General features: G+C 36.0%; 216 protein-coding genes, 2 pseudogenes and 5 riboswitches (2 of these 223 cut by a window edge). Of the genes and pseudogenes, 85 read left to right on the top strand and 133 right to left on the bottom strand.

Translation table 11 applies throughout. From position 1 onward, the window contains the following. On the bottom strand, window positions 1–318 hold the start of the coding sequence (gene cls, locus ABC346_RS06615; protein WP_413234094.1) for a cardiolipin synthase. It extends 1122 nt beyond the left edge of the window; only the first 318 of its 1440 coding nucleotides appear in the window; its start codon is at window positions 316–318; its stop codon lies beyond the left edge, outside the window. 176 nt (window positions 319–494) lie between these two features. After that, window positions 495–1679 carry a methionine gamma-lyase gene (gene megL, locus ABC346_RS06610; protein WP_413236523.1) on the bottom strand — a complete coding sequence of 395 codons (1185 nt, stop codon included), beginning with the start codon at window positions 1677–1679 and terminating at the stop codon, window positions 495–497. Between the two features lie 309 nt (window positions 1680–1988). Between megL and rarD the strand changes: the two genes are divergently transcribed. The 4 genes from rarD (at window position 1989) to ABC346_RS06590 (ending at window position 6706) form a co-directional block, all read left to right on the top strand. Then, window positions 1989–2909 carry an EamA family transporter RarD gene (gene rarD / locus ABC346_RS06605; RefSeq protein ID WP_413234093.1) on the top strand — a complete coding sequence of 307 codons (921 nt, stop codon included), beginning with the start codon at window positions 1989–1991 and terminating at the stop codon, window positions 2907–2909. Between the two features lie 78 nt (window positions 2910–2987). After that, window positions 2988–3098, top strand: a riboswitch (SAM riboswitch). A 104-nt stretch (window positions 3099–3202) separates the two neighbouring features. Further along, window positions 3203–4873 carry an O-acetylhomoserine aminocarboxypropyltransferase/cysteine synthase family protein gene (locus ABC346_RS06600; RefSeq protein ID WP_413234092.1) on the top strand — a complete coding sequence of 557 codons (1671 nt, stop codon included), beginning with the start codon at window positions 3203–3205 and terminating at the stop codon, window positions 4871–4873. A 226-nt stretch (window positions 4874–5099) separates the two neighbouring features. Beyond that, entirely contained in the window at window positions 5100–6029 is a 930-nt protein-coding gene (locus tag ABC346_RS06595) for an SGNH/GDSL hydrolase family protein (RefSeq protein WP_413234091.1), read from the top strand. Window positions 6030–6040: 11 nt separating this feature from the next. Beyond that, window positions 6041–6706, top strand: coding sequence for a YpmS family protein (locus ABC346_RS06590; RefSeq protein WP_413234090.1), 666 nt, complete (start codon window positions 6041–6043; stop codon window positions 6704–6706). 178 nt (window positions 6707–6884) lie between these two features. Here the strand turns inward: ABC346_RS06590 and ABC346_RS06585 are convergent, their stop codons facing one another. Further along, a complete protein-coding gene (locus ABC346_RS06585; RefSeq protein ID WP_413234089.1) occupies window positions 6885–7448 on the bottom strand; it encodes a hypothetical protein in 564 nt (187 codons plus the stop codon). A 224-nt stretch (window positions 7449–7672) separates the two neighbouring features. Between ABC346_RS06585 and ABC346_RS06580 the strand changes: the two genes are divergently transcribed. Next, window positions 7673–9295 (top strand): ABC-F family ATP-binding cassette domain-containing protein, encoded by a 1623-nt coding sequence (locus tag ABC346_RS06580; RefSeq protein ID WP_413234088.1) that lies wholly within the window; start codon window positions 7673–7675, stop codon window positions 9293–9295. A gap of 584 nt (window positions 9296–9879) precedes the next feature. Here ABC346_RS06580 and ABC346_RS06575 read toward each other — a convergent pair. Next, on the bottom strand, window positions 9880–10824 hold the full coding sequence (locus ABC346_RS06575) for an L-threonine 3-dehydrogenase (RefSeq protein ID WP_413234087.1): 945 nt from the start codon (window positions 10822–10824) through the stop codon (window positions 9880–9882). A gap of 28 nt (window positions 10825–10852) precedes the next feature. After that, window positions 10853–12043: a glycine C-acetyltransferase gene (locus ABC346_RS06570; protein ID WP_413234086.1), complete on the bottom strand. Its 1191-nt coding sequence runs from the start codon at window positions 12041–12043 to the stop codon at window positions 10853–10855. Window positions 12044–12234: 191 nt separating this feature from the next. Here ABC346_RS06570 and ABC346_RS06565 point away from each other — a divergent pair, with 191 nt between their 5' ends. Next, complete coding sequence (locus tag ABC346_RS06565; protein ID WP_413234085.1) at window positions 12235–12369, top strand: hypothetical protein; 135 nt, start codon at window positions 12235–12237, stop codon at window positions 12367–12369. Window positions 12370–12449: 80 nt separating this feature from the next. Here ABC346_RS06565 and ABC346_RS06560 read toward each other — a convergent pair whose 3' ends face one another. Continuing rightward, window positions 12450–13217 (bottom strand): LysM peptidoglycan-binding domain-containing protein, encoded by a 768-nt coding sequence (locus ABC346_RS06560; RefSeq protein ID WP_413234084.1) that lies wholly within the window; start codon window positions 13215–13217, stop codon window positions 12450–12452. Window positions 13218–13589: 372 nt separating this feature from the next. Between ABC346_RS06560 and ABC346_RS06555 the strand changes: the two genes are divergently transcribed. Next, the gene (locus ABC346_RS06555) at window positions 13590–13745 is read left to right on the top strand and encodes a DUF1540 domain-containing protein (protein ID WP_070097415.1); all 156 of its coding nucleotides are present in this window, start codon (window positions 13590–13592) and stop codon (window positions 13743–13745) included. A gap of 170 nt (window positions 13746–13915) precedes the next feature. On the opposite strand, the gene ABC346_RS06550 is transcribed toward ABC346_RS06555, so the two are convergent. Further along, the gene (locus ABC346_RS06550; protein WP_413234083.1) at window positions 13916–14791 is read right to left on the bottom strand and encodes a DUF1002 domain-containing protein; all 876 of its coding nucleotides are present in this window, start codon (window positions 14789–14791) and stop codon (window positions 13916–13918) included. Window positions 14792–15039: 248 nt separating this feature from the next. Between ABC346_RS06550 and ABC346_RS06545 the strand changes: the two genes are divergently transcribed. Beyond that, on the top strand, window positions 15040–16248 hold the full coding sequence (locus tag ABC346_RS06545) for an MFS transporter (protein WP_413236522.1): 1209 nt from the start codon (window positions 15040–15042) through the stop codon (window positions 16246–16248). Between the two features lie 290 nt (window positions 16249–16538). Continuing rightward, window positions 16539–16784 (top strand): YuzB family protein, encoded by a 246-nt coding sequence (locus ABC346_RS06540; RefSeq protein ID WP_413234082.1) that lies wholly within the window; start codon window positions 16539–16541, stop codon window positions 16782–16784. A 46-nt stretch (window positions 16785–16830) separates the two neighbouring features. On the opposite strand, the gene ABC346_RS06535 is transcribed toward ABC346_RS06540, so the two are convergent. From ABC346_RS06535 to ABC346_RS06500, 8 genes are all read right to left on the bottom strand, one after another. Then, window positions 16831–18000, bottom strand: coding sequence for an iron-containing alcohol dehydrogenase (locus ABC346_RS06535; RefSeq protein ID WP_413234081.1), 1170 nt, complete (start codon window positions 17998–18000; stop codon window positions 16831–16833). A gap of 21 nt (window positions 18001–18021) precedes the next feature. Next, window positions 18022–18399 carry a RidA family protein gene (locus ABC346_RS06530; protein ID WP_413234080.1) on the bottom strand — a complete coding sequence of 126 codons (378 nt, stop codon included), beginning with the start codon at window positions 18397–18399 and terminating at the stop codon, window positions 18022–18024. A gap of 39 nt (window positions 18400–18438) precedes the next feature. Further along, the gene (locus ABC346_RS06525) at window positions 18439–19092 is read right to left on the bottom strand and encodes a lysozyme family protein (protein WP_413234079.1); all 654 of its coding nucleotides are present in this window, start codon (window positions 19090–19092) and stop codon (window positions 18439–18441) included. A gap of 13 nt (window positions 19093–19105) precedes the next feature. Further along, on the bottom strand, window positions 19106–19516 hold the full coding sequence (locus tag ABC346_RS06520) for a hypothetical protein (protein ID WP_413234078.1): 411 nt from the start codon (window positions 19514–19516) through the stop codon (window positions 19106–19108). Between the two features lie 28 nt (window positions 19517–19544). Continuing rightward, window positions 19545–20885, bottom strand: coding sequence for an MATE family efflux transporter (locus ABC346_RS06515; protein ID WP_413234077.1), 1341 nt, complete (start codon window positions 20883–20885; stop codon window positions 19545–19547). Window positions 20886–21061: 176 nt separating this feature from the next. Next, window positions 21062–23065 (bottom strand): TRAP transporter permease, encoded by a 2004-nt coding sequence (locus ABC346_RS06510; RefSeq protein WP_413234076.1) that lies wholly within the window; start codon window positions 23063–23065, stop codon window positions 21062–21064. After that, window positions 23058–23588: a DUF1850 domain-containing protein gene (locus ABC346_RS06505; protein WP_413234075.1), complete on the bottom strand. Its 531-nt coding sequence runs from the start codon at window positions 23586–23588 to the stop codon at window positions 23058–23060. The genes ABC346_RS06510 and ABC346_RS06505 overlap by 8 nt, the downstream gene beginning before the upstream one ends. A gap of 90 nt (window positions 23589–23678) precedes the next feature. Next, window positions 23679–24671: a TAXI family TRAP transporter solute-binding subunit gene (locus ABC346_RS06500; protein ID WP_413234074.1), complete on the bottom strand. Its 993-nt coding sequence runs from the start codon at window positions 24669–24671 to the stop codon at window positions 23679–23681. A 360-nt stretch (window positions 24672–25031) separates the two neighbouring features. Here ABC346_RS06500 and ABC346_RS06495 point away from each other — a divergent pair, with 360 nt between their 5' ends. The 4 genes from ABC346_RS06495 to ABC346_RS06480 are packed head-to-tail and all read left to right on the top strand — an operon-like array spanning window position 25032 to window position 28995. Next, window positions 25032–25934 (top strand): ABC transporter permease, encoded by a 903-nt coding sequence (locus ABC346_RS06495; protein ID WP_413234073.1) that lies wholly within the window; start codon window positions 25032–25034, stop codon window positions 25932–25934. A gap of 16 nt (window positions 25935–25950) precedes the next feature. Next, entirely contained in the window at window positions 25951–26907 is a 957-nt protein-coding gene (locus ABC346_RS06490) for an ABC transporter permease (protein WP_413234072.1), read from the top strand. Window positions 26908–26954: 47 nt separating this feature from the next. Next, window positions 26955–27998 carry an ABC transporter ATP-binding protein gene (locus ABC346_RS06485; RefSeq protein ID WP_413234071.1) on the top strand — a complete coding sequence of 348 codons (1044 nt, stop codon included), beginning with the start codon at window positions 26955–26957 and terminating at the stop codon, window positions 27996–27998. Further along, a complete protein-coding gene (locus ABC346_RS06480) occupies window positions 27973–28995 on the top strand; it encodes an ABC transporter ATP-binding protein (protein WP_413234070.1) in 1023 nt (340 codons plus the stop codon). The genes ABC346_RS06485 and ABC346_RS06480 overlap by 26 nt, the downstream gene beginning before the upstream one ends. A gap of 181 nt (window positions 28996–29176) precedes the next feature. On the opposite strand, the gene ABC346_RS06475 is transcribed toward ABC346_RS06480, so the two are convergent. Next, window positions 29177–30802, bottom strand: a complete 1626-nt coding sequence (locus tag ABC346_RS06475; RefSeq protein ID WP_413234069.1) for a glutathione ABC transporter substrate-binding protein — start codon at window positions 30800–30802, stop codon at window positions 29177–29179. 235 nt (window positions 30803–31037) lie between these two features. Here ABC346_RS06475 and ABC346_RS06470 point away from each other — a divergent pair, with 235 nt between their 5' ends. Then, window positions 31038–31832 carry a serine hydrolase gene (locus tag ABC346_RS06470; protein ID WP_413234068.1) on the top strand — a complete coding sequence of 265 codons (795 nt, stop codon included), beginning with the start codon at window positions 31038–31040 and terminating at the stop codon, window positions 31830–31832. Between the two features lie 27 nt (window positions 31833–31859). Continuing rightward, window positions 31860–33119 carry a hypothetical protein gene (locus ABC346_RS06465; protein WP_413234067.1) on the top strand — a complete coding sequence of 420 codons (1260 nt, stop codon included), beginning with the start codon at window positions 31860–31862 and terminating at the stop codon, window positions 33117–33119. 175 nt (window positions 33120–33294) lie between these two features. On the opposite strand, the gene ABC346_RS06460 is transcribed toward ABC346_RS06465, so the two are convergent. The 5 genes from ABC346_RS06460 to ABC346_RS06440 all read right to left on the bottom strand — a co-directional run bounded on the left by ABC346_RS06460 (window position 33295) and on the right by ABC346_RS06440 (window position 40538). Continuing rightward, window positions 33295–33624, bottom strand: a complete 330-nt coding sequence (locus ABC346_RS06460; protein ID WP_413234066.1) for a hypothetical protein — start codon at window positions 33622–33624, stop codon at window positions 33295–33297. A gap of 275 nt (window positions 33625–33899) precedes the next feature. After that, window positions 33900–37070, bottom strand: a complete 3171-nt coding sequence (locus ABC346_RS06455; protein WP_413234065.1) for an SNF2 helicase associated domain-containing protein — start codon at window positions 37068–37070, stop codon at window positions 33900–33902. A gap of 69 nt (window positions 37071–37139) precedes the next feature. After that, window positions 37140–38330 (bottom strand): MFS transporter, encoded by a 1191-nt coding sequence (locus tag ABC346_RS06450; RefSeq protein ID WP_413234064.1) that lies wholly within the window; start codon window positions 38328–38330, stop codon window positions 37140–37142. Window positions 38331–38524: 194 nt separating this feature from the next. After that, on the bottom strand, window positions 38525–39469 hold the full coding sequence (locus ABC346_RS06445; RefSeq protein ID WP_413234063.1) for an ATP-grasp domain-containing protein: 945 nt from the start codon (window positions 39467–39469) through the stop codon (window positions 38525–38527). A gap of 13 nt (window positions 39470–39482) precedes the next feature. Beyond that, window positions 39483–40538, bottom strand: a complete 1056-nt coding sequence (locus tag ABC346_RS06440; protein WP_413234062.1) for an LLM class flavin-dependent oxidoreductase — start codon at window positions 40536–40538, stop codon at window positions 39483–39485. An 80-nt stretch (window positions 40539–40618) separates the two neighbouring features. Continuing rightward, window positions 40619–40728: riboswitch (SAM riboswitch) on the bottom strand. Between the two features lie 124 nt (window positions 40729–40852). Next, window positions 40853–40960, top strand: a riboswitch (SAM riboswitch). A gap of 91 nt (window positions 40961–41051) precedes the next feature. Between ABC346_RS06440 and ssuE the strand changes: the two genes are divergently transcribed. Both ssuE and ABC346_RS06430 read left to right on the top strand, forming a co-directional pair. Further along, entirely contained in the window at window positions 41052–41603 is a 552-nt protein-coding gene (ssuE, locus tag ABC346_RS06435; protein ID WP_413234061.1) for an NADPH-dependent FMN reductase, read from the top strand. An 11-nt stretch (window positions 41604–41614) separates the two neighbouring features. Beyond that, complete coding sequence (locus ABC346_RS06430; RefSeq protein ID WP_413234060.1) at window positions 41615–42991, top strand: LLM class flavin-dependent oxidoreductase; 1377 nt, start codon at window positions 41615–41617, stop codon at window positions 42989–42991. Window positions 42992–43060: 69 nt separating this feature from the next. Here the strand turns inward: ABC346_RS06430 and ABC346_RS06425 are convergent, their stop codons facing one another. Then, window positions 43061–43645, bottom strand: a complete 585-nt coding sequence (locus ABC346_RS06425) for a superoxide dismutase family protein (protein WP_413234059.1) — start codon at window positions 43643–43645, stop codon at window positions 43061–43063. A gap of 172 nt (window positions 43646–43817) precedes the next feature. Continuing rightward, on the bottom strand, window positions 43818–44330 hold the full coding sequence (locus ABC346_RS06420) for a DoxX family protein (protein ID WP_413234058.1): 513 nt from the start codon (window positions 44328–44330) through the stop codon (window positions 43818–43820). A 259-nt stretch (window positions 44331–44589) separates the two neighbouring features. Here ABC346_RS06420 and ABC346_RS06415 point away from each other — a divergent pair, with 259 nt between their 5' ends. The 5 genes from ABC346_RS06415 to ABC346_RS06395 all read left to right on the top strand — a co-directional run bounded on the left by ABC346_RS06415 (window position 44590) and on the right by ABC346_RS06395 (window position 50617). Continuing rightward, on the top strand, window positions 44590–45522 hold the full coding sequence (locus ABC346_RS06415; protein ID WP_413234057.1) for an ABC transporter ATP-binding protein: 933 nt from the start codon (window positions 44590–44592) through the stop codon (window positions 45520–45522). Continuing rightward, window positions 45515–46726 carry an ABC transporter permease gene (locus tag ABC346_RS06410; RefSeq protein WP_413234056.1) on the top strand — a complete coding sequence of 404 codons (1212 nt, stop codon included), beginning with the start codon at window positions 45515–45517 and terminating at the stop codon, window positions 46724–46726. The genes ABC346_RS06415 and ABC346_RS06410 overlap by 8 nt, the downstream gene beginning before the upstream one ends. Window positions 46727–47266: 540 nt before the next feature. Further along, window positions 47267–47806 (top strand): flavodoxin family protein, encoded by a 540-nt coding sequence (locus ABC346_RS06405; RefSeq protein ID WP_413234055.1) that lies wholly within the window; start codon window positions 47267–47269, stop codon window positions 47804–47806. Window positions 47807–48053: 247 nt separating this feature from the next. Beyond that, complete coding sequence (locus ABC346_RS06400) at window positions 48054–49196, top strand: N-acetylmuramoyl-L-alanine amidase family protein (protein WP_413234054.1); 1143 nt, start codon at window positions 48054–48056, stop codon at window positions 49194–49196. A 143-nt stretch (window positions 49197–49339) separates the two neighbouring features. Next, window positions 49340–50617: a hypothetical protein gene (locus ABC346_RS06395; protein ID WP_413234053.1), complete on the top strand. Its 1278-nt coding sequence runs from the start codon at window positions 49340–49342 to the stop codon at window positions 50615–50617. A 275-nt stretch (window positions 50618–50892) separates the two neighbouring features. Here ABC346_RS06395 and ABC346_RS06390 read toward each other — a convergent pair whose 3' ends face one another. The 6 genes from ABC346_RS06390 to ABC346_RS06365 all read right to left on the bottom strand — a co-directional run bounded on the left by ABC346_RS06390 (window position 50893) and on the right by ABC346_RS06365 (window position 57738). Further along, entirely contained in the window at window positions 50893–51936 is a 1044-nt protein-coding gene (locus tag ABC346_RS06390; protein ID WP_413234052.1) for a ribonucleotide-diphosphate reductase subunit beta, read from the bottom strand. Then, window positions 51917–52345 carry a flavodoxin gene (locus ABC346_RS06385; protein WP_413236521.1) on the bottom strand — a complete coding sequence of 143 codons (429 nt, stop codon included), beginning with the start codon at window positions 52343–52345 and terminating at the stop codon, window positions 51917–51919. The genes ABC346_RS06390 and ABC346_RS06385 overlap by 20 nt, the downstream gene beginning before the upstream one ends. A gap of 2 nt (window positions 52346–52347) precedes the next feature. Further along, a complete protein-coding gene (locus ABC346_RS06380) occupies window positions 52348–54582 on the bottom strand; it encodes a ribonucleoside-diphosphate reductase subunit alpha (protein WP_413234051.1) in 2235 nt (744 codons plus the stop codon). A gap of 670 nt (window positions 54583–55252) precedes the next feature. Continuing rightward, on the bottom strand, window positions 55253–55846 hold the full coding sequence (locus tag ABC346_RS06375; RefSeq protein ID WP_413234050.1) for a DUF421 domain-containing protein: 594 nt from the start codon (window positions 55844–55846) through the stop codon (window positions 55253–55255). Window positions 55847–56031: 185 nt separating this feature from the next. Continuing rightward, window positions 56032–56559, bottom strand: coding sequence for a hypothetical protein (locus ABC346_RS06370; protein ID WP_413234049.1), 528 nt, complete (start codon window positions 56557–56559; stop codon window positions 56032–56034). Between the two features lie 9 nt (window positions 56560–56568). Next, entirely contained in the window at window positions 56569–57738 is a 1170-nt protein-coding gene (locus ABC346_RS06365) for an Alp7A family actin-like protein (protein WP_413234048.1), read from the bottom strand. Between the two features lie 378 nt (window positions 57739–58116). Between ABC346_RS06365 and ABC346_RS06360 the strand changes: the two genes are divergently transcribed. Next, window positions 58117–59400: a GGDEF domain-containing protein gene (locus ABC346_RS06360; RefSeq protein ID WP_413234047.1), complete on the top strand. Its 1284-nt coding sequence runs from the start codon at window positions 58117–58119 to the stop codon at window positions 59398–59400. A gap of 103 nt (window positions 59401–59503) precedes the next feature. Here ABC346_RS06360 and ABC346_RS06355 read toward each other — a convergent pair whose 3' ends face one another. The 4 genes from ABC346_RS06355 to gltB form a co-directional block, all read right to left on the bottom strand. Next, window positions 59504–59977, bottom strand: a complete 474-nt coding sequence (locus tag ABC346_RS06355) for a GNAT family N-acetyltransferase (protein ID WP_413234046.1) — start codon at window positions 59975–59977, stop codon at window positions 59504–59506. A gap of 61 nt (window positions 59978–60038) precedes the next feature. Next, complete coding sequence (gene rlmN / locus ABC346_RS06350) at window positions 60039–61106, bottom strand: dual-specificity RNA methyltransferase RlmN (protein ID WP_413234045.1); 1068 nt, start codon at window positions 61104–61106, stop codon at window positions 60039–60041. A gap of 151 nt (window positions 61107–61257) precedes the next feature. Then, window positions 61258–62742 (bottom strand): glutamate synthase subunit beta, encoded by a 1485-nt coding sequence (locus ABC346_RS06345; protein WP_413234044.1) that lies wholly within the window; start codon window positions 62740–62742, stop codon window positions 61258–61260. 30 nt (window positions 62743–62772) lie between these two features. Beyond that, window positions 62773–67365, bottom strand: a complete 4593-nt coding sequence (gene gltB, locus ABC346_RS06340) for a glutamate synthase large subunit (RefSeq protein WP_413234043.1) — start codon at window positions 67363–67365, stop codon at window positions 62773–62775. A gap of 471 nt (window positions 67366–67836) precedes the next feature. On the opposite strand from gltB, the gene ABC346_RS06335 reads away from it, so the two are divergent. Beyond that, window positions 67837–68856 (top strand): LLM class flavin-dependent oxidoreductase, encoded by a 1020-nt coding sequence (locus ABC346_RS06335; RefSeq protein ID WP_413234042.1) that lies wholly within the window; start codon window positions 67837–67839, stop codon window positions 68854–68856. 278 nt (window positions 68857–69134) lie between these two features. On the opposite strand, the gene ABC346_RS06330 is transcribed toward ABC346_RS06335, so the two are convergent. The 8 genes from ABC346_RS06330 to ABC346_RS06295 all read right to left on the bottom strand — a co-directional run bounded on the left by ABC346_RS06330 (window position 69135) and on the right by ABC346_RS06295 (window position 76408). Continuing rightward, window positions 69135–70385: a cytochrome P450 gene (locus ABC346_RS06330; protein WP_413234041.1), complete on the bottom strand. Its 1251-nt coding sequence runs from the start codon at window positions 70383–70385 to the stop codon at window positions 69135–69137. Window positions 70386–70527: 142 nt separating this feature from the next. Then, on the bottom strand, window positions 70528–70980 hold the full coding sequence (locus ABC346_RS06325) for a Na+/H+ antiporter subunit G (protein ID WP_413236520.1): 453 nt from the start codon (window positions 70978–70980) through the stop codon (window positions 70528–70530). Beyond that, window positions 70973–71257 carry a Na(+)/H(+) antiporter subunit F1 gene (locus tag ABC346_RS06320; RefSeq protein ID WP_017798327.1) on the bottom strand — a complete coding sequence of 95 codons (285 nt, stop codon included), beginning with the start codon at window positions 71255–71257 and terminating at the stop codon, window positions 70973–70975. Before ABC346_RS06320 ends, ABC346_RS06325 begins: the two co-directional genes overlap by 8 nt. Then, on the bottom strand, window positions 71257–71739 hold the full coding sequence (locus ABC346_RS06315) for a Na+/H+ antiporter subunit E (RefSeq protein ID WP_413234040.1): 483 nt from the start codon (window positions 71737–71739) through the stop codon (window positions 71257–71259). Before ABC346_RS06315 ends, ABC346_RS06320 begins: the two co-directional genes overlap by 1 nt. 27 nt (window positions 71740–71766) lie before the next feature. Continuing rightward, window positions 71767–73248 (bottom strand): Na+/H+ antiporter subunit D, encoded by a 1482-nt coding sequence (locus ABC346_RS06310; RefSeq protein WP_413234039.1) that lies wholly within the window; start codon window positions 73246–73248, stop codon window positions 71767–71769. Then, window positions 73241–73579, bottom strand: coding sequence for a Na(+)/H(+) antiporter subunit C (locus ABC346_RS06305; protein WP_413234038.1), 339 nt, complete (start codon window positions 73577–73579; stop codon window positions 73241–73243). Before ABC346_RS06305 ends, ABC346_RS06310 begins: the two co-directional genes overlap by 8 nt. A 2-nt stretch (window positions 73580–73581) precedes the next feature. Next, window positions 73582–74004, bottom strand: coding sequence for a Na(+)/H(+) antiporter subunit B (locus tag ABC346_RS06300; RefSeq protein ID WP_413234037.1), 423 nt, complete (start codon window positions 74002–74004; stop codon window positions 73582–73584). After that, a complete protein-coding gene (locus ABC346_RS06295) occupies window positions 73991–76408 on the bottom strand; it encodes a Na+/H+ antiporter subunit A (protein WP_413234036.1) in 2418 nt (805 codons plus the stop codon). The genes ABC346_RS06300 and ABC346_RS06295 overlap by 14 nt, the downstream gene beginning before the upstream one ends. A gap of 585 nt (window positions 76409–76993) precedes the next feature. On the opposite strand from ABC346_RS06295, the gene ABC346_RS06290 reads away from it, so the two are divergent. Next, window positions 76994–77683: a histidine kinase gene (locus tag ABC346_RS06290; protein WP_413234035.1), complete on the top strand. Its 690-nt coding sequence runs from the start codon at window positions 76994–76996 to the stop codon at window positions 77681–77683. Window positions 77684–77759: 76 nt separating this feature from the next. Here the strand turns inward: ABC346_RS06290 and ABC346_RS06285 are convergent, their stop codons facing one another. Further along, window positions 77760–78545, bottom strand: a complete 786-nt coding sequence (locus ABC346_RS06285; protein ID WP_413234034.1) for a carbon-nitrogen family hydrolase — start codon at window positions 78543–78545, stop codon at window positions 77760–77762. A 236-nt stretch (window positions 78546–78781) separates the two neighbouring features. Between ABC346_RS06285 and ABC346_RS06280 the strand changes: the two genes are divergently transcribed. Next, window positions 78782–79411 (top strand): NUDIX hydrolase, encoded by a 630-nt coding sequence (locus ABC346_RS06280; RefSeq protein WP_413234033.1) that lies wholly within the window; start codon window positions 78782–78784, stop codon window positions 79409–79411. A 27-nt stretch (window positions 79412–79438) separates the two neighbouring features. Here ABC346_RS06280 and ABC346_RS06275 read toward each other — a convergent pair whose 3' ends face one another. The 4 genes from ABC346_RS06275 to ABC346_RS06260 form a co-directional block, all read right to left on the bottom strand. Continuing rightward, the gene (locus tag ABC346_RS06275) at window positions 79439–81298 is read right to left on the bottom strand and encodes a DUF2207 domain-containing protein (RefSeq protein WP_413234032.1); all 1860 of its coding nucleotides are present in this window, start codon (window positions 81296–81298) and stop codon (window positions 79439–79441) included. A gap of 99 nt (window positions 81299–81397) precedes the next feature. Next, complete coding sequence (locus ABC346_RS06270) at window positions 81398–83302, bottom strand: ATP-dependent DNA helicase (protein WP_413234031.1); 1905 nt, start codon at window positions 83300–83302, stop codon at window positions 81398–81400. A gap of 209 nt (window positions 83303–83511) precedes the next feature. Next, window positions 83512–85026, bottom strand: coding sequence for a succinyl-CoA:acetate CoA-transferase ScpC (gene scpC / locus ABC346_RS06265; RefSeq protein WP_413234030.1), 1515 nt, complete (start codon window positions 85024–85026; stop codon window positions 83512–83514). Between the two features lie 131 nt (window positions 85027–85157). Beyond that, a complete protein-coding gene (locus ABC346_RS06260; protein WP_413234029.1) occupies window positions 85158–85802 on the bottom strand; it encodes a LytTR family DNA-binding domain-containing protein in 645 nt (214 codons plus the stop codon). Window positions 85803–86000: 198 nt separating this feature from the next. Between ABC346_RS06260 and ABC346_RS06255 the strand changes: the two genes are divergently transcribed. Further along, a complete protein-coding gene (locus ABC346_RS06255) occupies window positions 86001–87062 on the top strand; it encodes an NAD(P)/FAD-dependent oxidoreductase (protein WP_413234028.1) in 1062 nt (353 codons plus the stop codon). Window positions 87063–87237: 175 nt separating this feature from the next. On the opposite strand, the gene xylB is transcribed toward ABC346_RS06255, so the two are convergent. Continuing rightward, entirely contained in the window at window positions 87238–88737 is a 1500-nt protein-coding gene (gene xylB / locus ABC346_RS06250) for a xylulokinase (RefSeq protein ID WP_413234027.1), read from the bottom strand. 82 nt (window positions 88738–88819) lie between these two features. Continuing rightward, window positions 88820–90139 carry a xylose isomerase gene (gene xylA / locus ABC346_RS06245; RefSeq protein WP_413234026.1) on the bottom strand — a complete coding sequence of 440 codons (1320 nt, stop codon included), beginning with the start codon at window positions 90137–90139 and terminating at the stop codon, window positions 88820–88822. A 113-nt stretch (window positions 90140–90252) separates the two neighbouring features. Here xylA and ABC346_RS06240 point away from each other — a divergent pair, with 113 nt between their 5' ends. Further along, window positions 90253–90867: a YesL family protein gene (locus ABC346_RS06240; protein ID WP_413234025.1), complete on the top strand. Its 615-nt coding sequence runs from the start codon at window positions 90253–90255 to the stop codon at window positions 90865–90867. A gap of 5 nt (window positions 90868–90872) precedes the next feature. Here ABC346_RS06240 and ABC346_RS06235 read toward each other — a convergent pair whose 3' ends face one another. The 3 genes from ABC346_RS06235 to ABC346_RS06225 form a co-directional block, all read right to left on the bottom strand. Beyond that, complete coding sequence (locus tag ABC346_RS06235; RefSeq protein ID WP_413236519.1) at window positions 90873–91694, bottom strand: carbohydrate ABC transporter permease; 822 nt, start codon at window positions 91692–91694, stop codon at window positions 90873–90875. A gap of 15 nt (window positions 91695–91709) precedes the next feature. Then, on the bottom strand, window positions 91710–92588 hold the full coding sequence (locus ABC346_RS06230) for a carbohydrate ABC transporter permease (protein WP_413234024.1): 879 nt from the start codon (window positions 92586–92588) through the stop codon (window positions 91710–91712). An 81-nt stretch (window positions 92589–92669) separates the two neighbouring features. Next, window positions 92670–93974 carry an extracellular solute-binding protein gene (locus ABC346_RS06225; RefSeq protein WP_413234023.1) on the bottom strand — a complete coding sequence of 435 codons (1305 nt, stop codon included), beginning with the start codon at window positions 93972–93974 and terminating at the stop codon, window positions 92670–92672. Window positions 93975–94133: 159 nt separating this feature from the next. Between ABC346_RS06225 and ABC346_RS06220 the strand changes: the two genes are divergently transcribed. The 3 genes from ABC346_RS06220 (at window position 94134) to ABC346_RS06210 (ending at window position 97991) form a co-directional block, all read left to right on the top strand. Continuing rightward, a complete protein-coding gene (locus tag ABC346_RS06220) occupies window positions 94134–95336 on the top strand; it encodes an ROK family transcriptional regulator (protein WP_413234022.1) in 1203 nt (400 codons plus the stop codon). A 127-nt stretch (window positions 95337–95463) separates the two neighbouring features. Further along, on the top strand, window positions 95464–97074 hold the full coding sequence (locus tag ABC346_RS06215; protein WP_413234021.1) for a glycoside hydrolase family 43 protein: 1611 nt from the start codon (window positions 95464–95466) through the stop codon (window positions 97072–97074). 158 nt (window positions 97075–97232) lie between these two features. Continuing rightward, window positions 97233–97991 carry an SDR family NAD(P)-dependent oxidoreductase gene (locus ABC346_RS06210; protein WP_413234020.1) on the top strand — a complete coding sequence of 253 codons (759 nt, stop codon included), beginning with the start codon at window positions 97233–97235 and terminating at the stop codon, window positions 97989–97991. Window positions 97992–98113: 122 nt separating this feature from the next. On the opposite strand, the gene ABC346_RS06205 is transcribed toward ABC346_RS06210, so the two are convergent. The 16 genes from ABC346_RS06205 to ABC346_RS06130 all read right to left on the bottom strand — a co-directional run bounded on the left by ABC346_RS06205 (window position 98114) and on the right by ABC346_RS06130 (window position 113666). After that, complete coding sequence (locus ABC346_RS06205; protein WP_413234019.1) at window positions 98114–98782, bottom strand: NAD(P)H-dependent oxidoreductase; 669 nt, start codon at window positions 98780–98782, stop codon at window positions 98114–98116. Window positions 98783–98976: 194 nt separating this feature from the next. Beyond that, the gene (locus ABC346_RS06200) at window positions 98977–99861 is read right to left on the bottom strand and encodes a Cof-type HAD-IIB family hydrolase (RefSeq protein WP_413234018.1); all 885 of its coding nucleotides are present in this window, start codon (window positions 99859–99861) and stop codon (window positions 98977–98979) included. Between the two features lie 51 nt (window positions 99862–99912). Continuing rightward, window positions 99913–101292 (bottom strand): argininosuccinate lyase, encoded by a 1380-nt coding sequence (gene argH / locus ABC346_RS06195; protein WP_413234017.1) that lies wholly within the window; start codon window positions 101290–101292, stop codon window positions 99913–99915. Continuing rightward, the gene (locus tag ABC346_RS06190) at window positions 101289–102542 is read right to left on the bottom strand and encodes an argininosuccinate synthase (RefSeq protein ID WP_413234016.1); all 1254 of its coding nucleotides are present in this window, start codon (window positions 102540–102542) and stop codon (window positions 101289–101291) included. The genes argH and ABC346_RS06190 overlap by 4 nt, the downstream gene beginning before the upstream one ends. A gap of 294 nt (window positions 102543–102836) precedes the next feature. Then, entirely contained in the window at window positions 102837–103484 is a 648-nt protein-coding gene (locus ABC346_RS06185; protein ID WP_413234015.1) for an SDR family oxidoreductase, read from the bottom strand. Between the two features lie 83 nt (window positions 103485–103567). After that, window positions 103568–104257: an LrgB family protein gene (locus ABC346_RS06180; protein WP_413234014.1), complete on the bottom strand. Its 690-nt coding sequence runs from the start codon at window positions 104255–104257 to the stop codon at window positions 103568–103570. Window positions 104258–104261: 4 nt separating this feature from the next. After that, a complete protein-coding gene (locus ABC346_RS06175; RefSeq protein WP_413234013.1) occupies window positions 104262–104651 on the bottom strand; it encodes a CidA/LrgA family protein in 390 nt (129 codons plus the stop codon). Window positions 104652–104747: 96 nt separating this feature from the next. Then, a complete protein-coding gene (locus ABC346_RS06170; RefSeq protein WP_413234012.1) occupies window positions 104748–105506 on the bottom strand; it encodes a class I SAM-dependent methyltransferase in 759 nt (252 codons plus the stop codon). Window positions 105507–105794: 288 nt separating this feature from the next. Further along, a complete protein-coding gene (gene pstB / locus ABC346_RS06165; protein ID WP_413234011.1) occupies window positions 105795–106622 on the bottom strand; it encodes a phosphate ABC transporter ATP-binding protein PstB in 828 nt (275 codons plus the stop codon). Between the two features lie 25 nt (window positions 106623–106647). After that, window positions 106648–107538, bottom strand: coding sequence for a phosphate ABC transporter permease PstA (gene pstA / locus ABC346_RS06160; RefSeq protein ID WP_413234010.1), 891 nt, complete (start codon window positions 107536–107538; stop codon window positions 106648–106650). Beyond that, a complete protein-coding gene (gene pstC / locus ABC346_RS06155; RefSeq protein WP_413234009.1) occupies window positions 107539–108489 on the bottom strand; it encodes a phosphate ABC transporter permease subunit PstC in 951 nt (316 codons plus the stop codon). Window positions 108490–108582: 93 nt separating this feature from the next. Further along, complete coding sequence (locus tag ABC346_RS06150; protein WP_413234008.1) at window positions 108583–109554, bottom strand: PstS family phosphate ABC transporter substrate-binding protein; 972 nt, start codon at window positions 109552–109554, stop codon at window positions 108583–108585. 215 nt (window positions 109555–109769) lie between these two features. After that, window positions 109770–110456: an ABC transporter ATP-binding protein gene (locus ABC346_RS06145; protein ID WP_413234007.1), complete on the bottom strand. Its 687-nt coding sequence runs from the start codon at window positions 110454–110456 to the stop codon at window positions 109770–109772. 6 nt (window positions 110457–110462) lie between these two features. Continuing rightward, a complete protein-coding gene (locus ABC346_RS06140) occupies window positions 110463–111530 on the bottom strand; it encodes an ABC transporter permease (RefSeq protein WP_413234006.1) in 1068 nt (355 codons plus the stop codon). Between the two features lie 227 nt (window positions 111531–111757). Continuing rightward, window positions 111758–113251 (bottom strand): peptide MFS transporter, encoded by a 1494-nt coding sequence (locus tag ABC346_RS06135; RefSeq protein ID WP_017798363.1) that lies wholly within the window; start codon window positions 113249–113251, stop codon window positions 111758–111760. Between the two features lie 271 nt (window positions 113252–113522). Beyond that, complete coding sequence (locus ABC346_RS06130) at window positions 113523–113666, bottom strand: hypothetical protein (protein WP_017798364.1); 144 nt, start codon at window positions 113664–113666, stop codon at window positions 113523–113525. A gap of 134 nt (window positions 113667–113800) precedes the next feature. Between ABC346_RS06130 and ABC346_RS06125 the strand changes: the two genes are divergently transcribed. The 3 genes from ABC346_RS06125 (at window position 113801) to ABC346_RS06115 (ending at window position 115539) form a co-directional block, all read left to right on the top strand. Next, window positions 113801–114001, top strand: a complete 201-nt coding sequence (locus ABC346_RS06125; protein WP_413234005.1) for a helix-turn-helix transcriptional regulator — start codon at window positions 113801–113803, stop codon at window positions 113999–114001. Next, window positions 113998–114465, top strand: coding sequence for a hypothetical protein (locus ABC346_RS06120; protein ID WP_017798366.1), 468 nt, complete (start codon window positions 113998–114000; stop codon window positions 114463–114465). Before ABC346_RS06125 ends, ABC346_RS06120 begins: the two co-directional genes overlap by 4 nt. 273 nt (window positions 114466–114738) lie before the next feature. After that, window positions 114739–115539, top strand: coding sequence for an N-acetylmuramoyl-L-alanine amidase (locus tag ABC346_RS06115; protein ID WP_413234004.1), 801 nt, complete (start codon window positions 114739–114741; stop codon window positions 115537–115539). Window positions 115540–115651: 112 nt separating this feature from the next. Here ABC346_RS06115 and ABC346_RS06110 read toward each other — a convergent pair whose 3' ends face one another. Further along, the gene (locus ABC346_RS06110) at window positions 115652–116074 is read right to left on the bottom strand and encodes a pyridoxamine 5'-phosphate oxidase family protein (protein WP_017798368.1); all 423 of its coding nucleotides are present in this window, start codon (window positions 116072–116074) and stop codon (window positions 115652–115654) included. A gap of 166 nt (window positions 116075–116240) precedes the next feature. On the opposite strand from ABC346_RS06110, the gene ABC346_RS06105 reads away from it, so the two are divergent. Further along, the gene (locus ABC346_RS06105) at window positions 116241–116903 is read left to right on the top strand and encodes a lysoplasmalogenase (RefSeq protein WP_017798369.1); all 663 of its coding nucleotides are present in this window, start codon (window positions 116241–116243) and stop codon (window positions 116901–116903) included. A gap of 213 nt (window positions 116904–117116) precedes the next feature. On the opposite strand, the gene ABC346_RS06100 is transcribed toward ABC346_RS06105, so the two are convergent. The 9 genes from ABC346_RS06100 to ABC346_RS06060 all read right to left on the bottom strand — a co-directional run bounded on the left by ABC346_RS06100 (window position 117117) and on the right by ABC346_RS06060 (window position 124956). After that, entirely contained in the window at window positions 117117–118364 is a 1248-nt protein-coding gene (locus ABC346_RS06100) for a YeeE/YedE family protein (RefSeq protein WP_017798370.1), read from the bottom strand. Between the two features lie 257 nt (window positions 118365–118621). Then, window positions 118622–120148, bottom strand: a complete 1527-nt coding sequence (gene dacB, locus ABC346_RS06095) for a D-alanyl-D-alanine carboxypeptidase/D-alanyl-D-alanine endopeptidase (protein ID WP_413234003.1) — start codon at window positions 120146–120148, stop codon at window positions 118622–118624. 213 nt (window positions 120149–120361) lie between these two features. Then, window positions 120362–120724, bottom strand: a complete 363-nt coding sequence (locus ABC346_RS06090; protein ID WP_413234002.1) for a hypothetical protein — start codon at window positions 120722–120724, stop codon at window positions 120362–120364. Next, window positions 120724–121260: an acyl-CoA thioesterase gene (locus tag ABC346_RS06085; RefSeq protein WP_017798373.1), complete on the bottom strand. Its 537-nt coding sequence runs from the start codon at window positions 121258–121260 to the stop codon at window positions 120724–120726. The genes ABC346_RS06090 and ABC346_RS06085 overlap by 1 nt, the downstream gene beginning before the upstream one ends. A gap of 314 nt (window positions 121261–121574) precedes the next feature. Beyond that, on the bottom strand, window positions 121575–122450 hold the full coding sequence (locus ABC346_RS06080; RefSeq protein ID WP_017798374.1) for a LysR family transcriptional regulator: 876 nt from the start codon (window positions 122448–122450) through the stop codon (window positions 121575–121577). A gap of 371 nt (window positions 122451–122821) precedes the next feature. After that, a complete protein-coding gene (locus ABC346_RS06075) occupies window positions 122822–123367 on the bottom strand; it encodes an NADPH-dependent FMN reductase (protein ID WP_413236518.1) in 546 nt (181 codons plus the stop codon). A gap of 170 nt (window positions 123368–123537) precedes the next feature. Beyond that, entirely contained in the window at window positions 123538–124107 is a 570-nt protein-coding gene (locus ABC346_RS06070; RefSeq protein ID WP_413234001.1) for an NADPH-dependent FMN reductase, read from the bottom strand. Window positions 124108–124235: 128 nt separating this feature from the next. Then, a complete protein-coding gene (locus ABC346_RS06065; RefSeq protein ID WP_413234000.1) occupies window positions 124236–124628 on the bottom strand; it encodes an OsmC family protein in 393 nt (130 codons plus the stop codon). Further along, window positions 124618–124956: an MGMT family protein gene (locus ABC346_RS06060; protein ID WP_017798378.1), complete on the bottom strand. Its 339-nt coding sequence runs from the start codon at window positions 124954–124956 to the stop codon at window positions 124618–124620. Before ABC346_RS06060 ends, ABC346_RS06065 begins: the two co-directional genes overlap by 11 nt. A 143-nt stretch (window positions 124957–125099) precedes the next feature. On the opposite strand from ABC346_RS06060, the gene ABC346_RS06055 reads away from it, so the two are divergent. Next, window positions 125100–125273 (top strand): H-type small acid-soluble spore protein, encoded by a 174-nt coding sequence (locus ABC346_RS06055; protein WP_017798379.1) that lies wholly within the window; start codon window positions 125100–125102, stop codon window positions 125271–125273. Window positions 125274–125283: 10 nt separating this feature from the next. Here ABC346_RS06055 and alr (ABC346_RS06050) read toward each other — a convergent pair whose 3' ends face one another. The 5 genes from alr (ABC346_RS06050) to ABC346_RS06030 form a co-directional block, all read right to left on the bottom strand. Continuing rightward, entirely contained in the window at window positions 125284–126420 is a 1137-nt protein-coding gene (gene alr / locus ABC346_RS06050; protein ID WP_413233999.1) for an alanine racemase, read from the bottom strand. A 178-nt stretch (window positions 126421–126598) separates the two neighbouring features. After that, window positions 126599–127327, bottom strand: a complete 729-nt coding sequence (locus ABC346_RS06045; RefSeq protein ID WP_413233998.1) for a hypothetical protein — start codon at window positions 127325–127327, stop codon at window positions 126599–126601. 189 nt (window positions 127328–127516) lie between these two features. Further along, window positions 127517–127816, bottom strand: a complete 300-nt coding sequence (locus tag ABC346_RS06040) for a hypothetical protein (protein ID WP_413233997.1) — start codon at window positions 127814–127816, stop codon at window positions 127517–127519. 35 nt (window positions 127817–127851) lie between these two features. After that, window positions 127852–128262: a Spx/MgsR family RNA polymerase-binding regulatory protein gene (locus tag ABC346_RS06035; RefSeq protein WP_413233996.1), complete on the bottom strand. Its 411-nt coding sequence runs from the start codon at window positions 128260–128262 to the stop codon at window positions 127852–127854. A 39-nt stretch (window positions 128263–128301) separates the two neighbouring features. Then, window positions 128302–128931, bottom strand: coding sequence for a TetR/AcrR family transcriptional regulator (locus ABC346_RS06030; protein ID WP_413233995.1), 630 nt, complete (start codon window positions 128929–128931; stop codon window positions 128302–128304). A gap of 414 nt (window positions 128932–129345) precedes the next feature. Between ABC346_RS06030 and ABC346_RS06025 the strand changes: the two genes are divergently transcribed. Genes ABC346_RS06025 through ABC346_RS06010 form a run of 4 tightly spaced genes read left to right on the top strand, consistent with a single transcriptional unit; the run spans window position 129346 to window position 133129 of the window. Next, window positions 129346–130458 carry an ABC transporter ATP-binding protein gene (locus tag ABC346_RS06025; protein WP_413233994.1) on the top strand — a complete coding sequence of 371 codons (1113 nt, stop codon included), beginning with the start codon at window positions 129346–129348 and terminating at the stop codon, window positions 130456–130458. Continuing rightward, on the top strand, window positions 130448–131251 hold the full coding sequence (locus tag ABC346_RS06020) for an ABC transporter permease (RefSeq protein ID WP_413233993.1): 804 nt from the start codon (window positions 130448–130450) through the stop codon (window positions 131249–131251). The genes ABC346_RS06025 and ABC346_RS06020 overlap by 11 nt, the downstream gene beginning before the upstream one ends. 1 nt (window position 131252) lies before the next feature. Continuing rightward, on the top strand, window positions 131253–132056 hold the full coding sequence (locus ABC346_RS06015; protein ID WP_413233992.1) for an ABC transporter permease: 804 nt from the start codon (window positions 131253–131255) through the stop codon (window positions 132054–132056). Beyond that, the gene (locus ABC346_RS06010; RefSeq protein ID WP_413233991.1) at window positions 132053–133129 is read left to right on the top strand and encodes an ABC transporter substrate-binding protein; all 1077 of its coding nucleotides are present in this window, start codon (window positions 132053–132055) and stop codon (window positions 133127–133129) included. Before ABC346_RS06015 ends, ABC346_RS06010 begins: the two co-directional genes overlap by 4 nt. Window positions 133130–133503: 374 nt before the next feature. On the opposite strand, the gene htpG is transcribed toward ABC346_RS06010, so the two are convergent. Next, on the bottom strand, window positions 133504–135381 hold the full coding sequence (gene htpG, locus ABC346_RS06005) for a molecular chaperone HtpG (RefSeq protein WP_413233990.1): 1878 nt from the start codon (window positions 135379–135381) through the stop codon (window positions 133504–133506). Window positions 135382–135537: 156 nt separating this feature from the next. On the opposite strand from htpG, the gene ABC346_RS06000 reads away from it, so the two are divergent. Beyond that, entirely contained in the window at window positions 135538–136248 is a 711-nt protein-coding gene (locus ABC346_RS06000; protein ID WP_413233989.1) for an NAD-dependent protein deacylase, read from the top strand. A gap of 230 nt (window positions 136249–136478) precedes the next feature. On the opposite strand, the gene ABC346_RS05995 is transcribed toward ABC346_RS06000, so the two are convergent. Next, entirely contained in the window at window positions 136479–137078 is a 600-nt protein-coding gene (locus ABC346_RS05995; protein WP_413233988.1) for a YpjP family protein, read from the bottom strand. A 215-nt stretch (window positions 137079–137293) separates the two neighbouring features. Here ABC346_RS05995 and ABC346_RS05990 point away from each other — a divergent pair, with 215 nt between their 5' ends. The 14 genes and pseudogenes from ABC346_RS05990 (at window position 137294) to ABC346_RS05925 (ending at window position 148692) form a co-directional block, all read left to right on the top strand. Continuing rightward, on the top strand, window positions 137294–138025 hold the full coding sequence (locus tag ABC346_RS05990; protein WP_413233987.1) for an SDR family NAD(P)-dependent oxidoreductase: 732 nt from the start codon (window positions 137294–137296) through the stop codon (window positions 138023–138025). A 1-nt stretch (window position 138026) separates the two neighbouring features. Next, complete coding sequence (locus ABC346_RS05985) at window positions 138027–139073, top strand: S-adenosylmethionine:tRNA ribosyltransferase-isomerase (protein WP_413233986.1); 1047 nt, start codon at window positions 138027–138029, stop codon at window positions 139071–139073. A 12-nt stretch (window positions 139074–139085) separates the two neighbouring features. Further along, the gene (locus tag ABC346_RS05980) at window positions 139086–139445 is read left to right on the top strand and encodes a VOC family protein (protein WP_413233985.1); all 360 of its coding nucleotides are present in this window, start codon (window positions 139086–139088) and stop codon (window positions 139443–139445) included. Window positions 139446–139489: 44 nt separating this feature from the next. Continuing rightward, complete coding sequence (locus ABC346_RS05975) at window positions 139490–139765, top strand: hypothetical protein (protein ID WP_413233984.1); 276 nt, start codon at window positions 139490–139492, stop codon at window positions 139763–139765. Beyond that, window positions 139705–139929, top strand: a pseudogene (locus ABC346_RS05970) (GAF domain-containing protein); the annotation flags it as partial. The gene ABC346_RS05975 and the pseudogene ABC346_RS05970, both read left to right, overlap by 61 nt. A 66-nt stretch (window positions 139930–139995) precedes the next feature. After that, complete coding sequence (locus tag ABC346_RS05965) at window positions 139996–140616, top strand: sensor histidine kinase (protein WP_413233983.1); 621 nt, start codon at window positions 139996–139998, stop codon at window positions 140614–140616. 5 nt (window positions 140617–140621) lie between these two features. Continuing rightward, window positions 140622–141251 (top strand): response regulator transcription factor, encoded by a 630-nt coding sequence (locus ABC346_RS05960; RefSeq protein WP_413233982.1) that lies wholly within the window; start codon window positions 140622–140624, stop codon window positions 141249–141251. Window positions 141252–141657: 406 nt separating this feature from the next. Next, window positions 141658–142692: a S66 family peptidase gene (locus tag ABC346_RS05955; RefSeq protein ID WP_413233981.1), complete on the top strand. Its 1035-nt coding sequence runs from the start codon at window positions 141658–141660 to the stop codon at window positions 142690–142692. A gap of 190 nt (window positions 142693–142882) precedes the next feature. Further along, on the top strand, window positions 142883–143182 hold the full coding sequence (locus tag ABC346_RS05950; RefSeq protein WP_413233980.1) for a YxcD family protein: 300 nt from the start codon (window positions 142883–142885) through the stop codon (window positions 143180–143182). Between the two features lie 126 nt (window positions 143183–143308). Beyond that, a riboswitch (SAM riboswitch) is annotated at window positions 143309–143423 on the top strand. A gap of 102 nt (window positions 143424–143525) precedes the next feature. Beyond that, window positions 143526–144551, top strand: coding sequence for a methionine ABC transporter ATP-binding protein (locus tag ABC346_RS05945; RefSeq protein WP_413233979.1), 1026 nt, complete (start codon window positions 143526–143528; stop codon window positions 144549–144551). Beyond that, window positions 144541–145203 carry a methionine ABC transporter permease gene (locus ABC346_RS05940; RefSeq protein WP_413233978.1) on the top strand — a complete coding sequence of 221 codons (663 nt, stop codon included), beginning with the start codon at window positions 144541–144543 and terminating at the stop codon, window positions 145201–145203. The genes ABC346_RS05945 and ABC346_RS05940 overlap by 11 nt, the downstream gene beginning before the upstream one ends. 27 nt (window positions 145204–145230) lie before the next feature. Then, window positions 145231–146100, top strand: a complete 870-nt coding sequence (locus ABC346_RS05935) for a MetQ/NlpA family ABC transporter substrate-binding protein (RefSeq protein ID WP_413233977.1) — start codon at window positions 145231–145233, stop codon at window positions 146098–146100. A gap of 19 nt (window positions 146101–146119) precedes the next feature. Further along, window positions 146120–147319 carry a M20 family metallopeptidase gene (locus tag ABC346_RS05930; protein ID WP_413233976.1) on the top strand — a complete coding sequence of 400 codons (1200 nt, stop codon included), beginning with the start codon at window positions 146120–146122 and terminating at the stop codon, window positions 147317–147319. 713 nt (window positions 147320–148032) lie between these two features. Continuing rightward, a complete protein-coding gene (locus tag ABC346_RS05925; RefSeq protein WP_413233975.1) occupies window positions 148033–148692 on the top strand; it encodes a TerC family protein in 660 nt (219 codons plus the stop codon). Between the two features lie 119 nt (window positions 148693–148811). On the opposite strand, the gene ABC346_RS05920 is transcribed toward ABC346_RS05925, so the two are convergent. Next, window positions 148812–150017 (bottom strand): MFS transporter, encoded by a 1206-nt coding sequence (locus tag ABC346_RS05920; RefSeq protein ID WP_413233974.1) that lies wholly within the window; start codon window positions 150015–150017, stop codon window positions 148812–148814. Between the two features lie 140 nt (window positions 150018–150157). Here ABC346_RS05920 and ABC346_RS05915 point away from each other — a divergent pair, with 140 nt between their 5' ends. The 5 genes from ABC346_RS05915 (at window position 150158) to ABC346_RS05895 (ending at window position 155487) form a co-directional block, all read left to right on the top strand. Next, complete coding sequence (locus ABC346_RS05915; protein ID WP_413233973.1) at window positions 150158–150739, top strand: TetR/AcrR family transcriptional regulator; 582 nt, start codon at window positions 150158–150160, stop codon at window positions 150737–150739. A 185-nt stretch (window positions 150740–150924) separates the two neighbouring features. After that, window positions 150925–152331, top strand: a complete 1407-nt coding sequence (locus tag ABC346_RS05910) for a sodium/glutamate symporter (RefSeq protein ID WP_413233972.1) — start codon at window positions 150925–150927, stop codon at window positions 152329–152331. Window positions 152332–152477: 146 nt separating this feature from the next. Further along, window positions 152478–153740 (top strand): serpin family protein, encoded by a 1263-nt coding sequence (locus ABC346_RS05905; protein WP_413233971.1) that lies wholly within the window; start codon window positions 152478–152480, stop codon window positions 153738–153740. A 47-nt stretch (window positions 153741–153787) separates the two neighbouring features. Beyond that, window positions 153788–155053: a serpin family protein gene (locus ABC346_RS05900; protein ID WP_413233970.1), complete on the top strand. Its 1266-nt coding sequence runs from the start codon at window positions 153788–153790 to the stop codon at window positions 155051–155053. 77 nt (window positions 155054–155130) lie between these two features. Continuing rightward, window positions 155131–155487 carry a DoxX family protein gene (locus ABC346_RS05895; RefSeq protein WP_413233969.1) on the top strand — a complete coding sequence of 119 codons (357 nt, stop codon included), beginning with the start codon at window positions 155131–155133 and terminating at the stop codon, window positions 155485–155487. Between the two features lie 44 nt (window positions 155488–155531). Here ABC346_RS05895 and csaA read toward each other — a convergent pair whose 3' ends face one another. Beyond that, a complete protein-coding gene (gene csaA / locus ABC346_RS05890) occupies window positions 155532–155864 on the bottom strand; it encodes a chaperone CsaA (protein WP_413233968.1) in 333 nt (110 codons plus the stop codon). Window positions 155865–156034: 170 nt separating this feature from the next. Here csaA and ABC346_RS05885 point away from each other — a divergent pair, with 170 nt between their 5' ends. The 3 genes from ABC346_RS05885 to ABC346_RS05875 all read left to right on the top strand — a co-directional run bounded on the left by ABC346_RS05885 (window position 156035) and on the right by ABC346_RS05875 (window position 159038). Then, a complete protein-coding gene (locus ABC346_RS05885; RefSeq protein ID WP_413233967.1) occupies window positions 156035–156757 on the top strand; it encodes an ABC transporter ATP-binding protein in 723 nt (240 codons plus the stop codon). Then, the gene (locus ABC346_RS05880; RefSeq protein ID WP_413233966.1) at window positions 156741–157967 is read left to right on the top strand and encodes an ABC transporter permease; all 1227 of its coding nucleotides are present in this window, start codon (window positions 156741–156743) and stop codon (window positions 157965–157967) included. The genes ABC346_RS05885 and ABC346_RS05880 overlap by 17 nt, the downstream gene beginning before the upstream one ends. Window positions 157968–158240: 273 nt before the next feature. Further along, the gene (locus tag ABC346_RS05875) at window positions 158241–159038 is read left to right on the top strand and encodes a nucleotidyltransferase domain-containing protein (RefSeq protein WP_413233965.1); all 798 of its coding nucleotides are present in this window, start codon (window positions 158241–158243) and stop codon (window positions 159036–159038) included. Between the two features lie 145 nt (window positions 159039–159183). Here the strand turns inward: ABC346_RS05875 and ABC346_RS05870 are convergent, their stop codons facing one another. From ABC346_RS05870 to ABC346_RS05860, 3 genes are all read right to left on the bottom strand, one after another. Continuing rightward, a complete protein-coding gene (locus tag ABC346_RS05870; RefSeq protein WP_413233964.1) occupies window positions 159184–160197 on the bottom strand; it encodes a DUF2804 domain-containing protein in 1014 nt (337 codons plus the stop codon). Between the two features lie 82 nt (window positions 160198–160279). Beyond that, complete coding sequence (locus ABC346_RS05865) at window positions 160280–161176, bottom strand: macrolide 2'-phosphotransferase (protein ID WP_413233963.1); 897 nt, start codon at window positions 161174–161176, stop codon at window positions 160280–160282. A 34-nt stretch (window positions 161177–161210) separates the two neighbouring features. Next, window positions 161211–162062, bottom strand: a complete 852-nt coding sequence (locus tag ABC346_RS05860; protein WP_413233962.1) for a LysR family transcriptional regulator — start codon at window positions 162060–162062, stop codon at window positions 161211–161213. Between the two features lie 117 nt (window positions 162063–162179). On the opposite strand from ABC346_RS05860, the gene ABC346_RS05855 reads away from it, so the two are divergent. Continuing rightward, window positions 162180–162752 carry an NAD(P)H oxidoreductase gene (locus ABC346_RS05855; RefSeq protein ID WP_413233961.1) on the top strand — a complete coding sequence of 191 codons (573 nt, stop codon included), beginning with the start codon at window positions 162180–162182 and terminating at the stop codon, window positions 162750–162752. 47 nt (window positions 162753–162799) lie between these two features. Here the strand turns inward: ABC346_RS05855 and ABC346_RS05850 are convergent, their stop codons facing one another. Next, the gene (locus ABC346_RS05850) at window positions 162800–163570 is read right to left on the bottom strand and encodes an SDR family NAD(P)-dependent oxidoreductase (RefSeq protein WP_413233960.1); all 771 of its coding nucleotides are present in this window, start codon (window positions 163568–163570) and stop codon (window positions 162800–162802) included. A 213-nt stretch (window positions 163571–163783) separates the two neighbouring features. Here ABC346_RS05850 and ABC346_RS05845 point away from each other — a divergent pair, with 213 nt between their 5' ends. Continuing rightward, a complete protein-coding gene (locus ABC346_RS05845) occupies window positions 163784–164386 on the top strand; it encodes a TetR/AcrR family transcriptional regulator (protein WP_413233959.1) in 603 nt (200 codons plus the stop codon). Between the two features lie 2 nt (window positions 164387–164388). On the opposite strand, the gene ABC346_RS05840 is transcribed toward ABC346_RS05845, so the two are convergent. Beyond that, a complete protein-coding gene (locus ABC346_RS05840) occupies window positions 164389–164691 on the bottom strand; it encodes a TIGR04104 family putative zinc finger protein (protein ID WP_413233958.1) in 303 nt (100 codons plus the stop codon). Between the two features lie 151 nt (window positions 164692–164842). Between ABC346_RS05840 and ABC346_RS05835 the strand changes: the two genes are divergently transcribed. Further along, window positions 164843–165436 carry a GNAT family N-acetyltransferase gene (locus ABC346_RS05835; RefSeq protein WP_413233957.1) on the top strand — a complete coding sequence of 198 codons (594 nt, stop codon included), beginning with the start codon at window positions 164843–164845 and terminating at the stop codon, window positions 165434–165436. Window positions 165437–165499: 63 nt separating this feature from the next. Here ABC346_RS05835 and gnd read toward each other — a convergent pair whose 3' ends face one another. From gnd to ABC346_RS05815, 4 genes are all read right to left on the bottom strand, one after another. Next, entirely contained in the window at window positions 165500–166897 is a 1398-nt protein-coding gene (gene gnd / locus ABC346_RS05830; RefSeq protein ID WP_413233956.1) for a decarboxylating NADP(+)-dependent phosphogluconate dehydrogenase, read from the bottom strand. 237 nt (window positions 166898–167134) lie between these two features. After that, window positions 167135–168481, bottom strand: coding sequence for a gluconate:H+ symporter (locus ABC346_RS05825; RefSeq protein WP_413236517.1), 1347 nt, complete (start codon window positions 168479–168481; stop codon window positions 167135–167137). A gap of 37 nt (window positions 168482–168518) precedes the next feature. Next, complete coding sequence (gntK, locus tag ABC346_RS05820) at window positions 168519–170054, bottom strand: gluconokinase (protein ID WP_413236516.1); 1536 nt, start codon at window positions 170052–170054, stop codon at window positions 168519–168521. A gap of 4 nt (window positions 170055–170058) precedes the next feature. Continuing rightward, entirely contained in the window at window positions 170059–170781 is a 723-nt protein-coding gene (locus ABC346_RS05815; protein ID WP_413233955.1) for a GntR family transcriptional regulator, read from the bottom strand. A 323-nt stretch (window positions 170782–171104) separates the two neighbouring features. On the opposite strand from ABC346_RS05815, the gene ABC346_RS05810 reads away from it, so the two are divergent. The 5 genes and pseudogenes from ABC346_RS05810 (at window position 171105) to ABC346_RS05790 (ending at window position 175775) form a co-directional block, all read left to right on the top strand. Further along, window positions 171105–172478, top strand: coding sequence for a processed acidic surface protein (locus ABC346_RS05810; RefSeq protein WP_413233954.1), 1374 nt, complete (start codon window positions 171105–171107; stop codon window positions 172476–172478). Further along, complete coding sequence (locus tag ABC346_RS05805) at window positions 172468–173046, top strand: class D sortase (protein WP_413233953.1); 579 nt, start codon at window positions 172468–172470, stop codon at window positions 173044–173046. Before ABC346_RS05810 ends, ABC346_RS05805 begins: the two co-directional genes overlap by 11 nt. A 261-nt stretch (window positions 173047–173307) precedes the next feature. Next, window positions 173308–174204, top strand: coding sequence for a sulfurtransferase (locus ABC346_RS05800; RefSeq protein ID WP_413233952.1), 897 nt, complete (start codon window positions 173308–173310; stop codon window positions 174202–174204). A gap of 131 nt (window positions 174205–174335) precedes the next feature. Next, a pseudogene (locus tag ABC346_RS05795) lies at window positions 174336–174973 on the top strand (LysE family transporter). A 55-nt stretch (window positions 174974–175028) separates the two neighbouring features. Further along, window positions 175029–175775 carry a YqcI/YcgG family protein gene (locus ABC346_RS05790; protein ID WP_413233951.1) on the top strand — a complete coding sequence of 249 codons (747 nt, stop codon included), beginning with the start codon at window positions 175029–175031 and terminating at the stop codon, window positions 175773–175775. Here ABC346_RS05790 and ABC346_RS05785 read toward each other — a convergent pair. Further along, window positions 175759–177060, bottom strand: a complete 1302-nt coding sequence (locus ABC346_RS05785; protein WP_413233950.1) for an amino acid permease — start codon at window positions 177058–177060, stop codon at window positions 175759–175761. The two genes, ABC346_RS05790 and ABC346_RS05785, sit on opposite strands and share 17 nt — an antisense overlap. 6 nt (window positions 177061–177066) lie before the next feature. Further along, window positions 177067–178008: an arginine deiminase family protein gene (locus ABC346_RS05780; protein WP_413233949.1), complete on the bottom strand. Its 942-nt coding sequence runs from the start codon at window positions 178006–178008 to the stop codon at window positions 177067–177069. A 138-nt stretch (window positions 178009–178146) separates the two neighbouring features. Between ABC346_RS05780 and ABC346_RS05775 the strand changes: the two genes are divergently transcribed. After that, window positions 178147–178806, top strand: a complete 660-nt coding sequence (locus ABC346_RS05775) for a spore coat protein (RefSeq protein WP_413233948.1) — start codon at window positions 178147–178149, stop codon at window positions 178804–178806. Window positions 178807–178888: 82 nt separating this feature from the next. Here the strand turns inward: ABC346_RS05775 and ABC346_RS05770 are convergent, their stop codons facing one another. Next, a complete protein-coding gene (locus tag ABC346_RS05770; protein WP_413233947.1) occupies window positions 178889–180022 on the bottom strand; it encodes a zinc-dependent alcohol dehydrogenase in 1134 nt (377 codons plus the stop codon). A 141-nt stretch (window positions 180023–180163) separates the two neighbouring features. On the opposite strand from ABC346_RS05770, the gene ABC346_RS05765 reads away from it, so the two are divergent. Together ABC346_RS05765 and ABC346_RS05760 are read left to right on the top strand one after the other, a co-directional pair. Continuing rightward, window positions 180164–180667, top strand: coding sequence for a PH domain-containing protein (locus tag ABC346_RS05765; RefSeq protein ID WP_413233946.1), 504 nt, complete (start codon window positions 180164–180166; stop codon window positions 180665–180667). Next, window positions 180664–182154 carry a PH domain-containing protein gene (locus tag ABC346_RS05760; RefSeq protein ID WP_413233945.1) on the top strand — a complete coding sequence of 497 codons (1491 nt, stop codon included), beginning with the start codon at window positions 180664–180666 and terminating at the stop codon, window positions 182152–182154. Before ABC346_RS05765 ends, ABC346_RS05760 begins: the two co-directional genes overlap by 4 nt. A 228-nt stretch (window positions 182155–182382) precedes the next feature. Here the strand turns inward: ABC346_RS05760 and ABC346_RS05755 are convergent, their stop codons facing one another. The 21 genes from ABC346_RS05755 to dcuS form a co-directional block, all read right to left on the bottom strand. Next, complete coding sequence (locus tag ABC346_RS05755) at window positions 182383–183090, bottom strand: GntR family transcriptional regulator (protein ID WP_413233944.1); 708 nt, start codon at window positions 183088–183090, stop codon at window positions 182383–182385. Between the two features lie 7 nt (window positions 183091–183097). After that, window positions 183098–184111, bottom strand: a complete 1014-nt coding sequence (locus tag ABC346_RS05750) for a sugar kinase (RefSeq protein ID WP_413233943.1) — start codon at window positions 184109–184111, stop codon at window positions 183098–183100. Further along, a complete protein-coding gene (dagF, locus tag ABC346_RS05745) occupies window positions 184101–184850 on the bottom strand; it encodes a 2-dehydro-3-deoxy-phosphogluconate aldolase (protein WP_413233942.1) in 750 nt (249 codons plus the stop codon). Before dagF ends, ABC346_RS05750 begins: the two co-directional genes overlap by 11 nt. Next, entirely contained in the window at window positions 184834–185919 is a 1086-nt protein-coding gene (locus ABC346_RS05740; RefSeq protein WP_413233941.1) for a DgaE family pyridoxal phosphate-dependent ammonia lyase, read from the bottom strand. Before ABC346_RS05740 ends, dagF begins: the two co-directional genes overlap by 17 nt. After that, window positions 185897–187006 carry an amidohydrolase/deacetylase family metallohydrolase gene (locus ABC346_RS05735; RefSeq protein WP_413233940.1) on the bottom strand — a complete coding sequence of 370 codons (1110 nt, stop codon included), beginning with the start codon at window positions 187004–187006 and terminating at the stop codon, window positions 185897–185899. Before ABC346_RS05735 ends, ABC346_RS05740 begins: the two co-directional genes overlap by 23 nt. Window positions 187007–187110: 104 nt before the next feature. Further along, window positions 187111–188679, bottom strand: a complete 1569-nt coding sequence (gene nagZ / locus ABC346_RS05730; RefSeq protein ID WP_413233939.1) for a beta-N-acetylhexosaminidase — start codon at window positions 188677–188679, stop codon at window positions 187111–187113. 24 nt (window positions 188680–188703) lie between these two features. Then, window positions 188704–189321: a YesL family protein gene (locus ABC346_RS05725; RefSeq protein WP_413233938.1), complete on the bottom strand. Its 618-nt coding sequence runs from the start codon at window positions 189319–189321 to the stop codon at window positions 188704–188706. Between the two features lie 106 nt (window positions 189322–189427). Beyond that, window positions 189428–190324, bottom strand: coding sequence for a carbohydrate ABC transporter permease (locus ABC346_RS05720; RefSeq protein WP_413233937.1), 897 nt, complete (start codon window positions 190322–190324; stop codon window positions 189428–189430). 15 nt (window positions 190325–190339) lie between these two features. Next, a complete protein-coding gene (locus tag ABC346_RS05715) occupies window positions 190340–191275 on the bottom strand; it encodes an ABC transporter permease (protein ID WP_413233936.1) in 936 nt (311 codons plus the stop codon). Window positions 191276–191757: 482 nt separating this feature from the next. Next, entirely contained in the window at window positions 191758–193380 is a 1623-nt protein-coding gene (locus ABC346_RS05710; protein WP_413233935.1) for an ABC transporter substrate-binding protein, read from the bottom strand. A gap of 258 nt (window positions 193381–193638) precedes the next feature. Beyond that, complete coding sequence (locus tag ABC346_RS05705; RefSeq protein WP_413233934.1) at window positions 193639–194643, bottom strand: lactonase family protein; 1005 nt, start codon at window positions 194641–194643, stop codon at window positions 193639–193641. A gap of 18 nt (window positions 194644–194661) precedes the next feature. After that, window positions 194662–196578 carry a beta-N-acetylhexosaminidase gene (locus ABC346_RS05700; RefSeq protein WP_413233933.1) on the bottom strand — a complete coding sequence of 639 codons (1917 nt, stop codon included), beginning with the start codon at window positions 196576–196578 and terminating at the stop codon, window positions 194662–194664. Between the two features lie 225 nt (window positions 196579–196803). Further along, a complete protein-coding gene (gene ribH / locus ABC346_RS05695) occupies window positions 196804–197271 on the bottom strand; it encodes a 6,7-dimethyl-8-ribityllumazine synthase (protein ID WP_413233932.1) in 468 nt (155 codons plus the stop codon). A 20-nt stretch (window positions 197272–197291) separates the two neighbouring features. Beyond that, window positions 197292–197915: a 3,4-dihydroxy-2-butanone-4-phosphate synthase gene (gene ribB / locus ABC346_RS05690; protein WP_413233931.1), complete on the bottom strand. Its 624-nt coding sequence runs from the start codon at window positions 197913–197915 to the stop codon at window positions 197292–197294. A gap of 11 nt (window positions 197916–197926) precedes the next feature. Beyond that, window positions 197927–198553 carry a riboflavin synthase gene (locus ABC346_RS05685; RefSeq protein ID WP_413233930.1) on the bottom strand — a complete coding sequence of 209 codons (627 nt, stop codon included), beginning with the start codon at window positions 198551–198553 and terminating at the stop codon, window positions 197927–197929. A gap of 276 nt (window positions 198554–198829) precedes the next feature. After that, window positions 198830–198967: riboswitch (FMN riboswitch) on the bottom strand. An 80-nt stretch (window positions 198968–199047) separates the two neighbouring features. Then, window positions 199048–199968 (bottom strand): phosphotransferase, encoded by a 921-nt coding sequence (locus ABC346_RS05680; RefSeq protein WP_413233929.1) that lies wholly within the window; start codon window positions 199966–199968, stop codon window positions 199048–199050. Window positions 199969–200023: 55 nt separating this feature from the next. Further along, window positions 200024–200401, bottom strand: a complete 378-nt coding sequence (locus ABC346_RS05675) for a PH domain-containing protein (protein WP_413233928.1) — start codon at window positions 200399–200401, stop codon at window positions 200024–200026. A 307-nt stretch (window positions 200402–200708) separates the two neighbouring features. Further along, complete coding sequence (locus ABC346_RS05670) at window positions 200709–202025, bottom strand: 2-hydroxycarboxylate transporter family protein (protein ID WP_413233927.1); 1317 nt, start codon at window positions 202023–202025, stop codon at window positions 200709–200711. 83 nt (window positions 202026–202108) lie between these two features. Next, window positions 202109–203293, bottom strand: a complete 1185-nt coding sequence (locus ABC346_RS05665) for an NAD(P)-dependent malic enzyme (RefSeq protein ID WP_413233926.1) — start codon at window positions 203291–203293, stop codon at window positions 202109–202111. Between the two features lie 127 nt (window positions 203294–203420). After that, the gene (locus tag ABC346_RS05660) at window positions 203421–204134 is read right to left on the bottom strand and encodes a response regulator (RefSeq protein ID WP_413233925.1); all 714 of its coding nucleotides are present in this window, start codon (window positions 204132–204134) and stop codon (window positions 203421–203423) included. Continuing rightward, the gene (dcuS, locus tag ABC346_RS05655) at window positions 204131–205732 is read right to left on the bottom strand and encodes a DcuS/MalK family sensor histidine kinase (RefSeq protein ID WP_413233924.1); all 1602 of its coding nucleotides are present in this window, start codon (window positions 205730–205732) and stop codon (window positions 204131–204133) included. The genes ABC346_RS05660 and dcuS overlap by 4 nt, the downstream gene beginning before the upstream one ends. A gap of 269 nt (window positions 205733–206001) precedes the next feature. Here dcuS and ABC346_RS05650 point away from each other — a divergent pair, with 269 nt between their 5' ends. The 4 genes from ABC346_RS05650 (at window position 206002) to ABC346_RS05635 (ending at window position 208518) form a co-directional block, all read left to right on the top strand. Further along, window positions 206002–206721, top strand: a complete 720-nt coding sequence (locus ABC346_RS05650) for an ABC transporter ATP-binding protein (protein ID WP_413233923.1) — start codon at window positions 206002–206004, stop codon at window positions 206719–206721. After that, window positions 206718–207443, top strand: a complete 726-nt coding sequence (locus ABC346_RS05645) for an ABC transporter permease (RefSeq protein WP_413233922.1) — start codon at window positions 206718–206720, stop codon at window positions 207441–207443. The genes ABC346_RS05650 and ABC346_RS05645 overlap by 4 nt, the downstream gene beginning before the upstream one ends. A gap of 9 nt (window positions 207444–207452) precedes the next feature. Then, the gene (locus ABC346_RS05640) at window positions 207453–208187 is read left to right on the top strand and encodes a MerR family transcriptional regulator (protein WP_413233921.1); all 735 of its coding nucleotides are present in this window, start codon (window positions 207453–207455) and stop codon (window positions 208185–208187) included. Window positions 208188–208290: 103 nt separating this feature from the next. After that, complete coding sequence (locus tag ABC346_RS05635; RefSeq protein WP_413233920.1) at window positions 208291–208518, top strand: MDR/zinc-dependent alcohol dehydrogenase-like family protein; 228 nt, start codon at window positions 208291–208293, stop codon at window positions 208516–208518. A 545-nt stretch (window positions 208519–209063) separates the two neighbouring features. Here the strand turns inward: ABC346_RS05635 and ABC346_RS05630 are convergent. Both ABC346_RS05630 and ABC346_RS05625 read right to left on the bottom strand, forming a co-directional pair. Next, window positions 209064–209867: a VOC family protein gene (locus ABC346_RS05630; RefSeq protein ID WP_413233919.1), complete on the bottom strand. Its 804-nt coding sequence runs from the start codon at window positions 209865–209867 to the stop codon at window positions 209064–209066. A gap of 182 nt (window positions 209868–210049) precedes the next feature. Next, window positions 210050–212176 (bottom strand): Z1 domain-containing protein, encoded by a 2127-nt coding sequence (locus tag ABC346_RS05625; protein ID WP_413233918.1) that lies wholly within the window; start codon window positions 212174–212176, stop codon window positions 210050–210052. Between the two features lie 258 nt (window positions 212177–212434). Between ABC346_RS05625 and ABC346_RS05620 the strand changes: the two genes are divergently transcribed. Both ABC346_RS05620 and ABC346_RS05615 read left to right on the top strand, forming a co-directional pair. Continuing rightward, a complete protein-coding gene (locus tag ABC346_RS05620; protein WP_413233917.1) occupies window positions 212435–212893 on the top strand; it encodes a hypothetical protein in 459 nt (152 codons plus the stop codon). A 161-nt stretch (window positions 212894–213054) separates the two neighbouring features. Then, entirely contained in the window at window positions 213055–213390 is a 336-nt protein-coding gene (locus ABC346_RS05615; protein ID WP_413233916.1) for a DUF3899 domain-containing protein, read from the top strand. A 42-nt stretch (window positions 213391–213432) separates the two neighbouring features. On the opposite strand, the gene ABC346_RS05610 is transcribed toward ABC346_RS05615, so the two are convergent. The 6 genes from ABC346_RS05610 to ABC346_RS05585 form a co-directional block, all read right to left on the bottom strand. After that, window positions 213433–214368 (bottom strand): ABC transporter ATP-binding protein, encoded by a 936-nt coding sequence (locus ABC346_RS05610; protein ID WP_413233915.1) that lies wholly within the window; start codon window positions 214366–214368, stop codon window positions 213433–213435. 1 nt (window position 214369) lies between these two features. Then, window positions 214370–215425, bottom strand: a complete 1056-nt coding sequence (locus ABC346_RS05605; protein ID WP_413233914.1) for an ABC transporter ATP-binding protein — start codon at window positions 215423–215425, stop codon at window positions 214370–214372. Window positions 215426–215443: 18 nt separating this feature from the next. Further along, window positions 215444–216463 carry an oligopeptide ABC transporter permease gene (opp3C, locus tag ABC346_RS05600; protein WP_413236515.1) on the bottom strand — a complete coding sequence of 340 codons (1020 nt, stop codon included), beginning with the start codon at window positions 216461–216463 and terminating at the stop codon, window positions 215444–215446. Further along, window positions 216457–217389, bottom strand: a complete 933-nt coding sequence (gene opp3b / locus ABC346_RS05595) for an oligopeptide ABC transporter permease (protein WP_413233913.1) — start codon at window positions 217387–217389, stop codon at window positions 216457–216459. The genes opp3C and opp3b overlap by 7 nt, the downstream gene beginning before the upstream one ends. A 119-nt stretch (window positions 217390–217508) precedes the next feature. Continuing rightward, window positions 217509–219194, bottom strand: coding sequence for a peptide ABC transporter substrate-binding protein (locus ABC346_RS05590; RefSeq protein ID WP_413233912.1), 1686 nt, complete (start codon window positions 219192–219194; stop codon window positions 217509–217511). A 358-nt stretch (window positions 219195–219552) separates the two neighbouring features. After that, window positions 219553–220623 carry a YkvI family membrane protein gene (locus ABC346_RS05585; RefSeq protein WP_413233911.1) on the bottom strand — a complete coding sequence of 357 codons (1071 nt, stop codon included), beginning with the start codon at window positions 220621–220623 and terminating at the stop codon, window positions 219553–219555. A 126-nt stretch (window positions 220624–220749) separates the two neighbouring features. Here ABC346_RS05585 and ABC346_RS05580 point away from each other — a divergent pair, with 126 nt between their 5' ends. The 3 genes from ABC346_RS05580 to alr (ABC346_RS05570) all read left to right on the top strand — a co-directional run bounded on the left by ABC346_RS05580 (window position 220750) and on the right by alr (ABC346_RS05570) (window position 224624). Beyond that, a complete protein-coding gene (locus ABC346_RS05580) occupies window positions 220750–221997 on the top strand; it encodes a PucR family transcriptional regulator (RefSeq protein WP_413233910.1) in 1248 nt (415 codons plus the stop codon). Between the two features lie 110 nt (window positions 221998–222107). Then, a complete protein-coding gene (ald, locus tag ABC346_RS05575) occupies window positions 222108–223238 on the top strand; it encodes an alanine dehydrogenase (RefSeq protein WP_413233909.1) in 1131 nt (376 codons plus the stop codon). A 207-nt stretch (window positions 223239–223445) separates the two neighbouring features. Next, a complete protein-coding gene (alr, locus tag ABC346_RS05570; protein ID WP_413233908.1) occupies window positions 223446–224624 on the top strand; it encodes an alanine racemase in 1179 nt (392 codons plus the stop codon). A gap of 173 nt (window positions 224625–224797) precedes the next feature. On the opposite strand, the gene ABC346_RS05565 is transcribed toward alr (ABC346_RS05570), so the two are convergent. Together ABC346_RS05565 and ABC346_RS05560 are read right to left on the bottom strand one after the other, a co-directional pair. Continuing rightward, the gene (locus tag ABC346_RS05565; RefSeq protein WP_413233907.1) at window positions 224798–225325 is read right to left on the bottom strand and encodes a GNAT family N-acetyltransferase; all 528 of its coding nucleotides are present in this window, start codon (window positions 225323–225325) and stop codon (window positions 224798–224800) included. A 181-nt stretch (window positions 225326–225506) separates the two neighbouring features. Continuing rightward, window positions 225507–226136 (bottom strand): flavodoxin family protein, encoded by a 630-nt coding sequence (locus tag ABC346_RS05560; protein ID WP_413233906.1) that lies wholly within the window; start codon window positions 226134–226136, stop codon window positions 225507–225509. A gap of 184 nt (window positions 226137–226320) precedes the next feature. On the opposite strand from ABC346_RS05560, the gene ABC346_RS05555 reads away from it, so the two are divergent. Both ABC346_RS05555 and ABC346_RS05550 read left to right on the top strand, forming a co-directional pair. Continuing rightward, window positions 226321–226884 (top strand): PadR family transcriptional regulator, encoded by a 564-nt coding sequence (locus ABC346_RS05555; protein ID WP_413233905.1) that lies wholly within the window; start codon window positions 226321–226323, stop codon window positions 226882–226884. After that, window positions 226877–227368 (top strand): DUF4188 domain-containing protein, encoded by a 492-nt coding sequence (locus ABC346_RS05550; protein ID WP_413233904.1) that lies wholly within the window; start codon window positions 226877–226879, stop codon window positions 227366–227368. The genes ABC346_RS05555 and ABC346_RS05550 overlap by 8 nt, the downstream gene beginning before the upstream one ends. A gap of 159 nt (window positions 227369–227527) precedes the next feature. Here the strand turns inward: ABC346_RS05550 and ABC346_RS05545 are convergent, their stop codons facing one another. The 4 genes in view from ABC346_RS05545 to ABC346_RS05530 are tightly spaced (at most 22 nt apart) and all read right to left on the bottom strand, a layout consistent with a single transcriptional unit that may run on beyond the window. Beyond that, complete coding sequence (locus ABC346_RS05545; protein WP_413233903.1) at window positions 227528–228442, bottom strand: hydroxymethylglutaryl-CoA lyase; 915 nt, start codon at window positions 228440–228442, stop codon at window positions 227528–227530. Window positions 228443–228464: 22 nt separating this feature from the next. Then, a complete protein-coding gene (locus tag ABC346_RS05540; protein ID WP_413233902.1) occupies window positions 228465–229055 on the bottom strand; it encodes a flavin reductase family protein in 591 nt (196 codons plus the stop codon). A gap of 14 nt (window positions 229056–229069) precedes the next feature. After that, window positions 229070–230566, bottom strand: a complete 1497-nt coding sequence (locus tag ABC346_RS05535) for a sodium:solute symporter family protein (protein WP_413233901.1) — start codon at window positions 230564–230566, stop codon at window positions 229070–229072. Beyond that, window positions 230563–230686, bottom strand: partial view of a hypothetical protein gene (locus ABC346_RS05530; RefSeq protein WP_413233900.1) — the final stretch only. It continues 137 nt past the right edge of the window; the window shows 124 of its 261 coding nt (coding positions 138–261); its start codon lies beyond the right edge, outside the window; the stop codon is at window positions 230563–230565. The genes ABC346_RS05535 and ABC346_RS05530 overlap by 4 nt, the downstream gene beginning before the upstream one ends.

Below are 230686 nucleotides of genomic sequence, written 5' to 3'. Positions count from 1 at the left end.
CAAATATACGAGGTCCTTATGTTCGATAAGATCTGGTTGATTAAATTCGAATTGATTTTCTTCTAAAAGCCTTAATTGAGCTTGGACTGTTGTCTTTACTCCCAACCGACTCTTCTTATCCCACGAAAAAATCTTCCTATTACTGATTGGCTTTCCAAATATCAAATACAGAAAGAAACCAAGTATTGGTATAAATAGAAGGACCATTACCCATGCCCAAGAGGAGGTAGGATCCTTACGTTCAAGAAAAATAATAGAAATAGCTAATGCAATATTAAGAACAAATGTTAGTCCTAATAACAAAGAGGTAATTCCCATGGCCATTTCCCCCTAACTAAAAAACATTACACTTTATAATAATAGCACAGAAATGCATTTCTAGATAATACCACTAAATTCTTATCTTAAATATTGTTCCCAAGTATATGTACATTAAAAAAGAAGTATCTTCCAACCTTTTAGTTGTAAAATACTTCTTATTTCTTATATCCAATTTAAATGGTATCAAGTGCTTGTTGAATATCTTCCCATATATCTTCCCATGCTTCAATTCCAACCGAAAGCCTTAATAAGGATTCGGTTATCCCCATCTTCTTTCGCTCCTCAATAGGAATAACAGCATGTGTCATGGACGCTGGGTGTTCCATTAATGATTCCGCATCTCCTAAGCTAACAGCTATTTTAATAAAATGTAATTGATTTAATACTTGTTGTGCTTGCTTCTTTCCGCCTTTGACTTCAAATGCAAGGACGCCTCCCCCTAGCTTCATTTGTTTATTCGCGATAGTTGCATTAGAAAAATCAGGGTCACCTGGATAATAAACGCTTTTAACTGCTTTGTGTAATTTTAGTTGTTGAACTATTTTTTCTGCATTACTACTATGTCTATCCATTCGTATTGGTAATGTTTTTAGTCCTCGAATCAATAACCAAGCATCAAAAGGAGACAAAACTCCACCAATATCTTTCTGTGTAGTTAGAGCAATCTCACCCATAATCTGTTTTTCCCCAACTGCAAGACCTGCTATTACATCACCATGCCCGCCAATATACTTCGTAGCACTATGAATGACAAAATCACATCCTATTTCTAAAGGTCGTTGTACGTATGGCGATGAAAAAGTATTATCAACTACCACAGGCAGTTGATATTTCTTGGCTACTTTTACAACTAATTCTAAATCAATCACTTCCATGGTAGGATTAATCGGAGTTTCCACATAGATTAATGCTGTTTCTTTGGTTATTTGGTCTTCCAATTCCTTCTCGGATGACATATTAGAGTAATCTGTTCTAATATTATATTTTTCTTTCATCATGGATAACAGACCATATGTACAACCATATAATCCAGATGAGCAAATAATGTGATCATTGGCTTTTGTTAGTGCAATTAAAATAGCGGATACCGCTGCCATGCCCGAAGAAAAAGCTAATCCTCGCTCTCCGCCTTCTAATGCTGCAATTTTTTCTTCTAAAATGCGCACAGTCGGATTACCTAAACGAGAATAAATATACCCTTCTTCCTCTGCAGCAAATCGCGCTTCCCCTTGCTCTGCTGAATCAAAAATATAAGTTGATGTTTGAAATATTGGAGGAGTCAAGCTCCCGAGCATCTGTGTTGAATCATAACCTTCATGAATAACTGACGTTTCCATATGTTTATATGACTTTTTCATCATCACAATCCCCCTCTTTTATTAATAGTAAGACTTAAATCAGCTGATTTTTTCACCCACTGACGATTAATCCGACTTAGCAGGGTGTTTAACCCCAGTTTCACAGTTCAATAATGATAATTCTCTATTTCTTGCTTTAAGAGTTTTACAGACAATTCCTCACCATGACAAACATGTCAATTCTATAATAAAGTATTTACCACATTTATGAAAGCGTTTTCTTTATGGCGAATTCAAATAATTGATTCCTTTCAAAAATCCATCTATTATTATATGAAACTCAATGTACTTACAGAAAGAAGGATAATTATGGGGAATAAATCATTACAGCAAGGGATGATTCTTGCATTTAGTGCTTATTTACTTTGGGGCTTCCTGCCAATCTATTGGAAACAACTTGACACCATTGAAGCAGGAACTATTCTTGCGCATCGCATTATCTGGAGTTGTGTATTTATGCTTTTGCTTGTTGTACTGTCTGGCAAATGGCGGTCTTTTTTACATTCGATAAAGCATATTAGGAAGGAACGAAAAAAAATCATTGCTATTACCGCAGCTTCGGTTGTCATTACATTAAATTGGTTTTTGTTTATATTCGCTGTCAATGGTGGGCATGTTCTGCAAGCTAGTTTGGGATACTATATTAATCCTATTCTAAGCATATTATTGGGATTAATCATTTTAAAAGAACCGTCAACCAAATCGCAAATATTCTCTTTTATCCTTGCTGGTGTGGCTGTAGTTTATCTTACATTAGGGTATGGAATATTCCCGTGGATATCGATATTTTTAGCAGCTTCTTTCGCCATTTATGGTTTCATCAAGAAGACGCTAGATCTCAGTGCCATGTTTGGGCTTACATTAGAAACACTTGTTATGACACCATTTGCACTATTATATATATGGTTCGCTCCTCAAGCACAAGGATTCTCATTAAATCCTATTTTAACTTTAGAAAACCTGTTTTTAATAGGTGGTGGCATTGTTACTGCTATCCCTTTACTACTATTTTCTGCTGGGGCAAGAAGAATACCACTTGCTTCTGTTGGATTCTTACAGTATGTTGCACCGACTGTGATGTTCTTTCTTGGCGTATTTCTATATAAGGAATCTTTTACTACACACCATATGATTACATTTTTATTTATTTGGATAGCATTAGCAATCTATATGTATAGCTTATATAAACAATTACCTCGTAAACAACGGAAAAAGACATTAACTACATGAATATTTATATAATTATAAATTTACTGTTGACAATCAACAAGTAAACAGGATATACTTTTAACAATTTAATAAGCAAATCTCTTATCAAGAGTGGTGGAGGGAATAGGCCCTGTGAAACCCGGCAACCTGTGGCAATTTTGCTATTGAAAGGTGCTAAATCCTACAGACTTATCGTCTGGAAGATAAGAGGAGGTTCGGTTTTTTAAACAGACAAAGTCCTCTTCTTATGAAGGGGGCTTTTTTTAATCCTTCTCTTCTTACTTTAAAAATAATAATTTCAAGGAGGAAATACGATGTCTAAATTTCAATCATTACAATCAGAAACTATCTTACTTCATGGAGGTCAAGAACCAGATCCATCAACTGGATCACGCGCAGTTCCAATCTATCAAACTACATCCTATGTGTTTCGAGACACTGAGCATGCGCAAAATTTATTTGGTTTAGCGGAACCCGGCAATATTTATTCACGAATTATGAATCCAACCGTAGATGCTTTTGAACAACGCATTACACAACTTGAGGATGGTATCGGTGCTGTTGCTACATCATCCGGTATGGCTGCAATTACGTTAGCTATTCTTAATATTGCTGGTTCTGGAGATGAAATTGTTTCTGATAGTAACTTATACGGAGGTACATTTAATCTATTTGCTAATACCCTTCCGCGTTACGGAATCAATGTAAAATTTGTGGATGGTACAGATCCCCAAGCCATTGAAGATGCTATTACGGATAAGACAAAAGCCGTTTTTGGTGAAATTATAACGAACCCTAGCCTCTATGTATTTGATGTCGAAAAAGTTGCCGAAGTAGCACATAAGCACGGGGTACCGTTAATCATTGATAATACCTTTGCTACACCATATGTAACAAAACCGTTAACTTGGGGTGCAGATATTGTTGTTCATTCCGCAACAAAATGGATTGGCGGCCATGGAACAACCATTGGTGGTGTTGTCGTCGATAGTGGTCGCTTTGATTGGAATAACGAACGTTTTCCAGACTTTGTAAAACCTGATGAAAGTTACAATGGATTAAAATACGTTGACCTTGGAGCGGAGGCATATATTACAAAACTTCGAGTGCAGTTATTACGTGATATTGGAGCATCCCTTAGCCCACAAAATGCCTTTTTGCTACTGCAAGGATTAGAAACATTACACTTACGCATTAAACGACATACGGATAATGCATTGCAATTAGCAAATTATTTACAAGAACATCCAGCTGTCGAATGGGTGAATTATCCAGGGTTAGAGGAGCATCCATCTCACGAACTGGCAGGTAAATATTTAAAACAAAGCTTCGGATCGATTATTACTTTCGGAATTTCTGGTGGAAGAGAAGCAGGTCGAACATTAATAGATAATGTTTCATTATGGTCGCATGTTGCCAATGTAGGAGATGCCAAATCTCTCATTATTCACCCGGCTTCTACCACACACCAACAATTAAATGAGGATGACTTAGCATTAAGTGGCGTAACAGAAGAATTAGTACGATTATCTGTAGGTCTAGAGTCTATCGACGATATCATCGCTGATCTTGATCAAGCAATCGAGAAAGCGACTGGTAAATCACGTACAAATAAACCGTCTCAAGAGGAAGTTGCAGTACAATGGTTACTTCAGTCTCCATTTGATCGTAGTAATGGAGTACGGAAAAAAATAATTGCTACAATTCACGTAGACCAAGATCAACAAGCACCTCTGAGAAAACTAGGATATGAAATATTGCCGGTAACATCATTAAGTGAACTAAGTACAGAAGTTGATGCTATCTGGATTGATGAGACAGTACACTCTCTCGAAGGAACTGTTCCGTCAAATACGATTGTATTTGCATCGGATAGCCAGTCCTCTCAACTAAAAGATAACATTGTAATAACCAATCAATCACCAGCAAAAATTGCTCTACAACTTCGTAGCGGTATAGAGACGAAACAACCAATCAAGTTATAATTACTATAAAATATGTTTATGTTTCATTTTATTTGGGTAATAAAATATATATAAATAAAAGCCTTCCATAATGAAGGCTTTTTTTTTGCTATAAATTGTTGGTTTAGGTTATCAATAAATGGATTAAACTGTTATTATAAAAATCCATCTACATCAGCCTTCTTAATAGACAAATCCATTTACTAATTCATATTATATAAGAAATGAACTGCATAGGTGTGATTACATGAAAAACAAGAAAAAGATTATGATCTTCAGCGGATTGGTTGCATTAGTACTTCTAATCGCAATTGGATTTATCTATCAATCTCAAGATCCATTTAAACATCTTTCTTCTGATCAAAGAGAGAAAGAAACAGCACTACAACAACAAGTAGATCAGAATAAATCAAGAAATCAACAAAACAATGCGAATGACGAAACATCTAATGAGAATATAGAAGCTGAAGAAGCATCTGGAAATTCCTTTCCCGAAGTTATCAATGATGCTGTTCATGGTACTATGAATTTTCTATCTTCAGATGAAACACAGATTGTGGCAGTTGGTGATTCATTAACACAGGGTATTGGTGATGAAACTGAACAAGGTGGTTATGTTGGAATTCTTGATAGAACCATAAATAGTACTGGATATAGTGCTGATTTTGATAACTTCGGAAAACGAGGTAACCGTACTGATCAACTGCTAGAAAGATTACGGAATGAACAAGAATTGATTGATGCGATACAAGAATCAGATATTGTTTTAGTAACTATTGGTGCAAATGACATTATGCAGGTCGTTAAGGAAAATATCACAAGCTTAGATATTGATGACTTTCAGGTAGAACAAGTTCATTATGAACAAAGGCTCCAAGACATTTTCACTGAGATCCGGGAAATTAATCCCGATACTTATATCTATTTAGTGGGCCTTTATAATCCTTTTAAAAATTATTTTGAGGACATCCAAGAGCTTGATATGATTGTTAGTGCTTGGAACGATACTGGTACTAGTATTACGGATGAATATGAAAATAGCACTTTTATACCTATTGAAGATTTATTTACTGATACAAATAATATTAACCTATATGCCGACGATAATTTCCATCCGAACTACGAAGGGTATTATAGAATTGCTGAACGAGTATTAAATTATATGTCAATTAGATGAGGATGAACATAATGAGAGAACGATTAAAAAGACTAAAAATGATAAACAAGTGGAAAAAACTTTTCATAGGGTTATTTGCTTTAAATGTGCTTGTGATAATTATCGTTCTTACCCTCATTTTTTGGCCTGTATCAAGTAATCAATACCCTTCTTCAAATAATATCGATGAACAAGAAAGCTCTGAGTTTATTATTCGTACAACAAAACAAAATTTAAATAGCTTAGTAAATGCATATATCGAAAAATTACTTGAAGGGACAAATCATCATTATCGAATAGCGCTTGAAGAAGATGTACATTTAATGGGGGAATTACCTGTATTCTCTTCCACGGTTCCTCTATCAGTTAGACTTGAACCACTAGTCCAACCAAACGGAGATTTGATACTCAAACAAAAATCTATTTCTGTAGGATTATTAGAGCTTCCGAACAAAAAAATCATGGAATATATGGGAAGGTACTTACCAATGCCAGAATGGGTTACGATTAACCCAGAAGAGCAAGAAATCTATGTTGCAGTGACGGATATGGATATACAAGGAAACTTTCAAGTATCTGTAGAAAACATTGACTTAGAGGCAAATAATATAGCACTTAAATTGAATGTACCGTATGAAACACTTGGCATTCAACAACTAAACTCAGAATCATTACGTGGTTTTTATGAGGATGATTAACAATCTATACAGAAAAATAACGATTGTATTCGAATGAATAATTTTAGCTGTTTATAAGACATCAATAAAAAGAACCTATTTGGATAATTTAAATTCTCCTTTTAAGGCAACACAGCGTTTTTAATCTGTTTGTCTAAACAAGAACATCCACATAGGTTCTTTTTTTAATAAGATAATATTATAAAATCGATAATGATTGCTTCTCTATATTCTTTTTTAAACCGCAGTAATCATCTAATGTTCCTTCATATAATAATTCGATCCCTTGTAGTTCACGTAAATCAGATGGTGTGGTAAAATAAGGAGGCTTTTGGAACTTAAAAGATGAGATATGTTGTAGTACTGTTGCTACAAATTGAGAACAGAAATATGCTGATTTTCGATTAATTCTAATATGGAACATTACTCCAAACAAACCTATAAAATTATAACGATATATACTTTGTTGATTTTCTATATCTCTAATATGTTTTTTTATACTAAAATATTCTTCATCAGATACTTGGAAACAATAGATCGCACAGGGCGAGTATCGCATAAATGGATTTTTTATATCTTCCTTAACGAAACCACCAATAAACGGATTATTTGGTTGTTTTCTTCCAAAACTATATAATTCGGTTAATTCTTCATCAAATCCTATCGACACATGATTTAAAGGTTTTTTCGTATATAAATTTATAGCTCTAGAAAGATAACTTCCCGTATCTGTAAATAATAAATATACCGTCCTTTCACACATTCCCCTTACCCCCTTTGCTTAGGACGCATCTCTTTGTATTACTATATACAAAAGTACCTAGTTGTACAAGTTAATTTTTTATAAATTTTTAATATTACTTTTAATTTATGCAGTTTTATCCAAATATGCATACACAATTTAACTAATTCCTAAGTCCCATCTTGCATTGTAGCTACAAATGGCGTAAGCTGAATTTGATACTTTTTTTCTGGAGGCAATTAATAATGATTAACGTTACGAATGTTAGTTTACGATATGGAGATAAAAAACTTTTTGAAGACGTGAATTTAAAATTCACTCCAGGCAATTGCTATGGAGTAATTGGAGCAAATGGAGCAGGGAAATCAACGTTTCTTAAGATACTTTCCGGTGAAGTAGAACCACAATCTGGTAATGTATCTATGGCACCTGGGCAGAGACTAACTGTTTTAAAACAGGATCACTTTGCATATGAAGAACATCCAGTTTTAGAGACTGTGCTTATGGGACACGAACGCCTATATAAAGTAAAACAGGAAAAAGATGCAATTTATATGAAAGAAGATTTCTCTGAAGAAGACGGAATTCGCGCTGCTGAACTTGAAGGTGATTTTGCTGAAATGAATGGTTGGGAAGCAGAATCTGATGCAGCTGTATTATTAAAAGGTCTTGGTATTGATGAATCCATTCACGACAAATTGATGTCAGATATTCCTGAAGAACAAAAAGTAAAAGTTCTTCTTGCCCAAGCATTATTCGGTAATCCTGATATTCTATTACTGGATGAGCCGACAAACGGTTTGGATATTCAAGCAATCCAATGGTTAGAGGAGTTCCTTATTAACTTTGAGAATACAGTTATTGTAGTATCCCATGACCGACACTTTTTAAACAAAGTATGTACGCATATCGCAGACGTTGACTATGGAAAGATACAAATTTATGTTGGAAACTATGATTTTTGGTATGAATCTAGCCAGCTTGCATCAAAAATGGCACAAGAAGCCAATAAGAAAAAAGAAGAAAAAATGAATGAACTAAAAGAGTTTATCGCAAGGTTTAGTGCGAATGCTTCTAAATCAAAACAAGCAACTTCTCGTAAAAAAATGTTGGATAATATTACGTTAGAGGATATTAAGCCATCTTCACGTAAATACCCTTACATTGCATTTACACCAGAGAGAGAAATTGGAAATGACTTGCTACAAGTACAAGGTCTATCTAAGTCCATTAACGGTGTAAAAGTTTTAGACAACATTAGCTTTACGTTGAATCCAAATGATAAAGTAGCATTAATTGGTAAGAATGATATTGCCAATACTACGTTATTACAGATTCTTGCTGGTGAATTAGAACCAGATGAAGGTTCTTTTAAATGGGGGATTACAACTTCTCAGTCCTACTTCCCGAAAGATAACTCAGAGTACTTCGAAGGAAGCAATTTACCATTAGTAGATTGGTTACGTCAGTACTCCCCAGAGGATGAAACTGAAACGTTCTTACGTGGGTTCTTGGGACGTATGCTATTCTCTGGCGAAGAGGCGAAGAAAAAGGCCAACGTATTATCTGGTGGAGAAAAAGTTCGTTGCATGCTCTCAAAAATGATGCTTTCACATGCGAACGTGCTATTACTTGATGAGCCAACAAACCACTTAGATTTAGAGTCGATTCAATCACTAAATAATGGTTTGATTCGGTTTAAAGGTTCATTAATTTTCACATCACATGACCATGAATTCATTAATAGTATCGCAAATCGATTAATTGAAATTACACCATCTGGCATTATCGACAAAGAAATTTCTTACGATGAATATGCTCGTGATAAAGAACTACAAGACCGCATCCAAAAAATGTACGCATCATAAATAGCCCTCTCTAATTTAGAGAGACACTAATATTATTAAACACACCTTCGATATTGTAACTATCACTAGTGCCCTTTCGAAGGTGTTTTTGCATTGCATCGAGAAATGTATGTGAAATAAAGTGGAAGTTATATATAGGAAGATAATCCGCGGTATAATACTGTATCGATTTCTTAATAGCTTTGTCGAGCTGTTTTGGGTTTAAAGGAATTCTATTCACTACATTTTACGATTTCTCGTTCTGTTTTCGTTTATTGAGCACGTCTATTTACTACTTTTTGCGATTTCTCGTTCTGTTTTCGTTTATAGAGCACGTCTATTCACTACCTTTTGCGATTTCTCATTCTGTTTTCGTTTATTGAGCATGTCTATTTACTACTTTTTACGATTCCTCGCTTTGTTTTCGTTTATAGGATCGTCTATGTAACAATTTAACTCATGTTCACAAACAGGGTTAAGCCCTCCCGATAAGTATCGAATAAAAAAACAGACCGCTTCATTCCAATTATTGATGGAACAAAAGCGGCCTAATAGGTAATTCATCTTTATTTCATTTTTTGATATCAAGCAAAGACGCGTTTTTATTATGCATTGATTTTTTTACGGACTTTATTTAGCATATCAGTGGTCATACGATCGATGTCATACTTTGCTTCAAATCCCCATTCTGCCGCTGCTGCATCAGCAGATATGGAATTTGGCCAACTATCCGCTATCGATTGGCGAATAGGGTCTACGGAATAAGACATTTTAAAATCAGGCATATGCTTCTTAATCGCTTTAGCAAAATCTTCTGGTGCAGCTGAAATTGCTGCGATATTAAATGCATTACGATGTACCAATTTATTTGGATTAGCTTCCATTAATTTAACAATCGCATTTAATGCATCGGGCATATACATCATATCCATATACGTTCCTTTCGAAATATACGACTCATAAGAACCTTTACGAATGGCTTCGTAATAGATCTCCACTGCATAGTCTGTTGTTCCGCCTCCAGGAGGAGCTACATATGAAATTAATCCTGGGAAGCGGACACCACGTGTATCTACTCCAAAACGAGAATGATAATAATCGCATAGCAATTCCCCAGATACTTTATTCACACCATACATTGTCGTCGGACGTTGTAATGTATCTTGTGGTGTTTGATCGCGAGGAGTTGATGGACCAAACGCGCCTATAGAACTTGGAGTGAAAAATTTTAAATCTAATTCTTTCGCGGTCTCCAACGCATTTAATAATCCACCCATATTTATATCCCAAGCCATTTTAGGGAAAGCCTCTGCTTTAGCAGAGAGCAATGCGGCTAAATGCATCACGGAGTCAACTTTATGTTTTTTTGCAACTTCAAATAATTGCTCACCATTTGTTACATCCACTACTTCGAAAGGCCCTTGGAAATCGCCTTCTGGTTCTCTTAAATCTGTGGCAATAACTTTATCGTCTCCATAGATACGACGAAGCATTCCTGTTAACTCGGAACCAATTTGTCCTAAGGCTCCTGTAACTAAAATCTTTTTCATAGTATAAATCTCCTCTTACTGTCATTCATTAAATAAGCTTCATTTCTTTCCCAATTTTTTTGTAGGTGGCAATCGCATCATCGAGCATTTCTTTTGTATGTGCTGCAGTAGGCATATTCCTCACTCGGCCTGTTCCCCTTGGAACTGTTGGGAATACGATCGATTTTGCATACACGCCTTCTTCATATAGGCGCTTACAAAACTCTTGTGCTTTCTTCTCATCTCCAATGATACACGGGGTAATTGGAGTTTCACTTTCCCCAATATCAAAACCTAAGTCTTTTAGACCTTGTTTTAAGTAATCACCGTTTTCCCATAATTTCTCATTTAATTCTGTACTTTCCATTAACATTTCAATAGCTTTTTTACTTGCAACTGCGTCAGCTGGAGATACTGCGGTGGAGAACAAGAATGGACGTGAACGTACTTTTAACCAATCAATTAATGATTGTTTTCCAGCTACATAACCACCAATAACTCCAATCGCTTTTGATAAAGTCCCCATCTGCATATCTACTTTATCTTGCAAGCCAAAATGTTTAACTGTACCCGCTCCATCACCGGTAACACCAGATCCGTGCGCATCATCTACATAAGTAATTAAGTCGAATTCTTCAGCGATGTCTACAATTTCAGGAAGTTTTGCAATATCTCCATCCATTGAGAACACACCATCTGTAATTACCATAATCTTATTATATTGCCCAGACTCTACTGCTTCCTTCGCTTTCTGACGTAAATCTTTCATGTCCGAATGTTCAAATCGAATGATTTTCGCTTTTGATAAACGACATCCATCAATAATAGACGCATGATTCAGTGAATCGGATAAGATGGCATCATTTTTATCCATAACACCAGAAATTGCCGCCATATTACAATTAAAGCCAGATTGATAAGCGATTGCTGCTTCGGTTCCTTTGAATTGAGCGATTGTCTTTTCTAACTCAATATGTAAATCTAACGTTCCATTAATGGTTCTTACAGCCCCTGCTCCGACACCGTGAGAATCAATAGCTTTTTTGGCTACTTCCTTCATTTCATTATTAGTCGCAAGTCCTAGATAATTATTAGAGGAAAGGTTGATGAGTTTTTTCCCTTCAATTGTTATCTCAGGACCATTTGCACCTTGCACTGTATCAATTTCATTATATAGTCCACGTTCTTTCAAATCGGAAATATTTTCTTGTAAAAATTGATCTAATTTACTACTTGTCATCTAAATCATCCTCCTTAAGATTGAGAGAATTTATCAACCTCTCTCAGTTTACCATAAACCAATTAAAATGTTTAATAATGCCCTATTGTTACTGTCTATAATTACCTATTTATAAATACGATTTCTATGTAGAAAAGTCAGTTATTTTCCCTTATACTGAAAATAGGAAATTAACTTTGGGGGATAGCACCATGAGAAAGATACTACTTGCTTTGTTTATTTGTATTATTGTTACTATCGGAGTTATTGGTTATAACGGTTTGAGTGATGAGCCAAATGAAGTAATTGAAGAAAAATCAACTCATTCAACCGAAATACAACTTTAATATAAATCTCTTGTTTTAAAATACCCAAAAAGGGAACCTTTATGAATAAAGGTTCCCTTTTTGTATAGGATTGACTATTATTACTCTACAATAGTCACGTCTACTTGTTGTACACCATAGTTGTTCGCTTCTTCTTTTGTTGGAACATGAAGATCAATTTTATTACCGTTAATTGCGCCGCCAATATCTGCAGCTGTTGCATAGCCATATCCATCGACATAAACTTCAGAACCTAATGGTATAACATTAGGGTCAACTGCAACAACTTTAGCATTTGGATTGCTATTTAGATCAATGCCTGTGTAAGTGACACCAGAACAGCCATCACATTTTGCTGTATATGCTGTAGCTGACATGGAGATAGTTTCTCCCGCTGGTGCAGATTCTTCTGTTGATTCAGAAGCATTGCTTTCTTCAGCTTCTGGTTGTTCCTCTGGTTGTTCCGATGTATTTTGTTCTTGTTGTGGCGTTTCTTTATTCTCTTTAGTATCAAGTTCTCCTTTTATGGATAACTCTTGATCTATAACAATTAAATCCGTGGAAAGATTGTTCCAATCCTTAAGTTGATTAACCTTGACATCAAACTCATCACTAATACTTGTTAACGTATCTCCACGTTCAACTGTATATATATTATTAAGATAAACCATATCCTTTGGATGAACTACGGTTGATTTTAAATCATTTATATCCATTAACTCTTCTACTGTTGTATCATATTGGTCTGCAATTTCCCAAAGACTTTCTCCGGGTTGGATTTCATGTTCTGTTGATTCAGCGGAAACTGTGGTTGCAGCCAAGCCTGTAAATAAGATACTTGCTGATAACGCTGCTACTAGTTTTCTCATCTGATAACCTCCTTCAATTTTGACAACCTCTATCCTATCACAGGGGTAAGGGGAATACAGTTACAGGAGGTTTAAGTGTAAGTTACAAGAATTACGTTATACTCTTAAACTATTACAATTGTAATAGAAATGATAAATTTATATACTTATATATTCCTATTATGTCAAAACTTCTTCATTCAAGGGAATCTGTAATAATTAAAATTTTTTACTAATCACAAAGTTATATAGAACTCATGCAGATAGTTAGGAACAATTTCATCAGGAATGGATCTATACAAAGAATGAATGTTCAGTTTATTGTGAATCTTTTGGTTGTATTGTATGAAACATACATTAGTTGCTAATGATAAAAAGGAGGAGGTGTTTTAATTGGCAAAAGATGTACTCTGTGAAGTGAATAATTGTACGTATTGGGCTGTTGGAAACAAGTGCATGGCAGATGCTATTTACGTGGTTAGTCATAAGGGTAGACAAGCATCGACAAGTGAAGAGACAGATTGTAAAACGTTCGTTCCAAAGATCTAAAATTGCACTAAACAAAGAATTTCTACTTTCACCATTGCCAGTTCAAAAACAGGAATTGCGTTTATCTCTAATTTAGAACTGACTTTTTACTAATTACGATTTTAGACCAAACAATAGAGGGATAGATCGTTGTCAACGATCTATCCCTCTATTGTTTGGTCAGCACACCATTAACTAAATAAATTACCTATAGATCGGAATAAATCTCTAAAGAAGTTCGCTACCTTATCCCAAAATCCTTGATCAAGCCCAAGATCTTCAGCCTTTTCGACAATAGAATTTGTAATACTATCGAGTTGCTCTTTGACTGCTCCAAAATCTATTTCTAACTCTTTCATTTTATCAAATAAATCAACAAGCATTTGACGATCTTGTTCACTTAAGTTTATCTCTAATTTATCGAGTTGTTCACTTACAATTTGTTCTACATCTTCTCTAGTCGCAGGATTTTGTTCTGCAATCATTTTTTTTATTTCTGTTAATAAATTACTTACTTCCTCTTGATTGACGTCACCATTGTCAACAAGATCGGTCGCAACATTCAGCTCTTCATTAGCTAATTCCATTCTTTCTTTATCTAATTGCTCTCCCTCTACATCATAGGCTTTATAAATACCTGTAAGTGCAGAATGGCCAGAAACTTGCACTGGTGATACAACGTTCACTGTCGCATCTTCAGCACCTGCAGTAAGTAATGCATTCTCATACATCTCTTCTGTTACTTCAGTGATATTTTCTGGTGTAACGATGTTAACCTCTAATCCTGTCCCTTGTGATTCTAAAATAATACCTGCTGAAGAATACATATTTGACCGTGGGTTACCATTAATGTAATCCGCATAATCTTGCCCAGTTACATCATGCTCTTCAACCATCTCTTGATCTGATATTTCTAATAACTCTTTTACCTCAGAGCGTTGGCTATCGGTTAATTTTTCTCCATATATAATGATTGTAGTTGAATCTGCAGATACAGGCATTGCAAAACTTACAAACAAGATTAATCCTAAAGCAATATACTTCATCATATTTAATGTAGTTTTCATTTTTTTACCCCTTTCTCACAAGCTAATCCATATTATGCTTGTCTCGAAATTATTAGAATTAGATGAGCTATCTTATATTATACCTCGAAAGAATTTAACTGACAGGAATTAAGCGTATTTTTTTTTGAGCAGAATTCTTTCTTTTTATTTCGGGTTTATGTATATTTAGATTAACGAAATAAATCGGCAAGAAAGAAGGTTCGAACATCATTCATAACAATCAAGATGTACAGCGCAACTTGGTCATCATGTGGTTAGCAAACTTTTTTATTAGTGGAAGCATGACCATGGTTGTCCCTTTTATCTCCTTATATATTGAGTCAATGGGAGATTTTTCTGAAGGGTACGTACAGACATGGTCAGGGTTAACGTTTGCTGTTACATTTATTACAGCTTTTATCTTTTCTCCTATATGGGGAAGAATCGGCGATCGATACGGACGGAAAAAAATCATGATCGCTTCTGCTTTTGGAATTGGTGTTTCAGTATTTTTAATGGGATTTACCGATACCGTCTGGCAATTATTTCTTTTACGTTTATTCATGGGAATTGTAACAGGATTCATCCCTATGTCACAAGCATTTATTGCAACACAAACACCAAAAGAAATTGCAGGTAAAGTACTAGGTACACTTCAAACGGGTACAATTACTGGTTCCCTTATGGGTCCTTTGCTCGGTGGAGCATTAGCAGATGCGTTTGGATATACGAGTACATTTAAATGGGTTGCTGTCACTATTTTCATCTCTGGGTTGCTCGTTTTATTTGGAGTTAAAGAATTAAAAATGAAATTTTCTAATGACGAGGAAGATACAAAGAGATATTCTAGAAAAGAAGTATTGCAGCATATTCTACAAAAACCAGTATTATTTGTAGTAATGTTATTATCTGCACTTGTTCAGATTGCCCATTTTAGCATCCAGCCCATTCTTTCTCTGTTTGTTTCAGAGATACATGGTCCAGTAAATCTTGCATTTTTTGCTGGGATTGCTTTTTCAGCCGCAGGATTAGGTAACCTTTTAATGGCACGGCGTTGGGGAATTATTGGAGATAATCATGGTTATATAAAAATACTCATTATTTTATTATTTGCTGCAGGATTTGTATATTTACCTGGAATGTTTGTAACAAATATATGGCAACTCGTTATATTACGTTTCTTACTCGGCCTATCTATTGGAGGGATTGTCCCATTACGAATTGCATATATTCGTCAAGAAGCACCTCTATCCATGCAAGGAGAAGTTCTTGGTTATAATACAAGTTTACGTTTCTTAGGTAATATTATTGGACCCGCTTTAGGTGGAACAATTGCTGCCTCGTTTGGTTTCTCTGCCGTATTTTTAATAACAAGTATGTTATTAATTCTAAGTGGACTTATCATGCTATATGTATGGTATCGCCATGAATATGAGCCAAGTGGGTCTCATTCTCACTCTTATCCTTCTTCTAAGTAAGCGACTTAGGAAGGCTCAAGTAAGACACCGAATAAACTCTTTCATAAACTGAACCCCTATTGTTGGATTTTTGTCCAATAGTTAGGGGTTCAGTTTATGAAAAGGAAAGCTATCTAGTCACTCAATTCATCAATTGAGTATACTTCTAAAGCGATTTTCAAATACAATTTCACTTGGTTTCTTCTGTCTCTAACTGATCTTCATCCTATATTCTAAGTTAAATAATTGATTTGTTGTATTAAATATGCTAAAAATAACAAGAAACTATTAATAGAAAGAAAGTGATAGCAATGGGAATAATCGTCGTTGAAATTTGTGACGGAAATGCAATCACTACCATTGATATAGAGTCTATCTTAGAGGAAGAATTTCCAGAGGTAGCTGTGCTAACAAATGAATGCTTGTCTTTTTGTGGCCTTTGTGCTGTAAGACCATATGCATTAGTTAATAATAAACGCATCTTTGGTAAGACTCCCGAAGAGTGCCTAGATAAAATACGTAAGCAAATTAAAGAAGAGCTTGCCGTGTATGAATAATACACGACAAGCTCTTTTTTTATCCGACAATTTATTTCCCGGGAAATTACAAACTTGCCTTATAAATATCGACAGAATCTTGCCTAGTTAGTTTTTTATAATTACCGAATTCCGGTCTAGCAATTACCGTTTTATCAGCCATTTCTCCGACAGACTCTTCATTAATATCATAATCACTTAACTTGGTTGGAGCTCCGATATTTGTCCAAAATTCTTGAAGCTTATCAATACCTTCAAGTGCAACTTCTTTATCTGACTTACCTTGATCATCTACATCAAACACTCTTACAGCTAATTGTTTAAAACGTGGTGCATTTTCTTCATCTAATACATGTCGCATCCACTGCGGGAATAAGATTGCCAATCCGCCACCATGTGGAATATCATGAACAGCTGAAACTGCATGCTCTAAGTTATGTGTTGCCCAGTCACCATGATAACCTAAATTCAGCATGTTATTTAGCGCTAACGTACCACCTAACATAGCTGTTGATCGATACTCATAGTTTTCTGGATCGTCTAATAGTTTAGGAGCAGTATCTATCATTGTTAACAATATTCCTTCGCACCAACGATCTTGTATTGGTGTATTCGTTGTATGATGGAAATAATGCTCTAATACGTGAGACATCATATCAACAATGCCGTAAATCGTTTGATCACGAGGCACAGAAAATGTATGGACAGGATCTAAAATAGAAAACTTAGGGAATGAAAACGGAGAACCCCAGCCATGTTTTTCATTGGTTTCCCAATTCGTTATCACAGATCCAGCATTCATTTCAGAACCAGTTGCAGCTAATGTAAGTATTGTACCAAATGGCAAAGCACCCTGTGCCTTTTCTTTTTTCGTAACAACATCCCACATATCAGCCTCAGTAACTGCACCTACTGCAATCGCTTTTGTACAATCAATTGTACTACCGCCACCGACAGCTAATATAAAATCAATTGATTCTTGGCGACAAATTTCTACACCCTTTTTAACCGTAGAAATACGTGGATTTGGCTCTACACCTGGTAATTCAAATACAGCTGCTTCTATTTTTCCAAGTTCAGCAAGAACATTATCGTATATACCATTACGCTTTATGCTTCCTCCACCATAAACAATCAAAACTCGCTTCCCAAAAGGCTCAATCTCTTTCGAAAGCTGTTCAATTTGTCCTTTCCCAAAAATTAGTTTGGTTGGATTTTGGTACACAAAATTATCCATACTATTCCTCCTCTACATTGTCTATTTTACGTATGCAACAAGATCCATTTCAATTAATACGTCTTTTGGCAAACGACTCACTTCTACCGTTGCTCTTGCTGGATATGGCTCTTGCAAATATTTTCCATATATTCCATTAACAACTTCAAAGTCTTCCATAGATGATAGATAAATAGTAAATTTTACTACATGATCAAATGTAGCTTCTGCTTTTGCTAAAATAGCTTCTAAATTACTTAATACTTGTTTTGTTTGATTTTCTATTCCTTCTTCAACCTCACCTTTAGCTGGATTGATTGGAATTTGTCCAGAAATATAAAGAAAATCACCAGCTTGAATTGCTTGAGAATAAGGTCCAATTGCAGCTGGTGCTTTCTCTGTTTGAATTGCTTTTCTCATTTCTTCTCCTCCTAAAAACATATGATTTATTCCATCATATCAGTTTCCAATCTGTCTTTCTATCGCAAGCCTATAATCCATTACAGAGGAAACATAATAAATATCTCCATAACATGCTTCAAGTTCCTTCGCTTCTTCTCTTCTACATGTATAGATGGAATTATCTCTTCCGGATTGATCATACATTTTTTGCGAGAACGTAATTGCCGCTTCTTGTGTGTACTCCCCTTCATTATCTTGGACGTATTCGATAAATCCATGCCCAAAATTATATGCTTGTACTGCCAATTCAATATCTCCGCCAGCTTTATCTAATGCTAGTGCAAAGAACGATACACCTTGCTGTATGGAAAGGTCAGGATCTTTTATACAGTTCCGCTCTCCACAAAGACTCTCAGACGATTGCATCGGATCCAGTCCTCTTCCTCCCGATTCTTGCATCATCATGGCAAGGATGACTGGTGTATGTTCTTCAACTCCATTTTGTTTGGCGTATTTACTAACGATCGAGTGATACTCCCATATATTTTCACTAATTTCTGGGAGAGCATCTTTTTGAATCGGACCTGAAGCTTCATTTTCAATGTAATTTGTAACCAAAGATAATACAATTAACGATAAAATAAGTAGAAGACTAATTCCGAATAGTTGTTTTGTCGTATATTTCCACTTTTTAGAGGTATTTCGATTCAATCTTCATTCTCCTTCAAGATTTGTTACAGTACTGTTGAGATAACCCTATAGAAAACCCGTAAATAAGGTGTCCGATTATCCAGATGACTACAGCCCAGCCATCATAAAGTTCTGGGGTACGATCAGATAAAACTGTAGTTGGGTAAATGAATAAACCGATTAATCCACTTATACTTACATATGCCCAAAGTTTACCTTCCAAATTCCATAAACGAAGAAAGAAGATTAACGTGTACACGAGAACAATCGATACACCAATATGATAACTAAATTCAAATAGTGGTGGATGTTGCCATTCACCTATAATTGGGAAATAATCGATATTCATCAATAAGGTATATAAAGGTTTATTTGTAACTAATTGGCACAAATAGAAAAACAGTCCAATGATACACCCGGAAATAATTCCAATTAATAGAAGCATGTTCTCCTCCCAATCTTTAATCCGTTATTTAATTCTTGAACAATTCCTTCTGCCGCCATTTACCATATCGATAATAGAAAATAGCGAACAAACTACTTATCATGAAGCTAGCACCCATACCAATTGCAATTCCTATTTCCCCAAACCACGAGGAGAATAGAGCTGTTAATGGATAACGCAATATCCAAAAAGAAATTACATTCAGTACAAGCACTTGATACATCGCACCAGCTGCGCGCACAATTCCATTTAATATAAAGTTAATCCCTAAAAATGGATAACAAAGTGCAACTATTTGTAAATAAAGGGTACCAAATTCTACCGCTTCCGGTTCTCGAATAAATAAACGAACCCCATATTGAGCAAATATGGCAACGATAATCCCAATTGCCAACATAATAGCGAAATTATAGATTACACCATAAATGGCAATTTGGCGTATTCTCTTCCAGTTTTTCGTCCCGATATTTTGGCCAGCCATACTTGCAACAGATGTACTTAATGCATGAGCAGGTAACATGAGTAAACTATCCAACCGCTGTGCAGCTCCAAACCCAGCTACTACAGATTCACCATGTGTTGCAACGACACTTATAATAGCTGCTGAACCTGCTGAAATCACTGACATTTGCAATCCAGAGGGGATACCTAAATGTAGAATTAGTTTTATCTCCTCTTTTGCAGGTAGCGTTGGCATTGTGAACGGAGCTAACTTTTTCCATAGAACATAGGTAAATCCACTGATAAATGAGACTGCTTGTGATAGAACCGTAGCTATTGCTGCGCCCTCTATTCCCCAATCCAATACAGAAATAAACAAGGGGTCAAGGACAATATTTAACCCAACTGCGACTGTAACAAAATATAACGGTGTTTTACTGTCACCCAAGGACCGAAGCACCGTACTAATAAAGTTGTATCCAAATAGAAACCATATCCCAAAAAAATTGATTCTTAAGTATGTAATAGCATCACTCATCATCACTTCAGGAGTCCCGAGTAAACGTAAGAATTGCTCAGCAAACACAAAACCTAAGACACCTAATAATACAGAAATCAATGTTAATAATACGACAAAGGCATTTAAGTATCTCTCTAGTCCTCTTTCGTTTTGTTTTCCTTTTTGTTGAGAAAGAATGGTCAGTGCTGCATTATTTATACCTATGATAAATGAAAGAACTACAAAAAGAATACTCCCTGAAATAGCTACTGCTCCTAAAGATGTAGCTCCTAATAAATTCCCTACCCATAAACTATCGATAAATTGATAAGAGGTTTGTAATAAATTCGCTAGTAATATCGGTCCAGAAAAATAAAATAGCTGTTTAGCGATACTGCCTTGTGTAAAATCATACTGTTTCTTCTTCATATGTATTCGCCTCTTCTTCATCAAAAATCCACTATTTCCATCATAACAGAAAGGTTTTTCTTTGAAGAACTATTTGTGAGAAATACCCAAAGTCCATAGAGATAATACTTACTCGGATAAAAAAACGCATGAAACCTATCACTAGATTTCATGCGGATTATATTAAATAATATACTTTATCCGTTAGCTAACTTTACTTCATTTTCATTATCACTATCTTTTTCTCTTGTAACAAATTGGATCACTAGTTGGACAGCAAATAATATAAATCCTATCGTATCTGACACACCTTCAGGATAAATAAGTAATAGCCCAGTCGCAATAGCTAAAATTCTCTCATACCACTTTATTCTCCTGTACCAATAGCCTATCATTCCAGCACCTATAGCTATCATACCTAGGAATGCGGTAAATAAAGCAAATAATATTTCTATCCAGGTGGAGTCTATCATTAATAAAGTTGGATTTAATACAAACATATAAGGAATGATAAACGCTGCAATTGCCAGCCGAGCGGCATTTGCTCCTGTACGAATAGGTTCACCGCCAGATATCCCACTAGCAGCAAAAGCAGCCAGAGCTACTGGAGGTGTAATATCTGCAACAATCCCAAAATAGAACACAAACATATGAGCAGCTAATACAGGTATAGCTACATCTAAATTATCATTGAGTGCTAAAATTGCTGGTAATGCAATGGTTGATGTAATAATATAATTCGCCGTTGTTGGTGATCCCATTCCTATAATAATGGAAGTTATCATGGTAAATACAAGTGTAAGTATTAATTGAATTTCCGGCGTACTTGCAATTGTTCCTGCAATAGATACAAGACTATTACCAAGTTTTAATCCTAAACCGGTTTTCGTTACTACACCAACAATTATACCAGCACAAGCTGTTGCTGCAGCTACTCCAAGCGCAGTTCTTGCACCTTGTTCTAAAGCTACAAAGAACTTCGGAACTGTAATACGTGTATCTTTACGGAACAAGCTTACAATGATGGTAGTCAAGATACCATATATTGCTGCTCGCTCAACACTTACTCCAATAAATAAGAAATATACGATTGCAACAATAGGTAGTAAAAGATGTATTTTCTTTAATACCGTTTTTTTACTCGGTATCTCTTCACTTGGCAACCCTTTTAAACCTGATCGCTTTGCTTCTAAGTGAGTCATAATCCAAATACCAGCAAAATACAAAATGGCAGGAATTATAGCTGCTTTAGCTATGTTCCAGTAGCTTTCTCCAGCAAACTCAATCATCAAGAATGCTGCCGCACCCATTATTGGTGGCATTATCTGTCCACCAGTGGATGCCGCTGCCTCTACCGCTCCGGCAAAGTTCTTACGATAACCAAGTCGTTTCATTAGAGGTATCGTATAAGAACCAGTGGTTACCGTATTTGCTACTGAACTTCCTGAAATTGTACCATTCAAAGCACTTGAGAATATGGCAATTTTAGCCGGTCCTCCAACCCTTTTTCCAGCTATAGAGATAGCCAAATCATTAAAGTAATTACCTACTCCAGTTTGTACTAAAAATGCCCCAAACAACAAGAATAAGAAAATATATGTCGAGGATACTTGTAATGGAGTACCTAAAATTCCTTCTGTGGTAAAGAACATGGATCGTATTAATTGTTCTAATGATAAACCAGGGTGTGCAAACATACCTGGTATATTAGGACCTAACAATGCGTAACCCAAGAATAATAATGCAATTATTGTGATAGGTAAACCAACAGCCCGACGTGCCGCTTCTAATACTAGCAGGATAGCTACCCCACCAATTAACATTTGGTCAAGAGGTATCGACCCGAATTGTTGTACAAGCGTATCATAATTTATCGGCCAGTATGCACACACTACAATCGCTAACACCATTAGAACATAATCGTACCAAGGAATCCTATCTTTTTTCGTCTTACGGACAGCAGGAAACAGTAAAAAGATAAGCGCCAAAGCGAAACCTAAATGTATCGTCCGTTGTAGGTATGCTGTCAATTGTCCGAATATACCGGTATATATTTGGAAAATCGAAAATAGAACTAATGCAGAAAAGATAACGATTGCTAAAACTCCAGTTAGCTTTCTAGTATTCGCTTCTGCATCATACTTCTCTAGCAGCTCTTGTTGTTTAGTTTCAGATAGATTTTCATGTTGTTTGTCACTCATGAATATTCACTCCTTTCAATAGCTCGAATAAAGAAATTTGTTTAACTTTCAACTTATACCAATCACCAGGAGAAAAGTAATCATTAAAAGGAACAGTGTGTACATCCGTACGATTATCGCTGTCCCCCCAAGAAAGTCTATGATTAGAGACTTTTTCACCGTTTCGTATATTTAAATAGTCAAATTCATTGGTCATGTTTTTTATATGGTATTTCCCATCAATATATTCAAACTCTTCATCTCCCATTGCATCATTCGGCATCCCTATACCATATTCCTCATAAACCATTTCATATTGCATAATTTTATTATCATCTGTAATAAGATACTTTTCTACAACATCTGTTAAATGAATGGAATGCGTGAAAGTTATTCCAAAATAATCTCCAGAATCAATAATCAGATATGCCTGTTGTTTATCTGTTTGTCCTTCATAAAAGACCAGAGCAGTACGAAAAGGTATGAAAATTAAAATGATCATCATTACAATAGTCAGAAGCATGAAAAGCCATTTTTTTTGCATCAAATCACCTTTTACAGATTGAGTTAAAAATCAAAAAATAGCCGGCAGCCTATCCCAGAATGGGTGGAGCCGGCCATTTCATGAAATTATTTACTCTATACCTTGTTCATCAAAGTATTTCTGCGCACCTGGATGTAAATCAATTCCAATTCCATCAAGTGCAGTATCAATTGTTATAAATTCACCTTTTGCGTGGGAAATCTTATCAGCATTATCATAGATTGCTTTTGTCATATCATATACAAGATCTTCTGATAAGTCACTTGATACTGCTAACATTGCAAGTACAGCAACTGTTTGAATTTCTTCATCAAGACCACCATATGTTCCTCCAGCAATTACATCAGAAGCATAGTAAGGATATGCTTCTACTAATTCTTCCACCTTATCTTCTGCAATGGGAACAATTGAGATATCTACAGTAGCAGCAAGTCCTTCTACAGCACCTGTTGGTGTACCAGAAGTAATAAATGCTGCATCGATATTACCGTCTTGAATTCCACCAGTCGATTCACCAAAATCAAGGTTTTGTGCTTCCACATCATCCATTGTCATACCATGTATTTCAAGGATTTGTTCTGCGTTAATATATGTTCCTGACCCTGGCGCACCTACAGATACTTTTTTGCCCTCTAAATCTTCCACAGAAGCAATACCAGAATCAGCAGTTGTTACGATTTGAATTGTTTCTGGATATAACGACCCGATTGCCTGTACTTTTTCTACAGGTTCACCGTCAAAAGCATTGATACCTTCCACTGCGTGAGCAATTACGTCTGTTTGAATAAATCCAAGTTGAGCCTCGCCATTTTCAATCGCCAGTACATTTTCAGCAGAGGCATTAGAGGAAATAGCATCTACCTGTACATCAGTATCACTGTTAATATTCGTTGCCATTTCTCCACCTAACGGGTAATATGTACCACTTGTTCCACCCGTAACTAGTGTTAACATTTCTGGGTCTTCTCCACCTTCTGATGCATCTCCATCTCCATTAGATCCCTCATCATTACCGCCACAAGCAGCAAGAAGAAGAATAAGTGCTACTAAAATAGCTAATTGACCATACCATTTTTTCTTCATACAAACGCCCCTTTTAAATTATTAATCTAGTAAAAATATCTTACAATATTTAAAACTAAAATGTCAAATTATTATCAAAATAGAAAGCGAATACATAAAGTGTTTAACGCAATACTTTGGTATAATAATTGTTTTGTTAACCAAAAATTTTGATATATTTTAATTTTAAAACTTTATTTTTCGACAATAATTTTGAAATTATTGATTTTTGCTTCCGTATAAGGTTTCTAATGCATATTTCCTAGTATATTTTTACAAAATTCTCTCTTTCTCAACATTCACCTTATTGTAAATCAATTAGTTCGTGATATAATCATACAGATAGTATATTCATTGAAAAGAAAGGAAGATTAGCAAACTATGAGCCAACCAACAGAACACATAGAAACTCCCCAAACTGCTCATAAGCCACCTAACCATAGGCTGAAAAGTTGGAAAATTGTTTTTAATAAGTTTAAGAAAAATAAGTCAGCTATGATTGGCGGAATTTTAATTATTCTATTAATAATTATCGCAATTGTTGGACCATTTTTCACTCCATATGGCCCCTATCAGCAAGATATCCTGAATAAATTGCAGGGACCTTCAGCTGATCATTGGTTTGGGACGGATAACTTTGGAAGAGATATTTTTAGTCGAGTAATTCAAGGGACAGGTTTAACACTTACAATTGGATTTTTCTCCATAGCCTTAGGCGCAACAATTGGTGTATTCTTTGGATTAATAGCAGGTTATTATGGCAAACGTACTGATAGTATTATTATGCGAGTCATGGATATTTTACTTGCTTTTCCTGGTATTCTTCTAGCTTTAGCTATTGTAACAGTACTTGGAGGAAGTATTGTGAATTTAATCATAGCTGTTGCAGTCTCAAGTATTCCTGTATTTGCACGTATCGTTCGTGGATCCGTTTTATCTGTTAAGAAATTGGAGTATATCGATGCTATGCGCGCTCTTGGTGCTAGTGATACCCGAATTATTTTTAAACATATTTTTCCGAATATTACCTCTCCTATTATCGTTCAGGCAACTCTGAGTATTGCCACAGCAATTCTATCTGCAAGTGGACTATCTTTCCTCGGTTTAGGTGCACAACCACCATCGGCTGAATGGGGTGCGATGCTTAGTGATGGAAGAAACTACTTATATAATGCAGGACATGTTGCACTCTTCCCTGGCTTAGCTATTGTGGTAGCTGTGTTAGCATTTAATTTATTAGGTGATGGATTACGTGATGCATTTGATCCAAAAACGAAAGAATAGAAAGAGGTGAACAGCTATGTTTAAATTTATTATTCGAAGATTACTGCAAACTATCCCCGTACTTATTGGGGTATCCATATTAGTATTTAGTATGATGCACTTAATCCCAGGTGATCCAGCTCAGATTCTAGCAGGTGAAAGTGCACCAAAAGAACAAGTTGAAAATATTCGAGAAAGACTGGGTTTAAACGAACCTATTCCAATGCAATATTTCTCATACATTACGGATGCTGTTCAAGGTGACTTAGGTAACTCAATGAGAAGTGGACGTCCTGTGGCAGATGAAATAGGAGCAAGATTCTGGGTTACCGTAGAATTTTCCATATACGCCACTATTTTAGGTGTATTTGTTGGATTAATCGTAGGGATTGTTTCAGCAACTCGTAAGTATTCATTTTTAGATACTTCGTTAATGTTAATTGCTTTGTTTGGGTTGTCTATGCCAAATTTCTGGCTAGGTTTAATGTTAATTCAATGGTTCTCTATAGGTATTGATCTGCCATCATGGGTACCGTTCTTTGACAATACAAGTTGGTTTAGTCCTTCTGGATGGGGGAATTTTGATCAACTGGTTCTTCCAGTTATAACTTTAGGAACAGGTAGTGCAGCTATTATTGCTAGAATGACAAGATCCAGTATGCTAGACGTTATTGGACAAGATTATATACGTACCGCCCGTGCAAAAGGGGTAAAAGAAACAATTGTTATTTATCGACATGCATTAAAGAATGCCTTAATTCCAGTAGTAACTGTCGTAGGATTACAGTTTGGTGGACTTCTCGGCGGGGCAGTACTTGCTGAATCTGTATTCGCTATTAATGGTATGGGTAAATTAATTATTGATTCTATTACTGCTCGTGACTTTCCAGTTGTACAAGGTACGATTCTTGTAGTGGCACTATTATTCGTTTTCGTTAACTTATTGGTAGATATAACTTATAACTTCCTAAACAAACGAATTGATCTTGATTAATCTAAAAGCCTTACAAGAGTTATGAATAAGAGAAAGGAGCAACTATTATGACTAGTGCACCAAACGTTTATAATAATATATTAGAGATTAATGAATTACAGACTTCCTTTTTCACCAAAGATCTAGAGGTAAAAGCTGTTGATGGTGTATCTTTTAGTATTCCTAAAGGTAAAGTACTTGGTGTTGTTGGTGAATCTGGTTCAGGAAAAAGTATAACTTCATTATCGATCCTACGCCTCATTGAAGAGCCTGGGAAGATTAAAGGTGGCGAAATTAAGTTTAAAGGCGAGAACCTGTTAGATAAATCAGAGTCTCAAATGCGTAAAATTCGCGGAAATGAAATTTCAATGATTTTCCAAGAGCCAATGACATCTCTTAATCCAACGTTCACAGTTGGACAGCAGATTGGAGAATCTTATAAAATCCACCAAGGTTTGAGTAAAAAAGAAGCGAAAAAACGTTCTATAGAAATGTTGAAATTAGTAGGTATTCCGTCTCCTGAGAAACGTGTCGATCAATATCCGCATGAACTATCTGGTGGTATGAGACAACGTGTAATGATTGCAATGGCACTAGCATGTAATCCAGAATTACTCATTGCAGATGAACCTACTACTGCTCTTGATGTTACTATTCAAGCTCAGATATTAGACTTAATTAAAGATTTACAGGAACAACTGGATATGGGAGTTTTATTAATTACACACGATTTAGGTGTTGTAGCAGAGACATGTGATTATGTAGCTGTAATGTATTGCGGGAAAGTTGTTGAGTATACAGATACAAAAACTCTTTTCTCTTCACCCAAACATCCATATACTGTTGGATTAATGGAGTCCATACCTCAACATGATAAAGATATTGAAGGAGATTTATCTGTTATTAAAGGTTCTGTGCCAAGTCCAGCAGACATGCCTAAGGGATGTCGATTTGCTCCAAGATGTCCGTTTGCTACAGATTTATGTCGTGAAAAACTTCCAAACTTAGAAACAGATGAAAATGGTAATCAAATTCGTTGTTGGATATACTCTGATGAATGGAATGGGGATCCGGAGGTGAGTGTTTATGAAAAATCAGAAACAACTTCTTAAAGTACGAGAATTGAAACAACACTTTCCTATTAAAGGTGGAGTTTTCGGTAAAACTATTAACCACGTTAAAGCAGTGGATGGTGTTTCATTTGATGTGTATGAAGGTGAAACATTAAGTATCGTTGGAGAATCTGGTTGTGGTAAATCAACAACTGGAAGAGCTATTTTACGCTTAGATGAGCCAACTAGTGGAGAAGTAGAATTTAATGGAACAAATATACTCGAATTAAAGAAAAAAGAAATGAATAAATTTCGGAAAGATATGCAAATTATCTTCCAGGATCCTTATGCATCTATTAATCCTCGTCAAACCGTTAGACAAGTATTAACAGAAGCAATGGAAATTCAAAACTCTTATCCAAAAACGGAGAGAAGAGAGAAAGTATTAGAATTAATGGAGCGCGTTGGACTTGGTCCACACCAAGCAGATCGTTTCCCACATGAGTTCAGCGGAGGTCAGCGTCAACGTATTGGTATCGCCCGTGCATTAACTGTCAATCCTAAACTTATTATTGCTGATGAAGCAGTATCTGCATTAGATGTATCCATACAAGCACAAGTTATAAATCTATTAAAAGAATTACAGCGTGATTATAACCTTACCTATTTATTTATCTCTCATGATTTAGGCGTTGTTCGTCACATCTCTGATCGTATTATCGTTATGTATCTTGGTAAAATTGTAGAAATTGCAGATAAGAAATCATTATTTGATAATAACATGCATCCATATACAAAGGCTTTATTGTCTGCTATTCCAAGCACGGATATGGAGAAAAAACGTGAGCGTATATTACTAAAGGGAGATGTCCCTTCTCCAATAGATCCTCCACAAGGATGTCGATTCCATACTCGTTGCCCGTTTGCAACAGAGTTGTGTCGTACAGAAGTTCCTGAGCTTAGAAATACAGATGGAATGCAAGAAGGTCACCTATCTGCTTGTCACCATATGGAAGCTATTCGTTCAGGTGAACATAAACAAACTGTAAATGCTTAAAACTAAAAGACGCCATCGTTTATCTCATGGCGTCTTTTATTATGCGATCCAATTTCACATAATTAGATATATTTTGTAAGCAATTGTTTATTATCAACGAATTCTAATCGATGATAGATACTTTTGTACATTAAAAGAACTATTGCACGATTTACGTACAATAGTTCTTTTTCATTACTTATTATTGTTCTAACGTTACATCTTTCAACTGAAGAATTTGTGTTGGTAATTGTGTTAACCCTTGTACTTTATCACTTACTCCAAGTAAGAAATCTTGGTGGTGAATATAAAGCATTGGAGCTACTTCTGTTAGCTTTTCTTGAACTTGGCTATAAAGTTCTAGACGAGTCTCTGGATCTGGCTCTTGACGTGCTTCATCTAGAAGTGCATCAAGTTCTTCATCTTTGGTAAACGTACGGTTTCCAGGATCTCCTACATTGTTAGAATGGAATAATGCATATAATCCATAATCCGCATCACCAGTAACAGTAGACCATCCAAGTACAAACATATCATGTTCTCCTTGTGCAGTCTGTTCTAAATAAGCACCCCACTCAAGTACCTCAACTTCTACATCAATATTAAATTCTTTTAATTGAGCTTGAATATTTGTTGCGGCATCTACACGCTCTTGACTATCATTTGTCCAAAGTGTAGTTGAAAAACCATCTTCTAACCCTGCTTCTGCAAGTAATTCTTTTGCTTGTTCCGGATCATACTCTAATCCTGGAGCATTTTCGTCATACCCAAATACATCGGGAGCTAATGGCCCAATTGCTGGAGTACCTACTCCATTATAGATTCCATCAATAATTTGGCTCTTATCAATTGCCATATTGATTGCCTTACGAACATTTGGATCATCAAAAGGCTCTTTTTCCATGTTGAAACCAACATAAGATAAACTTACACTACCTTGTTGTGTTACACTAACTCCATCCATTGCTTCCACTTGTTCTACGTCATTTGGACTAAGCGGATCAGAAATATGTGATTCACCAGTTTGTAATTCTGCTACTCTGGTAAGACCTTCACTAACTACCTTAAATACTACAGAATCAAGGTTTGCTGGCTCATCCCAATATTCTTCATTCTTAACTAAGCGAATCTGTGAACCTGGATCCCATTTATCAAATTTGAAAAATCCGGTTCCAACTGGATTATTATTAATTACACTTCCAGGGTCTTCACCATTTTCCATAGCTGCATAATCTTCATCAATGACTTCTGAAGATACCATCGCTCCCCCATTGTGCGCTAAGTGAGCTGGAAGTGGTGAAAATGGAAACTCAGTTGTAAAACGAATTGTATGGTCATCTACAACTTCAATTTCTTCAATCATTTCATATAAGAATAAACGTGGAGACCCTACATCCGGATCTAAGATACGCTCAATGTTTGCTTTAACAACTTCTGCGTTAAAGTCTGATCCATCATGGAATTTAACACCTTCACGAAGTTTGAATTCCCATGTAGTATCATCAATTGCTTCCCACTCAGTTGCCAGACTTGGTTGCACTTCCATATTTGCATCTTGTTTGGTCAAAGATTCAAAGATGTTTGCTTGCACGTTACTAGAAGGTACGTCATTAGAACCAGCTGGATCCAACGAAACAGCATCAGATAAAGTTGCTATAATAAGTTCTCCACCTTCTGCTCCTTCAGTAGTTTCTTCTGCGTCTGCATCAGAATCACCAGAAGAATCTGTGTTACCACCTTCATCAGGTTCGCTAGCACATGCTACTAGTACAACACTGAGAAGTAAACCAAAAACTAGTAATAATAAAGACTTTTTTGACAATTTCACGTTTAATCCCCCCTAAGTTGCTAATTTAAAATCTTTTTTTATTTCGGAAAACTGTCTATTATATATTAATCTATTTTTTGCAAAATTTCAATGATATAATCATTTTAGTCTAATTTTTAAATATAAATTAGGTCATAATACATATACTCATTTATAGCCTCTGTTTTCTTGACAATATTCCGAAAATTCAATATGATAATTGCAAATGTATTTTAATTGGAAGAGGTGCATCGTCTTGTCATTAAGATATATTGAGACAGCATTTTCAGCTATTAAGCCTGCCGCGCCAGTTTCAGTTAGTCTAATAATTAAGACAAATTCTGGAGTAATATGTTCAAAAGAAACGAAGCAAATGCGATCTGCCAGCATAATTAAACTATTTATTATGGCTTCAGCATACTATTTCAAAGAAAATGGCAAATTTTCTTTAACAGAAAAGGTACAAATATCCGCAGATAGTCAAGTTGAAGGATCTGGTGTTCTTTCTTATCTAACAAACATTCAATCTCTTACATATCAACAATTACTAGAATTAATGATTATAGTATCTGATAATACCGCAAGTAATTATCTTATAGAAAGATTAGGGATCTCAAATATTCAAGCATTTATTGAGAAATTGGGTTGCCAACGGACGAAGTTAGAACGAAAGTTTATGGATATAGGTGCTCAAAAGTTAGGAAAAGAAAATGTAACTTCAGCATTGGATGTATTACGATTATTTGATATATTTACAGAGAAGAATAAATTTTTAGGGAAAAATTCCCAACAACACATTCTACACATGTTAAGTAATCAACAGTTTAACAGTAAATTAACGGCTTATACAGAATATGACCCACTCGTTACTTCGTATCACAAAACTGGTGAGTTAAAAGGTGTAGAACATGACGCAGCTATCTTTGTAAAAGATAATAAGATCCTTAAGGTAGTAGTACTTACAGAGGGTTGGGAGAACAATGGAGATGGTCAAGCGTTTATAGCTTCATTCGGAAAAGTACTTCATAGATTCTTACAACAGGACGTTTAAAAATATATACAATAAGGAGTGCTTCATATGAAGACAAAGATCGGCGTTTTTGGTGATATGAAAACTGTGCACCGTGTGCGTAACCTTGCAGAACACTACTCACAAATGGAGTTATTACCGTTCATCTATGATTCAATAACTGAGGTTGCGGACAAAATTGAAAGGGCTTTCATGTGTGACATGCTCTTGTTTACTGATTACTGTTCCTATCAACAGGCTTCTGAAAAAATCAAGAAAAAACAGACGCTTGTTTATGTAGATTATGATGAATACACATTTTTGTCGTCTATAATAAGATTAAAAAAATCATTTTCATTAAACCGTATCTCTATCGATGTACCAAAAGAAATACACATCAATGAATTAATTCAAGACATGCAAATGACCGAATTACAAATACATGCTTATGAATATGAAAAGAATCGCATCATTCCCGAGAGCGAGATCGCTTTCCATCATTTAAAACTTTACAATGAAGGAAAGATAGACGGTGTTCTTACATCAAAAACAGCTGTTTTTGAATATCTTAAAGCAGAAAATGTACCAGTATACCAATTACAACTACCCAACAAAAATATTATCGACGCGCTTGAAAAAACTCAAGAACTAATAGACTTAGCTGAACATCATAGTACTCAATTAGTAACAGGGATTATTTCTGTTAAAGAAGGAGATACAATCAGTCAAGATCAAATAAACGAACTAACTAATTGCCTGAACACATTTTCTGAGGAAACCGAGGCAATGCTAATACCTTGCAAAAATAATCATTTTCTCTTAGTAGGCACAAAAAAATTATTACAAAACTTAAAAAACCATTATCGTGATTTTCCATTAATACAAGAAATTGAAGGAATAGTAGCCAGTCCAGTGAATATAGGGTTTGGATTTGGATTGACTCCTCGTTCTTCTCTAAAACATGCACAGCAAGCACATGCCCAATGCAATGCAGAAACACATAGCATTAGTTATATTGTTAACGAACGGCAAGAGACAATTGGGCCAATTGGAATAAAGCGTGATATTGATACTTCAAAATTATTTCATGCACTTATCCACAAAGCTAGATTAAATAATGAATTATCATATAATTTTATCGATTTCATTATAGAACGGAATAATGAACCTTTCTCTTCGAATGATATTGCTGATTTTTATAAGGTGACAAAACGCAGTGCAGAGCGTACGGTAAATAAATTATTAACTGGGGATGTTATTAGAGTGGCTGGAGAAGAGCGTCCCTATTTGAAAGGACGGCCACGAAAATTATTCTCACTAAAACAATAATTATTTGGAGCGACTAAAACTTTTATCGCAGATTGAAATAGGTTCGCTTTCTACGGGTATAGCTCAACTACACAAGTCTATTCCCGAATCATGTATATCCCGCTAAAGTCCACCTATTTCAACTGCCTATGACATAGATAAAGTTTATGCTATATCCTATTTGTACTCTATATCTTTATTTTTTTCTCAATCGGTAACCATTGTGGTTTGATATAATTGTTGCTGCTTTTTCAATGTCGTCTTCAGCTATTTGCGCTTCCAATAAATGCGTCATTGGTTGTTCATTTTTTTCATTAACATCGATTTCTTCTTCCTGTATGGCGATACCTTGAAATAACCCCCAATGTGGACCATACGGAATTACCGGAATAAATATTTCACGATCAAACCCTGATGGAATCTCATCAATAAATAGTTGCTGACTTCGTACGGAGGCTAAAGAAGATTGTGCAGATACAGCATCATTCTCACTTTGAAAATATGCTCTTAATGTTTTTATATCCATAGACTTCCCTCTCCTTTATCGTTTGCTACTATCATTCCCCCTTCCCATAAAAACAAACACCATTCGGCAGTCTTCTTTTCACCTCAGGTATAAGTGCGACTAAGCCTCATAAAAAACATTCGGCAGTCTTCTTTATCGTAGGGAGATTTGTGAAGTTTAGTTTCGGGACGCTGGAGCTGGATGTGGAAATTTTTGTCTACGAAAATATGAGGTCAACTATTTACACTTCCTTACCTATATAAAAAAGCTTTCTACCAGAATACTGGTAGAAAACCTTATAAACTTAGTAATTCTTTTATATCATCTTCATTTAATGAAGAAAGCATTGTTTCTCCTGGTTGTATGACTTGATCTATCAGCTCTCTTTTCCTTTGCTGTAGATCATATATTTTTTCTTCAATTGTTCCTTCCGTTACTAATCGAATCACTTGTACAACCTTTTTTTGTCCGAAACGATGAGCTCTTCCAGTTGCTTGATCCTCCACGGCAGGATTCCACCATAAGTCAAACAAAATAACCGTATCTGCACCAGTCAGGTTTAGACCTGTACCACCCGCTTTGAGTGAAATTAGAAAGATATCATTCTCGCCATTATTAAATCGTTCACTCATTTCGACTCTTTCCTTGGAAGACGTCTGACCATGGAGATAAAAATATCCATAGCCTTCTCTGTTCAGCCGCTGTTGAATAATTTCATGCATACTTGTAAATTGAGAAAAAATCAACAATCGTTTACCGTTATCTAATGCAGTCTGTATTGTTTCCATTAGTTGCTCCAGTTTCCCAGACGCTCCCTCATAGTTTTCAATAAACATGGAAGGATGACAGCATATTTGTCTTAAACGGGTTAGCCCAGCAAGAATTTTCATTCTGTTCTGTTGGAATCCATTTTCTTTAAATGACTGGACTGCATCTTGCTGAACTTGTCGTAAATAGCCAACGTAAAGATCTTTCTGCTCCCTTGTTAGTTCGGATACATGAACAGATTCAATTTTCTCAGGCAACTCTTTTAATACATCTTGCTTCAATCTTCGTAAGATAAAAGGTCGAGTTATCGCAGCGATTTTTTTAGGTTCGAGCTGTTTAAACGATCGTTGGTCAGGCATTAACCCTGGCAATACCACTTGAAATATTGACCAAAGCTCCTCAATCGAATTTTCAATAGGTGTACCACTTAATGCAAATCGTCTTGTTGCTTTAATTTGTCGAATAGCTTTAGAAGTTTTAGTTTGATAATTTTTTATATATTGCGCCTCATCCAGTAATAATGTTTGAAACGTTATCTCCTGATAAAATTCAATATCCTGGCGTAACGTTGCATAAGAAGTAATCCATACATCTTTTTCAGTTGACTCCGACATAACTTGATGACGTTCAATAGGATTTCCAGTTAACACAGCTACTTGCAAGTGAGGAGCAAACTTCTCTAATTCATTTTTCCAATTATAAACAACAGATGATGGAACAACAATCAGGTGTGGTCCAATTGTTTCATCTTCTGATTCAGATACCAAATACGTAATACTCTGTAATGTTTTACCTAACCCCATATCATCTGCTAATATGCCACCTAAATGATACTGACTTAATGACTTAAACCACTGATATCCTACTTTTTGATAACTACGTAGCGTTGCTTGAACGTTCTCAGGAATCATATATACCTGTTCTTCTGGCGAATGGAGATGACTTAATAAATCACGAAAATGCGGATCATAATGTTTTTTTGTCTCAATTAAATCATCTAACTGTGACCCACGATATGAAGGCATATGAATCGTACCATCTAATAGTTCGTCTTTTGAAATCCTCATATCATCAAATAATCGCTGCATCGAACTAAATTCTTCCGTCTCCAGATTCATCATCTGACCTGATTGCAGTCGAAAGAACCGCTTCCGTTCAATTACAGCTTGTAGTATCTTATTTACCTCATTATCATTTATCCCATCAATATTAAAGCCTATCTCCAATAAATTCGATTGTCCTTCCATTCGAACACTCGTGTATGGTTCTGGCTCATTTTCCATAAACAATCCTCTAAATTCGGAAGATAGGAATAGCTCTACATAATTATCTAAATATGGTAGGACATGATAGAGAAAATAGTATAAATCTTCTTCCTCCGCATCCAAATATAGTTCTTTTCCGTTATAACGGAAGTTTGCATCTTCAATATATTTCATGATTAATTTTTCTTGTGGTACGTCTCGAATTATCATAACCTGATGATCTTTTTTCCCTTGGAACGGATCAATACTATGGGAACCATAATGATATTCTAACTTCCCAATAATCAAACCTTCCCTTAACTCCAAATAACATTTTGCTTGTAATGGAGCTTTTATAAGTTCATCCGAAAGTTGCTCATCCATATCGATATCTCCAACACGTTGAAGTGAAGGCATAACTTCAGATAAGAAAATATCTGTTTGTTCTTTTGGTACATCAAAATTCATATCTTCAAATCGAAACTTTTCCATCTGTTGTAAGACTGGAATCTGTTCATAAGTTGGAAAATAAAAAACTCCTTGCTGAAACAAAATATTATATAAAGGAAAAAAGATAGTCTCTTTTAGCTCAGACATAGACAAAACAACATGTTCATCTTGTTTTGTTATATAAAATTGAAAAGGTAGTTCAGCCTCTTGCAATTTTATATCCTTATACTGCTTCACGTTATCAACTATATAAAAATTGCGATCAACAAGTTTAAATAATAGATCTTTCACTACATAAGGTGGAATGGTGACATACCTTCTATCTGTACTTCTCCCTCCATATGTGTAACTATCATATAGCTCTTCGTTTTTACAAAGATCATGCAATATACGAAGGATTTCCATATCCGCCTCATCAAAAGAATGGATGGATGGTTCGTAGTTAAACTTCTTCGTAAATGAATACGGTTCTTGATCCTGTACCGCATCTAAAAAAGAAGCTACATTTCGAACGACATAACGATGTTGTTCACCCGTCTTTATCTCTAACTGTAACCGCCGATCATACGTCCAGCTTCCTATATATTCAACCGACATTTCTGATTTAGAATAATTTTCTTCTTCTACAGCATCTAACGGGGTTAAAATATTACTCATCGCTTCAATAAACCTGCTCGAACGATAAAAATTTGGTTGTCTTATGGATGAATCACCATTTTTTTCTATAGCTGTTATAGCAATTAAAGTTGCTACAATATGTTTACAAGAACCAAATGTCTCAAAAGCAGGACAATCACAAAATGTATCAATGGAGCCCTTCTTCATATCCGTTAAACCAATTTCAACAAAATAATCCTCCGAACCTTGTACTGTCGCTGTCCAAACGTTATGATTACGATCAAATACAACGTCTTTTACTTGGTCATTTTTATAATAGGTTAATCCCCGCTTATAAAATGCAGAAGGAAATAGTTTTTGAATGTCAATATCTTTAATACTTTTCAAAGCTTATTAACCCACCTTTTTTGACCGATTTCTTCTATTATATAGCAATATTACCCATTTTTATACGATTTAAGCTAGTTTCTCTTTCGATTTAAGCACTACGAAAATATAAATAAGAATTGAAATTACAATTGATCCTGCTGCGGTTAAGTAAATCGAAGCATAATTAAAAAACGAAGCAATTTGTCCAAACAAGATTGCACCGATTCCTACCCCTAAATCAAATGAAGAGAAAAACGTTGCATTAGCCATCCCTTTTCGATTGTTTGGGGCTTTATTAACAGCCCAAGCCTGTAGTGCTGGTTGAATTGCTCCAAAACCCAACCCAAAACATGCGGCTGCCGTTAATAAAATAGTTGTACTAGGTAACCAAGATAATAGCAACATGGATACAAAAATTATTATTGCTGCTGGTAAAAAAATATATTTATGTCCTTTTCGATCATAAATTTGACCTGAAAATGTACGAGATATCATAATAAAAATAGCAAAAATCAAGAAATACAATTGAATGCCTTCTACTCCTCTTTCCAATGCATGAAGAGGTAAGAATGTAGCTATCCCTCCAAAAGCGAAGGTGATAAAAAATAAGAGAATAGAAGGTTGTAAAGCCGATTTTTCAAATACATCAAATCGAGCTGCTTGTGTCTTATGCGGTGATAAGTTCACTTTTTTATAGTGGATTTTCAAGGCAAATAATAATGCAATTAGGCCAAATACTGCACAAAATAAAAACAACTGACTAAACGAAATAATACCAGCTAATGTTAGTCCTAAAGATGGACCAAACGCTAAAGCAATATTTCCTGATAATCCAAAATAGCCCATTCCTTCGCCTCGACGCTTTGGCGGTATAAGATCAGTAGCAACAGTTCCTCCGGCAGTTGTAGAGAACCCCCAGCCAACTCCTTGCACAATTCGAATAATGACAAGTAATACAAGACTTGCTGTAAATGCATAAGCTCCAACAGATATGACAAAAATCCCTAAGCCTAACAAATAAACAAATCCTCTTCCTTTTGATTCTAATGCATGCCCCGCATACGGACGAATAAGTAATGCCGAAAACGTAAAAATACCAACAATGATACCGACCATCTGATCGCTACCACCTAACTCTTTCACAAATAACGGTATAGTTGGTAAGGTCATCTGAAATCCTAAAAAAACAAAAAAGTTCGCTACCCAAATAAATAGAAAGTCCCTAGACCAAATTTTCCCCTTGCCTAATTCTCCTTTGGTATTTGCTTCTTGCACCATAACAAAACTTCCTTCTATGTTTAGTTAGATTACGCTGCTATTATACAAGAGTTTACCAACAAATAAAATCAATCGACTCTCCTAATTTTAGAGTTACTAATTTTTCGATATATGAAGTATCTATATACAAAATAAAACGAGCAATTATTTTTGGCTTGTTCCCAAGTTCCAAATCATTGCTCGTTATCTCTAAACTATCTAACTTTAAGCTGTTCTAATTCTTTTTCTAAAAACTTTGCAACTTCCAACATTCCGTACGTACCATAGTTTTCTTCTGCTTCTGAATTATAATTTGTGTTTGTATTAATATCATACGTATAAATATTTCCATCCGCATCTTCTATAAATTCGATTCCGGCAATTTGAATATCATTTGCTGCTAAAACTTTCTCATATTGCTCTATTATTGGGTGATTAAATCCTTCCCTCACTTGGAATTTAGCAGGTTTTTCAGGTTCTTCTCCAGCTGGACAAAATAAATCCTCAACAGAACAGGCATCTGCGGGACATAGTTCAAATCCTTCTGAAGTATCCACCCTTACAGCATATACAAATCTCCCATCTACAAACTCACAACGAGTGATATAAGACTCTGGAGATACAATATACTCTTGCAATAACGTTACACCATCTATCGGTTCTTCAAAATCACTACTATTCACATACGACTGAAGAGCTTGAGTTGATCGGAATAATTGTACACCTAAGCCTTTTCCTGCTCGGTTATGCTTAGTAATAAAACTTTTTCCTTCAAACTGTTCTGCTGCTTTTAAGATATTTTCTTTTCCAACTGCTGCAGCTGTCTTTGGAGTTTTTATACCAAACCTCTCAAGTTCCAAGTATTGTTGAACTTTACTGACTTCCAATTGTAAGGCACGGCTACCATTAATAACCGTTCTTCCATGAAACTCTAGCCATGCTAATACAGCATTTGTAAACTCTGGAGCAAAACGATTTCCTCTTGTATGAGAGGATGCGCTCATGCGATTATAAAATATTCCCTCTGGCGGTTCATTAAGTAGATCTATATGGCCTTCTTGAAGTAACCAATCTTCATAAGGAAGTTCCAATTCATTAAATCGTTTTATAAGGTGTTCCGTCCATTCCATATTTTCATGCAAAACATAAATTTTACTCATCATCATGTCTCCTTTAGTGTAACGTAGATGTCTTCTTTCTTAATTCTTCTACTTTCGGCATCACTTGCTTAGCAAATCGTTCTAACTCTTCCAATTGAGGAGAGCATTGTAGTAGTAGCTGATCCAAGCCAACTTTCTCATATTCTATTATTCTTTTTGCAATTTGTTCAGGTGTACCTACAAGATTCGGACGTAATCCTCTGTTCGAAACAGAATAATCTTTTATTTGTACTTGTTGTTCTAGTTGGGATTTTGAAGTGAAATCTTTCATTCCCACATATCCCTTTTCATCTTTTATTGATGTAATTCTTTCCAACTCTTGTAAGGCTTCTTCCTCCGAATCTCTACATATCACGTAGGCAGCCATACTAAATGATTGCAGTGCTTCTTTGTCGAGAATATTTCTCCGATTTTTCATATTAGCTATTTTATCTTGAATTTCATCTACTGTTCCTCCGTGCATTACATACGCATCGCATAGAGTAGAAATTACCTGTTTCCCTTTTTCACTTTCTCCACCAGCATATAGAATTGGATTCGGTTGTTGGATTGGTTTTGGTGCTAATTTCGTATTCTCTATTTGATAAAACTTCCCGTGGTAAGAGAACGTCTCTTCCTTCCAAAGCCCTTTTAAAACCTCTAGAAATTCAATTGTTCTATCGTATCGCTCATCATGTTCTGTGAAGTCTCCACCATATTGTTTTGCTTCTTCTGACCACCATCCGGAAACAACATTTAATGTGAACCTTCCTCCACTTAATTGGTCAATATTAGCAGCCATTTTCGCAATTACTGCTGGATTGTGATATATCGGCCTAACCGCTGTCATAATTTCAATTTTATTTGTTACTGCAGCTAACCCGGCTGCTGTTGTCCAAGCTTCCAAGGAATTTGCTTCTATCCCTTTAATATCATTTAAATATAACTCAGCAATTAATGTCGTATCATATCCCCATTCTTCAGCATGCTGAATCACCTCTTTCGCATACTCAAACGTAGGAGGCATCTGCTCATCTTCTACATTACGCAACCAACCACCAAAAATCGGTAACCAAAATCCATACTTCATTTTCATCCCCCATTGTCTATAGTTGTAAAAGTATTAAAAAACTCTTCCCTAAGATAAGAAAAGAGCTCTGTCACCGACTTCTCTTATCTACCAAGCACAAATATGCTTGATGGATTTGGCACAGTATTCAAGTTAGAACCTGTTGCCGAGGCTTCTGCGGGCCATGTCCCTCCACCTCTCTGGATAAGATATTTTATAATTTAGTTTATTGCCACGATAATAATACAAGCTGATAGAATTGTCAATTAAATTTTCTTTTAAAACATAGTTGACTTATCGGAATTAATATATTAGAATATATTAAAAATTAATACTTCTTATCGAGAGAAGCCGAGGGATCTGGCCCGTTGAAGCTTCAGCAACCTCTAATTTCATTAGAAAGGTGCTACCTCCAGCAAGATGTTTTTCTTGAAAGATAAGAGCTCAAATTCGGAAAAAATCCGCGACGCTCTTATTTAATAAGAGCGTCGCGGATTTTCTTATTCTAATTTATTTTCAAAGGAGATTGGTAAAATGAACAACATTGTGACATTGTCTGGCAGCCCCTCCGAACTATCCAGGTCAGAAAAGGTATTACATTATTTAGGTGATCAATTAAGTCAACAGAAATTTTCTGTATCCCATATTTCTGTAAAGGATGTACCCTATGAAGATTTATTTACAGGAAATTTCCAAAGTGCAGCAATTAGGAATATAACTCAACAAATTCAAGCTGCAGACGGTGTCATCGTTGGCTCTCCTGTTTATAAAGGTGCATATTCAGGTGTATTGAAAGCTTTAATTGATATATTGCCACAAGATGCACTTAAACACACCCCAGTCTTACCTATTATGACTGGAGGCAGCCCTGCACACTTATTAGCGGTTGAATACACGTTAAAACCTGTACTCGCAACCTTAAAAGCACATAACCTAAAAGGGTTATACTTTTTAGATGATCAGATAGATAAAAAACGCGACATCCCTATTGTTGATGATGATATTTTACAACGAACAAAAAAACAGGTGGACTATTTTGCTCAGATGGTTGAAGGAACATCAACACAAACTTTAACAACTTATTAAGGAGGTTTTACATGAGTAAACGAATCTTTTTAAATGCTTTTGATATGAATACTCCCGGTCATCAGTCTCCTGGCTTGTGGCAACACCCAGAAGACCAATCCCATATGTACAAAGACAGTGAATATTGGATCGAACTAGCAAAAGTATTAGAAAAGGGAAGATTTGATGCCATTTTTATCGCTGATGTTCTAGGAACTTATGATGTTTACAATGGATCTCGAGACGATGCGGTACGTACCGGCGCACAATCGCCTGTCAATGATCCTTTCTTAATTGTTCCATATATGGCAGCTGTTACAAAGCATCTTGGATTCGGTATTACCGCTTCTGTGACCCATGAACATCCCTACACCTTTGCCAGAAAAATAAGCACACTTGACCATTTAACAAAAGGACGTATAGGCTGGAATATTGTTACCTCTTACTTGAAGAGTGCAGCAGTAAACATGGGATTAGAGGATCAAATTAAACATGATGAACGTTATGACATTGCAGAAGAATATCTAGATGTTTGTTACAAATTATGGGAACAAAGTTGGGAGGATGACGCTGTTTTAGTCGATAAGGAAAGAGGAATATACACAGATCCTTCAAAAGTACATGATATTCAACATGAAGGAAAATATTATAAAGTGCCAGGTGCACATTTATGTGAGCCTTCTCCACAACGAACACCCGTGCTGTATCAAGCTGGAGCTTCTACAAGAGGGAGAGATTTTGCAAGTAAACATGCCGAACTTGTATTTATTGGATCTTCAACAATTGAAACAACAAAACAAACAGTAGATAAATTACATCAAGATATACGTGATACGGGTAGATCTACAGAAGAAGTAAAAATATTAACGTTGTTCACTCCCATTGTTGGTAGAACTGAAAAAGAAGCCCAAGAAAAATATCTTGATTACAAAAAGTACATTAGCCCAGTAGGTGCCTTATCCTTATTCGGGGGTTGGACCGGGTTAGATGTTTCTGACTTTGATGTTGATCAAGAAATACATTATATTGAAAATGACTCTATCCGTTCAGCACTTGAAAACTTCTCTAACCTTCATCCAGATCGCCCGTCTACGGTTAAGGATATTATTGATGTAATTGGGATTGGTGGTTTAGGTGCTTCTGCAGTTGGCACACCTGAACAAATCGTAGATGAAATGGAAAGGTGGGTAAATGAAGCTGGTGTTGATGGATTTAACATTGCCTACGCAGTTACTCCAGCTACATTTATTGATTTTGTTGACTTAGTTGTACCAGAATTACGAAAGCGAGGGCTTGTCCCCGATCATTATGAAGGAACAACGCTTAGAGATAATTTATTTTCTCATGGTAGCCACTTAGGCAACCTCCATCCAGCAAAACGAAATCACGAAAAAATTAACATCCAATAGTCTAGAAAAGGATTCTGGCTATTAATTTGATAGCCAGAATCCTTTTAATTTAATAAGATTTAAAGATCTCTATTCTCCGATTACACCACATGCAATCCGATCTCCCGAGTCACCTGATGGTTGAGACTCATAATCATCAGGACCGGAATGAATCATTAATGATGTTCCTTGTTCTGTATATAATGTATTCTCCGTATCAGCCTGTAAAGTCACCATTGGTGCATCAACTTCTGCCTGTACTGTTCCATCTTCATTAACAGTGATGTTTTCTAAATCACCAGCATGAGGCCCTTCTGGGTGATTAAATCCGTGCTTTGCATTTGTTGGGTTATAATGTGATCCGGCTGATTCGAAATCTGGCAATTCACATTTACCTACCTCATGAATATGAAAACCATGTTCTCCAGCTGGTAAATTTTCACCTTCTAATGAAATATGAACTCCTTCTTCACCTTCTGTTAATGTAGCTGTTCCAACAACTTGTCCTTCGTTATTTTCTAGTGAAACTAAAACTTCATCTTCTGCAGTTGCATTCGATTCTACTGCTTCCTCGCCCTTATCCTGATTTTCTTCCCCTGTTTGATTATCGTTACACGCCATCAAGAACAGGGTTATTACCATAAACGACAATACATATACCCATTGTTTTTTCACTATGTTTTCTCCTTTCGCTGAAGAAATGAATATATAATTATTACTTACTTCTATAATTCACAACTTGACTTAAATTTAAACACGAAATTTGGCATAATATGTAATAAATGAAATCCATCATTATTTTTAAAAAAACTCCCAAACCAATGGTTTGGGAGTTTTTATGCCTATTTTAAGCAGCTACTGTTGTCTTATTTTGTTTCTGTTTTCTACTTTCCCAAGTTTTTTTCATATATGGCATTACCCAGCGATCTAAACCGTATTTACCAGCATTAGCTCCAGCAACGATGATGAAGATTGTTAGTAACACCATCTGTGCATTTGTGCTGACAGTTCCACTAAATAAGAATGCAAAGTTCATGGTAATACCCATTAAAGCAGCGAAGTTTGTGAATAAACCAAGAATTAATGCTATACCTACTAATACTTCTCCCCACATTACTAAAACTGTAAATAAATCGGCATTGGGAAGGGCAACAGTTTCTAAAAAGGTACCCCACCAAGCTTGGACTGTTGGTTGCTCACCACCAGTTTGAGCAACAGCTCCTTGCAAGAAACCACTTGCATCAAACTCTCCACCCATTATTTTACCTAGACCACTCGTTAACCAAACATAACCTATATACACTCGAATAATTGTCCATAATCCTGCAGCTACCTTATGATTTCTAATTAAATTCATCATTGCCTTTTCACTCCCTATTTGGAATTAAATTATTTAATAATTGTTGCTCAACATTTCACATATTGTTTTATAGGATATCCTTATCACACTTTTATAATAGCACCTTTATACTATAGTAACTACCAGTTTGTGAATGTTTTCACATTTTGGTAACAAAGTAGTGAATAATCTTTGAACAATTAAAATAAAAATGAAACTTTTTACTTAAGTAAGACGTACTTATGCTATCGACTAAAATTAAAATCAAGGAGGTTTTTGAGTGGAGCCTTTATTACATGTTCATAATTTAAAAAAATCTTTTAAAGAAAAACAAGCTTTAAAAGGAATTTCATTCGAAGTTCATCGTGGTGAAATCATGGCTATTCTTGGTCCCAATGGTGCTGGTAAATCCACGACCATCCGCAATATTATGGGAATAATGTATCCTGATAGCGGAACCGTTCAGTTTAATTATAATGGGAAAGGTATCCCTAAAAATAAAATCGGATATTTACCTGAAGAAAGAGGCTTATACAAAAATGTAAAAGTCATGGACATCCTATTATATTTAGCAGATTTAAAGAATTATCCATTGCAACAAGCAAAAGAACGAATTCTTTATTACTTGAAAAAATTTGATTTAGAAGGAAAAGAGAATGTATCTATCGAAGAATTGTCCAAGGGGATGGGTCAGAAAGTACAATTCATTGGATCTATTATCCATGAACCTGATTTATTAATTCTAGATGAGCCATTTTCAGGATTGGATCCGGTCAGTCAGGACATTTTTAAAGATGAGATCTCACAACTTGCCGCTAATGGTACAGCTATCTTACTTTCCTCACACCAAATGAATTTGGTAGAAGAAATGTGTGATCGATTATTTATGATTCAAAACGGGCAAAAAGTAATTTACGGTACATTAGATGATGTAAAAAATCAATATGCCAACTTTAAATGTACAATATCCGGAAAAAATAGTATAGAACAACTGCAGGCGCTTCCTAACGTTGACCGAATTGAACAAAATGGAGATACCACTATCCTTCATCTTGAACAAGATGTAAATCCACCTCTTTGGCTACGTCAACTTCCTGCGGATTTACATATTTCAGAACTAAAGCTTAATCGTGTCTCACTCCATGAAATATTTATCGATATTGCTACTGACCAACATTTAATAAAAAATGGAGAGGATGAGATATATGCATAACGCTTGGAAAGTTGCCAAATGGGAAATAAAACGTAATCTAAAGAATAAAACATTTGTCATTGGTCTATTTATCTCTCCTCTTTTACTTCTGTTATTTTATTTCATCGGTAGTCTTTTTTCAGACTCAAATGAATCAGAACAAATGACAGTGTATGTAAATGATCAAATGGAAGTATTTTCAGAGTTTGAAAATATAGTAGATCAGCAAGGATTGGATTGGCAAATAGAAGCAACCGATGTTAGTCAGGCAGAACTAGATGAAATTGAAGAGGATAATACTGCATATCTGTTTATCTTTGAAGAGGCAATACAGTCAGGTTTTGTCCCAATGCATTTAAGCGAAGATATTGATCCTGCTTTTATTGGCCAAGTCCAATCGTTAAGTGCCCCACTTCAAGCAATGCGAGCTACAGATTCCGGGCTCTCTAATCAAGAAGCTGAGCAGTTATTGCAACCAGTTGTATTTATAGACGAGACAACGGCTGATGCAAATGAAGATTCAGAAGCAATGGCAGATACGCTTCAGCAAATCGTACCAGGTATCTTCGCAGGAGTAATTATGCTTTCAATCGTGTTTACTGGAATGGCAATTTTCCAAAGCGCTTCGCAAGAGAAGAAGGATAAAATTGCGGAAATCATTCTTTCTTCATTAACACCATCCGAACTCATGCAAGGAAAAATTATTGGTTACTTTGTACTTGGATTAATTCAAGTTGTCGTATTTATTGGTATTATTCTTCCAGTTGCTGTATGGCAACTCGATATTCCACTCTTGGAATATATATTCGTACCTGAAACCATCTTATTAGTATTTATTGCTCTATTAAGCTATTTAATGTTTGCCGCTATCTTTGTAGGGATTGGTGCAACAATGGCTGACGTGACTACCGCTGGAAACTTCCAGGGCATGGTAATGATGCTTCCTTTTATACCATTTATTTTAGCAGGTCCAGTCATCAGTGACCCTAACGGAATTGTTGCAACCGTAAGTACGTATATACCTTTTACTTCTCCTGGGGTACTACTGTTACGGCTAACCTTCCTAGAAGAATGGCCATGGATAGAAATTATAATTGCATTAGCCATTTTAATTGTGAGCATTGTTATCTTTATGAAGCTAGCAGGTAAGATCTTTCAAGTTGGTATTCTTATGTATGGAAAAAATGCAACGCCTAAAGAAATTTGGAAATGGATTCGAGCGTAAAATAAATAATGTGAGTGATTTCCACGGGGACAGTTTCACCCATCCCCTGTTGGATTCACTCACTTTAGATTTTCATAGTAAATGATTCTAAAAGTACGAACATGAAAATCTCGTATATTCCTACTACTCAGGGTACTATACTTCTATAATTGGGTTGAGAAAAAAATTATTAAAAACAGTTAATTTTTCTGATTTGATTTTGTACATTTTCTTACGATATATCATTTCCATTCACCTTTCTTTCATTTTATATGGTCTCGATACATATAATGCATATAAGAAAATTTAGAGCAAAGGCTGTAGTCTGTAACAAAAGAAACAAGGGAATACAAGTTCATTAAGAACAATAACGACAGTCACCACAAATCTAGTCTTTGCCTTTTGTCCTTGCCAATCACTTTCAATTTCCTAAAAAAGTGAATTGTGCGATGTTCGCTTAGTTACGAAGTGTTCAAAACTGGACAAAGATATTACTCTAAAGCAGCAGTGTATTCACACACTTTATATCAAAAGACATTACCTTTAATAAGGAGGATATACATGAGTGTAATTGTTTTTCACGGTTCAACAAGGGAGCATGGAAATACAGAAATATTAACCTACCGGGCTATCCCAAAAGAAATGGGGACGCATATCTATTTACGAGAATACCAGATCGAACCAATTGTTGATCAACGTCATGATGAGGAAGGATTCGATAAAATAGACGACGATCATCAATTACTTATTGATCAATTATTGCAACACGATACGATAGTCTTTGCTACTCCAATCTATTGGTATAGCATGTCAACGCCCATGAAGATTTTTATTGATCGTTGGTCGCAAATATTAAGACATCCTAATTATACGCATTTCAGAGAAGCTTTATCTAAAAAAGAAGTATATGCGATTATTGTTGGTGGAGATAGTCCACATATTAAAGGATTACCTTTATTACAACAATTTCAGTATATTTGTCAGTTTTATCAGATGAATTTTAAAGGATACGTTATTGGAAAAGCAAGTAAACCAGGAGAGATTATAAATGATCATCAGGCATTACAAGCTGCCTCCCATCTTTTACCATCAATTAAATAATTTTATTGATTCTTCTAAAGAACACTCCCCTCTAAGTCGATAATAAGAGATGAGTCTGGAAATACTAGAACCTAAATGAGAATCTAATTTCCTATAAAGGGAGTATATATAAGATAATTTTCCCTTTTTCGCATTGAATTATATAGGATTATTTATTCGTTTTTTTATAATTATGTTTATTCTCACTATTTTTAGGTTAACCTTAGACTATCATAATATCTAGCAATCTCAAAAAGGGGAGGAAACGATGAAGAGGAAAACATATATTGCAACTTTATTAAACATGGCATTGATGATTGTCGTTTTTAGCTACTTGGTATCACCTACTATCACCCATGCTAATGATACAGATACATATGAAGTTAGTTCTTCTACTTTGAATATTCGAAGTGCTCCTTCTAATGAATCTAGTATTGTAGGTCAATTTGTCAAAGGCAATCAACTTACTGCCTTCAAAGAGCAATACGGGTGGGTTCAAACTTATTATGGCGGAAAAGAAGTTTGGGTAGCGAAGCATCATTTAATGCCAGTTTCAACTTCTAGCTCACCTTCTTCTACGTCTGAAATGAAAGAGAACTTATCTGTAACTGTTGCAGCAGAAAGTGTTATGATTCGAGCTGGAGCTGGTACGAATTATAAAAATACACACTCTGTTTACCAAGGTGATGAATTTGATTTGATTTCTTCGGAAGGTGATTGGTATCAAATTCAGTTACATAATGGCGAAACAGGTTGGATTGCTTCTTGGTTAACGACAGAAAATGGAGAAGTTGTTAGCGAAGAGACGTCTAACGAGAGTATTAGTCCAGAGAGTACGAGTAATCCACCGCAACAACAACCTGCAAGTTCAGGTTCTCTAGCTGGTTATACCATTGTTATCGACCCTGGACATGGTGGAAAAGATCCTGGAGCAATTGGACTTGGAGATGTTCAGGAGAAAGATATCGTATATAGCACTTCCAACCATGTAGTAAATCAATTAAAAGAAGCTGGAGCGAATGTAATTACGACTAGAAGTGGCGATTATTTTGTTTCGTTAGATGAGCGTGCACGGATTAGTAATGATTATCAAACAGATGCATTTATAAGTATACATTTTGATTCATTTCCTTTGTTATCTGTAAGCGGCACTACAACTTATTATGCTCATCAAGATGATCAGCCTTTAGCAGCTGACATCCAGTCTTCCATTGCTTCTTCGGTAGAACTTACTAATCGTGGTTCTATGCAAGCAAACTATAAGGTATTAAGAGATACAACTGCTCCTTCTGTGTTGGTTGAACTTGGCTTTATTAGTAATCAACATGATGTATCAGTCGTCCAAACGAATGATTATCAACAGAGAGTGGCAACAGCAATTACTAATGGACTCATTGACTACTTTGAGTAACGTTATAATATAATCAACTGAACTATCATCTAGAGAAGGTAGTTCAGTTTTATTTTGTATTGCGCAATCTCTGGCTTTACTTTTGTAGTACCCACAAACAATGCTATACTGTGGATAAGCTATAATATGAATTGAGGGTAAATATGAATCAACAAGTGAAACAACTTATTGAAGATACGAAGAATAAGTGGCATCTATCAAACTATACTTTAGAATCACATTCATTTTTCCAAGAAAAAATGGACACCAACAAACCAGGATTCGTATTGTCGATGACTTGGAAACCGAACAGTTCTGCAAGTCATGATAATACAGAAGAAGATAACGAATTGAGTATGATTAACATTGATTTAAATCTAGATTCCGGCCATGTTCGTCGTATGTTATTTACAAGTTATAATAACGATTTAGACGAGAGTCTCTTTCCAAATCAGGAAGATACAGAAGCGATTATTGAATGGGTTGAAACTCAATCTGGATTAGAATTCGGAAGACAATTTACATTAACCGATAAAAGTGAAATAGAATTAACATTCCAAGCATCTGTGGATAATATTTCTGTTTTCCCGTCTGGATCCATACAAATTAAATTTAACCAAGAAGGAAAACTAGTTCAATTTTCGGTAGATGGCGTATTTCCAGACGAATCACAACTTGATTGGGAACCATTCGCTTTAACAAGCGACATCACCAACCCAATTGCACAGAACCAGATTCAATTAATAGAGATTCCTTCTGAAGAAAAAGAAGCCTGGATACCTATCTTTGTAATGTCATCCGTGTTTATAACAAATGATGGCAAAAAAACATTATCCTATAATAAGGTGGAACAGCCTCAATCCTATATATGGAAAGATACGGTTTTACGTTGGACAGAACCTAAAGAAGGTAAGTTACCAACCGTTAACCTTGAACCAAAATTGGAATTTTCAGAAGCAGAAGTATTTAGCCAAGTAGACCTAATTAACAATGATCTACCTATTTCCGAAGACCATCAACTTACCATCACCGAGAAGATTATTCATTTCTTACAGATGGATTATCCACAAGACAGTGGAAAGTGGAGATTAACCGGATTATGGCGTGATGCTGGTTATATTTTCGCTCGATTAGTACCAGTTGAAAAGGACAGTAAAGTAATTGAACATAAGATTACTGTTGTTATTGATTCTGAAACCTTTCATGTCCTTAATTATGTAGATACCGAAGAATTATTAAAAATGTATGATTTTCTAAATTCAGCAGACACTCCAGTATTAACAGAAGCAAAAGCTTCAGAAAAATTATTACCAAATGTGGATATTTCACCGATTTATGTATATGATAACGCTACATCACGTTATCGACTATGTGGAAAACTAGATTCTAATTTCGGTGTACATGCTGTTACAGGGGAGTTAATCTCGCTTGATAAATTATAAGGTTTAAAAAATGCTACTAAAATATGTTTGTTAAAAAACCGAACTATATAATGGATTGAATCTAACATAATCTCATCCATATAGTTCGGTTTTGTAATTCGTTCAAATTTGTGTATTGCTGTGGATAATTTTGTGGAAAACATTTATAATTGCGATAAATCCTAGTCTACTTTAATTATACTAGAAATATCTATCCATTTCACTCCATTATAAAAACATAGATATCCACAAATAATATATCAAAATAAAAAAGCAGAAATTACTATTCCGCTTTTTTATAAATCATCGAATCCATTTAAATCACTTGTTTTTGTATATTGACGAGATTTTTGTTCGAAGAAATCTGTCTTCGTACCATCAAAGTTATCCACATATGCACGGATCCACTTCATAGGGTTTTCCACATGTTGTGGATATAATTCCTCTAATCCCATCATTCTCAACATTTTATTAGCACGATATTTGATATAACCATCCATATCATCCATATCAATACCTTCTAAGCTATCTAACACGTAATGAGACCATTCTATTTCTAATTCAACAGATTGTTGGAAACGATCATAGATCCAATCAATAAATTCAGTATTATTATAAGATGGGTTTTCTGCTAAAGTTGCTCGGAATAATTCAGTGATAAATCGGCCATGTTCTAATTCATCGCGATTAATATAACTAATCATTGTAGAAGTTCCTACCATTTTGTTTTGTCTTGCTAGGTGATAGAAGAAAGCAAAACCTGAGTAGAAAAACATTCCTTCTAATAAAGAAGTATACACAAGTGTTTTTAGCATATTTTCCATACTAGGGTTATCCACAAACGCATTGTATTGATCTGTTAACTGTTCATTTCTTTTTAATAATAAATCATCTGTTCTTCCTAATTGAAATGCTTCATTTTGTTCATTCCAAGATACTACAGAGGATAATACATAAGAATAACTTTCATTATGAACAGCCTCTTGCTGTGCTATTACTGCCATAATAGATTGAACAGAAGGATCTGTTGCATATAAAGAGATTAATAATGCAGTTCTTGTTTGTGGAGCATCCAATGTGGATAATAAACCAATTATTTTTAGGTATGCATCTTGTTCTTCTTTACTTAAAGTGGAAAACTGCTTAACATCGCTAGACATATTTACTTCATCTGCTTGCCAGTAGTTTCCTACTAATCGTTTGTACATTTTATACCAATGTGGATAAGCAATATCATTCCAATTTAAGATTCCGCTTGATTCTCCACCGAACAGCTTTGTAGACTTATTTGGATTTCTAGGCTCTAATGTTTTTGCTTTCTCAAGCATAACTTTTTGCATGATGTAACACTCCTTCTAGCCAATCATATACAGTTTGTTGCTGATATCCTCTTGGCGACTGCTCAATTTTTAATACAGGATGAGAGCTTCCATAAAAATTAGATAACTTATCTGCAGCTTTACAGAATAAATCGTCACCGCCAAATTGCGTATCTCCCGTTCCGAAGATGACCATATTCGATGGTTTATAACCAATCTCCCAGACAAAGTCCTTTACTTCATCTGGAGTTGCTCCCTTCTCCCAAGTAAACGTACCTAGGAACACCAAATCATAGCTTTCTGGATGGAATGGAGCATCGATACCGATTCGATGCAAATCCACGTTAATTCCATCCTTTTGTAAATAATCTTGGATCATATAAGCAACTTCTTCTGTATTACCACTATAGGTTAGATAAGCTATTATCATCCTCAACTTGAACACCACTCACATTCTTCAATATCGTTGGACGTGGAACGTACATAGTACGTTGTTTTTAACCCTTCATTCCATGCTTGTAAATGAAGATTAAGCAATACAGATGCTTTTATTGTATTAGGAACATAAAAGTTGAAAGAAATACTTTGATCAATATGCTTCTGACGCTGCGCATTTTGTTTTACAGAATAACGCTGATCTACAATATAGGCAGATCGACGATAAACATTATACGTATGATGATCTAACTCAGGTGCAGTAACAGGAATCTTGAAGTCTTTCTTCTCTTCGTAATAGAAGACTTGGAAGATTGGATCGATACTAGCTGTTGAACCAGCAATCATTGCTGTAGTAGAATTTGGAGCTACAGCCATAAGATATCCATTACGCATACCATGTTGTTTGACATCCGCTTTTAGTTCATCCCATTTATTTCCGGTATAGCCTTTTTGGTCAAAGTACTCCCCAGTTTGCCATTTGCTTCCTTCATAAACTGGATAATGACCTTTTTCCTTACTTAATTGCATACTACTTTGAATGGTTAGATATGCAATTTGTTCATATAATTCATCTGCATACGCAACAGCTTCATCTGATTCCCAAGCAATACCTTTAAGTGCTAATAAATGATGCCAGCCAAACGTTCCTAATCCAATTGCACGATATTTTCTATTTGTAATTTCCGCTTGTTTAATTGGTAGTGTATTTATATCTATTACATTATCCAACATACGAACTTGAATTGGAATGAGTCTTTCTAGTACATCGTTTTTCACTGCTCTACCTAAATTAACAGAGCTTAAGTTACATACAACATAGTCTCCAGATTTAAATTTCTTTACAATTGTATTTTCGTTCTCTAGGAACTCTTCTACAAACTCGGTAGGAGACTGGTTTTGTGTAATCTCTGTACATAGATTAGAACAATAGATTAAACCTTCATGAGCATTTGCATTTTGACGGTTCACTTCATCACGATAAAACATAAACGGTGTTCCTGATTCCAATTGTGATTTCATTAAGCGTTTCATAATCTCAATAGCAGGCACTTTACGTTTTGTTAATTCTTCATTTGCAATACATTCTTCATATTTTGTTCTAAAGCTACCGCTGCCTCTTTGCTCATCATAGAAATCTTCTAGAGAATATCCCATTACTTGTCTTACTTCATGAGGGTCAAATAAATACCAATCACCACGATTTTCAACTTGTTCCATGAAGTAATCAGGTAAACATACACCGGTAAAGATGTCATGAGCTCGCATACGATCGTCACCGTTATTTAATTTCAAGTCAAGAAATGACTCAATATCTTGGTGCCATACGTCTAGATAAATTGCAATTGCACCTTTTCGAGTACCAAGTTGATCGACACTTACCGCAGTATTATTCAGTTGTTTAATCCATGGTACAACGCCACTAGACATTCCTTTGAATCCTTTAATGGAACTACCTCTTGCACGAATTTTCCCCATATAAACACCAATACCGCCTCCGTTTTTAGAAAGTTTTGCAATATCGGTATTGCTATCATAGATAGATTGCAAGCTATCATCGACAGTATCTATAAAACAACTAGATAATTGACCGTGTGTTTTTCCAGCATTTGTGAGCGTTGGTGTTGCAACTGTCATATATAAATTACTTAACGCCCAATATGCTTCTAGAACATACTCTTGGCGTTTATCAGCTGGTTCATCCTGCATAATATGCATAGCAATGACCATCCATCTTTCTTGAGGTAATTCATACACATTTTTTTCATGATCCGTAGCTAAATAACGAGTGGCTACTGTATATATACCTAGATAATTAAATAGTTGGTCCCGTTCAGGTTGAATAGCTTTTCCAAATACTTCTATATCATCTTTAGTATATTTTTGTAAAAGGCTTGGCGTATAAATACCTTTTTCAGTTAATTGTTCTAACAATGTGTAGAAAGAGCCGTAAGATCCTTCTGTATATCCTCTATTTTTGCTAGCTTCACGATATAATTTTTCTACATAGATACGTGCTGCAGCAAAGCCCCAATTTGGACTAGCTTCATCCATGTTTTCTAAAGCAACGTTAATAAGTGCATCCTCTAACTTAGCTTCTGAACTATTTGTATGAATGATTTTCTCAGCTTTCTCGTACCACTCATCTTTGTTTATATTTAGGTTTTGACTTGCTTTTTCTACCTTTTGCCAAGCTGATGCTTCTAACGTTGTTCCAATGTCCATTGTCATATTTACGCCTCCCTAAAATATCAAAAAATATGTATAAATAAAAAAACCAATCTCCTTATCTAGAGATCGGTTCGTTAATGACAGATAATATACTCTATCTTCACCATCTCTTCACGAGGAGATATCAAACTTCTTCTTGTTTGGTAGGTCTCTTAACTTTTGCAGCTTTTACTAGATCCTTTTACTTACCGTTCGACCATCTAAAATCTTGTTCTTCCAGCCAAAAGTTACGGGTACATTCATTCCAATTCCTTAGAAACCCTATGAGATACCATTGTGGCATCACCTCACCAAGAACACAATATATAGTATTGCTATAAGTACATGATTTCTATATCTTGTATTAAACTCTAGCACATAACAAATTTAATATCAATAGATATTAATAATTATATTCAATCATTTTCTTATAACAAATTCTATTCTTTTTACCACTTATCTATTATGACAAATCACGCGCAAGAAGGAAACTAATCTGATGATAATGAAACTTTTCTGATATTTTATTTTCTTACTATATCCTAATAGAATCAACATTACTGGGTTGTATTTGTTAAATTTTTATTATTTTAGTCAATTATAAACTAAGTGTATAGTAATGATTGGTAGGAGGATCTTTTTCTATAAATTCTCACTTATAAAAGTTTATTTTATTGGTATAGAAGTAATTTTAGCGTAGATGTTTTGGAGGATTGGTTTTATGTTCTTTTTGACGTACCTCAACAAATAGTTCATCAGAAAAATCAGCTTGTTTTTCTTTCGGTATATAGTGAAAAATCATTTGCTTCAATTCTTCAATATCTTTCTTTGTAGCTGGTTTTGCTTCTTCTTTTAATACAAAACCAATTCTCCCGTTAGATTCTAGCGTTGCCCACCGAATATCCTTTAAGCTAGAAACATTTTGTTGCCGTAAGTTCATTTCTAGTTGATCTACGGTTAACCGGAGTTTGCGAAGGTTTGTTTCATTTAGAATGCCATCTTCAATCACAACGATAGATTTTCCTGTTAAAAATTTCTCTAACTTATCACTTTTCATTTGTATAAATTCCATAACAATCAAGGTTAATATTAAAACTAATCCAACACCAATAGTTACCCAAACACTTTCTCCTGCAATAGGTTGTATTAATAATGATCCGATACCAATCATAATAACTGTTTGAGCAAGCGTCATTTGCGAGATTGATTTTCGACCGGCTATACGTAAAAGTAATGTTCCTGCAACTACAATTAATACTGCTTTCCATATCCAATGCCATTCCATCAATATCATTCCTTTCGGTAATTAGCTTGACTCTGTATCTTGTTTTTATGCATATATCTGGTAAGTCGACAAATAAAACCAGGATCATTTGTTACCTGGCTTTATACATCCTTTATATTTCTGGATTCCCATTAAATTTTATATAAAAAAAGCTGCCAGAAATAATGATTTTTGGCAGCTTCTTACTATTTATTCATACTAGAGAAGAAATCTCCAAGCGGATCCTCTTCCTCTGCTTCTTCCTCTGTATTTTCTTCGTTGTTATGAACATCTAACTCTCCAATATCCAAGTCATCCATATGAAATTCAGTCGTAGCTGCAGATTCATAATTATCTACAGGGCGTTCTTCTACTTGCCCTAGATATTGATCAGCTTCTTCAATTTCTTTGTTTAACGTTGTCATAATAGATGTAACTCGTTTTGGATCTGTTAGAAGCTGATATAAGATAGAGCCAATCATCGCTTCTGAATGCTCATGCTTTAACCAGCTTTTCTGCTCTCTTGTTAATGGTTTAGGCAAAGGAACTGTTACAGTCTCTCTTTCTCGAACTACCGTCTCATGGACACCCTTTAAAACAAAATGTGCTATTTTACTTGAAAAGTTTCTTCTTTCAATATCTTTTAACTGCTGTAATTGTTTTAATAGATAATCTGGTGTATCAGAGGGTACTCGAAATGTTATCGTTTGACCTCTTTCAATTTTCTTTACCATTTAATCACCTTATTTTGATTTCGTAGTCTTTTTTTCTTTTTCTACTTGTGGAGTAGACTTTCGTACAAAGTCGGTGATTAGCTTATAGTATGCATTCGCCATCATCCAAATGCTCTCATTTTCATCTTCAAAGAACTCGATATTGTAGCCATCTAATTTATTATTCAATGCTTTAAGATAATCTTTTAATACAGCCGATCCGCCGCCCACAAAATAGCATATTTCAGATTGAGAATTTTTTGCCCATACATTTCTTAAATAACGATATTCTTTCTTCGCTAATTCTAATAAAATATGGTCTGTAATATCATGAACATTGGTACGACTTCCTTTTACCATAATATGATTTCGATCATTTTTTCTGGTTATAATATCCACTACATCTCGACGACTATCTAATTCTACCCCATGTTTAGTACGTATTTCTTCCCGTATTTGCTCCAATGATTCGGAAACACCTAAATTAAATCCTTGTGCTTTATCATCATCCACATTTCTATTTCGAATAACAGCGATATCTGTGGATAAACCTCCGATATCCTGGATTAGAATTTGTTTATCTATTAAATCTTTGTTGATAACTTTCAAATCATTATCCATTATTAAATTCACATAAGCTGCGAAACCTTCTGGGTAAACTTTTACTTCATCAAACTTTATATTTACTTTTTTCCCTTGATATTTTGGTGTTACAAGGAACTCAATTTGATGTACTGAACTTAATAAGTGAGAGCGGTAAGCTACGTCTTTTCCTTCTTTTACTTCACGCAGCGGTAAACCGGTTCCTAATGTATAGTTTGCATCAATTACTCCATTTTTCTCTTCAAAATCATTTGTACTCACTGCATCTAATGCCAATGAAGTTAACAACATGATTAATGTTTGATCTTCCTCCGATTTACTACTTCCTTGGTCTAGTTCTTGAGAATTCGTTGTCTTTGTTGCTAAACTCCCCACTCTATATATAAGGTTATTCTCTGATAGGGCAGGGGAGTGTATACGAATATGTATATTCTCTAGTATCTCCTTATCATCCAACTCTTCAATTCCAATAACTGGTCTTTCTTCTAAATCTGGAGCAATAACATTTGGGATGTATAATTCATTTTCCAACTTTCCGTAATTTCCTTTTAAAGCATCATTACCTACATCTACTGCAGCAATTCTTGATTTTGTCATTCTATTACTCCTCTCATCTATTAACCTATGAATCTACTATAGCGTTTTTAAATAAAAACCTCAAGTATAATCCAAGTAAAGTTTATATTGTTGTATACTTGTAATCTTTTTGAAAACATTGTTATATCAATATGTATTCATTTTTGTTTACATGTGCACAGTATAAGTTTACATTTGTTTACATATTACGTGTACATGTAAACAAACGAATGATATAAATTACTACGTTAAAACCCCGAAGCTGTTTCACTTAAAATTAAATTGTAAAATTTTACAATAATTTCTTACAATTTAACACTTTATATGCTATTATATTAAAAATGGGTAAAATAGCCTATTATCTATCTACTAATATTGGTTTTGGAAAGGATTAATTCTATGTATCGGTTACGCTTATTTATACTATTTATTTTCGCATCCGCAATAACTGTTGCATTTTTATCTGGACCAATTAATGTAAATATTTCTACTTACTTGCTCGTCTTTGTTGTATATTTTTTCTTTACAGCTTTATATTCTAATCTAAAAACAATTGTAAGAACTGGAAATGTAAATGTAGACTACAGTATTTCTTATAATTTATCTTTAGTTTTGTACACTGGACCGCTTGGGTTATTTATATTTGAAGTCTTTAGTAGATTTTATGTGTATTTTATTCGTAAAAAAAATGGTACAGCAGATGAGGATGAATTTCTTCATACTTTTTACAATATAGGTGGACCTACCCTTCTTAACGTGTTTGGGTACTTTTGTTTCTTTACCGTCTATCCTTATATAGAACATCTAACATTTGGATTCTGGTTTCTATTAATACCTATTGTTATAGCCATAGATTTCTTATCTTCTATTTTATTACTTACTATATTCCATTTCACAGGCAACATAAATACTCGCAAGGATGCATGGGCGTTTATAAAAGGTAAAAGCATTCTAGACACATTAAAAGGAGCTATTTCAAATGGTTTACTATTTTTATTTTTAACACAACAACATTGGGAAGCACTTATTGGATTGTTTATTTTAAACTACTTAGTAAGCAGATCAGCTGTACTTCAATCTCGAACTTTACAACATAAAATAGAAAGAGATCGATTTGAACAAATGGCGTATACTGATTTCCTTACAAAAATACATAATCGCACCTATATGAATAAGATAATGAACGAACTCAATGGTACTAAACAATTTGTAGGCATTGTCGTAACTGATATTGATACCTTTAAACGAATAAATGATACCTATAACCATACTGTCGGTGATAAGGTAATCAAGCACTTTGCCAATCATATTAAAAGTAAACTAGAGGACCATGATTATGTATTTCGGAGTGGTGGAGAAGAATTTACAATTATATTGACGAATCGTACATATGATGAATGTCAAGAGCTAGTTTTCCTTCTAAAAGAAGAAGTAGAACGAACAAGTGCAACAGCTGAATATAGAGGAAGTATTATTGAAGTAGACTACACCGCTACATTCGGTTTAAATTATCATTACTGCGAAGAGAACAGTGATATTCGGAAAGCTTATATCCAAGCAGATGAACTATTAATTAAAGCGAAAAATAGTGGAAAAAATAGAGTTTATTTATTTAATAGTACGAACTCAGCAGATCAAGAAGAAATACTAGCTATTGACGTTAAGAATGAAAAACCAATTTAGCAGATAAATAGTCAAAATTACATATAAAACGTAATTTTGACTATTTAATATATGGCAATACCATTAATTGGACAATATAATACTCTCTGAGAAGGATTTAATACTATAAGTCAATTATGTACCACCGATCCATAAATGAATGCTCTGATCCTTCTATTGGACTCGATAATAAAGAAAAGCCATTTCTTTCATATAATTTATTCGCTTGTACTAGCTCATGTCTTGTTTCTAAGTAACATTGATTATATTTCCGTTTAGCAAATTTCAAAGCAGTATCTAGTAAGTCCCTACCTACTCCTTTCCCTTGCTGATCATGTCGAACATAAAACTTTTGTAATTCACATATACCTTTTTCGTTTACAAACGGTGCAATACCAATTCCTCCAATTACTTCTTCACCCTCACATGCTACCCAATACGAAGCATCTTGAATTGAACTATAGTACTTAGATAGCCGAGGTAATTCCGGATCGTAATAAGCTGTTCCTTCTCGGTCAAGACCAAATGATTCTAAAGACTCTTTCACTAATTTCTCAATTTGATAATTATCTTTTTCCTCTAGTTCTCTAATCAACATAAACCATCCTCCTCCATATACAAAGAGCTTCCTTATTGAAAAGGAAGCTCTTTGTATAAACTTAAACCGCTTTTGTCTTCTTAATTTGTTTACTTCGTAGTTGTCCACATGCTGCATCAATATCTGCACCATTTTCCCATCGAACTCCGCAATTAATACCATGTTCCTTTAATGTCTCATAAAAAGCTTGGATATTTTCTGATTTACTGCGTCGATAGTCTATATGCTCATCTACTGTATTGTATGGAATTAAGTTAACATAGGCAAGGTGGCGATGATTTTTAATTAAATTCGCTAGTTCTATCGCTTCTTTCTTATGATCATTCACTTCATCTAACATAATGTACTCATACGTTATTCGACGATTTTTCTTCTCTAAGTAGTAATCAACAGATTTCATCAACTTCTCTATTGGAAAAGCCCGATTGATCTTCATGATTTTCGTACGTAGCTCATCATTAGGTGCATGTAATGAAATAGCCAAGTTGACTTGGATTGGATCATCTGCAAACTCATAAATCTTATGTGCAAGTCCACTTGTGGATACGGTTATATGCCTTGCCCCAATATTCAAGCCACGATCATCATTTACAGTGTACAGGAAGTCCATAAGATTATTATAATTATCAAAAGGTTCACCAATACCCATTACAACAATGTGGCTTACTCGATCATTTTCCCCACGTTCATCCAGATGTTTTTGTACATTCATAATTTGCTCTACAACTTCTCCACTAGAGAGGTCTCTACTTTTTCTTAATAGACCACTTGCACAGAAGGTACAACCAATATTACAACCGACCTGGGTAGTTACACAAACCGATAAGCCATAATGGAAACGCATCAATACCGTCTCAATCAAGTTCCCATCCTCGAGCTTAAATAAAAATTTAATAGTTCCATCTTTAGATTCTTGACGTATCTCTTCACCCATTGTATGTAACACAAAGTTATCATTTAGCAGTTGAATTGCTGATTGATTCACATTATTCATTTCATCAAATTTATTAATTCTCTTTTTATAAAGCCAGTCCCATACTTGTTCGGCACGGAAACGCTTTTCACCATGTTCCATTAACCAGTCTTTTAGCTTTTCATATGTTAAGCCATATATAGATGATTTACTCATCGATAACCCTCATTTCCATTTTTACTCCTCCCCTATATTACTTGATATAGGATTGTATATCAAATAGTTATTTAAAAAATTAGCTAATATAAAAGCACTCACTGTTAATTTTAACGAACAGGAGTGCTTTTAGACATTTTATAATAAATAATTATGGAAGCATCGTATCTCCCATTAAGAAACGATCACACTCACGTGCCGCTCCTCGACCTTCATTGATTGCCCAAACGATTAGACTTTGTCCTCTTCGCATATCTCCAGCTGCAAAAACACCATCTACATTCGTTTGAAATTCGCCGTATTTTGCTTTTACTGTAGTACGAGTCGTAGTTTCTACATCTAACGCTTCTATTAAACCCTGATCTGGGCCTTGGAATCCAATTGCAACTAATACTAAATCTGCTGGCCACACTTTTTCTGTACCTGGTACTTCTTCGCGGATTTTCTTTCCACCTTCATAACGTGTTTTCACGTTAATCGTGTGTACCTCTTTAACATGCCCGTTTTCATCGCCTACAAACTTTGTAGTCTGAACAGCATAAGCACGTGGATCTTCTCCAAATTGTGCTTCTGCTTCCTTTTGTCCATATTCCACTCGATGAATTTTTGGATATTGTGGCCATGGATTAGCTTCTTCATCACGAAGCAGATTACGTTTTTCATAAATATCAAATTGCGTTAAGCTTCTGCAATTATGGCGAACAGAAGTAGCGAGACAATCCGTACCTGTATCACCACCGCCAATAACGATAACGTCCTTATCCTTTGCAGATATATAATTACCATCTTCTAGATTCGAATCCAATAAGCTTTCCACATTTGCATGTAAAAAGTCCATAGCAGGATGAATTCCTTTAAGTTGACTACCTTCTACCGGCATATCACGATGTAAACTTGCTCCGCCACATAGTACAACGGAATCATAAGTTTCTTGTAACTCTTCATTTGAAATGTCCTTACCAACTTCGGTATTCGTAATAAATTCAATGCCCTCCTGTTCTAAGATGGACACCCGTCTGATTACAATATCATAAGATAGTTTCATTTCTGGAATTCCATACGTTAAAAGCCCTCCAACGCGCTTGTCTCGCTCATAAACGGTAACAGAATGTCCTGCTTTGTTTAACTGATCTGCTGCAGCTAACCCCGCTGGACCAGAGCCAACTACCGCTACACGTTTACCTGTTCGGATTTTCGGTGGATTCGGCACAACCCATCCTTCCTCAAATCCTTTCTCAATTATGGAACGTTCCACCGTACGAATAGCTACTGCAGGCTCATTAATCCCTAACACACATGCGCCTTCACAAGGAGCTGGGCAAGCAATTCCTGTGAATTCAGGGAAATTATTCATTTGATGTTCCTTATCCAGTGCTTCTCGCCATTTCCCCTCGTATACAAGGTTATTCCATTCTGGAATTAAATGATAGACAGGGCAACCTGATGTTACCCCTGCTATCTCAATCCCTTGATGACATGTAGGAACGCCACAATCCATACAACGAGCACCCTGTTTTTGCACTTCCTCATCTGACATCGGCGCCGTATAATCGTTCCAGTCTTTAACACGCTCTTGTGGATTTCTACCAGGACGTGCTTGTCTTTCATACTCCATAAAACCTGTTTGTTTTCCCATCAAAAGCCTCCCTTTCTGCTGACATGAATCTTATACGTTCACCTTATCTTTTTGAACTTTAATTTGATTGGTTTCTTCAAAAGCTTGTAACTCTGCTTGATATTTAGTTAATCCAGTATTCATTAACATGGAAATGCGTTCTCTCATTGCTAAATATGCTTTCGGAATCACACGAATAAATGATGCAGAATATTTTTCCCAGTACGCAAGGATTCGTGCAGCATGCCCACTATCTGTATATTCAGCGTGTTTTTCAATTGAAATGTACAAGTCTTCCAACTCTTTTTCATCCGTAACACGTTCAACTTGAACGAGAGAGTTATTGACCATATTTTTAAATTCGCCTTCCTCATCAAATACGTAAGCAACTCCACCTGACATACCAGCAGCAAAGTTTCGACCGGTTTTTCCAAGCACGATGACTTTGCCCCCAGTCATATATTCACAACCATGATCACCAATACCCTCTACAACAATTGACGCTCCACTATTTCTTACTGCAAAGCGCTCTCCTGCTATGCCTCGAATATAGGCCTCACCTGCAGATGCTCCATAAAATGCGACGTTTCCGATAATAATATTTTTTTCAGGTTCAAACGTAACCGTTGAAGATGGTCTAACGATAATTTTTCCACCGGATAAACCTTTACCAACAAAGTCATTGGCATCCCCGATTAATTTAAGAGACATTCCTTTTGGAATAAATGCACCAAAACTTTGACCTGCGGAACCGTTAAAGTTTAGTTTAATCGTATCTTCAGGTAAACCATGTTCACCATATTTTTCTGTAATCGCATGACCTAATAAAGTTCCTGTTACACGGTTAATATTTCGAATGGCAACTGAAAATTCTATAGGTGTACCATCTTCTATTGTTGATTCACATATTGGTAGTAGTTCTTGATAGTCCAATGTTTTATCAATCCCATGATCTTGTTGTTGCGTTGCATATTGATCCATCTTAAAAGGTAGTTCCGGTCTATATAATAATGCAGATAAATCAATATCTTTCGCTTTCCAATGATCAAGTTGTTTCGCTTCTAACACATCGGAACGTCCAATCATTTCATTTATCGTACGGAAGCCAAGTTTCGCCATAAGCTCTCTTGCTTCTTGAGCAATAAACTGCATGAAATTAACAACATGATCTGGATCTCCAGCAAACTTTTCTCTTAAAGCAGGATTTTGTGTTGCAATTCCAACTGGACAAGTATCTAAGTGACAAACACGCATCATGACACAACCTAGTGCTACTAAAGGTGCTGTTGAGAAGCCATACTCTTCTGCACCTAATAAAGCAGCAACAACTACATCTCTACCAGTCATCATCTTACCGTCTGTTTCCACAGTAATACGGTCACGTAATCCGTTTAATAATAATGTTTGATGTGTTTCAGCCAAACCGATTTCCCAAGGAAGTCCGGTATGCTTCAAGCTAGTACGAGGTGCTGCACCTGTACCACCATCATAACCACTAATTACAACATGGTCTGCTCTTCCTTTTGCTACACCTGCAGCAATTGTTCCAACTCCTACAGCTGCTACTAGTTTTACACTAATACGCGCATTAGGATTCGCATTTTTCAAGTTATAGATTAATTCCGCAAGATCTTCAATAGAATAAATATCATGGTGAGGTGGTGGAGAGATTAATTCAACTCCAGGAGTTGATCCACGAACTTCTGCTACCCATGGATATACTTTTTTTCCAGGAAGCTGACCACCTTCGCCTGGTTTAGCTCCTTGTGCTACTTTAATTTGTATCTCATCTGCATTTACTAAATAATTACTGGTTACGCCAAAACGTCCAGATGCAACTTGTTTCACTGCACTTCGCCTTAAGTCACCATTTTCATCCGGTGTAAAACGATCGATGGACTCTCCACCTTCTCCAGTGTTACTGCGTCCACCTAATCGATTCATTGCAATCGCTAAAGCTTCATGCGCTTCTTTACTAATCGACCCAAAAGACATTGCTCCTGTTTTAAATCGTTTTACGATATTCTCTATAGGCTCCACTTCTTCTATAGGTACTGGGGCTCTATCTTTAAAATCTACTAATCCACGTAAAGATTGTAAGTTTAATGCATCATCGGTAAGCATATTAGAGTACTTTTTAAAGAGCTCGTAGTTATTAGATCTTACAGAATGTTGTAATGTTTGAATCGTATGTGGATTATATTGATGATCTTCACCATTTACTCTGTATTGGAACTCATCACCAGGCGTTAAATGACGTTTTCCACTTCGAGCTTCTACAAATGCTAACTGATGTCTCATCATCGCTTCTTTTTCGATAATATTGAGCTTAATGCCACCTAATCGAGAAGCCGTTCCAGTGAAGTAATAATCAATAACATCCTGATGTATTCCTACCGCTTCAAAAATTTGAGCACCTCGATAACTTTGAATTGTAGAAATTCCCATTTTCGATAATATTTTAATAATTCCGTCTGTAACAGCGGTAATATACCTTGTGTAAGCCTCATCTACAGAAGCTACCTTTATTTCATCCGCTTGGAATAAATTAAAATACGTATCAAAGGCAAGATAAGGGTTAATCGCTTCTGCTCCGTACCCTAATAAGGCTGCAAAATGATGTACTTCTCTAGGTTCTCCTGACTCAACTAGTAAACTAACTTTCGTACGAACTCCCTTACGAATTAAATGATGATGCAAACCAGAAACTGCTAACAAGGCTGGAATTGCTGCTTGTTTATCATTTACTCCCCTGTCTGACAGGATAAGTAAACTAACGCCTTCTTCCATTGCTCTATCCGCCTGTACAAATAGTGAATCAAGCGCTTCTTTCATACTTCCTTCTTTTTCAGTATCAAACAAGGTAGATAGAGTTTCGACAGATAGTTGATCTAAACGCTGGTGTCGTATAGCCTCTAACTCTTCGTTTCGTAAAACTGGTGTTTCTAGACGGATATGTCTGCAATTATCCGCTGTAGGTTTCGTTAAGTTGCCTTCCGCTCCTATTGTCGTCTCTACCATTGTAATTATCTTCTCTCGAATTGCATCCAACGGTGGATTCGTTACTTGAGCAAACAGTTGTTTAAAGTAATTATATAGCAATTGGGGACGTTTCGATAAGACTGCTAGAGGTGAATCATATCCCATCGAACCTACTGGATCTTTTCCATCTGAAACTAATGGTTTCATGATTTTATTTAACTCTTCTTGTGTATAACCAAAAGCTAACTGCTGTTCTAACAATTTATCTCCGTGATTAACAGGATAATCACTAGTCACTTTCGGAAGGTCTTGTAAATCAACCTTATTTTTCAACCATTCTTTATAAGGTTTCTCTGAGGATATTTGCATTTTTATCGTTTCATCAGGAACGATAACTCCTTTTTCCAAGTCGATCAGTAACATTTTTCCTGGTGCTAAACGATCTTTGTACAAAATATCATCTGCAAAAATATCTAATGCCCCTACTTCAGATCCTAAAACAACCATTCCATCCTTTGTAACATAATACCTTGCTGGTCTTAGTCCGTTTCTATCCAGACATGCTCCAATTTGGTTTCCATTCGTAAATACTAATGCAGCAGGACCGTCCCAAGGTTCCATTAATGTACTATGATATTCATAAAAATCACGCTTCTCGTCTTTAATATTTTCATCATTCGACCAAGGTTCTGGAACCATCATCATTGCGGTATGAGCTAAAGATCTTCCTGAAAGATGTAAAAATTCAAATGTATTGTCAAATATAGAGGAATCACTTCCGTCTGTATCCATAACCGGTAATATTTTCTCTAAATCTTCTTCACTAAAATGATCAGATACACAGAGTTGTTCTCTGGCTTGCATCCAATTTACATTACCGCGTAACGTATTAAATTCTCCATTATGGATGGTATATCGATTAGGGTGAGATCTTTTCCAACTTGGGAATGTGTTGGTACTAAAGCGTGAGTGAACGAGTGCTAACGCAGATTTAAAATCCGGATGGTTGAGGTCAATATAGTAGGCATCTAATTGTTCCGGTACTAACATACCTTTATAAACAATTGTTCTTGTAGATAAACTACAAATGTATACATCCTCATATTCTGGTTGACCTGCAACAATATTCTCGATGCATTTACGTATCACAAATAATCTACGTTCAAATTCCATCTGATCCTTAATGCTATCTGAGCACTGAATAAAAAATTGTCGAACCGATGGAGCACTCTTAGATGCAACTTTCCCTATAAAAGATTCATTCGTTGGTACAGGCCTCCAGCCTAGAAATGTCTGTCCTTCATCTTCAACAATTTGTTCTATCATTTTTCTGCATGTCATTCTTAATTGACGATCTCTAGGTAAGAAAATCATCCCTACACCATAGTCACCTTCACGAGGTAAATGAATATTCTCTTTCACACATTGTAGTTGAAAGAAACGATCTGGTATTTGTGTCATAATACCAGCTCCATCACCGGTGCTTGTATCTGCTGATTGTCCACCTCGGTGTTCTAGGTTACACAATATATTAATCGCATTTTGTACTATATTGTGTGTTTTCTTACCATTTATATTGGCAATCATCCCTATTCCACATGCTTCATGTTCAAAGTCTGGATGATATAGTCCCTGTTGATCAGGATATCCATATTTACTCATCACAACAGCTCCTCTCTCGTATAGTTTCCGTTTTGAATCATTCTGTTTTTTTGAAGGACAACGCATCGTGTTTTGTTATTATATCATAAATTCAATTTAGACATAAAATTCTGATTACATGTTTTTATTGATTTATTCTTGCTTCTTAAAATGTAATCGCTACCATCGTTAACATGCTAACTATTTGATTTTTTTAAAATTTTTATTAAAAAATTGATCTCAACATCTGATATGCTGTAAGTAAATTTCAATATTACTATGGTAATTACGGTGCAGTACGCAGGCTGTCAACTAATTATTAGCCGAAGATATGATGTTCTATTAAAGACATTCTATTTACCGTAAATTAGTTAAATTTTTTAATTATTTCGTTATACTCATTACTCTCATATTCCCAAACAAATAAGTGGACTCTAAAAGAAGAAACACTTATCATAGTTCTCATAACCTAGAAAGCAAGGAGGTTACTTAATGTTAACAAACAACGAACACAAAACATTCCAAGATATACCGCTTTCTGTATTAGATTTAGCTCCTATTGTTCAAGGTTCCGATGCAAAACAGGCTTTTCAAGATAGTGTACGATTAGCACAACATGTAGAAAAGCTAGGTTTCAATCGTTATTGGCTAGCAGAGCATCATAATATGCAGGGTATTGGTAGTTCTGCGACTTCAGTTCTAATAGGTCATATTGCAGGTCATACCAATCATATGCGAATAGGCTCTGGTGGAGTAATGTTACCGAATCACGCTACACTTGTGATTGCTGAGCAATTTGGAACATTGGAATCTCTATATCCAGGCAGAATTGATCTTGGTTTAGGTAGAGCTCCCGGAAGCGACCAAGCTACTGCCTACGCTTTAAGAAGAACATTACATGCAGGTCCAGATGAGTTTCCTATGCAAGTAAACGAACTACAGGATTATTTTTCTAATGATCCCGTATCACAAGTAAAAGCAGTTCCTGGTAAGGGTTTAGATATTCCCATATGGCTGTTAGGTTCTAGTGATTTTAGCGCACGATTAGCAGCTGAAAAAGGACTTCCTTTCTCATTTGCTTCTCATTTCGCACCACAGTATACAGTACCAGCATTACAGCTATACCGAAGAAATTTCCAGCCTTCTAACATATTGGATAAACCTTATGCAATGGTTGGTATTAATGTTATTGCTGCTGATACGGATGAAGAAGCTGAGTACTTAGCAAATTCCCACCGTATCCAATTTCTTAATTTACGTAGAGGCAAAGAATCGAAACTCCAACCACCTGTAGAAAATATGGACACTATATGGTCTCCAATGGAGAAAGCTGCGGTTGAAGAATCTTTAGATCCTCGTACAACGATAATTGGCAGTAAAGAGACGATCAAAAAAGGAATCGAAGCGTTTCGTAAAGAAACAGAAGCAGACGAGATGATTATTACCTCACAAATATATGATATGAAGGCACGCCTTCGTTCTTATGAGATTATTGGAGAAATTATGGATTAACAAAAAATATCCGAACTTAACAGTTTCACATATATGTGAAACTGCGGTTCGGATATTTTTTTATAGTCATATAATAATACTCGAATTATAGCAATACCTTGAATTTGATTGTAATGGAAGACGGCGACTCCTGCTCAGTACAGGGAGCTTGAAAATCCACTAGGAAAAGGGTCTAACTTTTCCTAGTTAGTTGAAGCCGTGCCTGCTAAAAAGTGTCTGTTTGTAATGGTAATCAAAACAGCAAACATTTGGTATGAAATTCGGATGCGACTCTATAATTATTCTCTAGTCCGTATATTTTGCAAGACAATTTTGCTACTTGGTTGAGCTGGGATTCGGTTTAGCTTATAATCCAAGTCTTGATCAGGCAAATCATAATCTAATTGCAACAAATATTCTAAACTTATTCGCATCATTTGTGTTGTTATTTCCTCACCCACACATCGGTGACCAAACTCTAAGTCACCCGCTCCCTGTGGAATAAGTCTGTAATGCTCTTTTTCATTTAAAAATTGAAACCGCTCAGGTATGAATTTTTCTGGTTCATCCCATGTATTTGGATGATGATTCGAACCATATAAATCTAACAAGACAAGTCTGTTTTTTGGAAAATATCTGTCTTCCCATATAAAGCTCTCTCGTGCCTTTGCAACAACAAAAGGAACCGCAGGATAAAATCGCTTTACTTCCTGAATAAACCAATTGACATATAGTGCATCTTCACGAAGTCTTTGCATTATTTGTGGATTTTCTAGCAAAGCTAATTGACTAAAACAAGCGTATCTAGTAATGGCAACAAACGGCCGTATTATATTTAATACTTCTTCGGCAGCATTTACAATAGGTAGTAATTTACCGTTTGAACGTTCATACCAAGCGATTTGATACAGTGGAGATTGCTCATGTGGGTGGATTCTGCCTGTTCTTACTTGTCTAATAATATAAGATATCCATTTAAGCGCCCGCTTTTTCGCTTGATTTCCCTGGAAATAATTCTTTCCTTTATTTGTAAAAGCCGTCAGCATGGAACGAATATCTTTTGTGCGTAAAGAGACATTTTTGGCATACAAAGGAATACCTATCCAATTACAAACAATAATGGTGAACAATCGTTCCAATTCATCTAGCAATACTATCTTACCAATTTGTTCCCACCGTTCAATAGCGATTCCCCACTGATTCCTACTTATTTGCTCCAGTTTTAGTAGCTGTTCTTCATCAAATACATTTAAAAGCATTTGTTTTCGTTTATGATGTTGCCCATCATCCAACAGAAATACACTTTTCTTTCCGATTATAATATCTGCTACATTTTTAGGAATTGCACCATCACGAATAAACCGTGATGAATCATAGAATAACTCAGCCGCTTTTGGTCCACGCATTGCAATAAATTTTTTACCCAATATTTTCGTTTCAACAATATCTGAGTTAAATTGATTCATACGATTGGAGAGAAATAAATACCCTTCATTCATCCAAGCAACTGTATGATCAAGACCTTCTTCTTTTGGAATTGGTTTTACCATAGCGACATCCTCCTACTACTTCTATTTGTAGCATTCCCTTATCCAACATAATAAAACGAAAAAAAGAGCTCATCAACGTTGAACGCTAATAAGATAACTTTCTTATCTAAAAAAACTCCACCCAGGATGGATGGAGCTTCTACTATTCACGTTCTCTTTCTGTATTTGAATCGTTCATATCTACTGTTTCAACATCTTCTTCAACTGTATTTTCTTTAAGTTCCTCTATATTTTTCTTTTCTTCTTTTGTCTCTTCTTGAACTTCCTTAATAACATCCTTTAATTCGTCTTCAATCGTTGTATCAGCCATTTTCACACTTGCACGGTAAGCCGCTCTTGTTATTAAATGTCCAGCTACCGGAGCAGTTAAGAATACAAAAGCAATACCTAATAAAAGACGCACACTATAAAACCCTTGTTCAGAAGCAAAGTAAATAAAAGCACCTAATAAAGTCATCAAGACTGCTAAAGTAGAACTTTTTGTACCAGCATGAGAACGAGTATATACATCGGGGAAGCGAATTATTCCGATCGCACTTATTACCGCCATAATTGCTCCGCCTAACATAAATAGTGCTGCAATAAATTCAATCATTTCGTTTCCGCTCAATGATAACCCCCCTCTCAATATATTTTGAGAAGGCAATCGTACTTATAAAAGCAAGGATCGCAAGTATTAAAATAACCTCTAGATACGCTTTTGTTCCCTGAAGCACAGAGATAATAGCTATAGACGATACAAGCATAACACCTATCATATCTAATGCTACTACACGATCTGGCAGGCTGGGTCCTATAATAATGCGGTATGCACTTATCGCTATTCCAATACCATAAAGAGTTAGTGCTGCAATTAACATGCCTTGAATCATTATCTAGTCACCCCCATAATCGCTTTCTCGAATTTATTTAACGAGCGTAGTAACATATCTTTTGATTCTTCTACATCCATCGCATGGATATAAAAAGCATCGCCCTCTTGCGTTACTTCTATAACTACAGAACCGGGCGTCAGCATTAATAACAGTGCTAGAGCGGTTATTTCCCAGTCACCACGGAGTACTGTTTCATATTTAAACAAGCCCGGTTTAATTTTAATTTTCGGGCTTAAAATATGCCCCAGCACTAGTTTTGTTGATAATACTAATTCTCGGATATAGATGAATATTAATTTAATCAAAGCAAAGAATCTACCTAAGTAGAAACGTTCACCAAAGAATCGATGCATTAAAAATACGATTACGATACCTACTAGATATCCGCCAACAAACGTTGTAAATCTTAACTCATCTTCATCGCTTATTAATGTCCATAATACTGCTATAAACACATTTAATAAAAACTGGGCGGGCATTCATATCCACCTCCTCTAAGACAATCCTTAGTTATCATATAATACCGCATCAATGTAAATTTGTGGGTTAGCTAACACTTCAGCTGCATCTTTTACATAAACAGTTAAAGGTTCCACTCCAATTCCAAGAATAAATGATCCTGCTGCTAATATCACACATGGAATAATCCAGCCTTTTTTCATTGGAATCTTATCTTCTTTACTGATAATTGTTTCTCCCCAAAAACTAGTAAGGAACACTCGCAGTAAAGAATAAAGAACAAAAATACTGGAAATAAACGCTAAAGCGAGTAAAATATAAGACCCGCCTTCAACAGCTCCTTGACCTACTAAGACTTTACCAATAAATCCGCTTAACGGTGGAATCCCTGCTAACGCAAGTGTAACAATGAAGAAAACCCAACCAAGTAGCGGATAATTTCGTATAAGTCCACTCATATAATCAATTCTTGTTTCCCTTGTAACAGCAATCATCGTTCCAGCAAGTAAGAATAAGAGTGCTTTTACAATCATGTCATGGATTAAATAAAATATAGACCCTTCCAACGCAGCAGGGGTTGCAACAGCTAACCCTACTAAGATAAATCCAACCGCTATAACCACATTATAAGAAACGATTAACCGTACATCTTTATACGCTACTGCTCCAATGCTTCCCAGTATCAATGTAGCTCCTGCAAGTATTCCAATAAGCGTATGGGTAATATTCGGCTCATGATAAAACATTAGTGTAAACACACGGAACATCGCATATATACCAACTTTTGTAAGTAGTGCACCAAATAGAGCAGCAATTGCTGTTGAAGGAACACTATATGAACCTGGCAACCAGAAAAATAATAATAATCCTGCTTTCAAGGCAAATACAGTGAGAAATACAATACTCACAACCGTCAACATCGGCGTCTGTCCTTGTTCAGCTATTCGCTCAGAAAGATGAGCGAAATTTAATGTTCCTAATGCCCCATAAGTGTAGGCAATAGCAATTAAGAATATCCATGATGAAACAACATTTATAATGACATATTTAATCGATTCTCTTAATTGACCTTTACGTCCACCAAACGCAATTAACACATACGAAGCTAAGAGCATGATTTCAAAACAAACAAAAAGGTTAAATAAATCTCCTGTTAAGAAAGAACCATTTACTCCTGCCACAAGAAAATTAATAAAAGGGTAGAAAAACATATGCTCATAAGACTTTTCAGTGGAAGAAAAAGCGTAAACAAGACATAGTGCAGCAACAATACTTGTAGTTAACACAAGTAGCATTGCAAAAGAATCAGCCACAAATAATATTCCAAATGGTGGTTCCCAACCACCGAAATCGAGACGGAGAATTCCATTTTGTTGAATTTGATGCAAAATATATGCACTGATTCCGATATTAGCAATCATCACAGAAAAACTACCCCAACGTTGTAGTTTTATATGATGACGGAAAAATATTAAAAGAATTCCTGCAAGTATAGGGATCATCATAGGCATAGCAATAATATTATTCATTTCGATCCCCCCGTAACTCATCTAGTTTATCTGTTCCAGTTTCCTGATACGTACGGTAAGCTAGCACTAGGGACACTGCTGTTACAGCAAAGCTAATAACAATAGAAGTTAATATTAGCGCTTGAGGCAATGGATCAACTGGATTTGCATCTCCTTCACCAATAATTGGTACACTTCCATTTTTCAATCCAGCCATTGTGATGATCAATAAGTGAGCAGCATGAGATAAAATAGCAGTCCCTAAGATTACTCTAATTAAACTTTTAGATAAAATTAGATACGTAGCTACCGTTACTAATATACCTGCTAGGATGGTTATTAATGTTTCCATAGTTATACATCCTCACTAATACTTAAAATAATCGTAACTACGACGCCTACAACAGCCAATGCAACTCCTGCTTCAAATAACATCACTGTTGCAAGTTCTGTCTCGCCAAAGAAAGGCAAATTAAAATAATCAAAAGTTTGACTTAAAAATTCCTCTCCAAATAACAGCGCTCCAAAACCTGTTCCGACCGAAAGAAATGCTCCAAACGCAGCCACCTTTTTAAAATCAAATGGTAGAGCGATTCGTATTGTCTCTATATCATAAACGATAAACAACAATACGAGTGCAGAAGCTAATACAAGTCCTCCGATGAAACCTCCTCCTGGACTATGGTGTCCAGAAAGAAATAAATAAACTGCAAGGGTGAGTATGATAAATGAAACAAGCTTTGCGACTGTACGAAGAATAACATTATTTATCTTCATACTGCTCACCCTCCTTATGGTCATTCTTTAATTTAATAAATATATATACACCAATACCTGCAATTAGCAAAACGACTACCTCTAGCATGGTATCTAGTGCACGGAAATCCCCAAGGATAGCATTAACCATATTATTTCCACCAGCAAGCTCATATGAGTCCTCGAAGAATTTCGAGATGGATTCAAATGTTTTTCCACTTTGGACCATCAATGCAACAACCGTAAATACCACTCCAACACAAATGGAAATTACTAAATTTGTATTTCGTGTTTTCTTTGGAGCATCTTCCTTCTTCCATTCAGGAAGGAAGTAGTAAGCTGCTAAAAATAAAACAGTTGTAACAGTCTCTATGATCGTCTGCGTTAAAGCTAAATCTGGTGCTCTAAATAAGACAAAGAATATCGCTACCCCAAACCCTAAAATACTATTTAAAAGGATTGCAGTAAGTCTTGATTTCGCAAATAGTATAGCAATTGCTGCTGACATCATTGCCAAAGCTGTAATCAGTTCAAAATTGGAAATAGAAGCATTTGTAGGCAATTCAAACTGATATGCCCCTGTATAGAGAAGTATTCCACCTATAGCAACAATAAAGAATAAATATATATATACTAAATAGTCTCTTAAGCTTTGTGTCATATATGCATTAGTAAAACCAGTCGATCTCTCTTCCACTTGATCTAACATAAAGCCATAGAATACATTAATCGACCACTTTTCTGGAAATAGCCTATATACTCCTGTCCAGTACTTTCTTGTAAAGAATAATGCTAAACCAACAAGTACCACTCCTATGGTCATAAATAATTCAATTTCAAATCCATGCCACGCATAGATAGACTCGCCAAGTTTTACACCTTCAGCAGCAAGCGTTGGAAATATACCAGCCATTGCGGGTGTAATTAAATTCTTTCCGATAAGATTCGGGAAGAAGAAAATACCCACAACTAATATAGCTAAAATAATTGGAGAAATAAGCATCCCCAGTTTTGGTTCATGGGCAGGATGTTCTAATTTTTCTTCTTGATACGGACCTAGGAAAGTCTTTACAACTAGTATTGCGGAATAGACGAAGGTAAATACACTTGCAACCCAGGCAATTATCGGTAGAAGAATTCCCCAAGTTTCTAGAGCAAAGAATCCTGCTTCACTTATACTAACAACTGCCATAAAGAACATTTCTTTACTTAAGAACCCATTAAATGGTGGTAACCCTGCCATAGACAAGCTTCCAATTAACGCAATAGAGAAAGTCACAGGCATCAAAGTAATCAATCCACCAAGTCGCCGTATATCTCGAGTCCCTACACTATGGTCTACGATACCTACCACCATAAATAGCGCACCTTTAAAGGTAGAGTGATTAACGAGATGGAATAAAGCAGCAAATGAAGCACTGGTAAATGCGACTGATTCTGTAGAGTATCCTAAATTTAATGCGGCAGAACCAATACCAAACATACTCATAATCATACCGAGTTGGCTAATTGTTGAATATGCGAGTAATGCCTTCAAATCGGTTTGTCGAACGGCATTAAAAGAACCCCAAAACAGTGTAAATAGTCCTACACCTGTAACAGCCCAGAACCAGGTAGCTTCTCCACCAAAAACAGGTGTAAATCTAGCAACAAGGTAGATACCTGCTTTTACCATGGTAGCTGAATGCAAATAAGCACTAACCGGAGTAGGTGCCTCCATCGCATCAGGTAACCATATATGGAAAGGGAATTGAGCAGATTTTGTAAATGCTCCGAGCAATACTAAAATCATCGCTACAACAAACAGATAATGATCATTAAAAGAGCTAACATTACCAATTACTTCACGTATGGACCATGTGCCTGCCATTTGACCGACCATAATAAAACCGACTAACATGGCTATACCACCAGTAACGGTTATTAGTAATGATTTTTTCGCACCATCTCTTGAACGTTTCCTTTGGTACCAAAAGGCGATTAAAAGGAACGAAGAAATACTTGTTAGCTCCCAAAACACATATAAAACAAGCATATTATCGGATGTTACTACTCCTAACATTGCCCCCATAAATAACATAAGGTATGTATAGAAGTGTCCGAGCGACTCTTTAGAAGAAAGATAGTAAATTGAATATAAAATAACGAGTGCACCTACACCAGATATTAGTAGAGAAAAAGTCAAACTTAATCCATCTAAATACGAAGTAATATTTATTCCGTAAGATGGCATCCAATTTAAGGTAAAGGTGATGACTTCTCCACTAGCTATCGTAGGGATAAATTGAGCAAAATAGATAAATAAAGCAGTAGATACGAGTAATGCGAACCAACCGACATGGATTCGCCGTACATATTTATAAAGGAAAGGTAAAATTGCTGCTGCAATAAAAGGAAACATTATTGCAATAATCAATGTTGTCAAACTGTAACCTCCAATCAATATAGGTTAACGTTACTGCTATCACACAATAAAGATAACAGGATATACTATTTATTGAATATCTATGACACCCATTTGTTGCAAAATAGGTGGATGTGTTAGTAACAAATGGAAAGGCATAATAAAAGTGGATGTGCATCCATTTATTGAATATTTCGTGGTATAAAAAAGTGTTTTTTTATCTACTCTAAAGATGACTGCTCTGCTTTGAAGTTTATCCCGCAATTTACATTAGTAATTATACAGGAATTCATTAACCAGTGCATGCTTGAACACTTTACCACGGTATAGACTAGAATTTCTTATTCTTTTCAAGTATGCTAGTAAAAGAATGACTCCATGTATGAATCTTTTAAAAAAATTAGAAATAAGGTATATACGAATAGATAAATACGTGTTAGAATAATACAGTTTCATGGAAAAACAAAATAAATTTCATATTTATTATAAACAAAATAAACGTTATCATCCGGTTATCCAAACATAATGAAAAGGATTAGATTCTCACATGTATCTACGAACCGGAAAAATCGTTAAATGAATATATTAAAGAGGTGAGTTGCCGTTATGAAAAAAATTAGAGGCCGCATGGACGAAAGCATCCTTGTCTGCGTATACTATGGTCCAAATGGAGAGCGTTTAATACGACGTGGACATAAGCTTGCGCGAATCATGGATTGTCCTTTATATGTATTAACTGTAGATGCTTTACCTTACGATGAATTCGATGCAGATAAATCCGGTTATGTAGAACGCTGGAAAGAACTTTGTGATGAACTTGATGTTGAAGACTTCATTATCCGAGATAATGAAAGGCGCTCATCCGTAAAAGCGATTAAAGAAGTAGCACATCAACATAATATTACACAAATTATTATAGGTCAAAGTGCACAAAATCGCTGGGAAGAAATCACAAAAGGATCCTTTGTTAATGTATTGCTACGTGAGATTACCTTTATCGATCTTCATATCGTTTCTGTAGATCGCACATTGAAAAGTACAGATGATACGATTTATGAAAAAGGTGTGCGTGGATTCTTGCAAAAAGATGAAGAAAAAGAGGCTTATCGCTTAAGTTTTGCACGTTCGAAGCATAATTTATATGAAGGTATTTTTTATAAAGAGATCGGCACAGACTTTAATAACGGTATTTTTAAATTCGTGAATAGTAAAGGTAAAACCTGTCAGGTTCATGTTACAGAAGATATTTGTACAGGGAAGCTAACCGATCCGCCAAACGTCAAAAATAATAATTAATGATTAAAAGATCCAAGCTCTGATTAGTAGTTTGGATCTTTATTTTTGTTTTGTAAAAAATGCTTTACTTATTATTTTAATAAAGCTTCGGAACCCTACTTTCAAAAATAGGTACATTCTTTCTCGCTTCACTTACTTTCTTTCGATCAATACTGTCGACAATTGTTTCCTCGTTATGCTCCGAACCTAATGTTTGTGTCTCTCCCCACGGATTAATCACCGAGGATAAGCCACAAAACTCCACATTATCATATATGCCAACTCTATTCGCTGAAATAATATAACACTGGTTTTCAATCGCCCTTGCAAGTTGTAATGCTTTCCAATGTTCTTTTCTCGCTGATGGCCATTCTGCCACAAGATAAATTACTTCGGCACCAGATACAGCTAATGCACGAGTAAGTTCTGGAAATCGAAGGTCATAACAAATAATTACTCCCATCTTTATACCATCTAATTCAAATGTACGTACTTTCTCTTCCCCGCCATCCAAATAGGTTGGTTCATCTAACATAGGAACGAGATGAATTTTATCGTACTTATATACTTTTTCACCATTGCAATTTACAACAATTGCTGTGTTATATATTTTTCCATTCCGTTTATTTGCTATCGATCCACCTATAATATGTACCTGGTTTTCCAAAGCTAACTGTTGTAAAAATGTACAAGTCGGTTCTTCTTCTTCATCAGCAATTTCACTTAGCTCTGCAAGTGTATATCCAGTTGTCCACATTTCAGGAAGTACGATTATGTCAATATCGTTCATGGAAACAGTTCGTTCTAACCATGTTTTCACCTTTGTTCGATTTGCTTCTGCATTCCCCGGAACAATATCCATTTGATATATTGCATGTCGCATTCCTACCCATCTCCCCATCTTCATTTATTTTATTGTATCAAAGTTGAATTAATTTCAAAATCAGATATGTCATTAGTAAGTTCGAATGTTGCTTTTTGATTTCCATTTCAGTCGAGTTCCTCAGATGTATACAGGAATTAGCTAAAATAATTCCTCTTAAGTGACAGTCAACAGAAACAATTATAGAATGAAAGTATGGATATCATTAAATCCATGTTCTTACAGGAGGTAATGCAATGAATATTCAAGAAATATTTAACCAACTTCACGATCGAACTCCATCCCTTATGGGGCATGAACACTTTAAAGAATCCTCTGTTATTATTCCACTAATCGAAATCGATGGTGAAACCCACATATTATTTGAAGTGCGTTCTATGCAAATGCGTAGTCAGCCAGGAGATATATGTTTTCCAGGTGGTCGAGTTGATTCTACGGATAAGGATCCCTCTCACTGCGCGATTAGAGAAACAACAGAAGAACTTGGGCTTTCGGAACAAGATATTACTGACCCAATACCACTGGACTACATCGTGAATGACCTCGGAAGGATAATCTATCCGTTTGTTGGTAGGATCATACATCCTGACAAAGTAGAACCCAACCCAACTGAAGTTGATCATACATTTACCGTACCCTTATCTTTCTTCTTGGAAACAGAACCACAAAGATATAAAGTACATTTACATGTAAAACCGGAAGATAACTTTCCTTATCATTTAATTGTTGGGGGAGAAAATTATGATTGGCGTATGCGTCATGTCGAGGAATTGTTTTATCAATATAATGATCAAACAATCTGGGGATTGACAGCTAAGATATTAACTCATTTTATTGGACTTATTAAAACAAACAAAAGGAGCTAGCATTATAACTAGCTCCTTTTTTATACATTAAAACGCTCCTGCGCCTCCACCACCTGTACTGCTAGTTGTATTACTACTAGAGTTACTACCATATACCGCTGGATTTATCATCATATTACTTGTATTAAATGTACTAGCTGTTGCATCAGGATAATAAATTAATGGAAAAGCACTCTTAAGATCCTGAGTGAGATTTAATTCTTTACATACTTTAGCAAATTTATCTTCTGCTCCAATTACAATTGCATACTCTAATCGTTGTTCCATCCTATCCGGTTCCGAAGATACAGGGTATTGATTGGTCGCAAATAAATGATATGCATGTCGTACTGCATATTTCCGCTTGCGAATATCCTTTATCCAATAGCTTGCAGGAGTAATCAGTACGACTAAACCTGTAATTCCATAAAAAACTAGAGATAAAATAGTACCTGCATTAACTGTAAAGAATAAAGTAGGAAAAACTAAAAGATAGAAATATAGTAACCCTAATATCCATTTCTGTCGTCGGAACCAAATACTCAGAATCGCAAGAACACCTAGGATTACGGTTAATATCCATTGTTCCGTTTGAGAAATAGGTTGAATCGTTAGAAGATAATAACACAAAGCACTTACAGCAATTGTAGAGATGATTGATAGTAACGTATATCCAGAAAAAGGGCGACGTAAATCTTGAAATCTATCTTGTTCCATTACGATTTCTTCCCATTGTTGGAATTTATTATGGAATGTTTCTGCTTGCTTTTCTTTTTCTTCATCTGAAAGATGCTGATCTTCTTGTATGGATTCAAGGAGAAAGTATACACCCTTCTCATCACTTTCTGTAAACAACCATTTCTTAAAAAATTGGTCCGCTTCATTTATATGAGCCTGTGACTTTGTCCACGAAAATCGATACGTATATTCTCCTTCTGTTCTCTCTGAAGGTACTTGAGACATGGTAACGATACCTCTTTGTTTTAATGAGAAAAGCGCAGCAATAAAACTTTCCGGCATTAGGGAACCTTTTTTCAAGAAGCTATTCATTAAAGGGTCCGTCTCTTCAAAAACCCGTATCAAAAAATCAGAACCTTTATCTCCACGATATCGATTCGGGTGCACATAAAATAAATAAATCCCTGCTAACAGTACTACTACAATACCTCCCCAGATGATTGAGGTAATTCCGCTTGTTGCCGTCTCTAATTGCTGAATACGATTTTCGAGTTCTTCTTCCGTTTGTAAAATAGCTAATTCCATTTCTTTATGTTCATCAATTTCCATACCGGAGAGTTGTTCAGAAGGAAACAACAACCGCATTTCTGAATCCTTCCCTGCCAGTAAAGTCGAATTGGTGTACTGAATACTACTATCAATAATACTTAGCTGTCCACTTTCATCGTCATGTAAAAAGAAATGTATATTCTCATCTGTTTGATGTGGAGTATGGATAGAGATCGTTACATTATCTAGATCTGTTTCATTATCACTATTAAAAAATGCATACGTTAAATCAGCAACATCTTCATACTTCGTGATAGAACCATGCACTTCATAGCTGTACAATACTCTTTTTGTCTCATTATTTGATTCAGTATAGATTTTCCACACATCATCCTCTTCTTCGGTTGTTAACTTCTCTAGACCTTCCGTTGATATAGTGGGATCATCACTTGACGTTAAAAATGCTTGAAAATCTTTGGCATCTGAATGAATAGACCTGGTTGTACCTTCATATGCACCTTCAAAGGTATATGTATATAGTTCTTGTACAGTAATCGTACCGTCATCTTGTATTTGAGCATCAATTTGTACTTCATCGATTGTAAACGAACGGTCTTCGGAACAACCGCTAATAATAAAAACCACCATGGATAATATCATTATTGTAAAATACTTTTTCATCGTATCATTCCACCTTTATATAAGTAATACGTTTATCCGTTGAATAAAGTTTCAAAAAAACTCGAGCAATGCGTTACACATCACTCGAGTCTCACTCTATCAACTATTTAATAATGAATCCAGTACTGTAGTATCAGCAGCATGTTGCCATATATGGACGACTCCTGAATCACTTTCTGTACGAATAAGTCGACCTATTCCTTGTTTCATCCGTAACATCATGTACGGTATGTCAATTTCATGTAATGAATCTTTAACGTGTTTTCGCTTCGCCTTAAATACTGGATCATTCGGCGGATAAGGTAAGGATGCAATAATCACTTGGCTAAGTGCTTTACCTGGGATATCTAACCCTTCCCATAAATGGTAGGCACATAACACAGATGAGACATCATACTGAAATTTGCGGACAATCTCACTAATTTCTTGATCTCCTTCATAAAGCATTTCATATTCCCAGTTCTGCTTCTTAGCCCATTGACGAAAATCATTCATATCGCCTTCTGAACGGAACAGGATAAGACTATGCCCCAAGTTGTGATTTAACTGTTCTTGGATTCCTTTGAATCGCTCATCTGATTCCTGATAAGAATGCAGAGTTATTTCTCGATTTGTTTCATAATCAAATGGAGATTCCACTGAAAAAGAATCGTACTGTCCAATACCTAAGCTCTTTTGCAGATAGGTAAAGTCATTGTCCTGTGATAAAGTAGCGGAAGAAAATATAAATGGAATATTTTGAGAGAATACTTCTTCTCGTAATACGTTCTCAACCAACCTCGGCATTATAACAAGACTGCTATTCGTTTCATCTTGTTCTAACCAATAAATCCCTTCATCATCATTTAATAAGATGGATAATCCATAAGAAAAGAACTCTAGATATTCTTCAATAATCTTGGTATGGTAAGCATCAATTGTAAATAGCTCTGCATCAAATACAAGCTGTTCTAATAATTCCTCCACCATTCCATCTAATCGTTTCGCCATTTCTAACATCGTTTCAGTACGAGGAATTTCTAATCGATCGGACCCTTCAATACGTACGGCACTATTTGTAATAACGTCAAACCATTCATCATGCAAGGCTAAAATATCCTCTGCTAGCTGTAACGATTCCTCTCGAACATCTTGTCCAGTATATCCAGTCAAGACACTTGTAATATTATTGAAGTTAAAACGATAGGTAAGCCCTTTTTGTGCTGCAAATTCTAATAAATGTCCTTCATCAAAAATGACAGAGCTCGCCTCGGGAAGCAGTGGTAATTGCCCTTCACGCTTACGTGATTCTTTGGTCCAGACATGCTCCATGTAAAAATCATGTGAACAAATAATAAGATCTTGAGCATGGCGGTAATATTCACGGTTCAACGTTTGCGCACTACGATGTCTCCAGTCACATGTCGCACATTGTTTTAATGGATCCCAGCCAATTTGTTCCCATTGTTCATTGGATACCCATGGATATTCTTTCCGGTCCCCATACCGGTAGAAAGTCTGCATAGAAACCCCTTGATCAAAGACAAAATCAGGAATTTGATCATGTACTGCTAATATATCTTCATCATTAGTTTTCTCAACCAATGGATCCAACTTTTTCATACAGACATAGTTTTCTCTAGCTTTTGCAAGCCTTACATCTACTTCTAAGTCTAGAGCTTTCTCCAATTTTTCAATATCTCCGCCTTCTTTTACAAGCTGCTCGATCAGCGTTTCATCAGCGCATGAAATAATTACTGGCTTTCCCATATAACGGGCATAACAAATCGCATATAGTAAATAGACGATTGTTTTACCAGTACCTACTCCAGCTTCTGCAAACATGGTTCTTTTATGTTTAAATGCTTGCTCCAGTTGAAAAGCCATAAATATTTGCTCATCACGGAGTTCAAACCCTTTTTCAGGTAATATATCATAGAAGACATCTCCAACGTAGTCTCCTAATCGATCAAAAAATGTTTCGTTTTTTGAAACAGTGAATGGTAATGATTTTTTCCCAGTCATTATAGACTCCCTCAACTAACGTATTTAAATGCGAATTCAAAAAGGATGATCGTGCCGGACTTTTTGAACTTCATCATTAAGCAACCCTCATCGTACCATTATAGTCAATTTTCTAGCAAGTTATCATACTTTATCTATTATACATAAAAAAACACATGAGTAGCCTGCCCGCTGCTCATGTGTTTTGTAATATAATATCCCCTTTTGTCTTACACTTGTGGTACTGCTGGACGCATGGTACCATGCTCTCGGAATTTAGAATGCCAAGAAAAAGCTTTTTCTAGTAAATGCGGAGTCTGCCCACCCCGTTCTAGTGCTTCTTGGTAATACTCCCATAGCGCTTCCTTATATAAAGGGTGCGCACAATTTTCAATAATTTGCGGCACTCGTTCTCGAGGTGCCAAGCCACGGAGATCTGCGTAGCCTTGTTCTGTAACAATTACATCTACATCGTGTTCGGTATGATCGGTATGAGATACATATGGAACAATACTAGATATGTCTCCATTTTTAGCAATTGACTTTGTTACAAAAATTCCTAATCTAGCATTTCTGGCAAAGTCTCCTGATCCACCAATACCATTCATCATTTTTGTTCCACCAACGTGTGTGGAATTCACATTACCGTAAATATCAAATTCTAATGCTGTGTTAATTGCAATTAGTCCCAGTCGGCGAATGATTTCTGGATGATTAGAGATTTCTTGTGGACGTAAGACAAGTTTACTCTGATACTCCGATAGATTATTAAATACTTGTTTCATCTTATCTTCTGATAATGTGATGGAACATGCAGAAGCAAAGCTTACCTTGCCTGCATCAATCAAATCGAAGACTGCATCTTGAAGTACTTCTGAATAGACGGTCAAATCTTTAAACTCAGAATCTAACATTCCATGTAATACAGCATTAGCAACGGAACCTATTCCGGATTGCAAAGGCATAAGTCTCTCTGTTAATCGTCCTGCCTGAATCTCTTCCCTAAAGAAATTCAGTAGATGATTCGTAATTTGTTGTGTTTCTTTATCTGGTGGAACAATTGTTGAAGGTGAATCAGGCTGATGTGTAAAAACTATCCCCTTAATTTTATCCAGATCAACCTGAATACCGACCTTTCCAATACGCTGATCGACTTCTTTTAAAGGAATTGGATCACGATCCCCTTGTTTACCTGGGCTATAAATATCATGCATCCCTTCTAATTCCATCGGTTGAGCAGTATTGAGTTCAATAATAATGTTCTCTGCAGTCTCAGCAAATGCTACTGAGTTACCTACAGATGTACTTGGAATAATATATCCATTTTCTGTTACAGAAATCGCTTCTAAAATGGCATAATCGACTGCCTCCATCGCATCACCACGAAGCATTTCTGATGTATGAGATAGATGTTGATCGACAAATAAATGTTCCCCAGCATTTATTGCCTTTCGCATAGATGGTTCAGCCTGAAAGGGAATTCGTTTATTCACAATTCCCGCTTCAGCAAACAGCTTATCGATATTAGACCCTAAAGACGCCCCTGTGTAAACATTGACTTTGATGGATTCTCCCGCCTCTACTCTTTTCACTAATGCAGTCGGAACCGCCTTCGCATCTCCTGCACGTGTAAATCCACTAAGACCTAATGTCATACCATCTTGAATCCATGACGCTGCTTCTTCTGCAGTTACCACTTTTTGCCCTAATTCTTTGTTTTGTATGCGCTTTAATTTTTCTCCCATGCTACTCCTCCCTCCCTTTGCAATTGTTCTTTTATCTTAACTGACTTTTCTAATTAATCGGGAGATTTTAGAGGGAAACAAGAATAATACGCTTCACATACGGCAAAAGATGATTTAAACAGAAAAAAACGTTAAAAACCTAATAATTTCCGGAAATAACTAGAATACGATTGACTTACAGGAACTTGTTCACCATTCTTCATACCCAGCATAAAAGTAGAATGGGTATCCGGATAAATCTCGTCTATATTATTTACATTGACAATATAAGAACGATGACAACGTATAAAAACATCTGTAGGCAACATAAACTCAAACTCTTGTAATGTGTTTGTGTGAAATCCAGCATAGCCCTGTGCTACAGCATAAGTTTTACGTTCCTTTGCTTCTAAGTAAATGAGCTCACAAAAAGGAATCGGTTTCCAACCGTCTTGACTACGTACGGTGACCACTGACTTTCCCTCTGTATAAGCAGGATATATTGCCAACACACATCCCTCCATTTCATCGTCATTATAATAAGGTACCGCCATACCATGATAAGGAACACCATATATATTTCGATCAATAAATTCGGATACTTTCTTGTTCATTGTAATTGCTTTATGCGCTAATGTTCCTTTTTTAATCGGGTCACCTTCATGTATCTTCAAATCAATTCGCTTACTTCGTCGATAATACACATATTCATGCTTATTAGTAATTGCAATTGACACTTCTTCTGAAAACAATTCTACCATTACATCTAATAATGAACTTAAACTTAGTTGTTTCATAGAACATTCCCCTTATCATTACTCTCATTAGATTATATCATGAATTAAGAAACACCCAAGACAAGTCCATATATTTTCACACAAATATGTAAAACACGATTTAATTAATAATCGTTATAATCCAGATGACAGGTCAGTCATAATTTGATACGCTAGAACCTAGGAAGAAGGTTTCATACATATAAGGGGTGTGCTTGCATGAAGAAGGTCGTAATACTCGGGGGAGGATATGGCGGAATTAAAGTATTAACTGGATTACTTAATCAGTCATTATCTGAAGATATACATATAACAGTTGTAGATCGGAACCCATTTCGTTCGTTAAAAACAGAATTTTACTCTATCGCAGCAGGAACATCAGCAGATCATGATGTTCGCGTAGATTTTCCAGACGATTCTAGAGTAAACTACCTGTTTCAAGAAATTAATAAAATAGATGTCAAACAAAAGCGAATTTTATTTAGCGACCCAGACATCATTGTAGAATATGATTATTTAGTTATTGGAATAGGCTGTGAAGATAATTTCCACGGAATTCCCGGGGCAAAAGAATACGCAGAAAGTGTTCAAACCTTTTCTAAAGCTAGACATTCTGGAGTAGCAATTGGAAACTTGAAGGCTTATGGAAAGGTGTCCGTGATCGGTGCAGGTTTAAGCGGGATAGAAGTTGCTTCAGAAATTAGAGAAAGCCGACCTGATTTAAATATTCGATTACTAGATCGTGGTGCGAATGTATTAAAAGCTTTTGATTCTAAAATACAAGACCATGTTGAACAATGGTTTATTAAAAATGATGTAGATGTTATTCACCATTCTACTGTTGAATATGTGGAGAAAGATGGCGTTTGTAATAATGGAATTTGTTATTTAAACGACGTAACTATATGGACTGCTGGAGTCCAGCCAAATTATCTAGTTCGCCAACTACCTTTTGAAAAAGACATACAAGATAAAATCATCGTAAATGATTTCTATCAAGTACCTGAGGATCAAAGTATATACGTCTTAGGAGACTGCGCATCAAGTGAATACTCTCCCAGTGGACAATTAGCTGGATTACAAGGGGAACAAATAGCAGAAGTGCTATTATCCGTTCTCGCAGACAAGGAACCAAAACAACCGAAACCTTTAAAATTAAAAGGTACGCTTGGTTCACTTGGAAAATCAGACGGATTTGGCAATATGGTGAAAACACCATTAACCGGATTCTTACCTCGGCTTGCTAAAACAGGTGTCTTATGGCTTAGCAAACGACATTAATTATATCATCACCCATGAATTCAACTTAGATTACCATCATGTATGGTAATCTAAGTTGAGTTTTTTATTTATACCTTATTTAATAGATTAGGATGTTCTTGTGTATTCTTTGCTACTTTGCAAATACTTGTTGCCAAATTTCGAAACATAACTTCCTTAGCTTTACATCTATATTTCAATTTCGAAATGCATGTAGCTGATTATTTATTTCCGAAGTGCATTGATACACATCTTTATATAATCTAAATAAGTTTTGATATTGTTTTACATTTACTATATTCGGTTCATAAACTCTATCTTCTTTAATAAATGTATCCGCACATTCTTTTAAATTCTCGAACCAGCCAACTCCGACACTAGCAATCATTGCCGCTCCCATTCCCGGCCCTTGCTCACTCGTTAAACGAATAACCTTCGCCTGAAAAATATCAGCTTGCATCTGTAGCCATAGATCACTTTTTGCTCCTCCACCTACAGATGTTATCGTTTCTATTTGCTTTCCACTTTCTCGTAAAATATTTACACTTTCTTGCAAGGAGAAGGTAATCCCTTCTAAAACTGCTCTAGTGAAGTGATGACGCTTATGGGATGCATCTATACCGATAAAACTCCCTCGAATATTTGCGTCCACATGCGGGGTCCTCTCTCCATTAATATACGGTGTGAATAGTAACCCTTCAGCTCCAGGTTCCACGGAAGATGCTTCTTGTACTAATTCATCAAAACTTATATCATTTGCAAATGTTTCCTTAAACCAAGAAAGACTGTGGCCAGCAGCTAGTGTTACACCCATTGAGTAAAACGCATCTGGCACTCCATGATTAAAGTAATGAACTTTTCCTTCAACGTCTTTATCACTTGATTCTTCATAACTAAGCACAACACCGGATGTACCGATACTAGCTAATGTTTTATCTTCACTAAGTACACCCGAACCAATAGCTGCACAAGCGTTATCCGCTCCTCCGGCAAATACTTTCGTATCCATATTTAATCCCGAGTTCCTTGACGCTTCCTCTGTTAACATACCTACTTCAGTAATTGAATTGATTAATTCCGGGCAGATTTTTGTTGGGATATCCAATAATTCACAGATTTCCTCACTCCACTTATTTTTTGCTATATCCAATAGTAAGGTTCCTGCCGCATCAGAATAATCCATGTGTAATTTTCCTGTTAGTTGGTAGCGTACGTAATCTTTTGGTAGTAAAAAGGTTTGTATTTTATTAAAATTATTTGGTTCATGTTTTTTCACCCACAATATTTTAGGAAGCGTAAACCCTTCTAACGCTAAATTTTTTGTGATATTTAGTAATCGATCTTTTCCAACTTTACTATAAATATCTTGGCATTCCTCAGTTGTTCTCGTATCATTCCATAAAATAGCGTTACGAATAACCTGATTATTGCTATCTAATAAAACTAGTCCATGCATTTGTCCAGCAAAGCTGATACCTTCAACAAGATGAGGATTTATATTTGTTTCTAATAACAAAGTCTTGATTGCCGCATACGTATGTTTTACCCACTCATTTGGATTTTGTTCGGCATACCCTGTTTTCTCTTGGATTAGCTTTAATGGCTCTGTATGTTCATATTCAACGTTTCCTTCTCTATTGACTAAGAGTACTTTGACACCGCTCGTTCCTAAGTCAACACCTAATACATATGACATCCCCCATATCTCCTTTCGTATCTAAATAGAATCACACAGAGTAGCAAATCTTCTGCTACCCTATGTGATGTTTGCATTACACTCAAGCAAATGTTGTTAACATATATTGATTAATCTTATTTTTGATTACTTCCAATTGACCAGATGGTTGTGTAGTATCAGATAGCGTTAAGGCATGTTTCTCTAATTGATGAAAATCTGCTTTTCCAGAAACAATATCTTTTCCTATTCCAGAGTTAAATGAATCATAGCGTTCATCGATAATGTTTTCTATTACCCTATCATTCAGTAAACGTTGTGCCACTTTTAACCCTACTGCAAAACTATCCATTCCAGTAATATGTGCATGGAAAAGGTCTTCCGGTGTAAATGATCCACGACGAACCTTCGCATCAAAGTTCAATCCACCTTTTCCTAATCCGCCATTCTTTAGAATTTCATACATCGCTAATGTTGTTGCATAGAGATCAGATGGAAATTCATCCGTATCCCATCCTAATAAAGGATGCCCTTGATTTGCGTCTACTGAACCAAGCATATTATGAATACGTGCATAATGTAACTCATGCTCAAATGTATGACCAGCTAAAGTCGCATGATTTGCTTCGATATTAAATTTAAATGTATCTTGTAAATCATAGTTTTGTAAGAATGCATATCCACTTGCCACATCAAAATCATATTGATGACTGGTCGGCTCTTTTGGCTTTGGTTCGATTAAGAATTGTGCTTCAAATCCTATCTCATTTGCATAATCTTTCGCCATATGGAAGAATCGTGCTAAGTTATCCAATTCTAGTTTCATATTGGTATTTAATAGCGTTTCATACCCTTCTCTTCCGCCCCAGAAAACATAATTTTCCGCTCCAAGTTCTTTTCCAACTTCTAGACCCTTCTTCACTTTCGCCGCTGCATAAGCAAATACGTCTGCAGAATTGGAAGATGCTGCTCCATGGACAAATCGAGGGTGTGTAAAGTTATTTACCGTATTCCAAAGCAGTTTTGTTTTACTATCTTTCATATAATCTTTTATCATCGCTACGATAACATCTAGATTTTCATTCGATTCTTTTAAACTATTTCCCTCTGGAGCAATATCCACATCATGAAAACAGAAATAAGGTATTTGTAATTTCTCGAAAAACTCAAATGCTGCTTCTACTCTTGCTTTTGCTAGATCCATTCCACTGAATTTATCCCATGGACGTATCGCGGTACCAACTCCGAATGGATCTGATAAGTCTTCTGTAAATGTGTGCCAATAGGCCACGCCAAAGCGCAAATGTTCTTCCATTGTTTTTCCGTTAATAGTTTCACTTGGATTATAAAATTTAAAAGCATATGGATTTTCTGATTTTGCTCCTTCATACTGGATGTTACGAATTTCATTAAAATAACTCATTGTTAGTTCCTCCTTAAATTGTTTGTAAACGGCGAACAAAGTTGATAGATAAAAAGATTGTCCCTATACTATTTATATAAATGATACCCCTTACATAGAAGGAGATATATCCAATGAATCTATTTGCAAGTCGTCTTTATACCATAATGGAATGGGTGATGAAATTCGCTTACTTACATCTACTATGGGTTATTTTCACCTTGTTAGGATTAGTGATAGTTGGATTTTATCCTGCCACTCTTTCTACATACTCAATCGTAAGAAAATGGCTAACCTCAAATCCGGATATCCCAATACTTTCTACTTTTTGGACTACATACAAAGATTATTTTAAGAAAGGGAATATATTAGGTATTGGTACTAACTTATTCATTGCATTAGCAGTAATAAATATTATCTTTATTCAATCCTACCAAGGCGCTTTTTCCATGGTTCAAGTTCCATTAATGGCTTTTTTACTACTCGTTTGTTTATTTTTCATTTACTTATTTCCTGTTGCAGTTCATTTCGACTTACCAGTTACTAAAATAATTAAGCAATCTTTTTTGATTATGCTGATTAGTCCAATCCATACCTTGCTGATCATGGTTAGCTTTGTTTCAATCTACCTTATCTGTACACAAATCCCAGCACTTTTCTTTATCTTTGGGATTAGTATTATTGCATCTATATCAACATGGATTATTCAACATCGCTTTGACACGATTCAATCTTTTAAAAAATCATAAAGAGTTTATCCTTTGACTGCACTGGCAGATAAGCCTTCCATGATTTTATCGCTAAAGAAAATGAACGCAACAATGATCGGAAGTACACTAATAACTAACGTAGCCCCAATTGCTCCCCAATCCGTCATATATTGTCCTATAAAGTTTTGAATACCGACAGTCAACGTTTTAAATTTATCGGAACTAATGAATGTATTTACAAATACAAATTCATTCCAGTTATAAATCATATTAATAATTACAGTAGTTGACATGATAGGTGCTGATAACGGTAAGATGATTTTGAAAAACAACCGGTGAATCGAGCTACCATCAATGATAGCTGCTTCCTCGATTTCTCTCGGCAACGTAGTGTAAAATCCTAAAAGAATCATTACCGTAATTGGGAGGTTATACGTCATATACGTAACGACAATCGATATTGGGTTATCAATTAAATTCACATTGAGAAACATGTTATATAGCGGTATTAATGCTGAATGGATTGGAATCATTAATCCTAACATCATAATGCCTAACACTAGACTAGATAATTTCCATTTCATCCTCGTTATTGCAAAGGTCGCCATACTTGCGATTAAAACAGTTAGGATCGTAGCAACAGCCGTAATCCAAATACTATTCCAAAAGTAAGTACCAATTCCACCTTCAAAAACTTTTAAATAATTCTCCCATTTAGGATCTGTCGGTAATGCAAATGGGTTCCCCGCAAAAATTTCTTGGTTTGACTTTAAAGAAAAAGAAACCAGCCAGATGATTGGGAAAATCTGAAATACGCCAACGATTCCTAAACAAATATAAAGCAAAATATATCCGATACGATGCATCATAATTTCCTCCGATCAATATTGAATGGTATCTTTTGTTTCTGTCGCCTTACGGATAAAGAAAGTAACAATTAATGTAATAATTAAAAGTAAGAAACCTATTGCACTTCCATAACCAAAGTCATAACTAGAGAAAGCCAACTTATACATATAGGAAGCCATTACTTCACTAGCTCCATTCGGACCTCCACCTGTCATTACATAAATTAAATCAAAATATTTCAATGACCCAACAATAGCAAGTACAATGGTAACTTTGAACACGGTCATAATAAGCGGAAACTTAATTCTCAGTGCAATTTGAATTGGGCTCGCACCGTCAATTTTTGAAGCTTCAATAATAGATTCAGGAATATTTTTTAAAGCAGCATAGTAAATCAAAATGTAAAAACCCGCATATTGCCAAATAATAGGTATAAATATTGCATAAAGTACAATATTTGGATCTGCCAACCACGCTGGTGGATTCGCCACACCTAAACTCGTTAAAATGCTGTTTAGCATCCCATTACTAGGGTTATAGACTTTAATCCATAATTGTGCAATAGCTACGGAAGATAACAACATTGGTATGAGGTATATCTTCTTTAGAAAGTTTGCACCTTTAATTTTTGATGCAAGAATTAACGCTACAACTAAGTAAATTAATAAACTTAAAGCAGAGAATACTGCTAATAAAAATGAATGTAATGTACTTTCCCAAAACTTTGAATCCTGCATAGCTGTAATATAATTATCAAGACCAATAAATTCCATTGTTCCGATTCCATCCCAATCCATTAACCCAAAATACCCAGACAATAACAATGGAATGACAATGAGAACCGCAATAAATAACAATGCAGGAAGGATATAAAGTGTAATGACCCATTTATTGGACATAACTTTATCCATATTCGTTCAACCCCAATTTAAATTTAATAAATAAGGCTGTCTTAAACACATATAGTTAATATAGACAGCCTTCTATATCACTTACTCATTTGCGAGTGTTTCTTCATGTGTTTGGACAAACTCTTCTGGGGTAATTTCACCACCAAATAACGCCTGAATCATATCCAAATGAACTTGTGCAGCACTGGCACTCATTTGAACATCTGCATATAAAGTGATATTTGATGCATTATTTAAATCATCTAATACTTCGACATACAGTCCAGGTAAATCCAATGCTTCTCCGTCAATCTTAGTGGCAGGAATGATCCCTACTTCAGTAACTGCTCGCTCTCCCCATTCTTTCACAAAATAAGACACAAACGCTTTTGCTTCTTCTTTCACCTCCGAATTTTCCGAAACGAATAACCCAACACCTGGTCCTCCGACATAGCTATTGAAGTCGCCACTTCCATCAACTTGTGGAAATGGGAAGTACCCGACAGAATCACGGAATTCTTGCGGAACATCTTCATTTGTCGTATAGTTCGGCAAATCCCATGTTGCAATTAAGTACATCGCAGCTTGGCTTTCCATAAACATACTTTTTGCTTCTTGGTCAGCCAAACCATTGAAACCGCTAACAAAAGTGTCATTATTTACTAAACCTTGAAGTTCTTCTGCTGCTTGTAATAATGCCGGATCTTCAAATGAACCGGTTCGGTCAATTGCATTTGTTAATACATCTTCTTCTCCACCTAAACGATTCGCTAAATACATATACCACATAGACCCTGTCCAAGCATCACGATTTCCTAATGCTACAGGATTTACGCCGTTTTCTTTTAATGTATCGATCACTTGGTTAAATTCATCTAGTGTTGTGGGCTCTTCCAATCCATACTCATCAAATATTGCTTTATTATAGTAAATGGAAGAAATATTTAACTCTAAAGGTAACCCATACGCTGTATCATCGATAGAAAAAGCTTCTGTTGTACCTGCAACGAAATCCTCTGATAAATTATCATCTTCTAAAATATCATCTAGTGATGCGAACATATCCCCATCCACAAACGGCTCCATATATCCTGCAGCCCAAGTCATACCTACATCCGGTAATTCGTTCGAAGTAGATTGAACTTTAATTTTCTCTTTATACTGTTCATTACTTAAAACCTCTACTTCTATGTCGATTCCTTCATTTTCAGTTTCAAAATCTTCTATTATCTGATTTACTACTTTATAATGTTGCGCAGAACTTCCTTCCGGCCATAAATGCATGAATTTAACCGTTTTAGAATTTCCTGAAGCATTACCTTCATCTTCTCCTCCAGAACAAGCGACCAGTAACAAACTGCTAAGCAATACAAACACAATAATTGTAAACGCTTTCCTATTTTTCATTACGAACCCCCTATTAGCAATATTCTCATAATTTATGAGTTGTCATTATATTAGCAGAGAAAACTTTGTTTGTCTACTGAGTAAACTAAGTTTTGTAATCGAATCATAACATGCTATACTTATAATAATAGTCACGCATATGGGAGAAGGAGCGAATACATGAAAACAAATCGAACATGGAATCAATATGTGGTTAAGCAAGAGAATAAGTCTTTAGTATTTAATACTATTAGACAAGATACTCCCATTTCAAGAGCAGAAATAGCACAACAAGTAGGACTTAACAAAGGTACTGTTTCTTCATTAGTAAGTGAACTTATTAACGAAGAACTGATTGGTGAGGTTGGACCAGGTGAATCAAGCGGAGGAAGACGACCTGTTATGCTGTTCTTCAATAAGAAAGCAGGTTACTCTATTGGTATCGATCTCGGGGTAAATTATATACTGGGGGTGTTAACTGATTTACAAGGAAATATTTTAAAGCAAAAACAAATTATGTTTGATAACTTAACGTATGAAGAAATTTTAGCCCATTTAAACGAGATTATCCAAAAACTTATTACATCAGCTGCACAAAGTCCGTATGGTGTTATTGGTATCGGCGTTGCAGTACCTGGAATCGTTAATAAAGAAGAAAAAATATTGCTTGCTCCTAACTTAAATTGGCGGAATATTTCTTTAAAAGAAGAGTTACAAAATCAATTTAATATTCCGGTCATCATTGAAAACGAAGCGAACGCGGGCGCTTATGGGGAAGTACAATTTGGAATCGGCAAAGAAAATAAAGAGATAGTTTATGTCAGTGTTGGAGTAGGAATCGGAGTTGGTCTTGTATTAAATAACCAATTGTATAAAGGTAATAATGGATTTTCAGGAGAAATGGGGCATATGACAATTGATGCGCATGGTGCCAAATGCAGTTGTGGAAGTGAAGGCTGTTGGGAACTATACGCTTCTGAAAAAGCATTAATACAATTGGCTAAAAAAAATAATATCCATACATCCGATCCTTATGATTTATTAAGCCATATGATCCAATTAGCAAAGAACAATGATCCCGTTGCACTTGAAGCATTTAATGAAATCAGCAAATATTTAGCTATAGGAATCAATAATATTGTTAATTCATTTAATCCAGAACAAGTCATTATTGGCAATCGAATGTCAGCTGCAAAACAGTGGCTAGAAAAACCCTTGCTTGATTCCATTAATAATAAATCGCTTTGGTTTAGTCAAAAGGATTTAAAAGTGGATTTTTCAAACCTTCACACACATTCGAATGCACTTGGAATGGCAGCATTCTCTGCTGAGAAATTTTTAGAAGTAAATTTTTCTGGTAACGAAGTGATGATTATAAAGTAAAACTTCATCAGTGGAAGTTATTCATACCAGCAGTTGGTTAACGATACTTATCAGGGTGTAACGTCCGTAATCATACAATTTCTTCGGACGATTACTCCCTTATGAAAAAATAAAATGAGGTGAAGATATGTCAACGATTCAAAATCCAATATTAACCGGGTTTAACCCTGATCCGAGCATTTGTCGAGTTGGAGAAGACTATTATATCGCTGTATCTACCTTTGAATGGTTTCCAGGTGTAGGGATCTATCATTCGAAAGACTTAAAAAACTGGAAGTTAGTTTCAAGACCATTAAATCGTCTATCTCAATTAAATATGATGGGTAACCCAAATTCAGGTGGTGTTTGGGCTCCAGCCTTATCTTACAACGACGGCAAGTTTTGGCTTATTTATACAGATGTGAAAGTAACCGAAGGACAATGGAAAGATTGTCATAATTATCTAGTGACTTGCAATTCTATTGATGGGGAATGGTCTGATCCAATCTTTTTAAATAGTTCAGGATTTGATCCATCGTTATTCCATGATGAAGACGGGAAAAAATACTTAGTTAATATGGTTTGGGATTCACGACTAGAAAATCATCCTTTCTACGGGATTGTTTTACAAGAATATGATTCGATTAAGCAAAAATTAGTTGGAGAAAAAGAAATTATTTTTAAAGGTACTGATGTGATGCTTACAGAAGCACCTCATCTTTATAAAATAAACGACTATTATTACCTTCTTACTGCTGAAGGTGGAACTAGATTTGATCATCAAGCTACGATTGCACGATCCAAAAATTTACGAGGACCTTATGAAATACATCCAGTAAGTCCATTTATAAGTTCGCATGCACATCCTAGAAACCCCTTACAAAAGGCTGGTCATGCATCCATTGTACACACACATACCGATGAATGGTTTATGGTGCACCTTACCGGCAGACCACTCCCAAGAGAAAAGCAACCAATTCTAGACCCTAGAGGATACTGTCCTTTAGGAAGAGAAACTGCAATACAACGGCTAGAATGGAAAAATGACTGGCCATATGTAGTTGGTGGAAATCAGCCTTCATGGGAAATAGAAGGTCCATCCATACCAGAATACCCTGTCGAAGCAGACTATCCAATCACTGATCATTTTGATGAGGATGAATTAAGCCTTAATTATCAGACATTACGGATTCCATTAAATGAAAACATAAAAACACTACAAAAGCGTCCAGGTCATTTACGACTCTATGGAAGAGAGTCATTGACATCCAAATTTACCCAAGCTTTTGTTGCTAGAAGATGGCAACATTTTACCTTTACTGCAGAAACAAAAGTCGATTTCCAGCCAACTTCCTTCCATCAAGGTGCAGGATTGGTTAATTACTATAACACTGAAAATTGGTCTGCACTTCAAATCACATGGGATGAAACTAAAGGAAAAGTATTATCCTTAACAACATGCGATAATTTTAAGTTCGACCAACCGTTGCTTCATCACGAAATTGAAATCTCAAACAAGCAAGCATATGTTTATTTAAAAGTAGAAGTTAACTATAATGAATATCAATATTTCTATTCATTAAATGGTAAAGAATGGACTTCCATACCTGTAGTTTTACAATCTTATAAACTATCAGATGATTACGTACAAGGTGGAGGGTTCTTTACTGGAGCATTTGTAGGTATGCAATGCCAAGATACAAGTGGCGAAGGAATCCATGCCGATTTTGATTACTTCTCCTATCTGCCTAAAACATAACAAATTGATAAGGAAATATCATGCATAGAACGCATCGATAATTTACATTCTAAGCAAATTAATAAACAAAATTGTAAACGCTTAAGTAATTGACTCTATTAAGCTTTTATTCAATGTTAATTAGTATTTATTACAATAATAACTAGGAGCGTGGTACAATGAATCGTTTAGAAGATAAGGTTGCCATCATAACTGGGGCTGCATCGGGTATGGGATTAGAAGCTGCACATCTATTTGTAAAAGAAGGAGCAAAAGTCGTTGCCACTGACATTGCTACAGATCAATTAAATGAAGTGACAAAAGAAATAGATGGTGAGATTGTATGTTACGAATTAGATGTGACCTCAGAAGACCAATGGAAAAAAGTAATGGAAGACACAAAGAATAAATTCGGTAAAATAGACATCTTAATTAATAATGCTGGTGTTTCTTTTCATAATACTTTACTAGAAGAAACTTTAGAAGGTTGGAATCGATCAATTAATCTAAATTTAACTTCGGTGTTCTTAGGAATGCAATCCGTTATCCCTTATATGAAAGAAAATGGTGGCGGATCAATTGTCAACTGTGTATCCTTAGCAGCAATTATTGGTAGTGCTGATAATGGAGCTGCTGCTTATGCTGCAGCAAAAGGTGGGGTACGAGCCTTATCCAAACATGCCTCTATTAATTTTGCCGAAGATAAAATTCGTGTTAACTCCATCTACCCAGGAGCTATTTTAACAGGAGCTGCTAAACGTCATGGAGTAACTTCTCATGAAGTATTAGGTAAAGCCTTTGAAGGAACAATTCCATTACCACCATATGCAGGAACTGCAACAGATATAGCTAACGGATATCTCTATCTAGCTTCAGATGAATCAAAATTTGTTACTGGAGAAGAATTAGTTATTGATGGTGGATGGAGTTCGAAATAGTTATTAGAAGTATATTTTGACAACCATAAAAAAGCAAAACATTCACGTCTGTTTTGCTTTTTTGTTTATCGGTTGATTAATTTCAGAAATAGATATATGGCAGGAAATTGACTCAACTTGAGTTACAACCATTCGACAATTTCATTTAAACTTTTTCTTGTCTTAGGTCTGTTCGGTTCTTCCTTACGATATCCAAAAGCCGCCATTACGGAAGGCTTATATCGTCCATTTTCTAATAAACCTTCACTTTCGAGAAAGTTATACACATCCTTATAAACGAACCCTTCTATTGGTGTAGAATCAATGCCAATTTGAGCTGCGGCTGTCATCATATTCGCTAATGCAATATATGTTTGTTTCGATGACCAATCAAATAATGCACGTTCATTCGTTAGCTGCCAAAAGTTCTCTTGAAATTTTTTTAACCCATGTAAGAGCATATCTACAACTTCATCAGGCATTTTCTGAACTGTCTTGAGATGATTAGTCACATATTGTGAATCATATCGAACATCTACTCGAGCAAGTATAATCACAAAATGACTCGCTCCTTTGAGTTTATGCTCCGCTCCTGAAGCAAATTTCATTAATTTCTCTCTAAAATCAGAACTTTGTACGATTAAAAATTTCCAAGGCTCGAAACCGAATGAACTTGGTGATAATCTTCCTGTTTCTAATATAAAATTAAAATCTTCATCCGTAATCTTTTTGCTCTCATCATATTCTTTTGTAGCATGTCTGAATTGGAAAGCATTTAGAATTTCTTGTCTCTTTTTAGTCTTATCAGTCATAGAATACTCCTTTACTCATAGTTTTGAACAAATACTAGTACGTCATAATGTTAGAATCCTCTTTAAAAATCACGAATGCTGTTATATTGATGCTCTATACAGAAACATGCTTTCCACAATAGCCAATGATAAAAAAACTATAACCCATTTGTATTTTCATATACATTGGTTATAGTTTAGTTCTTTCATTGATCTTACAACGATGTGTCTTTTATGGTTTGTTTTTCTTTAAGCATTTCTTCAATCGCAACTGCTACACCATCTTCACGGTTAGTTGAGGTTGTATAACTACATAACGCTTTTATTTCATCTGCTGCATTACCCATTGCAACACCACGACCTGCCATCTGAAGCATACTTGCATCATTCCAATTGTCTCCAATTGACATAACATCTTCCATCGTCCATTGTTTTTGTTGAACATATTGCTCTACAGCTAACCCTTTTTGCGCTTCAGGATGGTTGAATTCTAAGTTAATATCTCCGGAAGAAGTAATCACAACACCTTCTTCAACTCTTAATTTTTCACTTGCATTAGATAATTGCTCTGGTTCTGTAGCAAATACTAATATCTTATAAACTTTAATTTCAGTTGAATCCAGTACTTCATAATAATTATCTATAAATTCTACCGGTTCAAATTGAAAACGACGTTCTGCTTGCTCCCTCACATCCGCTTCCGATATGTCTGGATTGGCAGAAGTCATAATATCAACCATCACTTTAAGAAAATATTCTCTACTACCTGAAAAAATCCCTTTATTTGTGAAGAGTTCGATATACATTCCTTCATGATCACAAACATCCGTAATCTGTTTCGCAACAGTTTTATCTAGCGGAATACTTTGGATAATTTCTTTATCTTTTGTATAGGTTACAGCACCATTTAAACTAATCACTGGACACTTAATTCCAGCTGCTTTAAGAGGAATACTTGCAGCATCATAAGATCTTCCAGTCGCAACGATAAATTCTATTCCATTATTTATAGCTGCTTGTATTGCCTTTTGATTTGCTTCACTAATTGTTCCATCTTCTTGCAGAAGTGTACCATCTAGATCAGATGCAATTAATTTCATATGTTATACCACCTTTTCAAACAGAGTAACTATTCTCTACTATACCCCATTCTACTCAGTGGATTCCAATAATTTCTCTGCCTTTGCAATTTGATGAAGTACGCTATCTTTTGCGGTACCACCTTCAACCGAACGAGCATTTACAACTGCTTCTGGCTTTAGTACCTCAAAAATGTCTGCATCAATGACTTCTGTATACTGCTTAAACTCCTCTAGTGTTAAATCAAGTAAATACTTGTTTTGTTCTATACATTTTAAAACAACTTCCCCAACGACTGCATGTGACTCACGGAATGTCATTCCTTTATTAACAAGATAATCCGCAAGGTCAGTTGCATTGGAATAATCATTGGACACAGCTTTATACATGCTTTCTTTATTTACTTTCATCGATTCTATCATTGGTGCGAATAATTGTAAGGCGCCTTTTAATGTTTCATGTGCATCGAACATTCCTTCTTTGTCTTCTTGCATATCTTTATTGTAGGCAAGCGGAAGACCCTTCAATGTGGTTAACATTCCCATTAAATGCCCATACACTCGTCCTGTTTTCCCTCTAACTAATTCAGCGACATCGGGGTTCTTCTTCTGTGGCATCATACTGCTTCCTGTTGTAAAAGAATCATCTAATTCAACAAAGTTAAACTCAGCACTAGACCACTGAACAAGTTCCTCGCAAAGTCTCGATAAATGAGTGGAAACAAGTGCAGAATTGGATAAAAACTCTACAACAAAATCACGATCGCTAACGGCATCTAGACTATTTTCACAAATCCCATCGAACCCTAGCTCATCAGCAACAAAGTGACGATCAATTGGAAAAGTAGTTCCTGCGAGTGCTCCAGCACCTAAAGGTGATTTATTGACTCGTTTTAGACTATCATGAAAACGTTCAACGTCACGCTGAAACATAAATACATAAGCCATCATGTGATGCGCAAAAAGAACTGGTTGCGCCCGTTGCAGATGCGTATAACCTGGCATAACAGTATCTATATTTGCTTTCGCCTGAGTAATTAATGATTGCTGAACTGCCTTAAGTAGTTCGGATAGCTCGGCAATCGCATCTCTTAAATACAGACGCATATCTAAAGCTACTTGATCGTTCCTGCTACGGCCAGTATGAAGTCTCCCGCCTACTGGCCCCACTTCATCGATTAGTAGTTTTTCAACATTCATATGAATATCTTCATGTTCGTTGGAAAGTTCCGCTTCTCCTGCTTCAATTTTAGATAAAACTTTTTTCAAACCTTCTGTAATCGTATCTGCATCAGTAGCAGGGATAATCTCACATTTTTTCAACATAGCCACATGAGCAAGACTTCCCTGTACATCGTATGCAGCAAGCTTTTTATCAAATTGAATGGATGACGCATATTCATCTACCAATTCGTTGGTAGGTTTTGTAAATCTTCCACCCCATAGTTTCATGGTTTCACAGCTTCCTTTACTTCCAAGTCTACTTTTTCAATCGATTTTTGACCTTGAGGTCCATTTACAGAGGAGTGAACCTGTGTAGGTAATCCCCATAATTTGATAAATCCTAAAGCAGCATCATGATCAAAAGCATCAGCTTTGTTGTAGGTCGCTAGATCAAAGTCATAAAGAGAGTTTTTAGACTCTCTTCCAATTACTTGTGCATGGCCTTTATATAATTTCACCTTTACCGTACCGGATACATGCTCCTGTGTCTTCTCAATAAACGATTGAAGAGCCTCTGTTAATGGTGAATACCATAAACCATAATAAACGGTTTGTGCTAATTTCTGCTCGATTGTCGGTTTAAATTCCGCTACTTCTCTTGGTAATGTTAATGCTTCTAATTCTTGATGTGCAGCAATTAACGTCGATGCTGCAGGTGCTTCATAAATCTCTCTTGATTTAATTCCTACTAAACGGTTCTCCACATGGTCTATTCTGCCAACACCATGTTTACCAGCAATCGAATTTAATTCTAGAATTAGTTCATCTAATGGCATTTCTTTTCCATCAATAGAGACTGGCTTGCCTTTTTCAAATGTAATTTGGATAACTTCTGGATCTTCCGGTGCATCTATTGGATCCGTAGTTAGATCAAAAGCATCTTTAGGTGCTTCCGCCCATGGATCTTCTAAGATGCCACATTCATTACTTCTCCCCCATAGATTCTGATCAATACTATAAGGGCTATCCAAATTAATTGGAATTGGAATCCCATGTGACTTCGCATACTCAATCTCTTCTTCTCTAGACATTGCCCATTCACGTACCGGTGCAACAATTTTAAGGTCAGGGTTTAATGCAGTAAACGATACATCAAAACGTACTTGGTCATTTCCTTTTCCAGTGCAACCATGTGCAACGGCTACCGCTCCTTCTTCTTCTGCAATATCTACTAAAATCTTAGAAATAAGCGGTCTAGATAAAGCTGAAATTAAAGGATACTTTCCTTCATATAATAGATTTGCTTGTAATGCTGGTAAAACATATTCTTCCGCAAACAAGTTTTTCGCATCAATTACATAGGATTTAATAGCTCCTACGTCCAATGCTTTCTTCTTCACAAAATCTAAATCTTTACCTTCTCCTACATCTAATGCAACTGCAATCACATCATAATTATATTTATCCTGTAACCATTTAACTGCAACAGAGGTATCTAATCCCCCAGAATATGCTAATACAATCTTTTCTTTTGCCATTTTGTATTCCCCTCTCCGAAATGTCCTGTTAATGAATTATTATGCATTAATATGCATAATAATTCAAGAGGTTCATAAAAAGTTTATTTTTTCTGATTATTATCTTTAAAAAGGCTCATCAATTATTAACCTTGTAAAATGCCTTGTTATTTACAAATGGAATGGAGACAATCTCTTTTTAATTAATATAATCAAGAATTATCACTTTGATTAAGCACATGCCGGAATGCATCATCTGACATAAAAAATGGCTGCCCTTATTGGACAGCCATCTTTATTAGCATATGATTTATATTATATCTTTCCTACAGCATCTTTAATGGAAGTTTCGCCTGTTATTAGATCAAAACCTTTATGGAACGTATTTTTCGCATCTAGTACTTCTACAACTGTCGACGCTACATCTTCACGAGGGATAGAGCCTCTTTCAAGATTTTCACTAGCTTCAATCTTGCCAATAGCAGGATCGTTTAACAATCCACCTGGTCGAATGATTGTATAATCAAGGCTGCTTTCCGTTAATTTTTCATCTGCAAAATGCTTCGCCACCATATAATGCTTAATTGGATTGTCTGCCCAGCTATCACGGTTATGAGCTTGGAAAGCACTAATCATAACAAAACGTTTTACACCTGTTTTTTCAGCCGCTTCTACAGATTTGACAGCACCATCTAAATCAATGAGTAGTGTTTTATCCGCGCCTGTGCTACCACCTGAACCAGCCGTAAATACGACTGCATCGGCTCCTTTCATTGCATTAGCAATATCATCTACACTATCCTCTAAGTTTGCTAAAACTGCATTAATACCCCGTTGTTTTAACTCTTCTAGTTGTTCTTCCTTACGAACCATTGCAGTAACTTCATGATCCTTATTTTCTTGTAATTGATTCACAAGATGTGTTCCAATTTGTCCGTTTGCTCCAATTACTAGTACATTCATTTATAACAACTCCTTCTTGTTAAACTAAATTCATCTTCTAATCTATGTTGTTCCCATTATTAATTTATTTCAAACAAAACAGTTTAAAAAATTAAAGACACCAATAACGGAGCAAGCATCGATACAATTACCGCGCTAACCACCATGGCCACTGTCCCTAATGTACCTTCTAACTCGTCCATTTCTAATGAATGCGCTGAACCAATTGCATGAGATGCACTGCCTATACCCACTCCCCTTCCTACAACATGTTCTATATGCATTGTTTTAAAAAGGAAACTCCTCATGAATACACCACTTATTCCAGCCATAATCACAAAAACAGCTGTTAAGGACACTTCTCCACCAATAATATTTGTTACCTCGATAGCAATGGGTGTTGTGACCGATTTTGGAACAAGCGAGTAAATGATTGTTTCATCTACTTGTAACAACTTCGCTAACATAATTCCAGAGAGAATTCCAATAAATGCCCCTGCGATTGTGCCCATGAATATTGGATATAACCATTTTAACAGCAGTAGTCGTCGTATATAGAGCGGGTAAGCCAATGCGACTACCGCTGGTCCTAACAGATAGTGAACCCACTCTCCACCAAGCATATATGTCTCATACGGGATTTTACTTATAAGTAAGAAAAGAATGATGGCAACCGAACTTACTAATACGGGTAAAGTCAGTGGATGATTCCATTTCTGATTTAATTTTCGTGACAAAATATAAATTGACAATGTGCCAATGATAAACGTAATCGTCAATAGTAAGTTAATCATGGTTTCATTCCTTCTTCCTAACTAGCCACTGGCTAACATGTCCAGATATTACGATTACTAACGCAGTACTAACAATGATAATAACAATTAACAGTAAGCCACTACCTGCAAAAAGATGGAGAAAAGAAATAATGCCTACTGTTGCAGGTATGAAAAAAAACGGTAAGTATTTTACTAAGAGTAATGCTCCTTCGTCTACCCATGACGGTTTTACTAACCCTGTACTTAATAAAACAAATAATAAAATCATTCCAATAACACTACCTGGTAGGGTTAAGTTCAAAAAATCATGAATCCATGTTCCAATTTGATATAAAATAATAAGTAATAACGTATGTATAATTACTTTTCCAACGTGAATCACCGTTCCATCACTTTTCCTTTCCTTAACCATTACAATCATGACTTAAAACAAATGGTGAGCCTCTATAGTTAATGTATGAGGTCTCACCTTGTTGTTTTTAAGTTGAAACTTATTCCTTGAACTAGCTTACCCTTTTTTACTTAGTTGAAATACAATGAAGTTCGGACAATTTAAATCGTCTCTAAACTCTGGATGTAACAACAAGTCTTCAGGAGAAGCTTTCGGTTCAATAATATCATTCAAAGTAAATCCCGCATTTCGTAATGTTTTTATATAACTCATCAAGGTACGGTGATAATAAACTACTTTCTCATCCGAATTAGCTGGAAAGTTTTGATCATACACTCCTTCATAGAAATAACGATCTACTTTCCAATATAACTTGTTTCCTTTCGAATCCTTTACCCACCCACTATTCGGTGTAATAAAGCATGGATGTAAAATGGAGAACACAAAGGTCCCGTCCCTTTTCAGTAATCGATACATTTCTTTTATCGCCAAGTCGTAACACTCTAAATCTTGAATGACCATATTAGATACAATCTTATCAAAAGATTGGGACGGAAGGAAATGCATATTTTCTATATTTCCATATTCATATTTAATTGAATCATCTGCTGTCCTTTCTTTTGCTAGTTCTAACATACGTTTAGAATAATCTACTGCCGTTACGATAGCTCCTTGTCGAGCTAACATTCTACTTAAGTAACCTTCTCCGCACCCAGCATCTAATACTACTTTTCCACTAACCTCACCTAATAATTCAAATATAGCAGGGTTAAGCAGTACTTTTCTGTTCACTCCGCCATCCTCGTCATAATTAGAGATAAAACTATCCGCTGCTTTATTCCACCTCTTTATTGCTTCCTCTGTAGACATCTTCATTCCTTCTCCTCCTTATTGATAAAGAGGAGTAACGTTACTCCATTTACTTGTGCACATCTATTATTTTCCCATAATTAAAAATTAATTGTAGACTTATATTTTAATTTTTTATATCATGTAGATAGAGGCATACCTATTTTAAGGTCTGCTTTTTTATTTACTTCTTCCAAGATGAATTACTTTTCATAAATGCGATATTTTGTATGAAACTTGGCAATCATGAAATTAACCAAACAAAAAAGTTGCTGAGATGATTTCTCAACAACTAAATAATAGGGAGATTATATTTTAACCAAATCGACCGGAGATATAATCCTCGGTTCTTTGATCTGAAGGTTTCGTAAAGATACGATCTGTATCATCAAATTCTACAACTTCTCCGTTTAAAAAGAACGCTGTTTTATCAGATATTCGTGCAGCTTGCTGCATATTATGGGTTACAATTATAATGGAATAATCTTTTTTCAATTCCTGCACAAGTTCTTCAATACGAAGTGTAGACTTTGGATCTAGTGCGGATGTTGGCTCATCCATTAAAATCACATTTGGTTCAATTGCTAAACAGCGAGCGATACACAAACGTTGCTGTTGTCCACCTGACAGCCCATACGCATTCTCATTCAGACGATCTTTTACTTCATCCCAAATGGATGCTCCACGTAAACTCTTCTCTACTATCTCATCAAGTACTTTTTTATTTTTAATACCATGAATCTTTGGACCATATGCTACATTTTCATATATAGACTTTGGAAAAGGGTTCGGCTTCTGGAAGACCATACCTACATGTGTACGTAGGTCCTCTACTTTAAATGAACGATCTAAAATATTCTTCCCTTTATAGGTGATGGTTCCGGTTGTTTTTACCGTTGGCACTAATTCCACCATTCGATTCAACGTCTTTATATACGTTGATTTTCCACAACCAGATGGACCAATAATCGCTGTTACTTCTTTTTCATTTATAGCTAAGTTAATATCTTTTAACGCATGTGTTTCACCATACCATAAGTTAAGATCTTTTGTATCATATACTTTATTTTTATTACTTACAGGTTTTGTTTTCTCATTATTAATTTCTACTTGTACCTTCTTGTCCGCTGTTAATAAACTCATATCTTTTCCTTCCTTTCACTAACTTTTAATATCGCTGTTGAAATTTATTTCGGATAATAATAGCAATCGAGTTTAATAGGAACAGTAAAACTAGCAATACAATAATAGTTGCTGCTGCTAGATAGGCATACTCCGCGATCAATGAAGAATCTAACGTCCAATAATAAATTTGCATTGGCAAGGCAGTAAACGTATCAAATAGTCCACCAGGGAATGGAATAAGCAATGCCGGTATTCCTAGCACTGTAAGTGGTGCTGTTTCCCCGATTGCTCTAGATAAGGCTAGAATCGATCCGGTTAATATCCCAGGTAGTGCAGCTGGTAACACTATTTTTTTCACCGTTTGCCATTTGGTTGCTCCCATACCATACGATGCTTCACTAAGGTGACCAGGGACCGCTCGAATTGCTTCTTGTGACGCCACAATAACAATTGGTAATACTAATAGTGATAGAGTTAATCCTCCAGCTAAGATGACATTCCCAAATTCTAAAGCTCGAACAAATAAGGTTAAACCGAGTAAACCATAGACTATCGATGGTACACCTGCAAGGTTAGAAATATTTGTTGCTATAAACGATTGGAACTTACCTTTTTTGGCATATAACTCCAAATATATTGCTGTTCCTACGCCAATTAGCATCGTTACCGGGATTACAATCAGCATTAACCAAGCTGTTCCTAATATTGCTCCCATAATACCTGCTCTCTCAGGTGCAGTAGAAAGGTGACCTGTTAAGAAATCCCAGTTAATATAGGTGACTCCTTGTGTCAGTACTCGAATAATTAAAACTGCCAATACTACTAATCCGAACATCGTTGCTGCTAAAAACAGATATTTTGACAGATTATTTTTTCGGATACGAGATGACATCCGTTTCTGTACTTGCTCTATATCCACATACTTTGTGCTCATCTAGTATTCCTCCCTAAACTTACGGGAAATATATCTTGCTAGTAAGTTCATGATTAAAGTGAAAACAAATAGTGTTAGTGCTACTGCATATAAACTGTAATAGATTGTAGACCCTGCTGGAGCTTCCCCACCAGAGACTTCAACGATATACGCAGTCATCGTTTGCATCGATTGCGTAATATCGAAGGTAAAGTTTTTCGAACTTCCGCTTGCAATTGTTACAATCATTGTTTCTCCAATTGCACGGGATATACCTAATACAAATGAAGATATAATACCCGATAATGCAGCTGGAATAACGACTTTAAAAGTTGTTTCTAATCTTGTTGCACCTAACGCTAATGCCCCTTCACGCATTGAATTCGGTACAGAAGACATTGCATCTTCTGATAAAGAAGCAATCATCGGAATAATCATTACTCCCATCACGATACCAGGACTTAATATATTGGTAGCTTCTACGGAAGGAAAAATCATCCGGATCAAAGGTGTTACGAATGTAAATGCAAAGAAACCATAAACAATCGTTGGAATTCCTGCTAATATTTCTAATAAAGGTTTTACTGTACGACGTACTTTATCTGATGCAAATTCACTTAGGTAAACAGCTGACATTAAACCTACTGGCCCTGCAACGAACATTGCAATAATCGAAGATATTATAGTACCGGTTAATAATGGGAGGACGCCAAATTCCGGATTTTGACTTAGTGGTTTTAATACTGTACCTGTGAAAAATTCAATAATTGGTACTCGTTGAAAAAACTCTATTGATTCAGCTAATAACGTATATATAATACCTGCTGTTGTTAGAATAGATATGGATGCAATTAATACCAGAAATATCGGTACTAGTTTCTCTGTGATTTGAGAAACACTCTTTTTTTGCTTATTTGCCTCAATCATCTCTCTAACAGAAACAGTGTTTTTATTTTCGCTGCTTGCTGCCATTCTTAAAGCACTCCTTCTTCGCGCTTACACTTACAACAAGATGAGAACCAACAATATTATCGGTCCTCACCTCGACAAGAATATTCGACTAATTTATTTTAATGCTTCTAGTTCTTCTACAAGACCTTGGGCCTCTTCTTCAGGAATCGGTGCAAAACCTGTTTCTCCTGCAAATGTATTCACGTTATTCATAATATAAATCGCGTAGTCGAGGACTTGAGGTTTTTCTTCTGCGTTACCTACATTAAGATACGTAAATACTGGACGTGTGTAGTCTGCATAAGCTCCATCTTCAGCTATAGTGTCTAATGACGGTTCAACTGGGCCATCCCCAAAGTCAATATTCACTGCTTGAATCGTATCTTGGTTACTATTGTAATAACCAAATCCAAAGAATCCAATTGCATTTTCATCTTGGGAAATTAAAGTTACAAGTGTGGAATAATCTTGTTGTAGATCAATTCCATCTACTAAATCTTGTTCTTCTAGAATATTTTCATAAAAGAACTCATACGTTCCGTGATTCTCATTTGGCCCATAAGGTTGAATTGCTTCGTCCGGCCATGAGGAATCGATATCCGACCAATTTGTATATTCACCGGTAAAGATTCCTGCTACTTGTTCTGGTGTTAATTCGGTTGCCCAATCATTATCTGGATGGGTAACAATGGTTAATCCATCAAGTGCAACCTTTAATTCTTTCACATCAATGCCTAGTTCATCAGCTTTTGCTTGTTCTTCTTCTTTTATTTCACGAGAAGCATCATTAAAGTCTGTCCCATTTTCGGCTAAGAATTTCTCAAAGCCAGCACTTGTTCCAGCACGACTAACTTCTACTGATACTCCTGGTTGTTCATTAATCATATACTCTTCTGCGAGACGAGCCATTAGTGGATAAACCGTGCCTGATCCATCAATTGCAACGCTACCTTCTAATTCTTCGGAATTACCAGTGGATTCTGATTCATTATCTGATTCACCACTTGCATCGTCAGATCCACATGCTGCTAATAGTACAAACAACATTGGTATAAATAATACAAAAGCAAACTTCTTGAAATTCATTTTTAGGTCCTCCCCCTAATTTATGTTTGTATATTTATAGGCTCATTTCCTGCCCTCACTTGTAAGTATAGGAGGCTAATATTAAGTTAGTTTGTGTTAAGTGTTAAGTATTTGTAAATTTATAGTACAATGAACTCATGAATTAGTTAATAACGTTAAAAAACTGCCCCTCAAGTCATGTGAGACTTGTATGAGACAGTTTTTTCCATTTATTCTTATTCAGATTGTAATTTTGATTGTAATTCCATTTGTCCATCAGTTATCTGATACACCTTGTCACAGTCATCTATTAATCTGGTGTCATGTGTAACAACAATAGTAGTAGTATGTTTTTCTTTCGTAACCTCTTTTAGCATACGCATTACTTCAAATGCCCGATCTGAATCTAACGAGGCAGTTGGTTCATCAGCAAGAATAATACTAGGATTTGTGTATAGTGCTTTTGCGATTGCAACTCTTTGACGTTCCCCTCCAGATAGATCTCTTGGAAAGTTTTTTAGTAAATGTTCAATTCCTAAAGACGTATATAATTGCTCTAGCTCTTCTCCCTTTAAATTATTCTTTTTCACTTTATCTAACAATTGCATTTGTTGTTTTATATTTAAAAATGGAACAAGATTCGAAGCCTGTAGTACGAATCCTACTTCTTTCAAGCGAACTTTTGAACGTTTTTTCTCATTAAGTTCAGTTATTGGTGTTCCATTAATATATACATCACCATTAGATGGAGTTTGTAAACCACCTGCTATAGTTAAAAAAGTACTCTTCCCAGATCCAGATGGACCAATTACTGCAATGAGTTCTCCTGCTTTTGCTTCAAAATTCGTTTGCTTCATGGCTTCCACTTTTGTATGTCCGGATCCAAAGACTTTTTCTACATTTTTTAGTTGTAAAATTGTCATCGTTACTTACCCTCCAATCGCTTTCAGTGGATCAATTTTCACTATTGTTTGCACCGATATAAATGCTCCAATAACTGAAACTAGAATGAGAACAACGGCATAGACAAACATATCAAGATAATTAAACGAAACTGGTACTTCTGGTGGCAAGAAATAACCTGTAAGAATGGTAAATACTAGACCAATGATTACCCCCGCTAACGACAGGAGAAATGTTTGTGCAATCACAGATTTTGCTAAATAACGAGAAGAAATACCCTGTGCTTTCATCACGCCAAAGATGCTTACTTTTTGAATGGTCAATACATATAAGAATATAGCTAGAATAACAGCAGATATAACAAATAAGAAATAAATCATGAAAGATAGGGTTAAGTTTTGCTCCGTATAACCAGGAAGATTTTCGATAAATGTTTGGGTATCAACTACCTGTAGTTCTTCATCTACAGCTACTTCATTCAAGTTATTCGAACGGACCACAAATGCATTTACTTGTTCGCTTCCCTGCTCGACTGCTTCTCCATATTGCAACGTTTGTAATGTCTCAAAATCTGTATACAAAACAGGAGCTGCATTAAATCGAGCACTGTCAGTAAAGCCCACAATGGTTAACGTTTCATCAATTGAAGAAAGCGATAATTCATCTCCTACCGCAAACCCTTCTTGTTTAAGGGATTCATCTGCAATCACTTCACCTTCATCAGCAAACTCTTCTCCCTCTGTCACATTTGGCATAATAAACTCGTCTTTATGTATTCCAAATATGAATGTATTGGCTTTATTATCTCCATTGCTTGCAATCGCACTTTGTTGTCCTAATTCAGCATATTCCTCTGAACCATCTCCTTGGTAATCATCCGCTTGCATGACGGATTGTTGTAATCGCAAATCAGATTCTTCCGTAAGAATAATACCGTCTGCTTCCCATTTATCGACTGCTTCTTTATTTAAATCCTCTAATCCATTGGCCAGACCAGATAAAAAGAACACAAGATAAGAAACAAGCATTAATACTCCGATAACAAGAGTAAATCGAAGTTTATTATTTTTAATTTCGTTCCATGCTAAAAACATCTACGTACCTCATTCCTATTCTTTTTAGTAACATAATATAGTTTAATCCTTTCCTTTTATTTATGCTAATTAAACATTTCTTAGTATACTTATTCGTCATGTTAACGATAGTACCATCCCTCAATTGTACTGCAAACCAAAAAAAACCGAACTACAATTTTCAAATGATATGATTGTAGTCCGGCTCATCCCTTTTTGTTATTTATATTTTATCTGTACCTTTAAATTTAATTTACACCTTTCATAAACACATGGATTTTCTTAGACATTAGATATAATAATACTCCTAGAAGTATAGCAATACCTCCAATTACACCAAAATACACAACTTCTGTTTCTGGAGTATACAGTTTTACAATTTGCGCATTAATTGCTTGTGCAGATGCATTGGATAAGAACCATAAACTCATTGTCTGAGCTGAGAAAGCATTCGGCGCAAGTTTTGTTGTCGCTGATAATCCAACTGGTGATAAGCATAGCTCACCAATAACTACTAAGAAGAAACTTAAAACTAACCACATCGGATTAACTAAACTATCAGTTCCATTCATTGTCGCTGGGAAAAGCAACACTAAGAAAGATAAACCTGCAAATAGTAGTCCAACTGAGAATTTCTTCGGTGTTGAAGGTTGTCTTTCACCTAGCTTCACCCAAAGTCCCGCAAACATTGGTGCCAGAACAACAATAAATAATGGATTTAGCGATTGGAACCAAGAAGATTGTAATTGAATTCCTAAAAAGTTCAAGTCAGTTCTCTTATCAGCGTATTCTGCTAAAATAATCGAACCTTGTTCTTGTATTGCCCAAAACATTATTGCCGCAATAAACAACGGGATATATGCAATTAAACGTGATTTTTCATCTGCATCCGTTTTTGGACTACGATACATAACAATAAAGTAAATTGTAGGAATTAATACACCTAGAATACTAACTACATACGTGAATCCATTAATCGTTAAAATTCCTGTTGGTATAGTTATTAATCCTAAAATAGCAATTACCAATGCACCTAACCCAATTCGTGAGAATACTTTTTTCTTCTCATCTCTTTTAAGTGGATTCGGTACATACGTTCCAGCAAGTCCTAAATATTTTCTTTTCGTAACTATAAACACAATTAAGCCAATTAACATACCAATTGCAGCTATACTAAAACCTAAATGATAATTATATTCTTGACCTAAAGTACCAACGACTAACGGCGCAATTAAAGCTCCCATATTGATACCCATATAGAAAATACTGAAACCAGAATCGCGTCTCACGTCTGTGGGGCTATATAGTTCTCCAACAACACTTGATACAACTGGTTTTAATAATCCAGTACCCACAATTATTAAGAACATAGAAATAAATAATCCTGTAACTCCAGCTGGTAGTGCTAAAACAATATGACCAGCCATAATAAGTACACCGCCATAAAATACGGTTTGTTGATTACCTAGTAATCGGTCAGCGATCCAACCACCAATAATTCCTGACATATATACTAATGAACCATAAATAGCCATTATCGATTTCGCTGTGGCATCATCCATTCCTAAGCCGCCACTAGAAACCTCGGTATACATATAATAAAGTAATAGTGCACGCATTCCATAATAAGAAAAACGTTCCCAAAATTCAGTGAAAAATAGTGTAAAGAGTCCTTTTGGATGTCCAAAGAATCCTTTCTGGGGAACACTTTTTACTATTTCTTCTTTGCTGTACTGTGACATTTTCCTAATCTCCTTTTACATACTTCTGAATTGACTGACAATTAACTTTTTTACAATAGAAAAATAGTACACCTATCAAATTAAGTCGTCAACCGCTTTAGAAGTATGCAAAATTTACTAAAATAACAAAAATATTTTACTCTTTATCCATTTTCTATTTAGTTAAAATAGAATAAAATCCCATCTAATAAGGTTGTGTTCGTTTTCATTCAATAAAAAGACAGGTGACTTAAAAATCACACTGCCTCTTTTAACTGTAAAAATTTACATGTTATTGTTTTCTACTTTTATACTCATTTGGAGTGCCCCTTTGATCTTCACTATGATTTTTAAAAGGGCTTTTTCTTCCGTTACGCTTTTCTCCAGAACTAGAATTCTCCTTGAATTGATTATTATTGTTATGTTTTTCAGACATTTTAATCTTCCTCCTTTATATCCTCAAATCTATTTTCTTCTAGCGAACAGTATTTATGCATTTATTGACTTGCCAATAAATGCAATATATAATTTACATAAGGAATATATGTATTGCATTATAAGGAGAATGATATGGTCAATCGTGTGAAATTAACTCGAATAGAAAAAGGTATAACGCAACAACAATTAGCAGCCCGAACAGGTATAACAAGGCAAACAATTGGATTAATAGAAAAAGGGCAATACAACCCGACTCTACAACTATGTATTAAAATAGCAAAAAATCTAGATGTAACGTTAAATGATCTATTTTGGGAGGAGAATAACTCATGAATTCGTGGTTAAATGTATTTCTGCCTACAGATGAATACAAAAAACAAAGAGTACTATATTTCTTAGCTGAAGGTGGTAGTGTATTAGCTTTGTATTTAATACTTATGCTGATTTTTATGGAGTTCGTTACAATAATAGAGTGGAATTCTTTATTAATTTTATGGATTGGTTTAATCATCTTCTTTTTTTATGTATTTGCAAGATATACTTTATCGGGTATTGAATACACGGATATTATGACAGCTTCTCAGCTTAACAAATCCAAAAGAGGACTTCGTAAAAAAAGCATATTTTTTGGAACTTTTATGATTATAGGCCTCTACATAACTCATCTTATTGGATTACAAAATGGAGATTGGTACGACCCCCTCGGAGTCGGAATATTAGCAGGATTTTTTATGTACATATTTGAATTAACTTCACTTAAACGATCTTATCGAAAGAATAAAGACCTTATCGACTAATCTATATACATAAGAAGCAGATTCTTTATGCAATTAATAATTGCAAGGGAATGATTTTGTCTCATGGTCTTCAGTAATTTCTTTCTTATTCTATAAAGGTACAAATGTAAATTGATAATATTTTATATCTTTCCTTCTTTTTTAGTATGTCCGTCGATTATAGGAATGATAAATGTGGATACACTGGAGTGGATTTATACGACACTCATGTTGTTTGTCCACGCTCTTCTATTTATCATCCATATACTATAATCGAGAGGAGGAAAAGAACTAATGAAACTATACCTTGATCCCGGACATGGTGGTAGTGATCCTGGAGCTACAGGTAATGGACTACAAGAAAAAACGATCAATCTAGATATCGCTATACGAATACGAAATTTATTACTCTCTAATTACAACAATGTATCTGTAAAAATGAGCAGGACAACAGATAGTACAAAAAGCTTAGCTCAACGAACAACCGAGGCGAACAATTGGAATGCAGACTATTTTCTTTCTATTCATTGTAACTCCTTTAATGGTTCAGCTGATGGCTACGAGGACTTTATCCACAATAGTCTATCGGATCAATCGATCACTGCTAGATATCAAACCATTATTCATGAAGAGGTAAGTAAAGTTAATCAACTGCGAAACCGCGGTAAAAAGAAAGCAAATTTCCATGTACTACGCGAATCCTATATGCCTGCGCTTCTCACAGAGAACGGTTTTATTGACCATAGCGGCGATGCAGCAAAATTACGTGATTCTTCATGGCGACAACGTGTCGCACAAGGTCATGTCAATGGATTGGCTCTAGCTTTCCAACTTCAACCTAAGAATAATACGCCTGATCCTTCTCCTAACTTTTATAAAGTAATTGCCGGATCATTCAGACAACGAGATAACGCAGAAGAACGTGTAGATCTTCTATCGGCCGAAGATATGGAAGCAATTATTGTACCAGTAACTATATCTGGACAACAGTGGTATCGTGTTCAATCCGGTGCATTTCGTGATCGCGACAATGCTAATACTAGAATAAATCAATTACAAGAACTAGGAATTGAGGCATTCATCATCAACGAGTAAAAAAACAACTGGAGCACTATTGAATAACTACTTCATACTTCACTATCTTACCTCCAAATGTAGATAGTATTAGTAGATATTCTATTAGTCGCTTTCCAGTTGTTTTTTTATTTTATAGATGGAGTTCTTTTGGTGACTCTCCTTTTTTATTCATAACTCGAATCGCAGTTGGTTCCACTTTTAATAAAATATAAGAAGGATCATCTGGACCGGAGAAATAAGTCTTCATATCTTCATTCCATAATTGCTTTTTTAATTCTGGGCTGGTTTCAAAAGAAACTTTTCCCTGATATTCCACATACTCATCCCCAAACCCTTCCCCTTCATAACCAATCAATATATGTGTCCAAGGGTTTGATTCAATTTCATCTACCTTATCTGTTTCTTTATCTGTCGCTGTATATAGAGTTAATTCACGATGGAAGTATAGCATATAACGAGAATGTGGTTTATCATTCTTCACCGTAGCCATTGTACCGATCGGACTTTCACTTAAGATTTGATCTACTTTTTTCCTTATTGATTCTTGACTCAACATAAACACTCCTTATACCAATTATATGTAATAGTATGCCTACAAAAACAAATTTTCATGAATTATTTTCGTTTCTAACTATAAATATTTGTTTATAAAAAAGGATATTCTCTTCTTCTCTAGAAAAGATAAAGGTAAGTAGTTTTTGTATAGAGGAGTGTTCATTATGGTATTGTATCGTCTTCCCATATTAATTCTCACAACAAGTATTGTTTATATATTTATTTCTCCATCAGAACCATTTGTCTTCAGCTTATTTTTTAAAGTAATACCAATGATTCTAATCATTATTTATGCTACAGAGCAAATGCCGCCCGAAAAAAACGCGACGCATTGGTTTATTCTTATTGGCTTATGCTTTTGTATTATTGGTGATGCTACTCTACATTGGTTTATCATTGGTTTAACAGCATTTTTACTTGGTCATGTAAGTTATACGTTAGGTTTTATTAAACAAAGGAATTATTCTTTGAAAAAAGGTATAGCTATTATCCCGATTACCGCATTTGCAATTTGGATGGGTATACAACTCCTAACTTCGCTTCAAGAAAGCGGGCAACAGCATCTTATTATCCCAGTTATTGCCTATATCACTATAATAAGTACCATGGCATTTACAGCGATTTTGACAGGAAATCGTTGGGCAATTATAGGCAGTATACTATTTCTGATATCAGACTCTATTCTTTCTTGGAATATGTTTATCTCTTCTTTTTCAATTGCAGGGGATTTAGTAATGCTTACATACTATAGTGCGCAATTTTTAATTGCCCACAGTTTATTCACAATCGTACCGGGAACGGGCAATACTAAACCAATCATTTGGTAAGTATTACTGAAGACAAAGGTTCTAACGCCTATATAAAACGTAGCAAGTGGGAAAGTCTTATTTATCTAAGGACGATTTCGTAAAGTTGCCTAGGAGGCGCTTGCGAGGAAAGTGGCTGATTCAGGTATTTAAGTATCTGTAGCACACAAATTTATATTTCCAATCCACTAGAAAACCCCGAGCATTCATGCCCGGGGTCTATAATTCCATTCCCTAACAAAACTGATCATTCTTATTCGGATTCATCATACCAAATAATGGCCGCAGGAATAATGCCACACCGGTTCCTAACAATGCCATGATTGCCCATACCCAGCCATGAAGACTGAATGAGGAGATTCCACCGAAATAAGCTCCAATGTTACAACCAAATGCTAGACGAGCTCCATAGCCCATTAGTAATCCACCAAAGATAGCAGCTCCTGCTACCCCTGGTTTAATTTTACGAGGCTTAAAATTACCTTGCGCAGTTACTGCAATAAATGCTCCTAAAATAATTCCAAAGTTCATTACACTTGTAGAATCCATCAATACGGATTGAGAAAGTGCGTTTGCTGCATCCCCTGAAAAATAACCCCAAGATGACACATCAATACCAACCGCTTGTAAGGTTTTACCTCCCCATAAAGCAAATGCAGAAGTAATTCCCCAAGGTGTTCCGCGCACAAGTAGGACAAGTGCGTTTAATGCCGCTAAAATTACACCAGCGATAAATAGTGGCCATGCTCCACGGAAGACAAGCTTCCAACCTTTACCTTTTGCTAAAGGCTTCATTGCTGGTGGATTTTTACGTTTCGCTACGATTAGCGTAATCCAATAAATCAAACCAAACAATAGAAGTTGGACTACCCAACCTCCAAAAAATCCTAATCCTGTCGATTCAGCAAGTGAAATCGGTGGTAAGGATGGAGTTTCTGTCCAAAAAGGTAAATGGTATGCACCGAGGGTAGAACCGATAATGAAAGCAGTTAGTGTAAGAATCATTGAAGATGCTCCACCACCAAGGTTATACAATGTGCCTGATGCACAACCGTTACCTAATTGCATACCAATTCCAAATAAAAATGCTCCGACAAGTACACTCACCCCTACTGGTGAAACATACCCTTGTGGCTCTACACCTGTAAAACTAAAACCATTACTTAAAATAATTGCAAATAATGTTGTTGAAACTACAAACATCAGAAGATGCGCTTGAATACCTTGAACATTACCAACAGATGCCAGTCTTCTAAATGCTGAAGTAAAGCCAAAACGAGCATAAAGTAATGTTGCACCTAACGCTAACCCTAAAATAAATAATACGCCTTGTACCCAGTCAGCAGTTATTACTATTGCTGATAATAGAATAATAGATACGATAATCCCTAATATAAGAAGGGGCTTTTGCATAGGATTTAGGTCCGCTAAAACTGTTGTCTGTTTTTGCGTAAAACTTTTTTGTGTTACGGATTGCTCCATCGAAAACCCTCTTTTCCAATTAATTTACTAAGGATTAAGGATACACGATTTATTTTGAAATGTAAATAGCTTTGCTTGGCCTAATTTCATCACGTTTAGATTAAAAAATTTTTAAATCAATCAATTTCATAATTAATATATCTGGTGTTTGAATGAAACTTAGCAATTATGAAATTGACTCACATACAAAAAGCAAATGAAATATACACCTCTAGAGGGCTATTATTTCACTTGCTCAGTAACATCTTTTATATATTTTAAAATTCATGACCTGCTATCGTATTTACAATACTATCTTCAATACTCCTTATTGTAGCGCTTGAACCAAGAAAGTTATTAATAAGTATAGAGAAAATAACTTCCTCCCCATCAGCCGTTGTTACATATCCCGATAATGTAGATACTCCTGTAATCGATCCCGTTTTTGCAATTGCATTTTCTGTTGCATGGCTATCTGTCATTCGATTTCGGAGTGTGCCACCAATCATTCTTTCTGGATGTCCAGCTACCGGTAATGCTGTTTGAAAAGAAGTAAACCAATCTTTATCTTGAATAACATACAGAAGTTCCGATAGTTCTACTGCAGGAATCAAATTCTTATGCGACATTCCTGAACCATCTCGTAAAAGAATAGTATCCATGTTCAACCCCAGTTCAACAAGAACATCCTCCATTACTGCTAACCCTTCATCCCAACTGCCTTCGTCCCCAATCATTTTTCCCATTTCTTTTACAAGTGTTTCCCCATGTCCATTATTACTTAACTTCATAAAGGGAACTAGCAGTTCTTTTAACGGCATGGATTCTTTAGCGACAAGAACTTTAGCAGAAGCAGGAGTTTCTTCAAGCCGATCTTTAGATTTACCAATGAACGTTATTCCTTCATCTTCTAAGGTTTGCCTAAACACACTAATAACATAATTTGTTGGTTCCCAAACAGATGCCCAAGATCGGGATAGCGATCCGTCTTTTGGCATCTCTCCTTCAATAACAATTGTATTGTTTCCGTGTTGTCGTTCAATTGAAATATCTTTCTCTTCTCCATTAGCGACCATCTTGGTTTTATTCTCAATGGTAATATAATTATTTTCTGGAGTTACTGTTACTTCTGCTTTCTTTCCTTTTTTACTAGGACTGACCTCAACAATAACCGTTCCTGCATCATAATCATCATCAGGTGACATCGTTAATGCAGATACCTGCGCTCCCGTGTAAAACGGTTCATCTGACCAATTTAAGTCTTGAGAAAGACGAACATCATCATACCATGTGTCATCTCCAACTAAATCACCTTTAATTTTTTGAATGCCTTGTTTCTTTAACTCTTTGGCGAATGCTTCAAGATCAGATAGTAGTAAGGTAGGATCTCCTTTTCCCTTCACATAAACATCCCCATGAAGGACCTTCCCACGGATCTTCCCCTCCGTAAGCACTTCCGTTGTAAAGCGATAATCAGGACCTAACGTTTCCAATGCCGATGCAGCAGTTAAGATTTTCATATTGGATGCCGGATGTAAACGAATATCACCATTTCTAGAAAATAACTGATCACCATTCGCTGCATCCAACACACTAATCCCTGTAACGCCACCTTCTAGATTAGGATTATCTAAAATGACGGCTAATTTCTCTTCTAACGATGCATCTTCTAGTTGTGTAATGTCCGTTTCGTTTGTTGCATCAATCTTTGTTTCAAGTTGTGGATAAAATAGCAATAACCCACTAATTATTGTAATTAATCCAGCGAGAACGACTAATTTACTAACAAAGGCTTTACGATTCATGGACACACACCCTTCTTTTTTAATATTCTAATAATTATATAACATTTTCCAATTCACAAATAGTTATTCTAAGTAAATATGTCCTTTTGAACTAGAAAAAGAATTTGAACAGGACTATTTCTTATTAACAAACACTCTATCGTCGTAAGCCAATTTATCTATAAACCAAAAAAACAGCTACCTTACACATGTAAGTATAGCTGCTTCGGTCAATTATAATACTTCTGGCCCCACAAGTTTTTCTGGTTTTACTCCAAGGATTAATTTGCATATAGCTCTGAATCCAATTCCTTCATTTGCAGAAAAGAATTCTAAAACACTAGCAGATTCTTGGTTCTCTTTAAACGCATCAATTTCCCGTTTATATAATTCGATAATATGGTAAGGAACTTCCGCATTCTCATGAGAAGATTTTCCGATTAATTGTTTGCCAAAATATTGATAATCAACGCTCAACTGCCGCGTTAGTTGTACTAGTTCAACTAAACGCTGATATAGTTTTGGCTGTTCATTCTGTATTTGCATTAATTCACTTTGCACTTGTATAACATCTGAAATAGATATGGAAATGACCATTATTTAATCCCCTCTTTATCTAAACTCCACGGTTTTTCCATAGAAAGATGGTTGACCAGTTGTTTATTTTGATCACGCTTTAACTTACGTATCTTTGCCCTTTCTTCTCCTGTTTCATATAGATATTTTTCTTCCGCTGTTTCCGGAATAACATCTGGTACAGGTATTGGATGTTTATGCTCATCCAATGCTACGAACGTCAAGAATGCTGTTGTTGCGATACGTCGTTTTCCAGTCAACATATCTTCTGCAATCACTTTACAAAAAATTTCCATTGAACTGTGTCCTGTATATGCCACAAATGATTCGATACATATCTTATCGCTTTGCATGATTGGCTGAATAAAGTTTACTGCATCTGTTGAAGCCGTAACACATTCTTTTACGCGTGAATGACTACAAGCGGACAATGTAGCACAGGCATCTAGTTTTTTCATCAGTACGCCGCCAAATAATGTGTAATAGTTATTTAAATCATTAATCAACACTTGATCGTTTTGAATAATTCGTGTTTCACTCATCTTTCTAGACGTCATGGTAGATACACCTTTCTATAGCTTTTCTATTAAGCTTACTACTCCATTGTAGGTGCCTGTATCACTATATGTACAATGCTGATTGCGAATTATAACATTACAAAATTGCATGTAAGCGTTATTTTTTATATTCGTTGAAAAATACACTTGGTCAATAATAGCGGGATACTTCAGATACACCATATATGAAAACACTATGAAGGTATCAAGATAGTACAGCGAAGACCTTGATTACAATATTTAGTAATCAAAGGCTCGCCAAATGTCCAAAGTGCAGTAAATATTTGTGGAGTGGTCTCATTTATATACCTTTTCTAAAGATTAGCTTTTACAAAACGAATAAATTCTCGGTGCATATATAATGTATCCATGCCTTTTCGCCAAATAAGCGCAAGTGACCATTCTATTTTCAATTGATCAAGCTCGATACTGACAACATGTCCTTTTAACTTAGTCAAAGTACTTTCTGGTAATAGGGTAATTCCTAATTGCGAAGCTACCATTTCTTCAACAAAATCTAACTGTGTTGTCTCTGAAGAAACATTAGGTTCAAATCCCACTTCCCTACATGCTTCATATACTGTATCTCTTAAGGCAAAATCATTACTAAACATAATAAAATTTTCGTCTTTAAGGGAGGATAGTTTGACTTTATCTTGATTGGCTAATAAGTGATTTCTCGAAACAACTAAGCGAAGCTGTTCCTGACCTAAAGAAAGATAATCAAATGATTGATGTTTTGTAGGAAGATAGACAACTCCAAAATCAAGTTTCCCTTCCATTACTTTTTCTTCAATTCTTTTTGAACCATCTTCCATTAATTCGAAGGTTACATCGGGGTAACTTTGGTGAAATTCTGCCATAATAGTTGAGAAGAATGCAATATTACTAACCGTTGGTAAGCCTATACGTAGATGAGCTTTCTTCCTGCCCGTTAGCTCATCTAAATCGGTTTGCATCGATTCATACTCATCAATTATATTCTTTATATACGGATAGATTACTTTTCCAGAAGATGTGATTTGCAGTTGCTTTCGTGAGCGAATAAACAATCCCGTTCCTAGCTCTTCTTCTAATGATTTGATTATTCTACTCATTGCTGGTTGTGTAATATACAGCTTATCAGCTGCTTTTGTAATACTTTTCTGTTCAACTACTGTAATAAAGCAATGCAATTGCTTCATGTCCATCTTTACCGCTCCCTTAATTTACATATGCCTTTCTTTTTACCATACGAAAGCTCTCCGATAATGTAAACCTTTTTTTCTAGACGTAAACTACGTCTATATTAAAATCAATCAAAACAAAAAGAGGGTGAGACAAAAGTATCTAATCAAAAGAGAAATCCGAATGAATAGGTATTGAAAACCGCTTCAGAAATATACTTCGCTTATCCTAAGGCGGCTGGTGAGCCTCCGGATGCTCCGCATTCCGGGGTCTCGCCTAGGCCTTGCTCCCATAGGAGTCTCCGTATATTTCTTACGCTTTTCTAGATTTCATCCGTGTCTTTTGACCAAAACTTTTTATTATGTCCCAGCCTCTTTTCTGTTCAATTTATATGTTATCCACGTAATGGTTTTAAAGCCCCTGACCAAGCAATTACTTGATCCAACATTTCGTTTGCATTTACATGATGAAAATCAGCTGGTTTAAACACACTCATATTTTCAAAGTCTGTCATAAGTGAGAAAGTAACTGCTGTACGTACGTCTGCCACTTGTAATTCACCAAGAATTAAACGTAAGTTCTCATGTGCACGCGTACCTCCCAAGCTACCGTAACCTACAAAGCCAGCAGCCTTATTGTGTACTTCCGCTTTTAGATAGTCTGTTGCATTTTTTAGTGCTCCACCAATTGCATGATTATATTCTGGTGTTACAAAAATATATCCATCAAATGATGCCATTTTTTCTGACCAACTTTGAATTGCCTGAGCTGCCTCCTCTTGATCCGATTCTTTTATTGCTGCTCCTAACATCGGAAGTGGATAATCAGCTAGATCGACTATTTCATAAGTTACTTCATCATTACGATTAGTTGCAAAATCATACATCCATTTGGCCACTGCTTCCCCATTACGACCTTGTCGTACACTTCCTAAAATAATTCCTAATCTCTTCTATACTTCCCCCTATCAATTTATATTTAATTAAACATTTATTAATTAATTATAATATAGCAAGTTTTTTTATTTATTTCAACCTTTTTCTAATAAAAAATAATAAACTTATTTTTTGTAAGTTTAAAGTATGTCAAAAACCGCAAGCTAACTTACTCTTACGGTTTAAACGAGAATGATGAAGGTTGTATTTTATTTTTTTTCATTTGTTTTGTAGATTGTATCAATTGATCAGCAAGAATAGTTAATCGATCTAACACATTTTGGTTAGTTAGTACATAATTTGTAAAATCTTTTTCTTCGATAAAAACATACTTTGGCAATACCCAACCAAGCATGTACGTTAAGATAGGTTTTAAATGCTGTTCTGGAACGAGGTAATGTTTAGCTGAACCTGCAGTAGCTAAAATTCCAATCGCTTTATCATGAAACGCATCCATTGGCAATAGGTCAAACATATTCTTTAACGTGCCTGGTATGGAGGCTTGAAATGTGGGTGTTCCAATTAATATCCCATCTGAGTCTAGAATTTTTTCTAAAACAATTTTTGTGTCCCCTGTGTAAGAATCGACCGGACGACCGTCACTAAAAACCAACTCATAATCCTTTATATCAATTAACTCTACTTCAACTGAATCATAATGATTACTTATATATTTCAAAACATGTTCTACTGCAATTCTCGTTTTCGAACCTACAATAGAGCCTGAAATTCCAACTATTTTCACGGAGCAACCTCCTTGTATGCAATACATCTAGTGTAAAATACGCTATAAATACAATATTTATTATACCGAGATATATTGCTAAAATACAATTTGTTGCTTATAAACACTTCTTACCAAACGATACTTATTTATCCTTTAGCTGGTATTACTTCAATTGTTTCTACGATCTCAATACTTCCTTTTACGGATTGCACCATCGAGCAATTTTTAGATGAAATAGCTAGGGCCTTCTCTGCTTTTTTTTGTGAGAGATTTTCTGCATATACTGTAAAATGCATGGTGATTTTTTCAATTCGGTTCGCCTCAGCTTCATTACGTTCTACTTCTGCTACAATTTGGATGTCTTTAAAATCGATTCTTTGTTTATCCATTACTTTACGAAGGACTCCACCACTACATCCTGCGACTGAAGAAACTAATAAAGCAAATGGACGAAAACCATGTTCCTCTTCTCCAGAAATTGTTAAATTTCCATAGGATAATTCTGTTTCGAATGCTTGATTATTTAAACTAAATTTCATTTATATCCTCCTCTGTTTCTTTTTCAGGAAACCATTGATAATATTCTAAAGATATTTTCCCCTGATTGTCTACTTTCACACCTTCTGATTCTAGTCTTGTTCTTTGTTCCCAAAATCCTTCTTCCGACTGAATTCCAATCTTCCCTTTTGCATTAATGACACGATGCCATGGCAAATGATACTTTTCACTCATCGAATGTAAAATTCTTACCACCTGTCTTGCTGCCCGCTTACTTCCTGCATTTGCTGCTATTTGTCCATAAGTCATCACTTTTCCATAAGGAATATCTTTGATAATTTGAATAACACGTTCTGTAAAAGGGGTCATTACACACCTCCAGTACCAGTTTTTACAACGAATATATTCGATATATGTAACAAGAATATACTATATAATTCTTCATAAGACGGACCTTAATTCACTAATCCCAATAGCTTTTAAATCATTTTTATGTAAAGGAGGAGCTTGTCTTGGATTATAATCGAGCACAGCAAATAATTGATTCATCAGAGTTGATTCAAGTTACGTATCACGGAATACCTGTATATATCCAGTCACTTGACTCAAATAACATTGCGAAAGTATTTCCTCTAGATAACATGGAAGATTTACAATTTGTTGATATTGATGGTTTACTCGAGTAAAACTGCAACCTTACACATAATGTCTTGGTACCCGTTTACCAATAAGACACACTGTTTCATAATGAATTGTTTGCATTTGGTCAGCAACAAGATCTAACGGAATAAACCCTGCACTTTCATCACCAAAAATGGTTACAATATCATCTTTTGTTACGTCGGTCTGAACAGCAGTTACATCTATCATAGACTGATCCATACAAATTCGCCCTACAATAGGACACTCTATTTCGTGTACAGTCACATGGCCTTTGTTCGATAACAAACGGGAAAAACCATCTGCATAACCAATAGGAAGTGTAGCTATTTTTGTTGTTTCCTTTGTCTCATACGTTAAGCCATAGCTAATAGGCTGATGAGGGGGAACTTCTTTTACGAGCACAGGCTTTGCTTTAAAACTCATCACTTGCTGTAAGGACATTATTTCTTTTAAATGTTGTCCTGGATATAACCCATATAAACATATTCCGACTCGAACCATGTCCATATGCATCTCAGGAAAGGCTATCGTGGCAGCACTATTACAGCAATGTTTGATTGGTATCGTATATCCTTCATTTTCTAAAGCCTCAATAATACCTTGAAAAGCTTCAAATTGTTTATATGTATACGCATCACTTTCACCATTATCCGCATCCGCAAAATGGGTGAAAATCCCTTCTACTTCTATATGTTCGGATTGGGATTGTAGCGATGTCATTAGAGAAAGGACCTCATCGGAAGATCTTAACCCTATCCGACTCATACCACTATCAATTTTTATATGAACTTTTGCCTTTTTTTGCAAAGAATGAGCTGCATCCTTTATCGCCTCCAATGTTTCCGCAGAGTATACGGTGAGAGTGAGATCATGTTTAACCGCTTCTCTTACAGCGTGACTCGGTGTATAACCGAGTAATAGAATCGGAGCTAATATTCCAGCTTCCCGAATTTGAAGTGCCTCATCTATAAAAGCTACCCCAAGAAATTCCGCTCCTGCTTCTAAGGATCTTCGTGCTATGGGAACAGCCCCATGTCCGTAACCATCTGCTTTTACAACTGCCATCAATCTCGACTGTCCACGTAAATGATTCTTAAATTGACGTACATTATAAGTTAATGCATCGAGAGAAACTTCCACCCACGCATCGCGATAACTTGTTACTTTCATTATCCTTACCTCCTACTACATCCATTCCTTAATGTGAAACAACTATATAGCTTCAGATATTATTAAACCAATTATAGGAGAATTATTAATATCGTTTCAACTACAAATATCTATTGTACAATACAACAAGAACCGCATAATCCTTCAACCATTTAGAATTGATGCGGTTCTCCTACTATTACACGTTTTGTTTTTCTTTCTTTTCTTGCATTTCTTCCTGCTTATCATCATTGTCCCCCGTCAATTTAGTCAACATATACGCTACAGTAGATTCTAGTTTTTTAGACAAATAATTGGTCCGTTCATATATAACCCCACGAAAGTGATCCATTTGACGAATTACTTTTTCTAACAATGCTCCTTGACTTTCCAAACGTTCATGTACCTTTTCTGACTCTTCTTCTTTTTCATTAAAAAGGCGTACGATTTCATGTTGCATTTGATTTTGCTCTTCAAATTTTTCCGTGAATTCTCCATTCGTTGTTTGAATAGACTCAACGATTAGTTGTAAACTTTCTTGACTTCCCTTAATTTCTTGTAATTTGTTCGTTAGTTGTTTTTGGGATAACGATTCTTTTTGTAGCTGAATAGTAATCGATTGTTGCATCTCTTCTAAAGCTTTAAGTTGGTGTAAAACATCTCGTTCCATGTCCTGATGTTTCAAACTTCCCTTTTCCAATGCCTCTAATTGCTCGGTAATTGAAGACCAGTTTTTTTGTTGATCGTATCCTTGACCAGCTACTTGACGATTTAACCTTCGGATGGATTTCACAATAGAATGTTGGATTTCTTTCTGTTCCTTTAGAACTTCTGACATATGGCTTCGAATAAACACTTGTTGATTTGGTGCTTTTAACTGCTCTTCACTTTTATAAACATTCTTGTTTTCATTCATATATAAACTCAATGTTAGGCACCCTTTCAAATATACTTAAAACTATCCTATGCATGAGTAGAGAAAATGGACTACTATCCTATAAAAGAATAGGTGAATGCCTATAGTAAAAGCGAAAAAAACAGTGACAAGTTACAGTCACTGCTCGTTATATTATGGGACATTATTTATAGTGGTGAATTAAATGTAGTAAATTTGAGGTTAAGTGTGATATCGGCGTTTATATTGAAACTCCTTGAAGCTTTCTACAAAATCTTCTGGAGAGGTTTTGACAATATACGGATATACACCTTTTAATGTGTGTAAATACAACATTCCAGAATCTTCCCCTACAAAACGATATGACATATCTAAGACATCATCAATTGGAAATTCACGATGTTTCGTCACAACCTTGTCATTATAGAGATGCATGTAGCGTTTCTCTTCGGTGTCTGTTTGTTGTAGGCTGCTCACTTGGCGTACGACCTTAACATACGGTTGTGATGCGATTAATTCCATAAGTACCTCCGTAAAATCTTGCTTTTCGTGAGGGATTAATTCTCAGCTACTCGCAAATTATTCGTTCTCCATTGCAACCATTGATATTCCCTAGTTTTTCTTGGTAAAAACTGACGAATATCTTCTTCATGATAGCCTACCTGAAGACGTTTATTATCGACCATTATAGGGCTACGCAGTAATCTCGGATGCTTTTGAATTATTTCGAGAAGTTCTTGTAATGGAAGTGCCTCAATATCTAGATTTAAATCTTTATATATTTTGGAACGAGTAGAAATAATCTCATCCGTTCCTTCTACCGTCATTCTTAAAATATTTTGTAATTCATTTACTGTTAATGGTTCACGGATAACATTACGTTCTTCATAATCAATACCATTTTTCAGGAACCATTGTTTAGCTTTCCTTGTTGATGAACATGCAGCGCCATAAATTATAACTGACATTAATCATACCCCATTCTCTATAGTAAATTTTCTTACAATTTATGATTTATACAACCCTTTTCGGAGCAATTCCATCTCAATACGGAAGTTTTCCTTGGCTTCCTCATTGGAGAGATTGCGTGAAAATTTATCTACGAGGTTTCGAAAAGTAACAGACGTTAGTATTTGCATGACATGAAAAAATTCCTGATCGCCTGTTATATTTAGCTTACTTGAATCAATCAATCCGCTAATCCGGTCAATTGAACCTTCGATGGTACCTCCTACTGGTTTTTGACCGATAAATAATCCCGTAAATGAATCTTCAATTTCATGGGTCACATTCATTAATGCATTTTGCAAAAATTTTAGATTATCTTCATTACTTAAATCTGCTAACAGCATCTGGAACAAACGCTCTATTGCTATAAAAATATCTCCGTCATTTTCTTCTAATGTAGAAAAAAAGTATCCACGGCGTTTCTCCGTCTGCAATTTTAAAAGATAATAAAAAGCATCTTCTTTATTCTCAAAGTACTGGTAGAAGCTTCCTCTAGCAACACAAGCACTCTTCACAATATTGGAAATGGAGGCTTGAGATAGCGGAACTCTAGAAAATTCTTTCTCTGCTGCTTCCATTAATTTATTTCGTTTTTCATCCGGTAAATTGAAAAAGGTTACTTTTGGCATGTTACTTCCTCCAGCTTTCATATGTGACACCATGTCATGTTGTATAATTCAATAGTATATGACACCGTGTCATAAGTCAATAACAAACATGACATCGTGTCATTTTTTTCATATAATTGTGTCCAAAATATGACGTAACTAACCCTCTCCGAGTTTATGTATAGTTTCTCCTACTCTAAAAATAATCATGCATCTTCCTTACTCTATACCCGCTCTAAAAAAATATTTAACCTACAGATGAAAAAGTAATTTCAACTGTACACTTTTCATGTATAATTATTTCGAATCTGACTAAATCTTGCACTGTTTATAACTATATGTAGTTTGCATAATAATAATAATTGGTCAGGCAAATCAGTATTCAAAAAATGTTAAATAGTACTTTTGAACATCTAACAAGAGAAGGAGTTAGAAATGGAAAATAATCAACCAATTATTCAATTTAAAAATGTCTCCAAACAGTTCGATAATGATCCGCTCGTCTTGGATCATGTCAGCTTTGAAATAGAGAAAGGGAAGTTCTACACCTTACTTGGACCATCGGGATGTGGAAAAACAACCATTTTACGATTGATTGCCGGATTTACAGAAGCAACAGCAGGAGACATCATTTTTGAAGGAAAAAAAATAAACCATATACCTGCCAATAAGCGCCCAATTAATACGGTCTTCCAGGACTATGCTTTATTTCCACACCTTAATGTCTATGAGAATGTTGCTTTTGGATTACGTATTAAGAAATTTAAAAAATCCAAGATAGATGAAAAAGTCAAAGAAGCACTTTCTTTTGTCAATCTAGTCGGATACGAAAATCGTGAAATTAAAGATATGTCAGGTGGTCAACGACAACGTGTAGCAATTGCACGTGCAATTGTTAATGAGCCTGCAGTAATTTTACTTGATGAACCATTATCCGCATTAGATCTTAAATTAAGATATCAAATGCAGTACGAGCTTCGTGAACTTCAACAAAGGCTTGGAATTACTTTTATTTTTGTTACACACGACCAAGAAGAAGCTCTCGCGATGTCCGATGAGATATTTGTTTTAGATAAAGGAAAGATTCAACAAAGTGGCACACCAAATGATATTTACGATGAGCCGATTAACCGATTTGTTGCTGACTTTATTGGTGAATCGAATATTGCCAAAGCTATCATGGTTAAAGACTACCTTGTTGAATTTGCAGGAAAACAATTCACATGTGTGGATATGGGAATGAATGCAAATGAACCTGTCGAAGTAGTTATTCGTCCAGAAGACATGGAAATCACTTCTGTAGAACAAGGGATGCTTTCCGTTACCGTACACACGCAATTATTCCGTGGTGTGCATTATGAAATTACCTGTTTGGATAACGAAGGGAACGAATGGCTTGTTCAATCGACGAAAAAGGCTATTGTTGGCGAACAAATTGGATTAAGCTTTAACCCAGAAGATATTCATGTTATGCGATTTAATGAGTCCGAAGTAGACTTTGACCGCCGTTTGGATTCTTATTCGGAGGGAGAAACAAATGGAGAATAAGTCGCTTCGTAATTTATACATGCTACCTTATGCATTATGGATTATCCTCTTTGTCATTGCACCTATTTTACTCGTTGTTTATTTCTCGTTCTTTGATATTGAGGGGAATTTCTCTTTAGAGAATTACAAGAATTTCTTTACAGCGACCTATTTGCAAATGACCTTAAATTCATTTTGGTATGCATTTCTTATAACATTAATTTCTCTTTTAGTTGCTTACCCGACAGCATATTTATTAACACGTACGAAACATAAACAACTATGGCTTCTGCTGATTATTGTACCTTCATGGATTAATTTATTATTAAAAGCTTATGCATTTATAGGTATCTTTGGCACGCATGGTGCGGCAAATCAGTTTTTGGATTGGATTGGAATAGGATCGAGGCAGTTACTCTTCACTGATTTTAGTTTTGTATTTGTCGCTGTTTACATTTTTATACCGTTTATGATCTTACCGATTTTTAATGCATTAGATAATCTAAATCCTAGCCTGCTGTATGCATCCAAAGATTTAGGAGCTTCCAAATGGACCACATTCCGAAGAGTTATTTTTCCGTTAACGATAGATGGTGTGAAATCTGGATGCCAAGTAGTCTTTATTCCTGCTTTATCTTTATTTATGCTTACCCGACTAATCGCTGGGAATCGTGTCATCACTTTAGGTACAGCAATTGAACAACAATTCCTTGTCACACAAAACTGGGGTATGGGAGCTACTATTGCAGTTTTCCTAATCATTATTATGGTAGGATTTATGGCATTAACATCGATACGAAGGAGAGGTGCGTAGTATGGAGAATAAATCCTCTTCATTCGCTAATATCTTTTTAATCATTGTATTTTTCATTTTATATGCACCGATATTTTATTTAATCTTTTATTCATTTAATAGTGGCGGAACAATGAGCGGCTTTGAAGGTTTTACTTTTGATTGGTACCGAGAATTATTCCAAGACACTCGTTTATTGATTATTGTACTCAATACTTTGGTAATTGCACTTTTGTCTGCACTTATTGCAACAATTATTGGTGTGTTTGGTGCGATTAGCATAAGATCCTATAAAAAAAGACGTACTCGTAATTCACTCCTCTCGTTAAATAATGTTCTTATCGTAAGTCCTGATGTGATTATTGGTGCTAGCTTTTTAATTTTATTTACATTGGCTGGAATTCAGTTAGGATTTTATTCCGTTCTTTTATCTCATATCGCTTTTAGTATCCCTATCGTTGTATTGATGGTGCTTCCTAAACTTCTTGAGATGAGTAATTCACTAGAAGATGCTGCTCGTGATTTAGGGGCGAGTAATTGGAACGTCCTAACAAAAGTTACACTACCTTATATTTCACCAGGAATATTTGCTGGATTTTTCATGGCGTTAACATATTCGCTTGATGATTTTGCAGTAACTTTCTTTGTAACTGGTAACGGTTTTTCCACTCTTTCTGTTGAAATTTATTCCTTAGCTAGACGAGGAATATCACTTAATATTAACGCCTTATCTACCATTATGTTTATCGTAACGATACTTCTCGTAATTGTTTATTACTATCTTACACAGCGTAGTGGAACGAAAGGAGTTGGCTTGAGACGATGAAATCTATCATGCGATCGTTTATTGCAATACTCGTTGTTTCGATTGTTTTACTTATAATGATTAATCGCCTCAATGCCGCACAGGGATTTTCTGGCGATAATACGTTAACCGTCTACAATTGGGGAGATTACATCGATGAAGAATTGATTGCCCAATTTGAAGAAGAAACTGGCATTACGATTGTGTATGAAACATTCGATTCCAATGAAGCGATGATGACGAAAATACAACAGGGCGGTACGACATATGATGTTGCAGTACCATCTGAATATATGGTGCAAAAAATGGTGGAGGAAGATTTGCTAATTGAATTAGATCAAGCAAAGCTTCCAAACTTAAGTAATTTAGATGAACGTTTTATGGATTTACCTTTCGATCCAAACAACCAATATTCAGTTCCGTATTTTTGGGGAACAGTTGGGATTGTATTTAACACAACTCTTTTACCAGAAGGTATGGAACTAACCGGGTGGCATAACTTATGGGACCCTGCATTAGAAAATCAAATATTACTCATCGATGGTGCTCGTGAAATTATCGGTATGGGATTGAACTCACTAGGTTATTCCTTGAACGACACAAATCCTGAGCATCTCTATCAAGCATTAGATAAATTAGAGGGACTTACGCCGAATGTTCGAGCAATCGTTGGTGATGAAAATAAAATGTTAATGGCTAATAACGAAGCCACAATTGCGGTTGGTTGGTCTGGTGATGCTGCAGATATCATGGGAGAAAATGAAGCGATTGACTACGTAGTACCCGAAGAAGGATCCAACCTCTGGTTCGATAACTTTGTCATTCCAAAAACTGCACAAAATATAGATGGAGCACATGAATTTATTAACTTTATGTTAGATGCAGAAGTAGCTGCCCAAAATACAGAATATGTTAGTTACTCTACCCCAAATAAAGAAGCACTGCAGTTTATGCCTGAAGAAATGGTAGAAGACGAACGATTCTATCCTGATCCAGAACTAACGGATCGTTTAGAGGTGTACGAAAACTTGGGACAACGCAACTTAGCTTTTTACAATGAATTATTCTTACAATTTAAGATGTATCGGAAATAAGTTATCACCGGATATATGCAAGCCAGTACCACGCTCTTGAATTAGTGTGTTACTGGCTTTTTTAATATTCCAAGCAAAAAATCTCCTCATATGGATAACCAAATATTCTCTAGTGTTTTGAATTCTAGAATTGTATAAAATACCAGGATTCATCGATAATTATGATTAAGCATCTTCTATTCACTAATAAGGCTGAGATTTTCTCTCCTTTTCGTTTTTAAAGCCGCTCTATTCACTAAAAATAGTGAGATTATCCCTCCTTTTAGTTTTTAGAACTGCTCTAAAGCAAAAATCCCCCTGTGGAAAAATCAACATTTTCCACAGGGGGATTCTTTAACTGCCAATGTGCACTGGTCTCAAATGAATTCTTCCCTTTATACCATTACCTTACAAATATCATTTGTAAACTCTACTGGATCATTAATTGGTAATCCTTCAATAAGAAGTGCTTGATTATATAACAGGTTAGTATATAATTTGAACTTCTCATCATCATTACCTTGCGCCGCTTTTAAGGATTGGAAAATGTCATGATTTACATTAATCTCCAATACTTTATCAGCTTGGATTTGCTGGTCATCTGGCATTGCATTAATGATTTTCTCCATTTCAAGGGAGATTTCTCCATCTGCAGTCAACACAACTGGATGTGATTTCAAACGTTTCGAAGCACGTACATCTTTTACTTTGTTAGATAATACTTCTTTCATCGCTGCAAATAATTCAACATTATCATTGTTTTCTTGTTCGTTTTCTTCTTTATCTTCTTCTTCGATACCAAGATCTCCACTTGATACGGAACGGAATTCTTTCTCATCATAATTCAGAAGCATTTTTATGGCGAATTCATCAATTTCATCTGTAAAGTACAGAATTTCATAACCTTTATCTGCTACTAGTTCTGTTTGTGGAAGCTTTTCAATTCGATCTCTTGAGTCACCTGTAGCATAATAAATATACTTTTGGTCTTCCGGCATACGAGAAACATATTCTTCAAGCGTTACTAGTTTTTTCTCTGTTGATGAATAGAACAGAAGTAAATCTTTCAGCTCATCTTTGTTTTGACCGTAATCACTGTAGACACCAAATTTAATTTGTTGACCGAATGCATCAAAGAATTTTTCATAGTTTTCACGTTCGTCACGTAAAAGGCTTACTAACTGCTGTTTTACTTTTTTCTTAATATTTTTAGCAATAAGTTTCAGTTGACGATCATGTTGTAGCATTTCACGGGAGATATTAAGTGAAAGGTCTTCTGAATCTACCATCCCTTTAACAAAACTAAAGTAATCCGGAAGTAAGTCCGCACATTTATCCATAATTAATACACCGTTTGAATAAAGCTCAAGTCCTTTTTCATAATCACGTGTATAGTAATTAAATGGCGCATTTTCTGGAATAAATAAAATAGCATTATAACGAATGGAACCATCCACATTGATGTGTACATGTTTGAGCGGTTTATCAAATCCATAACGTTTTTCTTGATAGAAATTCGTATAGTCATCGTCACTTAATTCGCTCTTATTCTTCTTCCAGATTGGAACCATCGTATTGATTGTTTGTTCTTCTATTACATCTTCATATTCATCTTCTGATCCTTCTTTCAACTTACTTTCTGTTACGTCCATTTTGATTGGGTAACGGATGAAATCAGAGTACTTTTTAATGATTTGTTGTAAGGTAAATGTCTCTAAAAATTCATCATAGTTTTCTTCTTCTTGGTTCTCTTTGATATACAATGTAATCGTTGTTCCAATATCTTGCTTGTCCGCTTCTGTAATGGAATATCCATCAGACCCTTTGGACTCCCATTTAAATGCTGCATCACTGTCAATGGATTTCGTTACTACTTCTACTTTATCCGCTACCATAAACGCGGCATAAAAACCAACACCGAATTGTCCTATGATATCATGTCCATCTTTAATTTCATTCTCTGATTTAAATGTATGAGAACCACTTTTTGCAATCACACCAAGATTATTTTCTAACTCTTCTTGTGTCATACCGATTCCTGTGTCGACAATCGTTAATGTACGTTTCTCTTTATTTGGAGTAATTTTTATATAGTAGTTGTCCACATCAAATGACAAGGATTCATCCGTTAATGCTTTATAGTAAATCTTATCTATTGCATCACTAGCATTAGAAATCAATTCACGCAAGAACACTTCGCGCTGTGAATAAATAGAGTTAATCACCATATCTAATAGTTTTTGTGACTCGGCTTTAAATTTGCGTTTTCCCATAATAACATCTCCTTTATTTCTGCATTTAGCACTCTGTCCTAACGAGTGCTAACCCCTATATTTTTAATAACACATCCCTATTTTTCTGTCAATATCATTGGCGTTTGAAATAGGTTAACCTGTATAATAGATGCCACTAACTTAGGAGGGATAAAAGTGATAAAGGATTGGCTACAAGAGTCTAACTATACCGTTATCTTCACTGGTGCTGGCATGTCAACAGAAAGCGGTCTCCCAGATTTCCGATCTGCAAACAAAGGTCTGTGGAAACAGCACGATCCTAGTAAAATTGCTAGTGTAGATGCACTAAATAATAACGTTGATACGTTTATCGACTTTTATAGAGAACGGGTATTGAAAGTAAAAGAATATGGTCCACATACTGGTCATTATATTTTAGCGGAATGGGAAAAAGAAGGACTTGTTCATTCAGTTGTTACGCAGAATGTCGATGGTTTTCATCAAGAAGCGGGTAGCAAATCTGTTCATGAATTACATGGCACCTTACAAAAGCTACATTGCCAAGATTGCGAAAAAGAATATAGCAGCGGAGAATATGTAGAGAACGAATATCATTGTGACTGCGGTGGAGTATTACGTCCTTCTATCGTCTTATTTGGAGAAACGCTACCTCAAGATGCGTTTCAAACTGCCTTTCAAGATGCAGAGAAAGCAGATCTGTTAATCGTACTCGGTTCATCATTGACGGTTTCACCCGCTAATCAAATCCCATTAATTGCAAAAGAAAATGGAGCTAGACTCGTTATCGTTAATCAAGAGCCAACACCATATGATCAATATGCTGATATCACCATTCATGATCAAAAAATAGGAGCATTTTTAAAAACTGTTACCGATGAGGGATAAGAAGTAGCTTTATTCCTCATTTTTTGAAATACCCATTTTGACTCATCTACAGCTCTCAGTTCTTGATCCCTAATCAAAATAAAACCGAACTATTTACTGAGAAAGCAACCCTCTCCCAAGTTGAAAAGGTTCAAATTGCTATCTAGTGTTTAGTTCGGTTTACATCATTTATACAAAATATAGTTTCATATAAATTTTCTTTTATAACTTATCTAATATGCAGTCAATTATTATATCATCCATTTTGGAGGGGTATTTTTGTCCCAATAAATATCTCCAATATCATGATGGACTTTGAATTTATCTGTGCTTAAGTGGTAATGAAAATTAAAATAATGTCCTTCTAATGGTCGATTATCTCGACGGACATGGAATTTAGCTATATGTTTCTTTGTTTTTTCATCATAAACATTAAATATCCGTTCACCATAACCAACCGCAGGATCTTCGGTAATAGACAAGAATGCATACGCTGTTTCTGTTTCTTGGAGTAATGTATGTAATACTTCTTCTATTTTTGGAAGAATTTCTTGATTAAATTCATCTTCTACTTTGGTAGCAATCTTCGTTCCGAACTTAATCATCGATTGTTCTTGAGCATGACTCATTAACCGATTTAAGGCTGTATCAAGATCTTCCTCGACTGTTGTAGGGATGGCATCTTGTATTTCTATCGTCCTTGCTGTAGTCTCTTGATCAGAGCTTGAAGAGGATGGTATATTGCCATTATTCTTTTGAGCATCTACTTCCAACAAGGTTGTTGGAGAATACATACCTAGTGTTAATATTGTGATAAGTACTACTGCTATTTTTCTCCACCATATCTTCATCTATTCACCTACATTATCTCATTCCGTCTTTATATAAATATTTTATCACTTTATAAATACTTGTCTATCCTACTTTCTTACTTTTTTAAAAATTCTCCATAATATTTACCCATACAACTAAAGTTGTAGAGAAAGACCAACCAAAGTACTGACGTATTTTCTACCTAATCTTTTTACACTTAATCTATACCAACAAACAAAGGGGCGTGAAGATAATGGAACAGACAAAAGTAGTTATGATTTCAGGGGCATCGAAAGGATTGGGTAGAGCCGTCGCTTTAGCCTTTGCACGACACGGTGGATCACTTGCCATATGTGCTCGTGGGGAACGAGCATTAACAGAAGTTAAAAACGAAATCCAACACTTAGGGGTAGAAGTTCTTGCTGTTACAGCAGATATTAGTAACAGAAGAGATGTTGAGAGATTCGTAGCACTTACGGAAGAAAAATTTGGGAGAATAGATGTTTTAATCAATAATGCATCGACAGTAGGTCCCAGCCCAATCCCTCAATTACTAGATACTACGGAAGATGATTTCTTTCATGTATTACAAGTAAACACGGCTAGTATTTTTCTTTTATCAAAACGGGTCATTCCAGGAATGTTGCAAAGAAAGCAAGGATCGGTAATCAATATAACTTCCGAAGCTGGAAATACCGGTTATAGTGGGTGGGGAGCTTATGGAATATCTAAATTCGCAGTGGAAGGAATCACTCAGACGTGGGCTGATGAACTTAAAGAAACACCAATTCGAGTAAACATGGTCGATCCGGGAGAAATGGATACAGAAATGCATGATCTTGCAGTACCTAATTGTAATTATGAACTTACCCAACCAGAAGATTGTACGGATGTATTTATATATCTTGCTTCAGATAATGCCAGTAACATACACGGGGAACGACTAGAAGCACAAGCATTCGATTTTGTAAAAGGAGGCGAATAACATGATTCCCCATGCGCCACAATTCCATTTACCTGATGAAGCAAATGCTACAACACCTCCAGAAAAAAGAGGAATTCGACGTGATCAAGTACGTTTGCTTGCGCTTGATTCTAACACTGGTTCTTATGAACACAGTTATTTTTATCACCTAGAAAACTATCTCTCTCCTGGTGATTTACTTGTTCTAAATAATAGTCGGACCATTCCACCTGTATTAGATGCTACATTAGCTAACGGTAAAACTATCGAGATTCGGTTAGCAAAACGTTTATCTAATACTATGTGGGAAGTGCTTATCCCTGTAACAATAGAGATTGATGAGCAGTTATATTTTCGCGAGGGGTTAGTTGGAAAAGTCATAGCATCCAAATTACATTCTCCATTAAAACAAATAGAATTTAATCGAAGTGACATCGATTTATACAACTATTTCTATAAGTACGGGGAACCTGTTCGCTACGAATATATTCATCACCCTTGGACATTAGATGACTATCAGACTGCGTATGCAATTCATCCTGGTTCTGTAGAAATGCCTTCAGCAGGACGTGCTTTTAGTTGGGAGCTGTTGTTTCGTTTACAGAAAAAAGGGATTAACATTGCCTTTTTGCAGTTGCATACAGGTCTTAGTTATTTATTAGACGATGCGTGGGACCATTCTCCAGAGAATAACGAAGAGTTCTATTCAATACCAAAGGAAACTGTAGCACTAGTAAAGCAGACCCAAAATAACTATAAACAAGTCATTGCAGTTGGTACAACGGTTGTACGTGCACTTGAAACAATGGCACTAACCGCAGAGTCATCCGGATGGACGAATTTATATATCCAACGTGACTTTAATCGTCAAATTACAAATGGATTAATTACCGGATTACATGAACCAAAATCAAGTCACTTAGAAATGCTCACCTCATTTATTGATGAGTCATTGCTATTAAATGCTTATGAACAAGCAATTAAAGAAGGGTATCTATGGCATGAGTTTGGAGATATGAATCTTATCCTACCAGAAAAACATCCTTATAGTTTACAAGCTCCCCTCTAGAGGTGATTAATAATGCAATTTCATCATATGGCTATTGAAGTTACTGATTTAGATAGATCCAAGAAATTCTATCAATTGATGTTTGATTTGGATGTAGAACAATATCTCATATTTGGCGATGAACAAATCGTCTTTCTAAAAAGGAAAGAGTGGAGATTAGAACTAATTCAATCCTCTTCTCCACCTTCCCACTCCCCTTATGTTCACTTCTGTTTTCAGATTAATAATCTAGATGAAACAATCATCAATTTAAAATCAAATAAAATTGAACCGATAGAGGGCCCTTATGAAATCTCAAATGGTTGGAAATCTATCTTCTTTCATGGTCCAGACCAGGAAATTATCGAACTATTACAAATAAAAAACACGTAAAAAATGTTATACTATAAAGTAAAAACATCAGGAAGGGAGATATCATGTCTGGCAAAGAATTTATTGAAGAAGTTATTCTTAAAGAAATAGCAGAGTTATTAAATGAAGGAACGGAGATAACTCAAACATTACATGAAGTGCTTGAAAAACTACTACAAGTCACTGGTTTCAAAATTGGCTGGATATTCCTTATAGATGAAGATCAAAATCCAAAATTAATTGCTAGTCATGCCCTTCCACACGCACTAACTGCAAACAACTGTTATCGAATGAAAAAAAAAGCTGTTGGTGCGTCAATCGTTATCGAAAGGGAGAATTAACAAAAGCTAGTAATATTATTGAATGTCAGCGCATTGAATCCGCCTTACGAGAAAACCACCATGAAAATGAGGGGCTCACCCATCATGCCACCGTTCCTTTACAAGCAGGTAATGAACGATTCGGTATATTAAATGTCGGGTCTCCTAATAAAACACACTTTCATAAACAAGAATTAGCATTACTAGAGTCGATAGCCTATCAAATTGGCACTGCATTAAAACGAATTTATTTGACCCAAAAAGAACAAGATATTGCGTTACTTACAGAGCGAACTCGCCTTGCACGTGACCTACATGATTCTGTAAATCAGTTATTGTTCTCATTAAGCTTAACTGCCAGAGCAGGTCAAGAGATTACCACTGAGCCAGAAGTAAAAGATACCTTTCAATATATACAAGACTTATCTCAAGAAGCTTTACGCGAGATGCGTACATTCATAAAACAACTTCATCCCCCTTCTCTAGAAAACGGCTTAATCTCTTCATTCATTAATTATGCAAAAGTTCTTGATTTACATATTCACACTAAAGTGAGCGGGATCAAGCCAATCGATCCGCAAATTGAAGAGGCTTTATGGAGGATTGGACAAGAAGCGATGGCCAACTGCAAAAAACATTCTGGACAACAGGATATCTTTATCGAGATAAATACAGTTGAACCAAACATTATTCTTACTATTTCAGATAAAGGTACAGGTTTCTTTTATGATAAAAAATTTGATATGCCTACCATGGGATTACGTAGTATGCAATCCCGCGCAGAAGAAATTGGGGGCAAATTTCAGGTTACAACTAAAGTCGGCATGGGAACTTTTATTCAAGTTACTATCCCATTTGTAAAGGAGGAATAACAAACTTGATTAAAGTATTAATAGCGGATGATCATCATGTTGTTCGACGTGGTCTAGTTATGTTTTTAAAAACACAACCTCCCATTAAAATTGTCGGTGAAGCTTCTAATGGACAAGAGGCAGTTGAACTTACACAATCCCAAAAACCCGATGTGATACTAATGGATATAATGATGCCCGTCATGAACGGTATTGAGGCAACAAGAAAAATCCGTTCATTATACCCCGAAGTAAAAATACTTATGCTCACAAGCTTTTCAGAACAAAACCATGTCATACCTGCATTAGAAGCCGGCGCTTCAGGGTATCAATTAAAGGATATTCAACCAGACGATCTAATTAGAAGTATTATTTCTCTTATGGACGGACAAACTCAACTGCATCCAAAAGTTACCAATCATTTAATGCCCGTCAATTCTATCCATCACCCATCGTATCGTTTAAATACATTAACCAATCGTGAAATAGAAGTATTAAAAGAAATCGCTAAAGGGAAAAGTAATAAGGAAATTGCTATTTCATTATTTATTACAGAAAAGACAGTAAAAACGCATATCAATAAAATCTTATCGAAATTAAACCTTTCCGATCGCACACAAGCTGCGTTATTCGCTGTAAAACACCACGTTGAGTGATTAATTGGTTGCTACCAAAACCTAAAGAAAATTGTTGTCTTTTTTTGTAAAACAAAAATGAGTACGATATGTTATTGAATCAATTACATCATTGCTAAGTTTTATTGGAAAACGAACGTTTTTTGATGTTTTATATAATAATGTTCCGATTACAAGAAATTCTTGGCTTTGATTGTAATGGAAGATGGCGACTCCTGCAGGAACAGTACGATCTGAAGATCCACTTGAAAAGTGATCTTCTTTTCAAGTTAGCTGAGGCCATACCTGCTAAAAAGCGTCCGTCTGAAATGGAAATCAAACAATGCAATATTAGGATTTTACACCAAAGATATTAATTATGAAATTGATTCTATTAGGTAAACTTAGAGATACTAGCTATCCCAAATAAAAAAGGAGTTGTATCCAAATGCTAATCAAACCACCAAGATTAAAAGCAGGAGATAAAGTTGCAACCATTTCCCTTTCATGGGGAGGTGCTGGTGAAGAGAACTTACAATGGCGTTATGATCAAGGAGTTAAACGTTTAGAAGAGGTATTTGGTTTACAAGTGATTCCCACTCCCAATAGTTTAAAAGGAGAAACATATCTTCATGCACATCCAGAGGCTCGTGCAAAAGATCTAATGGATGCTTTTGAGGATCCAGAAATAAAAGCAATTATTTCTAACATAGGCGGTGACGATAGTATTCGTCTATTACCATATATTGATTTCGATGTGATTCACAAAAATCCTAAAATATTCTTAGGGTATTCGGATACAACTATATCTCATTTCTTCTGTTATAAAGCAGGAATATCCTCCTTTTATGGACCATCTATCATGGTTGATTTCGCTGAGAATGTAGAAATGGATCCGTTCACTATCAAACATATCCATAAAACATTATTCTCGAACGAAGTAATTGGAGATATCGAACCACCTGAGCGTTGGACAAGTGATTTCCTAGAATGGGATATTAAAAATAAAGACACGAAGCGAACGACCTACCCTAATAAACCGTATGAGATTCTACAAGGAGAAGGTATTATACAAGGACGTTTAATTGGTGGATGTATTGACTCCTTGGAAAGTATAAAAGGGACGAAGCTTTGGCCAGAAATCGAACACTGGAAAGATACCATATTATTTATTGAAACTTCTGAGGAAGAACCGAAACCGGATCTTCTCGCTCGTTGGTTACAAAATTATGCTACACAGGGCATACTTCAAAGTGCGAATGGAATTATCTTTGCAAAACCGCATGGAGAAACCTATTACGAAGAATATAAACAAGTTATTACAAATGTATTAAAAGAAAATGGTCTATCCACACTACCTGTTCTTTATAATGTAAGTTTCGGGCATAGTGAACCAAAAGCAACACTTCCATTTGGTCGTATGGCAGGAATTAACTGTAATCAAGCTACTTTCTCTATTATGGAAAGCGCTGTGCAGGAATAAATCGGTGAATCGTATATACTAATCAGAAAATATTTTCTATTACTAATAAATCGTTTCACTTCATAAATTTGACATAATTATAGTAAAATAAGGTGACCGACTTCATAGAAAAGGGAGCTTAGATGATGAGGAAGTTTGCAGAGAAGTTATTACTACAAAATCAACATCAAAAAGAAGAGGAGCTTTGGAAGTGACGAAGCTAATCATTCCCGAAGAAGATATCATTCTTGCTGTATGTATATATATTGCTCGACAACGAGAAATCGAGCCAGGTGAAGTTAAAGTTGAACTTTTTTATGATGATTATTCCGGTTTCTCTGCAGAAATAACCACTGTATTCGGCAAACAAGAAATTGTAACAAAACATATTATTTCCGCTCTACGAGAATGGATTAAAGAAAATTTACATGCAAATCCATATGCTGGACTAAAGCTTGATTTAAATCGGACAAATGGTATTTATGCAAGACTCCGGAGTGAAGATGATTAGTATAAGTTCACATTTGCTATACTCGGAATATTTATCAGAATAATTTTATTTTTAAAACCATATTGACTTAATTTAATTTATCCTCTAGAATTACTTTCAATATAACAACTAAATATTTTACGTTTTTTCTTATCTAGAGAGATTGAGGGATCAGGCCCTATGACATCTCGGCAGCGGATTCTTTTGTTAAAGAATACTGTGCCAATTCCTGCAAATGCAATTAGCATTTGGAAGATGAGAAATGATGGCTTCTACATCTATACATATGGTTTAGAATCCCTCTTTTCTTGTCTTTCAAGAAAAGAGGGATTTTTTATTTTATCATTTGGTGAGGGGTTAAGACATGATTGAATTTCAGAATGTAACTAAAACATTCACACTTGGAAAAAGAAAAGTGGAGGCTGTAAAAGAAGTCTCTCTAACGATTGAGAAAGGAGATATTTATGGAATCATCGGATTCAGCGGCGCCGGAAAAAGCACTTTGCTTCGATTAGTAAATATGCTCGAACGGCCCACCGAGGGATCGGTACATATCCAAGGAACAGATGTTGGTAAATTATCCGCCAAGCAATTACGGGAGCGCAGAAGAAATATAGGAATGATCTTTCAAAACTTCAATTTATTCCAATCACGGACAGTCGCTGGAAATATTGCATACCCGCTTAAACTTGCGGGTACATCAAAAAGTGAAGTAAACAAAAGGGTTTCTGAACTACTACAATTCGTCGGTTTATCCGATAAAGCAAAAGATTACCCAGATCAGTTATCAGGTGGCCAAAAGCAACGCGTTGGTATTGCAAGAGCTCTCGCCACATCCCCCGATATTTTAATATGTGATGAAGCAACCTCTGCTTTAGATCCAAATACAACATCGGATATCTTGAAATTATTAAAAAGAGTAAATCGAGATTTAAGTATAACCATTCTACTTATCACCCATGAAATGGGAGTTATTCAATCGATATGTGACAAAGTGGCTGTTATGGAAGAAGGCAAAGTCATTGAGCATGGGAACGTGTTTGATACCTTTACAAACCCTTCTCACGAAACAACTAAACGATTTATTCGTTCAGTACAACAAGAACTTCCATCTGAGAAGGTGCTAAAAGAATGGACGGAAGCTGGTGGAGGTAATCTTTATCGTGTTTTATTTAAAGGCGAAAGAGCCACTGACCCTATCTTATCGAGTATAACGCGGAAACATAACATCGACTTTAATATCGTATATGGATCTGTCCGGGAACTACAGGAAAAATTATTTGGAAATCTCATTGTCTCTTTTGGAGGAGACGAACAGCAAGTTCAACAAGTTATTCATGAATTAGAAACGATTGTTGATATGGAGGAGGTGTATACACATGGGAGTTGATTGGAGTACATTTTGGCCACGAATTGTAGAGGCAACCGGAGAAACATTGCTCATGGTCACCGCAACTTTATTTTTTGGTTCCATTCTAGGTATATGCATGGGTTTATTACTATTTGTGACACGTGAAAACAACATATTAGAAAACAAGATTATCTTTAACGTATTGAACTTTATTATTAATATCATTCGTCCTATCCCATTTATCATTTTTCTAGTAGCAATCTCACAAGTTACCAGACTCGTCATTGGCACGACAATAGGAACTGCTGCCGCAATCTTCCCGATGACAATTGTTGCTAGTTTTACAATTGCTAGAGTAGTAGAAAATAATCTCGTTAGCATCGACCCTGGAGTTATCGAAGCTGCTAAAGCAATGGGTGCCAGTCCAGTAAAAATTATTTCCACTGTATTAATTCCCGAAGCGCTAGGACCATTAATTCTAGGACTTACATTTGTATCTATTTCGTTAATCGACTTCTCTGCTGTAGCAGGTACAGTTGGTGGCGGTGGTCTTGGACATATCGCGATGACATATGGCTATCAGCGATTCGACGGCAGCGTTATGCTCGTCACCGTAATCATACTTATCATTATGGTTCAAGTAGCTCAATGGCTCGGTAATACTATTTCCAAAAAAATTATGCGTCGTTAAATCAAACTATATTAGGAGGAGTATCATATGAGAAAATCATTTATTTTACTAGCATTATTCAGTTTTATATTATTTTTAGCAGCTTGTGGAAGTGATGAGGCAAAAGCTGGAGATGATGAAGTTACTGTAAAAATTGGAGTAAATGGTGCCGATGGAGTTCAATGGCCCCTTCTTAAAGAAAAAGCAGCAGAAGAAGGAATCAACATCGAACTTATCGAGTTTGCTGATTATACATTGCCGAACAACGCCTTAGCTCAGGGAGATATTGATATCAATGCTTTCCAACACATTGCTTTCTTAGGGCAATATGTGAAGGAAAGTGGTGAAGACATTGTTCCCATTGGATCTACTGTTCTTGCACCAATTGGATTATATTCCGAAAAGATCAGTGATGTTTCTGAATTGCAAGAAGGAGACAAAATTGCCATTCCAGATGATCCATCTAACCAAGCTCGCTCCTTACGCGTATTAGAGAGTGCCGGATTACTTACATTAAATGATAATTTTGGAATGTTCGGTGACCCTTCGCAAATAGAAGAAAACCCGTTGAATTTAGAAATCATTCCAATGACAGCACAACAAACTGCCCATGTACTGCCAGATGTCGCTGCATCTGTGATCAACAATGGTGTAGCTGGTCAAGCAGGCTTTGAACCAGGTGAAGATCCAATTTATATTGAAGATGCAGATGGAGAAGCAACACACCCTTACGTCAATATTATCGCAACACGTGCAGAAGACAAAGATAATGAAGTTTACCAGCGTATCGTAGAACTATATCAAGAAGAGGATATTGAGCAAGCCATTAAAGATGATACCAACGGTGGGTCTTTCTTAGTGAAATTAACGCAAGAACAGTTAGATAAAGCCTTTGAACAATTAAAAAAACAACAATAATACATGAGGAGGAAACAAAATGAGTATTGTTCAATCACGTCAAGAAGCTATCTTTCAAAATATCGAGGAAAATAAAGACAAATATATTCAAATTAGTCAGGACATTCATGCACAGCCAGAGATTGGAAATGAAGAATTTTATGCAAGTTCGAAGTTAATCCAAACACTAGAAAATGCAGGTTTCACTGTTGAATCAGCAGTTGCAGGACATAAGACGTCCTTTTTCGCATCCAAAGATAGTGGCAAAGAAGGTCCAACGATTGCTTTTCTCGCAGAGTATGATGCGCTCCCTGGAATCGGGCATGCTTGTGGACACAATATTATTGGTACAACCAGCGTTGCAGCTGCTATCGGCTTAGCTGAATCCCTTTCAGAAACTGCAGGCCGTGTCGTGGTATTAGGTACACCTGCTGAAGAAGGTGGCCCAAACGGAAGCGCTAAAGGTAGTTTTGTAAAACATGGTCTTTTAAAAGATATTGATGTGGCACTTATGCTCCATCCATCCGGAAAAACAAGTTTAACAAGTGAAACATTAGCAGTAGATCCTTTAGAATTCCATTTCTATGGGAAGCCTGCTCATGCATCTGGAGCTCCAGAAAAAGGGATCAATGCATTAGACGCTGTTATTCAACTATTTAATGGAATTAACGCTCTACGCCAACAACTTTCAAGTGATGTTCGAATTCATGGCATTATAACACATGGCGGAGATGCTCCAAATATTATACCAGAATATGCAGCAGCTCGTTTTTATATTAGAGCTGAATCTTGGGTCAAAACGGAGGAAACTGCTGAAAAAGTCCGTGCTATCGCAAAAGGTGCGGCACTTGCTACTGGTTCAACTGTTAAAGTGGAACGATTCCAAAATGAAGTAAAAGATTTTGTGCTTACAAATACACTAGACAATGTTTTAAAGAAAGAGTTAGAAAAACAAGGTGAAACCGTTGTTACAGAGCAAAAGAAAGGAAAAGGCTCGACAGATGCAGGTAACATTAGCTACGAAGTACCGACCGCCCATGGCCATATTAAAATTGGTGAAGATAATTTAATTGGGCACACAGTCGAGTTTAGAGAAGCCGCAAAATCGGACGCTGGTAACGAAGCTATTATAACAGGAGCTAAAGCCCTAGCTTCTACGGGATACCGTTTATTAACAGACAGCGAACTCCTTCACAGAGTACGTCAGTCACATGAACAAGGACTGGCTGAAAAACAATAAAAAAATATGTGGCAAAGTATATATTCAAAAGACAAATCCGAATGAATTAATTTTAATAACCCGCTTCAGAAATATACAGCGCTTATCCTAAGGCGGCTGCTGAGCCTCCGGATGCTACGCATTCGGGGGTCTCAACTAGGCCTGCTTCCTACAGGACAAAGAAGACTTCGACAACATTACATCGCACGCAGAAAATCGATTTGTATTTTCAAGGAGTCTTCGTATATTTCTTACGCTTATTCTGAATATCATACATCTTTTTGTCTCAATTTCATAATTGTTAAGTTTCATTTAAAAACTACCTTGTTCGGATTATAGTAATAACTTCGCTTTGATTGTAATGGAAGAAAGCGACTCCTGCTAAGAATAACAGAGCTTGAAGAACCATTTGAAAAGTGTTCCACTTTTCAAGTTAGATGAAGCCGTCCCTATGGTCAACGTTCGTCAGTAATGAAAATCAGAACAGCTAACATTCGGATTTTACATAAAATATCCTTTTATGACTCTTTTACAAAACTGTTTGTTATACCCCAACTCACTTATTTCATTTACCACCCTCTAACTTCATGAAATTAGAGGGAATATTAACAATATCGGTCATCATTTCTATTATATTGGTTAGTGAAATACAAAAATTTAATCCTTACGTTCTAACCCTCCTCCCTTTCATCATATATTGAAAAATAGCTTGGACTTTTGAAAGGGGGAGTAAGTTGGAATTAATTGAAGTAGTAATACAAATACTCCTTATTAATATCTTACTCAGCGCGGACAATGCAATCGTTATTGCTATGGCGAGTAGAAATCTTCCTACACATTTACAAAGTAAAGCAATTTGGTGGGGAACTTTTGGTGCTATTGCCATGCGAATTCTATTCGTATTCTTAATGATTCACTTGTTCCAAATGCCTTTTATCCAATTAATTGGTGGAATTCTTTTGTTATTTGTTTCCTATAAGTTATTAGTGGACAAGCAAGACTACGATAATATGAAAAGTGGTGAATCATTACAAGAAGCTGTATCCATCATTATCTTCGCTGATGTTGTAATGAGCCTTGATAATGTACTTGCTATTGCCGCTGTCGCAAATAGCGATTTACTTCTTGTTATCGCTGGGATTATTCTAAGTATCCCCATCATCCTAACGGCAAGTGAATTTATTTTAAAATTAATTCATAAATTCCCTGTTATTATTTATTTTGGCGCAGGATTACTCGCATGGACTGCAGGAAAGATGTTATTGAAAGAACCGTGGATTCAACAATTTTTCTCACCTGTTGGTAACCAGGAATTTATCTCGCTAATCGGACTGACATTAATAGTTTTAATGGTTGGTGGTTGGAGAAGGAAACAAATACATGTGAGAAAATAAAATAAGCACCTTGCTAAGAATAATTTATTCAAGCAAGGTGCTTATTCAATTGGAATTATCTTGTCTATCTCTTCTTTTTGTTGCTTTATTTTCAAAACGACAATCTTTCTTTTATTCGGTTACTTGCTTTGGTAGGTTTTTGCTTTTATAAATAAAAGAATGGTGATAATCGTTCCAATTGTTCCAAAACTAAATAGGATTATTTGTATCGAAATATCCATCGCTGTTAATCCAGATACTATCGCATATGCCAACGGATCAAACCCGTTCATCGCTAAAAATATAATACTCATTACCCTTCCCATAATATGGTCCTCCGTAAGTTCTTGCGCTGCAGTAAAAAACGGAACAAATACGAATGACATTGAAAATCCGATAAAGAAAACCATAAGAGTTAGAAATGTCAGGTTAGGCACTACTGCAAAAATTAGGAATGCGATCATTGCTCCAGCTAATCCAACTAAAGAGGTCTTCCCTTTATTTTTAATTAATACGGAACTCAATATTCCTGTACCAATTAACAGACCAATACCTAAACTTGATTCCATATAACTTAGATTTAACGGAGATCCCCCATAACTTTCCACTAGAAATGGAATTGCAATATGCAATGTACCAAAAACGAAGAAATTAAGTGTAATTAAAACTATTAAACCTGTTAATAAGAAGTTCGACCTCCGAATGTACTGAAAGCCTTCCTTCATTTCCTTCATTGGATGTTGTTGCACTTCATGTTCTACTGGAGCTTCCTTTATAAATCTTGGATAAATGATAACTGCAGATAAAAACGCCAGAATCGTTGCAACGAAATAACTTCCTGCTACGCTAACAGTCTCCATTAAAATCCCTGCAAGTATAGGACCAGCAATAAATGCGATCTGGTCCGCGCCTTGGAAAATAGCATTCGCTTGTTGTAGTTGTCTTCTCTCTACAATCTTAGGAATTAACGACGAGCTTGCCGGACCAAAAAAAGCATCCAACATTCCAAATCCTGCCGCTATGATTAATAGCATCATAATCGATGCTGTATCATTCCATACAAGGATAAATAACAAAAACAATAATACCCCTTGCATGAAATTCGTAACAAACATAATAGATGTTTTTTTATAACGATCTGCTAAGATTCCACCAAAAACCATCATGGCAATACGTGGAACAGTAGAAGCGATAAGCACTAATCCAAGTGATCCAGCAGAACCACTTTCACTTATTACATACCATGTAGTGGTTGTAAGAAACATACTGAAGCTAACGACCGCAAATATACCAGCAACAAAGAGCAAGACAAATATTCGATTTCGTAATAATGACTTTGTTGTCATATCCATCCTCCGCCTTTGCATATAAAATTGAACAAGATATACTGTTAATAAATAGATTACTGAACGACCCCTCCTACCGAACGGTCGTTTCTAGATGACTATATCCTATCTATTACATTTTGTCAAAGGAGAAATTTTGTATGCACACGAAAGATAAAATATTAATTGAGGGAATGGAGTTATTTGCTCGACTAGGATATGAAGGAACCTCAATGACGAGTATAGCCAACGCTGTTGGAATTAAAAAGTCGTCTTTATACGCCCATTACAAAAGCAAAGCTGGACTATTTTTAGATGTTTCTCAAAAAATTTCTAGTGATTATATTGATTTTGTAAAAAGCTCTTTAAAGAACGAAGGGAAAAATATTCAAGAAATTCTTTACCTCTCCTTTCTTGCAAATGTACATGATTTGGCTAATAACGATAGCAGTATTGAATTTTATAACCGATTTATTTCCTATCCTCCTGAAGAGGTAAAAGAAAGATTGTTAACAATAATGGTCAACAGCGAAGAAACCGCTCGTGCATTATTTGAAGCAACCATAAAAAAAGGACAAGACGGTGGAGAAATCACCAAAGAAGTTACTGCAAAAGAGGCAGCTAATGTATTTTACGGTTTGTTAGATGGATTATCCTATGAAACGAGTTATTATATGTTCGATATCATTGAAAAACATGGACAGCAGATGTGGAAAGTGTTCTGGAGAGGAGTAAAAGCTTAAAAACAAAAAATTTGTAAGTAAAACACAACTCTACTCTACAGAGCTATTACCGCTCGTTACACGCGGGTTAAAGTCGACTATTTTGTAAAGCTTACGTTTGTCATAAATTTAAATCGGGTATTGTTTTATTCAATATTTTTATTTTTTTATCCTTTAAAATAACTTTGATGAAAAGGAGTTTCTTTATGTCTTTACAAATCGTCGGCTTCTCCATTATTATATTAGCCGCACTGCTTGTTATCGGAAAACTAATTCGTCTTAAAATACCCATCCTTCAAAAACTCTTCTTACCTACCTCATTAATCGGTGGTTTCTTAGCACTCATACTAGGACCAGAAGTATTAGGAAGGCTAACTAATAATGGATTTCTTAATGCTGGGATTTTTACCGAACAAATGGTAGAAGTTTGGGCCGGTCTACCTGAATTATTAATCAATGTTGTTTTTGCCTGTTTATTCATTGGGTTTGTTCTACCAAAACCGAAAAAGATGTGGAAAATTGGTGGACCACAGATTGCTTTAGGCTATACGATGTCCTGGGCTCAGTATGCTGTAGGTATTTTATTGGCAATAACAGTTTTGACACCCCTACTTGGACTAAGTCCCGCGGCAGGTGCACTTATCGAGATAAGTTTTGTTGGCGGTCACGGTACCGCAGCTGGTCTACAGAGCACTTTTGAAGAACTTGGATTCGCAGAAGGTTATGACCTCGCTATTGGCCTGGCAACAGTTGGAATATTATCTGGTGTAGTTGTTGGTATGATTATGATTAACTGGGCTGCGCGTAAAGGAAAATCAAAAACGTTACATCATCCAGATGAAATATCCTTAGAGCAACAAACAGGAATTTTAAATAAAGAACATCGTAAATCCGCAGGTACAAAAACGACATCATCATTATCGATCGAATCATTTTCGCTTCATCTAGGTTTAATTGGAATTTCTATATTTATCGGTTTTGTCCTATTAGAAATATTAATTTGGTTAGAAGCTGTAACATATGGTGCAGCATTCGATATTTATCTATTTGAATATGTACCACTATTCCCATTCGCAATGATTGGAGGTCTTCTCGTTCAACTCTTTCTTTCTCGATTTGACCGTCATGAATTAGTTGACCGAGATACAATTAACACGATACAAGGAGTCGCATTAGACTTTCTTATTATAAGTGCAATGGCAAGCCTGAGCTTGCAAGTTATTGGAGATAATATTATTGCCTTTATATTACTAGCAGTGGTAGGTATAGTTCTTAACACCTTCCTTTTCCTCTATTTAGGACCAAAGATGATCCCGAGCTATTGGTTCGAAAGAGGTATCGGTGATTTTGGGCAAAGTACTGGTGTAGCAGCAACAGGTATTATGCTTATGCGAATCGTTGACTCAGAGAATCAATCCCCAGCACTTAATGCATTCGGTTATAAGCAAATTCTATTTGAACCAATGGTTGGCGGCGGATTAGTAACTGCAGCTTCTGTACCTTTTATTATTCAATTTGGTGCAGTCCCTGTATTAATTGGGGTAACTCTGCTAACCATCGCATTTTGGGTATTAGGTACACGATATTTTGGAAAAATGAATGAATCTGATTAGAGTATGAGCAACAGCATGATTCATATTTCATGTTGTTGCTTTTTTCTCTTTATGATATCTTTAGAGAAACTTAGAATCGTTAGTCCCATCTATTAGAGTACAAAATGATATGAATATTATATTCAAACAGAAAGGGCAGATGTAACGTGCATAAAAGATCATTCCTGTTTGTCACTCTAAGTTTCATCGTCTTGTTTATTGCTGCTTGTAATTCTGAATCACCAGAAGATAATGACCCTAATGAGAATAGCCAAGATACTGAAGATGAAGGAGGTTCTTCCATGAAAGAAGTGTCCGAAGCAAGTAATCTTTTAGCATTTCAATCTATTCAATCACTAGACCCTAATGATGATGGTAATGTATTTGTCTCACCGACAAGTTATTGGCTAGCTATGGCAATGGTGTATAATGGCGCCAATGGTGACACGAGGTCTGAAATGGACCAAGCACTGCAACTACAAGGAATGAATGTAGAAGATTTCAATCGTCAAAATGCTGCACTGATGGATCATTTTACAAACGTAAATGATGAAAAATTAGAACTCAACATCGCTAACTCCATCTGGCTTAATCAAGAGTATGAATTTCTTGATACCTTTCACCAATCCGTTACCGATACGTATGAAGCTGAATTAGCACACCTTACCACCCCTGAACCAATTAATGAATGGGTCAGCAACCAAACAAATGGAAAAATTAAAGATATTATTAAACAAATTGATCACGAACATGTAGCTATACTCGTAAACGCAACTTACTTTAATGGTGCATGGACATATCCATTTGATGAAAACAATACACAAGAACGAACCTTTCATAAGGAAGATGACTCTTCTGTAGATGTACCATTTATGGCTTTAAATGAAAATGTGCCATATTTAGAAACAGACCAAATGCAAGCAGTCTCATTACCATATGGAGAAAATGAAGACATGCAGATGGAGTTATTCCTCCCAAAAGAAGATATAGCTATGGATGATTTCTTGGAAGAATTCACTCTTGAAAATTGGCAAGAATGGCGCGATAGTATGGAAACTACAAAAGGAAATTTGCGCATGCCGAAATTCTCATTAGAATATGAAACGGAACTGCAGAACTTTTTCCAATCACTCGGTATGCAACAACCGTTTGATACACAGGAAGCTGATTTTTCCAACATGATTGATCAAGAACAACTTGGCGACCTTTACATCGATAAAATTGTTCATAAAACATTTTTAGATGTTGATGAAGAAGGAACAGAAGCAGCTGGAGCAACATCCGTTGAAATGAAAACGACATCGATTGAAATTGGAGAAAGCTTTGATATGGAAGTCAATCGTCCATTTCTCCTCACCATTTCTGATAACGAGACGGACACCATATTATTTATGGGTATGATTCATGAACCTACTTCTACTGATGAATAACATCACAATACCCTTTCAATAAAATAAATAGAGAGGATTTGTGTAAAATGAACAAACGCTTTGTTATCTTTCTTATACTATGTTTGTCCTTATTATTTTCTGCTTGTGGCACAGATGATAATAGTGCCACAGGTGGAAATATTCCTTCAGATGCCCCTCCCTCCACGAAAATAGACACCTCCGTTTTGGTAAATGAAGCTAATCAAGCAAGTAATCATCTCGGTTTTCAAGCATTACAACGATTAGAGGGTAATGAAGAAGACAATATTTTTGTCTCCCCGATCAGTATTTGGTTATCTGTTTCGATGGCATATAATGGAGCTGGCAGAGAAACGAAAGATGAAATGACCAAAGCACTTCAACTTAGAAATATTGACCTTCAAATATTAAACAAACATAATGCCTCTATGATGGAGCAACTAAATAATCACGATGATGTCGAGTTAAATATTCTTAATTCTATTTGGTTACGTCCTAAATTCACTTTTCTTGAAAACTTTGAACAACAAGTTACTGAATCTTATAATCCAGAACTAGGTCCTTTAACTACGAAGGAACCAATGAACGAATGGGTTCGTGAAAAAACAAATGGAAAAATTACTGATCTTATTGAAAAAGTCGATGAAGACCATGTCGCCTTCTTATTAAATGCCACGTATTTCAATGGTGACTGGAAGTATCCTTTTGATGAAAATAATACTGAAGATGATTCATTCAATATAGATGAATCATCTTCCACAGAAGTCCCTTACATGTCACTTGATGAAGAACTTCCTTACTGGGAAACTGACGAATTTCAGGCTGTTGCACTTCCATACGGTGAAGAGGGAAACATTCAGATGGAGATATTTCTCCCGAATGAAAGTATTGAATTACAAGAATTTGTTAACAAGTTAACGCTAGAAGACTGGCAGAATTGGCGTGAATCTATGCAAGAAACGGTAGGAAGTTTAAAAATGCCGAAATTCTCCTTAGAATATAAATCAGAGTTAAAGAATTTCTTCCAAGCTTTAGGTATGGAGAAAGCATTTGACAAGCACGAAGCTGATTTCACCAACATGATCGATCCAGCACAGTTACGTGGAAATTTATACATTAGTAAAATCATGCATAAGACGTTTTTACAGGTTGATGAAAAAGGAACAGAAGCAGCTGGGGCAACTTCTGTAGAAATGAAAGAAGAATCTGCCATTGTTAGTCCAGCTCCTTTTCAAATGGAAGTCAATCGTCCATTTCTCCTCACCATTTCTGATAACGAGACGGACACCATATTATTTATGGGTATGATTCATGAACCTACTTCTATTGATTAACTCTCAAATTCTACTCATAGCCAACCAAACTAAAAAAGAGTAGAATGGAAGTAATTTCTAATAGAGGGGAAATCATATTGATAAAAAAAGTATTTTTATATATTTTTGCTATATTATTTATGCTAGCTGGAATTGGACACTTTTTACTCGATGATTTCTTTATTTCATCGATGCCAGACTGGGTTCCACAGCGCCCGTTGATTGTGTATGTATCGGGAGTAGTTGAGATTGTGCTAGGTGCCTTACTAATTTATCCTACTACTCGCAGAAAAGCAGGAATCACCATTGCTATATTTCTTGTACTCGTATTTCCTGTAAATATTTATATGGCTTTCCATGCAGAAAACTATAACACTCCAGAAGCTGCTCTTTGGATTCGTCTGCCATTACAATTTCTATTAATCTGGTGGGTAATAAAAGTAAGCAAACGATAATATCAAAATGGCCAAGCTATGGATTCTAAGCTCGGCCATTTTAGTTACGATATTTTTGTACCATCTGGAACTTCTTCGTCGGGGCGCAACAAAATAACATCTCCATCCTCAGGAACTCCACCAATAATTAACACTTCTGATTTAAATCCTGCCACACGCATCGGAGGAAAATTAACTACTCCTACCACCTGGCGACCTACTATTTCTTCTGGCTCATACCTTTTGGTAATTTGCGCCGAAGATTTTTTTATTCCTACTTCATCACCGAAATCAACGGTTAGCTTAATGGCTGGTCTACGAGCTTCTGGGAAAGATTCTGCATGTATTACTGTTCCAACCCGCATGTCTACCTTCATAAAATCATCAATTGTCGCCATGTTATCCTTCCTCCCAATTAATCTTTAATTATTACTACTATGATATAATTGGCAAGAGTTGGAATCAACTATCCTAAGGTTTATTTCAAACTTTTCTATTAAATCATCATTGACATCTAAGTATAATTTCATAAAATGAAGAATATAGCTGATTATATTGGAGGATGCCTATGATTGAAGTAAAAATCAACCATGCTGGATATCATACAGAGCAATTATATTTATCAGATATCCATTTTTCTATTCTCTCTGGTGAAACTGTTGGCTTACTTGGAGCTAACGGAGCAGGGAAAAGCACGACCATTAAGTCGATTATTGGGACGATGGAAGCTTTTGATGGAGAAATACATATTAAAGATGAACATCAACTTGCATATATACCAGAGGAACCTATCCTATACGATCACCTTACACTTTGGGAACACCTACGTCTAGCAGCCACTTCTTATGACTTACCCAATAATGAATGGATTCCAAAAGCTGAGAAACTCCTAAAACTATTTTTATTAAACGGTAAAGAACATCATTTTCCCATACATTTTTCAAAAGGAATGAAGCAGAAAACACTAATTGTTTTAAGCTTTATGGTACAAGCAGATATTTATATTATTGATGAACCATTTATTGGGTTGGATCCGATTGCCACGAAAAACCTGATTACTTTGTTGGAAGAAGAGAAGCAACGTGGTGCTGCGATATTGATGACCACCCACGTATTAGACTCTGCTGAAAAACTCTGTGATAATTTTGTACTTCTACATGAAGGAAAGATGTTGTTTCAGGGAACGCTAAATGAACTACAACAAAGAACAAATCAACCTTTGAACACTTCTCTTTTAGATTGCTTCTACTATTTGCTAGAGGAGGAGTTAGTGAATGCATCCCGCCTTTAATGTGTTTATGCAACGTTTTCGTTCAGATTTCAAACAACAACGTAAAGCTTGGAATATGGTTCTAGATTGGACCGTTTTCGTATATTTCCTTATTCCTGGAGTCGCAATTGCAATTTTCTTTTATATGGAATGGCTGCAGGAAATTCCATTTATTTTTACTTTTATTGGGTGGTATGGATGGACAACACTTTTATTTTTAACTATGTTCATCTTTGAGATTAAGTTATTTACTTATGTTGCTGATCAACTATTCCTAAGTAGAAACATTCCATTCCTGCGAAAAATTACACAGTATGGGATTATATATTCTTTTGGTCATACGATTATACTAGGTACAATTATATTCATTTTACCTGTTCCACTACTAATGGAATTATTCAGCTTAGATACCCAAAAAATTATTTTATTATATATTTGTTACATTACCGTTTCTTGTCTTTTTAATGCCTGGAAGAAATATCTGAAACTGTATATATCGTCATCTATTTATCGAATAGTTAACCAAGTTCTCCCCATCGTCGCATTCATATTAGGATCTTCCTTTATAATCGATAGCCCTACATTCACTTTTATTTGGATGGGTCTTAGCATTTTTGGGTGCTTTGTTCTTTCCCGGAAAATTTTATACAATGGCAATAACTTTCTAAAAATTGCCTTACTCGATGATGCGTCACGTAATCAGATGGGAAAATTATTACTGATGGATGTAAATAATCAAGGATACCGTCCACCATCACAAACAAAACCAAGACTATGGAAACAGTCACAAGTAATGTTTAAACAACAAACTGCATCGATGATTTTCACGGATGCATTCTTTAAATCAATCATTCGAAATCAACGCCTTCTCTTCCCTATTTTCCAACTCAGCGGGCTATTGATAGCTTTCATTATACTTACATCAGGTCGGTGGGTTACTTATATTGTCTGGGGAATTTCTATTTATATTATTATTGATATCGCTAAGACTGGGTGGATGGCTTTCCGTCAAGATCCCTTTATCCGTTTGTTTCGTTGGGATGAAACGATGCTGCGTGATTCTCTAGAAAAATGCGTGTTATACCTGGCCACGCCGATACTTATCTTTTTAAATATGATTTTCGGTTATCTACAGTTTCAAGTGGTAGGACTTCTTTTATTTCCATTGTTATCAATACTTCTCGTCAATTGGGGAACCAGATCATTTTTGCGTAACTCTCCGGTTTCCTAACAGTTGTAGAATACTCTTTTTTACGGAAGAGATTCCTATCTTTGTTAATATTTAACTGAACTTCAAATTGGAGGTGCTTTACCTTGAGAAGATTATCTTTACTACCTATATCTGTAGGTCTTTTGATATTCATTGTATCACTAACACTTTTTCATTTTATTGCTTCCCCTTATCCGATTTTAGGTGCACTGGTAACAGCGTATTTATTGTTTGAACTCACCTACCTCATACAATTTCAACAACAAAAAAATAAACGAGAGGAGCTTTGAAAAGATGCTAAAACCTGGTTATGGTCTTGATGATAATGGTTTTATTGTAAGCGATGTTAGTATCGATAAAATTGATTCTATATACCTGCCATGCATTCAAGAATCTGTTCATTCTCTTAAAAAATTATTCCCGCTTCAACTGCATAGTGTATATGTGTATGGGAGCATTGCACGAGGAGACGCAAAACCTGTCCATTCTGACTTAGATCTTATTGCTTTATTTACGAAAAATTTAAGCTCTGATGAGGTTAATCAATTAAGGACACTTGCTAGCGAATTATCAAATAAATATCTTTCTCTCGTTAGAGATGTTGGAATTGCTATAGCTGATTACGACTATACGATGGACCCTAGCAATTATTACGAAAATGCATTTCTTAGGGAAATTAGTGTTTGTGTTTATGGAGAAGATTTGGGTGAACGATTTGGACCATATAAACTCACATCAGAAATACCGATTAAATTTAATGGTGATATTTGCAAGTCACTACATCGGACTTTAAATAGGTTAGAGACTTCTTCAGATGAAGCCTTCTGCCCATACACACAAGGTTTTGCTCGTAAACTAATTCGAACCTACTATTCGATGGTGATGGTACGCTCACAAATTTGGTCAACAAGGCTTCATGAGCAATCTGAAATATTTATACATTATTTCCCACACAAAGAATCGATTGTGCATACGCTTCTGAATTGGATAGATCAGCCACCCACAGATCGTGAAACTGTTCAAGAATTGTTTAAGAGGGAAGGTAATTGGGCTTGTGTCAATTTTATTCGTGAGGCTACGACTTCTACTTAATATTAGAAAAAGTTTTTCTTTGCCTATAAAGTTTAAAGCCGAACCTATTAAAGAGCGTATGTCTATAAGAATCAGCGTGTACACAAAAATTTATATGAAAAGAGAAGGTAAAGCAAAAGTTTGTTGGCTTTACCTTCTCTTTTCATTACCACTTCGCTTTATGATCTTCTGCCCACCCGAGCATCGAGTCAATGTTAATTATTTTCCCTTGATCTGTTTTGATTGTTCCTTGATAATGGCCAATCAATTGGTGGACACTCGATTCAATAATAACTGCTTTTGTTTCTGCGATACGTTCAAACATGGGTGTGAATTGAAGATCAACTCGATCAGAACTGATTGTCGTTAGTTTCCATGGTTGTTTATAGTCATCTTTGTCATACTGCCATTTAATATCTTCGTGGATCTTATGCAATCGATCATTAATCACTAAACCATTTTCATTTTGACCAGTCTTATCTGTCCATTGTCCTCCAAAATTCAAACCAATTCGTTGACCATCAATCACACCAGAAGCAGAACCCCAGTTCCATTTAGAAGCATATTTCCAAACACCTCGTCCAAAGTCTAAACAACCAAATGCGGAATCAGGGTTTATAGAATATATTTTTTCTCCCCACATTATTTTTCCAGAAGCAGGGATTGCAGGTTGCTTGGAAGTAAATTGAAATCGTTTCTCAGACCATGGAACAACAACATTTAATGATTCATATTTATCTGGTCTTGATAATTTTATATCTGCTGTCAGCCCTTTTCCATTACTAAAATCAGGTATCGATATGGTTAATGTAGTTCTCTCATCGGATTCATCAAAATGAATAAGCATATCTTTCCCATCATAATGGAGTGACTCCCTAACCCCTTCAGGCATGCGTACTCCTTTTCCAAATGGAATCAAAGAAGTCTTTTCGTGAAATTCCTTTGTATTCAAATCTAGAATATATACAAACATCACAGCCGCATAATCAATATGAGATATAGTTGCAGAAAATAACACCTCTGGATTGGTCACACACCAATAGTTCCATTTTTTCTTACGAGGGTAACTCCCAGTCACATTACATTGCACAAGCGGCTGCCTCGCCCATCCTATACTATGGTCATTTAACCTGCCATCAACACATAAACGAACTGGTTTCTTTATTTCTATCGCTTGCATAAGCCTCACGCCCCCTAGTATGTTTTTTTCTATTATACTAAAAAATGATAAAACGACCCCAAAAGAGATCGTTTATCTGAAACTATTCTTCTACACCTAGCATTTGTTTAGCCATTGTTTCCATTTCGCTCGCCTCGGAAACAATCGCAAATTCTGCGACATCAATAGCATATGCCGCTTGCAGCTCGATAATATGCTCTTTCATTTTAGCCCATGTTTTACCACCTGCATTACTGTATGCTTCAATTAGCTTTTCTAATCCTGCTTCTTGATAAAGGATATAATGCGTCACGAAGTCTCTCGAAATATCCGTAACAGAAACCTCTGTCCAATCAATAAAGCCTGTTACCTCTATCGCATCATTAATCAGCGTATGTCCTGGATGAACATCTCCATGACTCAGCCCGGTATGTTTTGGCCATAGAGAATCGTCTGACAACCATTTTTGCCATCTTTCCCACAGCACTTCACTTACTCCAAATCGTTCCTTTACTTTTTCCATTCGTTGTTTCATGTTATCTCTTAAATCGTTCGCATCATTGATCTCAATGCCAGTATCGATAAAGAAATTCTTTGGCAATTGATGAAGCTCAGCAAGTGCTTTTCCTAACGTTTGATGAAAAATTTCAGGAGTATTTTCTACATCAAAACTCCATACGTAATTTTGAATTTCTGGGTCTATTGTACCTGCGGGTCGACCATCTAATTGCTTATAAGCTATCAATTCATCCGTATAGACTTCCCATTTAGGTACTTGAAAAGATACATATTCATGAATAATATCCAATACACGCTTTTCTTGGTCCGTACTTCGAGTAGAATCGGCTCTTCGGGGAATTCGTAAAATCCATTGTGAGCCTTCCGTATCTTTCACATGGGCGACTTTAAAGTCCAAGCCAGATTCATTTAATTTTATTGTGTCTTTGTTGACATGTATACCATGTTTACTTGCTAAATGAACTACTTCATTTTTATCCATCTTAGAACCTCTCTCTAAAATTTTATAATTATTCTCAGTTAGCCAAATAGTCGATAAACACCGAGATGCTTTTAGATACCCATTTATCCTTGTGCATAGCCTGAAAGATAGCTAGTTCCTGTTTTATCTTAGAACTAGGGTATTCTACTAATACTCCTTCTTTGAGTTCTTTTTCAACAACAAATCGGGGTACAATCGATTGGCCAAGGTTACACATTACACTCTTTTTAATGGCTTCTACACTGGGCAATTCAATTGCCTTCATATTGATATCCGTAGTCGAATTCATATATGCTTCCATTATTGGACGCCAACTACATTTATACTCTGTTGTAAGCATCCTTGGGGCAAAAGGTCTTCTCTCGATCTTTCCAGGAAGTATATGGACGAGCTCTTCTTTTCTAATTTTTTTTGCCCAGACATCTTTCTGTGTCCAATTTTCAAGTTCGACAAGGAAAGCAATATCAACCTCTCCACTTTTTAATTGACTATGAACATCTTCAAACCGTAATGTTTTCAACACTATTTCTACTTTAGGATATTCCTCCATAAATCCTCTTAAAATGTTAGGTAGCCAATGGATCATTAACGTTTCACTCGCACCAATTATTACTATTCCAGAAGGTTCCTCCGTATTCCTTAATCGATCTTTAGATTCGGAATACAGGTCAATAATTTCAGTAGCATAGGGAAGAAACGTTTCTCCTGCCTGTGTAAGGCTGATACTTTTCCCCATACGATTAAACAAAGGGATTTCTAACTCTGATTCCAGATCATGAATATGTGCTGTAATAGAGGATTGAGCATAACCTAGTTCATCTGCAGCTTTTTTAAATCCACCTTTATCTACTATTGTTTTAAATGTTACTAGATGCCGTAACTCCATTTCACCCTCCTTGTTATCAAAATTACCGAACGTTAATATCTGATAATTCAATTTTACTGTATATGACATATACTTTAAACTAGATATAACACATTTTCAATGAGGGACTGATAATACATGAAAGTATTAACAATTGTTGCACATCCTAGAGAAGAATCTTTAACGATGAAAGTCGCCAATCGATTTATAGATGGACTACAAGATGCTGGTCATAATGTTGAACTTATTGATCTATATCGTCATAAATTTGAAGCAGCATTGCCAGTAGCTGATGAGCCTGAATGGGATGCAAAAGTGCAACACTTTTCACCGGAAGTAACGAGAGAGATGGAGCGAATGAAGAGCGTGGATGCTTTAGCGTTTATTTTTCCAATATGGTGGTGGAGTATGCCTGGAATTATGAAAGGTTATATCGATCGTGTCTGGAATTTTGGATTCGCATACGGGAATAGCAAATTACATCATGAACATGTACTCTGGCTAGGTTTAGCGGCAGCTGATGAGAAAAAACTCGAAAAGCGAAAGTATGATTCGATGATGGAACATTATTTTAATGTTGGCCTTGCTGATTACTGTGGTATTCCAAGCTCTACATTCCACTTACTCACCGAAACCAATAGTGTAAATGCTCAACAACTCGATGAATGGTTAATGCAAGCATACGAATTAGGACGGAACTATGGAAAATAAAATCAAGCGCCGAAAAGACATAAGTCTCATCGGCGCTTGGTGTTTATTTATCTTGATGTATATCCAGCATCTGCATGAATTGTTGTACCCGTTACGTAAGAAGCTGCATCAGAAGCTAACCAAAGACTAGCTTGAGCTATTTCACTCGCTTGTCCAAAACGATTCAACAAACTTAATTGTGGAGCATATTCTTCTTCTGAAAGATTAAATTGTTCCAAAGCTCCTCTTAGCATTGGTGTATCAATCGCACCCGGAGCTACAGTATTCACACGAATGTTATGTGGTCCATTTTCTAGAGCGGCTACTTTTGTCATACCCACTACTCCATGTTTTGCTGCAACATAAGCAATATTATTTGGTTGTGGACGGAAACCGCTCACAGATGAAATATTAATAATAGATCCTCCATTACCTTGTTCTAACAGTTGTTGAAGTTCATATTTCATACACAATGCGGTTCCAGTTAAATCAACAGAAATAAGTTTATTCCAATAATCTTCGTCAAATTCAGCTGCTGGTTTATCATCCGGTGTAAGTGCTGCATTGTTCACCGCAACATCTAATTTTCCGTATTGTTCTACCGCAAATTGCACCATCTGCTTCACTTGTGCAGAGTCAGATATATCTACTTTTACAAAAGCAGCTTCGCCACCTGCTTGTTTAATTTCTTGCACTACTTCTTGCCCTTTTTCTTCATTAAAATCGGCAATAACTACCTTCGCTTTTGCCTCCGCAAACAATAAAGCTGTTGCTTTCCCCATGCCCATTGCTGCACCAGTAATAATTGCTACCTTATCTTCTAAAATAGGAAATGTCATTCTATAGCCCTCCTTTGTAGTCTTACAACTTTTACTTTACTCTTTCATTGAGACCCTTACCATATACATTTTTATAGTTTTTGCTTGTTATTGAACAAAGATACATTTTTTGTATATTAAAAGTGCTGTATAATAAAGTAAGATGGTGTTTGTTCGTTTTTACATCACCGCGATAAGAAGAGTGAGTTACATGTTGAAAGGTTGTAATAGAAGATGAATACAAATTATGTAGACAAACGAATCCAACGTTCAAAGACTGCCATAAGAGAATGCTTTCTTTCCATTTTAGAAAGAAAACAATTTGAAGAGATTAGCATATCTGAAATTTGTCGGCTAGCTAACTATAATCGAGGAACATTTTATTCACACTATGACTCGAAGGAAAATCTACTAGAGGAAGTTATTCAAGACACACTACATGATATGGTTGATGAAATTAGAAAACCATATAGAAATAATAAAAACGTGGTTATTAAGGAAATACCTATAGAAAATATTACACTATTTCATTATTTTCAGGAAAATGCTTCCTTATATAAAATATTATTAAGTGAACATATCCATGTTGATTTTCGACATCAATTGGCAAAAGCAATTGAGGATTTATTAATAGAAGAGTATGACTATGAAATTCATTCTGAGAGCGAAGAAAAAATAGATATAGATTGGTTCTATATTTATCGAGCTCATGGGATAGCAGGTTTTATCATTCGCTGGATTGAAGAAGATTTCCCTCATTCTCCATCCTATATGGCAAAACAAATTGTCGAGTTAATGGTATCCTCTACCGAAATATTTCATCAAAAAAATAGGTAATCTCATTCACTAAAAGGTAAATTTTCTTCATTGGATAGTTCTAGCCAATAAGGGTACGAAACCATTAAAATAATTAAAACCAATAACATGATGACAATGGTCCATAACGTTGGGTGCCAAAAAATATTGAGTAATAGTACAAGAGGAATCAAGAATGTAAAAGCAGATGATCGCTTTCTTGATCGTTTGCTTATAAATTGTGTCTCGTGACAATATGGACATATCATACGCGTATCCAGAGTAAAGGACTTTTTTATCGTTTGCTTCCACGTCCAATTTTCTCCGCACTTTTGGCATTCTGGCATAAAAACACCCCAATCAACTTATTTCACAATTATTACCAATTTTAACATAATTCATCACTTACTTGCATTACTTACATATCCATTGACTTTATCAATCATAGAATCTAATCTGATTCTAAAGGCGGAATAAATAAGACTGGAGATTGTAGTCATGCAAATTATGAGAGCAAATGAATACAATGATCAACATGTACGGGAAAAGTTCAGCAAAACATTCGTAGACGGTTTTGGCGAAGATCTTCGTTATTTCGCAGAGGATAAAGAAAAACTAGCGAAAGCGCTCAAGCACATGTTTGTTCTTGAGAATTTTTATATAGCAGTTGTCGATGAGGATATTGCGGCAATCACCTTTTGCTCAGACGGGGATAAACTTGCCATTCAGCATAATCAAAAAGAATTACGAAAACATCTTGGATGGCTTAAAGGAACAATTGCTAACGTTGTTTTTAAAAAAGAATTTCAGAAACCCCCGGTAAAAAAAGGAGAGAAGATTGCAAACGTTGGGTTTGTTGCTACAGCTGAAAAATATCGACGCAAAGGCATCGCTTCTACATTAATAGACTATATTCTTTCTTTACCACAGTACGAGACATTTTTATTAGAAACAATTGCCGATACCAATATAGGTGCGCTGCAACTCTATAAAAATCTTGGGTTTAAAGAAATTAAACGAACGAAACAGAAACATACAACGTTTAGTGGCATTCATTACTATATTGATATGGCATACAAGAGAAATGAATAACAAAAGGTCGTATCCTTAAAAAAGATACGACCTTTATTATTTTACCCCTTTTGTTCTAAACACTTACCATACTGTATGGAAAGTACCTTCTTTATCCACTCTTTCATAGGTATGTGCCCCAAAATAATCTCGCTGCGCTTGAATCATATTGGCACCGCTTTGAGCGGAGCGATACCCATCATAGTAAGTTAATGATGCCCCTAGACTTGGTAAGGACAGCCCACTTTCCATCCCTGTTATCACAACTTTTCGTAACGACGCTTGATAGTCACTTATCTTCTCCTGGAAGAATGTTGATAACAATAAGTTTGGTAAATGACTATTCGTTTTAAATGCATCACTGATTTCATTCAAAATGCCTGCTCGGATAATGCAGCCACCTCTAAAAATTAATGCAATCTCATCTAGCTTTAAATCCCAACCATATGCTTCGGAAGCTTGCTTATATTGGTGAAACCCTTGTGCATACGCACATATTTTACCCATAAATAGTGCTTGTCTCACAAGTTCTAACCACGCTTGCTTATCAAGCTCCTTATCTAGTTTTGTTGGTCCAGAAAGTTTTTGTTCTGCGAGTACGCGTTCTTCCTTTAAACCCGATAAGAATCGTGCAAATACAGATTCTGTAATGATTGATAGCGGGACGCCAACATCCAATGCATTTTGGCTTGTCCATTTTCCGGTACCTTTTTGACCAGATTTATCAAGAATGACATCAACCATTGGCAGATTTGTTTCATCATCCACACGCGTTAAAATATCACTCGTTATTTCCATCAAATAGCTTTCCAGTTCTCCTTCATTCCACTCACGAAATGTAGCTGCGATTTCATCCACAGATAACCCAAGTCTTTCACGTAAGAACTGATAAGCCTCTGTGATAAGCTGCATATCGGCATATTCAATGCCGTTATGCACCATTTTCACGTAATGACCAGAACCTTCTTTACCTAAATAACCACAACATGCTTTACCATCAACTTGTGCTGCTATTTTTTCTAAGATAGGTGCAACTTCTTGATATACATTTTCATCACCACTAGGCATTAATGCGGGTCCATGAAGCGCTCCCTCTTCTCCACCAGAAACACCGACACTAACAAAATGAATCCCAACATCTGTTAAGCGATGATAACGACGGTTCGAATCATTAAAATTCGAATTTCCTCCGTCCATTATAATGTCCTCTTTATCTAGTAGAGGTACTAAGGAATCAATGACCGAATCAATGACAGGGCCTGCTGTTACCATTAAAAATACTTTTCTTGGTTTTTCTAATGAATTTACAAAACGCTCTAAGTCATAATGTGCCTCTGCATTATCACTTGTAAAATTAGCCTCAAACTTTTCTGTTAGGTCAGATGTATAGTTATAAACAGCAACTTTTTCTCCTTTATTTGCCATGTTCATAGCAAGGTTTGCACCCATAACACCTAATCCAAATACTCCAATAGCATTCATTCTTTTAGACACTTCCTTTATAGAGGTTGTTCAAACCGTCCAATAAAAATGACACATATCAGGGGGACCTTCTACTAAAGTTGCCTACGTCTTGTGGGCAACGCAGAAATCACCACATCCTTTGGAAGCTCGTTGGCTAGCTTTGTGTTCCTCACGAATTTATTGCATTCGTTTTGGTACTTTAAGTTCACCACTCGAACTTCGTCGTCCTTTTCATCCTGTTATTTGAACACATATTTATACAATTAAACTTAACGCTAGTGTAAAGACAAGACCAGCAACTGAAATGACTGTTTCAAGTAACGTCCATGTTGCGAACGTTTCTTTCATGGATAGATTAAAGTATTCTTTAAAGATCCAGAACCCAGTATCGTTTACATGCGAGGCAATTAAACTACCCGCACCAGTCGCTAATACCATTAAGGCAAGATTTACATCCGTTCCTTCCATCAACGGAATTACCATACCTGCAGTTGTTAATGCAGCAACTGTCGCTGAACCTAACGCAATTCTTAAGATTGCAGCAATGAGCCAAGCAAGAAAGATTGGTGACATACTTGTTCCATCAAATAAAGCCGCAACAGAATCACCAACTCCGCCATCTATTAAGACTTGTTTTAAGGCTCCGCCACCACCAATGATGAGTAACATCATACCTATAGCGCGAACTGATTCTTCTGCAGATGCCATCAATTGTTTCATCGGTATTTTACGAGCAATTCCCATTGTATAGATAGCTAATAATAAGGAAATTAATAATGCCGTTGTTGGTTGCCCAATCATGCGCATAATTTCAAAGAAAATGTTATCGGATACATTACCGATATCTTGCAATAAATCAACGACTGTTGTAATCGCCATTAATATGACCGGGAATAGTGCGGTTAATGCACTAACTGCAAAGCTCGGTGTTTCCTCTTCTGGAAATGATTTTGTTCCACCAAGTGATCCAAGATTACCAACTTTTGAAAATGCATCTGGAACAATTTTCTTGGCAACTTTAGTAAATAGTGGTCCAGCTAAAATAACCGTTGGAATCGCAATAATAATTCCATAAATAAGTACCATTCCAATATTTGCTCCGTATTGCTGAGCAATTACTGTTGGACCCGGATGTGGTGGTAAAAAACCATGCGTTACGGATAACGCTGCCGTCATTGGTAAACCTAAATATAGTAAAGGTATTTTAATTTCTTTTGCAATTTGATAGATAATCGGTATTAGTAGAACTAACCCTACTTCGAAGAATAACGCTACACCAATAATGAATGATGCAATTACTACAGCCCATTGGATTCGTTTTACCCCAAATTTGTGAATCAATGTAAGAGCAATTCGCTGTGCCCCACCAGCATCTGCCACTAGTTTTCCTAGGATTGCACCAAAACCAAAGATGAGGGCAATATCACCTAAAGTGCCTCCAAGCCCACCTTCAATTGATGCAACAATATCTCCTAATGGCATCCCTAAAGCTAATGCAGTTAGGAATGATACAATGATCAATGAAATAAATGTATTTAGATTCCATTTCATTATGAGTAGCAATAGTAAAACTACAGCTAATGCTACGATAATTAATGGCATTATATTCTCCATGAATTCTCGCTCCCGTCTCGTTGTATTATTTATTATCTATGGACTTTTGTTGATAAGCCGCTATCTGTTCATATTCACTTTCTAATGCACGTGCAATCCGAATAAATATTGGCATTAGTTCTCGATAAGCTTCTACATGTGATTCATTCGGTTCATGCGCATGTGTATGCCCAATTAAATCTTCTACTACATCAAACGAATCAATTTTCTCTTCGGCATATAAACCAAGCATACATGCACCTAAACATGAAGATTCATAGCTTTTTGGCACAATTACATCTTGATCAAATATGTCAGCCATCATCTGACGCCATAACTCTGATCTAGAGAATCCTCCCGTTGCTTTTATTGACTTCACTGGAACATCCATCACTTCTACTAAAGCAAGGAATACAGAATATAGGTTAAAGATAACCCCTTCTAATGCTGCACGTACCATATGTTCTTTTTTATGATTCAATGTAAGTCCAATAAACGAACCGCGTACATCTGAATTCCAAAGTGGAGCACGTTCTCCAGCTAAGAATGGGTGGAATAAGAGTCCATTGGAACCCGGCTCTACTTTACTAGCAATCGTCGTTAACACTTCATACGGATCGACATTTAATCGTTTCGCTGTTTCTACTTCACTTGCAGCCAACTCATCTCTTATCCAGCGTAGAACCATTCCACCATTATTAACCGGACCACCAATCACCCAATGATCTTCCGTTAATGCATAGCAAAAAATACGACCTTTTTGATCCGTTTTTGGTTTTGGAATCACCGTGCGAATAGCACCGCTAGTACCAATGGTTATTGCAACTTCCCCATCTTTAATAGCGTTCACACCGATGTTTGATAGTACCCCATCACTCGCGCCAATGACGAATTTCGTATTGCTTGTGATCCCCATCTCTTTTGCAACCGCTTCGTCACAACCAGTGAAAATTTTCGTCGTTGGAACTAATAAGGATAATTGCTCTTTCTTAATCCCAGCAATTTGGAGTGCTTGTTCATCCCACGTGCGTTTTTCTAGATTCATCATTCCTGTTGCAGAAGCAATAGAATGGTCAACTACATATTCACCAAATAATTGATAAAATACATATTCCTTAATACCAATGTATTTCTTCACCTTTTCTGCAATCTCTGGTCGATCATGGTTAATCCAAGTGATTTTACTTAAAGGAGACATTGGATGAATAGGAGTTCCTGTTCGCAAGTAATTTTCATGCCCATTCATTTCATTCTTAATTTTCTTCGACCAACCAGCACTGCGATTGTCAGCCCATGTTATACATGGTGTGATTGCCTGATTCTGCTCATCTATAGCTATTAAGCTATGCATCGCACTACTGAAAGAGATAAATGATAAATCTTCTTTATTAATATTGGATTCTTCCATTACATGTTTAATTGTTAGCCGAACAGCTAAATAAATCTCTTCTGGATCTTGCTCTGCAGTCGATACGTCAGGAGTATGTAAATCATACCCATGATTCCCTTGAGCAATGATCTCTCCTGTTTCACGGTATAATACTGCTTTTGTACTTGTAGTACCGATATCGACACCAAGCATATATTTATTTTGATTCAATGCTCTCCCTCACAATCTTCATTCGTTCATCGTCACTCCATAGACGTTCTACGCGATTTTGGACGTCATCGAAGTTTTTATAAAATGCACTGTTAACTAAATCCGCATCTTTATTCTTTATAGATTCTACAATTAATCGGTGGTTATTGATAATTCGTTCAAAATCTTGTTCATTCTCTTGCATTCGATAACGCATCGATAATAGAATCAAACACTCCATTACTGGCTTCAAATTTGTCCAAAGCATGGCAATATAATGATGCTTAATCGATCGTATAATCGTTTCATGAAATTCAATATCTAAGAACGAAAATTGATCGACATCTTTGTATTTGATTGCAATCTTCATCATTTCGACTACTTTCTCCAGATCATTAATCAACAATTCATTGTCCGTTTGTAACAATCGTTGAAAAGTAAACGATTCCATCATCAGCCTAACATCATAAATCTCTTCAATATCTTTATCTGATATACCAATTACTACTGCTCCCATACGTTCTGGACGAACAATATTTTCATTACTAAGTACTTTAAGTGCCTCTCTAATCGGAGACCGACTTACTTGAAATTCTTTCGCTAATTGATTTTCAGATAAAACGGTTTCAGGCTCGATCGCTCGAGATATAATACGCATTCTTAACTCAGCAACAACCTGCTCACCTTTGGAATTATTAATCAACTGTTTTCTTGGATAAAAGGCTTTCATAAATTCACCGTCCTCGACATGATGAATACTTGTATACAAGTATACTAACATCTGAATATTTGTTTGTAAACGCTTGAATTTGATGACTTTAAAATAGGAAAATTCAAACTTTTATCAGGGATAAGATGAAATTTTCTCTATTTATTCTAGTCTTCCACGGTTTTCTTATGGGATTCTCTAAATCAAGCACAAAATTTGGTGCTTTTGTCAGACTATGTCGGACGAAATATGAAAATATTACCAAAAAATAGATTGCTAGTTTCTTAAGCCCGGGATATAATTTTCTCATTGAGCTTGTCATTTTACTGAAAAGAGGAGAAAAGATGAAAAAATCGGCATTTATTTTTTGTATTATTATTTTATTTTTTGCCGTTCTACCGAGTACGATTAGTGCTCAGACAAGTATTTCAGAAAAAGAGCTAGAGAGATTTGCATCTGAAGTTAGTCAACAAAGAGGATTTACGGTAACCATTGAGGACTTGGAGTACATTCTAATTTCCACAACGGGATTAGCGTTTACAGATGTGGAATCTATTGATGAACTTGAGCTATATCTTGGAGAGGTAATAGAAAAGAATGGAAGTAATCTAGAGTGGATCTATGATAGTTATGATTTAGACATAGATTCTCTTGAAAAATTACTTCATGAATATGGTGAAACAATTAATGATTATGTTTTTGTAGAAGAATTATATTTGGCTGTCGACTTCTATATCGAAGAAAAGATAGAAAGAGATCCATACTTTGATGATAACTTAGAAGTATATTTAAAAGAAGTGAGTGCCATACGCGGGTTTACGGTTACTAGAGAGCACATTGTGCATTCACTCTCTCTATATGAAACTACACTTGAAGAGTTTAAAACAATAGAACGTCTATCTGATTTCCTAGCAGAAGTAATTAAAAAAGATTTGAGTAACTTAGGTACCTATTTCGATATGAGTAAAGACGAGGTTCTGCAATTAATGAAGGATAATGATTTAGATATCAATGATTATGTATATTTAGATGATCTGGGAATCGATTTATATGATTTTATTGAATGGGATGAGGAATATAGTATTGATTTCGATTATTTAATGAAAACATATGACTTAACGGAGGAAGAATTACAGCAATTAGATGTGCATATTTGGAATATCCTTGAAAACGCTAGTGATGAAACGATAGAACGCATCATAAATTTAGGTGAGAGAATGATGGCATTTGAAGAGTTCGACACTGCAACCGAACTTACTGCATCTCAAATAGCTGAACTTGTTTCGATCTATCATGAATTTGTTTCTGTATTTGCGTTTGATATTCAATTTAGCTTAATAAAAGATGGTGTAGAAGAACCACTATCATTAAACGCATTAATGTCGATGACAGAACTAGTAAATGCCGATTTAAAGATTAGTATTTATAACCTGCAAGGAGATTTTCTAGCAGATATAATCATCACTGGGGAAATGGTTAGCTCTGAAACCATTATTGGAACTGGTAACGCTATTAAACCAAAACCAACAGAATTAAAACAAACGCTTGAACCTGTGCAAAAAGAAGTTGCATCCGAAGCAGCTACCTCCACTGTTAAAGGAGCGAAGTTACCTAAGACAGCTGCTAATTATGTATCAAACAGTCTGTTTGGAATTGCTATATTACTCATTGGAACACTAATTTTCATCCGATCAAGGAAAGTAACGAGTGAAAAATAAGCATATATTAACTATTATTGGATTGTTCTTAATTACTTTAGGAGCATGGTTTTTTCTAAACAATAGCACCCTGTTTGTGAAGGGGTATGAGCTTGGTTCAACAAAAGAACACAAACCTACAGATAGACGTGATATTGAAAATAAAACCATCGAACAGACAAATCAGAAACCACCAATCGGAGAGGAAATTGGGTCATTAACGATTGAACGAATTGATGCAACCATTCCTATTTTTCACGGCACCGATGAAGATGAATTGGCAAAAGGAATTGGGCATTTCGCAGATAGCGTACTGCCAGGTGAAAAGGATAATTCCGTACTCTCTGGCCATAGAGATACCGTATTTCGCAGGTTAGGTGAAGTAGAAATAGGCGATGAGCTGGTCGTTACCACCTCTACAGATTCCTTTACGTATAAAGTGCGGAAAATAAGAATCGTCGACGAGGATGACCGTACAGTTATTGTTCCGAAACCACGTGCAACCTTAACCGTTAGCACTTGTTATCCGTTTGATTTTATCGGATCTGCTCCAGAAAGATATATTTTAGAAGCCTATTTAATTAATTGAATTTTATCTGAATAAATAAAAATTTGAAAGTGAGAAACGAGCAATAAGTTAGATTAAAATTATCTAATTTATTGCTCGTTTTATTTCGTTCGCACAAACCACTATTTCAGTATTCAAAATATCATAATTTTCATTTGCTATATTTAGCATATTTTTCTAATTAAATACCAAGCTAATGAATAGCAATGATGCAACAGAAAAGATATAATTATCCTTAGTAAATTAATAAGAATAATTATATATAATAAAGGAGATGAGCATGTGAGTAATCGAAAAGTACCTTTAATTGTAACAACAGATTGGTTAGCAGAAAGACTAGATGATCCGAAACTTCGCATATTGGATGCAACTACTTTCTTAAAACAACCTGCAGAGGGCGGGTACTATGATGTCTGGTCAGGTAAGGATGTATACGATAAAGGTCATATACCTGGAGCTGTATATGCAGACTTACTTGGAGAATTATCTGACTCTAACTCTCCTTTTAAATTCACTGTTCCACCAAGAGATCAATTTATTGATAAGATCACGAAACTTGGAGTTAGCGATGACACGTATGTGGTGGTATATGATCAAGCGCAAGCAGTTGTAGGAGCTCCAGTTATTGGATCTGACTGGGCTTCAAGACTCGCATGGCAATTACGTTATGAAGGATTTGAAAATGTAGCTGTACTTGATGGTGGTTTATTAAAATGGAAAGAAGAAGGACGACCTTCCACTACAGAACCAGGGTCTTATCCTGAAGGGCATTTCACTAGAACACGCAACGCTGATTTATTAGCAACAAAAGAAGATGTTAAAAACGCAATGGAAGATGATAATGTTGTACTTATCAACAGTTTATCCCCAGCTGATTTTGCTGGCGAAACCGATACGTATGAACGATCAGGGCATATTCCAAGCAGTGTGAATGTTTTCTTCGGACAACACAGTGACCAAAAAACATTACAACTACATCCTGAAGAACAATTACGTAAAACTTTTGAGGAAGCCGGAGCACTTGATTCCGATAAGAAAGTAATCACATATTGCGGTAGCGGAATTGCAGCTACATGGAACGCATTGATTCTCAATCAATTAGGACAAGACAATGTTGCCATGTATGACGGTTCCATGACAGAATGGGCAAATGATAAAGACCTTCCTTTAAAAAAATAAGATTATTATACACACGTGTAGAAGCAATTATAACTTCTACACGTTTTTTATTGGTAATTTTAGTTGTACAAGCTGTTAGATAGAATAGAATAAATATAGAGCAAGAAAATAAGGCATTGGAGGGATCATTTATGCAGACGTTCTTTAGCTATGTAATTTTAGGTCTTTCTCTATCTATTCCGATTGGCCCTATAAATGCTGCACAGTTAAATAAAGGTATTCATCAGGGATTTTTCCATTCCTGGCTTGTTGGTGTTGGTGGAATGTTTGCAGATGTGATTTTTATGTTATTAATCTATTTTGGTGTAGCTCCCTTTTTAACAACACCGTTTGTAAAAACATTTCTTTGGATATTTGGATGTTTTATTTTAATTTATATTGGGATGGAATCAATAACAAAAGCCAAATCTACACTGAGTAATACATCTAATGTCAAATCAACATCAAAGCTCAACGCATTCGGAACGGGTTTATCATAGCCATTTCCAATCCAATCAGTATTATTTTTTGGCTTGGTATTTATGGTTCCATATTAGCGAAGACCACTGAAACCTCTACAAATAGTCAGTTACTAATCTACAGTTGCGGTATTTTCCTCGGTATTATTTTGTGGGATATTTTTATGGCAAGCGTAGCGACAAGCTTCCGAAAATTCTTTCACAGTAAAGCTCTCTATTGGATCTCTATCATTGCAGGCATCGTCCTTATTGGATTTGGAATATTTTTCGGATACGAAGCATTTAAAGCCATTCAATATATACTGTTTTAGGCATGCACCTAAATGACCTTCCCCTAATAAGCTAACTCTAGGAGGAGGATTATGCATGGGTATACTTTTTGACAATGTAAAAATCAAGCAAAATTGGGAGTTACTTTCTCCTTGGAAACAAGATGCTTATCAATATTTTCAATTCATGATTGGTGAAAAAAAAGACTATCCTTGTGTACCTGCACGTCAAGGATTTAAAAAAAATATGTTACGATTTGGCTTTTTGGATAACGTCGACGATATGAAGATGTTGGCATCATCACTAAAGGAGTATGGAGATATTTCCAAAGATATTGGGCAATATACTTCTCTTGTTATGTTTATCCATATGAATGAAACCGAGGCAGTGATGGATGATTACCAAGATTTATTCTGGAGAATGTTGTCTGATGTAACGAACTATGATACATCACATTGGCCAATAAATATACCGGATAATCCAGAACACCATGAGTGGGAGTTTTGTTTTAACGGTGAACCCTATTTCGCATTTTGTGCAACTCCTGTTCACCAGTTACGAAAAAGTAGATATTTTCCCTATATGATGATTGCTTTTCAACCGCGTTTTGTATTTGAGGAACTAAATGCTTCTACTGCCTATGGCCGGAAAATAAAGAATGTCATACGCCAGCGTTTACAAGCATTTGATTCTATATCGGTTCATCCAGAATTAAAATGGTATGGAAACATTGATAATCACGAATGGAAACAATACTTCATTGGTGATGATGACCAGACCTTAAGTAAATGCCCATTTACCCGTTTTAAACAAAGGATATCCGACCTTACGAAGATGAAGTAGTATGCCATTTCTTTTTCATGATAAACACCGCAATGGTAATCATGAAAATAAATCCTATACTGACAAAGAAACCCATCCTGCTAACTTCCGTAAATAAGGTTGTCGTCACTGCTATAATAATCAAAACACCTGCAATCATAGGCTTCATAAAGCTCCAGCGTGTCGGGCGCTGTAATTTCATAAAACTCGCTAAAATAAACAACCAATTATATAAAAGCATGAGACCGGCTGCGGTAGTAATATACTCAAATATGCGATCTGGTAAAAGTAAACCAATGACAATAGAGACAATTAAGCCGATCAATAAACTAATAAATGCTGGGAAGGGAATTTTCAACCTTCCCTTTTTAGATAAAAAAGCTGGTGCATGATGATCTTCAGATAACGTAACCAATATGGTGATAATCGCATACAAAGAAGCAATCATCGTGGAGAATCCGGCAATAATAAAAACACCATTAAATACATCAGCAATAAACGGTATTTGAAATGGTTGTAATGCTGTAATAAACGGACTTTCATCTATACTTATTTTCTTCTCATTGATAAACGCTAAAGCTAACCCTAATGCAATGATATAAATAGATACAAGCCCTAGCAGCATCCACCTTCCCGCTTTTAACGCTTCTTGCTTTTTTTTCAGATCGGTCGCAACAAGTCCCATTACTTCAATACCACCAAAAGCATAAAACGCATAGATAAAGCCCACCCACCACGTTGAAGGAAAGTTACCACTCAACGCACTGTGGATTGGATTACCGGAACTTTCTGTTTCCTTTACTAACAAAAATACAGCAACCAAAATAAACATGATAACTGCAGAAGCCTTCATTATTCCAAAGATATTTTCAATCTTCTCGAACCCAGCAAGTCCCGTAAGGATGATGGTTAATCCAAGCCCAGCGAAGATAACCATACATATCCACAAAGGTAAATCTGGAAACCAAAAGCGTGTAAAGATACCTAGAGCAATTAACTGGCTTCCCATAATCAGCATCTCGCTCAAACAATACACCCACCCATTACTAAAACCTGCCCAATCGCCAAATGCTTTCTTGGCATAAGAGCGAAACGAACCCTTATCTGGATACTCTATCGATAACTTGGCTAACGTCTCATATACAAAGTATGTGCCGATAGCAGAAAACAGAAATAACCATAGTACCCTTGCTCCTGCTTGTTCAATAGCAATACTTGACCCTAGGAAAAAACCTGTTCCAATAGTACAGCCTATACCAACAAGCGATAATTGCCACCATTTCATATTTCCTTTTTTTCGAACCATTCTAACCTATCCTTTACGCACAAGAGGAAGTGTCATACAACGAATTCCACCTCCTGCTTTTTCTAACTCAGATACTTCTACTTCGATAAATTGTAACTTGGCTATTTGTTGGTGTTGTTTTAACCGCTGTTTATGTGCCGCTTTACTAATTAACAGTGTTTCAGGATTGAGATTAAGATAATTAAAGTCCGGCAACGATTCATACTGTTGTAGCCAATGTATATCAAAACCATGACGCCGCAGGAAGGTCTCCAACATCTCATATCTCGCGCCTGCTTCCATCGATACATATACGGGAAAATGTCGCATAAATGCCTTAGCAATAAATACATCTCCTCCAGCGACGTTCCCATTCATATCTAAGTGCATCGTATCGGAGTTTCTTGGTAAATTAATCACGGCAATTTCAGAAAAACCACTTGCAAAGATGGTTTGTTTTATTTGTTCCACACTATCAATGCTTGTTCGCATCCCTGCATTGATGAGTACAGCATCTTTATTTAAGACCATAACATCGCCAAATTCCAATGCTTTTAAATCGTTGTTTTCTCGTATTTGAAACGAATCTGGAAACCAATCTTGAAATAGTACATGTGAGTGCATATACTCCGGTTTACGCATAAATATACCTGCTTTACCGGGAATCATGGTCGTTCCAAATACACAAGCTAGATCACGCACAAAGACACGATGAATTAATTGCTGACTTAGTGCTTGGTCGTTCTCCGATAAATACGAGCTATACTCAATAACTTCAACTTGAGCTTCTTCCAGAGCCTGCTTCATCATCGAAAATTCTTCGGTTGCTTTTTCTACATGTACAGCACCGCTCCAACGTACTTCATCCAATACTTTGGGGTCAGTAATGGATACTTCTGCTGGACGGCAAAGGATAACAGCTTTTAATTCCTCATGCTCTGAGTAACTTTGTGGACGTATAGGCTTCATTTATAATCTTCCTTTAATAACTAAGATGACTTTAGCCTAACCATCCTAAAAAAGAATATGTACGCTGAACCATTCATGAAAAATAAGATGTTGGGGAAAGTAAACAAGATATAACATTCATATTTAGGAGGAAAGTAAATGCATTCAATGAATCAAGGTAAAGAAAATCATCAACCAAATCAGATGAAACAGCCAACCAATCAAGCTGGGATGACACAACCTGGGCAAAGTTTAAACCACGGCGGTCATGAACTATTTGATGCCCATGAAGTGATTGCTGGTATCATTAGCATGCTTGATCAATATCAAATGTATGAGCAACATATCCAAGACCCTGCACTTAAGGATATTTTGCATCGTCAAACGACATTTGTAACGAAAACCTATAATACCATTGTTGAATCTTTTCAAACCGGACATGACCCTAAAGTACCCACTCAAGAATACAAGATGCAGCAATCGAACAATATCGTTTACGGCATTCAAGCTGGAAAACCGAAAAAACCGAATGCTTCCACCAATGAATTATCCGATCAAGGAATCTCTGCCTATATGCTAGGAAATGCTAAATCCCTAACATCTTTGCTTGCGATGACAGCAGTAGAGATGACCAATCCAGTATTACGCAGAGTGATCGCTGATACAGTACCAAACTTCATTGAACTTAGCTATGAGATTTTCTTATATCAAAATAAACACGCATATTATCAGGTTCCCCAATTAGCAGAACAAGATATGATCAATATGTTAAATAGCTATACTACGGTACAACAGCCACCGAATGCTCCGTTACACTAAATAAACAAGTACCTTCATATGGCTTTAGTAGACGGTCTTTTTTACGACAACCGCATAGAGTCATTAGAGGGTACTTTGTCTTTTATGGTCTTAATAAGATTTTAATGCAATCATCTTCATGATCATTGAAAACTTGATACGCTTGTGCTGCTTCTTTTAATGGCAGTCGCTGAGTAATAATCTCCGTAGGGTCAATTTCTTGATTCATAATTTTCTTGTATAGTTCGGGCATGAGGTGAATAACAGGAGCTTGACCCATTTTCAGATTAATATTACGCACCCAAAATGCACCAAGTGGAAATGCATTATAATTCCCACCATACACACCAGTTAATTGGACGGTTCCGAATTTACGAACAGCTTTTGTAGCAATTTGGATTGGTCCAAGTGTGCCACCTTGGAGTTTCAGCTTTTGTTCCAAGTATTCTAAAGCTGACTTCTTCCCATCCATTCCTACACAATCAATTACAACATCTGCTCCACCTTGCGTTATTTCTTTTAAATGCTCTCCCATATCAGGGAACTTTGTAAATGCAAATGTCTCTACCATATTCTTCTTCTTGGCATGTTTCATACGATAATCTAAATGGTCGATAGCAATTACCCGCTTCGCCCCTTCTAACCAAGCAAATTTCTGAGCCATTAAACCGACTGGGCCACACCCAAGAACAATGACAGTATCCCCCAGCTTGACGCCTGCATGTTTCACACTCCAATAAGCCGTAGGTAATACATCTGACAAAAGCAAGAGCGATTCATCTTCTAACTCACAAGATTCTGGCACTAAAAAAGGGGTGAAATTACCAAAAGGAACACGTAAATACTCTGCCTGTCCACCTGGATAATTACCAAACTTTTCCGAATAGCCAAAGTAACCACCTGAATCATGATATGGGTTGGAGTTATCACATTGGCTCTCCATTTCATGCTGACAATAATGGCATTGACCGCAAGAGATATTAAATGGAATAACGACTCGGTCTCCTTTTTTCACTTTCGTCACTTCTGGACCAACTTCTTCCACAATTCCCATTGGCTCATGTCCAATAATATATCCTTCTGGTAAAGGTATGTTACCTTGGTACAGGTGAAGGTCCGATCCACATATTGAAGTCGTTGTAATCCTTACAATAATGTCATCAGCTTTTTCAATTTTTGGTGCAGGTACTTGCTTAATTTCTATCTTTTTCGGTCCTTGATACGTTACAGCTCTCATTTTATCCATACACCTCGATAATTATTTAATTACGTTTAGTATCTACTTTCTATTTTGGTTTATTCGGATATAATAGACGATAGAATTTGAAACTTATTTCTTTTGTATATCGTATGAGTAATTAAGAGAGGAGAAGTGAAAATGCACAATCAAATAGAAGAGCCAACAGAGAGGATTTCCGAAAAAGCAATCCTTGTATGGCGTACGATGAATAGTTTTATTCTAACAGGAGCATTTATTATCTTAATTGCACTATTAATTGCACATACATACTTTTCTTGGTATGACTGGATAGCTTACGTCTTATGGGGGTTAATAGCGCTTAGTCTACTAGATATTATCTGGTCCATTTATTTAGAACCTTATTTATTACAGAAATATTGGCGCTATCAAGTAGATGAAGACTTTGTACAATTAAAACACGGTCGTTGGAAGCTTATTCATGTCGTTATTCCCATGGCAAAAATACAGTATGTGGGTTTGAAACAAGGACCACTACTGCGTAAATATAATCTACATACCCTATCTATTGGAACGATGGCTTCGACACATGAAATACCAGCAATTCCAGAAGATACAGCTCGAGCGATACGAGACCAAATCGCTGACTTAGCCAATATTAATGATGAGGAAGGAGCGGAATGATGCAATCAAAACGCATGCATCCATTAATGATTGCTTCATCCATTCTAAGTTCGATTAAAGATCTGTTTTTTCTAATACTTATCTTCTTTGTGATTAATATAGCATCAACATCGACCTGGGTAGTAATCGGCAGATACATTCTAATTGCAATCTTTATTCTACTTATTATCACAGCTATTGTAGAGTGGTTCCGAACTTCATATGAAGTAAAAGAAAAATCGATTGTTATCAGACAAGGCGCATTTGTAATAAAACAGCGTTATTTACCTTTTGATCGAGTTCAAAATGTAAAGACAAATACACCCTTTTACTTCCGGTTTTTTAATGCAACTTCTTTAGTGCTAGAGACTGGTTCAGGAGGTGATGATGCTTCCTTCACCTTTCCTGCTCTCTATTTAACAGAAGCAAAGAAACTAGAAAGTATTATCGACCGCTATCGAAAAAATGATCTTAAGATAGAACAAGGTGGAGTTAAAGAAGATCAAGCAATTACGGAAACCTCACAAACCGAAAATGAGCTTCGTAACAATAAATTGGAGCAGAAACATCCCGAACGAAAAATTCACTTTACACCAACACGTAAAGATGTATTAAAAGCATCCATACTATCAGCAAGCTATATTGTATTAGTTCCCATTCTATTATCGATTTTCCAACAGATTGATAGCGTTTATGATATCAGTACTTATCTTGAAGAAGGTTATCAGTTCCTATCCAACTCATGGATGGTACTTGCCATTGCAATCACACTACTTATTTTAGCGTCTATAGCTTTTGGCGTTATACAAACATTTTTAAAGTATGGGAAGTATGAGATTGCTTCTGATGAAGAGCGTATTTATATTTCTCAAGGTGTGCTTAGTGAGAAACATTTCTCTATTCGAAAAAAGAACGTTCAAGCCATTGAAATGCGTCAATCCATATTAAAACGGTTACTAGGACTAACCAGCGTAAAATTAATTAGCGCTGGTGAAATGGAATTGTCTGGAGACCCAGTCAATTCTCTATATCCATTTCTACCTACCAAAAGAGCACTCTCTTTAGTAGAAGAATTACTGCCAGGGTTTGAAATTACAACAGAAATGAAACGAATGCCAACTTCATCACTTGTTGCAAGAATGCTCCATGTTCCATGGATATGGATAATCGCCACAGGAGTTATTCTTTACTTCTTCCCACAATGGTGGTGGACATCTATTATTTTACTCATTTTAACCATCGTGGTTCGTTATCTTGATTATCGATTTGCTAAATTTACGATCAATGGGTCGTTTATCCAATTACAAACTGGGGGTTGGGAAATCACGACATTAGTTACCCAGCGAAATAAAGCTATTGAATTCTCCATAGAAGAAAATATTATTCAACGACGTCTTGGTGTCATTACCATTAAAACAAGCAATCGTGGTAAACCTGTGTATGTGAAGACCCTTGCTGACATTCCTGCACCAATGGCAAAAGAAGCCTACTATTGGTATAAACAATAATAGGCTTCCAAACCAAATTAAATACTTGAAGAAAAGAAATGGCCTAAGTGACACTCTTGATGCAATAAGCAAACAGAGGATCACCTAGGTCATTGATCTCTAAATGTATTACCTGATCTGATCTGTTTTGATTTTCATTGCAGATGGACTCTTTTTAGCAGGCATCGTTTTTAGCTAACTTGAAAAGAAGAACACTTTTCAAGTGGATCTAGCACTTAAGATATTATTTCACATATTAAAATTAACGATATATTTATGAAGCTCGGTATTATAATAAGCAAACGAATACTCCACGAGCCGATCTCTACTATCATATGAATAACGTTCACGTTGTAATAGTGGTTGTTTCTCTACTTCCAGCAGTTCGGCAACATTTTGTTCAGGAACAGAAACACCGAATTCATCTTTAAATCGATAAAAACGAATTCCTTGCTGATACAACATATCGTAAAGGGAATTAACAAACACTTCCGGGTCTTTTGGAAGTGCAATATGCGTAGAAATATAATGTCGAAAGTGAATATAAGGTTTTCCATTTAATATATATAGGCGTTCAATACAGTAGGCTTCATTACCACCTAATTGATGTAGTGGATCCGAAAGTTCTTCAACAACCGTTAAATCAATAAACTTCTTACTCAAATGATGACCTTCCCCAATTAAATACTCCGTAAAACGTTGGCCTTTTGATAATTTGGAAACCACCTGATTTGCTAAAACCGTTGTCCCGATACCACTTCTTTTTTCTACATAGCCTTCTTGAGCAAGCTGTTCTACCGCTTTACGAATGGTTATCTTACTTACTTCAAACTCCTTCTCCAATTCTGGTTCAGACGGAATCAGAGCATGGACTTTATATTGTCCATTAATAATTCTTTCTTTCAAGATATCTTTCACTTGAATATATAAAGAACCTTCCCTCAAATTTAGTTTCATGATTGATCTACCTTTCTATATCGGGATCATGATTATTTACTAAAGACCATACTTCTTTATCAGATGAAATTGGTGAATCTCCATATGTTGAATGCGCTAAAATTCCAGCAGCCATAGCAAATTGAACGGTATCTTCTTTCGAGTATTGTTGTCGTAATCCATGCATTATACCACTCGCAAAACCATCACCTCCACCAATACGATCGAAAATTCGAAATTCATACCGTTTAGAGTAATAAAAATACGCATTTGTATATAAAAAGCCTTCTATCTCATGCTTATTATCTTGTAATCGCTCCCTAATTGTACCAGCAATTAATTGAATTCCATATTCTTCTGCTACTTTCGGTATAAGTTGTTTAATTTGTGATTTTCGATCAACTTCATTTGTAGCGTAACCTAAAACGTGTATTGCATCTTTTTCCGTCATAAAACAAACATCACTTAACTGTAACATCTGTTGATACGCATTTCTCGCTTGTCGGGTATTATTTCCCCACAGTTTCGGTCTGAAGTTACAATCAAATACTACTAAAACACCTTGTTTTTTTGCTTTCTTTGCAAGAGAAAGCATGGTTTTCCTAGAATTCTCCGAAACTGCTAAACCGATGCCACAAAAGTGAATCATATCTGTATCTATCAATATTCGTTCCATATGATAATCCGATGCTACCGCTTGGTGAAAGGCACTGATTTCCCTACTGGTGTACGTGACTACGGATGGACGCAAGTCGAAACCATCTTCTAAAAAGAACATCCCGATATGTTCGCCATCTCGATGAATGTCTTGCGTTCCTACTCCTAATGATTGCAAATACGATAAAGCTGCTTCTCCAATATTATTATCTGGCAATGTTGTTATGAGGCTCGTTTGGTTTCCATATTTTCCTAAAGCAGTGAGCACATTCACTCCTGTACCTGAAAAAGACATATCTAATACGCGAGTTTGCTCTAACTTCTTTTTACCCGGAACATGGAGTCGCATCATTACCTCTCCAAATGCCTTTACTTTATTCGTCATACTGGTCTCCTAATTGTTTCATAAAATGATAGATAGACTGTACATCCTCTAACTTCGTACGACCTGTAGAAGCATCAATAATAGAAGAATAGACATGTGGAATAACTTTCTTCACACCGGATTGGAGAGCGATTTCAATAATCTGACCACTATTTTGTACATCTATACCCCCTGTTGGTTCTAAATAAAAGTCTTCACCTGCACAAGCCTTAGCTACTGCTTCATATTCTTCTAATCGACTTGTTCCATCCATCGGGAAGAACTTTAGTGAATTTCCGCCCATTTCTTTGGTTAACTGAATCGCAGCTTCCACCTCTACAATGATTGGAGCTTTATTCGTTGGTCCTGTAGCAATATCGACAAAACCAGGTCGTCCCGTAGGTTTTACTAGACTATTAATCAGCGTTTGAGAATGGTTTACAGCTGCTCTCGTATATCCTACTTTTGGGAAGACTTGATTGATGTGCCTCGGTTGATATTCACGACTAATGTCTGCAACCATCTTCCATTGCTCTGGGTTCCCTCCACCTAAACCGAGTGAAATGGCTCCATCTAGTTCCTTATCATATACATGTATATCTTCTAATGCTTCATGAACACTATTATAATTGCTAGATAATAAGCCTATGAGTACATAACCATCGGTTGCTTCATAGATTTCTTTTGCATTTGTTATATCAGAAGCTAATACATTTAAACAAATTCGATTGTTATAAAAGTTATTAGCCATCTTGTCCACCTCCTATTAGGTGAGAAATTTCTTGTACAATTATATCCATTTCTCCTGGAAATAATGGTCGAGGATCAATATCAAAATGCCCTTCATTTGCATGATAATCCCTTGTATAAATAGCAGGATTTCCGTCTTTTAATTGATCTACTAATGTTGAAGCATCAAGCGGAGCTTCTGCACCAACATGTACTCTTCCGCGGTAAATTTCTCTTCCCGATTCATCCACCTCAATAGTTATCTTGACTCCGCTCCATTTGTTCAGTTGCTTTAGTTTTTCTAAATCTGCTAATTGGAGCGACACATCCGATTGTTCAGTGACAAATTGTTCTAATGCATGCAACAACCCAAAAATTGCTTCCTTCCCTACTTTCATCGCTCTCCCGACTCCTTTCATGTGGAGAGTAGCATATTTTATAAGTTCAGCTTTTCCAGCTAATATGCCAGATGTAGGACCTTGAATCGCTTTGGAGCCACTAAAGATTACCAAGTCTGCGATTTCTCCGAATCCTGCAATATCTTCTTCTGCAGCTGCATCAACAATGAGTGGAAGGTTTTTTTGACGTGCCCATTCACTTACCTCTTTTAATGACGGCATATTCTTTTGCACGCAATGATGGGATTGTACAAAGAGAATTGCTGCCGTATTCTCCGATACCGCTAGATCAATTTGATCGATGCTACAACCGTTCGCATATCCTACTCCTTTAGGTTTTCCGCCGCCTACTTGTATCATTACATCCACTGGAGCTCCATAATCTACTTGATGCCCCTTCATTATTAGTATTTCTCGTTGAAGAGAAGCATCTTCATATAAGTGCTCAACAAGGTAGCGATTATCCTTTGATATAACTCCCGCTACCGCAAGGGATATCGCTGCGGATGCGGAATTTGTAATTAATGCGTGTTCTGTATGTACATACTTCGCTACTTGCTGTCCGGATTCCTGCACTAGTTTTTCCATTTCGAAGTAGTATCTCCCTCCTTCAGCAAGGCCTTCGAGCACATATTCTGACATCGTAGATACACCTAATATACTCATTCTCCCACTCGCATTAATCACTTTTTTCAAGTTCAATATAATTCCCTCCTATGATGACTGCTTCTGCTTTAATAAGTGACTCTCCATGAATACTCGTACCGAATGAATCCGTTAATTTTTTTGATGATTCTTTTACTGTAAAAAATGTTAAGTCCGCAATCGAACCAGGTTGTAAGCTTCCTAACTCCGGTTTACTTAATATTTCTGCTGGTTTTGTCGTAACCGCTTCGATAACTTGTTTTAAACTATATCCTAACGCTAAAAACTTACTTAATGTTGTCTCCATATTATAAACAGGGCCGTTCTTTTGATTGTTTTGATAAATATCCGTCCCCAAACTATCAAAGTAAACACCTTGTTGTTTCGCTTTTTGTGCAATCTCAAACGAAAAGCTCGAGCTTCCATGACCAACATCTAAATAGACCCCTCTATCAATTGCTTCTAATAATGAAGGTTTTACGGAGCCATCTTCTCTAAAAATATGGTTATTTTCTTTCTCATGATAACAGTGCGTTAAAATATCTCCTTTTTTCATGTAACTTAATACTTCATTGAGTTCAGGTGGTGCCGTACCTACATGCACCATTAATGGGAGTGCCAATTTATTACGAAACGTCTCAGCTATAATCAGCGGTTGTATGCCATTCCCACAAACAACGCTTGCACTCATTCGTGCTTTTAGTCCAACAATAAATTGCGGATATTTCTCCACTGCTTGCTGAATCGCATCAAAAGATAGATTACTTAAATCTGAAAGTTCATCCTGACGCATCAATCCAATACGAGATATATTTAAAAAAGCCAATACTCTCGTCGTTGCTGCTTTTGCAATTTGGTAAAATTCATCCACGTTATTGGCACCACTGCTACCAGCATCGACAATCGTAGTTACACCCGTTGTATAGCCAATTTGATCTGGTATCGCACAATACGGCTTATATTTTGGAAACGCATGTGTATGAAGATCAATCCAACCTGGGGAAACATACATACCAGCTGCATCAACAATTACTTCACCTTGTACTGTAGTTTTTTTTACTACTTCTACAATTCGCTGATTCTCAATGACAATATCAACAGTTGTTCCATTGACTAACGTTGCATTCTTTACTATTTGTACCATGGTATTTACTCCTTCTTGTATAGCGCTGCAGCTAATTGATACTTCCCCCAATATATTTTTATCCTCGGTAACAACGGACTGTAATACCGTCATAGCATGAAGCTTCACTTTACTGTTACTGGTAGACCTCCTAGAATTTCCTCTTTTCCAAATACAGCATCCATAGCTACTTCTAGTGCCGGATAAGATACTTCATATGTACATATACATGCTTGAAGATCTGGTAATAACGCTACATCATAAGGACTTTTCATTACGATTGCGATTACTGGAATTTCTTTTGCGGCAAGTTTTTCTAAAAACAACTGTTGTACCGGCTGTTGAGCTAAATAACTTACACCGAAAACAACTGCATCATACTGCTTCCAATGCTCCATTTGTTCATGTATATCCTCTTCCGTCCAATCCTCTGTTAATGTTATATTTTTAGCATGCGGCTGATATGTACGAACTGCATCATAAAGACGGACTGTTGTATGAGACGGATCCTCTGCTGCTGACTGTACACCTGCTAATGGTGTGACTACCAATATATTGCTACTACTATCAACCGGTATCAATCCATGATTGTACACCATGGTCACACCTTGACGATATGCTTCCTTAGCTAATTCACCATGATCATTCCCACCGACAAAAGAAGGTACACTTGCACTTGAATCTATAATGGTATTATTCCAATTGATATATGTATCTTTAATACGTCGGATTCTTTTTGCCGATGTTAAAATAGACCCCTTACTTAATTCCCCTGACTCTACTGCTAGTTTCACTTCCTTCAGAGCACCAACTTGCCGTTGTAACGTATGTGATACCATGGCTATGTCCACACCTGCTTGTAACGCGGCTACGACTCCCTTCTCCGTACCAATTGTTTCTGAAATCGCATTCATCTCCATACAATCCGACGTAATTAGCCCGGTATATCCTAATTTTTCTCGTAACAATCCCGTCATTACTGCTTTGGATAATGTAGCTGGTTTATCTACTTCTGGTTCCAATGCGGGAAAATGTATATGTGCGGACATAATCACATCAGATTCCAAACACTCTCGAAAAGGGTGTAACTCGATATCCTCTAACCTCTCTAAGCTATGAGGGATAACGGGTAAGGCTAAATGCGAATCCACTTTTGTATCACCATGGCCAGGAAAATGTTTAAGTGTCGTCAACACTCCAGCATCTTGCATACCTTTCACCGCTGCTTTCGCTAAACGGGTGACACGTTCTGGTGACTCTCCGTAAGAACGAACACCAATAACTGGATTATCTGGATTTACATTCACATCAACTACTGGAGCCAGGTTCCAATTAATTCCTAATGCTCTTAGCTCTTTTCCGCTAGCATAGCCTATCTGATATGCATTCTCTTCGCTGTCACTTGCGCCAATTGTCATTCCTCCAGGAAATATTGTTGTTCCTTCCCCTAATCGGCGTACAGTGCCATTCTCTTGATCGACACAAATGAGTAGTGGACGTTCATACCCCGCATCATGTGCTTCTTTCTGCAAAGTAGCGGTTAGCGCAAGCACTTCATCAGGGCTTCCAATATTACGGGTAAATAAAATAATTCCGCCGATATGATAGTTATGAATGAGCTTCTTAATAGAATCGGGAACAACTTTACCGTCAAATCCAATTACAAATAACTCTCCTATCTCCTTTTCAATCATCCTAGTTGCACCTCATTTCTGTATTTATATGTTTCTCGCTTCATATTTTGCAAAAGTTTTCGAAACTCCCCACATTAAAATATAAGCTGATACACTTCCTCCAAACAAAAATAGTAAAGCCGGTAATAAATAGAAAGTAATGGATAACAGTAGGCCAACTCCTACTAATAAAACAACCGTAAGAATAGGATGAATGATTCCGATAATAAACGGCCATTTAATATAGTCCATGGTTTTCAAATTAAAGTGAACATAGATTGGGAAGAAATAAGCAACTACCATAACAAATAAAATTAACATAACGACCACACTAAACTGAACCATCTGATATATAAGACTTGTTTGTGTCCCTAATATTTGGAACTCTATCGTTAGTAAATACCCTATTGCCGCCAGTAAAAGTCCTAATCCATTTGTTTTTAAAAATTCTTGACGATATGTCTTCCAAAACAATGGGAAAATAGCAATATCTGGATCACCAATATTCCATTTCCGAACTATTGCAAACATTGCTACGGTTGCAGGCATAAAGCCAAATATCCCTAACCCTAATATAGTAAAAGCAACCCAAAGAATATTTACATATGCAAAACGAGTTATCCAAACAGCTATTGTATAGTAACCTTGTGCAATACTTGTCATCTAAATCACCTCTTACTCAAATCATTGATAAACAGAGACAAACATGGCTGTTCATCTTTACAATGGATAGTTTCACCTGTCCTGTCCCACCTTTGCCTCTGTCTGTTTATTCCTTCACCGAACCAATCAGGACTCCCTTTACAAAGAAACGTTGTAAAAATGGATATACAATTAATAATGGTAATGCAGAAACAATGATTACTGCATACTTTACTAATGAAGCTGTTTTTACTTGCTCTGCGAACGATTGAGCAGAACCAGCAGCATTGGAAATGCTACTCGCATTTACCTCATTCAAAATTAAAATTTGCCGAAGTATCAACTGTAATGGAAATTTATCTTCTGTTCGTAAATAAATCAACGCATTAAAGTACTGATTCCATAAAGCAACTCCATGAAAGAGTGCCATTACGGCAATGATTGGTAAAGATAACGGTAAAACTACTTTAATAAATAAGTAAAAGTCACTCGCCCCATCAATTTTGGATGCTTCGACGAGTTGATCAGGTATCGTTTGTTGAAAAAATGTTCGAGCAACTAGAATCGACCAAGCTCCTACAACGCCTGGAATAACAATTGCCCACATTGTATCGAGCATTTGCAAATTACGAACAACTAAATATGTCGGTATAAGTCCTCCATTGAATAGCATCGTGAATAAAATAAACCATAACCAAAATTTCTTTCCCATTAATTCTTTACGGGATAAGGCATATGCTGCGGGCAATAAAACAAACAAGTGGACAAGTACACCAACGATCGTATATACAATCGTATTTTTATATCCCGTCCAAATCGCTTCATTTTGAAATACCCGTTGGAATCCATCAAAGGTAATATCCACTGGCCAAAGCCACATTTTGCCTGTGTTCACAGCTTGAGGATCGCTGATGGATGCGCTAAGTACAAAAATTAGTGGATAAATTATAATTATTGTAATAATCGATACAAAGAGTATATTTAACCGGTCAAAGGCCTTATCCGATAAACTAAACCTAGACATGTTGCATCCTCCTTCCTACCATAAGCTGTTCTCACTAACTTTTCGTGCGATTTGGTTAACGGTAATTAAAAGAACGATATTAATCGCCGATTCAAACAAACCAACAGCAGCAGCGAAACTATATTGGCCTTGCAGGATACCCGTTTCATATACAAACGTTTGGATAATATCCGACGTCTCCGAATTCAGTGTATTTTGCATGAGTAACACTTTCTCAAAGCCAATTTGCATAAAGTTTCCGATATTTAAAATAAATAATACAACGATGGTTGGCATAATACTCGGAATATTTATCCGAAAAATACGTTGCATTCTCGTCGCACCATCCACCTTTGCTGCTTCATGAAGCTCAGGATTTACTCCTGCAAGAGCGGCTAGATAGATAATTGTACTCCACCCCAGTGTTTGCCATTGACCAGACCATACAAAAATATGTCGGAACCAATCTGGGCTTGTTAGAAATGGAATTGGTTCCATTCCTAATGCGCGTATAAGGTGATTGATTAACCCTGTGTTCGGATCTAAAAACGCAACAAGCATTCCAACGACAACAACGACAGAAATAAAATGTGGTGCATACGTTAAGGTTTGGGTCCATTTCTTAAATGCCCCATTACGTAATTCATTAAATGCTAGTGCTAAAATAATCGGTAATGGGAATAGGACGAGCATATATAGATTTAAGACAAGCGTATTTTTTAATAACCTCCAGAAGTAATATGAACTAAAAAAACGCTCAAAATGTTCAAAACCAACCCAAGGACTTCCCCATATTCCTAGGTTCGCAAAGTAATCTTTAAAAGCAATTTGAACGCCATACATTGGTATATAATGAAAAATTAAAAAGTAGGAAACTACAGGTAAAAGAAATATATATAATTGCCAATTCGCAAGTAAATTCTTTTTTATTTTGTAGCCTCTACCCCTATGAGCGGGCGCTTGGTTTGCCATAACATTGTCTACCTCCTTAAACAGTTAACAATTTTACAACCTAGATACATTGACTGTGTTTTATTGAATCAAACAACCTTGATTGGCAATTATGTATACTCTTGAACATTGCTTCACTTACAAGTCTCCAGTTGTATTGACATGCTGGTTACTAGGAAGTATTGCTGTTCAATAGAATCTACTTTCTTTTCCTTTTTAGCGCATGTTCAAAAGAGGATGGAAAGGACCGAGAATTGCAGGCAGCGTAGCTTTGAGTACCGGAACGTCTGCAGTTAATAGGTGAGGAACTAAAAGCTAAGCCACAAGCTTCTAGGATGTGGTGATTTCTGCGTTATACACAGGACTCAGGCGATTTTAGCAGAACGTCCTCCGGATAATTGTCATTTTCACCGGACTTTTTGAACAACCTATGTTATCAAAAGGTAGAAGAGAGAGGAAAAGGGGGGAACCTCTCTCTTCACATCCATCTGTAATCAAAATTATTAATTCGCTGTATAACGGTTGTACGCATTTTGATGTACTTCTACAACCTCTTCTAATCCCATTTGGTTTAGTGTGTCTACGTAATTATCCCAATTAGCTAAATCTTCATCACCAGTAATAAATTTGTCACGCATTTCTTCGATGTAGTTATTAATGTCCTGACCAGTAGATTGCAATATGATGTTCTCTTCATCTGTAAACGTAAAACGTGGCCAAATTTCCTCTGGAACAAAAGGTTCAATCTTCTCAGCAGCTTCCATGGATTGAGGAGCAGTTTCTCCACCTTGGAAATAATCCGCTTTGATAATTCCGTTAATCGATCCTAACCATGTTAACTGTTTCGCTAACGCTTGTTCGAAAGTAATATCTCCTTCTGGATTTAAGATGTGATCCTTATAAACTGCTTCACCGTCTTCCATTTCAAACGTTTCGCCTTCTACACCCATATAGTATAGTTCCGCCCCCTCATCACTGTAGAAATGGTCCATCCAACGTACGGTTGCAGCTGGATTCTCATTCTCACTTGTTAGTACTAAGTTTGCTGGATCCCATACAGAAGAGGAGAGCTTATTATAGGTTTGATGCCCATTTGGTCCTTCTAACGCTGCAACACTGTTATATTGAGCTCCAATATCTTCACCAAACAGTTCAATTGGATCATAAAAAATCATACTTCCATATAAATTATCAGATGCATTCGCTAGGAATTGTCCCCATTCGATGGTAAAGATACTTTGATCAATCAATCCTTCTGCGTACAATTTGTTAATATACTCCAGCATTTGCTTATATTCCTCTGTTATGGCAAAGTTACGAACATCACCAGAAGAATCTAAATCATAATTCATATTCGACGGACCTTGATTCATCACCCCAAAAGAACCAGCTAACCATTGAACTAACTCTTGGATTTGCGTTCCGCCATAAGGAATTGTTTTTCCTCCGCCTACTGGATCAAGCTCCTTCACTGCTTTCAAATATTCATAGAATTCATCTGTAGTTTCGGGTATTTCCATTCCTAATTCATCCAACCAATCTTCATTCACCCATGGGCGAGCACTCAGGCGTAAGGATAAGAAATCTTCCTCAATAAGTGCTGGCAAAGAGTAAATGTTTCCATCTGGAAACGTAATCGCTTTTCGGATACTCGGATCTTGCTCCATTAACGCTGTGAGGTTTGGAGCGTATTGTTCAATCAAATCATTTAAAGGTAGGAATACTTCTTGCGCTCCATATCTTAATAAATCACTACTCGTAAGCTGCGATAGGAAGAATGCGTCTGGCAAATCTCCACTTCCTAAAGCTAAGTTTCGATTTTCTTCTAAAGCATCTGGACTCACAAGATCCCAATTTACGTTGATGTTTGTTTGGTCTCTATACGCATTCCAAATTAGGATATCATTCCAATCATTGTCTTCATTTTGAGCAGGCTTGTTTGCAAAAAAAGTTAGTTCCAGCTCTTCATCCACAATAGGCATTCCTGATTCATTTATATCTTCATTTGCAGCAGTTGCATCGCCACCGTCACTTTCATCTCCGTCACCTTCATCATTATTACAAGCTGATAAAGCGATTACAAAACCTATTAGTAAAAGAATGAGCAATAATCTTTTTACCTTCACTTGGCTTTCCCTCCCTAGATATACATTTCTATAAAACTATTGATCCCCCTAAGCGTCATGTCAAACTACATTATTCTTTTATCTATCACCCCTCCATTAAAATAAAAATCAAGAGACTTTAAAATTTTTGTAAAATTTCTTCTTATTCGAAATAGTATCACTATTATAATGTTACGTCAATATAACATTATAATGTTTATAATCAATTTTTTAGGAAGCTGCTACTTCCTACATAATAAACCACACTTATTTTTCCATCTATACCACTTTTACACAAACTGGTCTTGGCACTGCATACCTCTCTTCAGAAGATACGAATTCATTCATCTGTGTTTTTCTAAGAACCGTTAACTCGTTACTATGTTCGTTGGCGACAATTATATATTTTTCACCAAGGAAATTTGATTGAAAATGCCTTGGCCATTTGCTGCCTAATCTTAAATTCGAATAGTTTCTTAGAAGTCCCTTGTTTATTATTTGATAAGTGGTAATAGAATCGTATCCTCGATTTGATGCATATAGAAATTTTCCGCTACATTGAACTTCTGCGCCATAATTTTCTTGATTACATTCACTTGGTAACGTAGTTATTCTTTGCTTCAACTGAACAAGCTCTTTTTCTAAATCATATGCATATACAAGTATCGTCGAATCAAATTCATTCACAACGTATAATGTTGCTATTTCCGGGTGAAAATCAACATGCCTAGGTCCAGAAGGATAAGGCGTTTCCACTTCAAATCGCAGCTGAAGTTTGCCTATCTCTTTGTTAAAATAAAAGAAATATAATTTATGCTTTCCTAAATCTGTAGCAACATAATAATCACTTTTCGGCATTCTCCGTATGGTATGCAATCTAGATTCAGTTGAAATGTGAATACAGTCGGTCTCTTCTTCAATATTTCCATTTTCATTTGTTCGATAAATAACTAGATTGCCACCAGTATAATTACTTACAAACACGTAGTCACCATTTACCTCAACATAACAAGGTCCACCATGAGTAGGAAAACGACTCCATTCTGTTAACTGTTTGTAAATTGGATCAATCCCATAACAGATGACTTCGCCTTGTTCTACCTCACTAATAGCATATAGACAAGATTTACTTCTGTTGATTTCTAAAAAAGAAGGATGATCAATCCCATCAAAAGCTGCTATCTTCCCAAGCTTACCACTATATGGGTCAAAAGAAAGCCAGTGAATGGTTTCTTCATTCCTTTCCCCATAACTTCCTACAAATATATCCTTTAATGAGTTCATTCACTCCCCCATCCTTTTCTAGTAAATTGGTAAAACATGAAAAAATACATTAGGGGATGCCATACGATAATAATAACTACCCCACCCAAGGCCAGTTGATTGTTCAAATCTTGGTGAATAAAAAAGTCGCTCTTGTTCTAGCTCCTCAATTTGTTCCAGTTCCCCCTGTACAAAACGTTCAATACGATCCTTTGCAGTTTCTAGACGATTAAACAAACCTCCATAACGTAAATCAATTACTTCCCAACCAAACGGTTTATTTAATGTTAGCCATTGTTTGCGATGTGCAGTTTGAAGTTCACGAATATCACCTAATAATGGTACTATCTTTGTATCTACTAAATAGGTTAACTCTGACAACTGTTTTTTATCATACGCCTGTTTTAATTTCACTCCAAGAGATGCTTTGTTTGCTAATACCGCGCACAACTTTTTAGGTACTTCATAATGAAACTTAGCATATTCTTGCGCTTCCTCCTGCTTCAGTTCTATTTGTTTAGAAAGGTCCTCATAATACTCATCTAAATCCAATCCTTCTATATGTTTATCAAAAACACCTAATAATGGATCTTGCCATAAAAGGAACTTAGATGGATTCGTCTGCTGAATATTTCCATCCGCTACACCAGGTGGTTGATCCAACTTGTTCAATAATAATAAGGCATCTGCATCCAAACCGGTTATAAATGTCGCTCTTTGTTTGACTTCTACTTCATCTACTTGCTCGTTAAATGCATGGTCTGCGTAATATTGTAATCCATAAAGAGAGGTATACACATTGTTTTCATATCCATCATCACCCCATAGTGTCACAAACACATCACGAATTCCGTTATCTTTACATGCTTGAAGTGCTTTTTCACTCGCACTTAGTGAAAGATGGTAGTTTGGTGCGAACGTATTCCATACCCACATGCCTCCTGCGAATGCCGGCGTCCTGCCAAACCGTTTTAATTGTCCAATCATATTGGCATAGTGATCATAATCCGTCTGGTTATATTGCCAATACATAAATTGAACATTTTCTGGTAATTGTTGAATTATATATTCTGGCAGATTCGTAGATTTGTCATATTGATCTCCTGTTTCCGATGCTAATTTTAAAAACATATCACTCCACATCATCGCATCTAAATCATACTTATCCGTGATTTCTAATACTCTTGTTAAATGCTTCGACATCATCTCAAATCGAGATTGATAACCATGTATATTTAAGTACCTTCCCCTCCCTACTTCTTCCGCTTCGTCCATACCTATGTGGATACGTTTACTGCGGAATGGTTTTGTAACTGACTGTATCATTCTATCTAGCAAATCATACGTATCTTCACTTTCCAGCAACAACGCACCTCTTGTATCCTTGTATTTATAAGCGGCATCCCATTTTAGGAATTCTTCTAAATGGGCCAATGTCTGAATACACGGTATGAGCTCTATTCCAAATAAAGCAGCGTATTCATCCAATTCACGAAGTTCCGCTTCTGAGTAACGTCCGCGCATGTAGCCGAAATAAGGTTCACCGCTCACTTCATAGGTATCTTCCATGTAAAGCATAACGCTATTATGCCCCATCATAGCTAACTTTCGGATGAAGTCTTTTAGTGTTGTTAATTTCATGGTCATATTTCGTGAAAGGTCGAACATCGGTCCAATAGTAGAAAAGTGCATTTTTTCGTTTGTTTCTAGAGGAGTATCTTCTTGTTGTAGATGTTGAAGTAAAATACTAAAAGCTCGAAAGAATTGGTTCGGTTGTGCGTATGTGATGACCCCATTTCTTTGTTTATAAGAGATTGATAAACCATGAAATGTTACTTCCTGCACACATGTAATATTAATATCAGATTGTTCATCCAGCGAGAAATCATAGCTTGCCTGCAACTCATTTAATCCTTTCATGATATCAGCACTATCACCTGTTATCGCAAACTTCATATTCTATTCCATCCTTTCTGTTAAATTATTTCTACCTAAAACCTCCTAACTAGATTTTTATCAATCAAAATTCATTATTTCAAATTTTCAACATTTTCACAATAGATTTTTTGACCTCTAGTTTCTGGATGCATACCCTGGCCATTAAAAAAACTGTCCATAGCCTTCGTAAATCACGATAAAGACTTCTGGACAGTTTGTTTAACCTAGTTCATTCCAACACTCTCAAACGTGAAATTGTTCGTTTAATGATATCATTTCAAGTAGTCCGAGCGCTGTTTCCGCACCTTTATTTCCAGCTTTTGTCCCAGCTCTTTCTACAGCTTGCTCAATTGACTCTGTTGTTAGCACGCCAAATAATACTGGTATGTTACTATTCATCCCTACTTGAGCTACACCTTTAGAGACTTCATTACAAACATAATCATAATGTGTAGTTGCTCCGCGAATAACTGTTCCTAACGTTAATACACCGTTATATTTTTGAGAATGAACTGCGCGCTTGGTGATATAAGGAATCTCAAAAGCACCTGGAACCCAAATCACATCAATATTTTCCTTAGCTACGCCGTGACGAATAAGTATATCTTCTGCACCCGATAATAGTTTCGAAGTAATAAATTCATTAAATCTACTTGTTACAATCGCTATCTTCTTGCCCTGTCCATTATAGTTGCCTTCATAAATTGTCATATGATCAAACTCCTTTAAAATTAATTTTCTATCGCTATTCCTTTTTTTCGATATTGAACGAGATCTTCTACTGTAATTACGGTCAACTTCCATTGTGCCGCCAATTTCTTTAGATTTGGATATCTTGCCATTGTCCCATCATCATTTAAAATCTCACAAATATATGCCGATGGAATCGAATTGGATAGTCTAGCCAAATCAACAGCTGCTTCTGTGTGACCTCTACGTTCCAATACACCTGCATTTTTCGCTATAAGCGGAAACATATGGCCCGGACGTTTAAAATCAGTCGCTTTTGATAATGGATCCGCTAAAGCCCTTATCGTATCTGCACGATCAGCCGTAGAAATCCCTGTGGAATTGGTATAATGATCAACACTAACCGTAAACTGAGTCCCATACGTATCAGTGTTATTCTCAGACATTGCATGTAAATCTAATTCCAACGCTCGTTTTTCTGTGATAGGAACACAGATCAATCCTCGTCCATACTTAGTCATAAAATTAACATTTTCATGTGTTACAAATTCACTGAGCCCAACAAGATCTCCTTCTGCTTCTCGGTCCGCATCATCCGCAACAATAATAAGTTTTCCATTTCGTAAATCTTCTATCGCTTGCTCTATCTTGCTTTGCTCGTTCATTTTTACCCTCCTTAGAATCCATTTTCTTGTAAAAAGGACTGTGATAAGGTTTGCTTGTTTGCTTGAAGAATATATTTAGCAAGCATGTCAGTTTCCAAATTTACGTAATCACCCACTCGACGTTGGGACAAAATCGATGCATGTTGTGAATGGGGAATCAAACTAATTGTAAATGCATGACTAGATTTTTCTGCAACCGTTAAACTCGTTCCATCCAATGTGACTGAACCTTTCGCAATTACTTCTTGCGCATATTGTTTCGGTAAAGTAAAACTCATGTAATATGCATTTTGGTCTTTCCATGTACGTTTAACGGTAATGGTAGAATCTACGTGACCCGCAACGATATGCCCCTCGAACCGATCTGTCGCAAGCATCGCCCTTTCTAGATTAACGGCGGATCCACTCTTCACATATTGAAGATTAGTAGATCGAAATGTTTCTGGCATGACATCAGCTGTAAATGTATCTCCAGCTATTTTTGTGGCAGTCAGACACACACCATTGACAGCCATGCTATCGCCAACGTTGTAATGCAGCAATTGCGCTTCCGTTGTCTGAATATCAAGTTGAATTGTTTCTCGTTTCTTCTCCACGTTTGTAACTTGCCCAATTGTTTGAACAACTCCTGTAAACAAACCATCAGCTCCTTTTATTTAATTTAAATCAAGAAATGAATGTGTTCTTAAAAAGGGGAATTAATAGCAACAACTAAAGAATTAGTCGTACCCTAGAACCAATGTGAGAGGATAAGTGAACTTCATAACATTCACTCCATATAAAAAGCCCCGCAATATGTAGATTGCGGGGCTTAAGCTAACTCTAATAAACGATATGTGTAAAAATACGTAAATTTAAGACTACTAGAAAAAACCTGGTTTTCTCCACGTCAAATAGATATACGTATCCATACAGCTATTCTTCTCCCATCCAGACTATTACTGTCGGTTCTAGATTCTCACTAGATCCACCGCATAAAGCGGGTCACGGACTTCAAGTTCTGATGACTTGTCACCGCCGGTCGGGAATTACACCCTGCCCCGAAGAATACACTATTCAATTCTAAGTAAAAGTGTATAAGTTCAGAGAGTTAATGTCAATACACATCTAAAATTGCTTGCCAAGATATATTTTAATAAATACTATATTGATCCATCTTATCAAGCAATTTTGTTATACTTACAAACAAGTCTCGTTGAGATTGTCTTCCCCAATCTTCTTCCACTTCTGCCATCAACCACATGACCTCATCGAGAAAAACATGCTTTACAGCTATTTTCCAGTAGTTTATTTCCTCTAGTGTAAATTGCTGATACTTCTTATATCCGTTCAAGAAAATTTGCCATTCTTCTGGTGTAAAAATACGATCAGGAGCACTATCTAATTCATTATGAAACAATAACAAAGCCAATGAAATATCGAATATACGCGGAATCCATTTCGCATTATCTGGGTCGATAAGTACTGGATGTTGTTGGTAGATGAGATTATTCGCTTTGTAATCATGCGGTGTCTCAACCCACGCTAAATTTGCTTGTTGAAGGGATGATTGGTGATCTATTGATTCATGTAATATGGAACGTAATTTATCCGTATCTATATCCACACGATACAATGTTACAAAACGATCGATTCTTTCCATATATTCGTCTACTTCATGATGATAAAAATCAAAAACATTATACGCTTCCAAATCAAAGTCATTATTGTCCGTGCTTAACGCATGAATGCTTCCAAGTAACTTACCAGCTTGATATATTTCCGCTTCTCTAGCGCTGTATGTTATCCCTTCTATAAATGGATAACATACATAATATTCTTCACCAACACGTTTGGGATTATCTTCATTTAACTTAACCGGAGTTACAATAGAGACTTGTTGCTTACCTAGGTACTCAACATAATTTACTAGATTGATAGCTAGTTCATAAGGTGATTGCGTTTTTTTGACAATATAATTATCCACTTTATATACCGGAGCAAATGGATAAATGCTTTTCATTTCATGTTCTACCTTAAAGCCAAACTTTTTTAAAAGTTCAATTGAATTCATCTTCATCCCTCCGGATACTAAAAAAGAGCTGTCTTATTACAGCTCTTAAACTATATTAATTAAGTACGTAGCTTGCCAATACGGATTGAACTTCATAAATATTTAAGCTTTTGTTAAACTGCTTTTGGAAAGGCTCAGAATTACCAGATATCCAAATTTTCAACTCAGCATCTAAATCAAAACTTCCAGCGGTTTCAATACTAAAGTGAACAATACTCTTATAAGGTATGGAATGAAGTTCCATCTTTTTCCCTGTCACACCTTGTTTATCTACTAGAATTAAACGCTTGTTCGTAAAGATAAACAAATCTCGAATAAGTTTATATGTTCTCTCAATATTCTCCGAGTCCGCTAAAACTTTCTGAAATTCTTCCTCAATTTTCCCGTTATCCACCTCAGAAGCATTTCCCATAATACCATCAAAAAGTCCCATGTGTATTCCTCCTAAAATTTATTTATATAGGTAATTATACACTAATAATAATATTCTGATATAGTGAATTTTAGTCTGTATTTTTTTTAACATAGGAATAAAGTAACTATCCCTATAAGTATAATGAAGGGAGATCTACATGATTTTGATTGTCATATCAGGTCCTGCTTTCCGCCTTTCATTCCGATCAATTTTTTTTAATCGTTATCTCCTATTTCCCTTCACTTCTCACTATTATTCTAGATAGAAAAATAGTGAGGAAAATCACCTATCATGATCTTCCTCACCAATCTTAGTATATTTTTCTCTATATGAACATTTGTATGATTAATCCTGTAATGAGTAGTATAATTGCTCCACCTAAACGAGAAGAGATTTGAGCGAATGGCATTAATTGCATGCGCTTGGATGCGGATAATACCGCTACATCTCCAGTACCTCCCATATTGGCCATACATAATCCTCCTGTAATAGCCGCCTCAATTGGATAGAATCCTACGAGTTTACCGAGTAAACCGGCACCAAGGATTGCCCCTAATACAACTGCAAAGACAGTTAGAATATATTGAAGCGTTAATGCTTCGATTACTGTATTTAAATCAGTGTACGCAACCCCGATTCCAAATAACAGTGCTAGTGTCCAGTTGCTTGCTACGAACTGATACCACTGACTTGCACCATCTAAAACAGATTGTGGTAAGATATTAGCAATTTTAGTTAAGGCTACTAAGATAATCATAATAGCATACGCATGAATTGGTAAGAAATCACCTAATACAGAGCCAATCGTGAAGAAAGCTATTGCCGCAAGTAACCCTGCGCCCATTAATTTAATATCATATTTTTGTTCTTTTTTCTCTTCTGTTACTCCTTCAATAATTTGGCCGTTCCCTGTTAAAGAAGGATATTTCTTCCCAATTAAATTTAGTACACTTGCTAAAACTATTGCAAATACATTTCCTAAAGCTAGTGCAGGTACTAACATGGAAATATAGTAACTTGGACTATTGCCTAATAGTTCTGAATAGATCTGACTCATCGGAACCGCGCCTGCTCCCATGCCTCCACCCATAATAGGTAACGTTAAAACAAGAATTGCGTCTTGAATCGTGAATCCTACAATGCTACCTATGATAGCTGCTAAAATAATCGCACCAATGATTGCCCCGAAGATGGGAACAAAGAAACGGATACCAACTTTGACTAATAATTTGGAGCTCATTCCTAGAATACTACCGGTAATGAGTGCTGCAATATAAAAATCAAGAAAACCGCCTGTTGTCATAAAATCAGTAACGCCTGTAACCACATACTCTGGCAATATTCCGCTATATACCATAAAAGCAGAGCCAAATATCGCTACAATTGCACCTCCACCAAGGAAAGTACGTACAATAGGTGTTCTATCACCTACAAATCCTAATAGTTCACCAATTACGATCATGACAAGTAAACTACCGATCATACCAGCTGGAAGACTACCAGAATAGATTGCAACTATCGTTATCACTGAAAATAACAAAAACCATAAAACCGGCATTCCAAATATTTTCACTCCGGTTTGTGGAAGAGAAACTGTATTATTTTGTGTTGTATTCGTTTTCATTTCTTTAGAATCTTTCATTCTATTCACCTTTCTTTTTTGCTTTTATTTTGAAGAGCCTCCCTATAAAAGATAAGGAAGGCTTTTCCCCCTCTTACATCAACTTACAGAGCTTGTTTCTTTTTCTGTTGCATAGCACTCGACATAACTGCTTGCGCAACACGTTCTGCTGCTCGCTCATCCAATGCATTTGGGATAACCTTGTCTTTTGAAATTTCTTGTTCTGTTAGTACGTTCGCAATTCCATAGGCTGCGGCCACTTTCATTTCTGTTGTAATATCTTTTGCTCCTGCATCAATTGCGCCCCGGAATATTCCTGGAAATGCAAGTAAATTATTTACTTGATTCGGATAATCTGAACGTCCCGTTGCCACTACTGCTGCTCCAGCCTCCATTGCTTCTTCTGGATAGATTTCTGGAATTGGATTCGCAAGTGCAAAGATAATCGGATCCTTCGCCATTGTTTGAATATGTTCTTTCTTCAATGCTCCTGGACCGGATACGCCAATAAACACATCCGCTTCGGTAATTGCATCCTTTAACGTGCCGTGGACGTTATCTTTATTTGTTACTTCTGCCATTTCAGCTTGCATGGGATTCAACCATTCTTCCCCTTTTGCAACTACGCCTTCTAAACTTACTAACGTGATATTTGTCAATCCCGCATGATAAAGTAGCTTCGCTATTGCAATTCCTGCTGCACCAGCACCATTGATGACAATTTTAATTGGACGGTTCTGTTTATTAACTACTTTTAATGCATTAGTTAATGCTGCTAATACAACAATAGCCGTACCATGCTGATCATCATGGAAAACCGGAATATCTAATTCTTCTTTTAGACGTTTCTCAATTTCAAAACAACGCGGAGCTGCAATATCCTCAAGATTAATCCCAGCAAAAGTTGGTCCCATTGCTTTTACTATATTTACGATTTCATCTACATCCGTTGTATCTAAGCAAATTGGAAAGCCATCAATGTTAGCAAATTTCTTAAACAATAATGCTTTTCCTTCCATCACAGGCATTGCTGCTTTTGGACCAATATTTCCTAGACCTAGTACTGCTGTACCGTCTGTTACAATCCCTACCATATTACCTCGGGATGTTAGGCTATTTATTTTGTTCGGGTCATCTGCAATTTGCTTACAAACATCCGCGACACCTGGTGTATATACTAGGCTTAAATCATCTTCACTGTTAATATCCATTTTTCCAGTGATTTCTATTTTTCCTTTATGCTTATAATGAAGTTCAATCGCTTCATCTTTTAAATTTTTATTTACCAAAATAATTACCCCCACCGTAATCGCTTTCAATTCGATTTCATATTTATTATAAATATTTGACAAAAAATTGAACGGTTTTGAAACTATTAAAAGGGTTTTGAAATTAAAAAAAGCAGCCAATTGTACATTAGCTGCTTACATACGGATGTAAGTAATGGTCATTTTCTCTTTTGTATTGGTATGAATAAACTGGTCGTCCTATCCCATATGTCATCTTCTCTTCGATCCAATCAATATCTACTAAGAACTTTAAATATTTACGTATAGAAACACGTGAAATATTGGTTTGTTCTGCTAATTCATCTGTAGAGAAAAATACGCCATGCTGACGTCTGATTTCGGATACGATTACTTGTAAAGTTGACTCTGTCAGGCCTTTGGGCAACATTTTCTCAGGTTCACTTGCTTCTTCTTCCGCATGCATAAACTTGTCCAGTTCCTTTTGAGTCATTACTTCTTTGTCCATTAATAATTCTTGTTTTTCTTTATAAGCAAGAAGTGATTGTTCTAATCGTTCAAATTCAAATGGTTTGATTAAATAATCTACAGCACCAAAACGTAAAGCTTGCTGTATACGTTCTTTGTCAGATGCGGCAGTTATTAATATCACATCCACTTCCACACCCTCACTCCGAATGTCAGAAAGGAGCGCTAATCCATTTTCATCTGGCATATACACATCCAGCAATAATAATTCTACCTTTTGTCGTTCCATGATCATCTTCGCTTCTGTTGTATTCGTTGCTATTGCTGTTACTTCGAATCCATTGATAAGCTGAATATATCTTTTATTAAACTCCGCTACCATTGGATCATCTTCCACAATTAGTACCCGAATCATTGTATATCTCTCCTTATCTTATAAGGAACTTCAACTTCAAAAATAGTTCCAGCTTCAAGTGTTTCAAAACGAAGGGATCCACCCAAAGCTTCGACGCTCTGTTTTACTAAATACAAACCATACCCTCGGTTATTGCCTTTTGTGGAATATCCTTTTTTAAACATCTGTTGTTGTGTATCTTCATCTATACCAACACCATAATCTTGAATTCCAATATAGAGCCAATCATTTTTATAGCTTACATACATATCAATTGTTCGGTTTTCTTTGGATTTTATTGCATCGATTGCATTATCGGTTAAATTCCCGATAATGGTAATTAATTTATGAATAACTCGATTATCGGCAGATACAGGTATTTCTTCTCCAACATCTATTTGCAGATTAACATCCCTCTCCCTTGCATCGCTTAGTTTTCCTAGGAGAAACCCTGCCAAAATGGAGTCTTTTACATTCTTAACGACATGATTAAGTTCTTCATTCCGCTGATTGACAATTTGTTTAATATAATCATCTAACTCATCATAGCTTTTTGTCTTTACCATTCCATTTATCACATGTAATTTGTTCATAAATTCATGAGACTGTGCACGTAATGCTTCTGCATACAACTTAACACCTGATAACTGCTTGGCTAATTGTTTTAGTTCAGTTAAATCTCTAAAAGTAGAAATTGCACCTACCACCTCATCATTTACTACAATTGGCATACGATTTGCTAAAATCGTCACTCCATTTATTTTCTGTTCGACATCCATCTCTGGTTGTTTACTTTCTAAAATCTCTTTTAAATGAGAGTGAGGAAGAACTTCTTCTACGCTTCTTCCAACAGGGGATTCGGTAATTCCTGCTTTTTCAAAAATTTTCATTGCAGCTTTATTTACAATCGTTATTTTATGGTCTTTATCAATGGTAATAATACCTTCTCTTGCAGATTCTAACGTGGCACTTCTTTCTTTTAACATTTTAGCAATCTGAAACGGCTCTAGTCCAAATAATATCCGCTTAATATAACGGGCAATAAACCAAGCTCCTAAGATTCCAATTATTAACCCAACAATCGAACTGATTAGATTGCTGATATGATTGTTATAGATGACATCATTTATTTCTTGTAATGATATCCCCACAGATACTGCGCCAATTTGTTCACCATCATCATTAAATATCGGAGAGAAAGCGCGTAATGAATCTCCAAGAGTCCCTTCCGATATGGAAATATGTTCGATACCTTGTTCTAATACTGTATCTTCATCTGCTCCTACAAAGGGTTTTCCAATTAACTCCGGGTTCGGATGTGACTTACGTATGCCATTCATATCCATAACTACGATAAATGTTAAGTCCGTAGAGCGACTTATTTCATTCGTAAATTCTTGTATATATTTTTCCTCATCTTTATTCTGTAGCCCATTAATTACCCATTCGGACTTGGCCATTGTTCGAGAAATAATCACTGCTTTTTCTTCAATATTTTCTTTAAGCCGTTCACCGGTTGCATAATTTATTAATAGATCATTGGTAGTGAGAACGATAATAACAACGAAACAAATAAGCATTGTTATCAATACACTAAGACGTATTTTTTTCTTACCCATCGATAGATCCTCCAAGTTTATTATCACTTTATCCTACCATAGAAAATGAATACAGCGAGACTTATTTTTGAGTTTTCCCTTGTGATTTAGCGAGATTTATTAGGGTATTAGCGTCCGTTACATCCCCTGATATTATTCAGAACGGTAACTCACTTTATAAAGGTAGCGTATCCGAAAAATTTTTCTTTGCTGAAAACCCTCCAATAATACACCACCCATCTACTCCTTTGTTACTATATGAATCTACTAAACAACAGGAGGGAAATGAGATGGTTCTACACGTAGAAAATTTATCTGTCACATACGGATCTAAAAAAGTAGTCAATAACGTTAGCTTTCATCTTCGATCCGGTGAGGTCATCGGAATTCTTGGAGCAAATGGAGCCGGCAAGTCATCATTAATCGAGGCTATTCTTGGAATTAATCCAAGTAACGCTGAAACATTAACTATATTGGGTAAGTCACCCGTTCTTCAGAGAAAAGAAGTATTTCAGAAAGTAGGTGTACAATTTCAACAAACGAACTTTCAAGATAAAATCACAGTCAAAGAGGCAATCGAACAATTCAACTCGCTTTATAAGCAGACCATGAATATATCCACATTACTACACGTATTTGAGCTCCAAGACAAGGAATATCAACTTGTTAGCTCACTGTCAGGTGGAGAGCGACAACGTCTCGCCGTAGTATTAGCACTTCTTCCAAATCCTGAACTCGTTTTTCTAGATGAGCTTACAACTGGACTAGATACAAGAGCCCGACACCTTCTTTGGAAGCAATTAATACAACTAAAATCGAACGGTCTGGCTATCGTTTTGACTTCCCATTACATGGATGAAGTAGAGACACTATGTGATCGTATCATTATCTTAAAAAAAGGAACCGTCATGTTTGATGGAACCATTACAGAAGCAATTCAAACAAGTAATAAAGATTCACTGGAAGATGCCTATCTATATTATTCAGGTGAGGAGGACGTACGTCTATGAACACATTTCTAACGTTTTTAAAAATTGAGGGGAAGCTTGTCTGGAAAGGGATGGATATATTTATTTTTGGACTCTGCTTTCCAATTATACTTTCACTTTTATTTGGCTATTTAATGACAAATGGAGACTCTATAGCATTTCAACAATCATACCCAGCATTGATTACTATTGGAATTTTAGCTACCGGGGTAATGGGAGTGCCACTGACTATTGCGGATTACCGTCATAGAGGGATACTAAAACGGTTTAAAGTAACACCCGTATCACCATTATTAATCCTCTTTTCTCAAGGTACGATCCAACTATCCGCAGCGATTCTTTCATTCATTGGCGTAACGATGGTTTACGCGTTATTATTTGATTACACATTAACTGGATCATGGATACTATTTCTATTGTCCTTTGCCTTAGTTATCGTAGCCATGTATAGTATCGGTATCTTTATTGGCAGTATCGTGAAAGACCAAAAAGCAGCGAATGTATGGAGCTCCTTAGCCTACTTTACGATGCTACTTTTTTCTGGTGCGACCATTCCTTATGAGATTATGCCCACAGCAATTCAATGGATGATGGATGTTCTTCCGTTATCTCACGGGATTCATTTATTAAAACAAACTAGTATAGGACAACCTATAGGAGATAGTTTTCTCCATATTAGCGTGTTATTGGTGTGCATCATTATTGGATTATATGGTTCGTTTAAATTATTCAAATGGAAGTAGGATAATGAGATGTATCAAACAAAAGAAATAGCTGATCGTTTAGGTATTCACCCTAATACCGTTCGCATTTATGAAGAATGGGGATTTATTTCCCCTGCACCACGATTGGAAAATGGATATCGGATTTTTTCTGATATCCATCTTTTTCAATTAAAAATTGCACGAACCTTATTCAAAAATGAAATCATTCAAGAAAACCTTCGCCATCAAGCCAGACAAATTGTTTATGCTAGTGGTAGTGAAGATTTTATTCTAGCAGAACAACTGACCAAAGCGTATCTTGCACATCTGAGACAGGAACATAAACATGCATTACATGCAATTACCATTGTTGAAAAATGGTTAAAGAAAGATCCGATAGAAAACAAATCAACTTTCTCAAGAAAAGAAGTAGCACAAAAGTTAGATATTACGGTCGAATCTATCCGTAATTGGGAAAGGAATCATCTTTTAGAAGTACCTAGACTACCAAATGGTTCACCAGTGTTTAGAGAAAAAGAAATCGAACAACTAATTGTTATTCGCAGTTTACGTCGTGCCCACTACTCGATTAATGCTATCATGCGACTAATGCAGAATATAGAGCAACCGGAACCAAATGTTATCGCATTACTTAATACACCATCTGATGATGAGGATATTGTCTCTGTGACAGACCAATTTGTACAATCATTACTCCAGGCAATCGATGATACGGTAGAAGCGTTATCTTTAATCAGAGAAGTACAGAATAGCCAGAAGTGACAATCCTTTTTCATCAACCAATTGAAGTGAAGCTGGCAAGAAGTTGTTCGCTTATCCCTATAAAAAATATCCCTCACCTGGCGGGAAAGTGGTACTTGTTGGCATGGGTAAACTAGAAGCGACAATTAATACAGACCCACTTATTCTAAAAACCGCTACGCTTCAAGGAAGCATGGGTGGAGATAAGCATGATATCGCGGAAGTGTACAAACTAATGGCATCCGGAGATATAAGCCCTAAACTTTCTGAGATTACATTCGATGAAATTCCAGAAGGACTAAAACGACTAGAAAGACATGAAGTATCTGGAAGACTCGTGGCAAAAATGTAAATTTTTCAGACTAGAATTGAGACTATAATTACAAGATAATCGGGATGTAGACTTTGTAAAGTCGCTCCCGATATTTTTGGTATGGTAGCTGAAGTTTGACGATTTCTCTAGCGCAATCCAGGGGTCGCCCACCCTGCTCTCATAGAATTGACTTAGTTGTTTGAGGGTTTTAGAACTGGTCTATTCACTACTTTTGGCTTTTCTTAAGCAATTTTCGTTTTTAGAAGCGCTCTATGAACTACTTTTTTGACTTTCTTATGCTATTTTCGTTTTTAGAAGCGCTCTATGAACTACTTTTGGCTTTTCTTAAGCAATTTTCGTTTTTAGAACCACTCTATGAACTACTTTTTTGGCTTTATTTAGCTATTTTGGGTTTTAGAACCACTCTATGAACTACTTTTTTGGCTTTATTTAGCTATTTTGGGTTTTAGAGGCGCTCTATGAACTACTTTTTTGACTTTCTTATGCTATTTTCGTTTTTAGAAGCGCTTTATGAATTTCCCCAGTTGTTCTGGGTTTTACAACTACTTACCTTCCAAAGAAATTTACCGGAATCGGTATAAAGCTCCTGAAAAATCAATTGTTTTTTTCATGCCACCACTGAACTGAACCATAAATGGTTTCTCACCTTTTGTTTGTAGAAAAGATTCTACTTTTCCGTTATCAGTTGGTTCATAAAAGATGAGATTTACCCTTTGAAGAAGTAAAGGATATCCTGTTGCGTGTAACTCACTATCAATAAAAGTGGCACCAAGTTCAACACCAAGCAGTTTACTCCATGATGCAGCAGTTTCTGCTCCATTTTCTACTGCAAATCCAATACTCTCCAAAGTTAAATCTCCTATTAGGTGATCTGCAATAGCGTTGCTTTTCTCCAAATCTTGTTTTCTTCGTTCATCTGATTCGTCCCATTCAATGAAGAATGGCAATTCAGGCGATATTCCCTCACGGCCTACAAATAATAACTTCCATTTAATTATACTTCCATCTGGCCGAGTACGGCTGAAGTCAGTAGGCCCACTCACTTCGAGACCAAGCGAAGCAAAACGTTCCGCATCAGCTTGTAAATCATTTGAACGTAATGCCACTCGCACAGCTCCTTCTTCTTTTTCATCTAGAACACTTTTGATAAGTCCATGATTGACCTTGGCCGCTTCACTTGCGAGTTGTTCGCTAAATACATCAATAAACTCAATATAACTAAGTCCAAAGTAACTTAACGCGTTATAGGTCCCTAAATCCTCATGCCTTCCTCCTTGGACAGCATGAATACCGAGTTCCTTACAACGTTCAATCGCTTTCTGTGGATCGTTTACTACATGTACAAAATGATCAAATAAAAAAGACATGAATGGCCTCCCTAACCGAATAATATTATTCTACTTTTACCATTTGTTGTACTCTTTGTAAAGTTGATTGTAAGTTCTCCTTTAGGATAAGAAAATGCAGTAGTCGTTTTAAAACTCGGTTCAACCTTGTTCACTTAACGATTCGCTCGTAAACACTACTGTTTTTGTATTTTTTGGCGCTACTAACACTGGCCACCAAAACGGTGTTCCTCGCCAGCCCTTTTCTTCCTCTCATTTTGACGTAATAAAAGTAAAGCTGGTATATCTGTAGCTGCTTGTTTCGCTATTCTTAGCTCTCCTTTTTCTCCAGCAGGGGTATCTGGAGCATCTTCAAAACGATCAGAACCTGCACGAATCCTACTCATATTTCTGCCTCGCTTCACAATACACCACACATGCCCTTGATAGTCAGAATCAGTATGCTGAGACAAATATTCCATACTTGCTAGAAAGGCTTTTACATCCCAAGCTGTACCAGTGTTGTCATCAAATGTTTTTGCAATGGTTCGTATAATTTTCTTCGCATTATCCAGTCGTATTAAGAAAGCAACGCCATCTTTTTTACCACTTGCGCCAATCGCTCGATCAATTTTTTCTACGGTTTGGCTGATGTACGTCTTATATCCAGTCTGAAATCCAACCGGAAGCATCCGCTTATACGGGCGCAATGTTGTTGTTTTTGACAGCAATAATTTATTTGGGTTGCATGGAATGATTTCATTGCGCAGATCTTGTTGGATAAAGACGACCCCTTGATCTTGCCCACCTTGTTCAAAAGCCGTTCGTAACCCTGCATCAAATTCATGTATCTTCCTCATGACATGATAAATTTCTTTCGTCGTATAAAATCTTGTTACGGCTAAATCTTCCTTGGGCCGAAAACCATACATACGGGAATGCTGTAAGACCGTATCTTGCTGATAGCGACGAGGGTTTCTGCCATAATAAAAGCCAATTAAATTGGCAATGGTTATCCCTCTGTCTAAGATTTGGCCACCAATAAATATATTTAAAGGTGCCCTTAATTTCAGCTGTCCTGAGTTATCTAGAAGCTGATTTATATCCGTTTCTGAATTAACTTTTGAAATCAAAAGATGATCTTTCTGTAGCGCCCACAAGGTTTCAAATTGCACTTCGGCAAAAGAAGGCATCTCGCCTCCTAAAATCGTTAATGACTTTTTCATATTTTCATATGAAGTTTTTATAAGATTCCCGAGTAATTCTGGTTGATTATTTGCAGCTTGTTGTAGATACTTTTTCACCTCTAAAATAATCGTTTCTTGCCATTCATGAGATAACTTAGATTGCTCCGTATGGATAATGAAGCTATACTTATTCATTCGTGTTCCTTGCTGCCTTTGTTGAATCCGACGCATGGCGCCCCCAACAACAAAATGAATGATTGAATTTCGGAGTGAAGCAATCTTATTACTTTGTAACACTTCTTCTAATTTAAATCTTCTTCGATCTGGCTTTTTTAAAGCAATTAATTCACCTTCTCCAATCGGTTCGTAAATACAGGAAGAAATAGAATCACCTAACTCACTCTCCTCAAAGTAATACTCCCCACCAATATATTCATTTGGCACAGGCACAAGTTCTGTAAATGCAGGTTTTACAGGTTCAAAAACCTTTGAGGATCCATCTATTTTTAGTGTTTCCGGCTGTAAATAAAGAGAATATGGTGTTGCAGTTACCTGTAAGAAACTAACATCTGCTAAATTCCTGCGAAGGCTATCAATTTGTCCAGCAATTACATTGATTTCTGTAATCTCTCGCTTTGTTTTAGAAAATCCGATACTCGCAAAGTCAGCTTCATCATCAATCATTAATGTTTTTTTCATTGCTAAGGTAGGATATCTTACTGATAAAACTTCTTCTAAACGCTTCAAATTATTGGTTTCTTTCTTCACTACGATTATTTGTTTTTGCTGTAATTCATATTCAATTAGATTTTCTGGCATCGACATAATATCATGGATTTGCAAGACATCCTCATCTTCTAGACCAGCAAACTCTTGATATAAACGTTGTATTGTTTGTCTAGCTAAAGCTCTGGTTCCTTTCGTCAAAACAATAATTACATCATAGTCATTATCCATGGCAAGGCCTGACAAACCAATAAATGCGCGCGTCTTCCCGCTTTGGATTTTCCCTAGTAACATTCCTGGCCGGTTCCATGTTGTCCCATAGTGTAATAGATTTTCTAACGTTTTTTCTATACAATGCATTGTTTCATTGGAATACGTATTTCTCTCTTTGAGATATGTATAAAACATTCCTGTTGTATGTGTCTTTACTTGTTGCATATTTTCCTCCGCTGTTTTTATCTTATTTACTCCATCAAAATTCATATCGCTAATCGCATCGAGCATATATAAGTTGGTTGATTTATTGTATAATGAATATAATTGATTCTATCATTAATTTATCCTACATGTAACGGATGGTAAAGCCACCAATAAATGAAGTTCACTTAAATTATAGACCGCTAGTAGTCTAAGATAATCATTATTCGCTCGTCGCCCTAAAGAGAATAAAATCATCACTACTACTTAGGAGGGCTTATGAATACATTTATATCCAATCTCACTAGCAAATGTTTAGCGGCGGCCTTACTTGCGCCGTTTATATTTTTTTGTGTTTTTTCTACCTTTGAATTGATTGACAATGTGGCTATATCTTCTGTGGGAAGTACTGCGGATATTAATATTTCCTCTAATGTTTTTGTTGTTTTTATGATCACTACACCTTTATTTTTAAGTATTGGAGTTCCAATATCACTAAGCATCGATTATATCATTACTCGTTTCAGATGGATTACTTATCCAATATCTGCAGCGCTCATACCAAGTGTTTCCTTTTTTATATTTGGACAAGAAGATTTGTTTACTCCTTGGGCCAACATATTGATCTATAGTGTCGCAGGTCTAATTTTCTTTATAGCTTTATATATTGTTGAAAAGTGTAAGCTCAAATCAAAAATAAAATCTCTAGCATCTACTCTAGTAAAAGAAGTGGAATGAAAACTCCAGATTCATTACTCGACTTAAACATTGGGATTTATCTCACATTATCACCACTTCCAGATGGATTAAAAAAGATAAAGAAGATAGAGGTAGGGAAATAAAGGAATCCACTTGAACCAGATTGTTATTCATTTAATTATTAAAGGAAGTAGATAGAAATGCTAAAAAAAGTATTCCTCTGGGTAGGAATTTCACAACTACTTATTATTTTAATCACACTACTTATGTATAAAAGATTGGATCTTCTATCTTATATTAATGTTGCTTTTGTGATAGGCTCTATTCTTTTGCTGATTTCACTCACTCTCTTTGTTATAAAAGGGCGGTTTTTCGATATCGTATTTTTTAGCTTCCAAAATATTTTTAGTCGTATGGAAGACAAGGATAGAAGCCCCTTATCTAAATTAGTTCCACAAAACTATTCAGCACTATTTATAGCAAGTATCGTCACCATTGTTATCATGCTAGCTGCTCTACTATTACAGAGTGGCTAATATACTAAACAAGGCAGCCATTCAAAATGACTGCCTTTTTATTTATTTATTATATTCAGTTTTGTAGGTTTTAAATTCTTCTTCTGAGCAAAATACGTAGTGCCCAGGTGAAACCTCCCGCATTGATACTTCGTCACTTTCCTTATACTGATGTATACTTGGGTCATACGATTCTCTAGTACGAGAACGCTCATACTCAGGATCCGGAAGCGGAATCGCAGAAAGTAAGGATTTCGTATATGGATGCAATGGATTACGATATAACTCTTCCGCTGGGGCCAACTCTACTAATTTCCCAAAATACATTACACCAATTCGATCACTTATATATTTTACCATCGATAAATCATGTGCAATAAATAAGTAAGTCAATTGTTTTTCTTGTTGTAGTTTTTTGAGTAAGTTAACGACTTGCGCTTGAATAGATACGTCTAATGCAGAAATCGGTTCGTCTGCAATAATAAATTCAGGCTCCACTGCTAATGCTCTAGCTATACCAATTCGCTGTCTTTGTCCGCCGGAGAATTCATGTGGGAATCGAGTAGCATGTTCCCGATTCAAACCTACTGTTTCTAAAAGTTCATACACTTTCTCCATACGTTCTTTGGAAGTTTTGGCAAGCCCATGAATATCAATACCTTCGGCAATAATATCAGATACTTTCATTCTTGGATTAAGTGAAGCATAGGGATCTTGGAAAATCATTTGCATCTTCCTATTAAATTGCTTTAGATCTTCCTTCGATTTTTTACCATGAACATTCGTACCTTTATATAATACTTCTCCATCTGTTGCATTATATAAGCGAATCATCGTTCTACCAGTAGTAGATTTACCACAACCAGATTCTCCTACTAACCCTAGTGTTTCTCCTTTATATATATCAAAAGAAATATCATCTACTGCTCGTACTTCTTTTGCTTTTCCCTTATTAAAATATTGCTTTAAATTTTTTACTTCAATTAACTTTTCCGCCACATTATTTCCCCCCATCTGACGAACTGGATTGGTTATCGTGAAACTTATCCCATCTTTCTTTCACAGCGAGTGGGGGCTCCACTTTTGGAGCGTTAGAATGTAACAACCAGGTTGCAGCAAAATGCGTATCTGATACTTTAAACATTGGTGGTTGTTCTTCTAAATCAATTTTCATAGCATATTTATTCCGAGGAGCAAACGCATCTCCTTTTGGTGGATGAAGTAAATCTGGAGGGGTACCAGGTATAACAAATAGCTCTTCATCTTTCGTATCTAGATTTGGCATAGAACTGATTAATCCCCATGTATATGGATGTTGTGGATTGTAAAAAATCTCATCCACGGTACCGACTTCTACAATTTTCCCTCCATACATGACAGCTACACGATCAGCAACATTTGCTACAACGCCTAAATCATGTGTAATAAAGATAATAGAAGTTTCAATTTGCTTTTGTAAATCTTTCATTAAATCCAGAATTTGTCCTTGGATGGTAACATCTAAAGCTGTAGTCGGTTCATCCGCAATTAGAACCTTCGGTGCACAAGCAAGTGCAATAGCGATAACAACACGTTGTCGCATTCCACCAGAGAACTGATGGGGATATTGTTTAATACGAATATCCGGTTTAGGAATTCCTACTAACTCTAAAAGTTCGATTGCTTTCTCTCTCGCAGCCGATTTACTTAACTTACGATGCTTGATGAGCGGCTCCATAATCTGTTTCCCAATGGTCATCGTTGGATTCAAAGATGTCATTGGATCTTGGAAAATCATCGAAATGTCTTTTCCACGTATTTTCTGCATTTCTTTTTCTGATGCATGAATAAGATTTTGGTTATTAAAGTTAATTTCACCAGACTTGATTTCGGCATTACTGGTAAGTAATTTCATGATTGATTTTGTTGTGACTGATTTACCAGAACCAGATTCACCAACAATTGCGAGTGTTTCTCCTTCATTTAATTCAAAATCAACACCTCTTATTGCTTGTACTTCACCAGCAAATGTATGAAACGAAATGTTCAAATCTTTCACTTCTAATATTTTTTTCAAGTTCCGTCACCTCAGTTATTAATCGCGCATTTTTGGATCAAATGCGTCACGTAGTCCGTCACCTATTAAATTACACGTGATTAAAATAATACAAATTACAATACACGGAATAACCATTAAATGCGGTAAGAATTGGAATGTTTTATATCCATCTTCAATTAATGTACCTAGTGATGCCTGTGGTGCTTGTAGACCAATTCCAATAAAGCTTAAAAACGCTTCAAAGAAAATAGCACTAGGTATAGTAAACATGGTATTGATAATGATTACACCTGATAGATTCGGTAATAGATGTTTAAATAATAACCTTCCGTTCTTTGCTCCTAATGTACGGGAAGCAAGTATAAATTCCTGGTCTTTTAGTTTCAGCACCTGTCCCCTGACAACCCGGGCCATACCAATCCAGCCGGTGATTACCATTGCTAATGTAATCGATAGAATACCAGGTTCTAAAATTAACAGCATTAGTATTACAACGATAAGATTAGGAATCCCTGACATTACTTCCAAAATACGTTGCATATAGTTATCTACTCTACCACCTTTAAATCCTGACACGAGTCCATAAATTACTCCGAACGCCATATCAATAGCAGCTGCTAATAATGCAATATAAAGTGATACTCTCGTTCCTAACCAAGTACGTGTAAATAAGTCTCTACCAAGACTATCCGTACCGAACCAATAATATTCCTCAATATTTAAATCCTGATATTTATTTGTCTCCACTCCTCCAACAACCTGACTTCCATCAAAGATTCCTATATTTTCTAAAACAGGTACTCTTGGAGGTAAATTAGCCTTCGACACATCTTGTGAAGTGCCATCATAAGGGGATAAATATGGACCGATAATCGCCATCAACACGATGAAGCCTAATAGAAAAGCACTGATTACCGCACCTTTATTTTTTCGAACACGAAGCCATGCGTCTTTCATAAAGGAAAGCTGAGGCTTCTCTATTTTTTCATGATTTTCATTGTCTCTTGGAGCGGGCTCAAATTGACTTTTTGGTATGTCTGTCATATTACTCACGATTTATCCCCTCCAGTCAATCGAATTCTCGGATCAATTATTCCATATAATATATCGATAATAAGAATAATTACCGTTAATAAGAAAGCAAAAAATAACGTTGTTCCCATAATAATCGGAAAATCATTTGTTTGAATCGATTTTACAAACTGTTCACCGATTCCAGGGATAGCAAATATTTGCTCTACAACCATAGAACCTGTCATCAAGCTGACAGCCATAGGGCCTAATACAGTTACTAAAGGAATTAATGCGTTTCGAACAGCATGTTTCATGGAAACTTCCATTCTAGAGTTTCCTTTAGCTTTTGCTAAAGTAATATAATCCGAACCAAACACTTCGATTAGTTCTGTCCGCATAAATCTTGCGGCAGTTGCAATTGGGAATATTGCCAAAGCAATCGTAGGCATAATAGATGAGGCAAAACCATTCCATGAAGCTACCGGTAATAACTCTAGTTGTACTCCAATTACATATTGCAATAGTGCTGCTAGTACAAATGAAGGGACGGACTTACCAAGTACAGACAAAAAGGTACTTCCGTAATCTATCCATGTATTTTGGAACATAGCAGCGAGTACTCCAAGAAATATACCGACGACGGTCCCAATCAACATTGCTTGAAAACCTAGTTGTAGCGAAGGACCGATACGATTCGCTAACAAATCTGTTACGGGTTGGTTATCAAACTGAAAAGAAACACCTAAGTCCCCTTTAGCTAAATTGGTCATATAGTTAAAGTATTGCACTGGAATGGGCTCGTCCAATCCATATTTTTCATTTAATATTTCACGCTGTTCGATAGATAATTTCTCTTCATTCTGAAAAGGCGTACCTGGTAAAAACTTCATCATAAAAAATGTCACAGAAGCGATGATAAACAACGTAATAATTAGATAAATAATACGTTTACCGATGTACTTCAACATCTTGTTTCCTCCTAATAACTCATAAATAAAAAAATTCTAATAAATACCCAAAATGGGAAAGAGAGTATTTTTTCAAATACTCTCTTTCTCACTATTTAAGAATTATTTGTTAATTTATATTATTTTTCGATTGTTACATTTTTCAATGTGTAATCTGGTCCAAATAAATGCTCTTCTAATCCTTTAACATAAGGTTTAATTAGAACTACTCTACCACGTTGGTAAACAGGAGCAACTACTGTATCTTCTTGAACTAATAATTTCTCCGCTTCTAACATTGCTTCCCAACGTTTCTCAGGATCGTTCGCATATTTTACTTTCGCATCATCAATTAATTGATCGTACTCTTCACTAGAGTAACCAGTGTTATTGTTTGTACCATCAGTTACATATAAATCAAGGAAAGTCATCGGATCAAGATAATCTGGACCCCAACCATGCATAACGATGTCATAGTCTTGATCAGTAGTAGTCTGTAATCGAACTTTGAAAGGAACGTTTGTTAGTTTAATAGATAAACCTTCTAGGTTACTTTCTAATTGATTTTGGAAATACTCAGATGTTGTTTTTGCATTTTCAGTGTCATCACTTAGGAAATCAAGTTGAAGTTCTTGAACTCCTAGTTCTTCTAATCCTTTTTCCCAATATTCTTTTGCTTGTTCTGGGTCATAGGAAATTAAATCTCCACTTTCTTGTCTAAAATCTTCATCAGTCTCAGGATTCTTAGCTAATCCTTCTGGAACATAACCATCAGATGGTACGGAACCATTTGCCAATACTGTTTCTGTAAATGACTGTTTATCAAATGCCATCGCTAAGGCCTTACGGATATTTTCATTAGCTAATGGAGTTTCTTCTCCACCACGTACTTGGTTAAATTTAAGATACCAAGAACTACCCTCTTTGAAAGTAGATGCATTTTCATCATTTGTATATTGTCTAGCATACTCGGAACTTAAAGCAGCTGTACGGTCAGCTTCATCTGTATTAAATAAGTTTACAGCTGTGCTTGGTTCTTTTGAAACTTGTACATTCACTTCATCTAAACTTACATTTTCATTATCCCAATATTGCTCATTCTTTACATACTTCCATGTTAAGCCTGAACCATTCCATTCTGTTAACTCAAATGGACCATTTGCTAGCATATTCTCACTATTTGTACCGAAGTCACTACCTTTTTCTTCCACAAACTCTTGATTTAAAGGTAGATACGTACCAAATGCTAGAAGTGAATTTAAGTACTCAACAGGCTGTTCTAATGTTACTTCTAATGTATAATCTTCTAGAGCTTCAACACTTAACTCTTCTGGATCCATTTCACCATTCATAATTTCTGTTGCATTTTCAACAATTCCAGAAAACATGTATGCATATTCAGATCCTGTATCTGGATCAATTGCTCTTTTCCATGCATATACGAAATCATGTGCAGTTACTGGGTCACCATTTGACCATTTTGCATCCTCGCGTAATTTGAATGTATATATTTTTCCATCTTCACTTATTTCTGGTTCACCATCTGCAATTGCAGGAATTGGTGTATCGTTTTCATCCAAAACATATAAACCTTCCATCGTTTGTCCAAAAACAATAAAACTAGCAGCATCAGTTGCTAACGCTGGATCACCTGTTGGAATCTCAGCAGTTTCTATCATATTAAAAACTTGTTTATCTGAAGAATCGGTACTGCCACTGTCACCACTACCACTTGAACCTTCTGAATCACTACCACCGCAGGCAGCTAGTACAAGTGCTGTTACTAGTAAAATGACAGCAATGTAAAAATGTTGTGACTTTTTCATGTTGACCCCCACCTTTTGTTTTAGTACTTTTCCAATTATACAACTATTGTTTTAATTGTAAATGCGAACCAATGTTCTACAATTTTGTAATTGTCCCACAATTCCATACCTAAATTTTACAAATATTTACTTTTAAAGTCTTAAATTTAAACTTGTAATCCGCTCTACATCTGATTTGAGAATTTTTCTGAAAATTAATACCATTTAACTCCCATTTGTTAATATTTGGGATATTTTCCTATAAAAATAAATGAAAGTTTAAATTTTCAGTTAAAATTAACTATTACCATTTACGCTCTTGTATTTATTAAAAAAGCTTGTAGAGAACAAACCTCTACAAGCTTTTCGATATTCTATATTAAGATGAATGTTGTTGTAACTCTTTCATTTTCTTCACTCTAAATGGTGCATAAATGAGAACTCCAATTAAAACAAGTCCTAAATAACCTATTAATGGATAGAAGAAAGCTACAAGTTCTGTAAACCCTACAAAACTACATGCGAATCCCGTTAGTATAACAATGATATAAAAATTCTTAAATTTCTTAGTACCGACATCAGCAAATCGAGCTCCAAATGAATAGAACATACTTAATGCTGTATTGAATATCATCGCAAATATTACAATTGCCATTATTACTCCTAATACAGGTGAGATATCATTAACGATACCAAGCATAGGCATGTCCATGCTTCCTACCTCTTCAATTTTAGCGAAGATAGCTAAGTGGCTAAGTACGATTAGAATACCTAATCCAAGTCCACCTACTAAACCGCCAAGTGCTGCAGTTCTTGAGTCTTTTTCAGCACCACCCATTACTAGCGCCATTGAAGCTCCAACTGCAGTATTAAAGGATGCATAGTTAATACCAGCAATAAACCAATTTGGTAACGATGATGTGTGTTGTTGTGCAACGTTATCTAATGCAGATATAGACCCATCGAATGTAAAGAAACTATAAATAGAGATCAGTATTACAAATAAGATTAAAAATGGTGTAATGCCACCTATAATAGATACGACTCTATCAACATTTACCATACCACATATAATAACTAAAACTGTCATTAAAATAGTTCCTACAATCGCAGGTACTCCAAACTGTTGATTTAAGTTTGACCCTGCACCTGCAAGCATAACGACACCAACACCAAAGAGTGTAAAAATGAGAATGTAGTCGATAATAAGACCAATCCATTTTCCACTAATTCGATATATCACATCTTTATGTGAATTTGTTTTCATCACACTTCCTAACCACACAAGCGCAAATCCGATATACGCAAATAAAGCGGTTGCAATTACGGCCCCAATAGTTCCCATGAGACCAAAACTAGTAAAGTACTGTAACACTTCTTGGCCTGAAGCAAATCCTGCACCTACGATTACGCCGATAAAAGCGCTTCCAATCAGTAGAATTTTTTTCATGATGTATATCCTCCCAACTTGTGTCATTATATACTATATCACCTTAAATATGAAATATATTTGTGTATATACTAAAATAGACAGATACATAGTTGTTTATTTGTTTAAAAATGACGGAGGAAAATAATGAATTTAAATATAGATATACTTCACAAACGCTTAAATGACATCGTTACTTCACCAAATCAGTTAGCCGATAATATTGCTGACTTATTCGAGTGTCCGATTACAATAGAAGATTCTAATCACCATGTTATTTCATATAGTCAGCATAAAGATGACATCGACCAAGTACGTATTTCTACAATTATAAATAGGAAAGTACCAGATAAGGTCATTAATGCTTTTTGGAAAAAAGGATACATGCCTAAATTAATTGATAGTGATAACCCTGTTATTATTCCAGAGATACAAGAAGTAGGACTTGGAAATAGAATTGCTATTTCTGTTAGAAAACAAAATGAAATACTAGGATTTATCTGGGCGCATACCTCCGATAAAACTTTTACAGAAGAAGAGATATCGCTCTTTAAAGAAGCAGCTACTTATGTTAAAAAATACTTTCTTAAAAATCGTCAACACAATCGAAAATCCGAAGTTGGTTATCGTGACTTCTTCTGGCAACTTCTGCGCGGGGATCTACACAACACGGATGAAATCTATCGGCAGGCAAAGCAATATAATATCCAACTTACCGGGGATAAAACGATTGTTGTTATTCGTTTCTCGGATGAAGTTAATGAACAAATGGAGAAACATGCATATTATTTATCCGAATCCCAAGTAAAAGTAAATGTTATTACGCGCCTATTTGATGATAATGATTTCATTATGTTAGTAGGATTACCGAAAGATTCTGATTCAAAACAATCATTATATGAATTTATCCACCAATTCATCAACCGTATTGGCGAGCAATTACATCTTCACACTGTACTAGGAGCCTGCGGATTACGCTATGAACAGCCTCAATTAATAGAACAATCTTATCAGCAAGCAAAAGAAGTATTAAAGCTGCAAGACCAGATTCCAGAGAAGTTAAACGATATCTTATTATATGAAGATTTAGGTGTTTTTCAATTTATTGATGTGCTTTCTGAAGCGCGCAAAGACGCTCACTATTATAATCCATTTATGGAAAAGCTTCGTTCCTATGATAAAAACCATCAAACTTCTTTATTAGAAACCCTAGATATTTATTTGCAATGCGATAGCAATGTATATCGAGCTGCAAAGAAATTATTTGTCCACCCAAATACCATGAATTATCGACTGAAACGGATTAAAGAAGTCAGTGGAATTGACTTAAAAAACGCGAACCAAAAAACAAATATATATATCGACCTACTCATCGACAGCATTCAGAAAACATGATTTGTGTATTTGCACAAACCATGTTTTTTTCTTTTATATTTTTAAATGATGAAACCGCTTCACGAAAGCTGTACGATAAGGATAGAAATTGATAAAGGAGTTGTTTATAAGTGATTATTGGTGTTCCTAAGGAAATTAAAAACAACGAGAATCGTGTTGCAATGACACCTGCTGGGGTCGTTCATTTAATAAATGCTGGTCATACTGTACAGATCGAGAAAGGTGCAGGACTAGGGAGTAACTTTACAGATGCAGAATACAAAGAAGCTGGTGCTGAACTTATCGATAGCGCAGCTAGTGTTTGGGAAAATGCAGATATGATTATGAAGGTAAAAGAGCCTCTTTCTTCTGAATACAAGTACTTCCGTAAAGGTCTTATTTTATTCACTTATCTTCACCTTGCTGCTGCTCCAGAATTAACAAAAGCATTAGTTGACAGTGAAGTAACTGCAATTGCTTATGAAACAATTACAGTAAACGGCACATTGCCACTATTAACTCCAATGAGTGAAGTAGCAGGACGTATGGCTACACAAATCGGTGCACAGTATCTAGAAAAATCAGAAGGCGGAAAAGGTATCCTTCTTGGAGGAATTCCAGGAGTTAGCCGCGGTAAAGTAACGGTAATCGGTGGTGGAGTTGTTGGTACACACGCTGCTAAAATTGCTCTAGGTCTTGGAGCAGAAGTAACGATCATTGATTTAAACCCTGTACGTCTTCGTCAATTAGACGATATCTTTGGTTCAAGCATTCAGACATTAATGTCTAACCCATATAACATTGCTGAAGCTGTAAAAGATTCTGATCTAGTTATTGGTTCTGTATTAATACCAGGACGTAAAGCTCCTAAATTAGTTACAGACGAAATGATTCAATCGATGCAACCAGGATCTGTTCTTGTAGACGTTGCAATCGATCAAGGTGGTAATTTCGAAACAGTAGATCACCCAACTACACATGATGAACCAATCTATGTAAAACATGATGTACTTCATTATGCAGTTGCAAACATTCCTGGTGCGGTACCACGTACAGCTACTGTTGGATTAACAAACGTAACGGTACCATATGCGGTACAAATCGCTACAAAAGGTGCTGTAAAAGCAATTCAAGATAGCCCAGCAATCCTTTCCGGTGTAAACGTAATGAATGGAAAAGTAACCTACGAAGCAGTTGCTGCTGATCTTGGATACGACTTCGTTTCACCTGAAGATGCAATCAAAGACACTGAATTAGTTTAATTTAAACTGTTAAAAAGAGGGATGAAAATGAAAAAGTAAGTCAACTAGCCTATTCAACATTTCATCTTTACCTGACTTTTAACCAACCTCTTTTCAAGTACCCTTCTAAGCGCACAGCAGGAAGGGTACTTTTATTCTAAATGAAGAAATTATGGTGTAACTACCTTCAACCAACTATATTACTCAGTCACCTAGGGAGGAATCACAATGATCCAAGGAAGTTATCGTGATACATGGACGGAAGTATCTTTAGATGCCATCCATCACAATGTAACGGCATTTAAAAATCATATCGATCATCATACGAAGTTAATGGCTGTAGTTAAAGCGGATGGATACGGACACGGTGCTGTAGAAGTGGCAAGAGAAGCTTTAAAATCTGGTGCTGATTATCTAGCTGTTGCCATCTTAGACGAAGCTATTCAACTACGAGATGCCGGAATGGATACGCCACTACTTGTACTAGGCTACACACATCCTAATGGATTAAGAACAGCCATCCGGCAACAGATTTCACTCACTGTTTTCACTAAAGAAGATGCAGAACAAGTGAAAATAGCTGCTGAGTCACTACAGATAACAGCTCGCGTGCATCTGAAAATAGAATCTGGCATGAATCGAATTGGCATCGCTACGAAAGAAGAAACAGTTGATGTAGCCAAAGCACTTAATTCTGATTTTGTTTTGTTAGAAGGTGCGTTTACACACTTTGCAGACGCGGATAATACAGATCCGACGTATACGGAAATGCAATTTCACCGTTTTAATCAGATTATTTCTCATTTAAGAACGTATCGCCATATCCCTATCGTTCATTGCTGTAATACAGCTGCGACCATTGCTTATCCAGATATGCATTTAGATATGGTTCGTGTTGGTATCGGTCTCTATGGATTATATCCAGAAACACACTTGAAAGATTTAATTGATTTAAAACAAGCAATGAGTTTAAAAACAAAACCCGTTTATGTTAAAACGGTAGATAAAGATACTGCGATTAGTTATGGTCTTACATTTACGACAGAGCGAAAAAGCATCATTGCAACGATGCCAATTGGATACGCAGATGGTTTCTCCCGCCTGTTATCCAATCAGGGAGAAGTAGTTGTACACGGACAGCGAGCACCAATCGTGGGTAGAATTTGTATGGATCAATCCATGGTTGATGTTACTGACATGGAGAATGTTGGGCTAGATGATGTGATTACGATTTTCGGGGAATCATCAGAAGGCTATGTTCCGATGGAAGAAGTCGCCAAACTAATGGGAACCATTCATTATGAAACGGCTTGTCTCATTGGAAAGCGTGTTCCACGTGTATATATAAGAAACAATGATGTGGTCAATTATAGAGGACTAGTAGAGAATGAAGCTGTTACGTCCTAGGTTAACAAGATGGGAAAAACATTGATTCATGACAGGCGGACACTTCCTCAAGAATCAGCATTTAGCTCGTGCTATTCGCACAGGAGTCTCCGCTTTTTATTACAATTTAAGATCTGCTAGTTAGTTTTCAACCACAGCATAATAAAGAAGCATTCATATTAATTAACCGTGATTCACAATACCGTAACAGTATAGTCATGGAAAGCCTCATCTTTATAAATATGGTCTTTTTGTGTTCCTTCGTAAGTCATTCCACACTTCTCCATCACCCTACCTGATGCCGGGTTGATTTTGAGATGATATGCAAATACACGATGGAAGTTCATTTCCTCGAAAGCAAATTGAATCATTGCTTTACTTGCCTCTGTAACAAAGCCCCTGCCCCAAAATTCTTCTCCTAACCAATAGGCAATTTCTCCATTTTGATGGCTCTTACGATTCGAAAGAGATATGGAACCGTACAGTTCTCCACTATCTTTATCTGTGATCGCAAATTGATAAAGCGTATCTTCTCTTCTATTTTGTTCATGGCTAGAGATCCATCCTTTTGCACTTTCTAATGTGTATGGATGAGGAATATTTAAGGTTGTTTTGTATAAGTTGTAGTTATCGCAGAGTTTCGCGACATCTTCTGCATCCTCTAATGTAAATGGTCGCAATGTTAATCGTTCTGTCTCTATAATTTTTGAAGCTATTGTCATACACATACTCTCCCCTCTTTAGTTTTCAGTATAATGAAAAAATATTGGATGTGCTAGTGTTAATGAAAATAATACGTTTGTTTTATCAAATTATTAAAATCGCAGGTAAGAATACAGTATTCCTCCATACGTTTCATCTGTATTTTACCTGCAATTATAGATACTATATATTATTTTCCATCTATTCCATTACATTCCCTTCAGCAGGGATTGGGGTTTCTTTTAGCATTTTTGCAATATGCATCGTATTATAGGCAAGCATCTTCACATGATTTTGTGTAAACTCATTTTCTTTACCATTTGCCTCCATGAATGATGGACCTGGACCTGCTTCTCCTACCCAATACGCATCCACATTTGGCGGAATGAGAAAGCCAATATGGGACAAGCCAAATAAAAGCGAAGTTGCTGCATTTTTTGCACCGTCTTCATTCCCAGTAACGACTACTCCACCGACTTTATTATAATAAATCGATTGTCCTTTTTCATTAGTAAGTCCACTTCCACCATACAGACGCTCCATGGTAACTGTGGCAAGACTGCTTTTCTCTCCAAGCCAGATCGGTGTACCGATAATAACAATATCAGCTTCTTTTACTTTTTCTAAGATTATTGGCCATTCATCGCCGTCACCTAGGTCATCACTAATCCCAACCGGAATATTGTAATCGGCTATTCGTACTGTTTCGCTTACTATCCCTTCACGTTCATAAATGCGTTCTACTTCGTTATACAAAGCATCTGTATTGGAAGGTTCGTCATTTGTTTTCTTCAATGATGTATTTAAGAATAACGCTTTTAAGTTTGCCATATTTATCTCTCCTTTATTGAACTGTACCCGTAAATTTAGAAAATCAATCAAGTATTGCTTCATCTTTATTAAGGCAATAAAAGTTTTTCGCAAATTTTCTAAATTATTGTTGACTAAAGAGAAAAATATGGTAAAGTTAATATATCAAAAAGATATATCTAATTGATATAAAAAGGAGATACTTATGAAATCATATAACGATACTACCTATGCAATACTAGGCATCTTAACAACAGATTGTACATCGGGATATGACATTAAAAAGCTAATTGATCAAAGTTTGAACCATTTTTGGAAGATTAGCTATGGACAGATTTATCCAACGTTAAAGTTACTAGTGAAGGAAGAACTAGCTGAAGTTGCTCCGTCTTCAGAAGGCGGAAGAAAAGACAGAAACGAGTATTCACTAACTGAAAAAGGAGTAAACACGCTAAAAACATGGTTAGAAGAGCCTGTTCAACAGTTACCAGCGGAGAAGAACGAAATTTTACTTAAATTATTCTTTGGTAACCATCAATCGAATCAAGCGACCATTCGTCTCATAGAAGATTACAGGACAAAGTTAGAAACACGTTATCAAACCTACGTAGCGATTGAAACATCCATTAAAGAACATGACTCAGCTTCCAAAGACGCAAAGTATTGGTTGTACACATTGGATTATGGAAAAAAAACAACAAAAGCTGCCATAGATTGGTGTGCAGCAACCATTGAAAGTATATTAGAAGGAGTAGAATCGAATGAGTAAAACTATTTATACAGGAGGACACACAACCGATAATTCGGAAAATATCGTTGTTTTTATTATCGGCATGCGTATAAATAAACGCCTTGCCATCCACAAATGGCTACCCGTTTTTCTAGCGATGCCTAGAATGATAAAAGAATTATACACACAAAAGGATTCTTTGGGATTCATTTCAATGGAAAGCTACTTTGGCATGCGGACGACAGCAATGATCCAATATTGGAATTCAACAGAAGAGTTACATGCTTATGCTAGAAAAGACAAACACTTTACTGCTTGGAGAAATTTTAATAAAAAAGTAGCCAATAATGATGCTGTTGGTGTTTATCATGAAACATATCAATTAAAGAAAGGCGAGTACGAAGCAATCTACAGAAATATGCCGCAATATGGGCTTGGAAAAGCGTTAGAACACATGCCAATCACACCTAAGACCAATTCTTCTCGTAAAAGATTATCAAGTCACTCCTTCACTACAGAATGACGCTTAAATTACATTATGAAAGTTTAGCCTACCACATTTATTCGCCTTTAATATTAGAAGTCTTCAATTTTTATTCAAACAAAAAAGACGCATCATCTTTAATACGCCTCTTTTCGCAAATGCTCAAACAACAGCTGCAAAACAGGGAGAATAAATATATCAATTTTTAATTACTTCTCCTGCGCTACCGGCCTTCATTACTTGACCTGGTAGTTTATAACCTAAAATTTTCTCCATATCGTTCGAAGTATTGATTAATTTCAAGAGATTTATGGGGTGCTCTAGTGGTACCCCCATTTCCATAAACATATGAACAATATCCTCCAGACATACATTACCTGTAGCTCCTGGTGCAAATGGACATCCACCAATTCCTCCAAGAGAAGCATCAAAATGTCTTACGCCTGCATTATATCCCGCCAATAGGTTGACTAACCCCATCCCTCTTGTATTATGAAGATGTAAACTAAACTGCGCACGGGGATACTTTTGCCTTAGCGTCTTCATATAATAACTAACCTTATTTGGATTTGCCATTCCAGTCGTATCTGCTAGGGTTATTTTATCAATACCATTCTCCAACAATTGTTCTATTACTGATGAAACCTTGCTTACATTATATTTACCTTCAAATGGACAACCGAATGTAGTTCCTAAACTGATATTCAATGTCGTTTTAGTAGAATTTATTAATTTTCGAATGGAATATACCTGCTCTAAAGACTCACTGACTGTATGATTTACATTCTTTTTATTATGGGTTTCACTAATAGATAGCACAACATTTATCTCATCAACACCTGATTCCAAAGCATACTCAGCACCCTTCATGTTCGGTACTAAAGCTACTAATGTAAGTTCTTCATTCTTCAAATCTTTTATAATATCTTTAGCATCTTTTAATTGAGGTATTGCTTTTGGTGATACAAATGAAGTCGCTTCTATACGTTTTATTCCAGCATCAATTATACCTTTCAATATTAATAGTTTATCATCTGTTTCTATCCAACTCTTCTCCATTTGAAACCCGTCTCGTCCGGTAACATCTGTAAGATATACTTCTGAATTCACCATATATACTCCTTTCTAAAATTAACTAGAAAGTGAAAAATTTATCAATTCTAGTATATATTCCAGCAAGTCTTCCTAGAGCATCTAACTTCTTTTGATCCACCTTATAGTTACCTAGATATAATCTATCATCTATAAAATAATTAACGATTTTACCAATAATTAACGAATCTGTTCCAAGCTCAATAATTCTATCTAACCTCAACTCAAATGAAATAGGTGATTCTTTTACCCTCGGTACGTTAATTTTTTTACTTGGTATAGGAGTTAAATCTGCAAGTACAAATTCATCTACATTAGAAAGGACATTTTCTGATGTTCTTTGCATGGAACTACCTAATGAATAGGGAACAATATTGATTACAAATTCCTTGGTGTCGTTAATATTAAATAATGTATCCTTCACTGTACCTTCACGATTACCTACGCCTGGTCCAATTGAGAGTAGTAACATTGGTGGATTTCTAGAAGCAACGGTAAAAAAACTAAATGGAGCTAAATTATGATCTCCTTCAGCGTTTACTGTTGAAACCCAAGCAATAGGACGCGGAATAACAGAACCTGTCATAAGCTTATATGCTTCATTACTAGTAATCTGTTGTAAATCTATTTCCATATATCTTTTCCTCCCTATGCTAAGTTTATTTCTTCTAGTTCTTCCTGATTTTCATTTGATTTTGAAATCAATAGTGACCCAATAACAGCTATTAGGAAGTTAACTGCTAATCCAATAACGCCACCATGTACTCCAAATACCGTACTGTTACCAGTTAGTGTAAGGGTACCTGCAATGACAGCTCCGAACAACATTCCCCAAAACACAGGTGTTGATGCCATTCTTTTCCAATAAAGACCTAAGACAAAGGCAGGGAATACTTGAACTAATAATTCAAATTTCAAGACAAATATTTGATAGAGCGTTCCCGGTGGATTCCAGGCAATCATTAATAAAAGGAATACTACGATTATCCCGACGACTTTACCAACAAGAACTTTCCTTTTTTCAGGAGCATCTGGACGTATAAATCTACCATATACATCATTTGATATAACGGATGAAAAACTTAGTAATACAGAGTCAGCTGTAGAAATAATCGCCGCAACGATTGCTCCAAAAAAGATAATCATTACCCAGTAAAACAGACTATTAATGGAGGCAATTTGGTTTGCTAGCATTCCTACAAGTTGTTCGGATTGACCATCAGATAAATCAGGAATTAAAGTAATACCCACAATCCCAATAATAAAGACCAGCCCTGTTGTAATTGGAGGCATCCACGCCATTCTTGCAAAAGACCGTTTTAATGTCCTTTCACTTTCAGCGGAGTATATCCGTTGAACTGCATGGGGATATATTGCTGCACCAAAACCTACTAATAAAAGCATACTCAACCAATTGATTGAGGTCATAAGTTCGGGCACTCCAACCTTAACCGGATCTACCTCAGCAATACGTTGAGTGATACTCGCCATATCTCCTCCCGCTAAGTAAAGTGCCCCTCCAACAAATACAAAAATTCCAATCATTAATACAATCCCTTGCATAACATCCGTAAAAGCTACTGCTTTCATACCGCCTAACCATTCGTAAATGAGCATTACAATTACAAATGCCACCACAGCAATCTGATAAGGAATCGTACCGCCAGTAATACCAGAAACTGCTTGACCAATAGCTACTAATTGTTCAAGTAGATAATTCCCTAATCCCCATAGCATCAAAAATATCGCAAGTAAGGTTACTTTATTTGATTTAAAACGATACCTAATCCAATCCGTCGGGGTTACAAAATTTCTTTTTTTGGAAATTACATATAATCGTGGCGCAAACAATAAATATACTCCGATAATAATCGTCATGAAAGAAATGGATTGTAGCCAAACAAATCCTGATCTATATGCAGATGGAGCATAACCTACAATTGTATTCCCGCTATACTGTGTTGCGTAAAGAGTAAAGAAAAGAGCTATAAAACCTAGGTTCTTGCCGGCTAAATAATAATTACTTAAACTATCATGAAGATTTTTGTCCCCTTTTCCGGAATAATAACCAATAAGCAACATTACTAAAGCATACAAAGCTAATATAATTACTCCGTCTATCCCAGCAAAAACTAAATCATTCATTCTTCTCCCCCTTTGTCACTCTCCTCTTCATCTTCAACGATGTTCCATTGATGGATACATAACCAACTTAAGTAAGCGCTTAATATTAGAGAAAAAATGATAATGATGAATCCCCAATAT

It is taken from the genome of Oceanobacillus phoenicis, from assembly GCF_047238145.1.
Classification (GTDB): domain Bacteria; phylum Bacillota; class Bacilli; order Bacillales; family Amphibacillaceae; genus Oceanobacillus.
Note: the sequence above shows the minus strand (reverse complement) of the source record. Positions and strands in the feature narration are given on the sequence as shown.

Excerpts from the sequence above, each read along its gene's own strand:
- megL (WP_413236523.1), bottom strand. The coding sequence starts at position 1,679 with ATGAAAAAGTCATATAAACATATGGAAACGTCAGTTATTCATGAAGGT.
- rarD (WP_413234093.1), top strand. The coding sequence starts at position 1,989 with ATGGGGAATAAATCATTACAGCAAGGGATGATTCTTGCATTTAGTGCT.
- ABC346_RS06600 (WP_413234092.1), top strand. The coding sequence starts at position 3,203 with ATGTCTAAATTTCAATCATTACAATCAGAAACTATCTTACTTCATGGA.
- ABC346_RS06595 (WP_413234091.1), top strand. The coding sequence starts at position 5,100 with ATGAAAAACAAGAAAAAGATTATGATCTTCAGCGGATTGGTTGCATTA.
- ABC346_RS06590 (WP_413234090.1), top strand. The coding sequence starts at position 6,041 with ATGAGAGAACGATTAAAAAGACTAAAAATGATAAACAAGTGGAAAAAA.
- ABC346_RS06585 (WP_413234089.1), bottom strand. The coding sequence starts at position 7,448 with ATGTGTGAAAGGACGGTATATTTATTATTTACAGATACGGGAAGTTAT.
- ABC346_RS06580 (WP_413234088.1), top strand. The coding sequence starts at position 7,673 with ATGATTAACGTTACGAATGTTAGTTTACGATATGGAGATAAAAAACTT.
- ABC346_RS06575 (WP_413234087.1), bottom strand. The coding sequence starts at position 10,824 with ATGAAAAAGATTTTAGTTACAGGAGCCTTAGGACAAATTGGTTCCGAG.
- ABC346_RS06570 (WP_413234086.1), bottom strand. The coding sequence starts at position 12,043 with ATGACAAGTAGTAAATTAGATCAATTTTTACAAGAAAATATTTCCGAT.
- ABC346_RS06565 (WP_413234085.1), top strand. The coding sequence starts at position 12,235 with ATGAGAAAGATACTACTTGCTTTGTTTATTTGTATTATTGTTACTATC.
- ABC346_RS06560 (WP_413234084.1), bottom strand. The coding sequence starts at position 13,217 with ATGAGAAAACTAGTAGCAGCGTTATCAGCAAGTATCTTATTTACAGGC.
- ABC346_RS06550 (WP_413234083.1), bottom strand. The coding sequence starts at position 14,791 with ATGAAAACTACATTAAATATGATGAAGTATATTGCTTTAGGATTAATC.
- ABC346_RS06545 (WP_413236522.1), top strand. The coding sequence starts at position 15,040 with ATGTGGTTAGCAAACTTTTTTATTAGTGGAAGCATGACCATGGTTGTC.
- ABC346_RS06540 (WP_413234082.1), top strand. The coding sequence starts at position 16,539 with ATGGGAATAATCGTCGTTGAAATTTGTGACGGAAATGCAATCACTACC.
- ABC346_RS06535 (WP_413234081.1), bottom strand. The coding sequence starts at position 18,000 with ATGGATAATTTTGTGTACCAAAATCCAACCAAACTAATTTTTGGGAAA.
- ABC346_RS06530 (WP_413234080.1), bottom strand. The coding sequence starts at position 18,399 with ATGAGAAAAGCAATTCAAACAGAGAAAGCACCAGCTGCAATTGGACCT.
- ABC346_RS06520 (WP_413234078.1), bottom strand. The coding sequence starts at position 19,516 with ATGCTTCTATTAATTGGAATTATTTCCGGGTGTATCATTGGACTGTTT.
- ABC346_RS06515 (WP_413234077.1), bottom strand. The coding sequence starts at position 20,885 with ATGAAGAAGAAACAGTATGATTTTACACAAGGCAGTATCGCTAAACAG.
- ABC346_RS06510 (WP_413234076.1), bottom strand. The coding sequence starts at position 23,065 with ATGAGTGACAAACAACATGAAAATCTATCTGAAACTAAACAACAAGAG.
- ABC346_RS06505 (WP_413234075.1), bottom strand. The coding sequence starts at position 23,588 with ATGCAAAAAAAATGGCTTTTCATGCTTCTGACTATTGTAATGATGATC.
- ABC346_RS06500 (WP_413234074.1), bottom strand. The coding sequence starts at position 24,671 with ATGAAGAAAAAATGGTATGGTCAATTAGCTATTTTAGTAGCACTTATT.
- ABC346_RS06495 (WP_413234073.1), top strand. The coding sequence starts at position 25,032 with ATGAGCCAACCAACAGAACACATAGAAACTCCCCAAACTGCTCATAAG.
- ABC346_RS06490 (WP_413234072.1), top strand. The coding sequence starts at position 25,951 with ATGTTTAAATTTATTATTCGAAGATTACTGCAAACTATCCCCGTACTT.
- ABC346_RS06485 (WP_413234071.1), top strand. The coding sequence starts at position 26,955 with ATGACTAGTGCACCAAACGTTTATAATAATATATTAGAGATTAATGAA.
- ABC346_RS06480 (WP_413234070.1), top strand. The coding sequence starts at position 27,973 with ATGAAAAATCAGAAACAACTTCTTAAAGTACGAGAATTGAAACAACAC.
- ABC346_RS06465 (WP_413234067.1), top strand. The coding sequence starts at position 31,860 with ATGAAGACAAAGATCGGCGTTTTTGGTGATATGAAAACTGTGCACCGT.
- ABC346_RS06460 (WP_413234066.1), bottom strand. The coding sequence starts at position 33,624 with ATGGATATAAAAACATTAAGAGCATATTTTCAAAGTGAGAATGATGCT.
- ABC346_RS06450 (WP_413234064.1), bottom strand. The coding sequence starts at position 38,330 with ATGGTGCAAGAAGCAAATACCAAAGGAGAATTAGGCAAGGGGAAAATT.
- ABC346_RS06445 (WP_413234063.1), bottom strand. The coding sequence starts at position 39,469 with ATGAGTAAAATTTATGTTTTGCATGAAAATATGGAATGGACGGAACAC.
- ABC346_RS06440 (WP_413234062.1), bottom strand. The coding sequence starts at position 40,538 with ATGAAGTATGGATTTTGGTTACCGATTTTTGGTGGTTGGTTGCGTAAT.
- ssuE (WP_413234061.1), top strand. The coding sequence starts at position 41,052 with ATGAACAACATTGTGACATTGTCTGGCAGCCCCTCCGAACTATCCAGG.
- ABC346_RS06430 (WP_413234060.1), top strand. The coding sequence starts at position 41,615 with ATGAGTAAACGAATCTTTTTAAATGCTTTTGATATGAATACTCCCGGT.
- ABC346_RS06420 (WP_413234058.1), bottom strand. The coding sequence starts at position 44,330 with ATGATGAATTTAATTAGAAATCATAAGGTAGCTGCAGGATTATGGACA.
- ABC346_RS06410 (WP_413234056.1), top strand. The coding sequence starts at position 45,515 with ATGCATAACGCTTGGAAAGTTGCCAAATGGGAAATAAAACGTAATCTA.
- ABC346_RS06405 (WP_413234055.1), top strand. The coding sequence starts at position 47,267 with ATGAGTGTAATTGTTTTTCACGGTTCAACAAGGGAGCATGGAAATACA.
- ABC346_RS06400 (WP_413234054.1), top strand. The coding sequence starts at position 48,054 with ATGAAGAGGAAAACATATATTGCAACTTTATTAAACATGGCATTGATG.
- ABC346_RS06395 (WP_413234053.1), top strand. The coding sequence starts at position 49,340 with ATGAATCAACAAGTGAAACAACTTATTGAAGATACGAAGAATAAGTGG.
- ABC346_RS06390 (WP_413234052.1), bottom strand. The coding sequence starts at position 51,936 with ATGCAAAAAGTTATGCTTGAGAAAGCAAAAACATTAGAGCCTAGAAAT.
- ABC346_RS06385 (WP_413236521.1), bottom strand. The coding sequence starts at position 52,345 with ATGATAATAGCTTATCTAACCTATAGTGGTAATACAGAAGAAGTTGCT.
- ABC346_RS06380 (WP_413234051.1), bottom strand. The coding sequence starts at position 54,582 with ATGACAATGGACATTGGAACAACGTTAGAAGCATCAGCTTGGCAAAAG.
- ABC346_RS06375 (WP_413234050.1), bottom strand. The coding sequence starts at position 55,846 with ATGGAATGGCATTGGATATGGAAAGCAGTATTAATTGTAGTTGCAGGA.
- ABC346_RS06370 (WP_413234049.1), bottom strand. The coding sequence starts at position 56,559 with ATGGTAAAGAAAATTGAAAGAGGTCAAACGATAACATTTCGAGTACCC.
- ABC346_RS06365 (WP_413234048.1), bottom strand. The coding sequence starts at position 57,738 with ATGACAAAATCAAGAATTGCTGCAGTAGATGTAGGTAATGATGCTTTA.
- ABC346_RS06360 (WP_413234047.1), top strand. The coding sequence starts at position 58,117 with ATGTATCGGTTACGCTTATTTATACTATTTATTTTCGCATCCGCAATA.
- ABC346_RS06355 (WP_413234046.1), bottom strand. The coding sequence starts at position 59,977 with ATGTTGATTAGAGAACTAGAGGAAAAAGATAATTATCAAATTGAGAAA.
- rlmN (WP_413234045.1), bottom strand. The coding sequence starts at position 61,106 with ATGAGTAAATCATCTATATATGGCTTAACATATGAAAAGCTAAAAGAC.
- ABC346_RS06345 (WP_413234044.1), bottom strand. The coding sequence starts at position 62,742 with ATGGGAAAACAAACAGGTTTTATGGAGTATGAAAGACAAGCACGTCCT.
- gltB (WP_413234043.1), bottom strand. The coding sequence starts at position 67,365 with ATGAGTAAATATGGATATCCTGATCAACAGGGACTATATCATCCAGAC.
- ABC346_RS06335 (WP_413234042.1), top strand. The coding sequence starts at position 67,837 with ATGTTAACAAACAACGAACACAAAACATTCCAAGATATACCGCTTTCT.
- ABC346_RS06330 (WP_413234041.1), bottom strand. The coding sequence starts at position 70,385 with ATGGTAAAACCAATTCCAAAAGAAGAAGGTCTTGATCATACAGTTGCT.
- ABC346_RS06325 (WP_413236520.1), bottom strand. The coding sequence starts at position 70,980 with ATGATTGAATTTATTGCAGCACTATTTATGTTAGGCGGAGCAATTATG.
- ABC346_RS06320 (WP_017798327.1), bottom strand. The coding sequence starts at position 71,257 with ATGATTCAAGGCATGTTAATTGCAGCACTAACTCTTTATGGTATTGGA.
- ABC346_RS06315 (WP_413234040.1), bottom strand. The coding sequence starts at position 71,739 with ATGCCCGCCCAGTTTTTATTAAATGTGTTTATAGCAGTATTATGGACA.
- ABC346_RS06310 (WP_413234039.1), bottom strand. The coding sequence starts at position 73,248 with ATGAATAATATTATTGCTATGCCTATGATGATCCCTATACTTGCAGGA.
- ABC346_RS06305 (WP_413234038.1), bottom strand. The coding sequence starts at position 73,579 with ATGGAAACATTAATAACCATCCTAGCAGGTATATTAGTAACGGTAGCT.
- ABC346_RS06300 (WP_413234037.1), bottom strand. The coding sequence starts at position 74,004 with ATGAAGATAAATAATGTTATTCTTCGTACAGTCGCAAAGCTTGTTTCA.
- ABC346_RS06290 (WP_413234035.1), top strand. The coding sequence starts at position 76,994 with ATGAAAAAAATTAGAGGCCGCATGGACGAAAGCATCCTTGTCTGCGTA.
- ABC346_RS06285 (WP_413234034.1), bottom strand. The coding sequence starts at position 78,545 with ATGCGACATGCAATATATCAAATGGATATTGTTCCGGGGAATGCAGAA.
- ABC346_RS06280 (WP_413234033.1), top strand. The coding sequence starts at position 78,782 with ATGAATATTCAAGAAATATTTAACCAACTTCACGATCGAACTCCATCC.
- ABC346_RS06275 (WP_413234032.1), bottom strand. The coding sequence starts at position 81,298 with ATGAAAAAGTATTTTACAATAATGATATTATCCATGGTGGTTTTTATT.
- ABC346_RS06270 (WP_413234031.1), bottom strand. The coding sequence starts at position 83,302 with ATGACTGGGAAAAAATCATTACCATTCACTGTTTCAAAAAACGAAACA.
- scpC (WP_413234030.1), bottom strand. The coding sequence starts at position 85,026 with ATGGGAGAAAAATTAAAGCGCATACAAAACAAAGAATTAGGGCAAAAA.
- ABC346_RS06260 (WP_413234029.1), bottom strand. The coding sequence starts at position 85,802 with ATGAAACAACTAAGTTTAAGTTCATTATTAGATGTAATGGTAGAATTG.
- ABC346_RS06255 (WP_413234028.1), top strand. The coding sequence starts at position 86,001 with ATGAAGAAGGTCGTAATACTCGGGGGAGGATATGGCGGAATTAAAGTA.
- xylB (WP_413234027.1), bottom strand. The coding sequence starts at position 88,737 with ATGTCATATGTATTAGGTGTTGACTTAGGAACGAGCGGTGTCAAAGTA.
- xylA (WP_413234026.1), bottom strand. The coding sequence starts at position 90,139 with ATGAGTTATTTTAATGAAATTCGTAACATCCAGTATGAAGGAGCAAAA.
- ABC346_RS06240 (WP_413234025.1), top strand. The coding sequence starts at position 90,253 with ATGAATCTATTTGCAAGTCGTCTTTATACCATAATGGAATGGGTGATG.
- ABC346_RS06235 (WP_413236519.1), bottom strand. The coding sequence starts at position 91,694 with ATGCATCGTATCGGATATATTTTGCTTTATATTTGTTTAGGAATCGTT.
- ABC346_RS06230 (WP_413234024.1), bottom strand. The coding sequence starts at position 92,588 with ATGGATAAAGTTATGTCCAATAAATGGGTCATTACACTTTATATCCTT.
- ABC346_RS06225 (WP_413234023.1), bottom strand. The coding sequence starts at position 93,974 with ATGAAAAATAGGAAAGCGTTTACAATTATTGTGTTTGTATTGCTTAGC.
- ABC346_RS06220 (WP_413234022.1), top strand. The coding sequence starts at position 94,134 with ATGAAAACAAATCGAACATGGAATCAATATGTGGTTAAGCAAGAGAAT.
- ABC346_RS06215 (WP_413234021.1), top strand. The coding sequence starts at position 95,464 with ATGTCAACGATTCAAAATCCAATATTAACCGGGTTTAACCCTGATCCG.
- ABC346_RS06210 (WP_413234020.1), top strand. The coding sequence starts at position 97,233 with ATGAATCGTTTAGAAGATAAGGTTGCCATCATAACTGGGGCTGCATCG.
- ABC346_RS06205 (WP_413234019.1), bottom strand. The coding sequence starts at position 98,782 with ATGACTGATAAGACTAAAAAGAGACAAGAAATTCTAAATGCTTTCCAA.
- ABC346_RS06200 (WP_413234018.1), bottom strand. The coding sequence starts at position 99,861 with ATGAAATTAATTGCATCTGATCTAGATGGTACACTTCTGCAAGAAGAT.
- argH (WP_413234017.1), bottom strand. The coding sequence starts at position 101,292 with ATGAAACTATGGGGTGGAAGATTTACAAAACCTACCAACGAATTGGTA.
- ABC346_RS06190 (WP_413234016.1), bottom strand. The coding sequence starts at position 102,542 with ATGGCAAAAGAAAAGATTGTATTAGCATATTCTGGGGGATTAGATACC.
- ABC346_RS06185 (WP_413234015.1), bottom strand. The coding sequence starts at position 103,484 with ATGAATGTACTAGTAATTGGAGCAAACGGACAAATTGGAACACATCTT.
- ABC346_RS06180 (WP_413234014.1), bottom strand. The coding sequence starts at position 104,257 with ATGATTAACTTACTATTGACGATTACGTTTATCATTGGCACATTGTCA.
- ABC346_RS06175 (WP_413234013.1), bottom strand. The coding sequence starts at position 104,651 with ATGGTTAAGGAAAGGAAAAGTGATGGAACGGTGATTCACGTTGGAAAA.
- ABC346_RS06170 (WP_413234012.1), bottom strand. The coding sequence starts at position 105,506 with ATGAAGATGTCTACAGAGGAAGCAATAAAGAGGTGGAATAAAGCAGCG.
- pstB (WP_413234011.1), bottom strand. The coding sequence starts at position 106,622 with ATGAGTTTATTAACAGCGGACAAGAAGGTACAAGTAGAAATTAATAAT.
- pstA (WP_413234010.1), bottom strand. The coding sequence starts at position 107,538 with ATGAGCACAAAGTATGTGGATATAGAGCAAGTACAGAAACGGATGTCA.
- pstC (WP_413234009.1), bottom strand. The coding sequence starts at position 108,489 with ATGGCAGCAAGCAGCGAAAATAAAAACACTGTTTCTGTTAGAGAGATG.
- ABC346_RS06150 (WP_413234008.1), bottom strand. The coding sequence starts at position 109,554 with ATGAATTTCAAGAAGTTTGCTTTTGTATTATTTATACCAATGTTGTTT.
- ABC346_RS06145 (WP_413234007.1), bottom strand. The coding sequence starts at position 110,456 with ATGACAATTTTACAACTAAAAAATGTAGAAAAAGTCTTTGGATCCGGA.
- ABC346_RS06140 (WP_413234006.1), bottom strand. The coding sequence starts at position 111,530 with ATGTTTTTAGCATGGAACGAAATTAAAAATAATAAACTTCGATTTACT.
- ABC346_RS06135 (WP_017798363.1), bottom strand. The coding sequence starts at position 113,251 with ATGTCACAGTACAGCAAAGAAGAAATAGTAAAAAGTGTTCCCCAGAAA.
- ABC346_RS06130 (WP_017798364.1), bottom strand. The coding sequence starts at position 113,666 with ATGTCTGAAAAACATAACAATAATAATCAATTCAAGGAGAATTCTAGT.
- ABC346_RS06125 (WP_413234005.1), top strand. The coding sequence starts at position 113,801 with ATGGTCAATCGTGTGAAATTAACTCGAATAGAAAAAGGTATAACGCAA.
- ABC346_RS06120 (WP_017798366.1), top strand. The coding sequence starts at position 113,998 with ATGAATTCGTGGTTAAATGTATTTCTGCCTACAGATGAATACAAAAAA.
- ABC346_RS06115 (WP_413234004.1), top strand. The coding sequence starts at position 114,739 with ATGAAACTATACCTTGATCCCGGACATGGTGGTAGTGATCCTGGAGCT.
- ABC346_RS06105 (WP_017798369.1), top strand. The coding sequence starts at position 116,241 with ATGGTATTGTATCGTCTTCCCATATTAATTCTCACAACAAGTATTGTT.
- ABC346_RS06100 (WP_017798370.1), bottom strand. The coding sequence starts at position 118,364 with ATGGAGCAATCCGTAACACAAAAAAGTTTTACGCAAAAACAGACAACA.
- dacB (WP_413234003.1), bottom strand. The coding sequence starts at position 120,148 with ATGAATCGTAAAGCCTTTGTTAGTAAATTAGTCGTTCTCGCTGGATTA.
- ABC346_RS06090 (WP_413234002.1), bottom strand. The coding sequence starts at position 120,724 with ATGGTCATTTCCATATCTATTTCAGATGTTATACAAGTGCAAAGTGAA.
- ABC346_RS06085 (WP_017798373.1), bottom strand. The coding sequence starts at position 121,260 with ATGACGTCTAGAAAGATGAGTGAAACACGAATTATTCAAAACGATCAA.
- ABC346_RS06080 (WP_017798374.1), bottom strand. The coding sequence starts at position 122,450 with ATGGACATGAAGCAATTGCATTGCTTTATTACAGTAGTTGAACAGAAA.
- ABC346_RS06065 (WP_413234000.1), bottom strand. The coding sequence starts at position 124,628 with ATGAAATTTAGTTTAAATAATCAAGCATTCGAAACAGAATTATCCTAT.
- ABC346_RS06060 (WP_017798378.1), bottom strand. The coding sequence starts at position 124,956 with ATGACCCCTTTTACAGAACGTGTTATTCAAATTATCAAAGATATTCCT.
- alr (WP_413233999.1), bottom strand. The coding sequence starts at position 126,420 with ATGAAAGTAACAAGTTATCGCGATGCGTGGGTGGAAGTTTCTCTCGAT.
- ABC346_RS06040 (WP_413233997.1), bottom strand. The coding sequence starts at position 127,816 with ATGGAATTAATCGCATCACAACCGTATGTTAAGGTCGTACGCCAAGTG.
- ABC346_RS06035 (WP_413233996.1), bottom strand. The coding sequence starts at position 128,262 with ATGTCAGTTATAATTTATGGCGCTGCATGTTCATCAACAAGGAAAGCT.
- ABC346_RS06030 (WP_413233995.1), bottom strand. The coding sequence starts at position 128,931 with ATGCCAAAAGTAACCTTTTTCAATTTACCGGATGAAAAACGAAATAAA.
- ABC346_RS06025 (WP_413233994.1), top strand. The coding sequence starts at position 129,346 with ATGGAAAATAATCAACCAATTATTCAATTTAAAAATGTCTCCAAACAG.
- ABC346_RS06020 (WP_413233993.1), top strand. The coding sequence starts at position 130,448 with ATGGAGAATAAGTCGCTTCGTAATTTATACATGCTACCTTATGCATTA.
- ABC346_RS06015 (WP_413233992.1), top strand. The coding sequence starts at position 131,253 with ATGGAGAATAAATCCTCTTCATTCGCTAATATCTTTTTAATCATTGTA.
- ABC346_RS06010 (WP_413233991.1), top strand. The coding sequence starts at position 132,053 with ATGAAATCTATCATGCGATCGTTTATTGCAATACTCGTTGTTTCGATT.
- htpG (WP_413233990.1), bottom strand. The coding sequence starts at position 135,381 with ATGGGAAAACGCAAATTTAAAGCCGAGTCACAAAAACTATTAGATATG.
- ABC346_RS05995 (WP_413233988.1), bottom strand. The coding sequence starts at position 137,078 with ATGAAGATATGGTGGAGAAAAATAGCAGTAGTACTTATCACAATATTA.
- ABC346_RS05990 (WP_413233987.1), top strand. The coding sequence starts at position 137,294 with ATGGAACAGACAAAAGTAGTTATGATTTCAGGGGCATCGAAAGGATTG.
- ABC346_RS05985 (WP_413233986.1), top strand. The coding sequence starts at position 138,027 with ATGATTCCCCATGCGCCACAATTCCATTTACCTGATGAAGCAAATGCT.
- ABC346_RS05980 (WP_413233985.1), top strand. The coding sequence starts at position 139,086 with ATGCAATTTCATCATATGGCTATTGAAGTTACTGATTTAGATAGATCC.
- ABC346_RS05975 (WP_413233984.1), top strand. The coding sequence starts at position 139,490 with ATGTCTGGCAAAGAATTTATTGAAGAAGTTATTCTTAAAGAAATAGCA.
- ABC346_RS05955 (WP_413233981.1), top strand. The coding sequence starts at position 141,658 with ATGCTAATCAAACCACCAAGATTAAAAGCAGGAGATAAAGTTGCAACC.
- ABC346_RS05945 (WP_413233979.1), top strand. The coding sequence starts at position 143,526 with ATGATTGAATTTCAGAATGTAACTAAAACATTCACACTTGGAAAAAGA.
- ABC346_RS05940 (WP_413233978.1), top strand. The coding sequence starts at position 144,541 with ATGGGAGTTGATTGGAGTACATTTTGGCCACGAATTGTAGAGGCAACC.
- ABC346_RS05935 (WP_413233977.1), top strand. The coding sequence starts at position 145,231 with ATGAGAAAATCATTTATTTTACTAGCATTATTCAGTTTTATATTATTT.
- ABC346_RS05930 (WP_413233976.1), top strand. The coding sequence starts at position 146,120 with ATGAGTATTGTTCAATCACGTCAAGAAGCTATCTTTCAAAATATCGAG.
- ABC346_RS05920 (WP_413233974.1), bottom strand. The coding sequence starts at position 150,017 with ATGACAACAAAGTCATTATTACGAAATCGAATATTTGTCTTGCTCTTT.
- ABC346_RS05915 (WP_413233973.1), top strand. The coding sequence starts at position 150,158 with ATGCACACGAAAGATAAAATATTAATTGAGGGAATGGAGTTATTTGCT.
- ABC346_RS05910 (WP_413233972.1), top strand. The coding sequence starts at position 150,925 with ATGTCTTTACAAATCGTCGGCTTCTCCATTATTATATTAGCCGCACTG.
- ABC346_RS05900 (WP_413233970.1), top strand. The coding sequence starts at position 153,788 with ATGAACAAACGCTTTGTTATCTTTCTTATACTATGTTTGTCCTTATTA.
- csaA (WP_413233968.1), bottom strand. The coding sequence starts at position 155,864 with ATGGCGACAATTGATGATTTTATGAAGGTAGACATGCGGGTTGGAACA.
- ABC346_RS05885 (WP_413233967.1), top strand. The coding sequence starts at position 156,035 with ATGATTGAAGTAAAAATCAACCATGCTGGATATCATACAGAGCAATTA.
- ABC346_RS05880 (WP_413233966.1), top strand. The coding sequence starts at position 156,741 with ATGCATCCCGCCTTTAATGTGTTTATGCAACGTTTTCGTTCAGATTTC.
- ABC346_RS05875 (WP_413233965.1), top strand. The coding sequence starts at position 158,241 with ATGCTAAAACCTGGTTATGGTCTTGATGATAATGGTTTTATTGTAAGC.
- ABC346_RS05870 (WP_413233964.1), bottom strand. The coding sequence starts at position 160,197 with ATGCAAGCGATAGAAATAAAGAAACCAGTTCGTTTATGTGTTGATGGC.
- ABC346_RS05865 (WP_413233963.1), bottom strand. The coding sequence starts at position 161,176 with ATGGATAAAAATGAAGTAGTTCATTTAGCAAGTAAACATGGTATACAT.
- ABC346_RS05860 (WP_413233962.1), bottom strand. The coding sequence starts at position 162,062 with ATGGAGTTACGGCATCTAGTAACATTTAAAACAATAGTAGATAAAGGT.
- ABC346_RS05855 (WP_413233961.1), top strand. The coding sequence starts at position 162,180 with ATGAAAGTATTAACAATTGTTGCACATCCTAGAGAAGAATCTTTAACG.
- ABC346_RS05850 (WP_413233960.1), bottom strand. The coding sequence starts at position 163,570 with ATGACATTTCCTATTTTAGAAGATAAGGTAGCAATTATTACTGGTGCA.
- ABC346_RS05845 (WP_413233959.1), top strand. The coding sequence starts at position 163,784 with ATGAATACAAATTATGTAGACAAACGAATCCAACGTTCAAAGACTGCC.
- ABC346_RS05840 (WP_413233958.1), bottom strand. The coding sequence starts at position 164,691 with ATGCCAGAATGCCAAAAGTGCGGAGAAAATTGGACGTGGAAGCAAACG.
- ABC346_RS05835 (WP_413233957.1), top strand. The coding sequence starts at position 164,843 with ATGCAAATTATGAGAGCAAATGAATACAATGATCAACATGTACGGGAA.
- gnd (WP_413233956.1), bottom strand. The coding sequence starts at position 166,897 with ATGAATGCTATTGGAGTATTTGGATTAGGTGTTATGGGTGCAAACCTT.
- ABC346_RS05825 (WP_413236517.1), bottom strand. The coding sequence starts at position 168,481 with ATGCCATTAATTATCGTAGCATTAGCTGTAGTTTTACTATTGCTACTC.
- gntK (WP_413236516.1), bottom strand. The coding sequence starts at position 170,054 with ATGCTTGGTGTCGATATCGGTACTACAAGTACAAAAGCAGTATTATAC.
- ABC346_RS05815 (WP_413233955.1), bottom strand. The coding sequence starts at position 170,781 with ATGAAAGCCTTTTATCCAAGAAAACAGTTGATTAATAATTCCAAAGGT.
- ABC346_RS05810 (WP_413233954.1), top strand. The coding sequence starts at position 171,105 with ATGAAAAAATCGGCATTTATTTTTTGTATTATTATTTTATTTTTTGCC.
- ABC346_RS05790 (WP_413233951.1), top strand. The coding sequence starts at position 175,029 with ATGGGTATACTTTTTGACAATGTAAAAATCAAGCAAAATTGGGAGTTA.
- ABC346_RS05785 (WP_413233950.1), bottom strand. The coding sequence starts at position 177,060 with ATGGTTCGAAAAAAAGGAAATATGAAATGGTGGCAATTATCGCTTGTT.
- ABC346_RS05780 (WP_413233949.1), bottom strand. The coding sequence starts at position 178,008 with ATGAAGCCTATACGTCCACAAAGTTACTCAGAGCATGAGGAATTAAAA.
- ABC346_RS05775 (WP_413233948.1), top strand. The coding sequence starts at position 178,147 with ATGCATTCAATGAATCAAGGTAAAGAAAATCATCAACCAAATCAGATG.
- ABC346_RS05770 (WP_413233947.1), bottom strand. The coding sequence starts at position 180,022 with ATGAGAGCTGTAACGTATCAAGGACCGAAAAAGATAGAAATTAAGCAA.
- ABC346_RS05765 (WP_413233946.1), top strand. The coding sequence starts at position 180,164 with ATGCACAATCAAATAGAAGAGCCAACAGAGAGGATTTCCGAAAAAGCA.
- ABC346_RS05760 (WP_413233945.1), top strand. The coding sequence starts at position 180,664 with ATGATGCAATCAAAACGCATGCATCCATTAATGATTGCTTCATCCATT.
- ABC346_RS05755 (WP_413233944.1), bottom strand. The coding sequence starts at position 183,090 with ATGAAACTAAATTTGAGGGAAGGTTCTTTATATATTCAAGTGAAAGAT.
- ABC346_RS05750 (WP_413233943.1), bottom strand. The coding sequence starts at position 184,111 with ATGACGAATAAAGTAAAGGCATTTGGAGAGGTAATGATGCGACTCCAT.
- ABC346_RS05735 (WP_413233940.1), bottom strand. The coding sequence starts at position 187,006 with ATGGTACAAATAGTAAAGAATGCAACGTTAGTCAATGGAACAACTGTT.
- nagZ (WP_413233939.1), bottom strand. The coding sequence starts at position 188,679 with ATGATTGAAAAGGAGATAGGAGAGTTATTTGTAATTGGATTTGACGGT.
- ABC346_RS05725 (WP_413233938.1), bottom strand. The coding sequence starts at position 189,321 with ATGACAAGTATTGCACAAGGTTACTATACAATAGCTGTTTGGATAACT.
- ABC346_RS05720 (WP_413233937.1), bottom strand. The coding sequence starts at position 190,324 with ATGTCTAGGTTTAGTTTATCGGATAAGGCCTTTGACCGGTTAAATATA.
- ABC346_RS05715 (WP_413233936.1), bottom strand. The coding sequence starts at position 191,275 with ATGGCAAACCAAGCGCCCGCTCATAGGGGTAGAGGCTACAAAATAAAA.
- ABC346_RS05705 (WP_413233934.1), bottom strand. The coding sequence starts at position 194,643 with ATGAACTCATTAAAGGATATATTTGTAGGAAGTTATGGGGAAAGGAAT.
- ABC346_RS05700 (WP_413233933.1), bottom strand. The coding sequence starts at position 196,578 with ATGAAGTTTGCGATAACAGGTGATAGTGCTGATATCATGAAAGGATTA.
- ribH (WP_413233932.1), bottom strand. The coding sequence starts at position 197,271 with ATGACAATTTATGAAGGCAACTATAATGGACAGGGCAAGAAGATAGCG.
- ribB (WP_413233931.1), bottom strand. The coding sequence starts at position 197,915 with ATGAACGAGCAAAGCAAGATAGAGCAAGCGATAGAAGATTTACGAAAT.
- ABC346_RS05680 (WP_413233929.1), bottom strand. The coding sequence starts at position 199,968 with ATGAATTCAATTGAACTTTTAAAAAAGTTTGGCTTTAAGGTAGAACAT.
- ABC346_RS05675 (WP_413233928.1), bottom strand. The coding sequence starts at position 200,401 with ATGGGACTTTTTGATGGTATTATGGGAAATGCTTCTGAGGTGGATAAC.
- ABC346_RS05670 (WP_413233927.1), bottom strand. The coding sequence starts at position 202,025 with ATGAAAGATTCTAAAGAAATGAAAACGAATACAACACAAAATAATACA.
- ABC346_RS05660 (WP_413233925.1), bottom strand. The coding sequence starts at position 204,134 with ATGATTCGGGTACTAATTGTGGAAGATGATCCAATGGTAGCGGAGTTT.
- dcuS (WP_413233924.1), bottom strand. The coding sequence starts at position 205,732 with ATGGGTAAGAAAAAAATACGTCTTAGTGTATTGATAACAATGCTTATT.
- ABC346_RS05650 (WP_413233923.1), top strand. The coding sequence starts at position 206,002 with ATGGTTCTACACGTAGAAAATTTATCTGTCACATACGGATCTAAAAAA.
- ABC346_RS05645 (WP_413233922.1), top strand. The coding sequence starts at position 206,718 with ATGAACACATTTCTAACGTTTTTAAAAATTGAGGGGAAGCTTGTCTGG.
- ABC346_RS05640 (WP_413233921.1), top strand. The coding sequence starts at position 207,453 with ATGTATCAAACAAAAGAAATAGCTGATCGTTTAGGTATTCACCCTAAT.
- ABC346_RS05635 (WP_413233920.1), top strand. The coding sequence starts at position 208,291 with ATGGGTAAACTAGAAGCGACAATTAATACAGACCCACTTATTCTAAAA.
- ABC346_RS05630 (WP_413233919.1), bottom strand. The coding sequence starts at position 209,867 with ATGTCTTTTTTATTTGATCATTTTGTACATGTAGTAAACGATCCACAG.
- ABC346_RS05625 (WP_413233918.1), bottom strand. The coding sequence starts at position 212,176 with ATGCAACAAGTAAAGACACATACAACAGGAATGTTTTATACATATCTC.
- ABC346_RS05620 (WP_413233917.1), top strand. The coding sequence starts at position 212,435 with ATGAATACATTTATATCCAATCTCACTAGCAAATGTTTAGCGGCGGCC.
- ABC346_RS05615 (WP_413233916.1), top strand. The coding sequence starts at position 213,055 with ATGCTAAAAAAAGTATTCCTCTGGGTAGGAATTTCACAACTACTTATT.
- opp3b (WP_413233913.1), bottom strand. The coding sequence starts at position 217,389 with ATGTTGAAGTACATCGGTAAACGTATTATTTATCTAATTATTACGTTG.
- ABC346_RS05590 (WP_413233912.1), bottom strand. The coding sequence starts at position 219,194 with ATGAAAAAGTCACAACATTTTTACATTGCTGTCATTTTACTAGTAACA.
- ABC346_RS05585 (WP_413233911.1), bottom strand. The coding sequence starts at position 220,623 with ATGAAAAAAATTCTACTGATTGGAAGCGCTTTTATCGGCGTAATCGTA.
- ABC346_RS05580 (WP_413233910.1), top strand. The coding sequence starts at position 220,750 with ATGAATTTAAATATAGATATACTTCACAAACGCTTAAATGACATCGTT.
- alr (WP_413233908.1), top strand. The coding sequence starts at position 223,446 with ATGATCCAAGGAAGTTATCGTGATACATGGACGGAAGTATCTTTAGAT.
- ABC346_RS05565 (WP_413233907.1), bottom strand. The coding sequence starts at position 225,325 with ATGACAATAGCTTCAAAAATTATAGAGACAGAACGATTAACATTGCGA.
- ABC346_RS05560 (WP_413233906.1), bottom strand. The coding sequence starts at position 226,136 with ATGGCAAACTTAAAAGCGTTATTCTTAAATACATCATTGAAGAAAACA.
- ABC346_RS05555 (WP_413233905.1), top strand. The coding sequence starts at position 226,321 with ATGAAATCATATAACGATACTACCTATGCAATACTAGGCATCTTAACA.
- ABC346_RS05550 (WP_413233904.1), top strand. The coding sequence starts at position 226,877 with ATGAGTAAAACTATTTATACAGGAGGACACACAACCGATAATTCGGAA.
- ABC346_RS05545 (WP_413233903.1), bottom strand. The coding sequence starts at position 228,442 with ATGGTGAATTCAGAAGTATATCTTACAGATGTTACCGGACGAGACGGG.
- ABC346_RS05540 (WP_413233902.1), bottom strand. The coding sequence starts at position 229,055 with ATGGAAATAGATTTACAACAGATTACTAGTAATGAAGCATATAAGCTT.
- ABC346_RS05535 (WP_413233901.1), bottom strand. The coding sequence starts at position 230,566 with ATGAATGATTTAGTTTTTGCTGGGATAGACGGAGTAATTATATTAGCT.